The sequence below is a fragment of the Nocardioides sp. 1609 genome (genome assembly GCF_004522105.1).
Classification (GTDB): Bacteria; Actinomycetota; Actinomycetes; order Propionibacteriales; family Nocardioidaceae; genus Nocardioides.
On sequence record NZ_SPUJ01000002.1, the window covers coordinates 1 to 230,686 of the forward strand.

At 73.0% G+C, this 230,686-nt stretch carries 201 protein-coding genes, 1 pseudogene and 1 riboswitch (1 of these 203 cut by a window edge); of the genes and pseudogenes, 68 read left to right on the forward strand and 134 right to left on the reverse strand.

What is annotated here, in order from left to right; translation table 11 throughout:
• Window positions 1–136: 136 nt before the first annotated feature.
• From E4623_RS05030 to E4623_RS05045, 4 genes are read right to left on the reverse strand one after another with little or no spacing between them, the layout of a single operon-like run.
• Window positions 137–1,114, reverse strand: coding sequence for a sulfate ABC transporter ATP-binding protein (locus E4623_RS05030; protein WP_134765458.1), 978 nt, complete (start codon window positions 1,112–1,114; stop codon window positions 137–139).
• The gene (locus E4623_RS05035; RefSeq protein WP_245154912.1) at window positions 1,111–1,968 is read right to left on the reverse strand and encodes a sulfate ABC transporter permease subunit; all 858 of its coding nucleotides are present in this window, start codon (window positions 1,966–1,968) and stop codon (window positions 1,111–1,113) included. The genes E4623_RS05030 and E4623_RS05035 overlap by 4 nt, the downstream gene beginning before the upstream one ends.
• On the reverse strand, window positions 1,961–2,806 hold the full coding sequence (cysT, locus tag E4623_RS05040) for a sulfate ABC transporter permease subunit CysT (RefSeq protein WP_134765459.1): 846 nt from the start codon (window positions 2,804–2,806) through the stop codon (window positions 1,961–1,963). Before cysT ends, E4623_RS05035 begins: the two co-directional genes overlap by 8 nt.
• Window positions 2,807–2,809: 3 nt before the next feature.
• The gene (locus tag E4623_RS05045) at window positions 2,810–3,745 is read right to left on the reverse strand and encodes a sulfate ABC transporter substrate-binding protein (RefSeq protein WP_245154913.1); all 936 of its coding nucleotides are present in this window, start codon (window positions 3,743–3,745) and stop codon (window positions 2,810–2,812) included.
• Between the two features lie 355 nt (window positions 3,746–4,100).
• Here E4623_RS05045 and E4623_RS05050 point away from each other — a divergent pair, with 355 nt between their 5' ends.
• Both E4623_RS05050 and E4623_RS05055 read left to right on the forward strand, forming a co-directional pair.
• Window positions 4,101–6,101, forward strand: coding sequence for a 2-oxoacid:acceptor oxidoreductase subunit alpha (locus E4623_RS05050; protein ID WP_134765461.1), 2,001 nt, complete (start codon window positions 4,101–4,103; stop codon window positions 6,099–6,101).
• A gap of 1 nt (window position 6,102) precedes the next feature.
• The gene (locus E4623_RS05055; protein WP_134765462.1) at window positions 6,103–7,227 is read left to right on the forward strand and encodes a 2-oxoacid:ferredoxin oxidoreductase subunit beta; all 1,125 of its coding nucleotides are present in this window, start codon (window positions 6,103–6,105) and stop codon (window positions 7,225–7,227) included.
• 56 nt (window positions 7,228–7,283) lie between these two features.
• On the opposite strand, the gene E4623_RS05060 is transcribed toward E4623_RS05055, so the two are convergent.
• Window positions 7,284–7,742: a hypothetical protein gene (locus E4623_RS05060; RefSeq protein ID WP_134765463.1), complete on the reverse strand. Its 459-nt coding sequence runs from the start codon at window positions 7,740–7,742 to the stop codon at window positions 7,284–7,286.
• Between the two features lie 91 nt (window positions 7,743–7,833).
• Here E4623_RS05060 and rarD point away from each other — a divergent pair, with 91 nt between their 5' ends.
• On the forward strand, window positions 7,834–8,745 hold the full coding sequence (rarD, locus tag E4623_RS05065; RefSeq protein ID WP_209020525.1) for an EamA family transporter RarD: 912 nt from the start codon (window positions 7,834–7,836) through the stop codon (window positions 8,743–8,745).
• Window positions 8,746–8,857: 112 nt separating this feature from the next.
• Here the strand turns inward: rarD and E4623_RS05070 are convergent, their stop codons facing one another.
• From E4623_RS05070 to E4623_RS05140, 15 genes are all read right to left on the reverse strand, one after another.
• Window positions 8,858–9,883: a polyprenyl synthetase family protein gene (locus E4623_RS05070; RefSeq protein WP_134765464.1), complete on the reverse strand. Its 1,026-nt coding sequence runs from the start codon at window positions 9,881–9,883 to the stop codon at window positions 8,858–8,860.
• On the reverse strand, window positions 9,880–11,457 hold the full coding sequence (nuoN, locus tag E4623_RS05075) for an NADH-quinone oxidoreductase subunit NuoN (RefSeq protein ID WP_245154932.1): 1,578 nt from the start codon (window positions 11,455–11,457) through the stop codon (window positions 9,880–9,882). Before nuoN ends, E4623_RS05070 begins: the two co-directional genes overlap by 4 nt.
• Window position 11,458: 1 nt before the next feature.
• Window positions 11,459–12,973 (reverse strand): NADH-quinone oxidoreductase subunit M, encoded by a 1,515-nt coding sequence (locus E4623_RS05080; RefSeq protein WP_134765466.1) that lies wholly within the window; start codon window positions 12,971–12,973, stop codon window positions 11,459–11,461.
• Entirely contained in the window at window positions 12,973–14,925 is a 1,953-nt protein-coding gene (gene nuoL, locus E4623_RS05085) for an NADH-quinone oxidoreductase subunit L (protein WP_134765467.1), read from the reverse strand. Before nuoL ends, E4623_RS05080 begins: the two co-directional genes overlap by 1 nt.
• Before the next feature lie 19 nt (window positions 14,926–14,944).
• A complete protein-coding gene (gene nuoK / locus E4623_RS05090) occupies window positions 14,945–15,238 on the reverse strand; it encodes an NADH-quinone oxidoreductase subunit NuoK (protein WP_134765468.1) in 294 nt (97 codons plus the stop codon).
• Between the two features lie 102 nt (window positions 15,239–15,340).
• Window positions 15,341–16,189: an NADH-quinone oxidoreductase subunit J gene (locus E4623_RS05095; RefSeq protein ID WP_134765469.1), complete on the reverse strand. Its 849-nt coding sequence runs from the start codon at window positions 16,187–16,189 to the stop codon at window positions 15,341–15,343.
• A complete protein-coding gene (nuoI, locus tag E4623_RS05100; protein WP_134765470.1) occupies window positions 16,186–16,776 on the reverse strand; it encodes an NADH-quinone oxidoreductase subunit NuoI in 591 nt (196 codons plus the stop codon). Before nuoI ends, E4623_RS05095 begins: the two co-directional genes overlap by 4 nt.
• Window positions 16,776–18,101 (reverse strand): NADH-quinone oxidoreductase subunit NuoH, encoded by a 1,326-nt coding sequence (gene nuoH, locus E4623_RS05105; protein WP_209020542.1) that lies wholly within the window; start codon window positions 18,099–18,101, stop codon window positions 16,776–16,778. Before nuoH ends, nuoI begins: the two co-directional genes overlap by 1 nt.
• A gap of 14 nt (window positions 18,102–18,115) precedes the next feature.
• Complete coding sequence (locus E4623_RS05110) at window positions 18,116–20,554, reverse strand: NADH-quinone oxidoreductase subunit G (protein ID WP_134765472.1); 2,439 nt, start codon at window positions 20,552–20,554, stop codon at window positions 18,116–18,118.
• Window positions 20,551–21,867 (reverse strand): NADH-quinone oxidoreductase subunit NuoF, encoded by a 1,317-nt coding sequence (gene nuoF, locus E4623_RS05115; protein ID WP_134765473.1) that lies wholly within the window; start codon window positions 21,865–21,867, stop codon window positions 20,551–20,553. Before nuoF ends, E4623_RS05110 begins: the two co-directional genes overlap by 4 nt.
• Before the next feature lie 66 nt (window positions 21,868–21,933).
• Entirely contained in the window at window positions 21,934–22,755 is an 822-nt protein-coding gene (nuoE, locus tag E4623_RS05120) for an NADH-quinone oxidoreductase subunit NuoE (RefSeq protein WP_134765474.1), read from the reverse strand.
• Between the two features lie 70 nt (window positions 22,756–22,825).
• Window positions 22,826–24,172, reverse strand: coding sequence for an NADH-quinone oxidoreductase subunit D (locus tag E4623_RS05125; protein ID WP_134765475.1), 1,347 nt, complete (start codon window positions 24,170–24,172; stop codon window positions 22,826–22,828).
• Window positions 24,172–24,885: an NADH-quinone oxidoreductase subunit C gene (locus E4623_RS05130; protein WP_134765476.1), complete on the reverse strand. Its 714-nt coding sequence runs from the start codon at window positions 24,883–24,885 to the stop codon at window positions 24,172–24,174. The genes E4623_RS05125 and E4623_RS05130 overlap by 1 nt, the downstream gene beginning before the upstream one ends.
• Entirely contained in the window at window positions 24,885–25,439 is a 555-nt protein-coding gene (locus E4623_RS05135; protein WP_134765477.1) for an NADH-quinone oxidoreductase subunit B, read from the reverse strand. The genes E4623_RS05130 and E4623_RS05135 overlap by 1 nt, the downstream gene beginning before the upstream one ends.
• An 81-nt stretch (window positions 25,440–25,520) precedes the next feature.
• Window positions 25,521–25,883 carry an NADH-quinone oxidoreductase subunit A gene (locus E4623_RS05140; protein ID WP_134765478.1) on the reverse strand — a complete coding sequence of 121 codons (363 nt, stop codon included), beginning with the start codon at window positions 25,881–25,883 and terminating at the stop codon, window positions 25,521–25,523.
• Window positions 25,884–26,200: 317 nt separating this feature from the next.
• Here E4623_RS05140 and E4623_RS05145 point away from each other — a divergent pair, with 317 nt between their 5' ends.
• From E4623_RS05145 to E4623_RS05155, 3 genes are read left to right on the forward strand one after another with little or no spacing between them, the layout of a single operon-like run.
• Window positions 26,201–26,818 (forward strand): AIM24 family protein, encoded by a 618-nt coding sequence (locus tag E4623_RS05145; RefSeq protein WP_134765479.1) that lies wholly within the window; start codon window positions 26,201–26,203, stop codon window positions 26,816–26,818.
• 7 nt (window positions 26,819–26,825) lie between these two features.
• Window positions 26,826–27,467 (forward strand): AIM24 family protein, encoded by a 642-nt coding sequence (locus E4623_RS05150; RefSeq protein ID WP_134765480.1) that lies wholly within the window; start codon window positions 26,826–26,828, stop codon window positions 27,465–27,467.
• 5 nt (window positions 27,468–27,472) lie between these two features.
• On the forward strand, window positions 27,473–28,222 hold the full coding sequence (locus E4623_RS05155; protein ID WP_134765682.1) for an AIM24 family protein: 750 nt from the start codon (window positions 27,473–27,475) through the stop codon (window positions 28,220–28,222).
• A 127-nt stretch (window positions 28,223–28,349) separates the two neighbouring features.
• On the opposite strand, the gene E4623_RS05160 is transcribed toward E4623_RS05155, so the two are convergent.
• Window positions 28,350–29,039 carry a demethylmenaquinone methyltransferase gene (locus tag E4623_RS05160; protein WP_134765481.1) on the reverse strand — a complete coding sequence of 230 codons (690 nt, stop codon included), beginning with the start codon at window positions 29,037–29,039 and terminating at the stop codon, window positions 28,350–28,352.
• Window positions 29,040–29,155: 116 nt separating this feature from the next.
• On the opposite strand from E4623_RS05160, the gene E4623_RS05165 reads away from it, so the two are divergent.
• The 4 genes from E4623_RS05165 to E4623_RS05175 all read left to right on the forward strand — a co-directional run bounded on the left by E4623_RS05165 (window position 29,156) and on the right by E4623_RS05175 (window position 33,105).
• Complete coding sequence (locus tag E4623_RS05165) at window positions 29,156–30,160, forward strand: L,D-transpeptidase family protein (protein ID WP_134765482.1); 1,005 nt, start codon at window positions 29,156–29,158, stop codon at window positions 30,158–30,160.
• Between the two features lie 135 nt (window positions 30,161–30,295).
• Window positions 30,296–30,442 (forward strand): hypothetical protein, encoded by a 147-nt coding sequence (locus tag E4623_RS22490; protein WP_167736491.1) that lies wholly within the window; start codon window positions 30,296–30,298, stop codon window positions 30,440–30,442.
• A gap of 75 nt (window positions 30,443–30,517) precedes the next feature.
• Complete coding sequence (locus E4623_RS05170; RefSeq protein WP_134765483.1) at window positions 30,518–32,263, forward strand: ABC transporter ATP-binding protein; 1,746 nt, start codon at window positions 30,518–30,520, stop codon at window positions 32,261–32,263.
• Window positions 32,260–33,105: a serine/threonine-protein kinase gene (locus E4623_RS05175; protein WP_134765484.1), complete on the forward strand. Its 846-nt coding sequence runs from the start codon at window positions 32,260–32,262 to the stop codon at window positions 33,103–33,105. The genes E4623_RS05170 and E4623_RS05175 overlap by 4 nt, the downstream gene beginning before the upstream one ends.
• Here the strand turns inward: E4623_RS05175 and E4623_RS05180 are convergent.
• The gene (locus E4623_RS05180) at window positions 33,095–33,721 is read right to left on the reverse strand and encodes a hypothetical protein (RefSeq protein ID WP_134765485.1); all 627 of its coding nucleotides are present in this window, start codon (window positions 33,719–33,721) and stop codon (window positions 33,095–33,097) included. The genes E4623_RS05175 and E4623_RS05180 overlap by 11 nt on opposite strands.
• A gap of 59 nt (window positions 33,722–33,780) precedes the next feature.
• Between E4623_RS05180 and E4623_RS05185 the strand changes: the two genes are divergently transcribed.
• On the forward strand, window positions 33,781–35,076 hold the full coding sequence (locus E4623_RS05185) for an isochorismate synthase (RefSeq protein WP_134765486.1): 1,296 nt from the start codon (window positions 33,781–33,783) through the stop codon (window positions 35,074–35,076).
• 124 nt (window positions 35,077–35,200) lie between these two features.
• Here E4623_RS05185 and E4623_RS05190 read toward each other — a convergent pair whose 3' ends face one another.
• Both E4623_RS05190 and E4623_RS05200 read right to left on the reverse strand, forming a co-directional pair.
• The gene (locus E4623_RS05190) at window positions 35,201–35,857 is read right to left on the reverse strand and encodes an MBL fold metallo-hydrolase (RefSeq protein WP_134765487.1); all 657 of its coding nucleotides are present in this window, start codon (window positions 35,855–35,857) and stop codon (window positions 35,201–35,203) included.
• Window positions 35,858–36,002: 145 nt separating this feature from the next.
• Window positions 36,003–36,608, reverse strand: a complete 606-nt coding sequence (locus E4623_RS05200) for a YdeI/OmpD-associated family protein (RefSeq protein ID WP_134765489.1) — start codon at window positions 36,606–36,608, stop codon at window positions 36,003–36,005.
• Between the two features lie 34 nt (window positions 36,609–36,642).
• On the opposite strand from E4623_RS05200, the gene E4623_RS23110 reads away from it, so the two are divergent.
• A complete protein-coding gene (locus E4623_RS23110; protein ID WP_134765490.1) occupies window positions 36,643–37,992 on the forward strand; it encodes a GNAT family N-acetyltransferase in 1,350 nt (449 codons plus the stop codon).
• 7 nt (window positions 37,993–37,999) lie between these two features.
• Here the strand turns inward: E4623_RS23110 and E4623_RS05210 are convergent, their stop codons facing one another.
• The 5 genes from E4623_RS05210 to E4623_RS05230 are packed head-to-tail and all read right to left on the reverse strand — an operon-like array spanning window position 38,000 to window position 44,674.
• On the reverse strand, window positions 38,000–39,892 hold the full coding sequence (locus tag E4623_RS05210; RefSeq protein ID WP_134765491.1) for a Na+/H+ antiporter: 1,893 nt from the start codon (window positions 39,890–39,892) through the stop codon (window positions 38,000–38,002).
• 49 nt (window positions 39,893–39,941) lie between these two features.
• On the reverse strand, window positions 39,942–41,069 hold the full coding sequence (locus tag E4623_RS05215) for a hypothetical protein (RefSeq protein ID WP_134765492.1): 1,128 nt from the start codon (window positions 41,067–41,069) through the stop codon (window positions 39,942–39,944).
• Between the two features lie 34 nt (window positions 41,070–41,103).
• Window positions 41,104–42,729: a 2-succinyl-5-enolpyruvyl-6-hydroxy-3-cyclohexene-1-carboxylic-acid synthase gene (gene menD / locus E4623_RS05220; RefSeq protein WP_134765493.1), complete on the reverse strand. Its 1,626-nt coding sequence runs from the start codon at window positions 42,727–42,729 to the stop codon at window positions 41,104–41,106.
• Window positions 42,726–43,685 carry an o-succinylbenzoate synthase gene (locus tag E4623_RS05225; protein ID WP_134765494.1) on the reverse strand — a complete coding sequence of 320 codons (960 nt, stop codon included), beginning with the start codon at window positions 43,683–43,685 and terminating at the stop codon, window positions 42,726–42,728. Before E4623_RS05225 ends, menD begins: the two co-directional genes overlap by 4 nt.
• A complete protein-coding gene (locus tag E4623_RS05230; RefSeq protein WP_134765495.1) occupies window positions 43,682–44,674 on the reverse strand; it encodes an AMP-binding protein in 993 nt (330 codons plus the stop codon). Before E4623_RS05230 ends, E4623_RS05225 begins: the two co-directional genes overlap by 4 nt.
• Before the next feature lie 117 nt (window positions 44,675–44,791).
• Between E4623_RS05230 and E4623_RS05235 the strand changes: the two genes are divergently transcribed.
• Together E4623_RS05235 and E4623_RS23300 are read left to right on the forward strand one after the other, a co-directional pair.
• Window positions 44,792–45,673: a 1,4-dihydroxy-2-naphthoate polyprenyltransferase gene (locus tag E4623_RS05235; RefSeq protein ID WP_134765496.1), complete on the forward strand. Its 882-nt coding sequence runs from the start codon at window positions 44,792–44,794 to the stop codon at window positions 45,671–45,673.
• A 10-nt stretch (window positions 45,674–45,683) separates the two neighbouring features.
• Entirely contained in the window at window positions 45,684–45,818 is a 135-nt protein-coding gene (locus tag E4623_RS23300) for a hypothetical protein (protein WP_262347567.1), read from the forward strand.
• Between the two features lie 18 nt (window positions 45,819–45,836).
• Here E4623_RS23300 and E4623_RS05240 read toward each other — a convergent pair whose 3' ends face one another.
• Window positions 45,837–46,100, reverse strand: coding sequence for a DUF4229 domain-containing protein (locus E4623_RS05240; protein WP_167736492.1), 264 nt, complete (start codon window positions 46,098–46,100; stop codon window positions 45,837–45,839).
• A 55-nt stretch (window positions 46,101–46,155) separates the two neighbouring features.
• Between E4623_RS05240 and E4623_RS05245 the strand changes: the two genes are divergently transcribed.
• Window positions 46,156–46,362, forward strand: coding sequence for a hypothetical protein (locus E4623_RS05245; protein WP_209020527.1), 207 nt, complete (start codon window positions 46,156–46,158; stop codon window positions 46,360–46,362).
• Window positions 46,363–46,612: 250 nt separating this feature from the next.
• Here the strand turns inward: E4623_RS05245 and ccsB are convergent, their stop codons facing one another.
• The 6 genes from ccsB to hemL are packed head-to-tail and all read right to left on the reverse strand — an operon-like array spanning window position 46,613 to window position 52,567.
• On the reverse strand, window positions 46,613–47,626 hold the full coding sequence (gene ccsB / locus E4623_RS05250) for a c-type cytochrome biogenesis protein CcsB (protein ID WP_134765498.1): 1,014 nt from the start codon (window positions 47,624–47,626) through the stop codon (window positions 46,613–46,615).
• Window positions 47,623–49,260, reverse strand: a complete 1,638-nt coding sequence (locus E4623_RS05255; RefSeq protein WP_134765499.1) for a cytochrome c biogenesis protein ResB — start codon at window positions 49,258–49,260, stop codon at window positions 47,623–47,625. Before E4623_RS05255 ends, ccsB begins: the two co-directional genes overlap by 4 nt.
• Window positions 49,260–50,027, reverse strand: a complete 768-nt coding sequence (locus E4623_RS05260; protein ID WP_134765500.1) for a cytochrome c biogenesis protein CcdA — start codon at window positions 50,025–50,027, stop codon at window positions 49,260–49,262. Before E4623_RS05260 ends, E4623_RS05255 begins: the two co-directional genes overlap by 1 nt.
• Entirely contained in the window at window positions 50,020–50,586 is a 567-nt protein-coding gene (locus E4623_RS05265; protein WP_134765501.1) for a TlpA disulfide reductase family protein, read from the reverse strand. The genes E4623_RS05260 and E4623_RS05265 overlap by 8 nt, the downstream gene beginning before the upstream one ends.
• Complete coding sequence (locus E4623_RS05270; RefSeq protein ID WP_134765502.1) at window positions 50,586–51,263, reverse strand: histidine phosphatase family protein; 678 nt, start codon at window positions 51,261–51,263, stop codon at window positions 50,586–50,588. Before E4623_RS05270 ends, E4623_RS05265 begins: the two co-directional genes overlap by 1 nt.
• Window positions 51,264–51,286: 23 nt before the next feature.
• Window positions 51,287–52,567 (reverse strand): glutamate-1-semialdehyde 2,1-aminomutase, encoded by a 1,281-nt coding sequence (hemL, locus tag E4623_RS05275; protein ID WP_134765684.1) that lies wholly within the window; start codon window positions 52,565–52,567, stop codon window positions 51,287–51,289.
• A 284-nt stretch (window positions 52,568–52,851) separates the two neighbouring features.
• Here hemL and E4623_RS05280 point away from each other — a divergent pair, with 284 nt between their 5' ends.
• The gene (locus E4623_RS05280) at window positions 52,852–54,126 is read left to right on the forward strand and encodes a lytic transglycosylase domain-containing protein (protein WP_134765503.1); all 1,275 of its coding nucleotides are present in this window, start codon (window positions 52,852–52,854) and stop codon (window positions 54,124–54,126) included.
• Between the two features lie 10 nt (window positions 54,127–54,136).
• Here E4623_RS05280 and hemB read toward each other — a convergent pair whose 3' ends face one another.
• The 7 genes from hemB to E4623_RS05315 form a co-directional block, all read right to left on the reverse strand.
• Entirely contained in the window at window positions 54,137–55,135 is a 999-nt protein-coding gene (hemB, locus tag E4623_RS05285; RefSeq protein ID WP_134765504.1) for a porphobilinogen synthase, read from the reverse strand.
• A 147-nt stretch (window positions 55,136–55,282) separates the two neighbouring features.
• The gene (locus E4623_RS05290) at window positions 55,283–56,980 is read right to left on the reverse strand and encodes a uroporphyrinogen-III synthase (protein WP_134765505.1); all 1,698 of its coding nucleotides are present in this window, start codon (window positions 56,978–56,980) and stop codon (window positions 55,283–55,285) included.
• A complete protein-coding gene (gene hemC / locus E4623_RS05295) occupies window positions 56,977–57,999 on the reverse strand; it encodes a hydroxymethylbilane synthase (RefSeq protein ID WP_134765506.1) in 1,023 nt (340 codons plus the stop codon). Before hemC ends, E4623_RS05290 begins: the two co-directional genes overlap by 4 nt.
• Window positions 57,996–59,375, reverse strand: a complete 1,380-nt coding sequence (locus E4623_RS05300) for a glutamyl-tRNA reductase (RefSeq protein WP_134765507.1) — start codon at window positions 59,373–59,375, stop codon at window positions 57,996–57,998. Before E4623_RS05300 ends, hemC begins: the two co-directional genes overlap by 4 nt.
• Before the next feature lie 10 nt (window positions 59,376–59,385).
• The gene (locus E4623_RS05305; RefSeq protein ID WP_245154914.1) at window positions 59,386–60,030 is read right to left on the reverse strand and encodes a redox-sensing transcriptional repressor Rex; all 645 of its coding nucleotides are present in this window, start codon (window positions 60,028–60,030) and stop codon (window positions 59,386–59,388) included.
• A gap of 194 nt (window positions 60,031–60,224) precedes the next feature.
• Window positions 60,225–60,476 (reverse strand): glutaredoxin family protein, encoded by a 252-nt coding sequence (locus E4623_RS05310; RefSeq protein WP_134765509.1) that lies wholly within the window; start codon window positions 60,474–60,476, stop codon window positions 60,225–60,227.
• 9 nt (window positions 60,477–60,485) lie between these two features.
• Complete coding sequence (locus tag E4623_RS05315) at window positions 60,486–62,126, reverse strand: AMP-binding protein (RefSeq protein ID WP_167736493.1); 1,641 nt, start codon at window positions 62,124–62,126, stop codon at window positions 60,486–60,488.
• 74 nt (window positions 62,127–62,200) lie between these two features.
• Here E4623_RS05315 and E4623_RS05320 point away from each other — a divergent pair, with 74 nt between their 5' ends.
• The 3 genes from E4623_RS05320 to E4623_RS05330 all read left to right on the forward strand — a co-directional run bounded on the left by E4623_RS05320 (window position 62,201) and on the right by E4623_RS05330 (window position 65,406).
• Window positions 62,201–63,082, forward strand: coding sequence for an HAD-IB family hydrolase (locus E4623_RS05320; protein WP_134765511.1), 882 nt, complete (start codon window positions 62,201–62,203; stop codon window positions 63,080–63,082).
• A gap of 100 nt (window positions 63,083–63,182) precedes the next feature.
• Window positions 63,183–63,974 (forward strand): sigma-70 family RNA polymerase sigma factor, encoded by a 792-nt coding sequence (locus tag E4623_RS05325; RefSeq protein WP_134765512.1) that lies wholly within the window; start codon window positions 63,183–63,185, stop codon window positions 63,972–63,974.
• Window positions 63,975–64,086: 112 nt separating this feature from the next.
• Window positions 64,087–65,406 (forward strand): DUF5667 domain-containing protein, encoded by a 1,320-nt coding sequence (locus E4623_RS05330; RefSeq protein ID WP_134765513.1) that lies wholly within the window; start codon window positions 64,087–64,089, stop codon window positions 65,404–65,406.
• 18 nt (window positions 65,407–65,424) lie between these two features.
• Here the strand turns inward: E4623_RS05330 and E4623_RS22915 are convergent, their stop codons facing one another.
• The 5 genes from E4623_RS22915 to E4623_RS05355 all read right to left on the reverse strand — a co-directional run bounded on the left by E4623_RS22915 (window position 65,425) and on the right by E4623_RS05355 (window position 69,458).
• The gene (locus E4623_RS22915) at window positions 65,425–66,630 is read right to left on the reverse strand and encodes a lysophospholipid acyltransferase family protein (RefSeq protein WP_209020528.1); all 1,206 of its coding nucleotides are present in this window, start codon (window positions 66,628–66,630) and stop codon (window positions 65,425–65,427) included.
• Window positions 66,623–67,678, reverse strand: coding sequence for an NAD-dependent epimerase/dehydratase family protein (locus E4623_RS05340; protein ID WP_134765514.1), 1,056 nt, complete (start codon window positions 67,676–67,678; stop codon window positions 66,623–66,625). Before E4623_RS05340 ends, E4623_RS22915 begins: the two co-directional genes overlap by 8 nt.
• 28 nt (window positions 67,679–67,706) lie before the next feature.
• The gene (locus E4623_RS05345) at window positions 67,707–67,808 is read right to left on the reverse strand and encodes an AURKAIP1/COX24 domain-containing protein (protein WP_008356322.1); all 102 of its coding nucleotides are present in this window, start codon (window positions 67,806–67,808) and stop codon (window positions 67,707–67,709) included.
• Between the two features lie 116 nt (window positions 67,809–67,924).
• Window positions 67,925–68,128 (reverse strand): helix-turn-helix domain-containing protein, encoded by a 204-nt coding sequence (locus tag E4623_RS05350; protein WP_134765515.1) that lies wholly within the window; start codon window positions 68,126–68,128, stop codon window positions 67,925–67,927.
• A 139-nt stretch (window positions 68,129–68,267) separates the two neighbouring features.
• A complete protein-coding gene (locus tag E4623_RS05355) occupies window positions 68,268–69,458 on the reverse strand; it encodes an acetoin utilization protein AcuC (RefSeq protein ID WP_245154915.1) in 1,191 nt (396 codons plus the stop codon).
• Between the two features lie 19 nt (window positions 69,459–69,477).
• Here E4623_RS05355 and E4623_RS05360 point away from each other — a divergent pair, with 19 nt between their 5' ends.
• The 6 genes and pseudogenes from E4623_RS05360 (at window position 69,478) to E4623_RS05385 (ending at window position 75,203) form a co-directional block, all read left to right on the forward strand.
• Window positions 69,478–70,734, forward strand: a complete 1,257-nt coding sequence (locus tag E4623_RS05360) for a hypothetical protein (protein ID WP_134765517.1) — start codon at window positions 69,478–69,480, stop codon at window positions 70,732–70,734.
• Between the two features lie 43 nt (window positions 70,735–70,777).
• Window positions 70,778–72,436, forward strand: coding sequence for a DUF885 domain-containing protein (locus E4623_RS05365; RefSeq protein ID WP_134765518.1), 1,659 nt, complete (start codon window positions 70,778–70,780; stop codon window positions 72,434–72,436).
• Window positions 72,437–72,629: 193 nt separating this feature from the next.
• A pseudogene (trpS, locus tag E4623_RS05370) lies at window positions 72,630–73,589 on the forward strand (tryptophan--tRNA ligase).
• 131 nt (window positions 73,590–73,720) lie between these two features.
• Complete coding sequence (locus tag E4623_RS05375) at window positions 73,721–74,137, forward strand: hypothetical protein (RefSeq protein WP_134765519.1); 417 nt, start codon at window positions 73,721–73,723, stop codon at window positions 74,135–74,137.
• Between the two features lie 3 nt (window positions 74,138–74,140).
• On the forward strand, window positions 74,141–74,560 hold the full coding sequence (locus E4623_RS05380; protein WP_134765520.1) for a DCC1-like thiol-disulfide oxidoreductase family protein: 420 nt from the start codon (window positions 74,141–74,143) through the stop codon (window positions 74,558–74,560).
• Window positions 74,517–75,203: a TetR family transcriptional regulator gene (locus E4623_RS05385; protein WP_134765521.1), complete on the forward strand. Its 687-nt coding sequence runs from the start codon at window positions 74,517–74,519 to the stop codon at window positions 75,201–75,203. Before E4623_RS05380 ends, E4623_RS05385 begins: the two co-directional genes overlap by 44 nt.
• Window positions 75,204–75,216: 13 nt before the next feature.
• Here the strand turns inward: E4623_RS05385 and E4623_RS05390 are convergent, their stop codons facing one another.
• Entirely contained in the window at window positions 75,217–76,110 is an 894-nt protein-coding gene (locus E4623_RS05390; protein WP_134765522.1) for a haloalkane dehalogenase, read from the reverse strand.
• 72 nt (window positions 76,111–76,182) lie between these two features.
• Here E4623_RS05390 and E4623_RS05395 point away from each other — a divergent pair, with 72 nt between their 5' ends.
• Entirely contained in the window at window positions 76,183–76,623 is a 441-nt protein-coding gene (locus tag E4623_RS05395; RefSeq protein ID WP_134765523.1) for a hypothetical protein, read from the forward strand.
• Between the two features lie 25 nt (window positions 76,624–76,648).
• Here the strand turns inward: E4623_RS05395 and E4623_RS05400 are convergent, their stop codons facing one another.
• The 3 genes from E4623_RS05400 to E4623_RS05410 all read right to left on the reverse strand — a co-directional run bounded on the left by E4623_RS05400 (window position 76,649) and on the right by E4623_RS05410 (window position 78,867).
• Entirely contained in the window at window positions 76,649–77,008 is a 360-nt protein-coding gene (locus E4623_RS05400; protein ID WP_134765524.1) for a hypothetical protein, read from the reverse strand.
• A gap of 9 nt (window positions 77,009–77,017) precedes the next feature.
• On the reverse strand, window positions 77,018–77,833 hold the full coding sequence (gene proC, locus E4623_RS05405) for a pyrroline-5-carboxylate reductase (RefSeq protein ID WP_134765525.1): 816 nt from the start codon (window positions 77,831–77,833) through the stop codon (window positions 77,018–77,020).
• 104 nt (window positions 77,834–77,937) lie between these two features.
• The gene (locus E4623_RS05410) at window positions 77,938–78,867 is read right to left on the reverse strand and encodes a proline dehydrogenase family protein (RefSeq protein ID WP_134765686.1); all 930 of its coding nucleotides are present in this window, start codon (window positions 78,865–78,867) and stop codon (window positions 77,938–77,940) included.
• A 75-nt stretch (window positions 78,868–78,942) separates the two neighbouring features.
• Between E4623_RS05410 and E4623_RS05415 the strand changes: the two genes are divergently transcribed.
• The 4 genes from E4623_RS05415 to E4623_RS05430 all read left to right on the forward strand — a co-directional run bounded on the left by E4623_RS05415 (window position 78,943) and on the right by E4623_RS05430 (window position 84,076).
• Window positions 78,943–79,923, forward strand: a complete 981-nt coding sequence (locus tag E4623_RS05415; protein ID WP_134765526.1) for a hypothetical protein — start codon at window positions 78,943–78,945, stop codon at window positions 79,921–79,923.
• 105 nt (window positions 79,924–80,028) lie between these two features.
• Window positions 80,029–82,203, forward strand: a complete 2,175-nt coding sequence (locus tag E4623_RS05420; protein WP_134765527.1) for an MMPL family transporter — start codon at window positions 80,029–80,031, stop codon at window positions 82,201–82,203.
• A 41-nt stretch (window positions 82,204–82,244) separates the two neighbouring features.
• The gene (locus tag E4623_RS05425; protein WP_134765528.1) at window positions 82,245–83,393 is read left to right on the forward strand and encodes a sensor histidine kinase; all 1,149 of its coding nucleotides are present in this window, start codon (window positions 82,245–82,247) and stop codon (window positions 83,391–83,393) included.
• On the forward strand, window positions 83,390–84,076 hold the full coding sequence (locus tag E4623_RS05430; RefSeq protein WP_245154917.1) for a response regulator transcription factor: 687 nt from the start codon (window positions 83,390–83,392) through the stop codon (window positions 84,074–84,076). The genes E4623_RS05425 and E4623_RS05430 overlap by 4 nt, the downstream gene beginning before the upstream one ends.
• Here E4623_RS05430 and E4623_RS05435 read toward each other — a convergent pair.
• The 7 genes from E4623_RS05435 to E4623_RS05470 all read right to left on the reverse strand — a co-directional run bounded on the left by E4623_RS05435 (window position 84,066) and on the right by E4623_RS05470 (window position 90,619).
• A complete protein-coding gene (locus E4623_RS05435) occupies window positions 84,066–85,295 on the reverse strand; it encodes a hypothetical protein (RefSeq protein ID WP_134765529.1) in 1,230 nt (409 codons plus the stop codon). The genes E4623_RS05430 and E4623_RS05435 overlap by 11 nt on opposite strands.
• Before the next feature lie 180 nt (window positions 85,296–85,475).
• Window positions 85,476–86,729: a choice-of-anchor D domain-containing protein gene (locus E4623_RS05445; RefSeq protein WP_134765530.1), complete on the reverse strand. Its 1,254-nt coding sequence runs from the start codon at window positions 86,727–86,729 to the stop codon at window positions 85,476–85,478.
• Window positions 86,730–86,814: 85 nt separating this feature from the next.
• Window positions 86,815–87,558, reverse strand: coding sequence for an ABC transporter permease (locus E4623_RS05450; protein WP_134765531.1), 744 nt, complete (start codon window positions 87,556–87,558; stop codon window positions 86,815–86,817).
• Window positions 87,555–88,262, reverse strand: a complete 708-nt coding sequence (locus tag E4623_RS05455) for an ABC transporter ATP-binding protein (protein ID WP_348537283.1) — start codon at window positions 88,260–88,262, stop codon at window positions 87,555–87,557. The genes E4623_RS05450 and E4623_RS05455 overlap by 4 nt, the downstream gene beginning before the upstream one ends.
• 30 nt (window positions 88,263–88,292) lie before the next feature.
• Entirely contained in the window at window positions 88,293–88,874 is a 582-nt protein-coding gene (locus tag E4623_RS05460; protein WP_134765533.1) for a TetR family transcriptional regulator, read from the reverse strand.
• Between the two features lie 10 nt (window positions 88,875–88,884).
• Entirely contained in the window at window positions 88,885–89,685 is an 801-nt protein-coding gene (locus tag E4623_RS05465) for a sugar phosphate isomerase/epimerase (RefSeq protein WP_134765534.1), read from the reverse strand.
• Window positions 89,686–89,689: 4 nt separating this feature from the next.
• Window positions 89,690–90,619, reverse strand: coding sequence for a Ppx/GppA phosphatase family protein (locus E4623_RS05470; RefSeq protein ID WP_134765535.1), 930 nt, complete (start codon window positions 90,617–90,619; stop codon window positions 89,690–89,692).
• A gap of 158 nt (window positions 90,620–90,777) precedes the next feature.
• Here E4623_RS05470 and E4623_RS05475 point away from each other — a divergent pair, with 158 nt between their 5' ends.
• The 4 genes from E4623_RS05475 to E4623_RS05490 all read left to right on the forward strand — a co-directional run bounded on the left by E4623_RS05475 (window position 90,778) and on the right by E4623_RS05490 (window position 93,854).
• The gene (locus E4623_RS05475) at window positions 90,778–91,530 is read left to right on the forward strand and encodes a hypothetical protein (RefSeq protein WP_134765536.1); all 753 of its coding nucleotides are present in this window, start codon (window positions 90,778–90,780) and stop codon (window positions 91,528–91,530) included.
• A 10-nt stretch (window positions 91,531–91,540) separates the two neighbouring features.
• Window positions 91,541–92,326 carry a hypothetical protein gene (locus tag E4623_RS05480; RefSeq protein ID WP_134765537.1) on the forward strand — a complete coding sequence of 262 codons (786 nt, stop codon included), beginning with the start codon at window positions 91,541–91,543 and terminating at the stop codon, window positions 92,324–92,326.
• A 173-nt stretch (window positions 92,327–92,499) separates the two neighbouring features.
• Window positions 92,500–93,138: a VOC family protein gene (locus E4623_RS05485; protein WP_134765538.1), complete on the forward strand. Its 639-nt coding sequence runs from the start codon at window positions 92,500–92,502 to the stop codon at window positions 93,136–93,138.
• 38 nt (window positions 93,139–93,176) lie between these two features.
• Window positions 93,177–93,854 (forward strand): class I SAM-dependent methyltransferase, encoded by a 678-nt coding sequence (locus E4623_RS05490; protein ID WP_245154918.1) that lies wholly within the window; start codon window positions 93,177–93,179, stop codon window positions 93,852–93,854.
• Window positions 93,855–93,899: 45 nt separating this feature from the next.
• On the opposite strand, the gene E4623_RS05495 is transcribed toward E4623_RS05490, so the two are convergent.
• On the reverse strand, window positions 93,900–94,907 hold the full coding sequence (locus tag E4623_RS05495; RefSeq protein ID WP_245154919.1) for a LacI family DNA-binding transcriptional regulator: 1,008 nt from the start codon (window positions 94,905–94,907) through the stop codon (window positions 93,900–93,902).
• 201 nt (window positions 94,908–95,108) lie between these two features.
• On the opposite strand from E4623_RS05495, the gene radA reads away from it, so the two are divergent.
• Both radA and disA read left to right on the forward strand, forming a co-directional pair.
• Window positions 95,109–96,542, forward strand: a complete 1,434-nt coding sequence (gene radA / locus E4623_RS05500) for a DNA repair protein RadA (protein WP_134765540.1) — start codon at window positions 95,109–95,111, stop codon at window positions 96,540–96,542.
• Window positions 96,543–96,592: 50 nt separating this feature from the next.
• Window positions 96,593–97,675 carry a DNA integrity scanning diadenylate cyclase DisA gene (gene disA / locus E4623_RS05505; protein WP_134765541.1) on the forward strand — a complete coding sequence of 361 codons (1,083 nt, stop codon included), beginning with the start codon at window positions 96,593–96,595 and terminating at the stop codon, window positions 97,673–97,675.
• A 185-nt stretch (window positions 97,676–97,860) separates the two neighbouring features.
• On the opposite strand, the gene E4623_RS05510 is transcribed toward disA, so the two are convergent.
• Window positions 97,861–98,703, reverse strand: coding sequence for a hypothetical protein (locus tag E4623_RS05510; protein WP_134765542.1), 843 nt, complete (start codon window positions 98,701–98,703; stop codon window positions 97,861–97,863).
• A gap of 115 nt (window positions 98,704–98,818) precedes the next feature.
• Between E4623_RS05510 and E4623_RS05515 the strand changes: the two genes are divergently transcribed.
• On the forward strand, window positions 98,819–99,691 hold the full coding sequence (locus tag E4623_RS05515; RefSeq protein WP_245154920.1) for an A/G-specific adenine glycosylase: 873 nt from the start codon (window positions 98,819–98,821) through the stop codon (window positions 99,689–99,691).
• Window positions 99,692–99,742: 51 nt separating this feature from the next.
• Here E4623_RS05515 and E4623_RS05520 read toward each other — a convergent pair whose 3' ends face one another.
• The 9 genes from E4623_RS05520 to E4623_RS05560 form a co-directional block, all read right to left on the reverse strand.
• Complete coding sequence (locus tag E4623_RS05520; protein ID WP_134765544.1) at window positions 99,743–102,340, reverse strand: ATP-dependent Clp protease ATP-binding subunit; 2,598 nt, start codon at window positions 102,338–102,340, stop codon at window positions 99,743–99,745.
• A gap of 228 nt (window positions 102,341–102,568) precedes the next feature.
• Entirely contained in the window at window positions 102,569–102,901 is a 333-nt protein-coding gene (locus E4623_RS05525; RefSeq protein WP_134765545.1) for an Lsr2 family protein, read from the reverse strand.
• Window positions 102,902–102,959: 58 nt separating this feature from the next.
• Window positions 102,960–103,745, reverse strand: coding sequence for a type III pantothenate kinase (locus tag E4623_RS05530; protein WP_134765546.1), 786 nt, complete (start codon window positions 103,743–103,745; stop codon window positions 102,960–102,962).
• Window positions 103,745–104,653, reverse strand: coding sequence for a carboxylating nicotinate-nucleotide diphosphorylase (gene nadC / locus E4623_RS05535; RefSeq protein WP_134765547.1), 909 nt, complete (start codon window positions 104,651–104,653; stop codon window positions 103,745–103,747). The genes E4623_RS05530 and nadC overlap by 1 nt, the downstream gene beginning before the upstream one ends.
• Entirely contained in the window at window positions 104,650–106,350 is a 1,701-nt protein-coding gene (locus E4623_RS05540) for an L-aspartate oxidase (RefSeq protein WP_134765548.1), read from the reverse strand. The genes nadC and E4623_RS05540 overlap by 4 nt, the downstream gene beginning before the upstream one ends.
• 9 nt (window positions 106,351–106,359) lie before the next feature.
• The gene (gene panC / locus E4623_RS05545) at window positions 106,360–107,283 is read right to left on the reverse strand and encodes a pantoate--beta-alanine ligase (protein WP_134765549.1); all 924 of its coding nucleotides are present in this window, start codon (window positions 107,281–107,283) and stop codon (window positions 106,360–106,362) included.
• On the reverse strand, window positions 107,280–108,212 hold the full coding sequence (locus E4623_RS05550) for a DUF2520 domain-containing protein (RefSeq protein WP_134765550.1): 933 nt from the start codon (window positions 108,210–108,212) through the stop codon (window positions 107,280–107,282). Before E4623_RS05550 ends, panC begins: the two co-directional genes overlap by 4 nt.
• A 277-nt stretch (window positions 108,213–108,489) precedes the next feature.
• Window positions 108,490–109,446: a glycosyltransferase gene (locus E4623_RS05555; RefSeq protein ID WP_134765551.1), complete on the reverse strand. Its 957-nt coding sequence runs from the start codon at window positions 109,444–109,446 to the stop codon at window positions 108,490–108,492.
• Window positions 109,446–110,555: a sulfotransferase family protein gene (locus E4623_RS05560; protein WP_134765552.1), complete on the reverse strand. Its 1,110-nt coding sequence runs from the start codon at window positions 110,553–110,555 to the stop codon at window positions 109,446–109,448. Before E4623_RS05560 ends, E4623_RS05555 begins: the two co-directional genes overlap by 1 nt.
• Window positions 110,556–110,589: 34 nt before the next feature.
• On the opposite strand from E4623_RS05560, the gene E4623_RS05565 reads away from it, so the two are divergent.
• The 5 genes from E4623_RS05565 (at window position 110,590) to E4623_RS05585 (ending at window position 115,158) form a co-directional block, all read left to right on the forward strand.
• Window positions 110,590–111,720, forward strand: a complete 1,131-nt coding sequence (locus tag E4623_RS05565) for a glycosyltransferase (protein WP_134765553.1) — start codon at window positions 110,590–110,592, stop codon at window positions 111,718–111,720.
• Between the two features lie 151 nt (window positions 111,721–111,871).
• Complete coding sequence (locus E4623_RS05570; RefSeq protein WP_134765554.1) at window positions 111,872–112,726, forward strand: ATP-binding cassette domain-containing protein; 855 nt, start codon at window positions 111,872–111,874, stop codon at window positions 112,724–112,726.
• On the forward strand, window positions 112,723–113,478 hold the full coding sequence (locus E4623_RS05575) for an ABC transporter permease subunit (protein WP_134765555.1): 756 nt from the start codon (window positions 112,723–112,725) through the stop codon (window positions 113,476–113,478). Before E4623_RS05570 ends, E4623_RS05575 begins: the two co-directional genes overlap by 4 nt.
• Window positions 113,478–114,227: an ABC transporter permease gene (locus tag E4623_RS05580; protein WP_134765556.1), complete on the forward strand. Its 750-nt coding sequence runs from the start codon at window positions 113,478–113,480 to the stop codon at window positions 114,225–114,227. The genes E4623_RS05575 and E4623_RS05580 overlap by 1 nt, the downstream gene beginning before the upstream one ends.
• Window positions 114,228–114,255: 28 nt before the next feature.
• On the forward strand, window positions 114,256–115,158 hold the full coding sequence (locus E4623_RS05585) for an ABC transporter substrate-binding protein (protein WP_134765557.1): 903 nt from the start codon (window positions 114,256–114,258) through the stop codon (window positions 115,156–115,158).
• A 112-nt stretch (window positions 115,159–115,270) separates the two neighbouring features.
• On the opposite strand, the gene E4623_RS05590 is transcribed toward E4623_RS05585, so the two are convergent.
• The 8 genes from E4623_RS05590 to folE form a co-directional block, all read right to left on the reverse strand.
• Complete coding sequence (locus E4623_RS05590; RefSeq protein ID WP_209020529.1) at window positions 115,271–116,410, reverse strand: GNAT family N-acetyltransferase; 1,140 nt, start codon at window positions 116,408–116,410, stop codon at window positions 115,271–115,273.
• 269 nt (window positions 116,411–116,679) lie between these two features.
• On the reverse strand, window positions 116,680–117,345 hold the full coding sequence (locus tag E4623_RS05595; RefSeq protein WP_245154921.1) for a hypothetical protein: 666 nt from the start codon (window positions 117,343–117,345) through the stop codon (window positions 116,680–116,682).
• A gap of 10 nt (window positions 117,346–117,355) precedes the next feature.
• On the reverse strand, window positions 117,356–117,889 hold the full coding sequence (locus E4623_RS05600) for a DUF3180 domain-containing protein (RefSeq protein WP_245154922.1): 534 nt from the start codon (window positions 117,887–117,889) through the stop codon (window positions 117,356–117,358).
• Window positions 117,890–117,898: 9 nt separating this feature from the next.
• On the reverse strand, window positions 117,899–118,468 hold the full coding sequence (folK, locus tag E4623_RS05605) for a 2-amino-4-hydroxy-6-hydroxymethyldihydropteridine diphosphokinase (protein ID WP_209020530.1): 570 nt from the start codon (window positions 118,466–118,468) through the stop codon (window positions 117,899–117,901).
• Entirely contained in the window at window positions 118,461–118,853 is a 393-nt protein-coding gene (gene folB / locus E4623_RS05610; protein WP_134765558.1) for a dihydroneopterin aldolase, read from the reverse strand. Before folB ends, folK begins: the two co-directional genes overlap by 8 nt.
• Window positions 118,850–119,671, reverse strand: a complete 822-nt coding sequence (gene folP / locus E4623_RS05615) for a dihydropteroate synthase (RefSeq protein ID WP_134765559.1) — start codon at window positions 119,669–119,671, stop codon at window positions 118,850–118,852. The genes folB and folP overlap by 4 nt, the downstream gene beginning before the upstream one ends.
• Window positions 119,672–119,725: 54 nt before the next feature.
• Window positions 119,726–120,739: a glycosyltransferase family 2 protein gene (locus tag E4623_RS05620; protein ID WP_167736495.1), complete on the reverse strand. Its 1,014-nt coding sequence runs from the start codon at window positions 120,737–120,739 to the stop codon at window positions 119,726–119,728.
• Window positions 120,740–120,778: 39 nt separating this feature from the next.
• The gene (gene folE, locus E4623_RS05625) at window positions 120,779–121,381 is read right to left on the reverse strand and encodes a GTP cyclohydrolase I FolE (RefSeq protein ID WP_134765693.1); all 603 of its coding nucleotides are present in this window, start codon (window positions 121,379–121,381) and stop codon (window positions 120,779–120,781) included.
• 53 nt (window positions 121,382–121,434) lie between these two features.
• Between folE and E4623_RS05630 the strand changes: the two genes are divergently transcribed.
• On the forward strand, window positions 121,435–122,286 hold the full coding sequence (locus E4623_RS05630; protein ID WP_134765561.1) for a hypothetical protein: 852 nt from the start codon (window positions 121,435–121,437) through the stop codon (window positions 122,284–122,286).
• 21 nt (window positions 122,287–122,307) lie between these two features.
• Here E4623_RS05630 and ftsH read toward each other — a convergent pair whose 3' ends face one another.
• The 5 genes from ftsH to dacB all read right to left on the reverse strand — a co-directional run bounded on the left by ftsH (window position 122,308) and on the right by dacB (window position 129,045).
• Window positions 122,308–124,383 (reverse strand): ATP-dependent zinc metalloprotease FtsH, encoded by a 2,076-nt coding sequence (gene ftsH / locus E4623_RS05635; RefSeq protein ID WP_245154923.1) that lies wholly within the window; start codon window positions 124,381–124,383, stop codon window positions 122,308–122,310.
• 147 nt (window positions 124,384–124,530) lie between these two features.
• A complete protein-coding gene (gene hpt, locus E4623_RS05640) occupies window positions 124,531–125,082 on the reverse strand; it encodes a hypoxanthine phosphoribosyltransferase (protein WP_134765563.1) in 552 nt (183 codons plus the stop codon).
• 17 nt (window positions 125,083–125,099) lie between these two features.
• Complete coding sequence (tilS, locus tag E4623_RS05645) at window positions 125,100–126,065, reverse strand: tRNA lysidine(34) synthetase TilS (protein ID WP_134765564.1); 966 nt, start codon at window positions 126,063–126,065, stop codon at window positions 125,100–125,102.
• Between the two features lie 22 nt (window positions 126,066–126,087).
• The gene (locus tag E4623_RS05650; RefSeq protein ID WP_245154924.1) at window positions 126,088–127,158 is read right to left on the reverse strand and encodes a zinc-dependent metalloprotease; all 1,071 of its coding nucleotides are present in this window, start codon (window positions 127,156–127,158) and stop codon (window positions 126,088–126,090) included.
• Between the two features lie 369 nt (window positions 127,159–127,527).
• On the reverse strand, window positions 127,528–129,045 hold the full coding sequence (gene dacB, locus E4623_RS05655; protein WP_134765565.1) for a D-alanyl-D-alanine carboxypeptidase/D-alanyl-D-alanine-endopeptidase: 1,518 nt from the start codon (window positions 129,043–129,045) through the stop codon (window positions 127,528–127,530).
• A 100-nt stretch (window positions 129,046–129,145) separates the two neighbouring features.
• On the opposite strand from dacB, the gene E4623_RS05660 reads away from it, so the two are divergent.
• Window positions 129,146–129,640: an inorganic diphosphatase gene (locus tag E4623_RS05660; RefSeq protein WP_134765695.1), complete on the forward strand. Its 495-nt coding sequence runs from the start codon at window positions 129,146–129,148 to the stop codon at window positions 129,638–129,640.
• 63 nt (window positions 129,641–129,703) lie between these two features.
• Here the strand turns inward: E4623_RS05660 and E4623_RS05665 are convergent, their stop codons facing one another.
• The 8 genes from E4623_RS05665 to E4623_RS05700 all read right to left on the reverse strand — a co-directional run bounded on the left by E4623_RS05665 (window position 129,704) and on the right by E4623_RS05700 (window position 139,588).
• On the reverse strand, window positions 129,704–130,366 hold the full coding sequence (locus E4623_RS05665) for a class I SAM-dependent methyltransferase (protein ID WP_167736496.1): 663 nt from the start codon (window positions 130,364–130,366) through the stop codon (window positions 129,704–129,706).
• Between the two features lie 127 nt (window positions 130,367–130,493).
• Window positions 130,494–131,021 (reverse strand): alpha/beta hydrolase, encoded by a 528-nt coding sequence (locus E4623_RS05670; protein ID WP_134765567.1) that lies wholly within the window; start codon window positions 131,019–131,021, stop codon window positions 130,494–130,496.
• Complete coding sequence (locus E4623_RS05675) at window positions 131,021–133,018, reverse strand: acyl-CoA dehydrogenase (protein ID WP_134765568.1); 1,998 nt, start codon at window positions 133,016–133,018, stop codon at window positions 131,021–131,023. The genes E4623_RS05670 and E4623_RS05675 overlap by 1 nt, the downstream gene beginning before the upstream one ends.
• 84 nt (window positions 133,019–133,102) lie before the next feature.
• Complete coding sequence (locus E4623_RS05680; RefSeq protein WP_134765569.1) at window positions 133,103–134,467, reverse strand: C40 family peptidase; 1,365 nt, start codon at window positions 134,465–134,467, stop codon at window positions 133,103–133,105.
• A gap of 213 nt (window positions 134,468–134,680) precedes the next feature.
• Window positions 134,681–135,775: a phosphatase PAP2 family protein gene (locus E4623_RS05685; RefSeq protein WP_245154925.1), complete on the reverse strand. Its 1,095-nt coding sequence runs from the start codon at window positions 135,773–135,775 to the stop codon at window positions 134,681–134,683.
• Between the two features lie 26 nt (window positions 135,776–135,801).
• A complete protein-coding gene (locus E4623_RS05690) occupies window positions 135,802–136,818 on the reverse strand; it encodes an ABC transporter ATP-binding protein (RefSeq protein ID WP_134765570.1) in 1,017 nt (338 codons plus the stop codon).
• Window positions 136,819–136,826: 8 nt separating this feature from the next.
• Window positions 136,827–138,500, reverse strand: coding sequence for an ABC transporter permease subunit (locus E4623_RS05695; protein WP_134765571.1), 1,674 nt, complete (start codon window positions 138,498–138,500; stop codon window positions 136,827–136,829).
• Between the two features lie 8 nt (window positions 138,501–138,508).
• The gene (locus E4623_RS05700) at window positions 138,509–139,588 is read right to left on the reverse strand and encodes a thiamine ABC transporter substrate-binding protein (RefSeq protein ID WP_134765572.1); all 1,080 of its coding nucleotides are present in this window, start codon (window positions 139,586–139,588) and stop codon (window positions 138,509–138,511) included.
• Window positions 139,578–139,685: riboswitch (TPP riboswitch) on the reverse strand. It overlaps the preceding gene by 11 nt.
• 138 nt (window positions 139,686–139,823) lie before the next feature.
• Between E4623_RS05700 and E4623_RS05705 the strand changes: the two genes are divergently transcribed.
• Together E4623_RS05705 and E4623_RS05710 are read left to right on the forward strand one after the other, a co-directional pair.
• Complete coding sequence (locus tag E4623_RS05705) at window positions 139,824–140,744, forward strand: alpha/beta hydrolase (RefSeq protein ID WP_167736497.1); 921 nt, start codon at window positions 139,824–139,826, stop codon at window positions 140,742–140,744.
• Entirely contained in the window at window positions 140,741–141,196 is a 456-nt protein-coding gene (locus tag E4623_RS05710; protein ID WP_134765574.1) for a GNAT family N-acetyltransferase, read from the forward strand. The genes E4623_RS05705 and E4623_RS05710 overlap by 4 nt, the downstream gene beginning before the upstream one ends.
• 28 nt (window positions 141,197–141,224) lie before the next feature.
• Here the strand turns inward: E4623_RS05710 and E4623_RS05715 are convergent, their stop codons facing one another.
• Window positions 141,225–142,343 (reverse strand): MBL fold metallo-hydrolase, encoded by a 1,119-nt coding sequence (locus E4623_RS05715; protein WP_134765575.1) that lies wholly within the window; start codon window positions 142,341–142,343, stop codon window positions 141,225–141,227.
• A gap of 40 nt (window positions 142,344–142,383) precedes the next feature.
• Here E4623_RS05715 and E4623_RS05720 point away from each other — a divergent pair, with 40 nt between their 5' ends.
• Entirely contained in the window at window positions 142,384–143,166 is a 783-nt protein-coding gene (locus E4623_RS05720; protein ID WP_134765576.1) for a putative protein N(5)-glutamine methyltransferase, read from the forward strand.
• 19 nt (window positions 143,167–143,185) lie between these two features.
• Window positions 143,186–144,082 carry an oxygenase MpaB family protein gene (locus tag E4623_RS05725; protein ID WP_134765577.1) on the forward strand — a complete coding sequence of 299 codons (897 nt, stop codon included), beginning with the start codon at window positions 143,186–143,188 and terminating at the stop codon, window positions 144,080–144,082.
• A gap of 28 nt (window positions 144,083–144,110) precedes the next feature.
• Here E4623_RS05725 and E4623_RS05730 read toward each other — a convergent pair whose 3' ends face one another.
• Together E4623_RS05730 and E4623_RS05735 are read right to left on the reverse strand one after the other, a co-directional pair.
• Entirely contained in the window at window positions 144,111–146,342 is a 2,232-nt protein-coding gene (locus tag E4623_RS05730; protein ID WP_134765578.1) for a SpoIIE family protein phosphatase, read from the reverse strand.
• A gap of 79 nt (window positions 146,343–146,421) precedes the next feature.
• Entirely contained in the window at window positions 146,422–146,889 is a 468-nt protein-coding gene (locus tag E4623_RS05735; RefSeq protein ID WP_134765579.1) for a MarR family winged helix-turn-helix transcriptional regulator, read from the reverse strand.
• 47 nt (window positions 146,890–146,936) lie between these two features.
• Between E4623_RS05735 and E4623_RS05740 the strand changes: the two genes are divergently transcribed.
• Both E4623_RS05740 and E4623_RS22920 read left to right on the forward strand, forming a co-directional pair.
• Window positions 146,937–148,367: an MFS transporter gene (locus E4623_RS05740; RefSeq protein ID WP_209020532.1), complete on the forward strand. Its 1,431-nt coding sequence runs from the start codon at window positions 146,937–146,939 to the stop codon at window positions 148,365–148,367.
• 112 nt (window positions 148,368–148,479) lie between these two features.
• Complete coding sequence (locus tag E4623_RS22920) at window positions 148,480–149,562, forward strand: hypothetical protein (protein WP_209020533.1); 1,083 nt, start codon at window positions 148,480–148,482, stop codon at window positions 149,560–149,562.
• An 82-nt stretch (window positions 149,563–149,644) separates the two neighbouring features.
• On the opposite strand, the gene E4623_RS05755 is transcribed toward E4623_RS22920, so the two are convergent.
• Window positions 149,645–152,491: an FAD-binding and (Fe-S)-binding domain-containing protein gene (locus E4623_RS05755; RefSeq protein ID WP_134765581.1), complete on the reverse strand. Its 2,847-nt coding sequence runs from the start codon at window positions 152,489–152,491 to the stop codon at window positions 149,645–149,647.
• A gap of 16 nt (window positions 152,492–152,507) precedes the next feature.
• On the opposite strand from E4623_RS05755, the gene E4623_RS05760 reads away from it, so the two are divergent.
• From E4623_RS05760 to E4623_RS05775, 4 genes are all read left to right on the forward strand, one after another.
• On the forward strand, window positions 152,508–153,188 hold the full coding sequence (locus tag E4623_RS05760) for a GntR family transcriptional regulator (RefSeq protein ID WP_134765582.1): 681 nt from the start codon (window positions 152,508–152,510) through the stop codon (window positions 153,186–153,188).
• A 9-nt stretch (window positions 153,189–153,197) separates the two neighbouring features.
• Window positions 153,198–154,205: an aldo/keto reductase gene (locus E4623_RS05765; RefSeq protein ID WP_209020534.1), complete on the forward strand. Its 1,008-nt coding sequence runs from the start codon at window positions 153,198–153,200 to the stop codon at window positions 154,203–154,205.
• A gap of 129 nt (window positions 154,206–154,334) precedes the next feature.
• Complete coding sequence (locus E4623_RS05770; RefSeq protein WP_134765583.1) at window positions 154,335–154,925, forward strand: TetR family transcriptional regulator; 591 nt, start codon at window positions 154,335–154,337, stop codon at window positions 154,923–154,925.
• A 97-nt stretch (window positions 154,926–155,022) separates the two neighbouring features.
• On the forward strand, window positions 155,023–157,356 hold the full coding sequence (locus tag E4623_RS05775; protein WP_134765584.1) for an MMPL family transporter: 2,334 nt from the start codon (window positions 155,023–155,025) through the stop codon (window positions 157,354–157,356).
• Window positions 157,357–157,461: 105 nt separating this feature from the next.
• Here the strand turns inward: E4623_RS05775 and E4623_RS05780 are convergent, their stop codons facing one another.
• The 11 genes from E4623_RS05780 to E4623_RS05835 all read right to left on the reverse strand — a co-directional run bounded on the left by E4623_RS05780 (window position 157,462) and on the right by E4623_RS05835 (window position 175,165).
• Window positions 157,462–163,317, reverse strand: a complete 5,856-nt coding sequence (locus E4623_RS05780) for a family 78 glycoside hydrolase catalytic domain (RefSeq protein WP_167736498.1) — start codon at window positions 163,315–163,317, stop codon at window positions 157,462–157,464.
• A 305-nt stretch (window positions 163,318–163,622) separates the two neighbouring features.
• Window positions 163,623–163,838, reverse strand: coding sequence for a helix-turn-helix domain-containing protein (locus E4623_RS05790; protein WP_134765586.1), 216 nt, complete (start codon window positions 163,836–163,838; stop codon window positions 163,623–163,625).
• Between the two features lies 1 nt (window position 163,839).
• Window positions 163,840–165,093: an alpha-hydroxy acid oxidase gene (locus tag E4623_RS05795; protein WP_134765587.1), complete on the reverse strand. Its 1,254-nt coding sequence runs from the start codon at window positions 165,091–165,093 to the stop codon at window positions 163,840–163,842.
• A 40-nt stretch (window positions 165,094–165,133) separates the two neighbouring features.
• On the reverse strand, window positions 165,134–166,630 hold the full coding sequence (locus E4623_RS05800) for a rhamnulokinase family protein (RefSeq protein ID WP_134765588.1): 1,497 nt from the start codon (window positions 166,628–166,630) through the stop codon (window positions 165,134–165,136).
• Window positions 166,627–168,675, reverse strand: coding sequence for a bifunctional aldolase/short-chain dehydrogenase (locus E4623_RS05805; RefSeq protein ID WP_134765589.1), 2,049 nt, complete (start codon window positions 168,673–168,675; stop codon window positions 166,627–166,629). Before E4623_RS05805 ends, E4623_RS05800 begins: the two co-directional genes overlap by 4 nt.
• A 53-nt stretch (window positions 168,676–168,728) precedes the next feature.
• On the reverse strand, window positions 168,729–169,913 hold the full coding sequence (gene rhaI / locus E4623_RS05810; protein ID WP_134765590.1) for an L-rhamnose isomerase: 1,185 nt from the start codon (window positions 169,911–169,913) through the stop codon (window positions 168,729–168,731).
• Window positions 169,914–169,915: 2 nt separating this feature from the next.
• Window positions 169,916–170,257 (reverse strand): L-rhamnose mutarotase, encoded by a 342-nt coding sequence (locus E4623_RS05815; RefSeq protein ID WP_134765591.1) that lies wholly within the window; start codon window positions 170,255–170,257, stop codon window positions 169,916–169,918.
• Between the two features lie 54 nt (window positions 170,258–170,311).
• Window positions 170,312–171,358: a rhamnose ABC transporter substrate-binding protein gene (gene rhaS / locus E4623_RS05820; protein WP_134765592.1), complete on the reverse strand. Its 1,047-nt coding sequence runs from the start codon at window positions 171,356–171,358 to the stop codon at window positions 170,312–170,314.
• Window positions 171,359–171,385: 27 nt separating this feature from the next.
• On the reverse strand, window positions 171,386–172,489 hold the full coding sequence (locus E4623_RS05825) for an ABC transporter permease (protein WP_134765593.1): 1,104 nt from the start codon (window positions 172,487–172,489) through the stop codon (window positions 171,386–171,388).
• Window positions 172,490–172,556: 67 nt separating this feature from the next.
• Window positions 172,557–173,606, reverse strand: coding sequence for an ABC transporter permease (locus E4623_RS05830; protein WP_134765594.1), 1,050 nt, complete (start codon window positions 173,604–173,606; stop codon window positions 172,557–172,559).
• Window positions 173,603–175,165, reverse strand: coding sequence for a sugar ABC transporter ATP-binding protein (locus E4623_RS05835; RefSeq protein ID WP_134765595.1), 1,563 nt, complete (start codon window positions 175,163–175,165; stop codon window positions 173,603–173,605). Before E4623_RS05835 ends, E4623_RS05830 begins: the two co-directional genes overlap by 4 nt.
• A gap of 141 nt (window positions 175,166–175,306) precedes the next feature.
• Here E4623_RS05835 and E4623_RS05840 point away from each other — a divergent pair, with 141 nt between their 5' ends.
• The gene (locus E4623_RS05840) at window positions 175,307–176,335 is read left to right on the forward strand and encodes a LacI family DNA-binding transcriptional regulator (protein WP_134765596.1); all 1,029 of its coding nucleotides are present in this window, start codon (window positions 175,307–175,309) and stop codon (window positions 176,333–176,335) included.
• Window positions 176,336–176,341: 6 nt separating this feature from the next.
• Here E4623_RS05840 and E4623_RS05845 read toward each other — a convergent pair whose 3' ends face one another.
• The gene (locus E4623_RS05845; RefSeq protein ID WP_134765597.1) at window positions 176,342–177,766 is read right to left on the reverse strand and encodes a DHA2 family efflux MFS transporter permease subunit; all 1,425 of its coding nucleotides are present in this window, start codon (window positions 177,764–177,766) and stop codon (window positions 176,342–176,344) included.
• Window positions 177,767–177,846: 80 nt separating this feature from the next.
• Between E4623_RS05845 and E4623_RS05850 the strand changes: the two genes are divergently transcribed.
• The 4 genes from E4623_RS05850 (at window position 177,847) to E4623_RS05865 (ending at window position 183,066) form a co-directional block, all read left to right on the forward strand.
• Window positions 177,847–178,464: a TetR/AcrR family transcriptional regulator gene (locus tag E4623_RS05850; protein ID WP_245154926.1), complete on the forward strand. Its 618-nt coding sequence runs from the start codon at window positions 177,847–177,849 to the stop codon at window positions 178,462–178,464.
• A gap of 123 nt (window positions 178,465–178,587) precedes the next feature.
• On the forward strand, window positions 178,588–181,815 hold the full coding sequence (gene icmF / locus E4623_RS05855; RefSeq protein WP_134765700.1) for a fused isobutyryl-CoA mutase/GTPase IcmF: 3,228 nt from the start codon (window positions 178,588–178,590) through the stop codon (window positions 181,813–181,815).
• A gap of 154 nt (window positions 181,816–181,969) precedes the next feature.
• Window positions 181,970–182,314 (forward strand): DUF4333 domain-containing protein, encoded by a 345-nt coding sequence (locus E4623_RS05860; protein WP_134765598.1) that lies wholly within the window; start codon window positions 181,970–181,972, stop codon window positions 182,312–182,314.
• Entirely contained in the window at window positions 182,311–183,066 is a 756-nt protein-coding gene (locus E4623_RS05865) for a helical backbone metal receptor (protein WP_134765599.1), read from the forward strand. The genes E4623_RS05860 and E4623_RS05865 overlap by 4 nt, the downstream gene beginning before the upstream one ends.
• A gap of 122 nt (window positions 183,067–183,188) precedes the next feature.
• Here the strand turns inward: E4623_RS05865 and E4623_RS05870 are convergent, their stop codons facing one another.
• Both E4623_RS05870 and E4623_RS05875 read right to left on the reverse strand, forming a co-directional pair.
• Window positions 183,189–184,094 (reverse strand): hypothetical protein, encoded by a 906-nt coding sequence (locus E4623_RS05870; RefSeq protein ID WP_134765600.1) that lies wholly within the window; start codon window positions 184,092–184,094, stop codon window positions 183,189–183,191.
• A gap of 307 nt (window positions 184,095–184,401) precedes the next feature.
• A complete protein-coding gene (locus tag E4623_RS05875) occupies window positions 184,402–185,355 on the reverse strand; it encodes a YafY family protein (RefSeq protein ID WP_134765601.1) in 954 nt (317 codons plus the stop codon).
• A gap of 62 nt (window positions 185,356–185,417) precedes the next feature.
• Here E4623_RS05875 and E4623_RS05880 point away from each other — a divergent pair, with 62 nt between their 5' ends.
• The 3 genes from E4623_RS05880 (at window position 185,418) to E4623_RS05890 (ending at window position 188,213) form a co-directional block, all read left to right on the forward strand.
• Entirely contained in the window at window positions 185,418–186,455 is a 1,038-nt protein-coding gene (locus E4623_RS05880) for an ABC transporter ATP-binding protein (protein ID WP_134765602.1), read from the forward strand.
• On the forward strand, window positions 186,452–187,285 hold the full coding sequence (locus E4623_RS05885; protein ID WP_134765603.1) for an ABC transporter permease: 834 nt from the start codon (window positions 186,452–186,454) through the stop codon (window positions 187,283–187,285). Before E4623_RS05880 ends, E4623_RS05885 begins: the two co-directional genes overlap by 4 nt.
• Window positions 187,286–187,496: 211 nt before the next feature.
• Window positions 187,497–188,213, forward strand: a complete 717-nt coding sequence (locus tag E4623_RS05890; protein ID WP_134765604.1) for a hypothetical protein — start codon at window positions 187,497–187,499, stop codon at window positions 188,211–188,213.
• A gap of 12 nt (window positions 188,214–188,225) precedes the next feature.
• Here E4623_RS05890 and E4623_RS05895 read toward each other — a convergent pair whose 3' ends face one another.
• The 3 genes from E4623_RS05895 to purL form a co-directional block, all read right to left on the reverse strand.
• Complete coding sequence (locus E4623_RS05895) at window positions 188,226–189,083, reverse strand: prolyl oligopeptidase family serine peptidase (RefSeq protein WP_134765605.1); 858 nt, start codon at window positions 189,081–189,083, stop codon at window positions 188,226–188,228.
• Between the two features lie 74 nt (window positions 189,084–189,157).
• Window positions 189,158–189,481: a GNAT family N-acetyltransferase gene (locus tag E4623_RS05900; RefSeq protein WP_134765606.1), complete on the reverse strand. Its 324-nt coding sequence runs from the start codon at window positions 189,479–189,481 to the stop codon at window positions 189,158–189,160.
• Between the two features lie 55 nt (window positions 189,482–189,536).
• On the reverse strand, window positions 189,537–191,843 hold the full coding sequence (gene purL / locus E4623_RS05905; protein WP_245154927.1) for a phosphoribosylformylglycinamidine synthase subunit PurL: 2,307 nt from the start codon (window positions 191,841–191,843) through the stop codon (window positions 189,537–189,539).
• Window positions 191,844–192,208: 365 nt separating this feature from the next.
• Between purL and E4623_RS22925 the strand changes: the two genes are divergently transcribed.
• Entirely contained in the window at window positions 192,209–194,071 is a 1,863-nt protein-coding gene (locus E4623_RS22925; RefSeq protein ID WP_209020535.1) for a zinc ribbon domain-containing protein, read from the forward strand.
• A gap of 122 nt (window positions 194,072–194,193) precedes the next feature.
• Window positions 194,194–195,663 (forward strand): glycoside hydrolase domain-containing protein, encoded by a 1,470-nt coding sequence (locus E4623_RS05920; protein ID WP_134765607.1) that lies wholly within the window; start codon window positions 194,194–194,196, stop codon window positions 195,661–195,663.
• A gap of 15 nt (window positions 195,664–195,678) precedes the next feature.
• Here E4623_RS05920 and E4623_RS05925 read toward each other — a convergent pair whose 3' ends face one another.
• Entirely contained in the window at window positions 195,679–196,287 is a 609-nt protein-coding gene (locus E4623_RS05925) for a TetR/AcrR family transcriptional regulator (protein ID WP_134765608.1), read from the reverse strand.
• A 48-nt stretch (window positions 196,288–196,335) separates the two neighbouring features.
• A complete protein-coding gene (locus E4623_RS05930) occupies window positions 196,336–197,928 on the reverse strand; it encodes a class I adenylate-forming enzyme family protein (RefSeq protein ID WP_167736499.1) in 1,593 nt (530 codons plus the stop codon).
• A 133-nt stretch (window positions 197,929–198,061) separates the two neighbouring features.
• On the opposite strand from E4623_RS05930, the gene E4623_RS05935 reads away from it, so the two are divergent.
• Together E4623_RS05935 and E4623_RS05940 are read left to right on the forward strand one after the other, a co-directional pair.
• Window positions 198,062–199,042 (forward strand): LLM class F420-dependent oxidoreductase, encoded by a 981-nt coding sequence (locus E4623_RS05935; protein ID WP_134765610.1) that lies wholly within the window; start codon window positions 198,062–198,064, stop codon window positions 199,040–199,042.
• Window positions 199,043–199,081: 39 nt separating this feature from the next.
• Window positions 199,082–199,828, forward strand: a complete 747-nt coding sequence (locus E4623_RS05940; protein WP_134765611.1) for an SDR family oxidoreductase — start codon at window positions 199,082–199,084, stop codon at window positions 199,826–199,828.
• A 12-nt stretch (window positions 199,829–199,840) separates the two neighbouring features.
• Here E4623_RS05940 and E4623_RS05945 read toward each other — a convergent pair whose 3' ends face one another.
• From E4623_RS05945 to E4623_RS05965, 5 genes are all read right to left on the reverse strand, one after another.
• Window positions 199,841–200,860 carry a hypothetical protein gene (locus E4623_RS05945; protein ID WP_134765612.1) on the reverse strand — a complete coding sequence of 340 codons (1,020 nt, stop codon included), beginning with the start codon at window positions 200,858–200,860 and terminating at the stop codon, window positions 199,841–199,843.
• A gap of 208 nt (window positions 200,861–201,068) precedes the next feature.
• The gene (locus tag E4623_RS05950; protein WP_134765613.1) at window positions 201,069–201,542 is read right to left on the reverse strand and encodes a hypothetical protein; all 474 of its coding nucleotides are present in this window, start codon (window positions 201,540–201,542) and stop codon (window positions 201,069–201,071) included.
• 5 nt (window positions 201,543–201,547) lie between these two features.
• Entirely contained in the window at window positions 201,548–202,945 is a 1,398-nt protein-coding gene (locus E4623_RS05955; RefSeq protein ID WP_134765614.1) for an FAD-binding oxidoreductase, read from the reverse strand.
• Between the two features lie 4 nt (window positions 202,946–202,949).
• Complete coding sequence (locus E4623_RS05960) at window positions 202,950–203,753, reverse strand: aminoglycoside phosphotransferase family protein (RefSeq protein WP_134765615.1); 804 nt, start codon at window positions 203,751–203,753, stop codon at window positions 202,950–202,952.
• A gap of 4 nt (window positions 203,754–203,757) precedes the next feature.
• On the reverse strand, window positions 203,758–205,464 hold the full coding sequence (locus tag E4623_RS05965) for a copper resistance protein CopC (protein WP_134765616.1): 1,707 nt from the start codon (window positions 205,462–205,464) through the stop codon (window positions 203,758–203,760).
• Window positions 205,465–205,720: 256 nt separating this feature from the next.
• Between E4623_RS05965 and E4623_RS05970 the strand changes: the two genes are divergently transcribed.
• Window positions 205,721–205,948 (forward strand): tautomerase family protein, encoded by a 228-nt coding sequence (locus tag E4623_RS05970; protein ID WP_134765617.1) that lies wholly within the window; start codon window positions 205,721–205,723, stop codon window positions 205,946–205,948.
• Window positions 205,949–206,116: 168 nt separating this feature from the next.
• On the opposite strand, the gene E4623_RS05975 is transcribed toward E4623_RS05970, so the two are convergent.
• The 10 genes from E4623_RS05975 to kduI all read right to left on the reverse strand — a co-directional run bounded on the left by E4623_RS05975 (window position 206,117) and on the right by kduI (window position 222,963).
• Window positions 206,117–212,902: a LamG-like jellyroll fold domain-containing protein gene (locus E4623_RS05975; protein ID WP_209020536.1), complete on the reverse strand. Its 6,786-nt coding sequence runs from the start codon at window positions 212,900–212,902 to the stop codon at window positions 206,117–206,119.
• Window positions 212,903–213,265: 363 nt separating this feature from the next.
• Entirely contained in the window at window positions 213,266–214,363 is a 1,098-nt protein-coding gene (locus E4623_RS05980) for a sugar kinase (RefSeq protein ID WP_245154928.1), read from the reverse strand.
• On the reverse strand, window positions 214,360–215,016 hold the full coding sequence (gene eda, locus E4623_RS05985; RefSeq protein WP_134765619.1) for a bifunctional 4-hydroxy-2-oxoglutarate aldolase/2-dehydro-3-deoxy-phosphogluconate aldolase: 657 nt from the start codon (window positions 215,014–215,016) through the stop codon (window positions 214,360–214,362). The genes E4623_RS05980 and eda overlap by 4 nt, the downstream gene beginning before the upstream one ends.
• Window positions 215,013–216,512 (reverse strand): aldehyde dehydrogenase family protein, encoded by a 1,500-nt coding sequence (locus E4623_RS05990; RefSeq protein ID WP_134765620.1) that lies wholly within the window; start codon window positions 216,510–216,512, stop codon window positions 215,013–215,015. The genes eda and E4623_RS05990 overlap by 4 nt, the downstream gene beginning before the upstream one ends.
• Window positions 216,513–216,604: 92 nt before the next feature.
• Complete coding sequence (locus E4623_RS05995) at window positions 216,605–217,597, reverse strand: ABC transporter permease (protein WP_134765621.1); 993 nt, start codon at window positions 217,595–217,597, stop codon at window positions 216,605–216,607.
• Complete coding sequence (locus E4623_RS06000) at window positions 217,598–219,160, reverse strand: sugar ABC transporter ATP-binding protein (RefSeq protein ID WP_134765622.1); 1,563 nt, start codon at window positions 219,158–219,160, stop codon at window positions 217,598–217,600.
• Complete coding sequence (locus E4623_RS06005; protein WP_134765623.1) at window positions 219,157–220,104, reverse strand: ABC transporter permease; 948 nt, start codon at window positions 220,102–220,104, stop codon at window positions 219,157–219,159. Before E4623_RS06005 ends, E4623_RS06000 begins: the two co-directional genes overlap by 4 nt.
• A 62-nt stretch (window positions 220,105–220,166) precedes the next feature.
• Window positions 220,167–221,264, reverse strand: a complete 1,098-nt coding sequence (locus E4623_RS06010; RefSeq protein ID WP_134765624.1) for a sugar ABC transporter substrate-binding protein — start codon at window positions 221,262–221,264, stop codon at window positions 220,167–220,169.
• A 155-nt stretch (window positions 221,265–221,419) separates the two neighbouring features.
• A complete protein-coding gene (gene kduD, locus E4623_RS06015) occupies window positions 221,420–222,184 on the reverse strand; it encodes a 2-dehydro-3-deoxy-D-gluconate 5-dehydrogenase KduD (RefSeq protein ID WP_134765625.1) in 765 nt (254 codons plus the stop codon).
• Entirely contained in the window at window positions 222,181–222,963 is a 783-nt protein-coding gene (gene kduI, locus E4623_RS06020; protein ID WP_245154929.1) for a 5-dehydro-4-deoxy-D-glucuronate isomerase, read from the reverse strand. The genes kduD and kduI overlap by 4 nt, the downstream gene beginning before the upstream one ends.
• Window positions 222,964–223,172: 209 nt before the next feature.
• Here kduI and E4623_RS06025 point away from each other — a divergent pair, with 209 nt between their 5' ends.
• Complete coding sequence (locus E4623_RS06025) at window positions 223,173–223,982, forward strand: IclR family transcriptional regulator (protein ID WP_134765627.1); 810 nt, start codon at window positions 223,173–223,175, stop codon at window positions 223,980–223,982.
• A gap of 482 nt (window positions 223,983–224,464) precedes the next feature.
• On the opposite strand, the gene E4623_RS06030 is transcribed toward E4623_RS06025, so the two are convergent.
• The 5 genes from E4623_RS06030 to E4623_RS06050 all read right to left on the reverse strand — a co-directional run.
• Entirely contained in the window at window positions 224,465–225,751 is a 1,287-nt protein-coding gene (locus E4623_RS06030; RefSeq protein WP_134765628.1) for an acyl-CoA dehydrogenase family protein, read from the reverse strand.
• Between the two features lie 41 nt (window positions 225,752–225,792).
• Window positions 225,793–226,506 carry an ABC transporter ATP-binding protein gene (locus E4623_RS06035; RefSeq protein WP_134765629.1) on the reverse strand — a complete coding sequence of 238 codons (714 nt, stop codon included), beginning with the start codon at window positions 226,504–226,506 and terminating at the stop codon, window positions 225,793–225,795.
• Complete coding sequence (locus tag E4623_RS06040; RefSeq protein WP_134765630.1) at window positions 226,503–228,593, reverse strand: branched-chain amino acid ABC transporter ATP-binding protein/permease; 2,091 nt, start codon at window positions 228,591–228,593, stop codon at window positions 226,503–226,505. The genes E4623_RS06035 and E4623_RS06040 overlap by 4 nt, the downstream gene beginning before the upstream one ends.
• Window positions 228,590–229,459: a branched-chain amino acid ABC transporter permease gene (locus tag E4623_RS06045; protein ID WP_134765631.1), complete on the reverse strand. Its 870-nt coding sequence runs from the start codon at window positions 229,457–229,459 to the stop codon at window positions 228,590–228,592. Before E4623_RS06045 ends, E4623_RS06040 begins: the two co-directional genes overlap by 4 nt.
• A gap of 121 nt (window positions 229,460–229,580) precedes the next feature.
• Window positions 229,581–230,686, reverse strand: the 3' portion of a protein-coding gene (locus E4623_RS06050; protein WP_134765632.1) for an ABC transporter substrate-binding protein. 130 nt of this gene lie beyond the right edge of the window; only the last 1,106 of its 1,236 coding nucleotides appear in the window; its start codon lies beyond the right edge, outside the window; its stop codon occupies window positions 229,581–229,583.

A 230,686-nucleotide genomic window follows, 5' to 3' on the forward strand; every position in this document is an offset into this window, starting at 1 on the left:
CATTCGTTGGCGGGTCGCTCCACACCCCCCCCCCCGCCCGGCTGGGTGGGGGGGGGGGGCCCCCCCCCCCCCCCCCCCGACTCGACGTATTTCTACTTCACCTCCGCGCCGACTCGGCGCGACCTGGTGACCGGCGTCAGACCTTGGCGAGCCGCCCGGACTCCACGGTGACCGCGCCGGAGGCGGCGGTGAGCCACACCGTGGCCCCCTCGGCGAGATCCAGCGAACGGGCGTGCGTCCGGGTCAGGACGACGAGCACGTCGGTGCCCTCGTCGGTCGTGACCGTGACCCGCACCTCGAAGCCCACCCTCAGCAGTCGGGTGATCCGGCCGCCGACGGCGTCGCCGTGCGGATCGAGGGAGATCTCGATGTCGTGCGGGCGCAGCGCGCGGCCGCCGAGCAGCGTGACCTCGCCCAGGAAGCCCATGACGAACGGGTTCGCCGGTGCGTCGTAGAGCTGGTCGGGCGTGCCGATCTGCTCGACCCGACCCTCGTTGATCACCACGATCTCGTCGGCGACCTCGAGGGCCTCCTCCTGGTCGTGGGTCACGAACACGGTCGTCACGTGCACCTCGTCGTGCAGGCGACGCAGCCACTCGCGCAGCTCCTTGCGCACCTTCGCGTCGAGCGCGCCGAACGGCTCGTCGAGCAGCAGCACCTTCGGCTCGACGGCGAGCGCCCGGGCGAGCGCCATCCGCTGGCGCTGCCCACCCGAGAGCTGCGACGGCAGCCGGTGGGCGAACTGGTCGAGGTGCACGAGCTTGAGGAGCTCCTGGACCCGGTCTGCCACCTCGCTCTTGGGCCGCTTGCGGATCTCGAGCCCGAAGGCGACGTTCTTGGCCACGGTCATGTGCTTGAAGACCGCGTAGTGCTGGAACACGAAGCCGACGTTGCGCTTCTGCGGCGGCAGGTGGGTGGCCTCGGTCCCCTCGATGTTGACCGAGCCCTCGTCGGCGGAGTCGAGGCCCGCGATGATGCGCAGCAGCGTCGACTTCCCTCCGCCCGAGGGACCCAGCAGGGCGGTGAGCTGACCGGTCGGCAGCGACACGGTGACGTCGTCGAGGGCGACGAAGTCCCCGAAGCGCTTGCTGAGGTTCCTGACTTCGATACTCACTTCTTCTCCTTGGCAAGCTGTCGGTGCGACTCGGGCTTTGGGCGCAGCAGGGCGACGACGACGAGGCAGAGCACGGCGGCGACCACCAGGAGGAACGACACCGAGTAGGCGACGTCCTGGTGGAAGTTCTGGTACTCGCGCTGGACCAGGAGGGTCGCGGTCTCCTTGTCGCCGATCGACTTCCCGGCGACGATCTTCACCGCGCCGAACTCGCCGAGCGAGCGCGCCAGGCTCAGCACGACGCCGTACACGATCGCCCACTTGATGCCCGGCAGGGTGATCCGTCGGAAGGTCTGCAGGCTGTTGGCGCCCAGGCTGCGGGCCGCCTGCTCCTGCTCGTCGCCCATCTCCTCGAGGACCGGGACGACCTCGCGGATGATCAGGGGCAGCGCCACGAAGCAGGTGGCCATCACGATGCCGGGGGTGGCGAAGACGACGTCGATGCCGTTGTCGGACAGCGTCTCGCCGAACCACCCGTAGCGCGGGTTGTAGACCAGCACCAGCGCCAGGCCCACCACGATCGGCGACACCGACAACGGCAGGTCGATCAGCGCCGACAGCGCCCGCTTGCCCGGGAAGTCGAAGCGGACGAGGAGCAACGACATGCCGACGCCGAAGACCAGGTTGATGGCGACGGCGATGATCGCGACCTGCACGGTGAGTCGCAGCGAGTGCGTCACGTCGGGGTCGCTGAGTGCGGTCCGCATGCCCTCCAGGCCGTTGCTGAAGGTGTTCTGGGCCACCAGACCGGTCGGCCAGGCCACCAGCATGAAGAGGTAGACCACGACGAGGATGCGGAGGAACCAGGTCAGGCCCGCGGAACGGGTGCCGACGGCCGAGCTCGCGTTAGCCACGGCGGGCCAGCCTTCGCTGGGTCACGTCGAGCGCGACGATCGCCACCAGGGCGACGGCGAGCATCACCGTGGCGAGGGCGGCGGCCGCCGGACGGTTGCCCCCCTCGAGGATCGAGGCGACCCGGAACGACGTCACCTCGGTCTTGTTCGGGAGGTTGCCCGAGAGCAGCACCAGCGAGCCGTACTCGCTGATGCCCCGGGCGAAGGAGAGGGCCGCGCCGGCGAAGATCGCGGGGATCAGGGTCGGCAGCACGATCCGGCGGAAGGTGGTGAACCGGGTCGCGCCGAGCGACGCGGCGGCGTCCTCGACGTCGGTCTCCATCTCCTCGAGCACCGGCTGCACCGTGCGCACGATGAACGGCAGGGTGACGAAGGCGATGGCGAGCACCACGGCCTTCTGGGTGTTCTCGAAGGACGTGCCGAGCGGGCCCTGGCTGCCGTAGAGCGCCAGCAGCACCAGACCGGCCACGATCGTCGGCATCGCGAACGGGATGTCGATGATCAGGTCGAGGATCGCCTTGCCGCGGAACCGGTCACGGACCAGCACCCAGGCGATGATCGTGCCCATCACCATGTTGACCAGCGTCACCACGAAGGAGACGCCGACGGTCAGCTTCAGCGCATTGAAGGTCTGGGGGTTGGAGAGCGTCTCCTTGTAGGTGTCGAGACCTCCACCGGAGGCCTCGACGACGATCGCCGCGAGCGGGATCATCACGAGGAGGCTGAACCACAGCAGACCGATGCCGAGACCTAGGGATGACCCTGGCGTCATGGCACCCGGCCGGGTCGACCGGCGCTTGCGCGCCGGTCGACCGGGCCTCATGACGGTGGAGGTCATGGGTCAGCTACCTGCCCCGGAGGACTGCTGGATGTCGGTGAGGATGCCGAGCGGGTTGCCGTCCTGGCCGTCGCCGAAGTACAGCGAGTTGGCGCTGCCCCAGCCGTCGAAGTCGCCGTCGATGGTCAGCATCGTGGTCGGCACGGGGAACGGGTCGGCCGGGTCGTTGGCACCCTCGACCTCGATCTCGCCCTCGTCGACGAGCGGACGGAAGCCGGTCTCGGCGTAGAGCTTCTGGCCCTCGGCGCTCTTCTGGAAGTCGAGGAACGCCGAGGCGGCCTCGGGTGCGTCCTCGGTGGCGGCGCACGGGTTCTCGATGAGCAGCGTGGTCGGCGGGATCACGTAGTCGAAGTCCTCGCCGTTCTGCCGGGCCAGGATCGCCTCGTTCTCGTAGGACAGCAGGACGTCGCCGGTGCCGGAGGTGAACGCCGTCGTGGCGTCGCGACCGGAGTCGGGCAGCGCGGCGACGTGGTCGAACAGCTGCGTCATGTAGGCCGCGGCGTCCTCCTCGGAGCCGCCCCCGGCGATCACGTCACCGTAGGCAGCGAGCAGGTTCCACTTCGCCGAGCCCGACGACGCCGGGTTGGGCGTGACGACGGAGACGTCGTCGCGGACGAGGTCGCTCCAGTCCTGGATGCCCTTCGGGTTGCCCTTCTGGACCACCATCACCACGACCGACTGCGTGCAGATGCCCTTGGTGTCGTTGTCCTTCCAGTCCTCGGCCACGATGCCGGCGTCGACCAGCCGGGTCATGTCGGGCTCGAGGGAGAAGTGCACCAGGTCGGCGTCCTGGCCGTCGGCCACGCCGCGGCTCTGCTCGCCCGACGCGCCGTACGACGGCCCGTCGAAGGTGACTCCCTCGCCGGCGTCGGTGTCCTCGAATGCCTTGAACAGGTTCTCGTTCGCACTCTCCAGCACGGAGTAGCCGACCACGGTCACGTTGTCCTTGCTGTCCGAATCGCCCGAGCATCCGGCCAAGGTCAGCACCCCGGCAGTCGCGACTGCCGCAACCTTGAACGTCTTCTTCATCTGTGTCCTGCTCTCTCAGAGGCGCCGGTCCGGCGCAGTCCATGTAACTCGACAAGACTAAGCGAGATATGAAACTCGCGCGAATCAGACGCGCTGGTGGTGGACCACTTGTCTGGACCACGCCCGGGTCCGGTCGCGGCGCCGCACGGACGCCGCCGACCGCGGACGTGTCGAGGGTCACGTCTCACGGACTCGCGCCGGCTGGGCTGGCCGCCGCGGCGGACTATCGTGGGGCGAGGTGTCGAGGTCGACGAAAGTGGGACAGGTGTCGAAGCAGGTCAAGCAGCTCGACCGGGTGGTCATCCGGTTCGCGGGCGACTCCGGTGACGGCATGCAGCTGACCGGGGACCGGTTCACCCAGGAGTCGGCCGTCTTCGGCAACGACCTGGTGACCCTGCCGAACTTCCCGGCCGAGATCCGGGCGCCCCAGGGCACGCTGCCCGGCGTCTCGTCGTTCCAGGTGCACTTCGCCGACCACGACATCCTGACCGCCGGCGATGCGCCCGACGTGCTCGTCGCGATGAACCCGGCCGCGCTCAAGGCCAACCTCGGCGACCTGCCGGCGGGCGCGACGATCATCGTCGACACCCACGACTTCACCAAGCGCAACCTCGACAAGGCCGGCTACGCCAGCAACCCGCTCGACGCGCTGGGCGATGCCAACGACCCGCTCGGCGCCTTCGCCGTCCACACCGTCGACCTCACCGGGATGACCGTCGAGGCGGTCAAGGAGCACGGGCTGTCGCGCAAGGACGCCTCGCGCGCCAAGAACATGTTCGCCCTCGGGCTGCTGTCGTGGATGTACGGGCGACCGACCGAGTCGACGATCGAGTTCCTCTCCCGCCGCTTCGCCAAGGTCCCCGACATCCGCGACGCCAACATCACGGCGTTCAGGACCGGCTGGAACTTCGGCGAGACGACCGAGACCTTCGTCGTCCAGTACGAGATCAAGCCGGCCACCATGCCCGCCGGCACCTACCGCAACATCACCGGCAACCTCGCCCTCTCCTACGGCCTGGTCGCCGGCGGCGTCCGGTCCGGACTGCCGGTGCTGCTCGGCTCCTACCCGATCACCCCGGCCTCCGACATCCTCCACGAGCTGTCGAAGCACAAGGCGTTCGGCGTCACCACGCTGCAGGCCGAGGACGAGATCGCCGGCATCGGCATGGCGATCGGGGCGTCGTTCGGCGGCGCGCTCGGCGTCACCACCACCTCGGGCCCCGGCGTCGCGCTGAAGTCGGAGGCGATCGGCCTCGCGGTGATGACCGAGCTGCCGCTCGTCGTCGTCGACGTCCAGCGCGGCGGCCCGTCGACGGGGCTGCCGACCAAGACCGAGCAGGCCGACCTGCTGCAGGCGATGTTCGGGCGCAACGGCGAGGCTCCGGTCCCGATCGTCGCGCCGCAGTCGCCCGGCGACTGCTTCTCCGCCGCCGTCGAGGCGGTCCGGATCGCCGTCACCTACCGGACGCCGGTGATGCTGCTCTCCGACGGCTACCTCGCCAACGGCTCGGAGCCGTGGCGGATCCCCGACGTCGACGACCTCCCGCTGATCGACCCGGCCTTCGCCACCGAGCCCAACCACGTGGTGGAGCCCGAGAAGATCGCCGACGACGGCTCGGTCACGCCGGCGGTCCAGGACTTCTGGCCCTACCTGCGCGACGAGGAGACCCTCGCGCGCCCGTGGGCCGTGCCCGGCACCCCCGGCCTCGAGCACCGCATCGGCGGCCTCGAGAAGGGCGAGGGGCACGGCAACATCTCCTACGACCCGGCCAACCACGACCTCATGGTCCGCACCCGCCAGGCGAAGATCGACCGGATCGCCGACTCGCTGCCGCCGCTCGAGGTCGACGACCCCTCCGGCCCTCCGGGCGAGGGCAGGGCGAAGGTCCTGGTGATCGGGTGGGGCTCGACGTACGGCCCGATCGGCGCCGGCTGCCGCCGCGTCCGCAAGGCCGGGTACGCCGTCGCGCAGGTCCACCTGCGCCACCTGAACCCGTTCCCGAAGGACCTCGGCGACATCCTGCGGCGCTACGACAAGGTCCTGGTGCCCGAGATGAACCTGGGACAGCTCTCGCTGCTGCTGCGCGGCAGGTACCTCGTCGACGCGATCGGCTACAACCACGTGCGCGGCCTGCCGCTGAAGGCCGCCGAGCTCGCCGAGGCGATCGGCAACCTGGTCGGCGAGGCCGAGGGCATCACCGTCGACCTGTCCGGCAACCTGTCCGGCGGCTCCACCCCCGTCACGTCGATCGACCAGGAGGTCTGAGATGACGACCACCGACCTGCCCACGCCCGACCTGCGCACCGGCACCGAGTCGGTCCCCCGGTTCGTGCCGGGCGAGGGCGACCAGCCGCAGACGGGCAAGGACTTCTCCTCCGACCAGGAGGTGCGCTGGTGCCCGGGCTGCGGTGACTACGCCGTCCTCAAGGCCGTGCAGTCGTTCCTGCCCGACCTCGGGCTGCGCCGCGAGAACATCGTGTTCATCTCCGGCATCGGCTGCTCCTCGCGGTTCCCCTACTACCTCGACACCTACGGGATGCACTCGATCCACGGTCGCGCCCCTTCGATCGCCACCGGGCTCGCGACCGCGCGCGAGGACCTCTCGGTGTGGGTCGTCACCGGCGACGGCGACGCGCTGTCGATCGGCGGCAACCACCTCATCCACGCCCTGCGCCGCAACGTCAACATGACGATCCTGCTGTTCAACAACCGCATCTACGGGCTCACCAAGGGCCAGTACTCCCCCACCTCCGAGGCCGGCAAGGTCACCAAGTCGACCCCGATGGGCTCGGTCGACCACCCGTTCAACCCGGTCTCGCTCGCGCTCGGTGCCGAGGCGACGTTCGTCGCACGCACCATCGACTCCGACCGCAAGCACCTCACCGCCGTGCTGTCCGCGGCCGCCGCGCACCGGGGCACGTCGCTGGTCGAGATCTACCAGAACTGCCCCATCTTCAACGACGGCGCCTTCGACGCGATCAAGGACCGCGACACCAAGCAGGACGCGATTATCCCGCTCGTCCACGGCGAGCAGATCCGCTTCGGTGCGACCCTCGAGGACGGCCGCGGCTCCCGGGGGCTGGTCCGCGACCTCGAGACCGGCGGGGTCAAGATCGTGGCGGTGACCGACGTCGACGACGCCGCGCTCCTCGTGCACGACGCCCACCAGGCCGACCCGTCGACGGCGTTCGCGATCTCGCGGCTGACCGAGATGGGCTACCTCAACCAGACGCCCATCGGCATCTTCCGCCAGGTCGCCCGCCCGACGTACGACGACCAGTCCCGCGCGCAGATCACCTCGGCGCAGCACGTCGCCCTCGGCGAGGGCACCGACCAGACGAGCCGACTGACCGGCCTCATCAACGGCGGCGACACCTGGACGGTCGTCTGAGAGCGGCGCCGGCGACGCGCACGCCCTGCTCTCCCGGCACGGCGTGCGGGCGAGGGCTAGAAGGGGATCTTGCAGTTCTTCCCGGCCTCGGCCTGGCGGGGGGTCTTGGTGCAGGTGACCCACGTGTCGCTGTAGCTCGTGCCGACCCGGGCGCGCCACATCCACCCGCGCCGCGTCGGCGGGGCGGCGATCTTCGCCTCGTAGCGCCCCTGCTCGAGGTACTTCATCCGATACAGCCGGAAGTTGCAGCTGTTGGTCTCGCGGCTGCACCTGGTGGCGCGCTGGATGTAGACCGGCCCCTCGCTCGGCGTGACCTTGCCGACGAGGAAGAGGCCCTTCTTCTTGCGGCTGTTGCGCGAGACCACCTTCGAGGTGATCGTGATCGGGTCGTCCGCGGCGCCGGCCCGCGCGGCGGCGGGCTCGCCGGCGGGCGTGGCGCCGGCCGACGGGACGGCGGGCACGAGCGCCGCGAGGACGAGGGCGAGCAACACCGTGACGAGACGGGAAGAGCGCATGGTCGAGTACTCCCTCGGAGACAGTTGATCCTTCGTCCCGTGCCCTGGCGGCACCGGACCCAAACCCCCGGGCCCACCCTAGGGTGGCTCCGTGAGTGACCAACGGCGCGGGCTGGCGTTCGGCGTCGCGGCGTACGTGCTCTGGGGGACGTTCCCGCTCTACTGGCCGCTCCTCGAGCCGGCCGGGGCGGTCGAGATCCTCGCCCACCGCATCGTCTGGTCGGCGCTGGTGATGGGCGTCCTCGTCGTGGTGCTGCAGAAGCGGGCGGCGTTCCGGGCGCTGCTGACCGATCGCCGCGTGAGCCTGCTGCTGGTCGTCGCCGCGGTGACGATCACCTCCAACTGGGCGACCTACATCTACGGCGTCACCAACGGGCGCGTCGTCGAGACGTCGCTGGGCTACTTCATCAACCCGCTCGTGACGGTCCTGATGGGGGTGCTGATCCTGCGCGAGCGGTTGCGCCCGCTGCAGTGGTGCGCGCTCGGCGTCGGCTTCGCCGCGGTCTGCGTGCTCGCCTGGGACTACGGCCGGCCGCCGTGGATCGCCCTGATCCTGGCGTTCTCGTTCGGCACCTACGGCCTGGCCAAGAAGTCGGCGGACGTCGGCGCCGTCGAGAGCCTCACCTTCGAGACGGTCGTGCTGGCGCCGTTCGCGCTCGGCTACCTGCTCCTGCTCGCGGCCCAGGGCACCGCCCACTTCGGTGCCGAGGGCACCGGTCACGCGCTGCTGCTCACGACGACCGGGGTGGTCACGGCCATCCCGCTCATCTGCTTCGGCGCCGCCGCGACGCGGGTCTCGATGGTCTCCCTCGGCCTGCTGCAGTACCTCGCGCCGACGATCCAGTTCGTCCTCGGCCTCGTCGTCTTCGACGAGTCGATGACCGGCGTCCGCTGGGTCGGGTTCGCGCTCGTCTGGAGCGCGCTGGTGGTCTTCACCGTCGAGGCGCTCCGGCACCGTCGCCGCCAGCTCGCCCTCGCCGCCCGTGCCTCGAGCGGAGGGTGATCGCGCGACCCTTGTTCGAGACCTCCGGCCCACCGAGGCCGACGCACGGCCCGTGGCTTCTCCGGCGCTCGCTGGGGCTCGCCTGCTCAGCCTCCGGGCGGCGCCGTCGCGGCTAGGCCGAGCGGACGGCGACGACGTCGGCGAAGGCCTCGAGGGCCGAGCGGACCGAACCCACCGGCAGGACGTCGAGCAGGGCCTTGGCCTCCTGGGCACGGGCGACGACGTAGGCCCGGGCCTCGTCGATGGCCGGGTGCCGGCGGAGCAGGTCGAGCGCCTCGGCGTGCAGGGCGTCGTCGTGGGCCAGGTCGGCGCGCAGCAGGTCGTGCAGGCGGGCGTCGGCGGGGTCGGTGGAGGCGAGGGCCATCAGCACCGGGAGCGTCGGGACGCCCTCGCGCAGGTCGGTGCCGGGGGTCTTGCCGGACTCCGAGGACTCGGACATGACGTCGATGATGTCGTCGGAGAGCTGGAAGGCCGAGCCGACGATCTCGCCGTAGGCCCTCAGCGCCTCCTCGACCTCGGCCGAGGCGCCGCCGAAGCGGGCGCCGTAACGCGCCGAGGTCGCGATGAGCGAGCCGGTCTTGCCGGCCACGACGTCGAGGTAGTGCTGCAGGGCGTCGTCGTGGGGACCGGGCGGGACGGTCTCCATGATCTGGCCCTCGACGAGGCGGGTGAAGGTCTTGGCCTGGATCCGGACGGCGTCCGCGCCGAGCAGCGAGGTCAGCTCGGACGACTTCGCGAACAGGAAGTCACCGGTGAGGATGGCGACGAGGTTGTCCCAGCGCGAGTTGGCCGAGTCGGCGCCGCGGCGCAGCTCGGCCTCGTCCATGACGTCGTCGTGGTAGAGCGAGCCCAGGTGGGTGATCTCGACGACGCAGGCGGCCGTGAGCACCTCCGGCGCCTCGGGCCGCTCCCCCGCCTCGGCGGCGAGCAGCACCAGCAGCGGGCGGAACCGCTTGCCGCCGGCGAGCATCAGGTGCTGCGCTGCCTCGGTGACGTACGGCGCGATGCTGCTGGTGGTGTGCTCGAACAGGGCGGCCTCGACGTCGGCCAGCCGTTCGCGCAGGCGTGCGGCGAGGGCCTCGTCGCCGATGGGCAGGGCGAGCTCGGCCGGACTGGCGCCGGGCTGGGTGGGACTCACCTGATGAAGTCTCCCGCATGCGCGACGAGGTCGAGCACCGGGCCCGGCACCAGGCCGAGGCCGATCGTCACGAGGGCGCACACGCCGATGGTGACGCTGGTCAGCGGCGACGGCACGGACACCTCGGCCACGTCGCCCTCGGCGTCGACGAAGAACATCAGCCGGACGAATTTGATGTAGAAGAAGATCGCGATGATGCTCGACGCGATCGCCACCAGCACGACCGGCCAGGCACCCGCCGACATGGCGACGGTGAAGACCGCCCACTTGCCGACGAACCCGGCCGTGAGCGGGATGCCGGCCATCGACAGCAGGAACAGCGCGAAGACCCCGGCCACCAGCGGCGAGCGCCTGCCGAGCCCGGCCCACTTCGCCGACGCGGTCGCCTCGCCGTTGGCGTCGCGCACGAGGGTGACCAGCGCGAACGCACCGACCGTCGCGAAGCCGTAGGTGGTCAGGTAGAAGAGCACGGCCTGCAGCGAGGTGACCTCGCCCTCGCCCAGCGCGCCGGTCGCCTGGAGGCCGAGGACGCCGGTGAGGATGAACCCGGTGTGCGCGACCGAGGAGTAGGCGAGCATCCGCTTGACGTCGCTCTGGACGACGGCCAGGACCGCGCCCACCAGCATGGTGATGATCGCGACGACCCACAGCATCGGCTGCCAGTCCCAGCGGTTGGCACCGAAGCCGACGTAGTACAGCCGCAGGATCGCACCGAAGGCCGCCACCTTGGTGGCCGCCGACATGAACGCGGTCACCGCGGTGGGCGCGCCCTGGTAGACGTCGGGCGTCCAGGCGTGGAACGGCACCGCGCCGACCTTGAAGAGCAGCCCGACCGAGAGCATCGCGATGCCGAGCAGCAGCAGGGTGCGGTCGTCGGTGCGGTTGAGGACGGCGGAGTGGATGACGTCGAGGTCCATCGAGCCGGCGTAGCCGTAGACGAGCGCGACGCCGTACAGGAAGAAGCCGGAGGAGAACGCGCCGAGCAGGAAGTACTTGAGCGCGGCCTCCTGGCTGAGCAGCCGGCGGCGACGCGCCAGGCCGCAGAGCAGGTACAGCGGGAGCGAGAGCACCTCGAGCGCCACGAACATGGTGAGCAGGTCGCCGGCCGCGGGGAACAGCATCATGCCGGCGACCGCGAACATGACGAGCGGGTAGACCTCGGTGTGCGCGAGCCCGGAGGAACGGCGCTCGGCCTCGGTTCCGGGGAGGGCGGCGGCCTGGCCGGCGAAGACCGAGACCCCGGCCTCGAGCCTGCGCTCGGCGAACAGCGCGACGCCACCGAGGGCGAAGACGAGCACGAGGCCCCACAGGTAGACGGTCGGGCCGTCGACGACGACCGACCCCTCGGCCCCGACGAGACCCTGCCCGGGTCCGACGTCGGCGAGGTCGAGGCCGACGAGCACGGTCGCGGCCAGCGCCGCGAGGACGCCGACGAAGGCGAGCGAGACCTGGACGACGTGGCGGCGCTCGCGGGCGACGAAGGCCTCGACGACCACGCCGAGCGCGGCGACGCCGAAGACGATCAGCAGCGGGGAGAGCTCCGCGTACTCGATGGTGGGCTTGACGAAGTCCACGTCACTCACCGCCTTCCTGGTCGAACACATGGGCTCCGAGTCGCGACACCGTGGGTGGGTCGTCCTGGACGCCGACGTGCGACAGCAGGTCCTCGGTGTACGGGTTGCTGATGTCGAGCAGCGGCTGCGGGAAGAACCCGAAGGCCACCAGCGCGACCATCAGCGGGGCGACGGCGAGGATCTCGCGCGGGAGGGCGTCGGGGGTGTCCTCGACCGTCGGGGGCGTGGGGCCGGTCATCACGCGCTGGTACATCCACAGCACGTAGATCGCGGCCAGCACGATGCCGAGGACGGCGACCGCCCCCACCCACCAGGCGTAGTCGAACGCCGCCAGCAGGACGAGGAACTCCGAGATGAACGGGCTCAGGCCGGGCAGCCCGAGCGTCGCGAGGCCGGCGACCAGCAGCAGTCCGGCCAGGATCGGCGTCGCCTTCTCGAGGCCGCCCATCTCGCTGATCAGGGCCGTGCCGCGGCGGCGGATGATGTAGCCCGCGACGAGGAACAGCGCGGCGGTGCCGATGCCGTGGTTGACCATGTAGAGGATCGCGCCGGAGCCGCCCTGGGTGCTGAAGACGAAGATGCCGAGCGTGATGAAGCCGAAGTGGCTCAACGACGTCAGGCCGATCAGCCGCAGGAGGTCGTCCTGGGCGATGGCGAGCAGCGCGCCGTAGACGATCGAGATCAGCGCGAGGGTGACGACGACCGGCGTCGCCCACTGCGACGCCTCCGGGAACAGCCCGAGGCAGAACCGGAGCATCCCGAAGGTGCCGATCTTGTCGAGCACGCAGACCAGCAGCACGCTGGTGCCGGGGGTCGCCTTCTCGGCGGTGTCGGCCAGCCAGGTGTGCACCGGGAACAGCGGCGCCTTGATCGCGAAGGCGATGAAGAACCCGAGGAACAGCCAGCGGCCGGCCTCGGTGGAGATGTCGAGCTGCTCGAGGTCCGAGAGCAGGTACGACGCCCGGCCCTGCTCGGCGGAGACGACGTACAAGCCGATCACCGAGGCCAGCAGGACCAGCCCGCCGGCGAGCTGGAACATCAGGAACTTCACCGCGGCGGCGCTACGGCCCTCGCGGCCGAAGCCGCCGATGAGGAAGTAGGCCGGGATGAGGGTGGCCTCGAAGACGACGTAGAAGAGGAAGACGTCGGTGGCGAGGAAGACCGCGAGCGAGAGCGCCTCCATCGCCAGGACCCAGGCGTAGTAGGAGCGCGGGGCCTCGTCGCCCTCGTGCCAGCCGGCCACGAGCACGACCGGGACGATGACCGCGGTGAGCAGCACCATCAGCAGGCCGAGGCCGTCGACGCCGACGGCGTAGTGCACGCCGAAGGCACCGATCCAGTCGACCTGCTCGGTCATCTGCATGCCCTCGTCGGTCTCGAAGAGGACGGCGACGGCGACGGCCAGGCCGAGGGTGCCGGCGGCGGTGCCGATGGCAATCGACTTGGCGCTGGCGGCCGGGAGGAACGGGATCGCGAGGGCGCCGACGAGCGGCACCAGGATGAGGATCGTCAGCATCAGAGGTTAACCGCCAGCATTGCGAGGGCGACGATGATGACGCCGAGGAGGACCGAGAGGGCGTAGGAGCGCACGTAGCCGGTCTGCACCTTGCGCAGCTGGCCGCCGATCGCCTTGACCGCCGCACCACCGCCGGTGAAGGTGCCGTCGACGCCGCTGCGGTCGAGGACGAAGAGGCCGGCGACGAGACGACGTCCGGGGTTGACGACGAGGCCCTCGTTGATGGCGTCGCCGTACAGGTCGTTGCGCGCGGCCGTGGTGACGAAGGAGACGTCGGACGGCGCGGTGCGGGGGACGTCGCGCTTCTGGAACAGCAGGAACGCGATCGCGACGCCCACGGCGACCACGGCGACGGTGAGGCCGGTGATGGCGAGCACCGGGATCGGGAGGTCGTGGTGCTCCTCGGGGCCGGTGACCGGCTCGAGCCAGTGCACGATCCAGCCGCCGAGCAGGAGCACGCCGCCGAGCACGGACAGTGCGGCGAGCACGATCAGCGGGAAGGTCATCACGGCGGGAGACTCGTGCGGGTGCACGTCCTTCTCCCAGCGCTTGGAGGAGAAGAACGTCATCAGCATCAGGCGGGTCATGTAGAACGCCGTGATGCCGGCGCCGAGCAACGCGCAGAGGCCGATGATCCAGCTCTCGCCGATCGCGACCTCGATGATCTTGTCCTTCGACCAGAAGCCGGAGAAGCCCGGGAAGCCGATGATCGCGAGGTAGCCCATCGCGAAGGTGATGAAGGTGACCGGCATCGCCTTGTTGAGCGCCCCGTAGTGACGCATGTCGACGTCGTCGTTCATGCCGTGCATCACCGAGCCGGCACCGAGGAACATGTTGGCCTTGAAGAAGCCGTGGGTCAGCAGGTGCAGGATCGCGAACGCGTAGCCGGCCGTGCCGAGCCCGGCGGCCAGCATCATGTAGCCGATCTGGCTCATCGTGGAGCCGGCCAGCGCCTTCTTGATGTCGTCCTTGGCGCACCCGATGATCGCGCCCCACAGGATGGTCACGACGGCGACCACGATGACGGCCGTCTGCGCGTCGGGGGCGTTCTCGAAGACGAAGTTGGAGCGGACGACGAGGTAGACGCCGGCGGTGACCATGGTCGCGGCGTGGATGAGCGCGGAGACCGGCGTCGGGCCCTCCATCGCGTCCAGCAGCCAGGCCTGGAGCGGCACCTGCGCGGACTTGCCGCACGCACCGACGAGCAGCAGGATCCCGAGGGCGGTCATCGTGCCCTCGCCGGCCTCCCCGGCGACGCGGCTGATCTCGGTGAACGACGTGGAGCCGAACGTGACGAACGCCAGGAAGATCGCGGTGGCCATGCCCATGTCGCCGACCCGGTTGAGGACGAACGCCTTCTTGGCGGCCTTGGCCGCCGAGGGCTTGTGCTGCCAGAAGCCGATCAGCAGGTACGACGCCAGCCCGACGCCCTCCCAGCCGAGGAACAGCCCGACGTAGTTCTCGGCCAGGATCAGCATCAGCATCGCGGCGACGAAGAGGTTCAGGTAGCCGAAGAACCGGCGGCGCCGGGGGTCGTGGGCCATGTAGCCGATGGAGTAGACGTGGATCAGCGAGCCCACACCGGTGATGAGCAGCAGGAACAGCGAGGCCAGCGGGTCGTAGAGCAGGTCCATGCCGACGTGCAGGCCGCCGACCTGGATCCAGTCGTAGAGGTGCTGGACGACCTGGCGCTCCTCCTCGTCACGTCCCATCAGCGACAGGAACATCACCAGGCTGACCACGAACGACCCGATCGGCATCGCGGTGCCGAGCAGGTGACCCCACCGGTCGGTGCGTCGACCGCCCAGCAGCAGGATCGCGGCACCGAGCAGCGGCAGCGCGATGACCAGCCAGACCAGGCCGAGGACGCCGTCGGCGCTCCCCGGGTCCACGACCGGGATCTCGTGACCCGTCTCGGCGGCCAGTGACGTGGCCAGTGTTGTGACGAACATCTGCGTGTGCCCGAACCTTTCAGAACTTCAGCAGGCTCGCGTCGTCGACCGAGGCCGAACGACGAGTGCGGAAGATGGTCATGATGATGGCCAGACCGACCACGACCTCGGCGGCCGCGACGACCATCACGAAGAAGGCCGCCACCTGCCCCTCGAGGTTGCCGTGCTGCTTGGCGAAGGCCACCAGCGCCAGGTTGCAGGCGTTGAGCATCAGCTCGACGCACATGAACACGACGATGGCGTTGCGCCGGACCAGGACGCCGACCGCGCCGATGGTGAAGAGGATCGCCGACAGGATGACGTACTCGTTCATCGAACGACCAACTCTCGTGCACGGCCGGGGTCCCCGGTGCGTTGTTCGGCGGAGGAGCGAGACGGAGGAGCCGAGGAACCCGCCGGGGTGGCGATGACGTGCTCAGTCATCGTGACCGTCCTCGTTCGTGGGGGTGGCGACGTCTTCCTCGCTCGAGGCCGTGGCCCCGGACCGGCCCGACGTGCCCGGGCGGGTGGTGGGGTCGATGCCGAGCTGCCGCTTCAGGTCCTCGATGTCGTCGGCCATCGCCGGCGCCGAGCGCACGGTGCCGCGAGCGGCGAGCACGCGCGAGACCGACGACTCCGCGGCGGTGCCGTCGGGCAGCAGCGCCGGGGTGTCGACCGCGTTGTGCCGGGCGTAGACGCCGGGGGCGGGCAGCGGACCGAGGTGCGTGCCCTTGTCGGCGTAGTCGCGCATCCGCTGCGCGGCGAGCTCGGCCTGGCCCGGCTTCGGCGTCAGCCGCTCGCGGTGGGCCAGGACCATCGCGCCCACGGCGGCGGTGATGAGCAGCGAGCTGGTCACCTCGAAGGCGAAGACGTAGCGCGAGAAGATCAGGTTGGCCAGGGCCGGGACGTTGCCGCCGTCGTTGGCCGACTCGAGCCCGATCGCGGAGCCGAGGGTGACCTGGGCCAGGCCGATCACCAGGATCGAGCCGAGCAGGAGCCCGGCGACGATGGCGAGGACCCGCTGGCCCTTGATCGTCTCGACCACCGAGTCGGAGGAGTCGACGCCGACCAGCATCAGCACGAACAGGAAGAGCATCAAGATGGCGCCGGTGTAGACGATGATCTGCACCGCGAAGAGGAACGGCGCCTCGAGGGCGGCGTACAGGACGGCGAGGCTGATCATCACCACGGCCAGCAGCAGCGCGGCGTGCACGGCCTTGCGCACGAACAGCAGGCCGAGCGCGGCCACCACCATCAGCGGGGCGAGGACCCAGAACGCGATCACGCCGACTCCCCTCCGGTGCCGGCGGGCGTCGTGTTGCCCGCGAAGATCCCCCGGTAGTAGTCGCCCTCGTCGAGGCCGTCGGCCATCGGGTGCGGCGGCTGCTCCATGCCGGGCAGGAGCGGCGCCAGCAGGTCGGACTTCTCGTAGATCAGGTCGGTGCGGTTGTCGTCGGCCAGCTCGTACTCGTTGGTCATCGTCAGCGCCCGCGTCGGGCAGGCCTCGATGCACAGCCCGCACAGGATGCAGCGCAGGTAGTTGATCTGGTAGACGCGGCCGTAGCGCTCGCCGGGGCTGAAGCGCTCGCCGCCGTTGGCCACGTCGTCGCTGTTGGACGCACCCTCGACGTAGATCGCGTCGGCCGGGCAGGCCCAGGCGCACAGCTCGCAGCCGATGCACTTCTCGAGGCCGTCGGGCCAGCGGTTCAGCTGGTGGCGGCCGTGGAAGCGGGGCGCGGTGGGCAGCTTCTCGAAGGGGTACTGCTCCGTGACGACCTTGCGGAACATCGTGCGGAACGTGACGCCGAACCCGGCGACCGGGTCGATGAACTGCTCCTTGAAGGACTTCGATTCCGAGCTCTTGTCGGCCATCAGACCTCCTCCCCTGCCACGGTGCTGGTCCGGGCGGGACTGTCGAAGACGAGCGGCGCGGCGGCGCCGCGGACGGCACCTCCGGCCGGCATGGGCGGGGTCGGGAAGCCGCCGACGACGGTCTTCTCGTCGGGCTCGACCGTGGTCGTGTCGTCGTCGTCCTTGCCGCCGACGAAGAGCAGCGCGAGGAACGCGACGAGGGCGATGCCCAGGATGATCGGCAGCCGGTCGCTGTCGAGCCACCCCTCGAGCTTGGCGACCCGGAGCGTCGCGACGGCGACGATCCAGACCAGCGCGCCGGGGATCAGGATCTTCCAGCCGAGCGCCATGAACTGGTCGTAGCGCATCCGGGGCAGCGAGCCGCGCAGCCAGATGAACATGAAGATGAAGACGAACATCTTGCCGAAGAACCACAGCACGGGCCAGTAGCCCTCGTTGAAGCCGGCGTACAGCTCGTCGATCCAGAACGGCGCGTGCCAGCCACCGAGGAACAGCGTCGTCGCGAGCGCCGAGACCGTCGCCATATTGATGTACTCGGCCAGGAAGAACAGCGCGAACTTGATCGAGGAGTACTCGGTGTGGAACCCGCCGACGAGCTCGCCCTCGGCCTCGGGGAGGTCGAAGGGTGCCCGGTTGGTCTCACCGACCATCGAGATCGTGTAGATGACGAACGACGGGACCAGGATCAGCCCGAACCACAGGTCGTCCTGGGCGGCGACGATCTCCGAGGTGGACATGGAGCCGGCGTAGAGGAACACCGCGACGAGCGCGAGGCCCATCGCGACCTCGTAGGAGATCATCTGGGCGCTCGAGCGCAGCCCGCCGAGCAGCGAGTACGTGGACCCGCTGGACCAGCCGCCGAGCACGATGCCGTAGATCCCGATCGAGGCGATGGCCATCACGAAGAGCACCGCGACCGGCATGTCGGTGAGCTGGAGCGGGGTCCGCTGCCCGAAGAAGTTCACCTCGGGGCCGAACGGGATGACGCTGAACGTCACGAAGGCCGGGATGACGGCCAGGATCGGCGCCAGGACGAAGACGACCTTGTCGGCGGCCGTGGGGAGGATGTCCTCCTTGAACATCAGCTTCACGCCGTCGGCGAGCGACTGCAGGAGGCCGAAGGGACCGTGCACGTTCGGCCCGATGCGGTGCTGCATCCGGGCCACGACGCGGCGCTCGAGCCAGATGTTGAAGAGGGTGAGCAGCACCAGGACGACGAAGATCAGGACGACCTTGAGCAGGATCACCCACCACGTGTCGCGGCCGAAGGCCTGCAGCCCCGCGTCGACGACGAGCGGGAGGCCGCCGGTCACGGAGCCGATCATGCTGGTCAGGCCGGTCATGGGGTGCCTCCGGTGACGGTGACGCGGGTGCCGGGCGAGGCCACGTCTGCGAGCAGGCCGCGTCCGGTGGAGCCGGCGGGGAGCCAGACGACGCCGTCGACGATGTCGGGGGCGACCTCGGCCGGCAGGGTGATCGAGCCACGGTCGCCGGTGACGGTGACGGTCGGCCCGCAGGCGTCGTGGACGGCGCGGCCCACGCGGGCGACGGCCGGGCGTGCGGTGGCGGCCAGGTGCTTGTCGCCGTCCTGCATGGAGCCGTGGTCGAGCATCAGCTTCCAGCTCGACAGGACCAGGCCCTGGGCGCCCTGGGCGCCGGACGTCGCCAAGGCGACCGGCTCGAAGGCGGCGCGGGCGCCGTCCCAGGGGCCGATCTGCGCCATCTCCGACCAGACCTCCTCGACGGTGCGGAAGCCGAGCGGGGCACCGTGGCCGAGCGCGGCGAGCTCCTCGGCGATGCCCGCGAGGACGCGGAGGTCGGGCAGCGAGGCCGGGTTGGACAGGACGGCGTCGAAACCGCGGACCCGGCCCTCCCAGTTGACGAAGGTGCCGGCCTTGTCGGTCACCGGGGCGACCGGGAGGACGACGTCGGCGGCTCGCGTCACGTCGTTGGCCCGCAGCCCCAGGGCGACGACGAACGACGCCGCGGCGAGGGCGGCCGTGGTGGCGGCCGGGTCGGTGGTGTCGGCGGGCTCGACACCGGCGACGACCAGTCCCCCGAGGTCGCCGGCGAGCAGCGCGGCGACGATCGCGTCGCCGTCGCGGCCGGGCGCCTCGGGCAGCGAGTCGACGCCCCAGGCGGTGGCCGCGTCGACGCGGGCGGCGGCGTCGGCGACCGGTCGGCCGCCGGGCAGCAGGTTCGGCAGGCAGCCGGCCTCGACGGCGCCCCGGTCGCCGGCGCGGCGCGGCACCCAGGCGAGACGAGCCCCGCTCCTGGCAGCCAGGTCGACGGCGGCGCTGAGGGCACCCGGGACGGTCGCGAGCCGCTCGCCCACCAGGATCACCGCGGTGCTGTCGATCCCGTGGTCGGCGTGACCGAGCAGCGAGGCCAGGGTGGCCGGCTCGTCGCCGGGCGCGGTCGGGAGCAGGGTGCCGTTCATCTTGCTCAGGCCGCGCGTGGTGAACGGCGCGACGGCGAGCACGCGGGTGCGGTGGTGGACCGCCGACTTGCGCAGGCGCAGGAAGATCGCGCCGGCCTCGTCCTCGGGCTCGAAGCCCACCAGGACGACGGTCGCGGCGGTCTCGAGGTCACCGAAGGTGACCGCACCGCCGTCGGGCCCGGTCGCCACGACGTGCGCGGCCAGGAACGACGCCTCCTCGGCCGAGTGCGGTCGGGCGCGGAAGTCGACGTCGTTGGTGCCGAGCGCGACGCGGGCGAACTTGCTGTAGGCGTAGGCGTCCTCGCCGGTGAGGCGGCCGCCGGTCAGGACGCCGACTCCACCCTGCTGGCGGGCCGCCGCGAGACCCCGGGCCGCGACCGCGAAGGCCTCGGGCCACGACGCCGGACGCAGCGACCCGTCGGTGTCGCGCACCTGCGGGTAGGTCAGCCGGTCGTCCTGGGTGGCGTAGGTGAAGGCGAAGCGGTCCTTGTCGGTGATCCACTCCTCGTTGACCTCGGGGTCGTTGCCGGCGAGGCGGCGCACCACCTTGCCGCGGCGGTGGTCGACGCGGATCGCGGAGCCGCACGCGTCGTGCTCGGCGACCGAGGGGCTGGAGACGAGGTCGAAGGGGCGCGACCGGAACCGGTAGGACTCCGACGTCAGCGCGCCGACGGGACAGATCTGGATCGTGTTGCCGGCGAAGTAGGACAGGAACGGGGCGTTCTCGGCGATGCCGATCTGCTGCATGGCGCCGCGCTCGACCAGCGCGATGAACGGGTCGCCGGGGATCTCCTCGGCGAAGCGGGTGCAGCGCTGGCACACGATGCAGCGCTCTCGGTCGAGCAGCACCTGGGGTGAGAGGTTGATCGGCTTCGGGAAGGTGCGCTTGACCCCGCCCGAGCCCGACGCGACGAAGCGCGACTCCCCCTGGCCGTTGCTCATCGCCTGGTTCTGCAGGGGGCACTCGCCGCCCTTGTCGCACACCGGGCAGTCGAGCGGGTGGTTGATGAGGAGGAACTCCATGACGCCCTGCTGCGCCTTGTCGGCCACCTCGCTGGTGATCTGCGTGCTCACGACCATGCCGGGGGCGACCGGGAGGGTGCAGGCGGCCTGGGGCTTGGGGAACCCGCGCCCGTTGCCGGCGTCCGGGACCTCGACGAGGCACTGGCGGCAGGCGCCAACCGGCGCGAGGAGCGGGTGGTCGCAGAACCGCGGGATCTGGACGCCGACCTGCTCGGCGGCGCGGATCACCAGGGTGTCCTTGGGGACGTCGACCTGGATGCCGTCGATGGTCACCGAGACCAGGTCGGTCGCGGTCTTGTCGGGGGTCGTCGTCATGCGTCTGCTCCCGTCAGGGATCCGGCCCACACGGTGGAGGCGGCGGCGTCGAACGGGCAGCCGCCGTGGGTGAGGTGGGCGAGGTACTCGTCGCGGAAGAACTTGATCGAGCTCGAGATCGGGCTGGTCGCGCCGTCGCCGAGCGCGCAGAACGAGCGGCCGAGGATGTTCTCGCACTGGTCGAGCAGCAGGTCGAGGTCGCTCTCGCTGCCCTCGCCGCGCTCGAGTGCGGCCAGGGTCTGCACCAGCCACCACGTGCCCTCGCGGCACGGGGTGCACTTGCCGCAGGACTCGTGCTTGTAGAACTCGGTCCAGCGCAGCACGGCCCGGACGACGCACGTGGTCTCGTCGAAGAGCTGCAGCGCCCGGGTGCCGAGCATGGTGCCGGCCCCGGCCATGCCCTCGAAGTCGAGGGGCAGGTCGAGGTGCTGGTCGGTCAGGAGCGGGGTGCTCGAGCCGCCCGGCGTCCAGAACTTCAGCTGGTGGCCCTCGCGGATCCCGCCGGCGAGGTCGATCAGCTCGCGCAGCGTGATGCCGAGGGGTGCCTCGTACTGACCGGGGTTCGTGACGTGGCCCGAGAGGGAGAAGATGCCGAAGCCCTTCGACTTCTCGGTGCCCATCGAGGCGAACCAGGCCGGGCCGTTGCCGATGATGCTGGGCACCGAGGCGATCGACTCGACGTTGTTGATGACCGTCGGGCTCGCGTAGAGACCGGCGACGGCCGGGAACGGCGGGCGCAGGCGGGGCTGGCCGCGGCGACCCTCGAGGCCCTCGAGGAGGGCGGTCTCCTCGCCGCAGATGTAGGCGCCGGCGCCGGCGTGGACGACGATGTCGAGGTCGTAGCCGCTGCCGTGGATGTCCTTGCCGAGGTGGCCGGCGGCATAGGCCTCCGCGACCGCGGCCTGGACCCGGCGGATCACGTGCAGGACCTCGCCGCGGATGTAGATGAAGGCGTGGTTGGCCCGGATCGCGAACGAGCTGATGATGACGCCCTCGACCAGCGTGTGGGGCGTGGCCATCATGAGCGGGATGTCCTTGCAGGTGCCCGGCTCCGACTCGTCGGCGTTGACCACGAGGTACTTCGGCTTCGGGTTGTCCTGCGGGATGAAGGACCACTTCATGCCGGTCGGGAAGCCGGCCCCACCCCGGCCGCGGAGCCCGGAGTCCTTGACGGCGGTGATGATGTCGTCCTGCGGCATCGCCAGCGCCTTCGTCAGCGCGCCGTAGCCACCGCGCGACTCGTAGGTCGCCAGCGTCCAGCTGCGCTCGGCGTCCCAGTCGTCGGTGAGGACGGGGGTCAGTACGTCAGCCACGAAGTGTCCTTCCACCGGTTGTTGCTGAGGAGCGGGCGAGGCGAGCGTCTCGAGGCACGGTCATGATCAGTCGGCCTCCTTCTTCTCGGCTGCCGTCTCGTCGGTCGGGCTCTGCTCCTCGACGGTGGCGGCCTCGTTGACCGTCGCACCCTGGTCGCCGGCCTCGGCGGCGGCCTCTTCCCTCTCCGCCGGCTCCGACGGGACGGCGGGTGCCTCGTCGCCGCCGGTGAGCTGCTTGTCGGACTCGTCGGAGGACGGCGCCGTCCAGCCGCGGTCGCGGGCGATGCCCAGGCCGACCAGCGACGCCGGCCCGGCCGAGGGGCCCTCGTCGGCGCGGCCGTCGGGGAACCCGGCGAGCACCCGCTCGGCCTCGCGCCAGGTGCACAGCCGCGGACCTCGGGTGGAGGTGACCTCGGTGCCCGCGCGCAGGTCGTCGACCAGGTCGGTGGCCTTCTGCGGGGTCATGTTGTCCATGAACTCCCAGTTGACCATCATCACCGGGGCGTAGTCGCAGGCCGCGTTGCACTCGACGTGCTCGAGGGTGATCTTGCCGTCGTCGGTGGTCTCGTCGTTGCCGACGTCGAGGTGGTCCTTGAGCCGGGCGAAGATCTCGTCGCCGCCCATCACCGCGCACAGCGTGTTGGTGCACACGCCGACGTGGTAGTCGCCCACGGGCCGGCGCTTGTACATCGTGTAGAACGTCGCCACGCCGCTGACCTCGGCCGCGGAGATCCCCAGGATCTCGGCGCAGACCTCGATGCCCTCGGGCGTGATCCGGCCCTGGGCCGACTGCACGAGGTGCAGCATCGGCAGCAGGCCCGAGCGCTTCTCGGGGTAGCGCGCGGCGATCGCCTCGAGCTCGCCGTACGTCGTCTGTTCGATCGTCATCGCGGGGTCCCCTCGGAGCTGTTCGACGAAGGAGCGAGGCCGAGGTGGAGAGGAGTTCCGTGGGGTGTCATCAGCGGTCGACACCTCCCATGACGGGGTCGATCGAGGCGATGGCGACGATGACGTCGGCGACCTGGCCGCCCTCGCTCATCACGCTCGTGGCCTGCAGGTTGGTGAAGGACGGGTCGCGGAAGTGCGCGCGGAACGGACGCGTGCCGCCGTCGGAGACGACGTGGGCGCCGAGCTCGCCCCGAGGCGACTCGATCGGCACGTAGGCCTGGCCGGGCGGCACCCGGAAGCCCTCGGTGACGAGCTTGAAGTGGTGGATCAGGGCCTCCATCGACTCACCCATGATGTGGCGGATGTGGTCGAGGGAGTTGCCCATGCCGTCGCTGCCGATCGCGAGCTGGCTGGGCCAGGCGATCTTCTTGTCGCCGACCATGACGGGCGCACCCTCGAGGCCCGCGAGCCGGTCGGCGGCCTGCTCGATGATCTTGAGCGACTCCCACATCTCGTTGAGGCGCACCCGGAAGCGGCCGTAGGCGTCGGCGGTGTCCCAGGTCTGGACGTCGAACTCGTAGTCCTCGTAGCCGCAGTACGGCTCGGTCTTGCGCAGGTCCCAGGCGTAGCCGGCCGCGCGGATCGGCGGGCCACTGAGGCCCAGGGCCAGGCAGCCGTCGAGCTCGAGGTGGCCGACGCCCTCGAGGCGAGCCTTGAAGATCGGGTTGGCGTTGCAGAGGGCGGCGTACTCGGGCAGCCGCTTCTTCATCAGCGCGACGAACCCGCGGATCTCCTCGAGCGCACCCGGCGGGAGGTCCTGGGCGACGCCGCCGGGACGGATGAAGGCGTGGTTCATCCGCAGGCCGGTGATCAGCTCGAACAGGTCGAGGACGAGCTCCCGCTCGCGGAACCCGATCGTCATGACGGTCAGCGCGCCGATCTCCATGCCGCCGGTGGCGATGCAGACCAGGTGCGAGGAGAGCCGGTTCAGCTCCATCATCAGGACCCGCATGACGCTGGCCTTCTCGGGGATCTGGTCCTCGATGTCGAGCAGCCGCTCCACGCCCAGGCAGTACGTCGCCTCGTTGTAGAACGGGGAGAGGTAGTCCATCCGGGTGCAGAAGGTCGTGCCCTGCACCCAGGAGCGGAACTCCATGTTCTTCTCGATGCCGGTGTGGAGGTAGCCGATGCCGCAGCGGGCCTCGGTGACCGTCTCGCCGTCGATCTCGAGGATCAGGCGGAGGACGCCGTGGGTGGAGGGGTGCTGCGGGCCCATGTTGACCACGACGCGCTCCTCGACGCCCTCGTTGTCGGCCAGCCCGGCCACGATGTCGTCCCAGTCACGGCCGCTGACCGTGAAGACCTTGCCCTCCGTCGTCTCCGTGGAGCCGGCGTAGATGTCGTCCTGAGTAGTCATTAGCTGTACGACCTCCGCTGGTCGGGCGGCGGGATGGTGCCGCCCTTGTACTCGACGGGGATGCCGCCGAGGGGGTAGTCCTTGCGCTGGGGGTGGCCCGGCCAGTCGTCGGGCATGAGGATCCGGGTGAGTGCGGGGTGGCCGTCGAACACGATGCCGAACATGTCCCAGGTCTCGCGCTCGTGCCAGTCGTTGGTCGGGTAGACGCTCACGATCGACGGGAGGTGCGGGTCGCTGTCGGGGACGCTGACCTCGAGCCGGATCCGGCGGTTGAACGACATCGACAGCAGGTGGTAGACCGCGTGCAGCTCGGCGCCGGTGTCGTCGGGGTAGTGCACCCCGCTGACGCCGGAGCAGAACTCGAAGCGCAGCCGCGGGTCGTCGCGCAGGTGCTGCGCGGTCGCGAGGAGGTCCTCGCGACGGACGTGGAAGGTGATCTCGCCGCGGTGGACGACGACGCGGCCCAGGCTCGTGGTCGACTCGAGCGCGTCGGCCACCTCGTCGAACCAGCCGCCGAAGGGCCGCTGCGCGGCCCCCGGGAAGACGATCGGGGCCACCAGGCCGCCGTACCCGCTGGTGTCGCCGGTGCCGCGGACGCCGAACATGCCGGTGCGCTGACCGACGGCCCGGACCTCGTCGCCGGTCGTGGCCGGGGTCTTGCCCTCGCCGGCCGACGACTGGTCGGGACCGGTGGTCTTGTCCTCGGCGGCCATCAGCGCAGCAGCCCCTTCATCTCCGAGGTGGGCAGCGCCGTGAGGGCCACGGACTCGCGCTCCTCGATCTGGGCGATCCGGTTGGCGCCGAGCTTGGCGTGCTGCACCTGGTCGTGCAGCTTGAGGATGGCGTCGATGAGCATCTCCGGACGCGGCGGGCAGCCCGGGAGGTACATGTCGACGGGGACGACGTGGTCGACGCCCTGGACGATCGCGTAGTTGTTGAACATGCCGCCGCTGCTGGCGCAGACGCCCATCGCGAGCACGTACTTGGGCTCGGCCATCTGGTCGTAGATCTGGCGCAGGACCGGGGCCATCTTCTGGCTCACCCGGCCGGCCACGATCATCAGGTCGGCCTGGCGCGGGCTGGCCCGGAAGACCTCCATGCCGAAGCGCGCCAGGTCGTACTTCGGGCCGCCGGACGTCATCATCTCGATGGCGCAGCAGGCCAGCCCGAACGTCGCCGGCCAGAAGCTGGCCTTGCGCATGTAGCCGGAGAGACCCTCGATCGTGCTGAGCAGCACGCCGCTCGGGAGCTTGTCCTCGATACCCACGGTGTCAGTGCCTTCCCGAAGCCAGTGCCGTTAGCGGTGCCATGAGCGGTGCCGGTGCCGTGCTCGTCCTCATCGCGGTCCTCAGTCCCACTCGAGGCCGCCGCGGCGCCAGACGTAGGCGTAGGCGACGAAGACGGTGCCGATGAAGATGACCATCTCGACCAGCCCGAAGAGCGCCATCGCGTCGAACTGCACGGCCCACGGGTAGAGGAAGATGATCTCGATGTCGAAGACGATGAAGAGCATCGCGATGATGTAGTACTTCACCGGGAACCGGCCGCCGCCGACGGCCTGCGGAGTGGGCTCGATGCCGCACTCGTAGCTGTCGAGCTTGGCACGGTTGTAGCGGCGAGGGCCCACGACGAACGCGCTGGTGACGATGGAGCCGACCGCGAAGATCGCGGCCAGCGCCGCGAGGACGAGGACGGGTGTGTAGAAGTCCATCCGGCCTTCCCTTCCACGACGACAAGGTTCCTCGCGCACGGTGCCACTTGTGACTTTGTGAACTGAATCACGAGGAGCGATCGCAGTCATACTGCCACCCCGAGTCGCCCACGTCACACCCGGGAGGGGTTCGGCAAAACCGGCCCTGACCTGCGAATTTAACGCACGGAAGCGTTGCGTAATTGACGACGCCGTCGCCCCCGGCGACACCCCCGGCGACACCCCCGGCGACACGGGTCTCCCGCGACGGCCGGATCGCTCGTTAGGGTGCCTCCAGATCCGGCGGTTCGACCGCTCCCCCCTGCACCGGAGGCCCGATGGCGACCCTGACCGCCGACAAGAAAGTGCTCCACGCCGACCTCACCGGCGACAGCGTCCGAGCCGCCCAGGGCGCGATGGTCGCCTACACCGGCAACATGACCTTCAAGCACGCGGGCATGGGCGGCGGCGGCGGGCTCCGCGCCGCGGTGCGCCAGCGGGTGGCCGGCGAGAGCATCACGCTGATGGAGTGCCAGGGCCACGGCCGGGCCTACCTCGCCAAGGACGCCCTCGACGTGACCGTCGTGGTGCTCGACAACGACCGGCTCACGGTCGAGTCCGAGCACATCCTCGCCGTCACCGACGGCCTCAAGCTCGACGTCCAGTTCGCCGGGCTGCGGGGGATGACCAGCGGCCAGGGCCTCGCGACGACCACCGTCACCGGGTCGGGCCAGTGCGCGATCACCTCCGACGGGCCGATGATCCCGCTGGCCGTCGCGCCCGGGATGCCGCTCGTGGTCGACCCCGACGCCTACGTCGCCGGCACCGGCCAGATCCAGATGAGCCTGGTCTCCGGGGTGACCTGGCGCAGCCTCGTCGGCGAGGGCGGCGGCGAGCCGTTCAGCCTGCGCTTCGAGGGCCAGGGCACCGTCTACATCCAGCCCGCGGAGAGGTGATCTGACGATGGCGTTCGAGCAGCTGAACAAGAAGGTCATCCGGACCGACGTCTCCCCCGGCGGCGAGGTCATCGCCCGCCGCGGCGCGATGCTCGGGTACTCCGGCGCCGTCACCTTCCGCCCGATCAGCGGTGGGGGCGGCGTCGGCGGCATGGTCGGGCGCGCGATGGCCGGCGAGTCGGTCCCGATGATGGTCGCCGAGGGGCAGGGCAACGCGCTCTACGGCTTCCGCGGGCACTACGTGACGCTCGTCGAGCTCAACAACGAGACCCTGACCGTCGAGGCGGACCGGCTGCTGGCGCACCACGCCAACCTGTCGACGTCGGTGGAAATGATCGGGCAGGGCGGCATCCGCCAGGCGGTCCGCGGCGCCGTGTCGGGCCAGGGGCTCTTCACGACGAAGGTCAGCGGGTCCGGGTCGGTCGCCCTGCTGTCGCACGGCGGCACCTTCGAGATCCCGGTGAACGGCGAGATGGTCGGCGTCGACCCGCAGGCCTACGTCGGGCACGTCGGGGCGATGCAGATCGACTTCAAGGTCAGCGGCGGCATCCGCGACGTCGTCGGCCGCGGCTCGGGCGAGGCGACCCAGCTGCACTGCACCGGACACGGACGTGTCTACATCCAGGCCTCCGAGGAGAAGTTCCAGTGATCCAGATGACCGGCGGCTCGACCGTCTACGACGCCCAGTCGCTCCCCTCGAACGACAACATCAACTCCTACTCGTTCTGCATCGACCTGAACGGCGAGTGGTTCACGTCCAAGGGCGCGATGATCGCCTACTACGGCAACATCGACTTCTCCGGCGTGGCGGCCTTCGCCTCCCGTGCCGCGTGGGTGGCGTCCCGGTTCTCCTCGCCGATCTACACGCAGGACTGGGTGATCGCCGCGGGCCAGGGCAAGCTCGTGATCGGCGACCGCGGCTTCGACATCAACTCCTACGACCTCGAGGTCGGCAACCTGACGATCAAGGCCTCGAACCTGCTCGCCTTCGAGACCGGCCTGGAGCTCAAGCAGTCGATCGTGCCCGGCTTCCTGACCCTGATCGGCACCGGCAAGTTCCTCGCGTCGTCGTCCGGCCCGGTGATCTTCGTCGAGCCGCCGTTCCGCGCCGACCCCGACGCCCTGCTCGGCTGGGCCGACTGCCCGTCGCCCTCGGTGCACTACGACCACAACTGGATGGCGCAGTCGTTCATGGCCGGCATCCAGGGCATGTTCGGCCGCGAGTCCGGCGAGGAGCGTCAGTACGACTTCACCGGCGCCGGCACGATCCTCATGCAGTCGTCGGAGCAGATGCGCGCCGACGGCGCGCTGATGCGGCTGGTCGAGTCGCAGACGAACCTGCTCGACGCGCAGTCGGCCGGCTCGCTCGGGCAGCGGCTGGTCGCGAGGTCGCAGCAGCAGTAGGACCGCCGACCCCGCGCTGACCCGTCACCTATAGGTGACGGGTCGGCGTGCAGTTGTGCGCTGACCCGTCGCCCATAGGTGACGGGTCAGCGTGCAGCGGCGGGGGTGGCTCGTCCCTCGCGGTGGGCTACGCGCGGGCGCGGTGCAGCGCGACGATGCCGCCGGAGAGGTTGCGCCACTCGGGTGCCTGCCAGCCGGCGTCCGCGAGGAGGGCGGCGAGGGCGGGCTGGTCGGGCCAGGCGCGGATCGACTCGGCGAGGTAGACGTAGGCGTCGGGGGACGAGGAGACGGCGCGCGCGACCGGCGGGAGCGCCTTCATCAGGTACTCGACGTACACGGTGCGGAACGGCGCCCAGGTGGGGTGGCTGAACTCGCAGACGACGAGGCGGCCGCCGGGGCGGGTGACGCGACGCAGCTCGTGCAGGCCGGCGACCGGGTCGACGATGTTGCGCAGCCCGAACGAGATGGTGACCGCGTCGAAGGTCGCGTCGGCGAACGGCAGCCGGGTGCCGTCGCCCGCGGTGAACGGCAGGTGCGGGCGGGCGGCCTTGCCGACCCGGAGCATCCCGAGGCTGAAGTCGCACGGGACGACCCGCGCGCCACGGTCGGCGAACGGCTGGCTCGAGGTGCCGGTGCCGGCGGCGAGGTCGAGGACCCGCTCGCCGCGCTGCGGGTCGACGGCCCGGATGACCTCGTGCCGCCAGCGCCGGTCCTGCCCGAGCGAGAGGACGTCGTTCGTGACGTCGTACCGCTTCGCGACGGCGTCGAACATCCGACGGACGTCGGTGGGCTGCTTGTCGAGATCGGCGCGGGTCACGGACGAAGCCTAGGGACGACGCGCCGCCTGCAACCAAACGGCGCTGCGATGCGTCTCCCAAGCAGCACCACACCGCATAATCACATCCGTCACTCCTGTCACAGAGAGCACCCTCCATGAAGATCGCCCGCCGCCTCGTCCTGACCGCCCTGGTCTGCGCCCTCGTGGCGCTGGCCGCCCACGGCGCGGGCTGGACCCCGCAGCTCGGCTCGGACGACGACGCAGCCGCGTCGACGTCGCCGCGCGACCCGTCGCGCACCCCGACGACCTCTGAGGACGCCGGCCCGGGCACCTCCCCCACGGCTCCGGGCGGCGACCCCGCCGACCCGACGGCTCCCGCGAGCCCGGGCGACCCGGTCGACCCGGTCGACCCGAGCGAGGAGCCCAGCACGCCGGGCACCGACGAGGGCGACGCACCCTCCCCGAGCGAGTCCCCGAGCGACGAGCCGAGCGCGGAGCCGCCGGCCCCCGAGCTGCAGCCCGGTCCGGCCCTGATGGGGCCCGGGGACGACAGCGACGAGGTGCGCGAGCTGCAGGCACGGCTGCGCCAGATCGACTGGTTCCAGCAGGACGTCACGGGCACCTACGGCGACGTCACCCGGGCCGCCGTCGAGGGGTTCCAGGCCAAGCGCGAGATCCCGGTGACCGGTGAGGTCGACCAGCGCACGATGGACCGGCTGCTCGCGATGACCAGCGAGCCGACCGCGGCCGAGCTGGCCAACCAGCTGGGTGCCAACGTGCCCGGCGCCCTCGACCCCCGGTGCACCACCGGTCGTGCGCTGTGCGTCGACAAGTCCAGCCGCACGCTGCGGTGGGTCGTCGACGGCCAGGTGCTCAAGACGGTCGACGTGCGGTTCGGCTCCGACGAGCTGCCGACCCGCGAGGGCGCCTTCTCGGTGGACTACAAGAACCGTGACCACGTGTCGTCGCTCTACGACACCCCGATGCCGTTCGCGATGTTCTTCTCCGGCGGCCAGGCCGTCCACTACTCGCCCGACTTCGTCGCGACCGGCTACGACGGTGCCTCCCACGGCTGCGTCAACGTGCGCGACCTCGGCGCGATCACCTGGCTCTTCGACCAGGTGCAGGTCGGCGACAAGGTCATCGTCTACTGGTCCTGACCACCCGTCGAGCCGCCGCTGAGACCGACTAAGAACGGTCTCATCGGCGGCTCACGCTCGCATCACGCAGCGCCGTCAGTCTTCTTCTCGTGGCCCCGGACCGGGGCACGACACCCACGAGAAGGAGGCAGCACCATGGCACGTTCGGGCATCTTCAGCGCCCTGCGACCGGCCACCGTCGCCCGCGGCGGCGGCAGCGACAGCAGCGACGACCGGAGGCGCCGCCGGCGTCGTCGGCGCCGTCGTCGCAACCGCAGCCGCTCGCGTTCGCGCAGCAGCTGACGCCGACCCACGGACGGAACGGGCGGGCGCCTGATCACAGCAGGCGCCCGCCCGTCCGGTCCCCAGGATCCTGACATGCGCAGACTCTGGCAACGCCTCGCCGCGTCGCTCCGCCCCGCACCCGACGCCGCCCCCGTCGTCGCCGCCGCCGCCCACCTGAGCATCGCGGACGTCGTCCGTCGGTTCTGGCCACGCCTGCGCCCGCTGCGCTGGTGGCTGGCCCTCGGGCTGGTGCTGCTCGCCGCGGCCCCGGCGATCTCGGTCGTCGAGATCCTCCTCTTCCAGCGCCTCGTGGACGACGTCCTGGTGCCGGCGACCTTCGAGCCGCTGGTCTGGATCGCAGCCCTCTACGTGGGCCTCAACCTCCTCAGCGCCGTCGTCACGGGCGCCGACGACTACCTGTCGACCTGGATCTCCCAACGCTTCCTCGTCGGCCTGCGCCGTGACGCCTTCGAGCACGTCCTCGCCCAGCCCGCCGTCGTCCAGGACCGCCGGCGCCTCGGCGACACCCTCACCCGGCTGACCTCCGACGTCTCGGCGGTCGAGAGCTTCATGATCGGCCAGCTCACGCAGGGCGCCGGCGCGCTGCTGCGGCTGGTCTTCTTCGTGGGCGCCCTGTTCTTCCTGCAGTGGGAGCTCGCGGCCGCCTCGCTGGTCGTCGTCCCGGCGTTCTGGTGGGTCTCGACCCGTTTCGCCCGGCTGACCCGCGACGTCTCCCGCGAGCGGCGCCGGCGCGGCGGCTCGCTCGGCTCCCTCACCGAGGAGAGCCTCGGCAACGCCGCCCTCGTGCAGACCTACGGCCGCGAGGAGGCCGCGGTCGAGGCCTACCACGAGCAGAACCGCGGCATCGCCGACGCCGAGCTCGCCGGCAGCCGCGTCCGCGCGGTGTTCCTGCCGCTGGTGGACCTGGCCGAGCTGGTCGGTGTCCTGATCGTCGTCACGCTCGGCGTCTGGGCGCTCTCGACCGACCGGTTGAGCCTCGGCGGCCTGCTCGCGTTCCTCACCCTGCTGCTGCAGTGCTACGGGCCGGTGCGCGACCTCAGCAACCTGGTCCCCGCGCTGTACTCCGCCACCGCCGGCGTCGAGCGCATCGTCGAGCTGCTCGACGAGCCGGCCGCGCAGGACCGCCCCGACGCGCAGCCGCTGCCCCCGGGCCCCGGCGCGATCGCGCTGCGCGACGTCCGGGTCACCTACCCCGGCGCCGTCGTCCCGGCCCTCGACGGCTTCACCCTGGACGTCGCCGCGGGCGAGCGGGTCGCCGTCGTCGGCGACAGCGGCTCCGGCAAGTCGACCCTGGCCCGCCTACTCACCCGCCAGCTGGACGCCGACGCCGGTGTGGTCGCCATCGACGGCCACGACGTCGCCACCCACACCGCCCGCTCGGTGCGGGCCGGCGTCACCGCGGTGCTGCAGGAGCAGCTGCTGCTCGACGCCAGCGTCCACGACAACATCGCCTTCGCCCGACCCGACGCCACCCGCGCCGAGGTCGAGGAGGCGGCCCGGACAGCCGACGCCCACGCCTTCGTCAGCCGGCTGCCCGACGGCTACGACACCCGCATCGGGCAGCGCGGCCGCAGCCTGTCCGGCGGGCAGCGCCAGCGGCTCGCGCTGGCCCGGGCGCTGCTGCGCGACAGCCGGGTCCTGGTCCTCGACGAGCCGACCACGGGTCTCGACCACGACTCCAGTCGGCGCCTTCTCGACGCCGTCGCCGCAGCCAGCCGCGGCCGCACGCTGGTCCTGCTCACCCACGACCCCGTCGTCCTCGAGTACGCCGACCGGGTGGTCCGGCTCGACCCCCGGACCGTGGCGGTGACGTCGTGACCGGTCCGGCGCTCGACGCCACCGTCCGGCTGCTGCCCGGCTACGTCGGGCTGACCCGCCTCGCCCACGGCCGCCGGCTCGACACCTGGGACGCCTGGGACGAGGAGCGCCGGACCCGCTGCGTGGTCAAGGTCCTGCGCGCGGACCGCCGCGACGACGAGCGCGTGCGGGCCGCCACCCGCCAGGAGGGGCTGATCGTCACCAGCCTCGTGCACCCTCACCTGGTGCGGGGCCTCGCGGCCTTCGACGAGCCGCCGGCGCTGGTCATGGAGACGCTGCGCGGCGCGACCCTGGCCGCCGTCGTCGACGAGGGACCGCTCGGCGTCCCCGACGTCGCCGAGCTGGGTCTGCAGCTGGCCTCGGTGCTCGGCTACCTCCACCGCCACGACTGGCTGCACCTCGACGTCAAGCCGGCCAACGTCGTCGTCGAGCACGGCAAGGCGGTGCTCATCGACCTGAGCCTGGCCGGCCGGCCCGGGAGCGCGCGGCCCGGCGCCGGGACCCGTGGCTACCTCGCGCCGGAACAGGCCCGCGGGCACGGCCTGACGGCGGCGACCGACGTCTGGGGACTCGGCATCACGTTGCTCGAGTGCCTCAGCGGCGAGCTCCCGTACGGCGACGAGGCGACCTGGGACACCCGGCGTCGCTGGCCGGTGGTGCACCGGCGGATGCCGGCGGCCCCCGAGGTGCCGGACGGGCTCCCACCGGACCTGCGCGACCTCCTGGTCGCGTGCGTGGCCGTCGACCCGGCCGCCCGGCCACGGCTGGACGACGTCCGGGCCGGGCTCGCGCCGCTGGCCGCCGAGCCGCCGCACGACCTCGGGGGCGGGCTCAGGTCGTGACGAGCGCGGCCAGCGCCTCGACGGCGGCGTCGACGCTCATGCCCTGGCCGAAGATCTCGTAGGTGCGCTCGCCCACGCCCTGCTGGCAGCGCAGCGACTGCGGGGCCGCCGCATCGTCGACCTGCTGGCCGGCGGGCACCGCCTCGCCCCAGGTCACGACGCACAGGGCGTCGCCGGCGTCGACCAGCTCGACGGCCGGGCGGGCGAGGTCGATCAGCTCGGGGTCGATCGGCGGGAAGTCGGGCAGGAAGACCCCCGGCGCCTTGTCGACCGCGGTGACCTGCGCGACCGCGGACTGGTCGACGGCGGCGTAGATGCGGAACGCCGCGGGGACGCCGTAGACCTCGGTGAGCCGGGCGCCCGCGGAGTCCTCCTGGCCCCGGAGCTGGTCGAGGTCGGTCAGCTGCGCGGACAGCTCCTCGGGGAGGTCGTCACCGTCGAGCGCCAGCAGGCCGCCGGGCAGCTCGTCGGGCAGGTCGATCGGCCCGGCGGCGGCCTCCGGCTCGGACGGCGCCGCGTCCCCCTCGGGCAGCGAGGTCGCGAAGGCGACCAGTCCGCCGAGCAGCAGGAGCCCGACGACGGCGGCGGCGAGCGTGGACCGGGACGAGGCAGACATGGGTCCGATCATGGCAGCCACCTCCCCAGGGGTTGTCGGCCGGTGAGTACCCTCTCGGGGTGACTCAAGGTGCTCCGGCGGGCGGTGCTGCGCCCCACGCCTTGCCGCTGGTCGTCCGGACCGCGGCCCTCGACGCCGACGCCGTCGCCTCCCTCGTCGACCTCCTCCCGGCCGGCGATCCGGTCGCCTGGCTGCGCCGCGGCGACGGGGTCGTGGGGTGGGGTGTCGCCGCGTCGGTCCGCACCAGCGGTCCGCGCCGCTTCGAGGACGCCGACGCCTGGTGGGGCGAGCAAGCCGCGCACGCCGTCGTCCGCGACGACGTCGACCTGCCCGGCACCGGGCTCCTCTGCTTCGGCTCGTTCGCCTTCACCGACGGGGCCGCCGAGGAGTCCGTGCTCGTCGTCCCGGAGGTCATCGTCGGCCGCCGCGACGACGTCACCTGGGTCACCACCATCGCCCGCGGCGAGCTCCGGCTCCACGACGTCCCGCTCGAGCCGCAGCCGGCACCGCCCGAGCCGGTCAACCTCCGGTTCGCCGACGGCGCGCGCAGCGGCGAGGAGTGGATGGGCGTCGTCGCCGACGCCGTCGCCCGGATCGGCGCCGGCGACCTGGAGAAGGTCGTCCTCGCGCGCGACCTGATCGCCACCGCCGACGAGCCGGTCGACGTCCGCTACCCGGTGCGCCGGCTGGCCGAGGCCTACCCCACGTGCTGGACCTTCCACGTCGACGGCCTGTTCGGCGCCACGCCCGAGCTGCTCGTGCGCCGCGAGCGCGGCCTGGTCACCTCCCGCGTGCTGGCCGGCACCATCCGCCGGACCGGCGACGACGAGCGCGACCTGGCCCTGGCCGCCACCCTCGCCCGCTCGTCGAAGGACCTCGAAGAGCACGAGTACGCCGTCCGCTCGGTCGCCGACGCGCTCGGCCCGCACTGCTCGTCGATGAACGTGCCCGAGGCGCCGTTCGTGCTGCACCTGCCCAACGTGATGCACCTGGCCACCGACGTGGCCGGCGTCGTCGGCGTCGTCGGCGACGCCGTCGCCGTCTCGTCGCTGGCCCTGGCCTCCGCCCTGCACCCCTCGGCCGCCGTCGGCGGCACCCCGACCCGGGTCGCGGTCGACCTGATCGCCGAGATCGAGGGCATGCGGCGCGGCCGGTACGCCGGCCCGGTCGGCTGGATGGACGCCACCGGTGACGGCGAGTGGGGCATCGCGCTGCGCTCGGCCGAGATCGACAGCCCCGCCCGCACCACGATCCGCCTCTTCGCCGGCTGCGGCATCGTCGCCGACTCCGACCCCGCCGCCGAGCTGGTCGAGTCGCAGGCCAAGCTCGTCCCGGTCCGCGACGCGTTGGGCTGACCGCGCGGGCGGGGCGGTCCGGGAGGCGCAGGACCAGCCGCCCCCCGCGTGCAATTGCCGCTCCTGGCTCGGTTCCGGGCCCGCGAATCGAGCCAGCGTCGGCAATTGCACGCTGCGGGCAGGCTCAGCCCAGGTCCGTCCCGTCGGCCAGCCGCACGAACGTGCGGCCGCTGTCCGGCCCGCCGACGGCGAGGTTGTTCATGTGCATCTCGACCATGCCGAGACCGACGTCGCTGTAGACGCGGTCGTGGATGGCGAGGGTGCGCGGGGCGGCGACGTCGCGCACGAAGTCGATCGCCTCGCCGACCTTGAGCCACGGCGCGGAGACCGGGGCGAGCAGGACGTCGACCGGCTCGCCGGGGCCGGTGAGCGAGTCGCCGGGGTGGTAGACCCGCTCGTCGCCGACGGTCAGCAGGAAGCCGGAGTTGTCGATGCGCGGGTAGTCGGCGTGGATGACGGCGTGCTTCTCGCCGACCACGCGCACCGGCAGCCCGACGTCGAGGACGTCGCCCGGCGCGACCACGGTGACCCGCTCGGCGACGTCCGGCGCCTGCGCGCGGATCTCGTCGGCGACGGCCCCGATCGTGTGGATCGCCGCGCTCCCCGAGCCGGCCGCGCGCAGGTGCTCGACGTCGAGGTGGTCGGGGTGCTGGTGGGTGATGAGGACGATGTCCGCGCCGTCCACCGCCTCGCGCTGCGTGAACGAGCCGGGGTCGATGACGACGACGACGCCATCGTGCTCGATCCGGACGCAGGCGTGGCCGAACTTGGTGAGCCTCATGGGTCCAACCTAGCCCGCGGACGACGCCCGCCAGGGCCGCTCACGCCCGCTCACCCGCCCCGCCCACGCCCCGCTCACCCGCCCCGCCCACGCCCCGCTCCCCCGCCCCGCCCACGCCCCGCTCACCCGCCCCGCCCACGCCCGCTCACACGCCCCGCTCACCGCGCGCCGCGGCGTCCGCGAACCGTGCGATCCGGGCCGCCCGGGTCTCCGGCTTCCTGGCGGTCACGACCTGGGTGAGCATCTGCTTGCGGGTCGACGGAGGGAACGAGTCCCAGTGCGCGCGGGCGCCCGGACGCTCGGCGAGGGCCGCCTCGAGGTCGGGCGGGACGACGAGGTCCTCGACGTCGTCGAGCAGCGTCCACGACCCGTTGACGTGGGCGAGGTCGAGGACGGCCCGGCCGGCCGGCTGCATCCGCCCCTCGGCGTACAGGCGCTCGACCCGCTGCTTGTTGGGCCGCGACCACCCGCTGGTCGGCCGGCGCGGGGCGAACCACATCCGCGCGCGCTGCTCGTCGACCGTGCCCGCGGTGCTGTCGATCCAGCCCCACGCGAGCGCCTCGACGACCTGCTCCTCGTAGCCGACCGCCGGCCGCCCGGTGGCCCGGCGCCACTGGTAGACCCAGACGCCGGAGCCGCGGGCGTGGTGCGCGGCGAGCCAGGCCCGCCACTGCTCGAGCGTCTCGGGGTGCACGTAGGGCCGCCCGTCGTGGGCCTCCCCCTCGTCGGGCGCGGGTGCCGGCGCGGTCATCCGTCGATGGTGCCAGCCGTCCTAGGCTTGCGCCATGGACACGGTGCGGGTCGCCGTCCCGGACGACGCCGAGGCGCTCGTCGTCCTTCACGAGGCCTGCTGGCGCGAGGCGTACGCCGACCTGCTGTCCGCCGCGACCATCGACGGCGTCTTCGCCGACCGGACCGCGCACCTCGCGAGCCGCCGGGAGCGGCTGGCCGACCCGGCGCGACCGACGTACGTGGTCGAGCGGGACGGCGAGCCGGTCGGCTTCGCCACGGCCGGCCCGGCCCGGCACGACGACGCCCCGGTGCCGGTCGAGCTGTACGGGATCTACGCCCGCGCCGCGGTCTGGGGCGAGGGCGTCGGACACGCCCTGCTCGCCGCGGCGCTCGGCGGCCGGCCGGCGTACCTCTGGGTGCTGGACGGCAACGACCGCGCCACCGCCTTCTACCGCCGGCACGGCTTCGAGCTCGACGGCGCGGCGGAGGAGCACCCGGAGGGCCGGCACCTGCGGATGGTCCGCCGCACCTCCTGGGACGCCGGCTCGGCAGGTGACAGGATCGGGCGCATGCTCGCCCTCACCGGCTCCACCGGGGCGCTCGGCGGCCCCGTCGCCCACGCGCTCGCCGACCTCCGCCCCCGGCTGCTCGTCCGCGACCCGGCCCGGGCCCCGCAGCTCGGCGGGCAGTCGGGCGGCGTCCACGTCACGCCCTACGACGACGCGGCGGCCGCGACGGCCGCGCTCGAGGGCGTCGACCTGCTGTTCATGGTCTCGGCCGCCGAGTCGGAGCACCGGCGCCGCGAGCACCGCACGTTCGTGGAGGCCGCGGCCCGGGCCGGGGTGCGGCACGTCGTCTACACGTCGTTCTCCGGCGCGGCCCCCGACGCGACGTTCACGCTCGGCCGCGACCACCACGACACCGAGGTCGCGATCCGCGACAGCGGGATGGACTTCACCATCCTGCGGGACGCCTTCTACGCCGACGTGCTGCCGCTCTTCGCGGACGCCTCCGGTGCGATCCGCGGCCCGGCCGGGCACGGCAGCGTGGCCGCGGTGGCGCGGGCCGACGTCGCGGACGCCGCCGTCGCGGTGCTCCGCGACCCGCAGGCGCACCTCGGGGCGACGTACACGCTGACCGGGCCGGAGGCGCTGACCCTCGACGAGGTCGCCACCCGCGCCGGCGCCGTCCTGGGACGCGAGCTGCGCTACGAGCCGGAGTCGCTCGAGGCGGCCTACGCCGCCCGCCGGGCGGCCTACCCGGACGCCGGCGAGTGGCAGCTCGACGCCTGGGTGAGCACCTACGTCGCCATCGCCGACGGGTCCTGCGCCGCCGTCACCGGCGACGTCCGGCGGCTCACCGGGCGAGCGGCCCGCACGCTCGAGCAGGCCCTCGGCGGCTGACCCGGTCTCAGGCGGTCACGTGGTGCACGTAGCACCAGCGCCACTCCTCGCCCTCCTCGGCGGACTGCATCACCGGGTGGCCGGTCTCCTGGAAGTGCGTGGTCGCGTGGCGGTCGGGTGAGGAGTCGCAGCACCCGACGTGGCCGCACTCGAGGCACTGGCGCAGCGCGACCCACCGGTTGCCCTTCGCGACGCAGGCCGGGCAGGTGCCGTCGGTGACGGTCTCGACGACGGGGTGCTCGGCGAGGTGCTCGCACTCCTCCCCCGGTCGACGCACGGCGGAGGTCCGCAGCTCGGCCCGCTCCTGGGTGGCGAGGTCGAGCATCGACTCCTCGACGTCGAGCATCGCCAGCACCTCGGCCACCACCACGGACGGCGTCGTGCCCTCCGAGCGGATCGCGAGCACCCGGCGGCGCTCGGCCTCGATCATCGTCAGCCGCAGCCGGCCGTAGAGCTCGCTCGGGGTCTCCTCGTCGGCGGTGGTGCCGAGCCGCTCCCAGGCCGCGAAGTTGCGCTGCTCGATGCGCTGCTTGATGAGGCTGACGACACCGTGGAGGTCGTCCTCGTCGAGGGACTTGAGCTTCTTGAAGCCGGCCTTCGAGGCCTGCTGGAGCAGGGTGGCGCGGGCCAGGGCGTCGTCCATCGGGTCCGGCGAGGGGACGTTCAGCCGCCGCGCCAGCACGGGCAGGCTCAGTCCCTGGAGGAGCAGGGTGCCGGCCACCACGGTGAACGCGACGAGCAGCAGCACGTCGCGGTACTCCGCCTCCGCCGGGATCACGAAGGCAGCGGCCAGGGTGACGACGCCGCGCATGCCGGCCCACCCGAGCAGGAAGGTGTACGTCGGCGGTGGGACCGCCCGGGTCTCGCGGTCGCCGACGTTGCGGGCGAGCAGGTAGCGCGCCGGGAAGACCCAGGCGAGCCGCAGCACGATGACCCCGACGAGCGAGAGCCCGCACGCCAGCACGACACGGGTGCCCGACACGTCGCTGTCGCCGACGGCCTCGACGAGGCTGGCCGCCTGCAGCCCGATGAGCAGGAAGACGACGTTCTCGAGGACGAAGGCGATGGTGCGCCAGTTGGTGCGCTCGGCGATGCGGGACTGGGCGGTCTGCAGGATCGGCGCCCGGTGGCCCAGCAGCAGGCCGGCGACCACGACGGCGATGACGCCGGAGGCGCTGATCTCCTCGGCCCCGACGTAGGCGGCGTAGGGGACGATCAGCGAGAGCGCGGTGTCCATGAGCGGGTCGGTGAGCTTGCGGCGCAGGAAGGCCACGACGAGGAAGCCCACCAGGCCGACCAGCACGCCGCCGCCGGCGGCGACCACGAAGTCGAGGGCGACGCCGGCGGCGGTGACGTCCTCGACGTGGCCGCCCCCGTGGCCGTGCGCGGCCAGCCCGCCGGCGGCGAGCGCCGTGCGCAGCGCGACGAGCGCGGTGGCGTCGTTGAGCAGCGACTCGCCCTCGAGGATGGTGGTGATCCGGCGGGGCAGCCCGATCCGGCGTCCGACGGCGGTGGCGGCGACGGCGTCCGGTGGCGCCACGACGGCGCCGATAGCGAAGGCCAGGCCCCACCCGAGGCCGGGCAGCAGCGCGTGCAGCAGGACGGCGATCCCGGCCGCGGTGAAGATGACCAGGCCGACCGAGAGCAGCAGGATGGTGCGCAGGTTGGCGCGGAAGTCGACGAGGGAGGTCTGGATCGCGGTGGCGTACAGCAGGGGTGGCAGCAGCCCGAAGAGCACGACGTCCGCCTCGAGCCGGACCTCCAGGACCCCGGGCACGTAGGACACCGCGACGCCGGCGACGATCAGGACGAGCGGGGCAGGGATCTCGATCCGGTTGGCGACCGCGGTGACCGCGAGGACGCTGACGGCGAGCGAGACGAGAAGCAGGGCGATCTCCACCGCACCATTCTCCCCGCTCGCGGGGTCGGTGCCTGCATCGTGTCCAGGCTCAGCGGCGGCTCTTGTCGATCTCGTCGGCCACGGCCTGGAACGCCTCGGTGTACTCGATCGTCGGCAGCCCCAGGAACCCCAGGTTGACGTCGAGCGAGGAGGTCGCCGACGACGCGGTCTCGTCGAAGCCGGTGATCATCTCGCCGCTGACGCCCAGGAACTCGTTGACGGTCGGCTGGATCGGGGTCAGGTCGAGGCCGCGCACCGCCAGGTCGAGGTCGTAGACCGCCGCCCGCATGCCGGCCGACCCGGCGAGCGCCCCCGCCAGGTCGTCGTCGGTGGTGGCCCTGCTGAGGTCGTCGCTGGCCTTGCCGAAGTCGGTGGAGAACGTCTGCAGCGCGAGGGTGTAGCCGGCGGCCGCCTCGTCGCTGACCCGCCCCGACGGGGCCGCACTGGTCGTCTGGCTCGTCGGGTCGCTGGTGGGGTCGCTGGTGGGGTCGCTGGTCGGGTCGGACGTGGCGTCGCTGGTCGCCGCGCTGGACGAGCCCGAGTCGTCGGCGACGGGGTCCTCGTCGTCGCCGCCGGCGAGCACCAGGGCGAGCACCACGGCGACGACGACCGCGGCCGCGGTCACCCCGAGCCCGACGTAGAGCCCGGTCCGGGAGCGACGGCTCGGCGTCGGCGTCCACGACGCCGGCCCGCCGGGGTAGCCCTGCTGGTAGGACTGCTGGTAGGGCTGGGTCGGGTGGGGCCGGCCCGGGTAGCCCGGGGCGTGCGTCGGCGCGCCCGGCCCGCCGTACGTCCCGGTGCTCGACTGCACCAGGGTGCGGAACCGGACGACGTCCGACTCGCTGACCCGGCCGACCGCGAAGCCGAGGACGGCGCAGGCCCACTGGCCGCGCGCGACGTCGGACGGTCCGGGCGGGGTCTTGCTCCGGCGCCCGCCGGCGACGCGGGCACCGGCCTCGCCGGCGGCGGGCAGTGCGTCGGTGCCGGCGTCCATCGCCGCGAGCATCGCGCCGAAGGCTCCGGAGCGGATCGCCTCGGCGAGGAGGTCGACGTCGTCGCGCGAGACCTCGCCGCGACGGACGGCGTCGTCGAGGACCCCGCGGAACGCAGCCGGGTCGTCGAAGACCTGCCGACCGCTCTGCAGGCCGAGCGCGTACAGACGGTCGTGGAGCTCCATGGACGAATCGTAGGTCGAGTCCGACCCGGACGCGTCAGCGCGGCGACGAGGTCCCGGACGTCGGGGACGCGGGGGCCGTCAGCGACCGGATCGCGAGGTCCAGCTCACGGCGGTCGTCGCGGCGGACCCGCACCTCGACGACCTCGATGCCGCCGTTGGGCGAGGCCAGGGCCTGCTCGAGCTCGGGGAGGCTGCCGACCTCGAGGTGCGGCGTCCGGGTGGCGGCGCAGAGCGCGGCCAGGTCGACGCCGTGCGGGGTGCCGAACAGCGCCTCGAACCGGTCGGCGTGCTCGGGTGCGCCCTGCTCGAGCGTCGTGAAGATCGCACCGCCGTCGTCGTTGACCACGACGATCACGAGGTCGGGTCGCGGCTCGGTCGGCCCGAGCACCAGGCCGTTGCTGTCGTGGAGGAAGGTGACGTCGCCCATCAGCGCGATCGTCGATCCGTGCCGGCGGCCCAGCGCGGCGCCGACGGCGGTCGAGATCGTGCCGTCGATGCCGGCGAGACCGCGGTTGGCGACCACCTTGCGACGCTCGCCCACCCCGGTCGGCCGGGCCATGATGTCGAGGTCGCGGATCGGGCTCGACGCCCCGACGACCAGCTGCATGCCGGCCCCGACGGCGCGGTGCACCGCCCCCGCCACCTCGTACGGCGTCAGGTCGGGCCGCCCGGCGAGCAGCGCGTCGAGCCGGCGGGCGACGTCACGGTCGGCGGCCCGCCACTCCTCGAGCCAGGCCGGGTCGTCGGCGCCGGCGACGGCGTACGCGGCGGCGGTGCCGGCGACCGGGTAGGGGCGCTCGGCCCAGGCGCCGCGGCCGGGGACCGACAGCACCTCGACGTCGGCCCGGGCGAGCAGCCGCTGCACCGGACGCGACAGCGTCGGGCTCCCGTGGACGACGGCCCGTTCGACCCGGCCGGCCAGGCCGCCGCCCCCGCCGAGCAGCAGGCGGTAGCAGCGCAGCGCGTTCCCACCGGTCCTCGACCCCGACGACGGCTCGGCGAGCAGCGGCCACCCGGCCGCCTCGGCGAGCCGGCGGGCAGGCGGGCCGGCGTCGTCCCCGGCGACGACGACGGTGCGCGGGCCGAGCGGCAGCTCGACCGGCTCCGGCGGGTCGGGCCACGACATCGACCACTCGCCCCCGCCGGCGTCCCACCGGGAGTCGGGGAGCAGCGGGTCGTCGAGCTGCACGTTGAGGTGGACCGGGCCGTCGCCGTCGAGCTCGAGGGGCTGCGGCGACGCGAGGTCGACGGTCGGCACCAGCGGGCCGAAGACCCCGACCTGGTCGGTGGTCTGGTTGGCGTCGGTGCCGCGCATCCTCGCCGGACGGTCGGCGGTGACGACGACGATCGGGACGCCGGCGTGCACGGCCTCGAGCACGGCCGGGTGCAGGTTGGCGACGGCGGTGCCGGAGGTGCAGACGACGGCGGCGCGGGCGTGGCTGCGGGTCAGCCCGAGGGCCAGGAAGCCGGCCGTCCGCTCGTCGACGCGGGTGTGCAGCCGCACGTGGTCGTCGCGGGCGGCGTCGAAGAACGCGAACGACAGCGGGGCGTTGCGGCTGCCCGGGGCGATGACGACCTCCGAGATCCCGGCGGCGAGCAGCTGCCGGACGACGTCGCGCGCCAGCTCGGTGGCACTGACGGGGGCGCGGTCGGCGGTCATGGACCCTCTCCTCGGGTGACGGCGGCGAGCCGGGCCGTCCAGTGCGCGACCCGGTCGGGCGGGGCGGCGAGCCGGTCGAACGCGGCGAGGTCGACGACGGGCGCCCCGGCGGGCGGGACGGGCAGGACGCCGTCGACGGGCAGCAGCGGCGTCACCGCCACGTCATCGGTGAGGAGCTGGACGGTGGCCAGCCCGCACGCGTGGGGCAGCTCGGGCAGGGCGGCCGCGAGCGCCAGGCCGGCCGCGATCCCGACCGAGGTCTCCAGCGCCGAGGACACGACGACCGGCAGCCCGATGTCCTCGGCGATCCGCAGGCAGGCCCGCACCCCGCCCAGCGGCTGCACCTTGAGGACGGCGATGTCGGCGGCCTCCAGGTCGCGGACCCGGTAGGGGTCGACCGCGCGGCGGATCGACTCGTCGGCGGCGATCGGGACGTCGACGCGGCGGCGCACGAGCGCGAGGTCCTCCACGGTCGCGACCGGCTGCTCGACGTACTCGATGCCGCCGGCGGCGGCGTCCAGGCGCCGGATCGCCGTGACGGCGTCGTCGACCGACCAGCCGCCGTTGGCATCGACCCGGACGGCGCCGCCGGGCCCGAGCGCGGCGCGGACGGCGGCGACCCGCTCCTCGTCGTCGGCGAGGGACTGGCCGGGCTCGGCCACCTTGACCTTCGCGGTGCGGCAGCCGCCGGCGAGCACGATCCGGTGGGCGCGGTCGGGGTCGACGGCCGGCACGGTGACGTTGACCGCGACCTCGGTCCGCAGCGGCGCGGGCCAGTCGCCGGCGGCCGCCTCGCGGGCGCACGCGAGCCAGGGCCGGGCCGTCGGGGCGTCGTACTCGAGGAACGGGCTCCACTCGCCCCAGCCGGCGGCTCCCTCGACGAGCGCGACCTCGCGCACGGTGATGCCGCGGAACCGGGTCGTCATCGGGATGGAGAGGACCCGCAGCCCGCTCATCGGGCCAGCTCCCGCAACCGCACCCGGTCGGGCTTGCCGTTGGCCAGCAGCGGGATCGCGTCGAGGACGACGACCTGGCGCGGCGCCCAGGCGCGGGGGTGCACGGCGGTGACCCAGGCGCGCAGCGCGGTCGCGTCGAGGTCGGCGCCGCCGACGCCGGCGGGGGCGACGAACGCGACGAGCCGGTTGCCCCACTCCTCGTCGGGGACGCCGAGCACCTCGGCCTCGGCCACGCCCGGGTGGGCGCGCAGCCGGGCGGCGACCGCCGGGCCGGGCACGTTCACGCCGCCGCTGACGACGACGTCGTCGATCCGGCCGAGCACCTGCAGCCGGCCGTCGTCGGCGACCCGGCCGGCGTCGGCGGTGACGAACCAGCCGTCCACGAGCGTGCGCGCGGTGAGGTCGGGGTCGCCGTCGTACCGGTCGAACAGGGTGGGTCCGCCCAGCCGGATCCGGCCGGTGTCGTCGACGTCGACCTCGACGCCGTCGAGCGGGACGCCGTCGTAGACGCAGCCGCCGGCGGTCTCGGCCGCGCCGTACGTCGCCACGACGCGGACGCCGGCCGCCGTGGCGCGGGCCCGGAGCGCGGGGTCGACCGGGCCGCCGCCCAGGAGCACCGTGTGGGCGCGGGCCAGGGCGGAGCGGTCGGCCGGGTCGGCGTCCTCGAGGATCCGGTGCAGCTGCGTGGGCACCAGGCTGGTGAACCACCCGTCGCCGTCCGGCCAGCGGGCGGGGTCCGTCAGCGGCTCGTGACCGGCGACCAGCGAGCGGCACACCACCTGGAGGCCGGCGACGTAGCCGAGGGGCAGCCGGAGGGCCCACGGCCCGGTGCCGCCCAGCCGGTCGGCGCTGGCGGCCACCGAGGCGAGCACGGCCCGGCGCGACAGCACCACGCGCTTGGGGGTGCCGGAGGACCCGGACGTCTCGACCACCAGCGGCTCCGGCTCGCCGGGGGCGGCGAGCCACGCACGCAGCCGGGGGACGTCCATCCCCCGAATGTAGTGGCGCGGCCACCGGGCCCCCGCCCGGCCCGTCGTCCGCACCCCCGGTCCTCCGGCGAGCCACCTGGCGACGGGCGTCGCGCCCCGTCCTGCTTGAATCCCTGGGTGGCGACGGCGGCTGAGTGGGTGCAGGGCGCACGTCCGCGCACCCTGCCGGCCGCCGTGGCCCCGGTCCTCGCCGGCACCGGCGTCGCGGCGCACGACGGCGACGCCGTCTGGTGGAAGGCCCTCCTCGCGCTGCTGGTCAGCCTGGCCCTCCAGGTCGCCGTCAACTACGCCAACGACTACTCCGACGGCATCCGCGGCACCGACGACGTCCGGGTCGGGCCGATGCGCCTCGTGGGCTCCCGCGTCGCGACGCCGAGCGCGGTGAAGCGGGCGGCGTTCCTCGCCTTCGGCGTCGCCGGCGCCGCCGGGCTCGTCCTCGCCGCGACGACCGCCTGGTGGCTGGTCGCCGTCGGGCTGGTGAGCGTGGTGGCCGCCTGGTACTACACGGGCGGCTCGACGCCGTACGGCTACCTCGGGCTCGGCGAGGTGATGGTCTTCGTCTTCTTCGGCCTGGTGGCGGTCGTCGGCACGACGTACGTGCAGACCGAGGCGTGGTCGTGGGCTGCGCTCGCCGCCGCCTGCGGGATCGGCGCGCTGGCCTGCGCGATCCTGGTCGTCAACAACCTCCGCGACATCCCGACCGACACCGACGCCGGCAAGCGGACCCTCGCGGTCCGGCTCGGCGACCCCGCCACCCGGCGCTTCTACGTCGTCCTCGTCGCGGTCGCCGCCGCCGCCGTCGTCGCGGTCGCGGCCCTCACCTCGTGGTGGGCGCTGCTCGGCCTCGGCTTCCTCGTCGTCGCCGGACGCGGCGTCCGGACGGTGCTCGGCGGCGCGACCGGCCCGCGCCTGATCCCGGTGCTGCAGTCGACCGGGATCGGCGAGCTGGCGTGGGCCGTGCTCGTCGCCGTCCCGCTGCTCCTCACCGGAGCGGCGTAGGGTCGGACCCATGTTCTGGATCCTGCTGCTCGTGGTCGTCCTCGGCGTCGCCGCCTACCGGTTCCGCGTGCCGCTGCTCGCCAAGATCCTGGGGCAGCCGCAGAGCCGCATCGAACGCCGGCTCGAGCAGCGCAAGCGCCGCTGAGCGGCCCCGCCGGCGCGCTCAGTCGGGCACGTCCTCCTTGGCCGCCCGCTCGTCCATCTTGTCGCTGATCCGGCCGGCCCGCTGCTCGACGTGGCGGGCGAGGCGGTCGCGCGGCCCGCTGAGCACGAAGTAGGACCCGATGCCGCTGAGCACGAACGCGATGAGGAAGGTCAGCCCGAGGGCCGCCTCGCCCGCCACCAACAACCAGGCGCCGGTCACGGCGGCCCAGGTCAGCAGGAACAGTCCGATCCGCAGCGCGGTGTAGACGACGAAGTCCTTCACACCTCCAGGGTAGGCGGTCGGGGCGTGCTCACCAGCATCGATCTACTCTGGAGGCGTGCTCCGGTTCGTGTTCCTGCTGATCCTGTTCGCGGTGGCGATCTACCTGCTGGTCCGCGTGTTCCAGGAGCGCGGCATGATCCCCGACCGACCCGCCCGGCCGCGACGTCCCGGTCCGCGCAGGATCGTCGCGCCCGACGACGACGAGGACTTCCTCCGCGACCTCGACCGCAAGCGCCGCGAGCCCGAGGATCCCGACGCCTGACGCGACGAAGTCGCGGCAGGCGTCATCGGTGGTCGAGCAAGGAGTCAAGATGAGGCCTGACGCGACGAAGTCGCGGCAGGCGTCATCGGTGGTCGAGCAAGGAGTCACGGGCTGAGCCCGCGAGGCGCGTGAACCGACGCGTCGAGACCTCTGGCCCACCGAGGCCAAGCCAGTGCGACGAGCCAGTCGAAAGCAACCGCTGAGGGACGAGGCCGCGACCAGCGCGCCGAGACCTCCGGTACAGCGTCGCTCAACCTCCGGACGGGAGGTCTCCAGGCACCGCCGGCGCCACCGCGACCGGGCGGGCGTCGGGCTCACCGCCGGCGTAGGAGTGCTGGGAGCTCGTCGAGAAGTAGTTGATCCCGATGAAGTTGAACCACAGGGTGGCCAGGCCCACGCAGGCCAGGACGGCGGCGTTGCGGCCCTTCCAGCCGGCCGTGGCGCGCGCGTGCAGGTAGGCGGCGTAGACGACCCAGGTGATGAACGCCCAGACCTCCTTGGGGTCCCAGTTCCAGTAGCGCGACCAGGCCTCGTGCGCCCAGATCGGGCCGGTGATGAGGACCGCGAAGGTCCAGACGGGGAACGCGAAGGCGTGGATCCGGTACGCCGTGCGGTCGAGGACCGCGAGCGAGGGGATCCGTGCCATCGGGCCGGAGGTGGCCTCGCCCGTGCGCAGCTTGACGAGGTAGACGATCGAGAGGATGCCGCCGATGGTGAACGCACCGGTGGCGATCACCGCGGACACGACGTGGATCACCAGCCAGTAGGAGTTCAGCGCCTCGGTGAGCGGCGCGACCTCGTCGTGCAGCCAGATCACCGCGACCATCAGCGTCGCGGTCACGAAGCCGAGCACGATCGGTGCCATCCACTGCAGGGAGTACCTGCGCAGCAGCACGAGGTACATCAGCGCGACGACGAAGGTGCCGGAGACGGTGAACTCGTACATGTTGCCCCACGGCACCCGGTTGGGGTCCGCGGCCATGCCACGCCCCAGCAGGGCCACGAAGTGCCCGGCGACCGCGACGACGGTCAGGAGCACGCCGAGCCGGCCGAGGAACTCCGTGCGCTGCGACGGCTCCCCGCCTCCGGTCTCGACCTCGACCAGGACGTCGCCGGCAGCCTGGCTCTCCACCCCGGTGCGCGCGACGCGGGGCTGGCGCAGCGACGCCCACTCGGCGAGGTGCACGAGCAGCGCGAGGAAGTAGACGACCCCCGCGGCCCCGATCGCCTGGTTGCTCAGGGTCTCCCACCCGGCGTTGGTCATGCCTTCTCCTCCTCGGCCCGGCCCTGCAGGGCGGCCACGATCTCGTCGAGCACGTCGGTCAGGTCGGCGCCGCCGGAGCGGTCGAGCAGACCCACCTCCACCATGGTCGCACCACCACCGTGACCGGACTCCTCACCCTCCCAGTCACTGTCTGCGCGACGTGCCGTGACCCACACCCGGCGCGGCCGGATGAACAGCGACCCGAGCAGGCCCAGCAGGGCCAGGACGACGCCGCCGAGCGCGACCTCCTTGCCGGGGCTCTGGCTGATCTGCACCCGCACCCACGGCTGGACGTCGTCGAAGCTGACCGAGCCCAGGCCGTCGGGCAGCTGCACGGTCTCGCCGAGCTGCAGGTCGAGGCGCAGCTGCGTGCCGTCGGCGTCGTCGACCGGTGTCGCGTCGGAGGTGTCGAGCACGTAGACCGACTGGGGCACGCCGTCGTCGAGACCGAGGTCGCCGGTCCAGACGTTCATCGAGATCAGCGGGTTCGCGAGCGCCGGGAAGACGGTGACCGGGTTGCCGTCGATGAACTCGAACGACGGGTAGAGCACCCCCTCGAGCCCGATCTGGCCGGCCCGCGACGGTGCCTTGACCACGCCGAACGAGAGGAACGACGGGTCCTGCGGGAGGAACACCGTGGGTCCGCTGTAGGCGACGTCGCCGTTGCCGTCGCGCACCGTGATCACCGGGGCGTAGCCGTGCCCGATGAGGAACACGTCGGTGTCGCCGATCGAGAGCGGGTGGTTGACCCGCAGGTCGTAGGTCTCCTCCTCGCCGTCGAGGCCCTCGCGGTAGGTGATCGGCGCCCGGAACTCACGCGCGGTCCCGGCGGCGGACCCCTCGGTGAGCCAGGTGATGTCGAAGTCGTCGACGGTGAAGGTGAACGGGTCGAAGTCGTCGGCGCCGAACAGGCTGCCCGGGTCGAGGTCGTCGTAGGACGCCGCGGTGTTGGAGAAGGTGCCGCCCGCGAGCCCCGACGACGGGTTCCCGGCGAGCACGATGACGCCGCCCTGGTAGCCCCGGAGGCTGCCGACGGCGAAGCCGACCAGCACCACGATGACCGAGACGTGGAAGACCAGGTTGCCGAACTCGCGCAGGTAGCCCTTCTCCGCGCTCACGCCGGCGGCGGGGTCCTCGCCCTCGACCCGGAGGCGGTAGCGCTTGCCCCGCAGCGCCGCGCGCGCCCGTGCGAGCACGACCTCGGGGTCGTCGTCGGTCTCGTACGCCGCGTGGTCGGGCAGCCGCGAGAGGTTGCGCGGGACCCCGGGCGGCTGGGCGCGGAGCGCCCGGGCGTAGACGAGCGTGCGCGGGATGATGCAGCCGACGAGGGAGATCATCAGCAGCAGGTAGATCGCGGAGAACCACGCCGAGTCGTAGACCGAGAACAGTCCGAGCCGCTCGTAGACCGGCGTCAGGTTCGGGTGGGCCTCCTTCCACTGCGAGACCTCGAGCGCGTCCACCCCGGACTGCGGGATGACCGAGCCCGGCACCGCGGCCAGCGCGAGGAGCAGCAGCAGGACCAGGGCGGTGCGCATCGACGTCAGCTGACGCCAGGCCCAGCGGGCCAGCTCACGGGTCCCCAGCTCGCCGGGACGGCGGGTGGGCAGGTCGGAGTGCTGGCGCAGGTCGGACATCAGACCGGCACCTGGAAGCCGCCGACGAGACGCACCTGCACCCACTGCACGGCCCACTCCCACCAGCCGGTGAGGAAGAGCACGCCGATCACCACCAGCATCGCCCCCCCGATCTGCATGACGGCCCGCTGGTGCTTGCGCACCCACGACAGCGCCCGCAACGAGCGGGCGTAGAACAGGCCGACGACGATGAACGGGATGCCGAGGCCCAGGGCGTACGCCGCCGAGAGCACGCCCCCGCGCGCGGCCGTGGCGCCGTCGGTGCTGTAGGTCAGGGTGAGGATCACCCCGAACGTCGGGCCGATGCACGGCGCCCACCCGAACGCGAAGAGCGCGCCGAGGAGCGGAGCGGCCCCGAGCCCGACCGCCGGCACCCGGTGGATGCGCCACTCGCGCTGCAGCCACGGGACGGCCCCGGCGAAGACGAGGCCGAGCACGATCAGCACGATGCCCATGCCGACCCTGATCTGGTCGTCGTAGCGTCGGACCGAGACGCCGATCCCGCCGAGCGCCGTCCCGATGAGGACGAAGACGACGGTGAAGCCCAGCACGAAGAGCACCGACCCGAGCAGCATCCGGCCGCGCCGGTTCGAGGCCTCGCCGGCGGCGAGGTCGGCGCCGGAGATGCCGGTGGCGTAGGACAGGTAGCCCGGCAGCAGCGGGATCACGCACGGGCTGAAGAACGAGACCAACCCGGCGATCAACGCCACGGGGAGGGCGAGCGCGAGCGAACCGGCGGCGGCCTGCTCCTTGAACCAGTCACCCATCGGCGTTCGCGACGTCCTCGACGAGGTCCTCGAGCGTGGTGGCCGAGGTGACCGCCCCCGTGATGAGGGCGGCGACCCGGCCCTGCTCGTCGAGCACGTACGTCGTCGGCGGGGACGTCGGGGCCCAGCGGCCCAGCTGCAGGACGCCGGTCCCGGTGTCGGCGATCGTCGGGTACTCGATCCCGAACTCGCGCTCGAAGGAGCGGGCGTTCTCGAAGGAGTTCTCGCGGAAGCTCAGGCCGACGAAGGCGGCGTCGATCTCCTCGGAGGCAGTCTTGAGCACCGGTGCCTCGTCGCGGCACGGGTTGCACCACGAGCCCCACACGTTGAGGACGACGACCTGCCCGCGCAGGTCGGCCAGGTCGAGCCGCTCGCCGTCGAGGGTCTCCCCCGCGATGTCGACGGTGGCGCCGCGGTCGTCGAGCGGGACCAGGGTGATCGCGCCGTCGCCGTAGACGAAGTTGGCGTCGCCGGTGCCGTCGAGCCCACCGCTGCACCCGGCCGCGAGCGCGAGGGCGGGCGTGAGGAGGGCTGCTGCGACGAACCGGCGGGCGCGCATCAGGGTCGCTTCTCCTCCGGCGCGTTGCCGGCCGAGAAGGGCGCGCCCTTGTCGCCGACCGGGATGAGGTCGCCCGCGGGCTCGCTGTAGGCGACCCGGGTGAGCCGGTCGCCGACGAAGTGCAGCGACGTCAGCGAGCACAGCGTGCACTGCCGGTTCTTGGGGTGGTGCAGGTAGGACCGCTTCTCGGCGGCCAGCCGGGTGATCCAGATCGGCAGCTGGTGGGAGACCACGACGGCCTCGTGGCCGGCAGCCGCCTCGCGCGCGTCGTGGACCGCGGCCATCATCCGTGCCACGACCTTGTCGTAGGGCTCACCCCACGACGGCCTGAAGGGGTTCCACAGGTGCCGCCAGGTGGCGGGGTTCCTGAGCGAGTTGCGGCCCTTGCCGAACGTCATTCCCTCGAACTTGTTGGTCGACTCGAGCACCCGCTCGTCGAGGACCGGCGTGAGGCCGCGGACCAGCGCCAGCGGCGCGGCCGTCTCCTGGGCCCGCTCCAGCGGGGAGGACACCAGGTGCACGATGTCGCGGTCCTTGATGGTGTCGGCGACCTTCTCCGCCATCCGGTTGCCGAGGTCGGAGAGGTGGAAGCCGTCGCGACGGCCGTAGAGGACGCCCGCGGGGTTGTGGACCTCCCCGTGGCGGAGGAGGTGGACGATGGTGTCGGAGGTGCTCACGCGTTGCTCATCTCTGGGGGCGCTCACTTCTGGGTCCGGGCGGCGGCTCGGGCGGCGCCCGGGAGGGCGTCGAGGATCGTCTGGACGGCGGCGTCGTCGTGCGCCGAGGACAGGAACCACGCCTCGTAGGCCGACGGCGGCAGGTAGACACCGGCGTCCAGCATGGCGTGGAAGAAGGCGGCGTACGCCGCGACGTCGGTGCGGGAGGCCTCGGTGAAGTCGCGCACCGGGCCCTCGCACAGGAAGACCGAGAACATCGTGCCGGCCGACTGGATCGTGTGGGCCACGCCGGCCGCGGCCAGGGCCTCCGCGGTGGCGGCCTTGACGGTGTCGCCGGTGGCGGTGAGGTGGGCGTAGACGTCGTCGGTGGCCAGCCGGAGCGTGGCCAGCCCGGCGGTGGTCGCGACGGGGTTCCCCGAGAGCGTCCCGGCCTGGTAGACGGGGCCCTCGGGCGCGAGCATCGACATCACGTCGGCCCGGCCGCCGAACGCCGCGGCCGGGAAGCCGCCGCCCATCACCTTGCCGAAGGTCATCAGGTCGGGAACCCAGCCCTCGACGGCACCGTCGAGACCCCACTGACCCTGGCGCGAGGCGCGGAAGCCGGTCATCACCTCGTCGCTGACGAACAGCGCGCCGTGCCGGGTGCAGGTCTCGGAGAGGAACCGGTTGAACCCGGGCTCGGGCGGGACGACACCCATGTTGCCGGGGGCGGCCTCGGTGATCACGCAGGCGATCCGGTCTCCGTGCTCGGCGAACGCGGCGGTGACGGCGGCGCGGTCGTTGTAGGGCAGGACGAGGGTCAGCTCGGTGGAGGACACCGGCACGCCGGGGGTGCCCGGCACCGCGAACGTGATGAGGCCGGAGCCCGCCGAGGCCAGCAGCGCGTCGACGTGGCCGTGGTAGCAGCCGGCGAACTTCACCACGACCTCGCGGCCGGTGAAGCCGCGGGCCAGCCGGATCGCCGACATCGTGGCCTCGGTGCCGGAGGAGACGAAGCGCACCCGCTCGACCGGCGTCCGGGCCAGGATCTCCTCGCCCAGCTCGACCTCGGGCTCGGTCGGCGCGCCGTACGACGTGCCGCGGGCGACGGCGGCCAGCACCGCCTCCTGGACCTCGGGGTGGGCGTGCCCGACGAGCATCGGCCCCCAGGAGCAGACCAGGTCGACGTAGGTGTTGCCGTCGACGTCGGTGAGCCGGGCGCCGGCGGCGGAACGGATGAAGCGCGGGGTGCCGCCGACGGCGTTGAACGCCCGGACCGGCGAGGACACGCCGCCGGGGATCACGGCGCGAGCCCGCTCGAACATCGCGCGCGAGGCGGCGTCGACGAGCGCGTCGGGGGCGACGGGCGCGGTGTCGTCCGGGGTGCTGGTGGAGGTCACCCCGCCATTGTCTCCGAGGGTGGGTACGAGACCACGATCGGGACCTGCTCCACGGCGGGGGTTGCCGCGACATCGTGTCCGTGATCACATGGGCCCGGCCCCCGCGTTGCTCCTGCGTAACCGGACGCCGTCCGGCTCGTTGTGGTTTCCGTCACGGTGACATGGGGTACAGGGAGCACCGCGCTCAGGCCCGGCACAGGAGAAGAACAATGCCCGTCTCACGGTTCGGCACTCTGCAGAAGGCGTCAGCGATCGTGCCGCTGGCCCTGTTGTCCGTCGCGTGGACGGCCAGCCTGACCACCACCGGGTCCGCCTCGGGTCGCGCGGCGTCGGCCGATCGCGAGGGCCTGCTCCCCGACGGGTCCCGGGTCCCGGCCCAGGCGATCGAGGCCCCGGCCTCGGTCTCCGCACCGAACCGCACCTCCGGCTCCGTCGGCGGCGTCGAGGGCGACGCCCGGCAGATCGTGGCGGGCTCGTCGACCAGCGGCATCCCGGCTCCGGCGCTCGCTGCCTACCAGCGCGCCGAGACGGTGATCAACGCCGCCGACAAGTCCTGCAACCTGTCCTGGCAGCTGGTCGCGGCGATCGGCCGGGTCGAGTCCGACCACGGCCGGTTCGGCGGGAGCGAGCTCGACGTCGACGGCGTCGCCTCCCCCGCCATCCGGGGCATCCCGCTCGACGGCCGCAACAACACCGCGGTCATCCGCGACACCGACGCCGGGCAGTACGACGGCGACCCGACCTTCGACCGCGCCGTCGGACCGATGCAGTTCATCCCCTCCACCTGGGCCGTGGTCGGGGTGGACGCCGACAACGACGGCATCCGCGACCCGCAGGACATCGACGACGCCGCGCTGGCGACCGCGGTCTACCTCTGCTCCGGCAAGGACGACCTCGCGACGCTCGCCGGCCAGCGCGCCAGCGTCTTCCGCTACAACCACTCCGAGGCCTACGTCGACCTCGTCCTCTCGATCATGGACGCCTACCTCGACGGCGACTTCTCCTCCGTCCCGGAGGGCACCTCGGCGGCCGGCAACGCCGACCCCACCCCGCTCCCGGGCGGCAACGGCGGCACCGGGCGCGGTGACGGCGACCGTGACCGGGGCGGACCCCGCGACCAGCCCGCCCCCAGCGCCGAGGAGGTGCCCGGACCCGACCCGACCGGCACCAGTGAGCCCGACGACGGCGGGTCCGACGACGGCGGCAGCGGTGCCGGTGACGGTTCCGGCGGTGGCTCCGGTGACGGTGGCACCGGCGGTGGCTCCGGCGGCTCGGGTGGCTCCGGTGGTGGCGGCGGCGCCCCTGACGTCCCCGACGTCCCCGAGGTCATCCCCACGGAGCTGCCCACCACCGGCGTCGAACCCGTCGACGACCTCCTGTCGATGACACAAGCGATCGTCAGGTGTACCGCCGAGGGATACATCAACAACCTGCTCAGAAACGACGACCCCTTCGACCTGTGCGTCAAGAGGTACACGACCTGAGCCAGCGCGGTCAGCCTCCGAGCAAACCTGCCGCCTCGGCCGCCCAGTAGGTGAGCACGATGTCGGCCCCGGCGCGCCGGATCGACATCAGCGTCTCCAGGATCGCGGCCTCGCGGTCGATCCACCCGTGCGCGGCGGCGGCCTCGACCATCGAGTACTCGCCGGAGATGTTGTACGCCGCCACCGGCACGTCGACGGCGTCGCGGACCCGACGCAGCACGTCGAGGTAGGCCAGGGCGGGCTTGACCATGACGATGTCGGCGCCCTCGGCGATGTCGAGGAGCGCCTCGCGGACGCCCTCGCGCCCGTTGGCGGGGTCCTGCTGGTAGGTCCGGCGGTCGCCCTGCAGCGAGGAGTCGACGGCCTCGCGGAACGGACCGAAGAAGGCGGAGGCGTACTTGGCCGAGTAGGCCAGGACGGCGACGTCGGTGTGGCCGGCGCCGTCGAGGGCGTCGCGGACCACCGCGACCTGGCCGTCCATCATGCCGCTGGGACCGACCAGGTCGACGCCGGCCGCGGCCTGGGCGCGCGCCATCTCGGCGTACACCTCGAGGGTGGCGTCGTTGTCGACCCGGCCGTCGGCGGTCAGCACCCCGCAGTGGCCGTGGTCGGTGAACTCGTCGAGGCACAGGTCGGCCATCACCGGCAGCGCGTCACCGACCTCGGCGACGACGTCGACGATGGCCCGGTTCAGGACGCCGTCAGGGTCGACGGCGCCGGACCCCACGGCGTCCTTGTGCTCGGGAATGCCGAACAGCATGATCCCGGCGAGCCCGAGCCCGGCCGCCTCCGCGGCCGCCCTCCGCAGGCTGTCGGGCGAGTGCTGGACGACGCCCGGCATCGACGAGATCGGCCGCGGCTCGGTGAGCCCCTCCCGCACGAAGACCGGCAGCACCAGCTGGCGCGCCTCCAACGACGTCTCCGCCACCGCGCGGCGCAGCGCCGGCGTCGTCCGCAGTCGGCGGGGGCGGATCGTGGGGCGGCGGACGTGGGGTGCGGCGTCGGTCATGACTGGATCCTGCTCCCTCGGGCTGTTCGCGGTCACACCGGCCGTCCGGGCGGACTGGGCGGCCTGTCCCTGAACCTGGGGGCCGGGATCCCGGCCCCCAGGTTCAGATTTCCCCGGTCGACCGGGGAAACCCCGCCGCGCCGAACCTCACGCCTTCGCGCGGCTCGACCGTCGCGCGGACGGCTTCCGGTCGGAGGGCTTGGTGACCGGCTCGCCGGCCTCGACCATGGCGGAGCGGCGGGCCCCGCCGAAGTCGGCGAGGGCGCGGACCAGCTCGTCGACGTCCGGCTTGGGGGCCAGGACGTCGACCCGGAGGCCGTGCTCCTCGGCGGTCTTGGCCGTCGCGGGGCCGATGACGGCGATGACGGTGGACGGGTGCGGCTTGCCGGCGATGCCGACCAGGTTGCGCACGGTCGAGGACGACGTGAACACGACCGCGTCGAAGCGACCGGACTTGATCGCGTCGCGCACCGGCGCCGGGGGCGGGGTGGCCCGCACGGTGCGGTAGGCGGTGACGTCGTCGCACTCCCAGCCGAGGTCGACCAGGCCGGCCACGAGGGTCTCGGTGGCGATGTCGGCGCGGGGCAGGAAGACCCGGTTGATGGGGTCAAGCACCTCGTCGTACTCGGGCCAGTCGGCGAGCAGGCCGGCGGCCGACTGCTCGCCCGAGGGCACCAGGTCGGCGCGCAGGCCCCACGCGGCGATCGCGGCGGCGGTCTTGTCGCCGACGGCGGCGATCTTGAGGCCCGAGAAGGCACGGGCGTCGAGGCCGTACTCCTCGAACTTCTCGCGGACCGCGCGGACGGCGTTGACCGAGGTGAACGCGATCCACTCGTAGCGGCCCTCGACGAGACCGCGCACGGCCTTGTCCATCTGCAGCGGGTTGCGCGGCGGCTCGACCGAGATCGTCGGCACCTCCTCGGGCACGGCGCCGTAGCCGCGCAGGCCGATGGAGAGCGAGGCGGCCTGGTCCTTGGTGCGCGGCACCAGCACGCGCCAGCCGAACAGCGGCTTGGTCTCGAACCACGACAGCGTGTCGCGCAGGTCGACGACGTCGCCGACGACGGTGATCGCCGGCGGGGACATCCGGGCGGCGCGGGCGTCGGCCGCGATGTGCTCGAGCGTCGAGGCGACGGTCTGCTGCTCGGTGGTGGTGCCGACCCGGGTCATCGCGACGGGGGTCTGCGGCGAGCGGCCGGCGGCGACGAGCGCCTTGGCGACGTCGGCGATCTGGCCGACGGCCGAGAGCAGCACGAGGGTGCGGTTGTCGCCGTAGCGGCTCCAGTCGACCTTGTCGCCGCAGGTGACGACGGCGAGCTCGCGGTGGTCCTTGGTGGTCAGCGGGATGCCGGCGTACGCCGGGACCGCCGAGACCGACGAGACGCCGGGGACGATCTCGAAGCCGATGCCGGCCTTGGCACAGGCCTGGGCCTCCTCCGGCCCGGAGGCGTACAGGAACGGCTCGCCGGACAGCAGGCGGACGACCCGCAGGCCGCGCTTGGCCTGCTTGACGACGAGCTTGGCGCGGTTGGCGTGGGTGAGGGGCTGGCCGTCCTCACCGAAACCGCCGTCGACCAGCTCGGGCCCGACGGGCTCAGCCGGCTCGACCGGCGCGACGTCGGTGCCGTCGACCGCGTCGGCCGGCTCGACCGGCGTCGGCAGGCCGAGCAGCGTGCGGACGAGCCCGGCGTGCTCGGGCGTCTCGGTGACGACGACGTCGGCCTGACGGATCAGGTCGACGGCGCGGACCGTCAGCAGGTCGGGATCACCGGGGCCGCTGCCGACGAACGACACCCACGAGCGGGCGATCAGGTCGGCAACGGAGGGGGACTTGGCTCGCGTCATGGGTTCTGCACCTCTGCAACTGGGTTTTCCTGGGACGACGGCGGCTGCTGCGCCGCAGCCCTGCCGTCCGCTGTGGCTGGTCTCGCAGCTGATGGGTTCAGCTGTCCTGCTCCGTCGGCGAGCATCTCGCTCGCCAGCCGGTTTCCGACGCCCGCGGCGTCGGCCGGGTCACCCGCTGCGGACTTCCGCACCGAGAGCGACCCGTCGGGTGAGAGCGCCACGGCCCTCACCCAGAGCTCATCTCCGTCGTCACCCTCGACGACCAGGGCCAGCGCCCCGATGGGCGCCGAGCAGCCGCCCTCGAGGGTGGCCAGCAACGCCCGCTCGGCCTCGACCGCCGCCCGCGAGGCCGCGTCGTCGAGACGGGCCAGCTCCAGCGCCAGGGGGTCGCCGTCGCGGCACTCCACCGCGAGCGCACCCTGGCCGGGGGCGGGAAGCATCTGCAAGGGGTCCAGCACCTCCGTGACGTCGGCCAGCCGGTCGATCCGGGCCAGACCGGCGCGGGCGAGGACGACGCCGTCGAGCTCACCGTCGAGCACCTTGCCGATCCTGGTGTCGACGTTCCCACGGACGCCGACGACGTCCAAACCGAGACCGAGGGCGTGCAGCTGTGCGGCGCGGCGCGGCGAGCCGGTGCCGACCCGACTGCCGGCGGGGAGCTCGCCGAGGGTCAGCCCGTCGCGGGCGACGACGGCGTCACGCGGGTCCTCGCGCACCGGGATCGCGGCCAGCGTGATGCCGGGCGCCGGCTGCGTGGGGAGGTCCTTGAGGGAGTGGACGGCGACGTCGACCCGGCCGTCGACCAGCGCCTCGCGCAGCGCGCCGACGAAGACGCCGGTGACCGAGGAGCCGACCAGCGGGGTGCCCGCGGCCTGGCTGCGGTCGCCGTCGGTGGTGATCTCGACCAGCTCGACCTCGTGGCCGAGGTGCTCGCGGATCAGGTCGGCGACGTGCCCGGCCTGGGTGGTGGCCAGGAGGCTGCGACGGGTGCCGACGCGGACCGCGGTGGCGGACGTCATGGCGTGCCCCCCTCGGCGTCGGAGTCCCCGCGGCGCTGCTCGTCGGCGGAGCGGGACGAGGTGGACGAGGAAGGGCGGGGGGTGGCGTTGACGTCGGGACGGGTGACGGCGTCGACCGCCTCCGGGTCGAGCGCGAACAGCTCGGCGAGCGCGCGCTCGTAGGACACCGCGCCCTGCTCGTTGGCGAGCTCGCGGACCCGGACGGTCGGCTCGTGCAGCAGCTTGTCGGCGACGCGGCGCACCGTGTGGCGGATCTCGGCGCGCGAGGCGTCGTCGAGCCGGGGCAGGCGCGCCTCGAGCCGGGTCATCTCGGCGTCGACGACCGCGGTGGCCATCGAGCGGAGCGCGACGACGGTCGGGGTGACGCTGGACTGGCGCCGTGCGGTGAGGAAGGCGTCGACCTCCTCGCCGACGACGCGGCGGACCTCGACGACCTCGCGTCCGGCGTCGGTGTCGGCGAGGGTCTCGGCCAGCTCGGCCAGCCCGATGAGGGTCACCCCGGGCAGGTCGGCGACGCTCGGCTCGACGTCGTGGGGCAGTGCGAGGTCGATGACGGCCACGGGGGCCGAGTCGGCGTCGCGCACCCGGTCGACCATGTCGCGGGTGACGAGGATGCCGGTGGCGCCGGTGCAGGTGATGACGACGTCGGCGCCGGCCAGCGCGGCCGGCAGGTCGGCCAGGGCGACCGGGACGGCGGCGTACTCGAGGGCCAGGCGCGAGGCCCGGTCGGCGGAGCGGTTGACGACGCTGACGCGGGTGGCGCCGAGGCGGGTCACGGTCGCGGTGGCGAGGCCGGCCATCGCACCGGCGCCGACGACGACGACCGTGCGGCCCGCGACCGGGCCGACGGCGAGCTCGGCCCGGTCGAGCGCGGCGCTGACCAACGAGGGGGCGACGCGGTCGATGCCGGTCTCGGCGCGGGTGCGCTTGCCGACGCGCAGCGCCTGCTGGAACAGCGAGTTGAGGGCGGGTCCGACGGTGCCGACCTCCTGGCCGAGCCGGAGCGCGGCCCGGGTCTGACCCAGGATCTGGCCCTCGCCGACGGCCATCGAGTCAAGGCCGGCCGCGACCTGGAACAGGTGGGCCACCGCGCCGTCGTCGTAGTGCACGTAGAGGTGCTGGAGCATCGCCTCGGCGGTCTCGCCGGCGCGCTCGACGAGGAGCCGGGAGAGCGACTCGACGCTGCCGTGGAAGCGGTCGACGTCGGCGTAGATCTCGACCCGGTTGCACGTGGAGACGACCGTGGCCTCGGTGACGTGTGCGCAGGACGCGACGTCGGTGACGAGCTTGTGGACGCCGTCGGTGTCGAGCGCGACCCGCTCGAGGACCGAGACGGGTGCGCTGTTGTGGGAGATGCCGACGACCAGGACGCTCACAGGACACTCCTCATGACAGCTGGGCCTTCCGCTGCTCGTGGTAGGCGAGAATCTGCAGCTCGATCGACAGGTCGACCTTGCGGACGTCGACGCCGTCGGGCACCGAGATCACCGACGGGGCGAAGTTCAGGATGCTGGTGATGCCGCAGGCGACCATCCGGTCGGCGACGTCCTGGGCGGCGGCGGCAGGCGCGGCGATCACGCCGATCGCGACGCCGTGGGTGCTGACGATCTCCTCGAGGTCGTCGAAGGCACGGACGTCGACGCCGGCGACGACCTCACCGTGGCGGGAGTGGTCGGCGTCGAGCAGCGCGACGACGCGGAAGCCGCGGCTGCGGAAGCCGGAGTAGTTGGCCAGCGCGTGACCGAGGTTGCCGATCCCGACGATCACCACGGGCCAGTCCTGGGTCACGCCGATCTCGCGCGCGATCTGGTAGCGCAGGTAGTCGACGTCGTAGCCGACGCCGCGGGTGCCGTAGCTGCCGAGGTAGGAGAGGTCCTTGCGGAGCTTGGCGGAGTTGACCCCCGCGGCGGTCGCGAGCTCCTCGCTGGAGCAGGTGCGGGTGCCGGCCTCGGCGAGGGTGTTGAGGGCTCGCAGGTAGACGGGCAGGCGGGCGACGGTCGCCTCCGGGATGTCCCGGACGCTCTCGCCCAACGTTCTGCTGGGTGTCCGTGCGGTCACTGCTCTTCTCTCCAGCCGACACCCGGGGAGGGACCTCTGAGAGGGGGTCGACGCGTTCACTGTAAGAGTTTGTGAACGGGGGCACAAAACGAGCGGGACCCGCCACTAGCACAGGTGAGAAGTCGCACACCGACAGGGGGTGGACAGCCACCGCGCCGGCCGCTGCGTCACCGCAGCGCGGCGCGCAGCCTGGCCTCGTCGACCCGCCAGAAGTCGTGCTGGCGACCGTCGACGAACGTCACCGGGACCTCGTCGGTGAAGCGGCGCTGCATCTCGGGGTCGTCGTCGACGAGGACGACGTCGTACCGCTCGCCGAGGTCGGCGCACACCCGGGCGACGACCTCCTCGGCGACCTCGCACAGGTGGCACCCGGCGCGGGAGTAGAAGGTGACGCGGGCCGGTCGGCTCGTCGGGTCCACGGCCGGCGCCTAATCGATCAGCCCGGCGGCACGCCGGCGCTCGTAGCCGCGCAGGCGGCCCTTCTGGACCTTGCCGGTCACCCCGACCGGCAGCTCGTCGACGACCTCGACCCGGCTGGGCACCTTGAACCGGGCCAGGCCGCTCTCGCACGCCGCCCGGACGGCGTCCTCGACCGCGCCGCGGTCGGCGGGATCGGTGCCGCGGGCGACGACGTAGGCGACGACCGCCTCGCCGGTGACGTCGTCGGCGACGCCGATCACGGCCACCTCGGTGACGCCCTCGACGGCCGAGACGACCCGCTCGACCTCGACCGGGTAGACGTTGAACCCGGAGACGATCACCAGCTCCTTGACGCGGTCGACCAGGAAGACGTCACCGTGCGGGTCGACGAAGCCGACGTCGCCGGTGGACCACCAGCCGTCGGCGTCGGGCCCGTCCGCGCCGTCGGGCCAGTAGCCGCTGAACAGGTTGTCGCCGCGGAGCCGGATCTCGCCCGGGTCCTCGCCCTCGACCGGGCGCCCGTCCTCGTCGACGAGGCGCAGGTCGATGCCGCCGAGCGGGGCGCCGACCGAGCCGGCGGGCGGGTCCTGGGAGACGAGGGTGCTGGTGACCACGGGCGCGGCCTCGGTGAGGCCGTAGCCCTGGTGCACCGCGATCCCGGTGCGGGCAGCGAACTCCGCGACCACCTCGGGGGCGACCGGCGCGGACCCGGACAGGACGAGCCGGACGGGACCGAGGCGGCCGGCCAGGTCGACGTCCTTCCAGTAGGCGAAGACCGGCGGCGCGACCGGGACGACGCTGCACGCCTCGTCGTCGATCAGGTCGAGGGTGCCCTGGGGGTCGAAGCGCTCGGCCAGCACGAGCTTGGCCCGCTGGCGCAGCACCGATCCGAGGACGGCGTTCAGGCCGTAGACGTGGAACAGCGGCAGCACGCCCAGCACGACGTCGTCGCCGTGGATCATCGGCGGCTCGACCGCGGCCACCTGGTCGATGTTGGCGCTCAGCGCCCGGTGGCTGAGCATCGCACCGCGGGGCAGCCCGGTCGTGCCGCTGGTGTAGAGGAGCGCCGCGATCCGCTCGGGGTCCAGGAGCGGCAGCGCCGGGCGGGCCTCGGCGGCACGGAGGTCGTCGTACGACGTCTCGCCGGCCTCCGGCGCGGCACCGGCGAGGACGACGCGGGGTCGGACGAGGCGCTCGCGGACCGCCGCCGGGACGTCGCCGTCGAGCGGGGTGGGCCGCCCGGCCAGGGCGTCGTCGAGCATCGCGACGGCCGCGCGCACCGTGCCGGCGGTGTCGGCGTCCGCCACGATCATCCGCGCACCGCAGTCGGCGACGACCCGGGCGACCTCGCGCGCCGTCGAGCCCGGGTTGAGGGGGACCGCGACCGTCTGCGCACGGAGGACGCCGAGGTAGGTCGTGACGAACTCGATCCGGTTGCCGGTCATCACGACGATCCGGTAGCCGGCCAGGACGCCGGCGGCGGCCAGCCCGGTCGCGACCCGGCCCACCTCGTCGTCCAGCGCCGACCAGGTGAGGCTGCGCCCGCCGGCCTCCACGATCGCCAGCTTGTCGGGGTTCTCGGCCGCCGCGACGGAGACCAGCGCCGCCGGGCCCGCGTGCGTGCTGGCGGTCGGGGCGGGGATCGGCATGCGAGGCAGTGTAGGCATGAACGGCGTCGTCCGACGGGCCATCGGGGAAGGGTTCCTGGTTCTACAGTGTGCCCATGCCTCCCTCGGACAAGCAGCGCCGGCCGCCGAACCTGCGGCAGCGCTCCACGCTGGCCGGCGAGGCGGCAGCGGCGTCCGCCGAGGTGGAGACGGCGCTCGACCACCCCGTCGACCCGACGGCGGCGGCGTTCTTCGACGTCGACAACACCGTGATGCAGGGCGCCAGCATCTTCCACCTCGCGCGGGGGCTGCACCGGCGCGAGTTCTTCACGACGCGCGACATCCTCTCGGCGGCCTGGAAGCAGGCCTACTTCCGGGTGGTCGGCGTCGAGGACCCCGACCACATCGCCGAGACCCGCAACTCCGCGCTCAGCTTCATCGCCGGGCACACCGTCACCGAGCTCGAGGAGCTGAGCGAGGAGATCTTCGACGAGGCGATGGCGCACCGGATCTGGCCCGGCACCCGCGCCCTGGCCCAGCTCCACCTCGACCAGGGCCAGCGGGTCTGGCTGGTGACGGCGGCGCCGATCGAGATCGCCCGGATCATCGCCCGCCGGCTGGGTCTCACCGGCGCGATGGGCACCGTGGCCGAGCACGTCGACGGCGTCTACACCGGGCGGCTGGTCGGCGACATGCTGCACGGACCGGGCAAGGCGGAGGCGATCAAGGCCCTGGCGGTCCGGGAGGGCCTCGACCTGGCTCGCTGCTCGGCGTACTCCGACTCGGCCAACGACCTGCCGATGCTCGGCCTCGTCGGCAACCCCGTCGCCATCAACCCCGACGCCCGGCTGCGCGCCCACGCCAAGGAGGAGGGCTGGCGGGTCCGTGACTACCGCACCGGGCGCAAGGCCGCCCGCGCCGGCCTGGTGGTCGGGGTCGCGGCCGGCGCGGTGTCGGGCACGGTCGCGGCCGGGGTGGCCCTGCGGAAGCGTCGCTGACCAACCTACTGGTCAGTAACCAACACCTGTTCACCGCCACGAACCTGATCTACCATCACCGGAGGGCTCGGGGAGGGCCCGGTACGGGAGGGCGCACGAGATGCCTCTGGAGGAGCGGGATGTCGCGCACGGCCTGGAGGCCCTGCGCCGGGCGGTCGCGCGCCTGCTCCCTGCATCGGACGCCGTCCTGGTGCCCCTGGGTCCCGCCGGCCCGGCACCGCGGACCCGCACCGGCGACCGCGCCGGCGTCCTGCTGGCGGAGGCGCTCGTCCCGGCCGGCGGGGCCGGCGGCTTCGGTGACGCCGACCGCGCGTCGTCCTCGGAGGAGTCGGAGGCCGACCGCACCCGCCTGATCGCCCTCGTCGAGCTCGCCCGCACCGGCGACGCCGACGCGTTCGGGCAGCTCTTCGACCACTACCAGCCCTCGGTCTACCGCTTCCTCTTCTACCGCACCCGCTCGGTGCCGCTGGCCGAGGACCTCACCTCGGAGACCTTCTTCCGCGCGCTGCGCAACATGACGAGCTTCCGCTGGCAGGGCAAGGACTTCGGCGCGTGGCTGATGACCATCGCCCGCAACCTCGCCCACGACCACTTCAAGGCCGGCCGGACCCGCCTCGAGCTGAGCACCGAGGACATGGGCGCCCACGACGACGCCACCGACGACAGCCCCGAGGACCAGGTGCTCGCGGGGCTGACCAACGACCTGCTGCTCGAGGCGCTCACGAAGCTGCCCGACGAGCAGCGCGACTGCCTGGTGATGCGGTTCCTGCAGGGCATGAGCATCGCCGAGACCGCGACGGTGCTCGGCAGGAGCGACGGGGCGGTCAAGCAGCTGCAGCTGCGCGGCGTGCGCAACCTGGCCAAGCTGATGCCCGAGGGGATGCGGGACTGATGCGCCGGCCGACCCGAGGCACGCCCACCCCACCCGTAACCTCGCGCGTCCGGTCGTCGTTGATCACCTCGACGGGCCAGGTCGGCCCCCAGGAACGAGCAGGACGGATGCGATGAGCCCCGTGTTCACGTCCCGGAGACGGGCCGAGGAGTTCCACTCCTCGGTCGAGGACCCCTCGACCGGCACGCTCGACGACGCGCCCTACGCCGACCTGCTCGCGGCGGTCGCCTCGCTGCGCTCGATCCCCGCGCCGGTGGCGCGGGCGGAGTTCGTCGACGACCTCCGCACCCGGCTGGTAGCCGCCGCCGAGACCGCCCTCGTCGCCGACACCCACGACAAGCTCGCGCTGCGGCGCGCCCCCGCCGCCGACCGCCGGACCCGCTCCGAACGCCGGCTCGCCGTCGCCGTCGGCGGCTTCGCCATGATCGCTGCCTCCGGGTCGATGGCCGTGGCCGCCCAGTCCGCCCTCCCCGGCGACACGCTCTACCCGCTCAAGCGGGCCATGGAGAACGTCCACGAGAGCCTGGTGCGCGACGCCGACGCCAAGGGCGCCACCATGCTCGACAACGCGACCGACCGGCTCGACGAGGTCGGCGCCCTCAGCCGCGACCAGCGCGACCCCGAGGTGATCACCGAGACCCTCGAGGACTTCACCCGACAGGCCGACCAGGCCTCCCAGGTGCTGCTCGACGACTACGCCGAGACCGGCGACGAGGCCGCCATCGAGGAGCTGCGCGGTTTCACCACGACCAGCATGGAGACCCTCGACGGACTCCAGGCCGCGGTGCCCTCCGACGCCCAGGGCGCCCTGTCCGACGCCGCGGCCGCGATCGCCCAGCTCGACCGGCTCGCCGTCCAGGCCTGCCCGTCGTGCGGGTTGCTGCCGCTCGTCGAGGACACGATCCAGGCGGTCGGCGCCCTCGCGCCGATGCTCGACGAGCTGCTCGCCGACCCGGTCGAGGCGGTCGTCCCGGACGCGGCCACCCCGCCGCCGGCGGACCCCGGCGGCGGCCGGCAGCCCGGCCAGCAGGGTGGGCCCGTCGATCCCGTCCGGCCCGGTCCGGGTGCGGGTGCGGGCCCGAGCGCACCTGCTCCGTCCCAGCCGCCCGGCGTCCCCGGCCCGTCGTCGGCACCCGAGGTCCCCGGGTCGGGCAGCGGCGGCAGCGCCCCGGGCCCGCTCGACCCGCTCACCGACCCTCTCGACGACCTGATCGAGGGTCTCGGCGGTGGGTCCGGCGGTGGGTCAGGTGGCTCCGGATCGGGCGGCTCCGGATCGGGCGGCTCCGGATCGGGCGGCCCCGGATCGGGCGGCACGGGCGGAGGCTCGGGCGGTGGCACGGGCGGTGGCACGGGCGGCGACGGCCTGATCGGCGACCTGCTCACCGGCACGACCGACGCCCTCGACGGGCTGCTCGGCGGCGGCCAGCCCTGACGCCGCCGGCCCCCGGGGTCAGCGGAAGACGGACTGGCGCTGCATCAGCAGCGAGTACAGCGTCTGCTGGATCGTCTCGCGCACCTGGTCGGTGACGTCGAAGACGAGCATCGGGTCCTCGGCCGCGCCCGCGTCGTACTCGTCGGTGCGGATCGGCTCCCCGAACTCCAGGAGCCACTTCGACGGCAGCGGGATCAGGCCGAGCGGTCCGAGCAGCGGGAAGAACGGCGTGACCGGGATGTAGGGCACGCCGATGAGGCGGGCCAGCGCCGGGATGTTGCCGACGAGCGGGTAGATCTCCTCGGCGCCGACGACGGCCAGCGGGATGATCGGGACGCCGGTGCGCAGCGCCGCCGAGACGAAGCCGCCGCGGCCGAAGCGCTGCAGCTTGTAGCGCTCGGAGTAGTTCTTGCCGATGCCCTTGAACCCCTCGGGCCACACGCCGACGAGCTCACCGCCGCGCAGCATCCGCTCGGCGTCCTCGTTGCAGGCCAGGGTCGCACCGCTGCGGCGCGCCATGCTGGAGACGACCGGCATCTTGAAGACCAGGTCGGCGCCGAGCGGACGCAGGTGGCGACCGGTGCGGTCGTGGATCGAGACCATCGTCATCAGCCCGTCGACCGGGACGGTGCCGGAGTGGTTGGACACCACCAGCGCGCCGCCCTCGGCGGGGATGTTGTCGATGCCGCGCACCTCGATGCGGAACCACTGCTCCGCGATGGGTCGCAGCACCGCCATGAGGAAGCGCTCGGTGACCTCGGCGTCGAAGCCGTACTCGTCGACGACGTAGTCACCGGTGATCCGCCGGCGCAGGAAGGCGAGGAACTGCGCGAGGCGCGGCTCCCACTGCTCGCCGAAGATCTCGGCTGCCGCCTGCTGGAACGCCGAGAGCCACGCTGCGGTCGGGATGCCCCGCAACGGGTGCCGCTCACGCGTGCTGGCCGCGGCGAGCCGGGTGGCGGGGGCGGCGACCGTGACCGGCTCAGCCGGCTCGGCCGGCTCGACCGGCTCGGAGGCAGCCGGCTCGGGCGCGGCCGGCTCGTCGGGCGTCGGGTCGATGTCGTGGGCGTCGTCGTGGACGTCCTCCGGTGGTGGGGTGGGCGGCCGGCCCGGTCCCGTGCGGGGCTGGGGGGCCAGGCTCCGGGCCGCCGACGACGGCTGCTTGCCGGTGCCGCGGCCGGGTCGGCCGCGGGTGCCGATCGGGATGATCTCGGCGTCACCCACGGGGGCCACCCCTCCCGGAGCCGACCGGGGCCGGCGCGCTGGGCAACCGGTCGGCGAGGCCGGCGAGCGCGCGGTCGACGTAGCCGCCGGTGGGGGCCAGGCCGGCGGAGAAGTCGGCGAAGGCCTCGGCGGTGGAGTGGCGCGGCTCGAAGCCGAGCACCTCGCGCATCTGCGTGGTGTCGACGCCGCGGCCGTAGGTGAGGAACGCCTGCTGCTCGGGCGAGAAGTCGGCGAGCCGGGCCGAGCGCAGCGCGGACCCGAGGCTCCCGACGGCGAAGGCCGGCATCGGGACGGTCGGGCGCTGCAGGCGGCGCACGGCCTGCGACAGCATCAGGACACCGCTGCCGGCGACGTTGAAGGTGCCGGGGACCGGCGTGCTCACGCAGTGCTGGAGCACCGCGCGCAGGTCGTCCTCGTGCAGCAGCTGCATCCGGGCGTCGAAGCCGAGCACGGTCGGGATGACCGGGAGCCGGAAGTACGACGTGAGCGGGCTGACGACGTGGGGCCCGATGACGTTCGCGCAGCGCAGCATCGTGACACGGCAGTCGCTGCGTCGCCGGGCGAACCCGCGCACGTAGCCCTCGATCTCGGCGACGTCCTTGGCGTAGCCCGCACGCGGGGCGCGCCGGGGCTCCATGTCCTCGGTGAACATCGCCGGGTCGCGGTTGCTCGCGCCGTACACCGTCGTCGTCGACTTCACGATGAGGTCGCGCACGCTCGGCGCCTTCTGGCACGCAGCGAGCAGCTGCATCGTGCCGATGACGTTGAGCTCCTTCATCGTGTTGCGGCCCCCGGCGCTGCCGGGGGTCGCGATCACGCTCATGTGGACGACGGTGTCGACGTCCTCCTTGGCGATGACCTTCGCGATGACGGGGTTGCGGATGTCGGCGCGCACGAACGAGACGTCGCCGACGTCACCGCGGGGCGGGACGACGTCGACGCCGATGACCCGGCGCACCGAGGGGTGCTCGGCGAGGGCACGCGCACAGCGGCGGCCGAGGTCACGAGAGACCCCGGTGACGAGGACGACCTTGTCGCCGCCGGCCATGGACGCGTGCCCGGTCCGGGTGCTCGGGCTACTTGCCGAGCTTGCGGCGCTGGACGCGCGTCTTCTTGAGAAGCTTGCGGTGCTTCTTCTTCGCCATGCGCTTGCGCCGCTTCTTGATGACAGAACCCACGAAACAACCTCTTCTGATCGAGCACACCAGGAAACCCGGGTGAGACCGCCCACCTTAACGGGCACCGCGTGAGGGCGCGGAATCGGTCCGCACCCTCCCCGCGGACGCCGGCTCGATCAACCTGCGTTGTAGAAGCTCTTGCGGAGATACTCGTCGACGTCCTCCTCGGAGACACGGAACGAGCGACCGACGCGGACGGCGGGCAGATCGCCGCCGTGGACGAGTCGGTAGACGGTCATCTTGGAGACCCGCATCAGGGACGCGACCTCGGCAATGGTCAGGAACTTCGGGTCGGAGAGTCCTCCGGTCGAGTTCGACACCTGGCACCAGCTTTCTAGGTGCTCGCCACCGGCTTCCCCACCGGTGATCGCACGAGCACGACGTGAGCAGACTGTAGGGCTCCTGTGACGCGTGGGGAAGACGTTGCGGAGATTTACTTGTGAGTCCCGGGCGTGTCTGTCAGAGCACGGGGTCGAGCCCGTGGTACGGAAAGGCGGCGGTGCGCGTCGCCTGGATGGTCCGGTCGAGCCACGAGTCGGGGTCGTAGCCGTCCTCCCAGGCACGCCAGGTGGGCTTGAGGCCGTCCGTCATCGCCTCGGGAGCGGTGACGCCGAGCTGGGTCTCGACGTGCTGGCGCCAGGCCTCCGGCGTCGCCGTGGCCGGGTCGAGCGGGGCGCCGGCGACGATCGCGAGCAGGTGGGTCCAGGCCCGCGGGACGACGTCGACGATCGCGTAGCCGCCGCCCCCGGTGGCGACCCAGCGCCCGCCCGCGGTCTCGTGCGCGAGGTCGTGGAGGGCGAGGTAGGCCTCCCGCTGCCCGTCGACGCTGAGCTCGAGGTCGGCGAGCGGGTCGGAGCGGTGCGAGTCGCAGCCGTGCTGGGTCACCAGGACGTCGGGGGCGAACTCCCGCAGCACCGGCGGGACGACCGCGTGGAAGGCCCGCAGCCAGCCCGAGTCGGTGGTGCCGGGCGGCAGCGGGACGTTGACAGCGGAGCCGAGCGCGTCCGGCCCGCCCAGCGCCTCGGAGGCGCCGGTGCCGGGGAAGAGGAACTGTCCCGACTCGTGCAGCGAGATCGTCAGCACGCGCGGGTCGTCCCAGAAGATCCGCTCGACGCCGTCGCCGTGGTGGACGTCGACGTCGACGTAGGCGACCCGCTCCGCGCCCTGGTCGAGCAGCCACCGGATGCCGACCGCGATGTCGTTGTAGATGCAGAAGCCGCTCGCCCGGTCGGCCATCGCGTGGTGCAGCCCGCCGGCGATGTTGGCGGCGTGCAGCGACTCCCCCGACCACACCTGGCGACAGGCCTCGACGGTGGCGCCGACCACGTGCGAGGCCGCCTCGTGCATGCCGGCGAAGACGGGGTTGTCCTCGGAGCCGAGGCCGACGTCCTCCGCGTCCGGGCCGTGCGGGTCGCGCCCCATCCGCTGGACCCCCTCGATCAGGCCACGGTCGTGCACCGAGGCGATCTGCGCGTCGGTCGCGTACGGCGCCGGCACGGCCGTCAGCCGCGGCCCGAGCACGCCCAGCTCCTCGGCCAGCCTGATCGCGAGGTCGACCCGCAACGGCGACATCGGGTGGCTCGGGCCGAAGTCGTAGGCGGTGAGCGTGGGGTCGAAGACCACGACGGCCGGACCCGAACAGGAATCCACCCCTGCGACACTAGTCACCATGCCTGCACCCGTCGCCGACCGACTGCAGGGCGGCCGACCGGTCGGCTGGGTGCGCGGGCTCGACGACGTGCCGCTGTGGGCCAAGGTCGTCGCGGTCTACCTGGGGCTGCGGCTCGTCACGTGGTTGCTGATGGCGCAGGCTGCGGAGCAGCAGGAGTGGTTCCCCGGCGTCACGGGCCCGCGCGAGGGCGAGATCGACCTGGCGCTCTCGTGGGACGCGCAGTGGTACCAACGCATCGTCGACGGCGGCTACCCCGACACCCTGCCGGTCGGCGAGGACGGCCGGGTCCAGCAGAACCCGTGGGCGTTCTACCCCGTCTTCCCCTACGCCATCCGGGTCGTCTCCGCGCTGACCGGCGGCGACTTCGCCACCGTCGCACCGCTGCTCGCGCTGCTCGCGGGGCTCGGCGCCGCCGTCCTGATGGCGCGGCTGCTCGTCGAGACCCTGCCGGCGCGGTCGGAGCACGTGGCCCTCGCCGCCGTCGCCGTGTGGGCGGCCTGCCCGGTCGCGCCCGTGCTGCAGATGGCCTACACCGAGTCGTTCTCGATGCTGCTGCTGATGGCGTTCCTGCTGCTGCTCGTGCGCGAGCGGTGGTGGGGCGCCGCGGCGGCCGCGCTGCTCCTCGGGCTGACCCGGCCGATCGCCCTGCCGCTCGTCGTCGTGGTCGTGGCCGCGATCTGGATGCGCTGGCGCGTGCGGTCGGAGCGGCCGGTCGAGACCCCTGAGCGGGTCGCGATCCTCGGCACCTTCGTGGCCACCGGCCTGTCCGGGATCCTCTGGACGACGATCGCCGCGCTCGGGACCGGGCGTCGCGACGCCTACCCGAGCACCATGACCGCGTGGCGGGGCGAGGCGTCGATCAACGTCCTCGAGCCGTGGCAGCAGACGATCTCGTGGGCGCTGGAGTACCGCCAGTCCGTCTTCGTGCTGCCCGCCCTCGGGATCGTGGTCCCGGTCGTGCTGTCGCTGCTGATGCTGGTGCCACGGTTGGCCGGCGGCGTCGACCTGCGGCTGCGGGTCTGGTCGGCGGCGTACGCGCTCTACCTGCTCGCCGTCGTGGACGGCCACACCAGCATCTTCCGCTACCTCCTCCCCCTCTTCCCGCTGGCCGTGCTCCTCGTCGGGGGGCACCGCGAACGGCCGCGGCTGCTCGGCCTGCGCACGACGTTCTGGGTGGTGGTCGGCGTGGTCGGTCAGGTCGGGTGGATCTGGTGGCTGGTGATCTTCGTGCCGCCCAGCGACTATCCCCCGTGACCGACGCCGCGACGGTGTCCTGGGGCCGTCGTAGGGTCGGCGCATGACGAACGCCGACCTCCAGCAGCTCGCCCGGGCCTTCTGGGACTTCCACCTCGAGACCAACCCGACCGAGGCCCACCTGCTCGGTGACTACCGCTACGCCGCCTTCTACGAGGACGAGACCCGGGCGGCCGAGGACCGGCGGATCGAGGCGCTGCGCACGTTCGTCGACGACGCGGAGGCGATCGCCCCGGGTGAGCTCGACGCCCAGGAGCAGATCACGCGCGCGGTGCTGATCTCGACGGCCACGACGACCGCGGACCGGCTCGAGACGCGCCTCGCGGAGCTCGCCGCCGACCCGATCTTCGGCGTCCAGGTCGGCGTCCCGATCGTCACCGGGATGCTCGCCCTGCCCGACGCCGGCGTCGCCGAGGCGTTCGTCGACAAGCTGCGCGGCGTGGCCCGCAGCTACGGCGAGCTCGCCGACCGGCTCCGCGAGGGCGTCGCGGCCGCACGGACGCCGGCGCGCTTCGCCGTCGCCGACACCGTCGCGCAGCTCGACACGATGCTGGCCGCGCCGCTCGCCGAGGACGCCGTGCTCACCCAGGTGCCGGCTCCTCCGGCCGGGGTCGACGCGGACGCCTGGCGCGGGCGCGTCGCCGGGGTGGTCGCCGACGAGCTGCGGCCGGCCATGGCCGGCTACCGCGACGTCCTGCGCGACGAGGTCCTGCCGCACGCCCGCCCCGACGAGCAGTGCGGACTGGTGCACCTGCCCGACGGGGAGGCGACGTACGCCGCCCTGCTGCGGTACTTCACCACCACCACCAAGAGCGCGCAGGAAATCCACGACCTCGGTCTCGCCCAGGTCGCCAAGCTCGCCGACGAGTACCGCGCCCTCGGGCCCGAGGTGGTCGGCACCGACGACCTCGCCCAGATCTTCGAGGCGATGCGCACCGACCCCGCGCTGCACTTCGAGCGCGGTGAGCAGCTCGTCGAGGCCGCGCGGGTCGCGATGGCGCGGGCCTGGGACGCCATGCCCGACTGGTTCGAGGTCCTCCCCCAGGCGCCGTGCGCGGTGGAGGGCACCACGAGCGGTGCCAAGGCGTTCTACTTCCCGCCCGCCGGTGACGGCAGCCGCGGCGGCACGTTCTTCATCAACGTCGACGACCCGGCCTCGTGGGGCACCTTCGAGCTGGAGGCGATGGCCTTCCACGAGGGCATCCCCGGGCACCACCTGCAGCTGGCGATCGCCGCCGAGCTCGAGGGGGTCCCGGAGTTCCGCAAGCACATCCACAACTCCGCCTACGCCGAGGGGTGGGGGCTCTACACCGAGCGTCTCTCCGACGAGATGGGGCTCTACTCCACGGCCGTCGACCGGATGGGGATGTACGCCGCCGACTCCATGCGAGCCTGCCGCCTCGTCGTCGACACGGGCATCCACGCGCTCGGGTGGACCCGCGAGCAGGCCGTGGCCTACATGGTCGACAACTCCCCGCTGGCCGACGCGATGGTCCGACCCGAGATCGACCGCTACATCGTCACCCCGGGCCAGGCCTGCTCCTACATGGTCGGCCGGGTCGAGGTCGAGCGGATCCGACGCGAGGCCGAGGCGCGCCAGGGGGCGTCGTTCGACGTCAAGGCCTTCCACTCCGCCGTGCTCGACTCGGGCTCGCTGCCGCTCGACGTGCTCGACGAGGTGGTCACCGCACGGCTCCCGTGACACGATGAGCCGGTGCTGACGAACCACCCGACCCACCTGTCGCAGTGGTGGCCCGCCTGACCGGCGGACCACGTTCTGACGCACCACCCAGAAACGGCCGCCCACGGGCGGCCGTTCTGCACGTCCCGACCTGTCCCCGGACCGGTCCTGGCACGGGGCACCGCCCGTGGGCCCACCCCACCAGGAGCCCACCATGGACCGATCCCGACGCCTCTCCCTGCTCACCCCCAGCGGTCGCCCGACCCTCGGCAACTACCTGGGCGCGCTGCGCCCGATGGCCGAGCAGCAGGCGCAGGCCGACTGCTTCTACGGCATCTCGGACCTGCACGCCCTCACCGTCACCCACGACCCCGCCACCCTGCGGGCCACGGTCGCCGAGCAGGCTGCCGTCATGCTCGCCGTCGGGCTCGACGCGAGCACGCTGTTCGTGCAGAGCCGGGTACCAACCCACGCGCAGCTCGCCTACCTCCTCGAGTGCGTCGCGACGACCGGCGAGCTGGGCCGGATGATCCAGTTCAGGACGAAGGGTCGCGGCGTCGCGTCGACCCGGACGTCGCTGCTCACCTACCCCGTCCTGATGGCCGCCGACATCCTGCTCTACCGGCCGGAGCAGGTGCCGGTCGGCGACGACCAGCGTTAGCACGTCGAGCTGACCCGCGACCTCGCCGTGCGGTTCAACGCGACCTACGGGCCGGTCTTCACGGTGCCGGAGGTGACCACCCCGCGGGTCGGTGCCCGCGTCATGGACCTCGCCGACCCCACCTCGAAGATGAGCAAGTCGAGCACCGCCGGCAGCATCGGGATCCTCGACGACGCCGACACCATCCGGCGCAAGATCGCCCGGGCCGTGACCGACGGCGACGTCGGGCCGGACGCCGTCCGCTCCGACCGCGACGCGAAGCCGGGCATCACGAACCTGCTCGACGTCCTCGTCGCGTGCGGAGGGTCGGCCGACGCGATCACGACGTACGGGGCGCTCAAGGCGGCCGTGACGGACGCGGTCGTGGCCGAGCTGGCTCCCGTCCGCCGACGCTGCGCCGAGCTCACCGCGGACCGGACCCACGTCACGGACGTCTTCGACCGAGGCACCGCACGAGCGCGCGCCGTCACGGAGCCGGTGCTGGCGGCGGCGACGGCCGCCATCGGGCTTTGAGTCGACCGGATCCCCGACGCCCGGGGTCGGGATCCCGGTCGAGCGGGATCCCGGACGTCCGAGCACTGTTTGAACGCGTTCAATTCGTGCTAGGTTCTGAACGCGTTCAAAACAACCCGAAGGAGCTCCACATGGACTGGACCGTCGCGACCTACCTCGCCTACCTGCTCATCGCCATCCCGCTCACCGTGTGGGTGGCGACCACGTTGTCGCGTCACGGCGGGGTCTTCCTCGAGGACGTCTTCGGCGAGCACGAGGACGTCGCCGAGGCCGTGAACCGGCTCCTCGTCGTCGGCTTCTACCTCCTGAACCTCGGCTTCGTGAGCCTCTACCTCCGCAACGGCGGCGAGGTCGCCGACCTGCGCGGCCTGGTCGAGCAGCTCAGCGTCAAGATCGGCGTGGTGACCCTGGTGCTCGGCGTCCTGCACTTCCTCAACGTCTGGGTGTTCAGCTCGATGCGCCGCCGCCAGCGGATGGAGGCCTTCCGCGCCGCGCCGGTCGCACCCCAGAGCTACGTCCCGCCGATGGCCGCCTTCCCGGCTCCGTGACCCGTGCAGCTCACCGTCCTGTACGACGCCGCGTGCCCGCTCTGCTCGCGGTTCCGGGCGTGGCTGGCAGGGCAGCGCCTGCTCGTCCCGGTGCGGCTCGTGCCGGCCGGGTCGGCCGAGGCGCGGACCCTCTTCCCGACGCTCGACCACGCCCGCACGCTCGCCGAGATCACGGTGGTCGGCGACGACGGGTCCGTCTGGACCCACGAGCGGGCCTGGGTGATGTGCCTCTGGGCGACCCGGGCGCACCGAGGGCTCGCCGAGCGGCTGGCCCGCCCGGCCTGGCTCCCGCTCGCGCGCGGTGCCGCCGGCACCGCGGCCGGGCTGCGCCACCTGATGGCACCGAGCAGCGGCGCGGGGGGTGACTACCCTGACGACTGTGCCGGATCCTGCTCCCCGCGCGTCGCTCACCAGCAAGGCTGAGCAGACCCGCGCCACCATCGCGGACGCCGCGCTGCGGCTGTTCCGTCGCGAGGGCTACGACCGCACCACCATGCGCGCGATCGCCGCCGAGGCCGGGGTCGCGGTGGGCAACGCCTACTACTACTTCGGTTCCAAGGAACACCTGATCCAGGCGTTCTACGACAGCATCCAGGTCGAGCACGCCGAGGCGGCGGGCGTCGTCCTCCGCCGCGACAGGGCGTTCGACGTCCGCCTGCGCGGGGTCCTCGACGCCTGGCTCGACGTCGCGGCACCGCACCACGGGTTCGCGGCCCAGTTCTTCAAGAACGCCGCCGACCCCGACAGCCCGTTGTCGCCGTTCAGCCCCGAGTCCACCGCTGCCCGTGCGGCCAGCACGGAGCTCTACCGGCGCGTCGTGGAGGGGTCCGACCTCAAGCTCGCCCCGGCCGTGCGGTCCGAGCTGCCCGACCTGCTGTGGCTGCTGCAGATGGGCTACGTGCTGTTCTGGGTGCACGACCGGTCCCCCGAGCAGGCGCGGACCCGGTCGCTGGTCGCCCGGTCGGTGCCGATCGTGGACCGGCTGCTGCGGCTCTCCCGCCTGCCCGTCGTCCGGGGCGTCGTCGACGACGTCGTCGCCCTGGTCGCCGACCTGCGCACCGGCTGACGCCGGGCGGGGCTCACGCCATGAACGCCGCGACCACCCGACCGAGCTCGTTGCCGGCGTCCTCCTGGAGGAAGTGACCGGCGTCGAGGATCGTCGGGTGGTCGAGGAGGGCGGCACCGGGCACGTGCTCGCGGAGTACCGGCGCCATCGCCGCGGTGATCGGGTCGGAGTCGGAGAAGGCGACGAGGAACGGCCGGTCCCACTCACCGAGGGTCCGCCACGCGGCGCGGTTGGCCCGGGTGGCCGGGTCGTCGGGCCGGGTCGGCACCAGGAGGGGCATCGCCCGCGGGCCGGCCTTGCTCGCCTCGTCGGGGAACGGCGCGTCGTACGCCGCCCGGTCGGCGTCCGCGAGCCCGTGCCGGCAGCCCGACGCGACCAGCCGGCCCACGTCGAGCGCGGGCGCCGACTCCACCGCGTGCCGGAACCGCCACCAGACCTCGGGCATGTCGACGTCACCGGTCGGCAGCCCCGTGTTCGCGGCGACGACGCGGGCGAAGTGGTCGGGGTGCTCGGCGACGAGCCGGAGCCCGATCAACCCGCCCCAGTCCTGGCCGACCAGGGTGACGTCGGTGAGCGCCAGGTGGTCGAGCACCAGGCTGCGGACCCACTCGACGTGCCGCGCGTAGGAGTGGTCACCGATCGCCAGCGGCTTGTCGGAGCGCCCGAAGCCGATCAGGTCGGGCACGACGCACCGCACGCCGGCGGCGTCGAGCTCCGCGACGACGTGCCGGTACAGGTAGCCCCACGTCGGCTCCCCGTGCAGCAGCAGCGCCACCGGTGCCGCGAGTTCGCCCGGGCTGCCCGTGTCGACGTAGGCCATCCGCAGCCCGTCGCCGACCTCGGCGTACGCCGGCTCGGGCCAGTCGAGGTCGGCGAAGCGGTCCTCGGGCGTGCGGAAGGCCTCCATCCGCCGAGTCTGGCACCCCGGCCACCCCTGGTGAGGGTCCGCGACCGCGGCCGCCCCCGTAGCGTCGTGGGCATGAGCTACGCGCTGAGTCGTCTGATGAGCACCGCCACCGCCTCCTACGCCGGGTTCTGCTGCGTCCGTCCCGAGCACCTCGGTGCGGCACTGGACGCCGACAAGGACGAGCAGGCCGGCTACGACCTGCTGGCCGAGGTGTTCGGCGTCCGTGACCTCGCGATCAGCACGTTCGGCGTCCTCGGCCGCTCGGACCGCACGGTCCGCACCGCGATGTGGATCCGCATCCTGTGCGACGTCGGCGACGGCGTCGTGCTGGCCGCCCGTGCCGACGACGACGCGGTGCGGGCCAAGGTCCTCGCGACCACCCTGTCGTGGGGCGCGCTCAACCTCGCCGCCCTCCAGCTCGACAAGCGACGGGCGCGGCGGGTCGCCGCGGCCCGCCAGGTCGCCACGGCCACCGGGACGGCCGTCGCCGCCGCGGTCGACAGGGTCACCTGAGCCGGCGCCGCCCCGGCGCCGGTCCTCACGGGAACTGGCGCGTCGTCACCACCGAGCTCCGCTCGAGCCCGTGCTCGTCGCGCCAGGTGACCCGCGCCTCGAGCCGGGGCAGCACCGCGTCGGTCCCGACCCGGTCCAGTCGCCGGCGGTCGTGCCGGTCGAGGTCACCGAGGCGGCGTTCGGGCTGGTAGCCCTCCGGCGGGTCGAGCCACCGCAGCTGCACCGCCCGGGCGTGCCCGCGACGCGTGTAGGCCAGCACCCAGCGCGACTCGGGGTGGCCGAGCGGGTGGGTGACGCTCAACGAGAAGTCGGCCTTCGCTCGCACCGGCCCCCCGCCGATCCCCTGGAAGACTGCCGCGAGCCCGGCCACGAGGTCGTCAAACATCGCCGGCCCTCACGACGACCCCTCGGCCAGCTCGCGCGACCGGTTGCGGGCCGCCTCCATGGCGGCGAGGAACGCCGCGCGCACCTTGTGGATCTCCAGCTCCCGCAGCGCCGAGGCGGTGGTGCCGCCGGGCGAGGTGACCTGCTCGCGGAGGACGGTGGGGTGCGTGCCGGTCTCGCGGAGCATCTTCGCCGAGCCGACCAGGGTCTGGATCACGAGCTCGCTCGCGGTCGCGCGCGGCAGCCCGAGGTGGACGCCGGCCTCGATCATCGACTCGACGACGAAGAAGATGTAGGCCGGTCCGGACCCGGAGATCGCCGTGACGGCGTCCTGCTGGCGCTCGGGGATCCGCAGCACCCGGCCGACCGAGTCGAGCAGCGCCTCCGCCTCGGCGAGCTGCGCCTCGGAGCAGTGCGAGCCGGGCGAGATGGCCGACATGCCCTCGTCGACCAGCGCGGGCGTGTTGGGCATGACCCGGACGACGGCGACGCCGTCGGGCACCCGCGACTCGATGAACGCGGTCGTGATCCCCGCCGCCAGCGACACGAGCAGCTGCCCGGCGCGCAGCGACGGTGCGATCTCGGCGAGCACGTCGGCCATGTCCTGCGGCTTGACGACGAGGGCGACGGTGTCGGCACGGGCCGCGGCCTCGAGGTTCGAGACGACGGCCACGCCGTAGCGCTCCTCCAGCTCACGGGCGCGCTCTTGCCGCTTCTCCCCCACCATCAGGCGGTCGACGCGCCGCCCGGCGCGGACCAGTCCGGACAGGAGGGTCTCGCCCATGACGCCGGCGCCGATGATGGCCGTCGCGTTGCTCTCGCTCATGGGGAGAACCTAGTGGACCACCGCCGCCCGGCCCCGGGGTCTCGCGACGCCCGGGCGCGTGCCCGGACGGACCCGGGCCGGCGGGGTGGGCGCGACGGACCTGCTCACTTCTTGGAGATCAACGACCGGAGGAAGAAGGTCAGGTTCTGCGGGCGCTCGGCGAGGCGGCGCACGAGGTAGCCGTACCACTCCCCGCCGTAGGGGACGTAGACGCGCACCCGCTCCCCCGAGGTCGCGAGCCGGCGCTGCTCGTCGGGGCGGATGCCGTAGAGCATCTGGAACTCGTAGCTGCCCTGCGACCGGCCGTAGCGGCTCGCGAGCGACCCGGCGATCGCGATCATCCGGGGGTCGTGGGTGGCGATCATCGGGTAGCCCTCGCCCGCGAGCAGGACCTTGAGGCACCGCACGTAGGACTTGTCGACGTCGATCCGGTCGGTGAAGGCGACCTCGTCGGGCTCGTTGTAGGCGCCCTTGCACAGCCGCACCCGCGACCCCTCGTGCGCCAGGGCGCGACAGTCGGCTTCGGTGCGGTGCAGGTAGGCCTGCAGGACCGCACCGGTCTCGGGGAAGTCCTTGCGCAGGTCGCGCAGGACGGCGAGGGTCCGGTCGGTCGTGGTGTGGTCCTCCATGTCGAGGGTGACCGTCGTGCCTGCGTTGCGCGCGGCCCGGCAGATGACGCGCGCGTTCTCCAGCGCCACCCGGTCGCCGACGTCGGGCAGCGCCTGGCCGATCGCGGAGAGCTTCACCGACACCTCGGCGTGGCGGGCCAGCCCGCGCCGGCCGAGCGCCTTCAGCAGCTCGACGTACGCCGCCACGGTGGCATCGGCCCGGGCGACGTCGAGGGTGTCCTCGCCCAGGAAGTCCAGGGTCACCGCCAGGCCGTCGTCGACGAGCGCCGCGGTGGCCCCGACCGCGGCGTCGGTCGTCTCGCCCGGGACGTAGCCCGTGACGATCCCGGAGGTCACCGGGAGCGTGCTGACCACCTTCTTGACCCCGCTGCTGCGGGAGAGGAGCAGGATCGGCTGGCGGAGCAGGGACATGGCCCCAGGCTATGCCGGACCCGTCCACCGGAGTACCGGACCCGGGACGTACCTCCTACGCTGCACCGCATGTCGCGACTGCACGACGCCCTGCCCCCGCACCCCGTCGCCGTCCCCGACGAGCTCGAGGCGGCCTGGACGTGGATGGAGGCCCGCGGCCACGGCGGCGGGCCCGACGAGCGCCCCCACCTGACCGCCTACCCCGGCACCCGCGTCCTCGGTCCCGTGTTCACGCCCGGGACGCTCGAGGGCTGGTTCACGCCCGACAGCGCCGCGGCCCGCCGGCTGCGCCCCATCGCCGACGCCGCCGGTGACGGCTCGCTGCTCGCGCTCTGGGAGGACGACGGCGGGCACACCCGCGCGGTCGTGCTGGGCTCCGAGGGCGCCGCGCACCAGGTCGCGGACTCCGCACGCGACCTGCTCGCGCTCCTCGCCGTCGGCTACGACGAGGTCACCGAGTACTCCCTCGGCCTGCCACCGGACGACGAGGACGCGGTCGAGGCCGTCGGCGCGTTCCGCGCCTGGGTCCGCGACACCTTCGACCTCGAGGTGCCCGAGGAGTGGCCGGGCGTCGAGGACGACGCCTTCTCGGCCTGGGTGCGCCGCGAGCTCGGCGAGCCCGAGCCCGAGCCGACGCCGGTCCCGTCGTCCGACACCGAGATCGGCGGCGACATCGAGGTCGTCCTCGCCGCCCTCGGCACGCCCGACGGGTCACCGGAGGTCCGGGCGCTCGCCGCGCTCCTCGACGTCGCGCTGGTCGACGACGGGCTCCGCAGGGCCGGTCGGTCGCTGCGGGGTCGTGGGGTCGAGGTCCGCTTCGAGCGCGGCGTGCTGACGACGGTCTTCCTCGACGAGACCCCGCTCGACCGTCTGGTCGCCGGGCTGCCCGCGCCCGCCCGGGCCGACGACGTCCTCGCCCTGCTCGGGGAGCCCGAGCGGCGCTCGGAGGGGTGGCTCCGCTTCGTCGTCCGCGAACGGTTCCTGCACCTGAGCACCGACGGCGACGGCGAGATCGGCCGGGTCACGGTCATGCTGGACGCACCGCGGTAGCCCCCGCGGGCGTACACCGGGAGGAGTACCTCTCCTCCCGGGCAGAGGCGGAGTCACTCCCCCAGCACGACGCGCCGGACCCACCGCGACGGCGAGGGTCGGGGCATGGACACCACCACCACCCCACCCCACCCCGGCACACCGCCCGGTCCCACCCGCTCGCGCCTGACGCGGGCCCTGCACGCCCACCCACGACGCGCCCTCCTGGCCGTCTTCCTCTTCGTGCTCGTCGCCGGCGCGTTCGGCGGCCCGGTCGCCGGGGCGCTGGACTCCGAGGGCGGCTTCGCCCCCGCCGACTCCGACTCCGCACTCGCGGTCGAGCGGCTTGAGGAGGCCTCCGGGCGGACGCCGTCCGCCGGGATCGTCGCGCTCGTCGACACCGGCACCGGCGCCGGCGCCGGCACGGCGGACGACGTGGACGCCGCCGCCCGCACCCTCGCCGGCCTGGACGGCGTCGCCGAGGTGCTGCCAGCCGGCGCCGCCCGCGACGGCTCGTCGGCGCTCGTCGTCGCCGTGCTCGACGCGGCCGCCGACGAGGAGGCCGTCGCCGAGGCCGCCCTGACGGCGTTCGAGGACGACGACGCGGTCACCCTGGGCGGACCCGCGGTGACCGGTCTCCAGATCGGCGAGCGGGTCGGTGAGGACCTCGGCCGCGCCGAGATGCTGGCCTTCCCGGTCCTGGTGCTGCTGTCGCTGCTGTTCTTCGGCGGCCGGGCCGCCGTGCTGCCCCTGGTGGTCGGGGCGACCACCGTGCTCGGCACCTTCCTCGCGCTGGCCGGCATCAACCAGGTGTACGGGCTCAGCGTCTTCGCCCTCAACCTCGTCATCGGTCTCGGGCTCGGCCTGGCCATCGACTACACGCTCTTCCTGCTCAGCCGCTACCGCGAGGAGCTGGAGCGGCAGGGCGCCGGCGTCGGCGCCGTCCTGACGACGATGCGTACCGCCGGCCGCACCGTCGTCTTCTCCGCCGCCACGGTGGCGGTCGCGCTGGCGACCCTCACCGTCTTCCCGATGGGCTTCCTGAAGTCGATGGGCCTCGCCGGTGCCGTCGTCGCCGTGGTCGCCGCCGCGGCCGCCCTGGTGATCTCCCCGGCCGTCTTCGGCCTGTGGGGCGCGAAGCTGGCCCGGCGCCGCACGAGGGGCGCCGCGGGCTCGTCGTCGGAGGGCCGCTGGTACCGCCTCTCGCACGCCGTGATGGCGCGACCGGGCGCGGTCGCAGCGGTCACCGCCGCCGTCATGCTCGTCCTCGCGGCGCCCGCGCTGCGGGCCGAGTGGACGCCGGTCGACAGCAGCGCCGTGCCGACCGACCTGAGCGCCCGCACGGTCGCCGACACCCTCGCTTCCGAGTACGACGGCGCCGGCACCACGCCCGTGCTGGCCGCCGTCCGGGCCGGCGGGACCGACGGGGCCGCCGAGGCCGCGTCGTTCGCCGGCGCCGCGTCGCTGCTGCCCGGCGTCCTCACCCCGGCCGAGGCCGTCGAGGTCGGACCGGGCACCTGGCAGGTCGACCTCACCGTCGACGGCGACCCCGAGGGCGAGGCCGCCCAACGTGTCGTCGCCGAGGTGCGCGAGCTGGCGGACGACCGGGGCACCGACGTCCTGGTCGGCGGTCCGGCCGCGGAGTTCGTCGACCAGCAGGCGGCGATCGGCGACGCCCTGCCGCTGGCCGCGGGGCTGCTCGTGCTGCTCACCGTCCTGGTGCTCTGGCTGATGACCGGCTCGGTCGTGCTGCCGCTCAAGGCCGTCGTGATGAACACCCTCACCGCCGGGGTCGCCCTCGGCGCGCTCACCTTCGTCTACCAGGACGGCCGTCTCACGGGACTCCTCGGCTACACGCCGAACGGCGGCGTCGAGCCCACCAACTTCCTGGTGGCCGCCGCCGTGGTCTTCGCCCTGTCGACCGACTACGGCGTCTTCCTCCTCGGCCGGATCAAGGAGGCCCGCGAGTCGGGGCTCACCGAGCGCGAGGCGGTCGCGACCGGGCTGGGCCGCACCGGGAGCGTCGTCACCGCCGCCGCGATCCTGCTCGCGGTCGCGATCGGGGCGTTCAGCACCAGCTCGATCTCCTTCATCCAGCAGATCGGGATCGCGACCGCGGTCGGCGTGCTGGTCGACGCCTTCGTCGTCCGCTCGTTCCTGGTTCCGGCCCTGATGGGCCTGCTCGGCAAGTGGAACTGGTGGGCCCCGATGCCGCTGCGCCGGCTGCACGACCGGATCGGCCTCTCCGAGGGTGAGCCCGCCCCCGCGGCGCCGGTCAGGGTCCTGGAACGTACTCCCTGAGGACGACGACCGACCCGGTCCGCCACCGCTACCGTCGGGACGTGACCCGCCTGCCGCCGCTGCCCCCACGCGTCCTGGACGTCGTGGGGGCCGCGGCGTGCGCGGCCGCGATGATCATCGAGCTCGCGCGCAGCACGAAGTCGGACCCGAGCGTCCCCGCCGTCGTCGCGATCGTGGTCGCCAGCCTCCCCGTGCTGCTGCGCCGCGACCGCCCGGTGCTCGCCATGGCGGTCGCGATGGTCACCCTCGTCGGGGTGGTCAGCACCTCCGACATCTATCAGGCGATCCCGGCCCCGGCCGTCGTCTGCGCCTACACCCTCGCCGACCGCCTCGGTCGTCGCGCCGCGCTCGCGGCCGGGGCCGCGTCCGCGCCGGTGGTGCTGGCGATCCTGCTCACCTACAGCCCGCACTCGGTCTTCGACTGGGACACCGCTCGCAACCTCGGCCTGGTCGCCCTCCCGCTCGTCCTCGGCGTCGCCGCCCACGACCGCCGCTGCTACACCGCCGCCCTGGTCGACCGCGCCGAGTCCGCGGAGCGGAGCCGCGAGGAGGAGGCGCTGCGCCGCGTCGGCGAGGAACGGCTGCGGATCGCGCGCGACGTCCACGACGTCGTGGCCCACGCGATGGTGGCGATCAACGTGCAGGCCGGCGTGGGGGCGCACCTCCTGGAGCGCGACCCCGAGCGGGCCCACGCCGCCCTGCGCGACATCAAGCGGGTCAGCGGCGAGGCGCTCGGCGACCTGCGCTCGATGCTCGGGCTGCTCCGCGACGACGACCACGACACCCCGGTCCGTCCGGTGCAGGGCCTCGCCGAGATCGACGACCTGCGCGACGGGCTCGGCTCGGCCGGGGTCGACCTCGACGTCCGGATCGACCCCGAGGTCGCCGCGCTCCCGGCGAGCGTGGGGGCGACCGGCTACCGGATCGTGCAGGAGGCGCTGACCAACGTGATGCGGCACGCCGGCCCGACGGCCGCGCGGGTCCACGTCAGCCGCGCCGACGACGTCGTCCTCATCGAGGTCGAGGACGACGGCGGCGCGGCCCCGGCCGCCCTCGACGGCACCGGCTCCGGCAACGGGCTGCGCGGCATGCACGAGCGGGCGGCCGCGGTCGGCGGGACGCTCGAGGCGGGCCCGCGGGCCGAGGGCGGCTGGCGGGTCCGCGCGTCGCTGCCGGTGGGGGCGCCGTGACCGGCACCGGCAGCATCCGGGTGCTGCTCGTCGACGACCAGACGCTGGTGCGCGCCGGGTTCCGCGCCCTGCTCGAGTCCGAGCCCGACATCGAGGTCGTCGGCGAGGCCGTCGACGGCGAGCAGGCCGTGGCGCGCGCCGTCGCGACGACGCCGGACGTCGTGCTGATGGACATCCGGATGCCGCGGGTCGACGGCCTCGAGGCCACCGCCCGGATCACCGGCGACGCGCGGCTGCGAGGCACCCGGGTCGTCGTCCTGACGACGTTCGAGCTCGACGAGTACGTCTTCGGGGCGCTGCGGGCCGGCGCCTCGGGGTTCCTGCTGAAGGACATCGAGCCGGTGGCGCTGATCGACGCCGTCCGGCTGGTGCACGACGGTCAGGCGCTGCTCGCGCCGCAGGTCACGCGGCGCCTGATCGAGGCCTACGTGGCGGCCGGCGCCCCGGAGCCGGTGCCCGCACCGGCCCCGGACGCCGCTCGGCTCGCCGACCTCACCCCCCGTGAACGGGAGGTCCTCGCCCTGGTCGGGCGGGGCCTCTCGAACCACGAGATCGCCGCGCACCTGGTGCTGTCGCCGTTGACGGCGAAGACCCACGTGTCGCGGCTGTTCCTCAAGCTGGGCGCGCGCGACCGCGCCCAGCTCGTGGTGACCGCCTACGAGACGGGGATCGTCAGCGCGTGACGCCGAAGGACCGGGCGCCGGGACGGACCTCGGTCGGGGCCTCGCCGGGGGTGCCGGTGCCGCTGACCTGGAACGGGATCGCGCCGACGGAGGAGTAGAGGTACCCGGACGAGGCGTGCTCGCCGACGGTGAGCGGCGCGTAGCGCACCGTGACCGTGCAGGACTCACCGGGCGCGAGCCCGACCGCGCTCTCCATCTCGGCACAGGTGAACGGGCTGGTGCCGAAGACGTCGTAGGTGAAGTTGGTGAAGTCGAGGTTCCCGCCGAGGATCTGGATGCTCTGGTCGCTGTCGTTGACGGCCTCGAAGGTGTGCAGCACGGACTCGGAGACCGCGACCTCACCGAAGTCGTGGCTCGACGGGTCGATGAAGACCGGGGAGGCCAGGTCGACCACGGTCGAGGCCCCGCGAGCACCGGTGAGGACGAGACGGCCGGAGGCGAGCTGGTTGCTGCCCTCCGTGCGCCGGACGTCGACGGTGCAGCTGCGGCCGGGTGCGAGGGAGACCTTGCAGGTGGTCGCCACGACCTCGAAGCCCGCCGGCGGTGCGGCACGCTTGCGCGCCTCGGTCGGGAAGTCGCTCTCGTCGGTCTCGATCGCCAGCCGGAGCGCACCGGTGCGGGCCTGGCCGGTGTTCGTCAGCACGACCCGGACCGAGTCCGAGGGAGCCGGGGCGCGCAGCCCGGCGCCAGTGCGCTCGTCGGGGAGCTCGGACGTCGCGAGGAGCGGGACGACGACCCGGGCGTCGTCCGCGGTGAGCCGGGCGGGGGCGATGGTGACGGCCGCGCGCGGGGTCACCGCGGTCGAGGTGCAGACGGCCTGGGGACGGCGCGAGTAGCAGACCCGCACGCGGTAGTCGCCCTCGACGAAGCGCTGGCCGACGCGGCGGGTGGCCTTCGCGCTGAGCGAGTCACCGGCAGGCAGCCGCCGCACCGCCGCACGGCCGAACAGGGCGCGCTTGCCGCCGTCCTGCGGGAGCAGGTAGAAGCGGACGAACTGCGCCGAGCGCGGGAAGGCGGTGACGTTCTTGAGCGTGTAGCCCACGGTGACCTCGGTGCCGAGGGTGGTCGGCTCGTAGGACGTCGTGAGGTTGGTGACCTGGACGCGCTTCGGGGCAGCGGCCCCGGCGCTCTCGGCGTGGGCCGAGGACGGGAGCCCGGTGAGGGTCGCCGCGGCGACCGCGGCGAGCAGGGACAGGGAGAGGAACGGGGTTTTCAGCACGGGCGACATCGTGGCCGCGTTGCCTCCCGCTGTCCGAGGAACCCGCGAAGTCCACCCGATCGGCCACCCCCGACGTCCGCCCGGGCTACGCCGTACGCCGGCGCAGGTCGCGGGCGTTCCTCGAGCTGGGCGCGCGCGACCGCGCCCAGCTCGTGGTGACCGCCTACGAGACGGGGATCGTCAGCGCGTGACGCCGAAGGACCGGGCGCCGGGACGGACCTCGGTCGGGGCCTCGCCGGGGGTGCCGGTGCCCGTCATGGACGCCAGCGCGGGTCCGCCGGTCGTCAGCAGGGCCACGAAGGCCGTGCGGTCACCCTCCGACTGCGGCTCGAAGACCACGGTCACCGTGCAGGAACCGCCCGCGGGGACCGGGAGCGGCTCGAGCGTCACGGGGTCGTAGTCGTCGCAGGTGAAGGAGGCGTCGTCCTCGAAGCTGAAGTAGAAGCTGTCGGTGTCGCTCAGCAGGCCGTTGTACACCGACACGTCCTCGTCGCTGTCGTTGTGCAGGACGTAGGTCCTCGTCGCCGACTCCGAGACCTGGACGTCGCCGAAGTCGTGGGTGCTCGGCGTGAAGCGCACCGGCGGGACCAGGTCGACACCGGCCACGGCGCCGCGGGCACCGGTGACGACGAGCCGGTCGGAGGCGAACGGGTTGCTGCCCTCGGTGCGGGTCACGTCGACGGTGCAGCTACGACCGGGTGCGAGCGAGACCTTGCAGGTCGTGGCCGCGACCTCGAAGTTGGTCGACGGCTCGGCGGCACGGCCCTCGAGCAGGGGCGGCAGGCCCGTGTCCCCGGCCTCGATCGCCAGCTTGAGCGCACCGGTGCGGGCCTGGCCGGTGTTGGTGAGCACGACCCGGGCCGACTCCTCGGGAGCCTCGGCGCGCAGCCGGGAGATGGCGCGGACCGACTGCCTCACGGGGAGGAACATCTCGGGCACCGGGACGGCGACCGTGCCGTCGTCCGCGGTGAGCCGGGCGGGGGCGATGGTGACGGCCGCGCGCGGGGTCACCGCGGTCGAGGTGCAGACGGCCTGGGGACGGCGCGAGTAGCAGACCCGCACGCGGTAGTCGCCCTCGACGAAGCGCTGGCCGACACGGCGGGTGGCCTTCGCGCTGAGCGAGTCACCGGCAGGCAGCCGCCGCACCGCCGCGCGGCCGAACAGGGCGCGCTTGCCGCCGTCCTGCGGGAGCAGGTAGAAGCGGACGAACTGCGCCGAGCGCGGGAAGGCGGTGACGTTCTTGAGCGTGTAGCCCACGGTGACCTCGGTACCGAGGGTGGTCGGCTCGTAGGACGTCGTGAGGTTGGTGACCTGGACGCGCTTCGGGGCAGCGGCCCCGGCGCTCTCGGCGTGGGCCGAGGACGGGAGCCCGGTGAGGGTCGCCGCGGCGACCGCGGCGAGCAGGGACAGGGAGAGGAACGGGGTTTTCAGCACGGGCGACATCGTGGCCGCGTTGCCTCCCGCTGTCCGAGGAACCCGCGAAGTCCACCCGATCGGCCACCCCCGGCATCCGGCCGGGCTACGCCGTGCGCCGGCGCAGGGTCGCGGCCCCGAGCGCCAGGCACGCCGCGCCGAACCCGACGACCACCGCGAGGTCGGCCAGGACCGCGCCGGTCGCGGTGGAGCGCGACAGGGTCTGCATGGCGTCGGTGGCGTAGGACAGCGGCAGCACCGAGCTGACCTCCTCCAGCCCCGACGGCAGCACCTCGCGCGGCAGGAGGAGCCCGCACAGCAGGATCTGGGGGATCACGAACGCCGGCAGGAACTGCACGGCCTGGAACTCGGTGCGGGCGAAGGCGCTGACGAAGAGGCCCAGGGCGGTGCCCAGGACGGCGTCGGCCACCGCCACGACCACGAGCAGCCAGACCGGGCCGGCGACGTCCAGCCCGAGCGGGCCGACGCTCACCGCGACGGCGAGGGTGGACTGGACCGCCGCGACCACCCCGAAGGCGAGGGCGTAGCCCAGGATCAGGTCGAGCCGCCCGGCCGGCAGGGTCAGGAGGCGCTCCAGCGTGCCGCTCGACCGCTCGCGCAGCATCGTCACGCTGGTCACGAGGAACATGACGACGAACGGGAAGAGCGCGAGCAGCCCCGGCCCGAGCCGGTCGAACGACGACCCCGGTGCGTCCTCGAACATCCACCACAGCAGCACGACCAGCAGGCACGGCAGGGCCAGCAGCATGACCAGCGTGCGGCGGTCGCGCCGCAGCTGGGTGAGCACCCGCAGCGCGACCGCCCCGGCCACCCGGCCCGGGGTCCTCATGCGAGGTCCTCGACCAGGCGGAGGAAGGCCGTCTCGACGTCGCCGGCACCGGTGCGCCGCTTGACGCCGTCCGGGGTGTCGTCGGTGAGGACCGCGCCGTCGCGCATCAGCAGCAACCGGTCGCAGCGTTCGGCCTCGTCCATCACGTGGCTCGAGACCAGCACCGTGGCGCCACCGTCGGCGATGCGGTGGAACACCGCCCAGAGGTCGCGCCGGAGCACGGGGTCGAGGCCGACGGTCGGCTCGTCGAGGACGAGCAGGTCCGGCTCCCCGAGCATCGCGACGGCGAGGCTGGCCCGCGACCGCTGACCGCCGGAGAGCCGGCCGACGACCTGGTCGCGGTGCTCGCCGAGGTCGACGGACTCGACGGCCCGCTCGACGTCGTGCCGCGTCACCCCGAGCACCCGGGCGAAGAAGCGGAGGTTCTCGGCGACGGTGAGGTCGTCGTACACGCTCGCGGCCTGGGTGACGTAGCCGACCCGTCGTCGCAGGGCCGCGGCGCCCGCGTCCTGCCCGAGGACCCGCACGGCCCCCCCGGCGACCCGCTGGACGCCGACCACCGAGCGCAGCAGCGTCGACTTCCCGCAGCCGGACGGCCCGAGCAGCCCGGTCACACCCGGGGCGACGTCCAGGTCGAGGCCGTCGAGCACGCGGTGCCGGCCGCGGACCACGACGAGGCCGCGCACCTCCACGGTGTTATTCATCATGTGATGAATAATGCTCCTGCGGCGGCGCTAGGGCAAGGGGCCGGTCAGGTAGTGCTGCAACGTCGGGGCGTACGTCGCCGCGAGCCGGTCGCCCGGCATCGATGCGACGGGCTCGACCTCCAGCACGTAGCGCGCCAGGACCAGCCCGAGCAGCTGCGAGGCGACCAGGGCCATCCGCCGCTCGGGGTCGTCGACGCCGAGGCCGGCACCGACCGGGGTCAGGACCAGGCGGAGGAACCCGTCGCGCACCAGCCGGGCGCCGTCGGGATCGACCACCCCGCGCACCAGGGCGAGCAGCGGCGCGCGGAGCTCGGGGTCGTCCCAGACCGACACGAAGAGCGTCATGAGCCGGGTCCCGGCACCGTCGGGGCCGCCCTCGATCACCGGGAGCACCGCCTCCCGCGGGTCGATCCGCACCTCGAGCGCGGCCAGGAACAGGTCGTCCTTGGTGCCGAAGTAGTGGTGCACGAGCGCGGGGTCGACCCCTGCGTCGGCGGCCACCCGGCGGACCGAGGTGCCGGCGAACCCCTGCTGCGCGAAGCGCTCGCGGGCCGCGCCGAGGATGGCGGCACGGGTGTCCGGCGAGCCGGGACGACGACCACGGGGCATGCCGGTGAGGCTACGGGCCGGCGTCCGGCGTCGGGACGACGAAGTGCTCGCGGGCGAACTCCAACGACTCCCGCAGGTCGGCCTCGCGCTCCTCGCGGGTGCCGCAGCGGCGGGTGTTGATCTCGACGACCACGTCGCCCTCGAACCCGGCGGAGGCGACGTGGCGCAGGAAGCGGGCCGCGCCCATCGTGCCGCGACCCGGCACGAGGTGCTCGTCCTTGGCCGAGCCGCTGCCGTCGGTGAGGTGCACGTGCCGCAGGCGGTCGCCGAGGCGCCCCGCCATCTCGACGACGTCCGAACCTGCGATCGCCGCGTGCGACAGGTCGATCGTGGTGTTCGCGTAGGGCTCCTCGGAAGGGTCCCAGCCGGGCAGGTACATCTCGGCGCCGCGCTTGCGCGTGGCCCGCCAGGGATACATGTTCTCGACGGCGAAGCGGATGCCGGTGGAGTTCTCGAGGGCGGCGATGCCGTCGACGAAGTCGCGGGCGTACTCCTTCTGCCACCGGAACGGCGGGTGCACGACCACCACCTCGGCCCCGACCGCGGCCGCCATCTCCGCCGAGCGCTGCAGCTTGCCCCACGGCTCGGTGCCCCAGACCCGCTGGGTGAACAGCAGGCACGGCGCGTGCACGGCACAGACCGGGATCCCGTGGTGGTCGGCGAGCTGCAGGACCGCCGAGGTCTGCTGGCTGAGCGCGTCGATGCCCACCATCACCTCGACCGCGTCGTACCCGATCGAGGCGGCGTAGGTGAAGGCGTGCGCGGTCGACTCGGGGTAGACCGAGGACGACGACAGGCCGATGCGGGTCACGGGCTCAGACGACGCTGAAGCGGTCGATGCGCTCCAGGATGACGCCCTCGCGCAGCGCCCACGGGCAGACCTCGAGCTCGGCGAGGTCGAAGATGTCCATGCACGCCTCGGCGACGAGCGCACCGGCGACGATCTGGTGGGTGCGGCTCGGCGAGACGCCGGGCAGGTCGGCGAGCTCCTGGGGTGTCATCGCCACGAGCTTGGGGATCCAGGTGCGCAGGGCGGCGAGAGGCAGGGTCCGCGGCACCAGGCTGCCCTCCGCCGACGGGGCGGCGCCGCAGATGCGGCCCAGGGAACGGAACGTCTTGGACGTCGCCGCCGCCTTGTGCGGACGACCGGTGCGCAGCAGGTTCCCGGCGTCGCGGGCGATCTCTGCCCGGATCGTCTTGCGGATCGCCTTGAGGGCCTCCTCGTCGGGCCGCTCGGCGAAGTGGGTGCGGGCCAGCCGGGCCGCGCCGAGCGGGAGCGACCAGGCGACGTCCGGGCGCTCGTCGCCGCCGGAGGCGATCTCGAGGGACCCGCCGCCGATGTCGAAGACCGCGAGCCGCCCGGCCGACCACCCGAACCACCGGCGCACGGCGAGGAAGGTCAGCCGCGCCTCGTCCTCACCGGAGAGCACCTGGATGTCGACGCCGGTCTGGTCGCGCACGTGGGCCAGGACGTCGTCGCTGTTGACGCTGTCGCGCACCGCGGAGGTCGCGAAGGACACCATGTCCTCGCAGCCCTTGTCGTCGGCCACCCCGATGGACTCGGCCGTGAACGTCGTGAGCAGGTCGATCCCGGTCCGGGTCACCGCGCCGTCGCCGTCGAGGTGCTCGGCGAGCCGCAGCGGCTGCTTGTAGGAGTACGCCGGCAGCGGGGCCGCCCCACCGTGGGCGTCGACCACCAGGAGGTGGCCGGTGTTGGAGCCGATGTCGAGGACGCCCAGACGCATGCCGCCAACGCTACTCCCGGAGGCCCCGGTCCCCGGGTCGGTGTCGGGTCCCGGGCGGGCGGCGCCCGCGACCGGTTGACGACGACCGACCAAAGTCGGGCCCGGTCGAGACTCCTGCACGATCCCGTGGACCCGGCGCCCGCCGTAGCGTCGATGACGTGGCCGTGCAGCGGTGGGACCTCGTGACGCCCGAGGCGCGGCACCGCGTCGAGGCCGACACCGGCGGGTGGCGCAAGCACCTGTGCTGGTGGGTCGACGACGAGCTCGTCGCCGACGTGCGCACGGCCGACGACAAGGTCGAGCTGAAGCCCGACGACGCCGACCGGGCCGACACCCTCGGCCTGGTCACCCTCAGGTTCACCTCGCTCGGTCGGCCGCGCCGGGCGACCTGGCACCCGCCGGGCCGGGCCGGCGAGGCGGCGCTCGGGCTGGGCGGCACCGACCTCGAGCCCGAGCCGGGCTCCCCCGCGGCGACGTACGAGGAGCGGGTCCGGCTGCACCCGAACCGCTACGCCGCGCAGCGCACGCTCGTCGCGGTGGCCGGGATCGTGCTGCCGATCCTGCTCACGCTGCTCGCCGTCCGGTTCGCCGTGCGGATCCCGTGGCCCGACCTGCCCTCGGTCCCCTGGCCGGACCTGCCCTCGCTCCCCTGGCCCGACCTGCCCTCGGTCCCCTGGCCCGACTGGTCGCTCCCCGGCTGGCTCGGGTGGCTGCTCGACAAGGCGAAGTACGTCTGGCCGGTCGTGCTGGCCTACGTGCTGGCCCGGGGTGAGATCCGGCGCCGGAGGGTGCAGGACGAGAAGCGCGGCCTGGCCGCCCGGCCCGACGGGCCCGAGGACGGCGCGGGCCGCGAGGGCGGGCGCCGCGACGAGGAGGGGCGCGACGAGGACGAGCCGCGGGACCGGCCGTAGGCTCGGCCGCATGCCCGAGGTCGACCTGGTCTTTCCGCGCGCCTACGTGGAGTTCGCCAACCCGGCCGACGACACCGAGGTGATGCGCTGCGACCTGACCTGGCTGACCAGCAGCTACACGTGCATCTTCGGCCAGGGCTGCCAGGGCATCTACGCCGACGCCCCCGACACCGGGTGCTGCACCCTCGGCGCACACTTCGCCGACGCCGACGACGAGAAGCGGGTCGCGGCCTTCGTGGGGCAGCTCGACGAGACGCAGTGGCAGTTCCACCCCGGCCGGCCGGTGCGGAAGAAGGACTGGGTCGAGACCGACGCCGAGGGCGACCGCAAGACGCTCGTCGTCGTCGTCGACGGTCAGCAGGCCTGCGTGTTCCACAACCGCGCGGACTTCGCGCCCGCCGGCGGCGCCCCGGGCTCCGGCGGCGCGGGCTGCGCGCTGCACGGCCTGGCGCTGCAGCAGGGACGCAACCCCCTCGAGACCAAGCCGGACGTCTGCTGGCAGCTGCCGATCCGGCGCACCTTCCGCGAGGTCGAGCGCACCGACCAGACGTCGTACACGGAGGTCTCGATCGGCGAGTACGACCGTCGCGGCTGGGGTCCCGGGGGCCACGACCTCGACTGGTACTGCTCGGGCAACACCGAGGCCCACGTCGCCCCCGAGCCCGTCTACCTCACCCACGAGCCCGAGCTCACCGAGCTGATGGGCGCGGCGGCGTACGCCGAGCTGGTCCGGCACTGCGAGGCCCACCTCCGCTCCCGCTCCGCGCTCGCCCTGCACCCGGCCGATCCCCGCTGAACCGCCGACGCACCCACCGGCCCGGCGAACTCGGTTCGACGGACCGACGGCGCGGCGAGCACGGCGCGACGCCCGTGCCACCGCGCGGCGGGCGCCCCGGTGCCGTATCTCGATGTCAAGACACCCCGACCCCGGCGTCCGGTTGGCGCGAGGGTTTGCCCACACTGGTGGACATGCGCCTCGACCATCTCTCGTTCGCCGCCGGTCCCGATGGCCTCGCTGCCACCGCCGCAAACCTGGGTGGCCTCCTCGGGCGAGAGTTCGACGACGGCGGGATCCACCCACGCTTCGGCACCCGCAACATGATCCTGCCGATGGCTGGCAACACCTACCTCGAGGTGGTCGAGGCACTCGACCACCCGGCCTCCGACAAGGCCCCGTTCGGCCAGGCCGTCAAGGCCCGGTCCAACGCCGGCGGCGGCTGGCTCGGCTGGGTCGTCTCGGTCGACGACATCGCGGTGGTCGAGGAGCGGCTCGGCCGCGCCGCGGTGGCCGGCAACCGGCACCGCCCCGACGGCACCGAGCTGCTGTGGAAGCAGATCGGCGTCCACGGCCTGCTCTCCGACCCGCAGCTGCCGTTCTTCGTGCAGTGGGACAGCCCGGCCGCGCTGCACCCGTCGGCCGGCGCCGACGCCGGCTGGTCGCTGGCCTGTCTCGAGATCGCCGGTGACCCCCAGCGCGTCAGTGAGTGGCTCGGCGAGACCGTCGAGGCTCCGCTCGAGGACGTCAAGGTCGAGTGGGTCGCCCCGCACGGCACGCCCGGCATCCTCGCGGTGCAGGTGCAGACGCCGTCCGGCCTGGTCCGCATCTGACGGGGTCGCCCGGGCGGGCCCGCCCGCTCCCGGGCGCCGTGCCCAGCCCCAACATCTGGAAGCACACGGCGACCTACGAGACCGAGAACCGCGCCGTCGACCCCGACGGCGTCCTCTGGTCGACCCTGCGGTCGCTCGCGCCCTGGACCGGCCGCACCGTGCTCGACCTCGGCTGCGGGACCGGCTTCCACCTGCCGGCGTTCGCCGCGGACGCCGGCCGCGTCGTCGGCGTCGAGCCGCACCCCGACCTGCTCGCGCTGGCGCGACGACGCACGGCGCGGCTCGACCACGTGACCCTGCTGGCCGGCACCGCACAGGCGGTGCCGCTGCCGCCGTCCTCGGTCGACGTCGTCCACGCGCGCTGGGCCTACTTCTTCGGACCCGGCTGCGAGCCCGGCCTCGCCGAGCTCGAGCGCGTCGTCCGCCCGGGAGGTGCGGCGGTGGTCGTCGACAACGACGGCTCCCGATCGACGTTCGGGGCCTGGTTCCGCCGCGGCTACCCGCACCTGCCCCCGCCCGCGGAGGTCGAGCGGTTCTGGTCGACCCGCGGCTGGACCCGCACCCCGGTCGACATGGGCTGGCGCTTCACCTCGCGCGCCGACCTGGAGGCCGTCGTGCGGATCGAGCTGCCCCCGGCCGCCGCCGAGGAGGCGCTGCGCCACCACGACGGCCTCGAGGTCGACTACGCCGTCAACGTGTGGTCCAGGTCGTTCTGACCCTTCGGCGCGCCGCGACCCGCACCGCGCGACCGCGCGGCGTGGTCAGCCGGTGGACGGGCGGACCGTCAGGGACGGCGTCAGCAGCAGCCCCTCGCCGACGTACGACGGGGTGGCCAGCAGGTCCTCGAGCGAGCGGACGACGGCGACCGCGACCTCCTCGAGCGGCTGGCGCACGGAGGTGAGGCCGGGGTGCACGACCTGGGCGACCTGGGAGTCGTCGAACCCGGCGACGGCGATGTCGCGGCCCGGCTGCAGGCCGCGCTCGGCGAGGGTGTGCAGGACGCCCATCGCGAGGGTGTCGGAGGCGCAGACGAAGGCCGAGGGGCGGGCCTCGTCGAGGAGCACGGCGCTGGCCTCGCGGCCGCTGCTGACGGTGTCCTCGACCCGCGAGGCCATCCCGGTGGTCGACAGCCCACGCTCGCGCAGGGCCCGGCTCCAGCCGGAGCGACGGTCCTCGCCGATGAAGGAGTCCTTGCGCCAGCCGATCCAGGCGACGCGCGTGTGGCCCTTGTCGAGCAGGTGGCGGGTGGCCATCTCGGTGCCGGCGGCACCGTCGACGTCGACCCACGGGTGGCGCGCGTCGGGATCGTCCCAGGGGCGACCGAAGGCGACGAAGGGCGCGCGGCGCTCGCGCAGCCAGGTCGCCTGCGGGTTGCCGAGGTAGGTGTCGGTGACGACGAAGGCGTCGACGGCGGTCGAGCGCAGCAGGTCCTCGTAGCCGTCGATCGCGGCCGGGCCCTCGCCCGAGAACAGCAGCACGTGGTAGCCGGCCTCGCGCGAGGTCCACACCAGGGAGTGCACGAACCGGTCGCCGACGGCGGTGGCGTTGCCCTCCAGGACCGGGCTGAGCCGCAGCCCGACCAGGTGCGAGGCGCGGGTGCGCAGGTTGCGGGCGGCCCGGTTGGGCACGTAGCCGAGCTCGGCGATCGCCTCCTGCACCCGCACCAGCGTGTCGGGTCGCAGCAGGTCGGGGTTGTTGACGGCGTTCGAGACGGTCTGGCGCGACACCCCGGCGCTCTCGGCGACGTCGGCGAGGGTGGGTGCGGCCACGGAGATCCGCGTCGTGGTCCTGCTGCCCCTCATCATCGCTCCCGTCCGAGCTCTTGAACGATCCAAGCGGAGTGTAACCGCGGCGCGCCGCGGCGTGCGTCGTCCCGCCGGGTGATGGCCGCGCGGAGACCCGGTGCGGCGACGGTGCGGCGACGATCCGGCGACGGAGGGCTGTCGGTGGGCTCGTCTAGCGTTCTCGCCATGCCCCGGTCCACCACGAAGCCACCCCGTCCGCAGTACCGCTGTGCCGAGTGCGGGTGGGAGACCGGCAAGTGGGTCGGTCGCTGCGGGGAGTGCCAGGCGTGGGGCTCGGTCGCCGAGGCCGGCACGCCCACGGTGCGGGCGGCCTCCGGCCCGGTCACCACCCCCGCCGTCCCGATCGGTCAGGTCCGGGTCTCGGAGTCGGCGTTCCGCGGCACCGGCGTCCCCGAGCTCGACCGGGTGCTCGGCGGCGGCCTGGTCCCGGGAGCCGCCATCCTGCTCGCCGGCGAGCCGGGCGTCGGCAAGAGCACCCTGCTGCTCGAGGTGGCCGCCCAGACCGCCCGGGAGGGTCGTCGGGTGCTCTACGTGACCGGGGAGGAGTCGGCCGGCCAGGTCCGGATGCGTGCCGACCGCACCGGCGGCGTGCACGACCAGCTCTACCTCGCCGCCGAGACCGACCTCGGCGCCGTCCTCACCCACATCGAGCAGGTGCGTCCCGACCTGGTGGTCGTCGACTCGGTGCAGACGATCGGGGCGGCCGGCATCGAGGGCGTGCCCGGGGGCGTCACCCAGGTCAAGGAGGTCTCGGCCGCGCTGGTGCGCGTCGCCAAGACCCGCGACATCGCCACCGTGCTCGTCGGCCACGTCACCAAGGACGGCGGCATCGCCGGCCCGCGCGTCCTGGAGCACCTGGTCGACGTGGTGCTGCACTTCGAGGGCGACCGCAACAGCCGGTTCCGGATGGTGCGGGCGGTGAAGAACCGGTTCGGCCCGGTCGACGAGGTCGGCTGCTTCGACCTCGGCGCCGACGGCATCACCGCCGTCGCCGACCCGACCGGGCTCTTCGTCGAGCACCTGCACGGGCGGGTCGCCGGCACCTGCGTCGCGGTCACCATGGAAGGACGCCGGCCGCTGCTCGCCGAGGTCCAGGCCCTGGTGACGCCGTCCCCGCTCGAGCGGCCGCGGCGCACGACGTCCGGCCTCGACGGGTCGCGCATCGCGATGGTCCTGGCGGTGCTGCAGCAGCACTGCGGCATCCGGCTGCACGGGCACGACGTCTTCGCCTCCACCGTCGGCGGCGCGCGGCTCTCCGAGCCGGCCAGCGACCTCGCCGTCGCCGTGGCCCTCGCCTCGGCCACCCACCTGACCCCGCCGCCGGTCGGCGTGGTCGCGATGGGCGAGATCGGGCTGTCGGGCGAGCTGCGCCGGGTCCGCGACCTGCCGCAGCGGCTCGCCGAGGCCTCCCGGCTGGGCTTCAAGATGGCCGTCGTCCCGGCCGAGCTGCACCTGCCCGACGCCCCCAGGTCGCACCGCACCGACCGCATGGTCGAGGGCATGCGGGTCGTCGAGGTCCGCGACGTCCTCTCGGCGCTGCTGCTGCTCAACCTCACCACGCGGTCAAAGCAGTCGTTGAGCGTGGTCGACGACGGTTAGGATTCGCGCGAGGCGTCGCTCGCGACGCCAGGACGGGTGAAGGGGTGCCGATGACCGACGCACGCAGCGACGAGCAGCTGCGGCTACGGGCGACCCTCGCCCAGACCGCCCCGGGCACGGCGCTGCGCGACGGGTTGGAGCGGATCCTGCGCGGACGCACCGGAGCGCTCATCGTCATCGGGCACGACCGCACGGTCGAGTCGATCGCCACCGGCGGCTTCGCCCTCGACGTCCCGTTCACCGCCACCGGCCTGCGCGAGCTGGCCAAGATGGACGGCGGGATCATCGTCGACAAGGACATCACCCGGATCATCCGGGCCGCGGTCCACCTGATGCCCGACCACACCATCCCCTCCGAGGAGACCGGCACCCGGCACCGCACGGCCGACCGCGTCGCCAAGCAGACCGGCTTCCCGGTGATCTCGGTGTCGCAGTCGATGCAGATCATCGCCGCCTACGTCGGCGCCACGCGCCACGTCCTCGAGGACTCCGGTCAGATCCTCTCCCGCGCCAACCAGGCGCTGGCCACCCTCGAGCGCTACAAGCTGCGACTCGACGAGGTCTCGAGCACCCTGTCCGCCCTGGAGATCGAGGACCTCGTCACCGTCCGCGACGTCGCCGTCGTGGCCCAGCGGCTCGAGATGGTGACCCGCATCGCCCGCGAGATCGAGGACTACGTCCTCGAGCTCGGCAGCGACGGGCGGCTGCTCTCGCTCCAGCTCGAGGAGCTGATCACGGGCGTCGACGCCGAGCGCGAGCTGGTCATCCGCGACTACGTCCCGGCCGGGCGCCGCAGCAAGAGCCCCGAGGTCCTCCTCGGCCGGCTCGAGGCGCTCTCGGCCACCGAGCTCGTCGACCCGGCCGCCGCGGCCCGCGTCCTGGGGCTCGGCACCGCTGAGCACCTCGACGGCGCCGTCGCGCCGCGCGGCTACCGCCTGCTCGCCAAGGTGCCGCGCCTGCCCGCTCCCGTCGTCGACCGTCTGGTCGACCACTTCGGCACCCTGCAGAAGCTGCTCTCCGCCGGCATCGACGACCTCCAGACCGTCGACGGCGTCGGCGAGCTCCGGGCCCGCAGCGTCCGCGAGGGTCTCTCGCGCCTCGCCGAGTCGACGATCCTCGAGCGGTACGTGTAGCGGCAGGGTCGCGCTTGCTCGGCCCGACCCGCTGCACGGACCGCTGACGGTGGTCGAGCAGACCGTCGTGGAAGGGATGTCGAGACCTCGTGGGGTCACGGCGACGGGGACAGGCGACGATCAGCCGCGGTCCTTAGGCACGCGCTGCGGTCGGGCTCCGTCGGCGCTCGCCGGGGCTCGCTTGCTCAGCCTCGGGAGCGGTCGCGGTCCTTGCCCTTGCCCTTGCCGCCCTTGTTCTTGCCGCCCTTGTCCTTCTTCTTCTCGCCCTTGCCCGGCTCGTCGACCCCCGGCACCGCGGGCCCGACCGGCCCGTCCGCGACCGCCACGTCGGCCGGGTCGGTCAGCGCGAAGGTGACGGGATCGGCGGGCTCGGCACCGTAGGCGGCCACCTGGACGTCGTACTCGGCCGGCTCGGCCCAGGGCTGGCCCGAGGGACACTCGGGCGTCGACATCCGGCCGTTCCAGGTCAGGTCGAAGGTGGCGGTGGAGTCGCGGCGCACGACGACCTCGGCCGTCGGCACCATCCGCGGGCACTCACGACTCGACCACACCTCGTCGCCGCCGTCGTCGAGGATCGTGACGGCCAGGCTGTCGCTGCTCAGGCGCCAGGTGCACGCCTCGGCCACGAGCGTCTCCAGGCTCAGCCGGATGGTCGTGGAGCGTCGGGCGACCGCGCCCGGGACCGACGGCGTGACCTGGACGTCGGCGTCGACGCAGTCACCGTCGGGCTCGGGCGGCGCCGGCTCGGCCGCGGGCTCGGTCGCGGGCGTGTACCCGCTGTCGGGCACGGGCGTCGTCGTCGGCTGCGGGGCGCCGGACCGGTTCTTGCGGCCCTTGCCCTTCCTGCCGGTGGGCGCGTCGGTCGGCTGGCCGCTCGCCTGCACCGCGGCGTCCCGGGCCGGTGGCGGCGAGTCGTCACCGCGCACCAGGTTGACGACGACCAGCACCAGCGCGAGGACGGTCCCGAGGACGAGCGCGCGGCGTCGCCAGTACACCGCAGGGGGCAACGGTCCGCGCGTCGTGGGCATGGCCACGAACGCTAGCCACCTCGGCGGCCCGATCGACGACGCCACACCGACCTCACCCGCCCCAACCGCATCGGGCCGCCGCCGGACGGGCACCGCCGGCCGCCACAATGGTCGGGTGCCCGAGTCCGACCTCCACCCGCCGGTCCTGAGGTGGTACGCCGAGCACGCCCGCGACCTGCCGTGGCGGCGCCCGGAGGCCTCGCCGTGGTCGGTGATGGTCTCCGAGCTGATGCTGCAGCAGACGCCGGTGAACCGGGTGCTGCCGGTGCACGAGGCCTGGATGGAGCGGTGGCCCACCCCGGCCGACCTCGCCGCGTCGAGCACCGGCGACGCGGTCCGGGCCTGGGGCCGGCTCGGCTACCCGCGCCGCGCCCTGCGGCTGCACGCGGCGGCCGCCGCGATCACCGAGCGGCACGACGGCGTCGTCCCGGCCGAGTACGCCGACCTGGTCGCGCTGCCGGGCGTCGGCGACTACACCGCGTCGGCCATCGCGAGCTTCGCCCACGGCCGGCGCCACGTCGTCCTCGACACCAACGTGCGGCGCGTGCTGGCCCGCGCGGTCGGCGGGGTCGAGTTCCCCGGCGCCTCGGTGACTCGCGCGGAGCGGGACGTCGCGACCGGGCTGCTCCCGGACGACGAGGCGACCGCGGCGACCTGGGCGGTGGCGACGATGGAGCTGGGCGCGCTGGTCTGCACCGCGGCGAACCCGCGGTGCGCGGCCTGCCCGGTCGCCGACCGGTGCGCGTGGCTCGCGGCCGGCCGCCCGGCGTACGACGGCCCGCCCCGCAAGGTGCAGGCCTGGGCCGGCACCGACCGGCAGTGCCGGGGGCGCCTGCTCGCCGTGCTCCGGGACGCCGACGGGTCGGTGCACCGCAGCGCGCTCGAGGCCACCTGGCCCGACGTGGCCCAGCGTGAGCGCTGCCTGGCCTCCCTGCTCGACGACGCCCTCGTCGCCCGTACCGGTCCGGACACCTACGCCCTGCCCTGAGACGACGCCGACCCGTCACTGATCAGTGACGGGTCGGCGGTGGGGCTGGGATCAGAGGGCGCCGGCTGCGCCGCCCTCGGTCTCGGCCGGAGGGGACTTCTTGATGTCGACGGGGCCGTCCTCGCTGACGGGGGTCTCCCCCGCGCCGACCTCGACGGTCTCGAACGGCGGCAGGTCGGGCATCTCGCCCATCTTCTGCCCGGCGAAGGTGAACTTCGCCGTCGGGCCCTCGCCCTCCACGTCGACCAGCACGATCTGACCGGGGCCGACCTCGCCGAAGAGCATCTTCTCGGCCATCGTGTCCTCGATCTCGCGCTGGACCGTGCGCCGCAGCGGACGGGCACCGAGCACGGGGTCGAAGCCCCGCTCGGCCAGCAGGTCCTTGGCGGCCTGCGTGAGCTCGATCCGCATGTCGCGGTCGCGCATCCGCAGCTCGACGGAGGCGATCATGTTGTCGACCATCTGGACGATCTGCTCGCGGCTGAGCGGCGGGAAGACGACGATCTCGTCGACACGGTTGAGGAACTCGGGCCGGAAGTGCTGCTTGAGCTCGTCCTGGACCTTCGCCTTCATCCGCTCGTAGGAGCCGGCCGCGTCACCGGCCTGGTTGAACCCGAGGTGGACCGACTTGTTGATGTCGCGGGTACCGAGGTTGGTGGTCATGATGATGACGGTGTTCTTGAAGTCGACCACCCGGCCCTGCGAGTCGGTCAGGCGACCTTCCTCGAGGATCTGCAACAGGCTGTTGAAGATGTCGGGGTGGGCCTTCTCGACCTCGTCGAAGAGGACCACGGAGAACGGCTTGCGCCGCACCTTCTCGGTGAGCTGCCCGCCCTCCTCGTAGCCGACGTAGCCCGGAGGCGAGCCGAAGAGCCGCGAGACGGTGTGCTTCTCGGAGAACTCCGACATGTCGAGCTGGATGAGCGAGTCCTCGTCGCCGAACAGGAAGTCGGCGAGCGTCTTGGACAGCCACGTCTTGCCGACACCCGAGGGTCCGGCGAAGATGAACGAGCCGCCGGGGCGCTTCGGGTCCTTGAGCCCGGCACGGGTGCGCCGGATCGCCCGCGAGATCGCCTTGACGGCCTCGTCCTGGCCGATGACGCGCTTGTGCAGCTCGTCCTCCATGTTGAGCAGCCGGGTCGACTCCTCCTCGGAGAGCTTCACGATCGGGATGCCGGTGGCGACGGCGAGGACCTCGGCGATGAGCTCCTCGTCGACCTCGGCCACCTCGTCCATGTCGCCGGCACGCCACTGCTTCTCGCGCTCGGACTTGCGCAGCATGAGCTGCTTCTCCTCGTCGCGGAGCCGGGCGGCGGCCTCGAAGTCCTGGCCGTCGATGGCGCCCTCCTTGCGGGAGCGGACGTCGGCGATCTTGTCGTCGTACTCGCGCAGGTCGGCGGGCGCCGTCATCCGGCGGATCCGCAGCCGCGAGCCGGCCTCGTCGATGAGGTCGATGGCCTTGTCGGGCAGGAACCGGTCGGAGATGTAGCGGTCGGCCAGCGTCGCGGCGCTGACGAGCGCCTGGTCGGTGATCGTCACCCGGTGGTGCGCCTCGTAGCGGTCGCGCAGGCCCTTGAGCATCTCGATCGTGTGGGCGATCGACGGCTCGGCGACCTGGATCGGCTGGAAGCGGCGCTCGAGCGCGGCGTCCTTCTCGAGGTACTTGCGGTACTCGTCGAGGGTGGTCGCGCCGATCGTCTGCAGCTCGCCGCGGGCCAGCATCGGCTTGAGGATGCTGGCGGCGTCGATCGCACCCTCGGCCGCACCGGCGCCGACGAGGGTGTGGATCTCGTCGATGAACAGCACGATGTCACCGCGGGTGCGGATCTCCTTGAGCACCTTCTTCAGGCGCTCCTCGAAGTCACCGCGGTAGCGGCTGCCGGCCACGAGCGCGCCGAGGTCGAGGGTGTAGATCTGCTTGTCCTTGAGCGTCTCGGGCACGTTGCCGCGGACGATGTCCTGGGCGAGACCCTCGACGATGGTCGTCTTGCCGACGCCGGGCTCACCGATCAGGACGGGGTTGTTCTTCGTGCGCCGCGACAGGATCTGCATGACGCGCTCGATCTCGGTCTCGCGACCGATGACCGGGTCGAGCTTGCTCTCGCGGGCGTCCTGGGTCAGGTTGCGCCCGAACTGGTCGAGCACCAGGGACGACGACGGCGCGTCGCCGCCACCGGACTGGGCGGCCGCCGCGGCGGTCGACTCCTTGCCCTGGAAGCCGGAGAGCAGCTGGATGACCTGCTGGCGGACGCGGTTGAGGTCGGCGCCGAGCTTCTGGAGCACCTGGGCGGCGACACCCTCGCCCTCGCGGATCAGGCCGAGCAGGATGTGCTCGGTGCCGATGTAGGAGTGGCCGAGCTGCAGCGCCTCGCGCAGGGACAGCTCGAGCACCTTCTTGGCGCGCGGGGTGAAGGGGATGTGGCCGCTGGGCGCCTGCTGGCCCTGGCCGATGATCTCCTCGACCTGCGCACGCACTGCCTCCAGGGAGATGTCGAGGCTCTCGAGGGCCTTGGCCGCGACACCCTCGCCCTCGTGGATCAGCCCGAGCAGGATGTGCTCCGTGCCGATGTAGTTGTGGGAGAGCATGCGGGCCTCTTCCTGGGCCAGCACGACCACCCGGCGAGCTCGGTCTGTGAACCGCTCGAACATGCGCATCGCTCCTCAAGTACGTGGGTCCCGCCCGCTCCTGGGTGGAGGGAGAGGTACGGGTGTTCTAACCCCACTCCCAGCCTACGCGTTCCCTCTCACCCCGAAAGCCCGTCCGCTCTCAGCGAACAACCGACAGCGGTCGAGGGAGGAGCACCCGGCGCGGGCCGCTCGGCTCCGCGGACGGGGCCGGCGCCTGCGCCGCCCGTGCAGCTGCTCGTCGGGCCGCCGTCAGTTGGCGGCGTCGAAGGCCTCGCGCACGGCGCCGGGGATGCGGCCCCGCTCGGGGACGTCGAAGCCGTTCGAGCGGGCCCAGTCGCGGACCTCGGCGGCGCTGGCGCCCCCGGTCTCGGCCGGGGCCGAGGACCTGCGTGCGCCACGCCGGGAGCCGGCGACCTTGCGGGCGTTGCCGACGTAGCCCGCGAGCGCCTCGCGCAGCTCCTGGGCGTGGTCGTCGTTGAGGTCGATCTCGTAGCTCGCACCGTCGAGCCCGAACGTCACCGTCTCGGTGGCCTCGGAACCGTCGATGTCGTCGACGAGAATGATGTTGACCTTCTGTGCCATTTCGAATTCCTTGTCGGACGGCCCGAGAATGCGGAGACCTATTCGGTCGGGATAATCACTATGGCACAGCCGGGGAGTTCCGCCGAAATACCATCTCCAAGCCGATGTGGGTCAGCCACGGGTCGTGGTGGGTGAAACAACTACATTCATCGCGCACCAGGTCGGCGAGATAACCGGTCGAGATGACGGCGACGTCCTCGGCGGCGGTATCGAGGTCGGCGAGCATGCGCTCGACGATCCCCTCGACCTGCGCGGCGGTGCCGAACACCACCCCCGACTGCAGCGCCTCGACGGTGTTGCGGGCGATCACGGAGCGCGGCCGCACGATCTCGACCTGCCGCAGCTGCGCGCCCCGACGCCCGAGCGCCTCGAGCGAGAGCTCGATCCCGGGCGTGATCGCGCCGCCGACGTACTGGCCGTGCGCGTTCACCACGTCGAAGGTGGTGGCGGTGCCGCCGAAGTCGACCACGATCGCCGGGGAGCCGTACAACGTGAGCGCCGCGAGGGAATTCACGATGCGGTCGGTACCGACCTCGCGCGGATTGTCGGTGAGCACGGGAAGACCGGTCCGGACACCCGGTTCGACGACGACCTGGGTGACGTCGGAGAAATGCCGCGCCAGCATCTCGCGCGCCGATTGCGTCACCGCCGGGACGGTCGAGCACACGGCCACGCCGTCGACCTCGGGGAGGTGGCGCCCGACCAGGCCCCGCAGCAGCACCGCCCACTCGTCGGCGGTGCGGTGCAGGTCGGTGGAGACGCGCCAGTCGTGCGACACGACGCCGTCCTGCACCAGCGCGAGCGCCGTGTGGGCGTTGCCGACGTCGATCGCGAGCAGGGGCATCACACGTCCTGGAGGTCGAGCCCGAGGTCGAAGACGACGACGGAGTGCGTGAGGGCGCCCACGGAGATGAAGTCGACGCCGGTGGCGGCCACCTCGGCGGCCCGGGCGAGGGTGAGCCCGCCGGAGGCCTCGAGCGTGGCGCGGGCCTCGCCGCGCTCGTCGTTGACGCGGACGGCCTCGGCCATCGTCGCGGTGCTCATGTTGTCGAGCAGGATCTCGGTGCAGCCCACGTCGAGCAGCTCGCGGAGCTGGTCGAGGTCGGTGACCTCGACCTCGACCGGCAGGTCCGGGTACGCCGCCCGCACCGCCCGGTAGGCCGGCACCGCGCCGCCGGCGGCGATCACGTGGTTGTCCTTGACCATCGCCTTGTCGGACAACCCGAACCGGTGGTTGACGCCGCCGCCGCAGCGCACGGCGTACTTCTGCAGGGCGCGCCAGCCCGGCAGCGTCTTGCGGGTGTCGAGCACCCGGGCGCGGGTGCCCTCGAGGGAGGTGACCCAGCGGGAGGTGGCGGTCGCGACGCCGGAGAGGTGGCTGGCGAAGTTGAGGGCGGTGCGCTCGGCGGTCAGCAGGCCGCGCGTGGGGCCGGCGACCCGCATCACGACGTCGCCGGCGACGACCCGGGTGCCGTCGGGGAGCCGGTCGGTGACCTCGACGTCGTCGCCCAGCACGATCCGGAAGACGAGCTCCGCGACGCCGAGGCCGGCCACGACGCCGTCCTCACGGGCGGCGAAGACCCCCTCGGCGCGGGCGTCGGCGGCGATCGTGGACTCGGACGTCACGTCGACGGCGCCGTCGGGGAGGTCCTCGCGGAGGGCGAGGAGCACGTGGTCGACCAGACCCGCGTCGATCTCGGCGGCGCGGAGCTCGTCGAGGAGCTCGCGCGGCGGTGGCAGGTGGTGCTTCATGCGGGTCCTCCGTCGGTGGCGGGCGCGGGGCGGAAGACGACCTCGGCGACGCCGTCGGTCATCGCGGTGTCGACGTGGCCGGCCCAGGCGGCGTCGTCGCGCTCGGGGAAGTCGTCGCGCCAGTGCGACCCGCGCGTCTCCTGGCGCAGCGCGGCGGCCTCGGCCAGGGCCGTGGAGATGGTGAGCAGGTTCGTGGTCTCCCAGGCGTCCAGGTCGGCGGTCTCCGAGGACCGGCCGCCCAGCTTGTCGAGGACGGCGGTGGCCTCGCCCAGCCCGGGCGCGTTGCGCAGCACGCCGACCTTCGAGGTCATCACCTCCTGCAGCTCGCCCCGGACGTCGCCGCTGACCAGCCCGGCGGTCCGGGAGTCGAGCGCCGGCTCGCTCCAGTCACGCAGCTCGCCGGGCAGCACGTGCGCGATCCGGCGCGAGAAGACCAGGCCCTCGAGCAGCGAGTTGGAGGCGAGCCGGTTGGCGCCGTGGACGCCGGAGCACGCGACCTCGCCGGTCGCGTAGAGACCCGGGACGTCGGTGCGGCCCTGGAGGTCGGTCCGGACGCCGCCGGAGGCGTAGTGGCAGGCGGGTGCGACGGGGATCAGCTCGGTGACCGGGTCGACGCCGTGGGAGCGCGCGGTGGCCAGGATGGTCGGGAACCGGCGCTCCCAGAACGCCGCGCCCAGGTGCCGGGCGTCGAGCCACATGTGGGCCTTCCCGGTGTCGAGCATCCGGCGCATGATCGCCTTCGCGACGACGTCGCGCGGGGCGAGGTCGGCGAGCGGGTGGACGCCCTGCATGATGCGCCGGCCGCCCTCCTCGGGAGGAGCGTCGACGAGGAACGCACCCTCGCCGCGCACCGCCTCGGAGATCAGCGGCTGCTGGCCGTGCGAGTCGGGGCCGAGGTACATCACCGTCGGGTGGAACTGCACGAACTCCAGGTCGCGCAGGGTCGCGCCGGCCCGCAGCGCCAGCGCCATCCCGTCGCCGGTCGAGACCGCCGGGTTGGTCGTCTGGCTGAAGACCTGGCCGAGCCCGCCGCTGGCGAGCACCACGGCACGGCAGTGGACGGCGCCCACGCCGTCGCGCTGGCCCTCGCCCATCACGTGGAGCGTGATGCCGGCGACGCCGGGCCGGCCGTGGGGGCCGTCGGGGCCGGTGAGCAGCAGGTCGACGGCCAGCGCGTGCTGCACCACCTCGATCTCGGGGGCCGCCTCGACGGCCGCGACGAGGGCGCGCTGGATCTCCGCACCGGTGGCGTCGCCGCCGGCGTGGGCGATCCGGTCGCGGTGGTGGCCACCCTCGCGGGTCAGCGAGAGGACGCCGTCCGGGTCGTGATCGAACATCGCCCCGAGCGCGATGAGCTCGCGCACGGCCTCCGGGCCCTCGTCGACGAGCACCCGGACGGCGTCCGCGTCGCAGACGCCGGCCCCGGCGACCAACGTGTCGACGGCGTGCTCCTCCGGGGTGTCGCCCGGCCCGAGCGCGGCGGCGATGCCGCCCTGCGCCCACTGGGTCGAGCCGGCGGCGATCTGGTCCTTGGTGACGACGAGGAGCTTGTCGATCCCGTTGTCGGCGTCCTTGAGGCGGAGCGCGGCGGTCAGGCCGGCGATGCCGGAGCCGATGATGACGACGTCGGCCCGGGTGGTCCACCCGGGCTCGGGAGCGGTCAGCCGACCGGGCACGCGGCGTACGGCGTTGGGCATCGGGCCAGGCTAGTGGTCGGGGCCGGGCGGGCGCGCGTCGTCCACCGCACCGAGCGTGAGCGGGAGGTTGTCGATCAGCCGGGTCGCGCCGACCCGCGCGGCGACCAGGAGGCGCGCCTCGGTGCCCGCGGCGACGTCGGCCGGCAGCGGCGACAGGTCCGGCAGCGCCAGCTCGAGGTAGTCGAGGTCGACGCCGCCGGCGGCGTCCAGCACGGCCCGCGCGGCGTCCAGCGCGGCCGGGACGCCGAGGGCGCCCGCCTCCCGCGCGGCGTGCAGCGCGCGGTTGAGCGCCACGGCGTCGCGGCGCTGGGCGGGGTCGAGGTAGACGTTGCGGCTGGAGAGGGCCAGGCCGTCGTCCTCGCGGCGGGTCTCGGCGCCGACCACCTCGACGCCGAGGCAGAGGTCGGCCGCCATCCGGCGGATCAGCACGAGCTGCTGGTAGTCCTTCTGCCCGAAGACCCCGACGTCCGGACGGACCAGGCCGAACAGCTTCGCGACGACGGTCAGCACGCCGGCGAAGTGACCGGGACGGGTCCGGCCCTCCAGGACCTCGCCGAGGGGTCCCGGGTGCACCGTCACCTGCGGCGGCCCGCCCGGGTAGACCTCGTCGACGCTCGGGGCGAACACGACGTCGACGCCGGCGTGCGCGCACACCTCGAGGTCGGCGTCGAAGGTGCGGGGGTAGCGGTCCAGGTCCTCACCGGGCCCGAACTGGAGCGGGTTGACGAAGATCGAGACCACGAGCGGCCCGCCCGCGGGGCCGCCCGCGGGGCCGGCCGCGGCCACCGCGTCGCGCGCCACCGTCATCAGGCTGGCGTGGCCGGCGTGCAGGGCGCCCATCGTCGGGACGAGCGCCACGCGCTCGCCGGCCGCACGGCGTCCGGAGAGCAGGTCCGCGAGCTCGGCGCGGGTCCGGGCGACGGCGGGGGTCACGTGGTCCAGCGGACCGACCGGTCCTCGACCGCGGCGGCGTGGTCGAGGACGTCGTTGATCGCCAGCGCCCGCAGCGCGGTGAGCCGGCCGTCGGTCACGGCCCGGCTCAGGGTGGCCCGGGCGAGCGCGAGGTAGCTCGGCATCGTGGTCGGGGCCTCGACGCGGATGCTGTCGAGGTGGGCGCGCACGGTGTTGACGTCGCCACGCACGATCGGGCCCGTGAGGGCGGCGTCGCCGTGCTCGAGGGCGTTGTCGAGCGCGGCGGTGAGCAGCGGTCGCAGGGTCGCGGCCGGGTCGTCGGCGCCGGCGGCGGCGAGCAGCTCCATCGCCTCGGTGACGAGGGTGACGAGGTGGTTGGCGCCGTGCGCCAGCCCTGCGTGGTAGAGAGCGCGGCGCGACTCGGGCACCCACATCGGGCGGCCGCCGAGGTCGTCGACCAGCGACGCGGCGAGCTCGCGCTCACCGTCGGCGGCGGTGAGGCCGAAGACGCAGCCGGCGAGCCGGTCCAGGTCGACCTCGGTGCCGGTGAACGTCATCGCCGGGTGCAGCGCGATCGCACGCGCGCCGAGCGCGACGGCCGGCGCCAGCACCTCGAGCCCGTGCCGCCCGGAGGTGTGCACGACGACCTGCCCCTCGCGCAGGGCGCCGCTGTGGGCGAGCACCGAGACGACGTTGCCGAGCATGTCGTCGGGGACGGTGAGCAGCAGCAGGTCGCACGCCCGGGCGACGGCGCTCGGCTTGTCGACGGCGACGCCCGGCAGCAGCGCGTCGATGCGCCCGCGCGAGGCGTCGGACTCTCCGGCGGCGGCGACGACCTCGTGACCGGCGGCCCGCAGGGCTGCGGCGAGGACGGCTCCGACCCGGCCGGCGCCGACGACGCCGATGCGCAGACGCGGCGGCGGTGCGGGCAGGGACGACTCGTGTGACATTGGGGAACCTTTCGTTCCAGTCCCTCCGACCACCCGCTCGCGCGGGCCGGGGTGGGTACCAGACGTGGTGCTCGTGTGCTGTCAGCAGTGCAACGCCGAATGTACGCGGGTTGCTTCCGCCGGGGGAACGGCCGGGAGCGTGACGCACGCCACCTCCCGGGCCTGCCACCAGCGTGCAATTGCCGACGCTGGCTCGATCCGGCCGCCGAGAACTGGCCACACGTCGGCAATTGCATCGATCGCGCGACCCCGAGGGGCTGCAGGACCGGCGCGACGCTCAGCCGGGCCGGCGAGCCCGCTCGGCGTCGTCGGAGCTCACGACCGTGCCGACCTCGAGCGGCCGCGGCGCGTGCGGCAGCCAGGTGCGGGTGACGTGGTCGACGACGTGGACGCCGTCCGGGGCGTGGATCTCGTGCACGCCCTCGGGCACCTCGCCGGCGTTGAGCGCGTTGAAGACCGCCCACTCGCGACGCTTGCGCTTGTTGCGGTGGCTCGTGGCGAACGACGCCGGGTCGGTCCAGTGCGCGAACTCGTCGCCGTCGAGGTACTTCAGCTCGACGCACAGTCCGTGCGGCAGCCCGATCGAGCGGACCGGCTTCGGGGTGGTGCGGACCTCCCACTCGAAGGCCTTGGCGAACACGAAGTCGGGCCCGACGGGGAAGCCCCACTCCTCGGCGTTGCGGAGGCCGAGGTCGAGGTAGGCGTGCGAGGGACCGTCGAGGTAGAGCCCGTGGCGCGGGACCCGGATGATCGACTGGACGTCGCCGACCTGCCAGGCGAGGTCGGCCAGCGACGCCTCGCCCTCGGCGGTGAGCACCATGTCGCCGTCCCACTTGAAGGAGTAGCGGGTCCCGACCTGGGCGAAGCACCAGTTGTAGAAGTAGGCGAGCGAGTGCACCGACCGCTCGTGGACGGCGCGGTGCTCGGCGCCGGCCCGGGCGACCGCGAACGGGTACGACGCCTGGGTCAGCCGGTGCGCGAGGCCGGCCCGCTCGGCCGTCTCGACGACGACGTCCGGGCTGCCGTCGGTCGAGCCGTTGTCGACGACCAGGACGTGGTCCATCGCGCGCAGCAGCGGCGGCAGCACGAACGGCAGCGACGGGGCCTCGTCCTTGACGCGCAGCACGGCGGTGCTGCCGCTGCGCAGGCCGCCGGGCCGGGCCCAGGGCCAGGTGATGTCGAAGTCGGCGTGGCCCTCGAGGTTGGTGAGTCCGGCTGCCTCGGGGAGCGCCATCAGGAGCGCTCGCGCCCGGCCAGCTTGCGCAGGCCGCGCCGCACCGGGGCGGGGACGGCGGCGCGCAGCCCGTGCGGGAGCCGGTCGGCGCCGAGCGGGGTGTCGGCCGGCCGGGCCGGGCCGGCCGCGGGCCGCGGCGGCGGACCCTGACGCCGGGTGCGCTGCTCGGCGTGGACCACCGAGGAGCGCGAGATGGCCTCCGCCTCGGCGTACAGGTCGGTGTAGGCCTCGCGGAGCTCGTCGAGGGTGGCGTGCACCTGGGGGGTGTCGCCGCCGGGGTCGGCGAGCTTGTTGAGCTCCTCCCAGGTCTGTCCGACGAGGTCGTGCAGCCGTGGCGGGAGGCCGAGGTCGGCGAGGGTCTGCTGCATCCGGCGCAGCGAGGGGTCGACGAAGCGGTGGCCGTCCCGGATCTGCTCGCTGTTGGCGTGCAGGACGTGCTGCAGCCCGAGCGTCTCGCCGACGTGCATCGTGGTGCGCGTCCAGTCGTCGAGGAGGTCGCCGTACCGGACGAAGACGCGGGCGCCGGCGCCGGTGCCGGTGCCGACGCGGGTGCCGCGCTCGGTGTGGAGCAGCATGTTCAGCCAGGACGCCGCGAGGTGCGCCGAGCCGAGCTTGTTGGCGTAGTAGGTCTGCTTGCTGCCGACCACCTCGGCGGGCGGGCGCAGCATGGTCGCGAAGACCGGCTCGGCGCCGGTGCGGATCGCCGCGACGCGCCACAGCCCGAGGAACCACGCGAGCCGCGGGTCCTTGACGACGAGCTCGCTGTGCCCCTGGTCGGCGGTGAAGTGCCCCTCCAGCCAGTCGGCGGTGGCGATCCGCTCCGGCTCGCGGGTGCTCACCCGACCGGTCTCGAACCACGCCTCGGGCCGGGAGTCGGAGACCTGGACCAGCGCCTCCTTCAGCAGCCGGTCGTGGTGGTCGACGACCCACTGCGGCTCCCCGAAGCCCTTCGGGTTCGACTCGTCGGCGGCGACCTCCGGCTGGGGCACGTGCAGGCCCAGGATCTTCATCAGCCCGGCCATCGTGCTGGTGCCGCTCCGGCCGGCGCCGGCGACGAGGATGACCTTGCGCGGGTAGTCGGCAGGGTCGACGCTGCTGGGGTCACTCACGAGGCGAGAGCCTATCGGGCACTACCGTTGCGTCATGAGGATCGGCCGCCGACCCCCGCGGCGGATCAGCGTCGTCGTCCCGGTCTTCGACGTCGAGGCCTACCTCGCCGAGTGCCTCGACAGCCTGCTGGCCAGCACCTACCCGGACGTCGAGGTGGTGGTGGTCGACGACGGGTCGACCGACGGGTCGGGCGCGATCGCCGACGAGCGCGCCGCCCGCGACGCCCGGGTGCGCGTCGTCCACATCGCCAACCGCGGGCTCGGCGCGGCCCGCAACGAGGGGCTGCGGCACACCACCGGCGACCTGGTGACCTTCGCCGACTCCGACGACGTCGTCCCGCCCACCGCGTACGCCGCCCTGCAGCGGCAGCTGAGCGGCTCGGGCTGCGACTTCGTCACCGGGTCGATCGCGTGGTGGCGCCCGGACGCCGACGACCCGGCACAGGTGCTCGTGCAGCCGCCGTGGATGCGGCGCCTGCACCGGACCCGCGCCGCGCTGGTCGTCGAGCAGCAGCCGGAGATCCTCGGCGACGTGTTCGCGTGGAACAAGCTCTTCACCCGCGCCTTCTGGGACGGCGCCGGCCTGTCGTGGCTCGAGGGTCACCGCTACGAGGACCAGCCGACGACCACCCGGGCGTTCCTCCGCGCCCGGCGGTTCGGGATCGTGCCGGAGGTCGTCTACCACTGGCGGATCCGGTCGGACGGCTCCTCGATCACCCAGCAGCGCGGCTCGCTCGTCGACCTCGAGGACCGCTGGCTCACCAAGCGCCTGACCGCACGCAGCGTCGCCGACCACGGGTCGCCGAAGGTGTCGAGGGTGTTCCGCGACAAGGTGCTGCCCGGTGACCTCCACCGCTACTTCGTGCAGATCCCCACCGCGGACGACGCGTGGTACGCGCTGCTCGAGGCGGGGGTCCGCGACCTCTTCGCCGAGCGGTCGCTGGTGCACAGCGGGCTGCCGCCGGTGCACCGGCTCACCGGGTGGCTGGTCGAGCAGGGCCGGCGCGCCGACGCCGCGCACGTCATGACCTACCTCGCCGGGCTCGGCCCGGGCGAGCGCGTGCCGCGGGTCGACGACCCGCGCGGCTGGCGGATCGACGTCCCGGGGCTGGACGCCGCGACGGTCGACCTCGCGGCCCTGCGACTGCAGGACCACGAGACCTGACGGAACCGGACGCTGACCGAACAGAGACCGGACAGTGACCGGAAGGGTGGTCCCCGCCCGGCCGTGGACTGGTGAAATCCGATCGATCAACTACGACTGTGGCACTGTTGTCCCGCCTCGACAGTCTCCTCCAGCAGATTGAGCGGTGCCCATGATCGAGTTCGAGTCGGTGACCAAGCAGTTCCCGGACGGCACCGTCGCCGTGGAGGACTTCAGCTTCACGCTGCCCTCGCGGAAGACGACCGTGTTCGTCGGGTCCTCCGGCTGCGGCAAGACCACGCTGCTGCGGATGATCAACCGGATGATCGAGCCGACCTCCGGGCGGATCACGATCGACGGCGACGACATCGCGGGACGCAACAAGGTCGAGCTGCGCCGCAGCATCGGCTACGTGCTCCAGTCCTCGGGTCTCCTGCCGCACCGCAGGGTCGTCGACAACGTCGCGACCGTGCCGCTCCTGCACGGCGTGAAGAAGTCGCAGGCGCGGGCCGAGGCGATGGACCTGCTCGACAAGGTCGGGCTCGACCGCGGGCTGGCCCGCCGATACCCGCGCCAGCTCTCGGGCGGCCAGCAGCAGCGGGTCGGCGTGGCCCGCGCCCTGGCCAGCGACCCCAACGTCCTGCTGATGGACGAGCCGTTCGGCGCCGTCGACCCCATCGTGCGCGCCGACCTCCAGTCCGAGCTCAACCGGCTGCAGCGCGAGCTCGGCAAGACGATCGTGTTCGTCACCCACGACATCGACGAGGCGTTCCTCCTCGCCGACCAGGTGGTGATCTTCCGCAAGGGCGGGGTGATCGCCCAGGCCGGCACGCCCGCGGAGATCCTGGCCGCGCCGGCCGACGACTTCGTCGCGAGCTTCGTCGGGGCCGACAAGGGCAAGCGGACCCTGCACCTCCAGCAGCGGCCCGACGACGACGGGCTGACGCTCGTCGTCGACGGCGACGGCCGGCCGATCGGCGTCCTGCGTCCGGACGGGGCTCTCGAGAAGCAGGCGCCGCGGCCGTGACCTGGACCCGCGACAACCTGCCCCTCATCTGGGAGCTGACGCTCGCGCACGTGCAGCTCGCAATCCTGCCGATCGTGCTGAGCTTCGTGCTCTCCATCCCGCTGGGCTGGCTGGCCAACCGCAACCGCGTGCTGCGCACGGTCGTGATCACCGCCGGCAGCCTGCTGTACACGATCCCCTCGCTGCCCCTGTTCGTGATCCTGCCGCCCCTGATCGGCACCCAGGTCCTCGACTCCACCAACCTGGTCGTGGCCCTCTCCATCTACGGCGTCGCGATCATGGCCCGATCCGCGGCCGACGCGCTCGCCTCGGTCGACCGCACCGTGCTCGACGCCTCGAGCGCGGTCGGGTACGGCGCCGCCGCGCGCTTCTTCCGCGTCGAGCTGCCGCTCTCGGGGCCGGTGCTGCTCGCCGGCATCCGGGTGGTGTCGGTCAGCACGATCGCACTCACCTCGGTCGGCGTGATCATCGGCTCGCGCAACCTCGGCTACCTGTTCAACAACGGCAAGCAGCGCGACATCCTCGAGGAGGTTGCCGTCGGCATCGTGATGAGCCTGCTGATCGCGCTCGTCCTCGACGTCGTCATCGTCACCCTCGGGCGGATCCTGATGCCGTGGAACCGCCCCGACCGGGCCGGCAGCCGGTCCCGCACGGTGGCGCTCGTCGAGCCCGGGGGCCCGGGTGCCGCGGGCACCCCGAGCGCCGCCGCCGACCAGGACCCGGTCGCCGTCACGAGCGGAGGCGACGGCTGATGGACCTCTTCGAGAGCGCACTGCGCTGGCTCCTCGACTCCGAGAACTACCGGGCCGGCAGCCGCAGCCCGCTGCCCATCCAGGACCGGCTCGTCGAGCACCTGACCTACACCGGGATCTCGGTGCTGGCCGCGGCGCTCATCGCGCTGCCGCTCGGCTTCTTCATCGGCCACACCGGCCGGGGCCGCCAGCTGGTGATCTCCTTCACCGGAGCGATGCGGGCCCTGCCCACGCTCGGGCTGCTGTTCTTCCTGCTGATGGTGCTCGACGACCACGTGAGCTTCGACCGCGCGCCCCTGATCGGGTCGGTGATCGCCCTGGTGATCCTGGCCATCCCCTCGATGCTGGCCGGCTGCTACGCCGGCCTGGAGTCGGTCGACCGGACCACGATCGACGCCGCCCGCGCGAACGGGATGACGGAGTGGCAGATCCTGCGCCTCGTCGAGATCCCCCTGGCCCTGCCCCTGATCGTCGGCGGGATCCGCTCCGCGGTGCTGCAGGTGATCGCCACGGCGACCATCGCGTCGTACGTCGGCCTCGGTGGCCTCGGGCGGATCATCACCAGCGGGATCGGCCTCTACGACTACGATCGGATCCTCGGCGGCGCCCTGCTCGTGACCGCGCTGGCACTGTCCGTCGACGCCCTCTTCGCCCTCCTCCAACGAGCCACCGCAACCCGCGGCCTCGCCGAGCACCGCCCAGCACGACGCCGCACCTCCAAGTCGGCCGACACGGCCGCGCGCGCCTGAGAACGCGTGACACGAAGGGACACCCTTGATGACCAGCTACCCCCGCCTCCGCCTGGTCGGAGCCGTCGCCGCCACGGCCTGCCTGATGACCGGCCTGACCGCCTGCGGAGGTGACGACGACGGCGGTGCCGTCGTCGTCGGCTCCTTCAACTTCCCCGAGAGCGAGATCCTCGCGGAGATCTACTACCAGGCCCTCGACGCCGACGGGGTCGAGGTGGAGAAGCAGTTCAACATCGGTCCGCGCCAGCAGACGCTGCCGGCCCTCAAGGACGGCTCGATCGACCTCATCCCCGAGTACAACGGCAACCTGCTCGCCGCCTACAACCCCGAGTACACCGAGCGGACGACCGAGGAGGTCGACGGCGCGCTGGTCGACGCCGTCGCCGAGGACGACCTCCAGGTGCTGGACTCGGCCGCGGCCGAGGACAAGGACGCCTACGTCGTGACGCGCGAGACCGCCGAGGCCAACGACCTCACCAGCATCGGCGACCTGGCGGCCCTCGCGCCGTTCAAGCTCGGCGCCAACCCGCAGTTCGGTGAGCTGGGCTACGGCATCCCCGGCCTCGAGGACGTCTACGGCGTCACCGGCGCCGAGTTCGTCCCGATCGAGGACTACGGCGGCCCGGACACGGTCAAGGCCCTGGTCGACGACTCGGTCCAGGTGGCCGACATCTACACCACCTCGCCGGCGTTGGTCGCCGAGGACCTGGTCGTGCTCGAGGACCCCGAGAACATGATCTCGTCGCAGAACATCATCCCGCTGATCTCCGACGACGCCTTCTCCGACGACATCGCCGACACGCTCAACGCGATCTCGGCCGAGCTCACCACCGAGGACCTGATCGCGCTGCGCGAGCGGGTCGAGGGTGACGAGCAGGCCTCGGCCGCGACGGCGGCCACCGACTGGCTGAAGGAGAAGGGCCTGCTCTGAGCCCCGATCCGCGGCTGGGCCGACCGAGGCCGAGCCGCCCCACCACCCGGGGGTCCTGCGTCGTGCGACGTGGGGCCCCCGGTGTGCGTCCCGGCCCGGCTCGCGTCGTCGGTCAGTCGGCGACGGCGACGGCGACGTCGCGGTGCCAGGACTCGGTGACGTACGACGTCGTCCAGCCCATCGAGGTGTAGAGGCCGTCGGCGCCGGTGGAGGAGTCGGCGTCGACCTCGAGGCCGACGCGGTCGCGGCCGCGGCCGGCGGCGTCCGCGATGATCGTGCGGAGCAGGCCCTTGGCGACGCCACGGCCGCGGGCGGCCTCACGGACGCCGATGTAGGACACGTACGAGCCGTCCGGGCCGGAGGCGCTCTCCGAGACGGTGCCGACGAGGGCACCGACCGGCTCGGGTCCCTCGCCGTCGGAGCCGCTGCCCGCGTCGGACCCGTCGCCGCGGTCGACCAGCTCGGCGAGCCACCAGTGGTCCCAGCGGTGGCCGGGGTCCTCGCGCAGGCGGTGCAGGAACTCCTCGAAGGTCTCCTCCCACGAGTTGAAGTGGTCGCGGAAGGCCTCCTCGAGCACGTCGTGGACCTCGCGCAGGTCGCCCTCGTCGGGCATGCCGTCGCCCGCCCGGCGCACCAGCCGGAACCGGACGCCGCGGGCCTCCCAGTCGTCGGCCGACGGCACCAGGTCGCGCTCGTCGGGGGTCACCGGCCGGCTCATCTGCCACCAGGTACGCACCTTGGTGAAGCCGGACGCCGCGAGCCACGCCGTCTGCCGCTCGTCGCCGGAGTAGGTGCCGGTATCGATCTGCTGGACCTCGAGCCCGCGGGCGGCCCCGACCGCGCGGGCCTGGCCGACGGCCCACTCGACGAGCAGGTCCGAGCAGGCCCGGGCGACGCCGTCGGCGAGGCCGCGCTCGACGACGTGCAGCAGCAGCATCCGTCCCCCGGCCCGGTCGTGCACGCTCCCCCACGCGCGGATCAGGCCGGCGTCGTCGCGCACCACGACGTTCTCCCGCGTGCGCAGCCCGGCCTCGGACACCTCGACGAGGACGTCGTCGACGCTCGAGCCCGCCCACCCCCGCCCGTCCCGCTCGTGGGCGCGCAGCAGCTGGGTCAGGCGCGCGAGGTCGGACCGGTCCGACGGGTCGGGCTGCCCGACCTCCCACCCCCCGGGCAGCGCCGGCAGCTCGTCGACGAGCTCACCGACCAGGGCGTCGGGGTCGGTCTCGAACCGGGAGTCCTCGGGGATCACGACAGCCCATTGTGCCGGAGCACCCCGCCGCCCATGACGGGAGGAGGCCGCGGCGACGACCGGGTTCGGGCGGGCGGGTGCCCGGTGGGGTCGGGCCGGGTCGGGATTTCCCCGGTCGGCCGGGGAAATCTGAACTTGGGGGCCGGGATCCCGGTTGACAAGTTCAGGGATCGGCCGCCCAGTCCGGCTCGGCCGGTCCGGGGCGAGCCGGCGAGGCGTCCGTGCGCCGGACGGGGCTGGGCGAGCGGCGCGTGGGCCGTCCGCGGGCGTCAGGCGTGCTTGCGGTCCTCGCCGTGCCCGGTGGTCTCCCAGGCGACGAGCTCGGCGCGGACGACGTCGAGCTCCTGCTCGAGCTCGGCGACGCGGACGATCGCCATGGCGGCGCGCTCCTCCGCCTCGGCGAGGCGGGAGGAGAGCCGGGCGACCTGCTCGGCGGAGGCCTTCTCGACGGCGAGGACCTTGGCCTGCTCGGCGGCGAGCTCGTCGCGGGTGGCGGTGACCTCGGCGGCGGCGTCGGCCAGGCGCGTCTCGAGCCGGGTGATGGTGGCCTCGTGGCGGGTGATCCGGCCGTGGGTGTCGGCGACGTACAGGGCCTGCTCGGCCGTACGGGTCTCGGTGAGGGCGGCGTAGCCGCGGGCCTGCTCGGCACGGTCGCGGGCCCACGCCCGGCGGGTGTCGGCGAGCTCGGAGTGGGTGATGCGGGTGGCGACGGCGCCGAGGACGGCGGCGACGCCGGCACCCACGGCGGCGACGGCCCACGTGCCGCTGGCGATCGCGGCGACGGCGCACGCCAGCGCGGCGGCGACCAGGACGACGGCCACGAGGAGCCGGGTCGAGCGCTGCCGGCGCCGGGACGGCGCGGCAGAGGCAGCCGTCGATCCAGCCGTCGAACCGGCCGTCGGGGTCGGTCCGGGACGAGCAGCCGGGGAGGTCATGGTTCGCAGGCTAGTTGTCGTCGGCCCCGGATCGGACGCGACACGCGCGCTCGAGCAGCAGGGACGTGACGACCACCAGGACGCCGGCGAGGCCGGCCAGGCCCGATCGGAGGATCCGCTCGTCGGCGAGCTCGGAGGGATCGCCGACCCAGCTGGCGGCGTACCCGAGGTAGCCGCCGCCGACGAGACCGCCGACGAGGGCGCACGCGCGCGCCAGCACGAGCCGGTTCACGGCTCGGTGGGGCGCGAGCCGCTCCTGCCGCACGTGCACGGCGCGGTGGGTCGACCACGCGGTCCCGGCGAGGATCGCGGCGACGAGGACGAGCGCGAGCGGCTGGGCCCACGAGACGAGGGGCGGCGTGCCCCAGCGCTCGGTCACGGAGTGGACCAGCCACCCGAGGGCGAACCCGACGACCCCCCAGGTCGCGGGCACGTGCGGTGGGGTCGGACCCAGGGCGCGGTCCTCGCCCGGGTCGCCGCCCGGGCGGCCGGGGCGGCCGGAGCGGTCCGGGTCCCGGTCGGGCTCGTGGGGGCCGTCGTACAAGGCGACCCGCTACTCGACGTCGAGCGTGAGGTCCTCGCGCAGCGTGAGTCCCTCGACCCCGGTCTTGGCGAGCAGCTCGGCGATCGGCCCGTGTCCGGGCAGCTCGGCGTCGGGCTCGAGGTCGTACCACGGCTTGAGGACGAAGGCCCGCTCGTGGGCGCGCGGGTGCGGCAGGCGCAGGGCGTCGGTGTCGCTGCGTCGGTCGCCGACGACGATGAGGTCGACGTCGAGGGTCCGCGGGGCGTTGTGGACGTCGCTGCGCTCGCGGTCGTAGGCGTCCTCGACGGCGAGCGCGCGGTCCATCAGCCGGTTGGCGGCCAGCGTGGTGTCGGCCAGCAGGACCGCGTTCAGGTAGTTCTGCGCGCCGGGCGGGGAGTCGACCGGCTCGGTCTCGTAGACCGGCGAGACGCCGGTGACCCAGACGTCGGGGGTGTCGGCGATCGCATCGACGGCGCCTTGGAGACTGGCCAGCGACTCACCCAGGTTGGACCCCAGCGCGATGACGACCCGACGGATCGGACGCATCTCCCCGGTGAGGGTGTCGGCGTCGATGATGTGCGGGTTGGGGGTCTCAGTCACGGTGGACCTCGCGCTCTCGGGTGATCGTCAACGTGACGTCGGCGAACGTCGCGTCGAGGGGGGCATCCGGCTTGTGTACGGTCACTCGCGCCCATTGAACACGGTCGTCCAAGAGGCAGACGTCCGCTATCCGCTGGGCGAGGGTCTCGATCAGGTCGACCGGATCTTTCTCCACGGCGGCTTGCACCGAGGCCCCGAGACTTCCGTAGTCGACGGTGTCACGCAAGTCGTCCGAGGCCGCCGCAGCACGGGTGTCGACACCGAGCACGAGGTCGATCACGAAGGACTGTCCGGCGCGTCGCTCGAAGTCGAAGACGCCGTGGTGCCCCCAGCACTCGAGCCCGAGGACGGCGATCTCGTCGAGCGGTCGCGTCGGGGCGCTCATCCGGTCCGTTCCCACACGCTCAGCACATCACGGGTCCCCCGGACGTCGTGCACCCGGATCCCCCAGACCCCCTTGCGGGCCAGCACGAGCGTGAGCGCGTGGCTCGCGACGTCGCGCTGGTCGACCGGTCGTGGCGTGCCGTCCGGAGCGGCGAGGAGGGCGCCGAGGAACGACTTGCGGCTGGCGCCGACGAGCAGCGGCAGTCCGAGCGCGGCCGGCCCGTCGGACCGGTCGAGACCGTCGACGAGCTCCCAGTTGTGGTCGCCGCGCTTGGCGAACCCGAGGCCGGGGTCGAGCACGATCCGGTCGGTGGGGATGCCGGCGGCGCGGATCTCGGCGACCCGCTGGGCGAGCTCGCGGGCCACAGCGGCGACGACACCGCCGGGCTCGTCGTAGACCGCGAGGTCCTGCATCCGGTCGCTGTGGGCGCGCCAGTGCATCGCGACGTACGTCGCGGTGGAGTCCGCCACGACGTCGAGGATCCGCGGGTCGGCGAGACCGCCCGAGACGTCGTTCACGATCCGGGCGCCCGCCGCGAGCGCGGCCTCGGCGACCTCGGAGCGCATCGTGTCGACCGACACCGTCGCGCCGTCGCCGGCGAGCGCCTCGATCACCGGGACGACCCGGTCGAGCTCCTCGGACACCAGGGGGCGGGTGGCGCCGGGTCGGGTCGACTCCCCCCCGATGTCGAGGACGTCGGCGCCGTCGGCCAGCAGCCGGCGCCCGTGGGCGACCGCGGCCGGCCCGTCGGCGAAGCGACCGCCGTCGGAGAACGAGTCGGGCGTGACGTTGACGACTCCCATCACGACCGGACGCATGCCGTGACGATACCGACGGGCCGGCCAGCCGCCGTCAGCCGCCGTCAGCCGTCGTCAGCCGTCGACCGCCTCGACGATCCGGCCCAGGACGTCGGCGCGGCCGGTCCGGAGCAGACCCGACTTGTCGAGGCCGGCCGCCCCCCGCACCAGGGCGCGGAACCGGTCGAGGTCGGCGGCGGGGACCTCCCGCGGCCGGTACCTCGGCGTGTCGAGCTCGACCCGGACCAGCAGGCCGAGGTCGCGCAGGTCGGGGAAGGGGTCGCGGATCGTCTCGTCGTAGACCTGGGCGAGCGTCGCCTCGACCTCGTCCGGAGGGGCGCCGCGGTCGAGCAGCGCGCGCACCTCGGCGGCGACGTGGCGGCGTCCGGGCCGGATCGCCATCGTGTCGAGTCCCGCCTCGGCGAGGTTGACCCACTTGCGCGCGAACTCCTCCGCCGAGGGCGACTCGAGGTGCAGCAGGCGCAGCCACCCGGCCTCGAGGCCGTCGATCGCCGCGCCGTCCGCCCCGAGCGGCTTGTGGACGGCGGCCCGGAGGTCGAGCGAGGGCCGCCAGCCGGACTTGCCGGTGAGGTGACCGCGGAAGTAGAGCGAGTTGGTCCGGGCCCGCGCGTGACCACGCTCGACGAGCAGCGTCCGCTCGCTCGGTCCGAGCCGGCGCTTGAACCAACCCCCCTCGGCCTCGGCGTCCTCGTGGCTCACCGACTCGAGCACGCGCAGCAGCACGACCTCGCACGACGGGTCGAGCCGCTCGAGCTTGCGCCGGTTGACGTGCACGACCTCGTCGGCGTCGACGTGGAACAGCCAGGTCGCCCACGGGAACAGAGTGCAGACGACGTTCACCACGCCGGCGTTGCGGTTCTGTCGTCCGTTCAGCCCGGGCCGCGCCTCGGGTCCCCACCACCCGTCGTCCCACGCCGACACGCACGTCACGTGCGGGTCGGCGGCGAACCGCTCGACGACCTCGGGCTGCTCGCCGTCGACGAAGACGACGAGGTGGTCGATGCCGGCGAAGAGGTTGCGGCGCACGAAGCGCTCGAGGTTGGCGAGCGTGTCCTTCGCCGTCGTCACGGCCACCAGCATCGGTCGACCTCAGCCCCGGTCCACGACTCAGCCCCGGTGGATCAGGGCCATCGCCTCGGCCCGGGTGGCCGGGTCGGAGCGCATCGAGCCGCGGACCGCCGAGGTGATCGTGCGGGCGCCGGCCTTGCGGACGCCGCGCATCGTCATGCAGAGGTGCTCGGCCTCGATCACCACGATGACCCCGCGCGCGTCGAGGATGTCCATCAGCGCGTCGGAGATCTGGGTGGTCAGCCGCTCCTGGACCTGCGGTCGCTTCGCGTAGACGTCGACGAGGCGGGCGAGCTTCGACAGGCCGGTGATCTTGCCGGTCGTGGCCGGGATGTAGCCGACGTGGGCGACCCCGGTGAACGGCACCAGGTGGTGCTCGCACATCGACCACAGCTCGATGTCGCGGACCAGCACCATCTCGTCGTGCCCCAGGTCGAAGGTCGTGCTGAGCACGTCCTCCGCGCGCTGCCGCAGCCCGGCGGTGAGCTCGGCGTAGGCGCGGGCGACCCGCGCCGGGGTGTCGTGCAGGCCCTCCCGGTCGGGGTCCTCGCCGATCGCGTGGAGGAGCTCGCGGACGGCGGCCTCGGCCCGGGCGTGGTCGAAGTCGGGCACGTCCGCGGGGTCGCGCACGGCGCGGTCAATCGGGTCGGTCACGGCCGCGAACCTACCAGCGGCCCCCGCTAGGGTCGGGCCTCGTGACCGTCCGCCCGACCTTCCTGCTCGGCCTCGGCGCGATGAAGGCGGGCACCACCTGGCTGCACGACCAGCTCGCCGCCTCCGACCAGGTCGTGACGGGCTACCGCAAGGAGCTCCACGTCCTCGACGTGGTCGACCTGCCCTCCGAGTCCTGGATGCGCGCCCGGATCGCCCAACGTGCCCAGCGCGCCGGTCGGTCCCTCGGCGAGAGCGGCCGGGCGGACGCGGCGGCGCTGCACCAGGCGGCGATGGTGGCCGACGTGTCGCTGTACCCGGGCTACTTCGCCGGCCTGCTCGCCGGCGGGGCCGCGCTCACCCTCGACATCACCCCGTCCTACGCCCTGCTCGACCGCACGCGCCTGGCCTGGGTGCGCTCGTCGTTCGCCGAGCTCGGCGTGCGGGCCGTGGCGGCCTTCCTCATGCGGGACCCGGTCGAGCGCATCTGGTCCCACGTGCGGATGGTGCAGGGCCGGGCGCCCGAGAAGTACCCGCTCTCCAGCGAGGCGCACCTCCTCGAGCTGTTCGACCACCCGACCTACGAGGGCCGCACCCGCTACGAGAACACGCTCGCCGAGCTGAGCGCCGCCTTCCCCGGCACCGAGCGGCACGTCGGCTTCTACGAGTCGTTGTTCACCGACCGGTCGGTGGCATCGATCAGCGCCCTCTGCGGCATCGAGGCGACCCCGGGGGCCTTCGACGTCCGGGCCAACGTCTCCCCCCGGTCCGGCGTGCTGTCGGAGAGCACGGTGCGGCGGGTCGCGCGGCACTACTCCGCGACGTACGACGCCGTCGCGCGAGCATGCCCCGAGGTCGACCTGCTCGACCTGTGGCCGAGCACCCGCCTGCTCTGAGGTGCGGCGGCGCCCCGAGCGTCAGCCGACGCCGTTGCTCCCGGGGAGCGGCGGCGTGGGGGGCTCGCCGCCACCGAGGGAGGGGTCGTGGACGTCGCCGCCGGGTCCGGGCGGCGTGACGACCACGCCGCTCTCCGGCTGCTTGGCGAGCAGTCCGTTGGCGGCGACCCGGTCGCGGATCGCCTGCGGGATCTCCACGGGCGGCAGCGCGGACGGGTTGCGCGTCGGGGAGCCGGTCCAGGCCGGGCGCTCGGGACGGCGTCGCAGCGCGGTGAAGATCTCCGCGACCTGCGCCTTGTCGAGGGTCTCCTTGTCGAGCAGCGCGAGCACCAGCGCGTCGAGGACGTCGCGGTTCTCCTCGAGCGCGTCGAAGGCCTCCTGGTGGGCGGTCGTCAGCAGCTTGGTGACCTCGTCGTCGACGATCGCGGCGACGTCCTCGCTGTAGTCGCGGGAGTGGCCGAGGTCGCGGCCCAGGAACGGCTGGCTGTTGTCGCTGCCCAGCTTGATCGCGCCGAGCCGCTCGGTCATGCCGTACTGGGTGACCATCGCGCGGGCCAGGCTGGTGGCCTTCTCGATGTCGTTGCCGGCGCCGGTGGTCGGGTCGTGGAAGATCATCTCCTCCGCCGCCCGCCCGCCGAGCATGTAGGCGAGCTTGTCGAGCAGCTCGGAGCGGGTCTGGGAGTACTTGTCCTCGTCGGGCAGCACCATCGTGTAGCCGAGGGCGCGCCCGCGCGGCAGGATCGTGATCTTGTGCACCGGGTCGGTGCCGGGCATCGCCGCGGCGACGAGGGCGTGTCCGCCCTCGTGGTAGGCCGTGACGAGCTTCTCCTTCTCGCTCATCAGCCGGGTGCGACGCTGCGGGCCGGCGATGACGCGGTCGATCGCCTCGTCGAGCGCGGCGGCGTCGATCATCTTGGCCGAGTTGCGGGCGGTCAGCAGCGCGGCCTCGTTGAGCACGTTGGCGAGGTCGGCGCCGCTGAAGCCGGGCGTGCGGCGCGCGACGTTCTGCAGGTCGATGTCGGGCGCGAGCGGCTTGCCGCGGGAGTGGACCTGGAGGATCTTGGTGCGGCCGGCGAGGTCGGGGGCGTCGACCTGGATCTGCCGGTCGAAGCGGCCCGGGCGCAGCAGCGCCGGGTCGAGGACGTCGGGGCGGTTGGTGGCCGCGATCAGGATGACGCCGCCGCGGACGTCGAAGCCGTCCATCTCGACGAGGAGCTGGTTGAGGGTCTGCTCGCGCTCGTCGTGGCCGCCGCCCATGCCGGTGCCGCGGTGCCGGCCGACGGCGTCGATCTCGTCGATGAAGACGATCGCCGGGGCGTTCTCCTTCGCCTGCTCGAACAGGTCACGGACCCGGCTCGCGCCGACACCCACGAACATCTCGACGAAGTCGGAGCCCGAGATCGAGTAGAACGGGACGCCGGCCTCGCCGGCGACGGCGCGGGCCAGCAGCGTCTTGCCCGTGCCGGGCTGGCCGTAGAGCAGGACGCCCTTGGGGATCTTGGCGCCGACCGCCTGGAACTTGGCCGGCTCCTGGAGGAACTCCTTGATCTCGCCGAGCTCCTCGATCGCCTCGTCGCAGCCCGCGACGTCGGCGAAGGTCGTCTTCGGCATGTCCTTGGAGATGAGCTTGGCCTTGGACTTGCCGAACTGCATGACGCCGCGGCCGCCGCCGCCCTGCACGCTGTTCATCAGCCACAGGAACAAGATGATGATCAGGACGAACGGGATCAGCGTGGCGAAGATGCTGGTGAGCAGGCTGGGCTGCGGGTTCTCCGAGGAGGACTTCTCCAGCTTGCCGCCGGCGCTCTCGAGCTTGGAGTCGGCGAGCGCGATGATGCCCTGCTGCTGGCCGAGCACGTAGTAGGACTCGACCTTGGCGCCGGAGTCGCGCACGCCGCTCTGCAGGGTGGCCTGGATCTTCTGCTCGCCGTCGATGAAGGAGATCTCCTTCACCTCGTCGTCGGCGAGGTACTTCTGCATCTGGGACGTCGGGACCTCGTCGTACCCGCCCCCGGGCGCCAGGAACTGCAGGGCGAGGATGACGCCGAGGACGGCGACCGCGATCCAGACCCACGGGCCCTTGAAAATCCGCTTCACGACAACTCTTTCGCAGCTAGCACGCCGAACACACGATCGAACGCCTCGACGGTACAGGGGCCGCCGAGTCGAGTTCATCCTCTCAGGTGCCTGGTCGCCACCCGAGCCAGAGGGTGCGTGGCGTGCGTGGCGTGCGTGGCGTGCGGGTCAGGAGTAGACGTGCGGCGCCAGCGTGCCGATGTCGCGCAGGTTGCGGTAGCGCTCCTTGTAGTCGAGCCCGTAGCCGACGACGAACTCGTTGGGGATGTCCCAGCCGACGTACTTGACGTCGACGGGCATCTGGAGGGCCTCGGGCTTGCGCAGCAGCGTGCAGATCTCGACGCTCGCCGGGTTGCGCGAGGTGAGGTTGGAGGTCAGCCAGCTCAGCGTCAGGCCGGTGTCGATGATCTCGTCGACGATGACGACGTGGCGACCGGAGATGTCGGTGTCGAGGTCCTTGAGGATCCGGACGACGCCGCTGGACTTGGTGCCCGACCCGTAGGACGACACCGCCATCCAGTCCATCTCGACGTGGCGGGTGAAGGCGCGCGCCATGTCGGCCATCACCATCACCGCACCGCGGAGGATGCCGACGATGAGGAGCTCCTCGCCCTCGTAGTCGCGCTCGATGGCCGCGGCCAGCTCGCCCACCTTCTCGTGGATCTCGGCCTCGGTGAAGAGGACGTTGACGAGTTCGTCGTCGACGTGGGCTGCGTCCATGCTCCGACCCTAGGGGGTCAGGTGGGCCGGAAGCCGAGGTGGGTGCGGTCGCGGAACGCGGTGACGTGCCCCGGCAGCTGGACCTGCCCGCGGACGTCGCCGGCGACGAGCGCGAGCAGCGCGGTGACGTGCACGTGGAACAGCTCGGACGCCGGGCTGCCGGCCGCGAGCGCGGCCAGCCGGACCACGCGGGAGCGGATCGCGGCGGGCTGCTCGGCGAGGGTCGACACGTCGAGGCCGTCGTCGACCCGGGCCTCGAGGAACGCGAGGTCGGCGAGGTCGTCGAGCGCCTCCATGTCGGGCCGCAGCTGCTCCGCGGTGCGGGCGAGCGTCTCGGCGACGCCGGGACCGAGCTCGCGCTCCAGCAGCGGCAGCACCGTGTGCCGCACCCGGGCCCGGGTGAAGCGGGGGTCGAGGTTGTGCGGGTCACGCCAGAACTCGATGTCCTCGGCGGCACAGGCCCGCTCGGTCTGGGCGCGGGTGACACCGAGCAGCGGGCGCCGGAAGATGTCGAAGGCCGCGCGCATGCCGGCCATCGAGCGTCCGCCGCTGCCGCGGGCGAGCCCGAGCAGCACGGTCTCGGCCTGGTCGTCCAGGGTGTGGCCGAGCAGCACGGTGCGGCTGCCGACCCGCTCCGCGACCTGCTCGAGGACGGCGTAGCGCGCCTCGCGCGCGGCCGCCTCGACGCCGCGGCCGGCCCCCTCGACCCGCACGCGGGCGCTGAGCGTCTCGTCGGCGCCGAGCGCGGCCATCTGGGCGACCACCCGGTCGGTGTGGTCGGCGGAGCCGTCCTGGAGCCCGTGGTCGACGACGGCGCCGACCACGCGCCGTCCGAGCCGGGGGCACTCGAAGACGGCCGCGGCGAGCAGGGCGAGGCTGTCGGCGCCGCCGGAGCAGGCGACCACGACGACGTCGCCGTCGGCCTGTCCGAGGCTCCGCCGCACGGCGAGGCGGACCGCCGCGACGGCGGGGTCCAGGCTCACCGCGCACCGCCCTCGGGGTGGCTCACAGGACGCGGCTCACCCAGGCCTCCGGGTCGGAGAGCTCGGCCTTGGACGGGAGGTTCTCGGCGCGGTCCCAGACGGCGTTGAACTCGGCCATCCCGACCTTGTCGACGACCGCGCGGACGAACTCGGCGCCGTCGCGGTACTGCGCCATCTTCGCGTCGAGGCCGAGCACCCGGCGCAGCAGCCGGTCGAGGCTGCCGGCGCCCTTGCGGCGCTGGTTGAAGCGGCGCCGGATGACGGCGACCGACGGGATCACGGTGGGACCGACGCCGTCCATGACGACGTCGGCGTGGCCCTCGAGCAGCGACATCATCCCGGTGACCCGGTCGAGGATCTCCCGCTGCTCGGGGGTGCTCATCAGGTCGACGATGCTCGCGCTGCCGAGCCGCTGCGGGCCGCCCTTGATGGTCTCGGCGACCCGCTTGACCGTCTCGTCGACGCCGCCGGGGCTCACGGTGGCGGCCAGCGCCTGCACCTCGGAGAACAGGTGCTCGCGCATCCACGGGACGGCGGTGAACTGCACCCGGTGGGTCTCCTCGTGCAGGCAGACCCACAGCCGGAAGTCGTGCGGGTCGACGTCGAGCTCGCGCTCGACGTGGACGATGTTGGGCGCGACGAGGAGCAGCCGGCCGTCGGGGGCGTGGAACGGGTCGAACTGGCCCAGGACCTTGCCGGCCAGGAAGCCGAGCAGCCCGCCGACCTCGACGCCGGTGACGCGCGAGCCGACGGCGACCGCGAGCCCCGACGGCGCCTTGCGCTCGGTGAGCCTGTCGACGAGCGGGCCGAGGAGGTGGCTGAACGCGTCGGCGTTCGCCTGGATCCAGCCGGGCCGGTCGACGACGAGGACCGGGGCGCCCCGCTCGGGGTCGTCGTGGACCGGGGTCGCGAGACCGGTGAAGTCGCGGACGTAGGCGGTCGAGGCGTTCGCGCCGTCGCGGAGCTCGACGACGGCGTCCTCGGCCTCGGCGCGACCGACCTCGGGGCCGTCGCCGGCGATCCGGCTCGCGACGCGGACGGCGAGGTCCCAGTCGACCATGGCGCGCGGGTCCGGGCCGCCGGGTTTCGTCATGCGCCGAACCTACCGGGGCGTCCGTGGGCCGGCGGACGGCGCGATCCGGGGGGCGATCCCGCGGGGCGGATCCGCGGGGCAAAAAAGCGGAAGGACCCGCTGGCGGCCTGATCTCCCCCCAGAGACAGCCGAGCGGGTCCTTCACGTACCTGGCGCGTGCCGCGATCCCCCCAGGTGCGCGGCACTACCACCGCCCACGACACTACGAAGTGCACGCCTCACATCGTTCCCAAGGAGTTAACAAGATCTCCACCGTTCAGTAACAAGGTCGGATTTGCCTGGACAGTTGCCGGGACTTGCCGCTAAGCGAGGTCGGGGTGGTCTGGACCAGGGCCTCGGCCGCTGGTCCGGACTGCCCGCGGACGGTGGTCAGGAAGCGCAGGCGCAGGCGCCCAGAGCAGCGGCCGCGGCGTCCATCACGACCCGGGCGTCGAGGCCCTTCTCCAGCGACACCCGGTCGGCCATCAGCGCGAACACGAGCACCGTGCCGTCCACGTCGGTCGCCAGGCCCGCCAGCGACGTCACCGCGCTCAGGGTGCCGGTCTTGGCCCGGACCCGGCCGAGGCCCGCGAACGGCCCCTCCGTCATCCGGTCGGTGAGCGAGCCGGTGAACCCGGCGACCGGGAGCCCGGTGACGACCGGCCGGAGGCCGGGGTGGTCGCCCGAGGCCGCGAGCCGCAGGACGTCGACGAGCACCGAGGGGTCGAGCCGGTTCTGCCGGGACAGGCCGCTGCCGTCGTACAGCTCGGAGGCGCCGAGGTCGATGCCCGCACGCCGCAGGACGGTGCGGACGCCGGCCCGCCCGGCCTCGATCGAGCCCTCCCCGCCGACCGCGATCCCGACCTGACGCAGCAGCACCTCGCTGGCGTCGTTGTCGCTGACCTCGAGCGCCCGCTCGACGATCTGGCGCAGCGGTGGGCTGTCGACCGAGGCGAGCACGGGCGCACCGGCGAGGACGCCGCGCGTCGGTGCCCCGACGACGGTGATGCCGGCGGCGGCCAGGGCCTCGGCGAACGACGTCCCGGCCTCGACCGCCGGGTCCGGGACCCGGCCCAGCCCCGTGCGCACGCGCCCCTGGTCGACCCAGAGCGCCGACGTCGGGGCCGCCTCGCCGGAGGAGACGTAGTCGTCCTCCCAGGTCGGGTTCTCGGCGGGACCGGTGAACGCCGAGTCGTCGACCACCAGCCGCACCCGCCGGCGTCCGTCGGCCCTCAGCGCCTCGGCGGTCGCCTGCGCGAGCGTCTCGAGGTCGGCGCGCGCCGGGTAGGGCCAGGGGGCGCCGTCGAGCCCGACCGGGCCGCGCTCCAGGTAGGGGTCGCCGCCGCCGACGAGCGCGATCCGGTTGCCGGAGGCGCGGACCTCGGTGGTGAACACGTGGTCCGGTCCCAGCGCGAGCAGCGCCGCCGTCGTGGTGACGACCTTCGTGGTGGAGGCCGGCATCGCCGTCCCGCGGCCGGAGGTGAACGCCGCGCGGGCGCCGGTCAGGGGTGCGACCTCGACCAGCAGGTGTCGACCGAGGTCGCGGTCGCCGAGGTACGGCGCGAGCGCGGCGCGCACGGCCGCGGCGTCGACGCCGCGGCGCGGGGACGGCGCGGCGACCGGGTCGGGCGCGGTGACCTCGGGCGCCTCGACGCCCGTCGGCGGTGCGACGGTCGTGGGGTCGGCCGGGCCGGCGGCCGCGTCGTCGGCGCCACGGAACCGGTCGATCACGTCGTAGTGCCAGGCGGCGAGACCGCCGGCCACCAGGGCGAGGACCAGGACGAGGGCGAGGGTCCCGCGGACGGCGCCCCGGTCGGCGCGGGCGGCTCCCGGGGCGGCTCCGTGGGCCGGTCGGTGGGCCGGTCGCGGGGTCGCCGGTCGACCGTGTCGTACGTCACTCCCGACCATCGAGGCCCCCTCCGCTGCGCGAACGGGGCCATTGTGCGCGAGACTGACCCGGCGGCGGCCATCGACGGGCCGATCACGACTGGACCGGAGGATGCACGTGCTGGAGTTCGACGTACTGGTGGAGATCCCCAAGGGCGAGCGCAACAAGTACGAGGTGGACCACGAGTCCGGCCGCATGCGGCTCGACCGGATGCTGTTCACCTCGACGCAGTACCCGACCGACTACGGGTACATCGAGCACACCCTCGGCCTTGACGGCGACCCCCTCGACGCGATGGTGCTGCTCCAGGCGCCGACGTTCCCGGGCTGCCTCATCAAGTGCCGCGCGATCGGCATGTTCCGCATGACCGACGAGGCCGGCGGCGACGACAAGGTGCTGTGCGTGCCGGCGTCCGACCCCCGCCAGGAGCACATCCGCGACATCAACCACGTGCCGAAGTTCGACCGGCTCGAGATCCAGCACTTCTTCGAGGTCTACAAGGACCTCGAGCCCGGCAAGTCTGTCGAGGGGGCCGACTGGGTCGGCCGCACCGAGGCCGAGGCCGAGGTCCTGGCGTCGTTCGAGCGGCTGAAGGCAAACCCCCTCCCCCACTGAGTCCTGGGCGGGGGCGGGCTGCCCGTGGGTGGCCAGGCCGGCGCCATTCCGGCCCGGGCTGCGTCAGGCCTTGACGCCCCGGAAGTAGCCGATCGCCCCCGACAGCTCGAGCACCGGGTCCCGGACGCCCTCGGCACGGAGCCACCCGAGCAGCTCGGGGCCGGTGCAGGACGGGCCAATCAGGCCGGCCAGCCGCCCGACCCGCCGCAGCGGCTCGTGCACGATCCCGGTGTCGTTGAGGACCGCGCTGCCGGCGATGACGCCCCCCGGGCGCAGCACCCGGACCATCTCGACGACGGCGCGGGCCGGGTCGGGGAAGCAGTGCAGGCCGGTGAAGGAGACGACCCGGTCGAACGACGCGTCGTCGAAGGGCAGGTCGCCGACGTCGGCGAGCCGGGGCTCCACCTGGTCCTCCAGGCCGCGACGGCGGGCGGCGTCCACGGTGCGCTCGAGCATCGCCGGCGCGATGTCGGCGGCGACGTAGTCGAGGCCCTGCCCGACCGTGACACCACGCAGCGCGACCCCGCCCCCGCACGGGACGTCGAGGACGCGGGTGCCGGCCGGCAGCAGGCTGAGCTCGCCGGCGGCGTCGTGCAGCCGGCGCAGGTCGCTGTGGATGCCGACCCGCCACAGCGCACCGCCCGCGAGGGGGTGCTCGACCGACCAGTCGTAGACGCTCGCCCAGAGCGGGTCGTCGCTCCACGGACGCAGACCTGGCAGCTTCACGGCAGCCTCGCGGGGCGGGGCTCCAGCGGGGTGCCCCAGGCGTGCAATTGCCCACGCTGGCTCGATTTTCCGTGCCGAACCCGAGCCAACGTCGGCAATTGCATCGCCGGGGCCCTCGACGGCCGCGTCACGGCGCGGCCGCGAGACGGCCGAGGAAGTGGTCGAGGGCCCGCTCGACGTCGGCGAGGACGTCGAGCGGCGGGACGTCACCGCCGCGGCTCAGGGCGTGGTCGGCGCCGTCGACCTCGAGCACCGTGACGCTCGCCGGCAGGTCGGCGGCGACGTCGGCGTCGTGGAGGTCGTCGGCCAGGCCCGCGACGACGAGCTGCGGGGCCGGGTTGGCCCGGATGCCCGCGGCGCACGCGTCGTCGCGCAGGAGCGGGGTGAACCAGACGGCGGGCCAACCCTGCCGGGCGACGTACGACGCGGCGCGGGTGCCGAGCGACTTGGCCAGGACCAGGTCGGGCACGTCCCCGTCGAGCGCCTCCACCAGCCGGGCCTCGACCCACGCGTCGGCGTCGTCGGGGACGCCGTCGGGGAGCGACCACGAGACCGCCCGGACGCCGTACCCGTTCCGCTCCAGCACGGTCCCGGCCAGCGCCAGCAGCGGAGCGGTCGCGGTGTAGGCACGCCCGGGCAGGACGACCGCCGGCATCAGGCGCCGCCCACCAGCGCCGGCGCCCGCAGCATCTCCGGCGGGACACCCAACCCGTCGACCAGGTCGCCGGCGAGCGGGCGGATCTTGCGGCACAGCGACGAGATCTCGCGGGTGATCGCCTTGCTGCGCTGGGCGGAGAGGCGTCCGTGCTCGAGGAACCACGCACGGTCGGCCTCGATGCCGGTGAGCGCGTGCAGGTCGCAGAGCAGGTTGAGGGCGACCTTGAGGTCGCCGTCGGGCAGGGAGCGCATCTTCTCGACGTACGCCTCCAGCACCAGCCGCTCCATGTGGGCGCGGGCGGCGGCGATCACGTGGTCCTGGACCTGCGAGAACACCTCGCCGGGGCTCATCCCGCGGTCGATGCCGCGCTTGAGCCGCCGGGCGGCGCCGGCGAGGGTGTGCTCCTCGCGGTAGCGGTACATGGCGAGCTGGTAGTCGGGGTCGAGCAGCCCGGCCTCCTGGTCCCAGTCGTCGCCACCGGGCAGGACGTCCTTGATCCGCTCCAGCCAGGCGTGCACCCCGGTCCTCTCGATCACGGTCTCGACCGACAGCGCGGCGACGAAGCGGACCATCCCGAACTGGTCCATCTCCTCGAACTCGCTCGCGTAGTCGGTGAGCAGGCCCTTGGCGACCAGCTGCAGGAGGACGTGGTTGTCGCCCTCGAACGTCGTGAACACGTCGGTGTCGGCCTTGAGGGCCGCGAACCGGTTCACCGCCAGGTAGCCGGCCCCGCCGCACGCCTCCCGGCACTCCTGGATCGTGCGGGTGGCGTGCCAGGTGCCGAGCGCCTTGGTGCCGGCGGCGCGCGACTCGAGCCGGCGTCGCGCCAGGTCGACCTCGCCCGGACCGGCGTCGGCGTCCAGGACGCCGGAGAAGACGTCGTGCACCTGGCCGGCCACGACCTCCTGCGCGAAGTGCAGCGCGTAGGTGCGGGCCAGGAGCGGGAGGAGACGGCGCTGGTGCAGGCCGTAGTCGAGGAGCAGCTCCTCCTCGGTCTCGCTGGTCGCCTCGAACTGGCGACGCCGGAGGGCGTACTTCGTGGCGATCGCGATCGCCACCTTGGCGGCGTTGATCCCGGCGCCGCCGACGCACACCCGCCCCTGGACGAGGGTGCCGAGCATGGTGAAGAAGCGCTTGTTGGGGTTCTCGATCTCGCTCACGTACTCGCCGGCCGCGGTGACGTCGGCGAAGCGGTTGAGCAGCGCCTCGCGCGGCACCCGGACCTCGGAGAACCAGAGCCGGCCGTTGTCGACCCCGTTGAGGCCCATCTTGAGGCCGTCGTCCTCGATCCGGACGCCGGGCGCCGGCCGGCCGTCGACCCGGATCGGGACGACGAACGCGTGCACCCCGCGCGACTCGCCCCCGACCACGAGCTGCGCGAACACCGCGGCGACCTCGCCGTGGACGGCGGCGTTGCCGATGTAGTCCTTGGCGGCGTCGTCGCGGGTCGTGGTGATCACGAACTCCTCGGTGCCGGCGTCGTAGGTCGCCACCGTCCCGAGCGCCTGGACGTTGGACCCGTGCCCGGTCTCGGTCATCGCGAAGCAGCCCATCAGCCGGCCCGACACGATGTCGGCGAGGTAGCGCTCGTGGTGCCGGGCGGTGCCGAGCTGCAGCACCGCGCCGCCGAAGAGGCCGAACTGCACCCCGACCTTGACCAGCACCGACAGGTCGCCGAGCGCGAGGGTCTCGAACGCCGCCAGCGACGCGCCGATGTCGCCCCCGCCGCCGTACTCGGTCGGGAAGCCCATCGCGGTCTGGCCGGTCGCGGCCATCTCGACCACGACGTCACGGACCCGGTCGCGGAACGCCTCGGTCGTCATCTCCTCGGCGTCGACGAGCACCTGCGCGTGCTCGGCCAGCTGGGTGCGCACCAGGGTGCGGACGTCGGCGTAGCGACCGTCGAGGAGCTCGGTGAGCGCGGGGACGTCGACGTCCGGCTGCCGGTAACCCGGCCGGCCGTGGTGCGTGCGAGGGGCAGGATCGGTCGCCATGACGCCAGGCTACCGACCGGTAGGGAACGCCGTCAGCCTCCGGAGGGGCGGGTCGGGAACCGGTCAGGGCAGGTCACGGGCGGGTCACGGGCGGGCGCGGAAGTTCGGGGTGATCCAGTAGTACATCGACTCCTCGACCACCGGACGCCCGGTGCGCGGGGCGTGGATCATCATGCCGTCGCCGACGTACAGCGCGACGTGGTAGATCGACGACGGGTTGCTGGAGGAGCCCCAGAACAACAGGTCACCCGCCCGCAGGTCGGACGACGCCACCGGGGTCGCCTGCTCGTACTGCGCGACGGAGTAGTGCGGCAGCGACACGCCGCCGGCCGCCCACGCCTGCATCGTCAGACCGGAGCAGTCCCAGGCGTCGGGTCCGGCGGCGGCCCACACGTACGGCTCGCCGAGCTGTGCTCGGGCGAACGCGATGGCCGCCTGCGCGCCGCCGTTCGGTGCGGGCGCGGGGTCGGGCGCGGGAGCCGGTGCGGGCTCGGGCTCCGGGTCGGCGGCGGGCTCGGGGTCGGGGTCGGCGGCCGGCTCGGGGTCGGCAGCCGGCTCGGGGTCGGCCGCGGGCTCCGGGTTGGGGGACGCGGGCGGGGCCGGCTCGGCCGCGGCCGCTGCGGCCGCAGCCTGCTGGGCCCGTCGCTCCTCGCGGCGCTTCCTCGCCGCCTCCGCCGCGGCCGCCTCGGCGGCCCGCTGCTCGAGGCCGGCCTGACGGCGTTCGGCGATGGCGACGCTGACGCCCTGGAGCCGGGCGAGCTCGTCGATCAGGGCGGTCTTGCGGACGGCGACCGCCTGCGCCTGCGCGGCGGCGTCGTCCTGGGCGGCCTGCGCCTCGGCCTGGGCCTCGCGGGACCTGGTCAGCGCGTCCTCGGCGTCTTGCTCGGCCTGCTCGGCGTCGTCGGCGGCGACCGCGGCGTCGTCCTGGGCGTCCAGCAGCCCGTCCTGCTGCGCCTGGAGGGCCTGCGCGCCGAGCCGGGCGGTGCTGAGCCGGTCGAGGAGGCTCTCGACGCCCTCGGCCTCGGTGACGGCCGAGAGCGTGGCGAGGTCCGACCCGTTCGTGTACCGCGAGACGACGGCGCGGCCGTAGACCACCCGCAGCCGCTCGACCTCGGCCTCAGCGGCGACCTGGTCGGCCCGGGCCGCGTCCGCGGCGTCACGGGCCAGGCCGGCCTCGTACCGGGCCCCGTTGAAGGCCTCGGCGGCCTGCGCGGCCCGGATCGAGGCCTGCTCGACCTCGGCGTTCGCGGCGGCCAGGTCGGCCTGCACCGCGGCGACGTCGCGCGCTCCCGCGGCGGCCGCGTCCTGCGCCTCCTGCACCTGCTGCCGCGTCGGGACCGGCACGTCGTCGTCCGCGGTGGACGGCCCGGCCAGCCCCCCGCCGAGGAGGACGCCGACGACGGCACAGGCAGCAACAGAACGGGCTCGGGGGAGCAACTCGAGTCTCACGAGTCACAACTTCAACAGAAGTCGGCAAAAGTCACAAGCGTTACGGCGTGTCGGCTTGACAAACTACATGCTTGTAATTCGTGCGGCGGTCGTCGGGGCGCGGTTTCCCCGGTCGACCGGGGAAACCTGAACTGGGCGGCCCGTGCCCCGGTCGACAAGTTCAGAGATCCCCGGTCGACCGGGGAAATCCCGACGGCCGGCACCACGGCACGGCTAGAGCGCGGCGTCCTCGGGACGGGCGGCGGACGACGCGACGGGGGCCGCGGACTCGTCGTCGCGGCGGCGCAGGTGCCGGTCGAAGCGCTGGCCGGTGGCCAGGCCGCCGAGGTAGAAGGAGACCATCGCGAGCGTGATCCCGGCGATGTCGTCGGCGATGTAGTGCCAACCGAAGTACATGGTGGCGATCACGGTGAGGCCGAAGTTGACCCAGAAGATGCGCTTGATGATGACGCTGCGCACCGTGTACTGGACCATCAGCGCCCACAGCAGGGTGATGCCGCAGTGCAGGCTGGCGAACCCGGCGACCGAGTTCACGATCCCCTCGACCCCCTGCCCGTCGTACCCGCCGTAGAGGAAGAGGTCGCGGGACCGGTCGAGCGAGCGGATCAGGTCGGTCGTGCCGGTGTGGGCCAGGTCGGTGTAGCCCGGCACGTAGTGGAAGACCGGGCCGAGGGTCGGCAGCGCGTAGTAGGTCGCGGTGCCGATCGACCACGCGAAGCACTGGGAGGTCACGAACCAGTAGCCGAAGGAGAGGTTGCGCGACCAGACGATCCACGCCATCACCGCCAGCGGCACCAGCGGCACGAAGAGCAGGTAGATCGTGGACAGGACGTGCGCGGTGACGGAGGTGCCGAGGACGTCGTGCAGGACCGGCCCGGGCTGGTGGCCGAAGAACAGCGCACGGTCGACGGCGTTCAGCTCGCGGTCGAACATGTCGTCGGGGTTGTCGAAGGAGCGGACGAACGGCAGCGCCGACTTGAGGTTGCGGTAGCTGACGTAGGTCACGTAGAAGCACACGACGCCGAGCCCCACGAGCAGACCGCGCTCGCGGGTCCAGTGCGTGCGCCACCGCTCCCGGACCACCGGCAGCATCGCCGAGCGCCGCAGGCGGGAGTGCCACAGCATCCGCGGCACGATGTCGAGGACGACGGTGAAGCTCAGCAGCAGCGGGAGCCGGATCCACGAGGGCCCCAGGAACGCGCCCTCCGGGTCGAGCAGCGGCTGGTCGTAGCGCAGCGACACGACCAGCGCCAGCGTCCCCATGGTCGCGGCGATCCCGACCAGGACGACGTAGGCGCGGCGATACACCCGGGCATTCTAGGGAGCCGGACGGCTCAGCCGCCGATCGGCGCCAGCCGGGCGGGCTCGACCGCCAGGGCCACCCGCTCCCCCGGCGCCGTCGGGGCGCCCGGCGTCGCGACCGCGTCGACCTCGCCGACCCCGTCGACGTCGACGACGAGCCGCACCTGGTCGGGCGTGGCCCGGGTGGAGCGGACGACGCCCACGAGACCCGCACCGACCCCGGACGCGCCGCCGTCGGTCACGGAGGGTTCGGCCACGGTGAGCGCCGAACGACGGACCGCGACCGACGACGACGCGGGCAGCCCGGCGGCCCGCAGCACGGTCGCCGCGGCGGCGCCGTCGAGCACCCGGGCGTAGCCGAGGAACAGCGCGGTGGCGGCGTCGGCCGGCGCGGCCCAGACGTCGGCGATGGCGCCCTGCTGGACGATGACGCCGTCGCGCATCACCACGAGGCGGTCGGCCAGCGCGAAGGCCTCCTCCTGGTCGTGGGTGACGACGAGCGTCGTGGTGCCGGCCGCGCGCAGGATCCGGTCGAGGTCGCCGGCCAGCCGCTCGCGCATCCCGGCGTCGAGGGCCGAGAGCGGCTCGTCGAGCAGCAGCAGCCTCGGGTCGGCGGCCAGCGAGCGGGCCAGCGCGACCCGCTGCCGCTCGCCGCCGGAGAGGGTGCCGGGCAGCCGGTCGGCGTACCCGTCGAGCCCGACGAGGCCGAGGAGGTCGGCGACGCGCGCGGCGGCGTCCGGGGTCCGGCGCAACCGCAGTGCGTAGCCGACGTTGCGCGCCACGGTGAGGTGGCCGAAGAGCTGGCCGTCCTGGAACATCATCGCGAAGCGCCGCCGGTGGGTCGGGACGCCGGCGAGGTCGGCGCCGTCCCAGGAGATGGTGCCGGACGTCGGCGGCTCGAGCCCGGCGACGGCGCGCAGGAGCGTCGACTTGCCACAGCCGGACGGCCCGAGCACGGCGACGACGCTCCCGTCGGGGACGACGAGGCTCGCGTCGCGGACGGCGTCCGTGCCGTCGTAGGCGACGGTGAGGTGGTCGAGGGTCAGCACGGGCTCTCCTACCAGGCTCCGAGTGCGGGGACGCGGAGCCGCTCGACGGCGAGCAGCACCAGCGCCGTGGTGGCGGCGAGCACGACGCTGGCGGCCAGCGCCATGCCGTAGCTGAGCTCGCCGGGCCGGCCGATGAGCCGGAAGATCACGATGGGCAACGTCGGGTGGTCCTCGCGGGCGAGGAACGACGTCGCGCCGAACTCGCCGAGCGAGACCGCGAACGCGAACCCCGCCGCCGCCAGCAACGGCTTCCAGACCACCGGCAGGTCGACCGTGGCGAGGGTCCGCAGCGCCCCGGCGCCGAGCGAGGCGGCGGCCTGCCGCTGCCGGTCGTCGATGCCCGCGAGCACCGGCACCAGCGTGCGGACGACGAGCGGCAGCGCGACCAGGGCCTGGGCGATCGGCACCAGCAGGGCCGAGTCGCGCAGGTCGAGCGGCGGCTCGTCGAGGGTGATGAGGAACCCGAAGCCGAGCGTGACCGCCGAGACCCCGAGCGGCAGCATGAAGAACCCGTCGAGGACGCCGCGCAGCCGTCGTTCGGCCCGGCTCCGCGAGCGGCGGGTGACGACCACGGCGACGAGCATCCCGAGCAGCAGCGACATCCAGGTGGCGTCCACGGCGACGCGCAGCGAGTTGACCAGGGCCTCGGTCACCGGGACGACCAGCCGCGGCGCGCCGCCGTCGGTGCCCGTGGCGCCGTCGCCGGCGAGCGCGCGGTAGAAGCGCAGCGTCCAGCCGCGGTCGTCGCGCAGGCTGCCGAGCACGAGGGTGAGGATCGGCGTCGCGACGGCCACCAGGAGCAGGACCGTCGCCGCGAGGGCCGGGACGTCGCCGCGGCGGACCCCGCGCGGCCGGGCCGTGGTGGCGTGGCGGGCCACCGTCGGGTCCGGCACCCGCCGTGCCCGGCCGGCGACGAGCAGCAGGCCGACCACCACCACCAGCTGCACGATCGAGAGCGCCGCCGCGGCCGGCAGGTCGAGCAGGTCGGTCGTGAGCAGGTAGATCTCGGTCTCCACCGAGGCGTAGCGGGTGCCGCCCAGGGTGAGGACGACGCCGAACGCCGTCGCGCAGAACAGGAACACCACGCTCGCCGCCGACACCACCGCCGGGCGCAGCGCCGGCAGCGTGACGGTGCGGAACACGGTCACCGGGCTCGCGCCCAGCGCCGCTGCCGCCTCGGCGGGACGCCGGTCGAGGCCCTCCCACGCCGACCCGACGGTGCGGATGACCACGGCGACGTTGAAGAACACCAGGGCGGTGACGATGCCGGCCGGCGTCCCGTCGAGGCCCAGGAACCCGAGCGGCCCGCCGTCGCGGAGCAGCTGGCGGAACGCGACGCCGACGACGACGGTCGGCAGCACGAACGGCACCAGCAGCAGCCCGCGGACCAGTCCGCGCAACGGGTACGTCGGCCGGTACAGCGCGTACGCGGCCGGCAGCCCCAGCACCACGGCGAGCGCCGTCGCGGTGGTCGAGGACCAGAGCGTGAACCACAGCACCCGGTGCACCCGCGGCCGGGCCAGCACGTCGAGCACCGCCCCGGGGTCGAAGCCGCCCTCGGGCCAGAGGCCGCGCTCGAGCATGCCGGCGACCGGCAGCACGAAGAAGACCGCCAGGACGCCGACGGGCAGCGCCGCCAGCCCGAGCAGGGCGGCGGTGCGGCCGGTCGACGTGCGGGTCATGGTCGTCCTCAGCGGGTGGTGATCTCGGTCCACTCCTCGAGCCAGGCGTCGCGCTCCGCGGCCACCTCGGCCGGGTCGACCTCCGCGGGGTCGGCCGGGCGCTCGGCGAGCGTCGCCCAGGCCTCGGGCAGCGCGACGCCGTCGGCGACCGGGAACACGTACATGTTGTCGGGGAGCGCGGCCTGCACCTCGGGGCTGACCAGCCACTCGACGACCTGGGCCGCGCCGTCGGGGTTGGCCGCGCCGGCCAGCACGCCCGCGTACTCGACCTGGAGGAAGCAGGTGTCGAGCAGAGCGCGGGTGGTGCTCGCGGTGCCGCCCTCGGGCACGGTGAACGCGGGGCTCGAGTCGTACGACGTCACGATCGGCCGGTCGCCGTCGCCGCCGCCCTGCGTGAAGGCGACCTGGTAGGCGTCGGTCCAGCCGCTGGCGATCTCGGTGCCGTTGGCCATCAGCCGCTCCCAGTACGCCGGCCACTCGTCGCCGTACTCGGCGACGGTGGCGAGCAGGAAGGCCAGGCCGGGGCTGCTGGTGGCGGCCGACGGCGTGACGAACAGGTCGCGGTACGCCGGCTCGGTGAGGTCCTCGAGGGTCTCGGGCTCGGCGAGCCCCTTCTCGGCGAAGTACGCCGTGTCGATGTTGACGCACACGTTGCCGTTGTCGACCGGCGTGAGCAGGCGGTCGTCGTCGCCGGGCAGCGCGAACTGCTCGGCCCCGTCGGGCCACGCCACGTCGGCCCGCGCGAGCACGCCCTCGTCGAGGGCGCGGCTCCCGAACGCGTTGTCGATGCCGAAGACGACGTCGCCGGCGGGGTCGTCCTTGGTGAGCACCAGGCGATTGGTCACCTCCCCGGCGTCGCCGCCGCTGCGGATGTCGAGGTCGAGGCCGGACTCCTCCTCGAACGCCGCGACCACCTCGTCGGGCAGGCTGAACGAGCCGTGGGTCAGCAGCACGACCGTGGTCGGGTTGCCGTCCGCGTCGGTGCCGCCGCCGTCGTCCTCACCCCCGACCAGGCTGCAGGACGCCGTCGCCAGCACCGCTGCCGCCAGCACCGCCGTCGTACGGACACGCTTGATGGCACACCTCATCGTGACTCCCTTCGCCGGTCCTAACCGGTGCAGGTTCCTAAGGGTCTGCGGATCGTCCGCACTCTCAGCACGCGCTCGTGCTCCCCTGTCTGTGCCCCCACCGTAGCCCCACCGCGTGCGGGGCCGCCGCGCGCCCCGGACCCGCGACGACGTCCGCCCCGGCGCTGCGGTCGGCGGTCGACCCCGGCGCCCGACCGGCCCTCCTCGACCCGGCCGCACCTGGCAGGCTGCACCCGTGCCCAGCCTGCGCCACGAGCTCCTCGCGTACGCCGTCCCGCGGTTGCGGGGTGCCGCGGACCCGGGCGAGGACCTCGACCTCGACACCGAGCGCGAGCGGCTCGCCCGTCGCAACGCCGCGCTCGACCCCGGGCTGCCGACCCGGTCCGTGCCGGGCTTCGCGCGTCGCTACGAGGTCGCCACGCGGACGACGTCCGGGCCGACGCCGTTCCCGATCCACACGATCCGGCGCCGCGGCTCACGGCCGCGGACGACGCTCTACTACCTGCACGGCGGCGGGTACGTCGCGCCGATCGACGCCGCGCACGTCCGGTACGCGCTGCGGCTGGCCGACCACCTCGACGCCGAAGTCGTGCTGCCCGACTACCCGCTGGCGCCCGCGCACACGTGGCGCGACAGCCACCGGACCCTGGTCGACGACCTCGCGGTCCGCACGGCCCGGCAGGAGCGGGTGGTCGTGGCCGGCGACTCCGCCGGCGGCGGCCTGGCGCTCGCCCTGACGGCGTCGCTGCGCGACCTGCGCGGGCACCTGCCGAGCCACCTGGTGCTGCACGCGCCGTGGGTCGACCTCACCTCCAGCACGCCCGACACCTACGCCCTGGACGCGACCGACCCGTGGCTGTCGATCCGCACGCTCGACGCGTACGCCGGGTGGTGGGCCGGTGACCCGGCCGACCTCGGCCGGCCCGAGGTCTCCCCCGCGCTCGGCGACCTGCGTGGGCTGCCGCCGACGATGGTGGTCGCCGGCACCCGCGACCTCCTCGTGGCCGGGTGCCGGCTGCTCGCCGACCGCGCCGCGCACGACGGCTGGCCCTTGACCTACCTCGAGGCACCCGACCTCATCCACGTCTTCCCGATCCTGCCGGGCCTGCCGGAGGCCGCTCGCGCCTGGCACCTCACGCAGGAGTTCCTCCGATGACCGGTCCCACCACCCGCTGCGTCGCGGTCCCGTTCGCGCTGCTCGACCTGCGCACGCTCTACGCCGTCGCCCGGCTGCGGCAGGACGTCTTCGTCGTCGAGCAGGCCTGTCCCTACCCCGACCTCGACGGCCGCGACCTCGAGGACGGCACCCGCCACGTCCTGCTCCAGGACGCCCGCGACGACCCTCGGGGGCTCCTCGGCGTCGCCCGCGTCCTCGACGACGGCGACGTCTGGCGGGTCGGGCGCGTCGTGCTCGCCCGCGAGGCCCGCGGCCGGGGGCTGGCCGACCACCTCGTGCGCACCGCGCTGGCGGTCTGCCCCGGACGGGACGTCGTCCTCGACGCCCAGTCACCCCTCGCCGGCTGGTACGCCGGGTTCGGCTTCGAGGTCTCCGGACCCGAGTTCCTCGAGGACGGCATCGCGCACCTCCCGATGCGCCGGCCGGCCTGACCGTCGCGGTCCCGGGCTAGGACGGGGCTCAGACCGGTCGCAGGTAGCGGACGCCGTCGGGGTCGTCGGTCGCCGTCGCGTCGCCGCGGGCGACGAGCAGGTCGAGGTGGGCCTTGGTCTCCATCACGGCCATGCCGCGGTTGAACCAGTCGAGGCTCTCGAAGCTGCGCAGGTGCCGGGTCCAGCCCAGGGTGCGGGCGACGTCGTACGCCGTCACGCCCGCGGTCGGGCCGTCGGCCGCGGACGCCGGCACCGCGGCCAGGCTGTCGCTCAGCCGCTCCTCGTGGTGCTGGAGCAGCTCGCCGACCCGCGCGTGGGACGACGGTGCCACCGGTCCGTGCGCGGGCAGCACCGTCAGGTCCGGCAGGGCGCGCACCTTGGTGAGGGAGGCCATGAAGTCGCCGAGCGGGAGCTCGGCCGCCGGCACCGTGAAGCCGATCGACGGCGTGATCGTCGGCAGCACGTGGTCGCCGGCGAAGAGCAGGCCGGCCGCCCGGTCGGCGAAGACGTAGTGGCCGGGGGTGTGGCCGGGGGTGTGCACGGCGTCGAGGGTGCGGTCGCCGACCGCGATCTCCTGGTCGCCGTCGATCCACGTCGTCGGCAGCTGCCAGCCGGTGAGGTCGCCGTCCCCCATCCCCTGCCACTGCTCGGCGACCTCGAGCGCGCCGCCGGTGCGCAGGATCGCGCGGAACGGGCTCTCGTCGAAGGTGCCGCCGGTGATGAGCTCGAGCGCCGGCCGCTCCTCGCGGCCGAGCGCGACGTCGACCCCGAGCTCGCCGCCCAGCACCCGCGCCATCGTGTAGTGGTCGCGGTGGGCGTGGGTGACCAGGAACCGCCGGATGTCGCCGAACCCGGCGCCCATCGACCGCAGGCTCCGGTCGAGGAGGTCGCGCGCGACGTCGATGTGCCAGCCGCCGTCGATCAGGGTCAGGCCTCCCCCGCCGGCACCCCCGCCGGCACCCCCGCCGGCATCCACGTCCGGGGTCTCGATGACGTAGACGTTGATCGCCCGCAGCCCGTCCATCGGCAGCGGCAGCGGGATCCGGTGGATGCCGGGCGCGACGGGCCACGCCCCCTCCGCCGTCCAGTGCTCGCCGGAGTCCGGGGAGACGGCGTGCGCGGTGGAGGTTCCGGGGTCGTGGGCCACCCGTCGGAACCTACGCGGTGCGGTGCGCGACGATGACGGCGTGTCCGACCCCGACCCCCTGGTCGCCCGCCTCCGCGCCGCCGGGTGCGTCTTCGCCGAGGAGGAGGCCGCGCTCCTCGTCGAGGCCGCCGACGACCAGGACGCCCTCGAGCGGATGGTCCGCGACCGCGTCGCCGGCCGACCGCTCGAGCACCTGCTCGGCTGGGCCGAGCTCGACGGCCGGCGTGTCGTCGTCACCGACGGCGTCTTCGTGCCGCGCCAACGCACCCGGCTCCTCGTCGACCAGGCCGCCGCCCGCGCGCCCCGGGGCGGGACGGTGGTCGACCTGTGCTGCGGCACCGGCGCGCTCCTCGTGGCGGTGCTCGCCCGCCGTCCCGACCTCGACGGCCACGCCGCCGACCTCGACCCGGCGGCCGTGGCCTGCGCGCGGACCAACCTGTCGGGCCTCGCCCCCGACCGGGTCCACGAGGGCGACCTGTACGACGCCCTGCCGACGACGTTGCGCGGCCGGGTCGACGTCCTCGTCGTCAACGCGCCGTACGTGCCGACCGCCGAGATCGCGCGGATGCCGCCCGAGGCACGCGACCACGAGCACCGGGTGGCCCTCGACGGGGGCCACGACGGCCTCGACGTCCACCGGCGCGTCGCCGCCGGGGCACCCGACTGGCTCGCGCCGGCCGGCGTGCTGGTGATCGAGGTCGCGCCCGGGCAGGTCGCCACCGCCACCGGCCTGCTCGTCGCCGCCGGCCTGGTGCCGCAGACCGTCACCGACGACGAGCGCGGCGCCACCGCCCTGGTCGCGACCATGGTCAGGGCGCCGTAACCAGGTTTATGGTCGGCGGATGACGCCGGTCCGCAGGCCCCTCCCGCGGGATCACTGGAGGCGGGCCAACGACGCCCTCGACCCGGAGACCGACTTCGTCGAGATCTACCGCCGCGTGACGACCCACGAGTTCCCGTGGGACATGAACCAGGCACTGAGCTTCGCGCTCTTCCGCACCTACGCCGTCCCGAGCATCGGCCGGCTGCTGGACGGGACCGGGCAGTTCACCACCGCCTGCCAGAAGCGGTACGACGACACCGCGCTGCTGCTGGAGGCGCCGCTCGTGCACGGCTTCGACAGTCCCGAGGGCCGCGCCGGCGTCCGCCGGATCAACCAGATGCACGCGATGTACGACATCTCCGACGACGACCTGCGCTACGTGCTGTCGACGTTCGTGGTGGTCCCGAAGCGCTGGCTCGACGACCACGGCTGGCGCACCCTGAGCGACGTCGAGCTGCGCGCCTCGGTGGCCTACTACCGCGCCCTCGGCCGGCGGATGGCGATCACGGACGTCCCGGAGACCTACGAGGCGTTCGCCGACCTGATGGACGCCTACGAGCGCGAGCACTTCGCCTTCGACGACGGCGCCCGCCGGGTCGCCGACGCGACGATGCACCTGATGACGACGTTCTACCCGCACGCGGCCGCCCCGGGCGTCCGGCTCTTCAGCCGGGCGCTGATGGACGAGCCGCTGCTGCGTGCGTTCGGGTACGCCGAGCCCGGGCCGACGCTGCGCCGGGTCTCGGCCGGGGCGCTGCGGGCCCGGGCGCGGCTGGTGCGCCGGTTCCCGCCGCGCCGTCGTCCGCAGCTGGTGCTCGACTCGCCCCGGATCCGCAGCTACCCCGCCGACCGGGGAGCGCCCGACCTGGCGTCGATGGGCACCTTCGCGCCCGGCTGCCCGGTGACGCCCACCTGACCCGCCTGAGCCCGACCGGCCCGACCGCTCAGGCCGGCGGCGAGCGCCGCAGCACGAGCAGCGTCGTGTCGTCGTCGGTGCTGTCGAGCGCGCCGAGGACCCGGTCGGCCCAGCCGTCCATGCCCTCACCGGCCGGACGACGCGCGGCCAGCTCGAGCAGCCGCTCCGTGCGCTCGCCGAGGTCGGCGCCGCGGCGCTCGACGAGGCCGTCGGTGAACATCGCCAGCATCACGTCGGCCCCGAGCACCACGCGGGTCGTCGGCGCCGTGCCGGACCCGACGCCGAGGAGCGGACGGCGCTCGACGTCGAGCTCGTGGGCGGAGTCGGCCCCGACCAGCAGCGGCGCCGGGTGCCCGGCGCTGGCGATCTCGACCTCCCCGGTCCCGAGGTCGAGGACGGCGACCAGCGCGGTGGCGATGCCGAGGCCGAGCAGGCCGTCCATCAGCCGGTCGAGCCGGTCGAGGCACTGCGCCGGCGAGTGCCCCTCGTAGAGGTAGGCGCGCAGGGCCGTGCGGAGCTGCGTCATCGCGGTGGCGGCGGCCACCCCGTGGCCGGCGACGTCGCCGACGACGAACACCAGCCGGCGTCCGGGCAGCTCGAAGGCGTCCCACCAGTCGCCGCCCAGCTGGTACGACGACGCCGGCCGGTAGCGCGCGACCAGCTCGACGCCCTCGAACGTCGGCGCCCGGTCGAGGACGACCGAGCGCTGCATCGACTCGGCCATCGTGATCTGCTCGCGCGACCGGAGCAGCAGCAGCGAGTTGGTGTGGCGGCCGAGCTCGTCGGCGGCGTCCAGGTGCCAGGGCCGGAACGGCTCGCTCCGGCCGTGGGTGACCTCGCGCCACTTCTCGAACGAGCGCCGCGGGCTGAGCCGCACGTGCGCGCCCTCCTGCGCCGCCAGCCGCTTGTTGGACGGGTCGCCGCCCCAGTCGACGACCTGCGGCTGCTCGGGCCGGAACCACATCAGCCACCGGTCGGCCTGGCTGCCGATCCGCAGGACGCCGGAGCAGGTCGCGGCGAGCCCGGCGAGCTCGGGGTCGAGGCCGGCGAGGTGGCGGGTCGAGCTGACGTAGTGGTCGGGGTCGTCGGTGAGGTCGGCGATCCGCTGCAGGACCTCGGGCGGCGGCACCGAGCCGACCGTGCGGATCGCCCCGTCGAAGTTGAGCGCGAGCCCGGTGGCGTCGACGAGGGCGAGCAGGGACGGGTCGGCGATCATCGCGTCGAGCGGCGGCTGGTCGCTGGCCGACATCCGCGACGTCAGGGCGGCGACGAGCGTCTGCGTCGCGACCGCTGCCTCGCGCGCGTCGGCCCGCTCCCGGTGCGCGACGAGGTGCGAGGCCACCTCGGTGACGAACTCGGCGGCGGCGCGCGCGTCCTGGCTGGGCCGGTGGGCGCCGGAGTAGTGGTGACAGGCGATCAGGCCCCAGAGCTCGTCGTCGATGACGATCGAGATCGACATCGAGGCGGTGACGCCCATGTGGGAGAGGTACTCGACGTGGATCGGCGAGACGCTGCGCAGCGACGCGAACGACAGGTCCAGCGGCCGGTCGGTGCCGGGGTCGAAGACCGGGTGCAGCGGCACCGGGACGTAGCCGATGTCGGCGATCAGCCGGATCGGGTTGAGCGTGTAGAGCCGGCGGGCCTGGGCCGGGATGTCGGTCGCGGGGTAGTGCAGCCCGAGGAACGGGTTGAGGTCGTCGCGCTTGGTCTCGGCGATCACCTCGCCGTTCCACTCCTCGTCGAAGCGGTAGACCATCACCCGGTCGAACCCCGACAGGTTGCGGACCTCGCGGGCCAGCAGGTCGGTGAGCTGCTCCAGGGAGGTGGTCTGCGCCAGCCGGGTCATCGCGCTGCGCGCCGAGCGGTAGCTGCCCGCCCCGCCCTCGTCGCGGACCAGCGGCTCGAGCTCGACGACGGTCCGGTCGCCGGAGGCGTGCACCCGGACGTCGACCTCCCGGCCACCGTGGACGACGACCAGCGGCTCGGTCGGGTAGCCGTCGGCGACCCGCAGCTCGACGAGCGCTGCCAGGTCCACGCCGACCAGCTCGACCAGGGAGCGACCGACGGCGGCCTCGGCCGGCACCCCGAGGAGCTCGACGGTGTTCGCGGACACCATCACCGCGACGTACGACGTGTCGAGGGCGAGCAGGACGCCGTGCGGCTGGATGGCCCCGGGCACGTGGATCGGCTCGGTGTCGCACGTCGTGAGGGTGGCGACGCCGTAGGCCGGGGTGTGCGCGGCAGCGGCCGGCGTGGTCACGTGGTCTCGGTTTCGGTCGGTGGAGGGTCCGCAGACGGTAACCCGCGGGTGGCCGGTCCGGGCGGGAACCCGGCCGCACTCACCCTTCGGCGCGGGCGGCGATAGCGCGGTCCCAGGCGTCGTTGAAGGCCCGGAGGTCGGCGATCAGCCCCGCCGACCGCTCGGGACCGATCTCGTCGAGCGCGGTCTGGATGAGGCTCGCGCGGATCCGGCCGTCGTGCTCGTAGGCCTCCCGGCCCCGCGCCGAGGGCCGCACCAGCCTGCTCGCGGCGCCGGGCACCTCGAAGCGCTCGAGGTAGCCGGCGGTGATCGCCGCGTTGACCTGCCGGTTGACCGTGGACTGCTCGAGGTCGAGGTCGCCCGCGAGCATCCGCAGGCTGCGCGGCTCGCCGTCGGCGAGCACCCGCAGGATCCGCCAGGCCGACGCCTCGAGCACCGTGCCCTCGTACACCGTCGTCCGGCGGTGCTGGAGGCGGACCAGCTCGTCACCGAGAGCGGCGAGGTCGTCGGTCCGCAGGGGTGGGCCGGCGGCCGGTTCGGTGGTCATGGTCACGAATGGTGGCAGAGCGACCATGAATGTGTACGGTACACATCGTGGAATCCAAGCCTTCGCGTGCGCTCCTCACCGTCATCGTCCTGTGTTTCGGCGGCATGAGCGTCTCCCTCACCCAGACCCTCGTCATCCCGATCCAGGGCGAGCTGCCCTCGCTGCTCGGCACCTCCGTGGCCAACGCCGGCTGGGTCGTCACCATCACCCTGCTCGCCGCCGCGGTCGTGATGCCGATCAGCGGGCGCCTCGGCGACATGTTCGGCAAGCCGCGGGTGATCATCACCAGCGCCGGGGTCCTGGTCGTCGGCTCCGTCATCTGCGCGATGTCCGACTCGCTCGCGCCGATGCTCGCCGGTCGGGCCCTGCAGGGCCTGGCGATGGGCTTCATCCCGGTGAGCATCGCGCTGGTGCGCGAGGTCGTCCCGGCCGAGATGGCCAACACCGCGATCGCCGCCATCAGCGCCACCCTCGGTGTCGGCGGCGCGATCGGCCTGCCGCTCTCGGCCTGGGTCGCGCAGACCTTCGACTGGCACGCGCTCTTCTGGATGTCGGCGATCCTGGCCGCCGTCCTGCTCGTCCTGGTGCTCACGCTCGTCCCGAAGGTCGAGAACGCCGTCGGCGGACGGCTCGACCTGGGCGGCGCGCTCGGCCTCGCGGTCGGCCTGGTCGCCGTCCTGGTCGGCGTCTCGAAGGGCAACGAGTGGGGCTGGACCAGCGGCCGCACCCTGGGCGCCCTGGTCGGCGGCGTCGCCGTCCTGCTCGTCTGGGGTGCCTTCGAGCTGCGCCAGGCCGCGCCCCTCGTCGACCTGCGCGTGAGCGCGCGGCGTCCGGTGCTGCTCACCAACCTGGCCGCCGTGGCGATCGGGTTCGGCATGATGGCGCAGTCGATCGTCGTCCCGCAGCTGCTCCAGCTGCCCGAGTCGACCGGCCACGGCATGGGCCAGACGATGCTGCAGGCCGGCCTCTGGATGGCTCCCGGCGGGCTGGTCATGATGGCGTTCGCGCCGGTCTCGAGCCGGCTGATGACCGTCTTCGGCGCCAAGCGCACCCTCATGGTCGGCGCCGCCGTCCTCGGCGCGGGCTACCTGGTCGCCTTCTTCCTGATGAACGCCCCCTGGCAGCTGCTGATCGCCTCGATGGTGGCCTGCGCCGGCGTCGGCATCGGGTACGCCGCCATGCCGACCCTCATCATGGTCTCGGTCCCCCGCAACGAGGCCGGCTCCGCCGTCGGCGTCAACGGGCTGATGCGCTCGGTCGGCACCACCACGGCGGCCGCCGTGATGACCACCGTGCTGTCCGGCTCGGTCGGCGCCACGGGCGTCCCGACCCGCGACGCCTACGAGCTCTGCTTCCTCATCGGCGCGATCGCCGCCTTCGTCGGCGTCGCCATCACCGCGTTCGTCCCGCACCTGCACGCGCGGGTGGCGCGCGCGGAGGACGGCCGCGAGGCGGTCGCGGTCGAGACCGCCGTCTGACCCTGCCGTCCGGCGCCGCCGGGCCTGCGCCGCCGGGCCGGCGCCGGCCGTCCGGCACCGGCCCGGAACGTTACGGCTCCCGCGGCGCCGCCGCGGCGCCTACCGTCGGCCCATGACGGTCACGCACGGGATGGACACCGCGGCCGGGCTGCAGGCCGGGTCGCAGCTCGAGAGCGGGTCGCAGGAGATCCTGCGGATCGCCACCACCGTCGGTCAGGCGCTGACCGCGTTCGACTGGTTCGGCGCGGACGCCGACGACACCCGCGCCACCTGGGACGGCACCCACCGCCCCAGCCTCGACGCGGTCGCCACGGCCGTCGCCGAGATCGCGCGACTGGTCCTGGCCGAGGCTCGGGCCCAGGACGACGTCTCCGGCGAGGGCGCGTCGGCCACCGGGGCCGGGGCGCTCGGGTTCGCCGGTGGACCGGGCGGCTCGGGTGGACCGGGTGGTTCGGGTGGGCCGGGCGCCGGTGACCCCCGGACCCAGGCCCTCCTCGACCGGGCGGCGGCGGCCGGGCTGCGGGGCGAGGCGCTCCAGCGCTACGAAGAGCGACTGGCCGCGATGACGCCGGAGCAGCGCGCGGCGCTCGACCCGTCGACGTTCCGCGGTGCGCAGGCCGTGCAGCCCGACGGCACCACCTGCGGCTCGTCGAGCCTGGTCATGGCGCGGATGATCAACAACCCGGCGTACGCGATGCAGGTCGTCGACGGCTTCGACCCCGCCACCGGCCGGAGCGTCGGCGGCACCGCGCAGGAGCGGTTCGCCGCCGAGGCGCTGGCGATGCACGAGCGCACCAACGGCTGGTTCGACCGCGACGGCGACCTGCAGTCGGCCTGGCCGATGGCCCTCGGCACCGCACCCGGGCCGCTCGCCCAGGAGATGTCGTCGACCGGCGGGTCCGGTGTCCCCGGCACGACGTACGGCGTCGACTACGTGCGCTGGGAGGACGCCGGCTCGAGCTACGACAAGCTCGTCGCGGCCAGCCAGGCCGGTCACGCCGTCCCGGTCTTCGTCGGCGACGGCACCGTCCCGCGCCACGTCGTCCTGGTGACCGGCGCCGAGGGTGGCGACCTCAGCTTCTACGAGCCGGGCGCCGGCCAGAGCGTCACCGTCACCCGCGAGCAGTGGGAGTCGGGCCAGGTCTCCCTCGGGGGCTGGGACCGGCCCTGGGCGATCGTCACGCCCCGCGACTGACCCCCTGTGCTGCCGCCGGCCGGGGGTAGTCCCGGACGATCGGCCCCATCTCCCGCGGGAGGGTGGGGCCGATCGTCCGGGACTACCGCGAGGTGCGGGCCGGGTCGAGCAGCTGGGCCAGGTGGACGGCGGGCCGGTCGCGGAGGTCGGCGACCTGGGTGCGGCAGGAGAACCCGTCGGCGAGCACGAGGGCGTCGGGGGCGGCGTCCAGGGCCGGGAGGAGCTGCTGCCCGGCGACCGCGACCGAGACGTCGTAGTGCCCGATCTCGACGCCGAAGTTGCCCGCGAGGCCGCAGCACCCGGAGATCCGGTCGACGGTGGCGCCGGTCGCGGCGAGCAGGGCGGCGTCGGCCTGCCACCCCATCACCGCGTGGTGGTGGCAGTGCGGCTGGGCGACCAGGGTCGTGCCGGTCAGGTCGGGCGCGGTCCAGCCCGGGGTCGAGGTGAGCAGCTCGGCGAGCGTCCGCACCGACGCGGCCACCGCCTCGGCGTCCGGGCCGGGCACCAGCTCGAGGGCGTCGCTGCGCAGCACGCCGGTGCACGACGGCTCCAGCCCCACGATCGGGACGCCGGCGCGGGCGGCCTCCGCGAGCGAGGCGACGGTGCGCCCCAGGATCTTCCTCGCCGCGTCGAGCTGGCCGGTGGTGATCCAGGTCAGCCCGCAGCAGAGCCGGTCCTCGGGCAGCCGCGGCGCGTAACCGGCCGCCTCGAGCACGCGCACGGTCGCGGCGGCGACCTCGGGGTCGAAGGAGTCGCTGAAGGAGTCCACCCAGAGGATGACCGGCGTCCCGTCCTGCGCCGCGGCCGACGGGCCGGCGTACGAGCGCCGGAACGGACGACGCGCGAACGCCGGCACCGAGCGCCGCCGGTCGACCCCGGCCAGCCACAGCGCGAGCGCCCCGACCAGCGGGAGCCGCACCGCCAGGTTGGCCAGCCGCGGCGCCACCCCGGCGATCCGCGCCCAGAACGGCAGCCGCCCGAGCGTGTAGTGCGAGCGGGGACGCAGCCGGCGCCGGTAGGTCTGGTGCAGCACCTCCGACTTGTAGGTCGCCATGTCGATGCCGGTGGGGCAGTCGGAGGCGCAGCCCTTGCACGACAGGCACAGGTCCATCGCGTCGTGCACCTCGGGCGCGCTCCACGCGAGCTCGCCGCGCACCACCTCCTGCAGGACGCGCGCGCGGCCGCGGGTGGAGTCCTTCTCCTCCCGCGTCGCCAGGTACGACGGGCACATGACTCCCCCGGCGGCCGCGTTGTCGGCCCGGCACTTGCCGACGCCGGTGCAGCGGTGCACGGCCTGGGCCAGGTCGCCGTCGTCGTGGGGGTAGGCCATCGCGAGGCGCGTGCGACCGAGCGGGAAGGTGCCTGCCACCCGCACGTCGGCGTCGACCGGGTCGGGGTCGACCAGCACGCCGGGGTTGAGGAGGTTGGTCGGGTCGAAGGCGTGCTTGAGCCCGCCGAACATCGCGATCGCGTCGGCGGAGTACATGTGCGGGAGCAGCTCGCTGCGCGCCCGGCCGTCGCCGTGCTCACCCGACAGCGACCCGCCGTACTCCCCCACCAGCCTGGCCGCGTCGGTGAGGAACGCGCGCAGCACCGCGGTGCCGTCGGGCCGGTCGAGCGGGTAGTCGAGCCGCACGTGCATGCAGCCGTCGCCGAAGTGGCCGAACGGCGCCGACGTCATGCCGTAGGACGTCACGAGCTCGTCGAAGCGGGCCAGGTAGGAGCCGAGCATGTGCGGCGGGACGGCGGCGTCCTCCCAGCCGGGCCAGGCCGGACGGTCGGCCGGCGAGCGGCCGGCCATGCCGGCGCCGTCCTCGCGGATCCGCCAGAGCCGGGCCTGGGTGAGGGGGTCGGTGACGACGAGGCTGTCGACGCCGAGACCCGCGGCGGCGAGCCGCTCGGCGCGGTCGACGACCTCGGCCCGGTCGTCGCCGGCGAGCTCGACGAAGAGCCAGGCGTTCCCTCGCGGCAGCGGCGGGACGGCGCCCTCGCCGCGGCGGGCGCGGAGCACCGACAGCAGCCGCGAGTCGAGGCCCTCGCACGACGTCGGGCCGTGCTCGACGACGGACGGCGCCGCCTCGCCCGCGGCGACGATGTCGTCGAAGCCGAGGACGACGACCACCCGGACCGGGGCGTCGACGACCAGCTTCACGGTGGCCTCGGTGATCACGCCCCACGTGCCCTCGGACCCGACGAGCGCCTGGGTGAGGTCGAACCGCTCGGGCAGCAGGTGCTGCGCGGCGTACCCCGAGACCTGCCGGCCGAAGCGGTCGAGCTCGGTGCGGGCGGTGGCGAGGTGCGCACCCATCACCGACCGGACGCCGGCCAGCACGTCGTCCCCCCCGCGCGCGAACGGGATCCCGGACGCGTCGTAGCCGGTCTCGATCGTGTCGCCGGCGGCGGTGAGCAGCCGGAGCCCGGCGACGTTGTCGGAGGTGCGGCCGTAGGCCAGCGACCGCGAGCCGCAGGCGTTGTTGCCGATCATCCCGCCGATCGTGCAGCGCGGGTGGGTCGACGGGTCGGGCCCGAACCGGACGCCGTGCGGTGCGACCGCCCGCTGCAGGACGGCGTGCACGGTGCCGGGCTCGACGACGGCGGTGCGGGCGTCGGGGTCGACCGAGAGCACCCGCCCGAGGTGGCGGGAGAAGTCGAGGACGATGCCGCGCCCGACGGCGTTGCCGGCGACCGAGGTGCCGGCGCCGCGCGACGTGACCGGGATCCCGGTCGCGCGGGCCACGGCGAGCGCGGCCGCGACCTCGTCGACGTCGCGGGGGCGGACCACCGCGAGCGGCGGGATCCGGTAGAGCGAGGCGTCGGAGGAGTACATCGCGCGGGTGCCGGCGTCGTCGCGGACCTCCAGGCCGGCGCGGCGCAGCTGCGCACCGACGTCTGCTCCGAGAGCCGTGTCGAGCACCTCGCCGGTCGTCATGGGTAACATGTTACTCGTGCCGACCCTCTCCCTGCCAGCGGAGGCGCCCTCGCTGACCGACGCCGTGATCACCGCGGTGCGCGACGGCGTCCAGGACGGCGAGCTCGTGCCGGGGGCGACGTACTCGGTCTACCAGCTGGCCGCGCTGCTCGGCGTCTCCCGCAGCCCGGTGCGGGAGGCGATGCTGCGCCTGGCCGAGGCCGGGCTCGTCGAGATCGCCCGCAACCGGGGCTTCCGGGTGGTCCTGCCCCGAGCCCGCGACGTCGAGGAGATCTTCGAGATCCGCCTCGCCCTCGAGCCGGCCGCCGCCGGCCGGGCGGCCACCCTCGGCTGCCCGGAGGCCGCCGACTGCCTCGCCGTGATGGCCGCGGCCGTCGACGACGACGACGCGCCGGCGTTCTGGGCCGCCGACCACGCCCTGCACCGCGCCCTCCTCACCCGCGCCGGCAACACCCGTGCCGCCGCGATCGTGGAGCAGCTGCGCTCGACCACCGCCCTGCTCGGGCCACCGACGACCGCCACCGGCCGGACGCTGCGCGAGATCCACGCCGAGCACGCGCCGATCGTGGCCGCCGTCCGCGCCGGCGACCCGCTCGCCGCCGAGACCGCCATGCGCGACCACCTCGAGCAGACCTGCCGCCTGCTGACCGGCCGGCCAGCCCTCCGGGTGGTCCCGGGCGTCGACCCACCGGCCTAGCGTCGAGCCATGTCCGACATGAAGTTCCGCCAGCTCGGCAGCTCCGACCTCGAGGTCTCCGTGATCTCCCTCGGCAGCTGGCTCACCTACTCCGGCGGCGTCGAGGCCGACCGCACCCGGGCCTGCACCGAGGCCGCGTTCGACGCCGGGATCAACTTCTTCGACACCGCCAACGTCTACGGGCGCGGCGCGGCGGAGGAGGCGTGGGGCGAGATCCTGTCGGAGCACCCGCGCGACTCCTACGTGCTGGCGACCAAGGTGTTCGGGCAGATGTCGGACGACGAGGCCGACCGGGGGCTCGCACCCGACCAGGTCGCGAAGCAGATCGATGCGTCGCTGCGCCGGCTCCGCGTCGACCACGTCGACCTGTACCAGGCGCACCGCTTCGACGCCGACGTCCCGCTCGAGGACACCGTCGAGGCCCTGCAGAAGGTCGTCACCGACGGCAAGGCGCGCTACCTCGGGTTCAGCGAGTGGACGCCGGAGCAGGTCAAGGCCGCGATCGAGATCGGCGGCGAGGACCTGTTCGTCTCCTCGCAGCCGCAGTACTCGATGCTCTGGCGCGCCCCCGAGGACCAGATCTTCCCGCTCTGCATGGAGCACGGCATCTCGCAGGTCGTCTGGTCCCCGCTCGCGCAGGGACTGCTGACCGGCAAGTACAAGCCCGGCGAGGACTTCCCGGCCGAGTCCCGCTTCGTGCAGTCCTCGATGAACGCCGCCCAGGACATCGTCTACAGCGAGGAGGCCGTCGAGGCGGTCCAGCGCCTGGTGCCGATCGCCGAGGGCATCGGCCACACGCTCCCCGAGCTCGCCCTGGCCTGGACCCTGCGCGGACCGGAGCTCGCCTCGGCGATCACCGGCGCCTCCCGGCCGGAGCAGGTGCACGCGAACGCCGCCGCCGCCGGCATCTCCCTCGACGACGACGTCGTCGCGGCCTGCGACGAGGCGCTGGGCAGCGTCCCGGTCACCGGCCAGACCCTGGCCGTCAACGCCACGCCGTACATCACGCGACGCTGACCCCCGTCGGGACGGCGCCCGGGCGCGCCCGGCCCGGGGCCGCCCGACCCCGGGCGGCTGGCTGGACGTCGCACGGATCACACGCAGCCGTTTTGCACTCGTAACCTCCAGAGTGCAGAATGCACTCTTGTGACCAGGAGTGCAACGAGAGACCGGGCCGCCACGTCGTGGCGGATCACCCGCAGCGCGCTGCTCCTGACCGACCGGCACGGGCTCGACGGCTTCACCATGGACGACCTCGCCGACGCGGCCGAGGTGTCGCGCCGCACCCTGTTCAACTACTTCCCCGGCAAGCTCGACGCCATCCTGGGCGACTGGCCGGTCTTCGACGCCGACGCGCTGGCGACCTTCCGCGCCGGCGGCCCGCACCACGACCTGGTGCTCGACCTGCGCACGCTCGTGACGCCGCTCTTCGACGAGAAGATCTCCGACCGCGAGCTGCTCTCGTGCTCGCGGCGCGTCCTGCTGTCCGCACCGCGCCTGCACAGCCTCGCGCACGAGCGGTACGAGGCGCTCAGCGCGGAGATCGTCGAGCACGTCGTCGTCCGCGAGGGCGCCGCGTTCGGCGCCGCCGGCGCCAAGGTCGCGATCAAGCTGCTCGTCGCGCTCTTCGACGCCGCGCTCGACGGGTTCATCCACGACGCCGACGAACAACCGTTCAGCCACCACTTCGACCAGAGCCTGCGCACCGCCCGGTCGCTGCTGGGCGCGTCCTCGTAGCCACCGTCCCGTCCCCGACCCGGTTCACCGCCCGGGTCCCCGACCTCAGCACCACCCGCTCGCACCCCGTCCGGCCACAACCCTCAGGAGAACCTCGATGGCCACCTATCTCTACCGGCTCGGCAAGACGGCCTACCGCCGCTGGCCGATCTTCCTCGCCGGCTGGCTGACCCTCCTCGTCGTGGTCGTCGGCGCGGCGGCCGGCTTCTCGAAGCCGTTCAACGACGCCTTCACCATCCCGGGCATCCCCTCGGAGAAGGCCGCCGACCTCCAGGCCGAGCTCTTCCCTGACTCCCAGGACGCCTTCGCGCAGACCAACATCAACGTCGTCGTCGCCGCACCCGAGGGCGCCAGGCTCGACGAGCCGACGTACCAGGCGGCGCTCACCACGCTGGTCGACGACCTCGCCGCACTCCCGCAGGTCTCCCAGGACGCGGCCGACAACCCGCAGCTCGGCAACCCAATCGACCTCGCGGCGACCCAGCGCGACACGATCGTCGAGCAGGCCCGCACCGCCGGCACCGACCTCGACGCGGCCCGGGCGAACGCCCAGGCGCTCTCGCCCCTCTCGGAGGACGGGCGCGCCGGGATCATCGCCTTCGACCTCGACGTCGACTCCCCGACCGACCTCGAGCAGGGCACGCTCGACGCCCTCGACGAGGCGATGGGGTCCGCCCGCGACGCCGGCCTCACGGTCGAGGCCAACGGGTCCGGCTCGCAGATCCAGTCGTTCGGCGGCGGCACCGCCGAGCTGATCGGCATCGGGATCGCCCTGGTCATCCTGCTGCTCACCTTCGGCTCCCTCGTGGCGGCCGGCATGCCGATCGTGAGCGCCGTCTTCGGCGTCATCATCGGACTGACCGGCGTCACCGCCATGACGGCGTTCATGGACCTCAACTCGAGCACGACGGCGCTGTCGTCGATGATCGGGCTCGCGGTCGGGATCGACTACACGCTCTTCATCCTGGCCCGCTACCGCTCCGAGCTGCGTCACACCGAGGACCGGCAGCAGGCCGTCGGCATCGCGGTGGGCACCGCCGGTTCCGCGGTCGTCTTCGCCGGCCTCACCGTGCTCATCGCGCTCTCGGCCCTCGCGGTGGTCGGCATCCCGTTCCTCACCTCGATGGGCCTGGCCGCCGCGGGCACCGTGCTGATCGCCGTCCTCGTCGCGCTCACGCTGCTCCCGGCCGTCCTCGGCATGATGAAGTCGAAGGCGTTCGGCGGCCAGGTGCGCCAGTACCGCCCGGCCCACGACGCCGACGGCCAGATCCTCAACAACGGCGTCCGGTGGGCGCGCCTGATCGGCAAGCAGCCGCTGGCCGCCGCGCTGCTCGTCGTCGTCGCGCTGGGTGTCCTCGCGATCCCGCTGAAGGGCCTGCACCTCGCGTTCCCGAGCGACTCGACCGCCGCGTCCGACACCACGCAGCGCAAGGCCTCCGACCTGATGAGCGAGGAGTTCGGCCCCGGCCGCGAGGGTCCGCTGCTCATCGTCGTCGACGGGCGCGAGAGCGACGACCCCGCCGCCTCGTTCGGCGACATCGCCGCCTGGGCCGGCGAGCAGGACGGCGTCGCCAACGCCCAGGTCGTCGGCACCAACGCGGACCCGAGCGACCCCGACGCCGTCCCGACCGGTGCGCTGATCCAGGTCCAGCCCAGCGCCGGACCCGACGACGAGGCCACCCAGGACCTGCTCAACGCGCTGCGTGACGGCCAGGCCGGGATCGAGGAGGACACCGGCACGACCATCGGCGTCACCGGCCTGACCGCGATCACCACCGACGTCTCCGACCGTCTCGCCGACGCGCTGGTGCCGTACCTCACGATCGTCGTCGGCCTGGCGTTCATCCTGCTGATGATCGTCTTCCGGTCGCTGCTGGTCCCGCTCACCGCGACGCTCGGCTTCCTGCTCTCGGTGCTGGCGACCCTCGGCGCGACGGTCGCGATCTTCCAGGAGGGCATGTTCGGCCTCTTCGAGCCGCAGCCGATCGTCAGCTTCATCCCGATCTTCCTGATCGGGGTGGTCTTCGGACTCGCGATGGACTACCAGGTCTTCCTGGTGACCCGCATCCGCGAGGCCCACGTGCACGGCATGAGCACGCGGGAGGCCGTCGTCGACGGGTTCCGCAACAGCGCACGGGTCGTGGCCGCGGCCGCGGCGATCATGACCGCGGTCTTCTCGGGCTTCATCCTCGAGGACGACGCGATCATCAAGTCGATGGGCTTCGCCCTCGCCGTGGCCGTCGTCCTCGACGCGTTCATCGTGCGGATGGTGCTCATCCCGGCTCTGATGTACCTGATGGGCGAGAAGGCCTGGTACCTGCCGGCGTGGCTCGACAAGATCCTCCCCGACGTCGACGTCGAGGGCGAGAAGCTCGAGCGGCCGCAGCCGGCCGACGTCGCCGTGGAGCGGGAGCCCGACCTGGCCCGCTGACCCTTCCGACCTCGTCGACCCGTCACCCATGGGTGACGGGTCGACGGGGTTTTCTCGCTGACCCGTCCCCCATAGGTGACGGGTCAGCGTGGTTGCGGGGCCGGATCAGGTGCCGCGGACCGTCCTGGCGGGCGAGGACGCCGCCGCCACGGTCGTGGAGCCGAGGTAGCGGACGACGATCTTGTGCTTGCCCTTCCTGACCACGACCTGGGTCGAGGCCCGGCCGCGGGTCAGCGCCAGGGTCCTGACGACCCTGCCGTCGACGAGCACCTGCACCCTGCCGGTCGCGGTCGCGCCGGCGGCCCTCACCACCGCGGTGACCTTGACCTTCCTGCCCGCCTCGACCTTGGTCCTGCTCACCCTGGCCAGCGCCGACGCAGCGATCCGGGCGACCGGCGAGGTGGCGCTCGAGGTGGCGACGCCGGGGGCGAGCCCGGCCTTCGAGGCGGTCACCCGCACCGAGAGCCGGGTACCGATGTCGGCGACCGCGACCTTGTACGACGCACCGGTGGCGCCGGCGACCGGCGTCCCGTTGCGCAGCCACTGCCGGGCGAACAAGAGGCCCTTGGTGTTCCACGACCCCGTCGAGGCCGTCAGGGTCGCCCCCGGCCTCGCGGTGCCGGTGACCTGCGGCGCGACCACCGCGGCGACCGTGGTCACGTCGGCCAGGGTCACTGCCTCACGGCGCACCGGCTCGGCGTTGCCGGCGACGTCGGTGGAGGCGTACTCGACGACGTGCTCACCGAACCCGTCGACCCGGACCGGGCCGGTGCCCACGGCGGCCCAGGGGCCACCGTCGACCCGGTACGCCGTCGCGGCCACGCCGCTCGTGGCGTCGGTCGCGGCGAAGGCGAGGGTGGCGGTGTCCGCGCCCTCCACCCCGGCACCGCGGGTGGCGGTCAGCACCGTCGTGGGCGCCGTCGCGTCGATCCACACCGGGAGCGAGCCGATGGCCGAGACGTTCCCGGCCGCGTCGCCGGCGCGGTGGCGCAGCTCCTTCCGGCCGTCGCCGCTGACCGGGACCGGACCGGTGTAGGCCACCCAGGCGGCGCCGACCTGCGTCTCGACGACCGGCGACTCGTCCCGGTCGTCGACGGCCGCCACGGTCACCTCGACGTCGGAGCGGTACCAGCCGTTGGCGCCGGCCGTGCCCGACGAGACGATGCCCGAGACGTCCGGGGCCCGGGTGTCGGCCGCGACGGGCAGCACCCAGAGGTCCGCGATCGAGGGGTCGAAGAACCCGTCGGACGCCCGCGTGCCCAGCCGGTACTCGTAGCGCACCCGCACCGTGCCCGTGTTGTCGAGCGCCGCCGGGTCGTCGACGAGGAGGTCGTAGGTCTTGAAGCCCTCACCGCCCTCGGCGCGCGGCAGCAGGTGCTCGCGGACCAGCACGTCGTCGACGTACACGTCGTACTTCTTGGTGTAGGGGCCGGAGTAGGTCTCGACGTTGCGGAGCACGAACGGCTTGCCCGCCGGCACCTGCACCTGGGCCGAGAACCACGACCCGGGCGTGCCCGAGTTGGCGTAGCGGCGGGTCAGGCCGGCCTCGGTGTTGACGCCGCTGCTCGGCGAGGCCTGGGGGGCGTGCGCGTTCTCCGAGGCGGTGACGCCGAAGTCGACGTGGTCGACCGGTGCGGCCGGGGGCCGGGGCAGGGCGAGGGTCAGCTCGACGCTGCGCTCCGCCAGGGTCACACCGGCCCGGCGCACGACGACGTCGACGGGGAAGGCGTCGCTCGAGCGGTCCAGCGGCACGACCACCGGCACCTCCACCTCCACCTGGCCGCCGGCCGGGACCAGCACGTCGGACGACGCGATCGTCCGCCAGCCCGCGGGCACGGTCAGCGCGACGTGCGCCCGGACGTCGGCGGCGCCGGTGTTGGAGACCGGGACGGTGACGACCGCGTGGTCGGCCGGGTCGGTGACGTCGGCAGCGACGGCGATCGTGCCGGTGGTGAGTCCGGAGGTCACCGACACCCAGTCGCGGGTGGTCGCGGTGACCGTCGAGACGTCGCCGTCGCGGGTGTAGGTGAGGGCCAGCTCCGCGTCGTGGACGCCGGGGTCGGCGGACGCCGGCACCGCGAAGGTGACCGGTAGCTGCACCGACGTGCCGGGCGCGACGGCCGGCGCCGACACGGACGCCGTCCCGAGGCCGGCCACGCTCACCGTGCCCGCGAGCGCGGTGAGCGGCTCGGTGCCGTCGTTGCGCACCTCCACCGTGCCGACGACGTCGTCGCCGGGCAGGAAGGCGCCGGTGACCGGCGGCAGCGTGACCGAGACGCCGAGGGTGCTCGAGAGCGCGTTGCCGACGAGGTCCTCGACCAGCGCCATCCGGGAGTCGAGGCTCGCCCGGGCAGCGGCGCCGATGTCGGAGCCGGCCACCGAGGTGCGCAGCGCCCGGACGGCCTCGAGCGCGTCCTCCAGCGACCCGACGACGTCCGCGGCGTCGCCGGGGGCGTCGGAACGGGTGGCGGTGAGCGCGGCCACGAGGTCGGCCCGGACGGCGTCCGCCCCGGTCTCGACCAGCTCGCGCTGCGGCGCGGTCAGGGCGCCGGCGAGGTCGTCGACGTGGGCGTCGAGGGCGTCCAGCGCGACGAGGGCGTCGCCGATCGAGGAGGAGCCGGCGGTGACGTCGAACTCGTAGGCGCCGGAGCCGACCGTGACGGTGACCGTGTCGCCGTCGTCGACGACCGACTGCACGCCGTCGACCAGGCCGAGCAGGAGCCCGCCCTCGGTGACGTCGTAGGCGTTGGCCGCCTCCAGCACGACCTCGGCCGTGGTGTTGACCGGGACCTCGACGTCGAGCGACAGGCCGTCACCCTCGACGGTCCAGTCGGTGCTGATCGGCCCGTGGACGGAGTCGAAGTCGCCGGCCCCGTGGGTCAGGCCGCCGCCGACGACCGGCGCGATCCGGGACTTCCGGTAGCCGGGCTCGAGGGCGGTGATGCCGCCGATGTTCTGGTACATCCACTCGCCGACCGCGCCGTAGGCGTAGTGGTTGAACGAGTTCATGTCGACCGGGCCGAACGAGCCGTCGGGCATGATCGAGTTCCAGCGCTCCCACATCGTGGTGGCGCCGTTCTCGATCTCGTAGCCCCAGGACGGGTAGTCCTCGTGCATCAGCATCGTGTAGGCGAGGTCGTCGCGGCCGATGCCGCTCAGCGCCGGCAGCAACCACGGCGTGCCGAGGAAGCCGGTCGTCAGGTGGTTGTCGCTCGCGGCCAGCTTGGCGACGAACTTCGCCGCGACCTTCTCGCGCAGCGCCGGGTCGGCGATCATGTCCATGCCGAGCGCCATCGCGTAGCCGGCCTGGCTGTTGCCCTGCACCGTCCCGTTGGCCTGCACGAACTCGTCGACGAAGGCTTCGCGCACCGCGGTCGAGAGCGCTGCGTACTCCGCGGCGTCGGCGTCCTCGCCGATCGCGGCCGCCATCTCCGAGAGCATCCGCGCGTCCTCGGCGTAGTACATGGTGCCGAGCACGCCGACGCCCGTCGGGTCGTCGAGGTTCAGCCAGTCCTCCCAGTGGCCGCGGCCGGAGTCGATCAGGTCGGCGCCGGCGCTGGTGCGCACGAAGCCGAGGAACTTCTCCATCGCCCCGTAGTTCTCGCGCACGATCCGGCCGTCGTCCCAGGCCCTCCACGTCGCGTACGGCACCGTGACGACCGCGTCGGACCAGCCGAGACCCGATCCGAAGTCGCCGGCGTTGGGCACGACCGGGGCGATGCCGGGCACGTTGCCGTCGGTGTAGGCGGCGTCGCGCAGGTCGGTCATCCACTTGCTGAGGAAGCCGCGGGTGTCGCGCAGGTAGCTCGCCGTGGGGGCGAACACGTTGATGTCACCGGTCCAGCCGAGCCGCTCGTCGCGGGCCGGGGTGTCGGTCGGGACCGACAGGAAGTTGCCGCGCTGGCCCCAGGAGATGTTGCTCTGGAGCTGGTTGAGCATCGGGTCGGACGTCGTGAGGTCGCCGGTCGCGGCCAGGTCGGAGCCCCACACGACGCCGGTCACGTCCGCGAGGGCCGGCGCGGTCGTCGTCCCCCTGATCTCGACGTAGCGGAACCCGTGCTGGGTGAACGTCGGGGTGTAGGTCGCGACCCCGGTCTCGTCGAAGGTGTAGTGGTCGGTGGCCTTCGCGCTGCGCAGGTTGGCGGTGTAGAGGGAGCCGTCGGGGTTGAGCTCCTCGCCGTAGCGGATGGTCACGGTGCGGCCGGGCAGCCCCTGCAGCCGCATCCGGGCGACGCCGACCAGGTTCTGGCCGAGGTCGTAGACCTCCACGCCGGGGGCCGGCGTGGTGTGCTCCTTCGCGGGGACCTCCTCGGTGACCCGGACCGGCTCGTCGGGCTGCGGCACCAGGAGCGCCGAGGTGTCGGTCGCGATCGTGACGGGGTTCCAGCCCGCGTCGTCGAAGCCCGGGCCGTCCCAGCCGGGCTGCTCGGCGTTGGCGTCGTAGGTCTCGCCCTCGACGTTGTCGGCCTGCACGAAGGGCCCGAAGTGGCTCCTCCACGTGCTGTCGGTCTTGACGACCTGCGACGAGCCGTCGGTGTAGTCGATGCGCAGCTGGGCGATCAGGCCGACGTCCGGGCCGTAGTTGTCGAAGCCGAAGGAGGCGATCTTCCCCGACCACCAGCCGGCGCCGACCTCGGCGCCGAACGCGTTCTCGCCGGCCCGCACCTGGTCGGTCACGTCGTAGGTCTGGTGCTGGATGCGCTTGCGGTACTCGGTCCAGCCGGGCGCGAGGAACTGGTCGCCGACCTGCTCGCCGTTCAGCTGCAGCTCGTAGACCCCCTGGGCGGAGGCGTAGACCCGCGCCGACTCGACGGTCTTGCCGGGCGCGGTCGTGAACGCGGTGCGCAGCAGCGGCTTGTTGGTGTCGTTGGTGCGGTAGAGGACGTCCTGGCGCTCGGCGACCCGGAGGCCCTGGGGGGTCAGCCGGCCGCCGGTGAAGGGGTTGCCGGCCGAGAAGTCGGTGTCGAGCAGCACGGCACCGTCCTCGGCGGTCACCGTCACGGCCTTGACGTCGGCCGACTCGTCGACGTTGCCCGCGGCGACGAAGTCCTGGCGGAAGCCGACGAAGCCCCGGCTGAAGGAGGTGTCGGTGCGCTGGTCGATCTGGACGCCGTCGAGGCTGGTCGTGACGAGGCTGCCGTCGACGGTGATCGACAGGCGGTGCGTGCCCTCGAGCAGCTGGGCCGCGGTGATGCCCGGGATCACCTTGTTGTCGAGCAGGACGTAGTTGTTGTCGACCCGCTTGTGCGGCCGGAACCTCGGGGTGCCGTCGGCCACCGAGATCTGCCACATCAGGGCGTTGCGGGTGTCCGCGGCGCGGACGAACACGCCGAGGGCCATGTCGGCGATGTCGAAGTCGATGTCGGCGGTGTAGTCGGTCCACGCGTCGACCTCGCCGGCCTCGGACTCGCCGATCCAGTCGGCCTGCCACTCGCCCGCGGTGAGGATGCCCGTCTCGAACGACGCCGGCTCGCTCCACGCGGAGGCCGCGCCGTCGCCGTCCCAGGTGCGGACCTGCCACACGTAGCGGGTCTGCGAGGCCAGCGCCGGGCCGCCGTAGACGACGTCGGACTGGCGGGCCGAGGCGACCTCGCCGGAGTCCCAGACGTCGGGAGAGGCGAGCGCGCCCTCGGCGGAGGCCACCCGGACCTGGTAGGCCGTCTGCACGACGCCGCGCCCGGTCGACGTCGCCTTCCACCCCAGGCTCGGGGCGTCACCCGGGATGCCGAGCGGGTCGGTGCGACCGTTCGTGGTGAGCCCGACGACGCTGACGTCGTCCGGGGCCGCCGTGGCCGCTGCCGCGGCGGTTGCCGCGGCGGGCGCGGCGGCGGTCGCGGCGGGTGCGGCCGTCGCCGGGGCGACCACCAGGCCGGCGGTGGTGGTGCCGGCCAGGGCGGCCACCGCCAGCGCGGCGGTGAGCCGGCGGCCGGTGTGGCTGGTGCGGACGGGACGTCGAGTCACGGGGACCCCCATCGATCGAGGTGAGTCGCCGACGTCCCTAGCGCCGGCACGTGACGTTCGTCACGTTGTGATTGAACCGTTTCACAGCAGTCCGCCCGGCGCCAGAGGATGTCCTACATGTGGACACCGTTCACGCACGCGAACATCCACGCTGACCCGTCACCTATAGGTGACGGGTCAGCGGGGTCAGGAGCCGCGGACGGTCGTCGCGGGGGACGACGCCGGAGCCACGGTCGCGGAGCTGCGTCAGGTGACCGTCGTCACCACCGTTCGGGCCGGCGTGATGCGGCCGATCGGCGCCCGGCTCAGATCAGTCCGAGCCGGACGGCGTGGACGACCGTCTCGATCGTCGAGTCGACGCCGAGGTCGTCGGCGAGGGCCCGCAGGCGCCGCCGCACGGTGCGCTCCGACAGACCCGAGCGCCGAGAGACCGACCCGACGGTCTGTCCCTCGGCGAGCAGGGCCAGGATCCGGAGGTCGTCGGCCCCGGGCTCCCACGCTGGATCGCCGCTCCCGCTCATCTCAGGAGCGAGGCGCCAGTCGCTGCAGCGCGGTGACGTGCTCGGGCTGCAGCTCGTCGAGGGTCCGGACGCCGAGCAGGCGCATGGTGCGCTCGATCTGGCCCTGGAGGATCTCGATCGTGCGGTCGACGCCCTCGCGGCCACCGGCCATCAGCCCGTAGAGGTAGGCGCGTCCGATGAGGGTGAAGTCGGCGCCGTGCGCGAGCGCGGCGACGATGTCCTGGCCCGACATGATCCCGGTGTCGAGGTGCACCTCGACCCCGCCACCACTGACGCCGGAGCCGATCTCCTTGACGACCTGCGGCAGCAGGTGGAACGGGACCGGTGCGCGGTCGAGCTGGCGACCGCCGTGGTTGGAGAGCAGGACGGCGTCGACACCCGTCTCGGCGAGCCGGGCCGCGTCGGAGACCGACTGCACCCCCTTCACCACGACCTTGCCCGGCCACTGCGAGCGGATCCACGCGAGGTCGTCGTAGGTGACGGTCGGGTCGAACATGGTGTCCAGCAGGTCGGCGACGGTGCCCGACCACGCGTCGAGCGAGGCGAAGGCCAACGGCTCGGTGGTCAGGAAGTTGATCCACCAGGCCGGCCGCGGGATCGCGTTGAGGACGGTGCCCGGCGTCAGGGTCGGCGGGATCGTCATGCCGTTGCGGACGTCGCGCAGCCGCGCCCCCGCCACCGGCACGTCGACGGTGACCAGCAGCGTGTCGTAGCCGGCCTTCGCGGCCCGGTCGACCAGCGCCATCGACCGGTCGCGGTCCTTCCACATGTAGAGCTGGAACCAGTTGCGGGCCCCCTCGGACGCCGGCGCCGCGGCGGCGACGTCCTCGATGGAGCTGGTGCCCATCGTCGAGAGCGAGAACGGGATGCCGGCGGCGGCCGCCGCGGTCGCGCCGGCGATCTCGCCCTCGGCCTGCATCATCCGGGTGAACCCGGTGGGCGCGATGCCGAACGGCAGCGCGACCCGCTGGCCGAGCACCTCGCGCGAGGTGTCGACGGTGGAGACGTCACGCAGGATCGCCGGGTGGAACTCGACGTCGGCGAACGCCTCGCGGGCGCGGGCCAGCGAGACCTCGCCGTCGGCGGCGCCGTCGGTGTAGTCGAACGCCGGCTTGGGCGTGCGCCGCTTGGCGACCGTGCGGAGGTCGTCGATGGTCAGCGCCTTCTCGAGCCGGCGCTTCTTCGGCGACACCTCGGGCTTCTTGAACTTCATCAGCGGGGCGAGGTCGCGCCGCTTGGGCATCTGCCGCTTCATGGAGCCACTCTCTCGTCTGTTCGGAAGGTCGGGGGGTCGGTCAGGAGGCACTGCCGAGACGGCGCTCGGCGGCGTCCCAGCCGGTGGCCGAGGTGGTGCCCGGGCCGGTGCCGGTGCGCGGCTCGAACCGGCGCACCTCGTGGGTGCGGCGCACGAGGGAGCGCATCGCGGCCAGGTCGGGCAGGTCGGCGCCGAGGGTGCGGGCCTGCACGAGGACGTTGCCCAGGGCCGCCGCCTCGGCCGGACCGGCCAGCACCGGGAGCCCGGTCGCGTCGGCGGTGAGCTGGCACAGCAGCGCGTTCTGCGACCCGCCGCCGACCACGTGCACGACCGAGACGTCGCGCCCGGCCAGCGTCGCCGCCGTCCGGAGGTGACGACGGTAGGCCAGCGCCAGGCTGTCGAGGATCGTGCGGGTGATCGCCTGCGGGGTGCGCGGCACCGGCTCGCCGGCGTCCTCGGCCAGCCGCTGGACGCGGGCCGGCATGTCGCCGGGCGGGAGCAGGCTGGGGTGGTTGACGTCGACGACGGTGCGCAGCGGCGGCGCGTCGGCGGCCGCCCGCAGGAGCGTGGCGAGGTCGGTGCCGGCGATCCGGCGGTCGGCCCACGTGCGCACCGACTCCGAGAGCACCCACAGCCCCATCACGTTCTTGAGGAACCGCACGGTGCCGTCGACGCCGCCCTCGTTGGTGAAGTCGGCCAGGCGCGCCTCCTCGGTCAGCACCGGCTTCTCGAGCTCGAGGCCGACCAGCGACCAGGTGCCCGAGGAGATGTAGGCGAACGACTCGTCGCCGGCCGGGACGCCGACCACCGCCGACGCCGTGTCGTGCGACCCCACGCCCACCACCGGCACGTCGGCGCTCACGCCCAGGTGCTCGGCCACCTCCGGCAGCAGCGGACCGACGACGTCGCCGGCGTCGCGCAGCGGCGGCAGGATGCTCCACGGCAGCCCGCACTGACGGGCTAGGTCGGTGGCCCACTCCCCCGACCGGACGTCGTACAGCCCGGTCGTGGAGGCGTTGGTGCGCTCGGCGCCACCGTGCCCGGTGAGCCAGTAGGACAGCAGGTCGGGCAGGAGCAGCAGCGTCTCCGCGGACTCCAGCGCCGCCGTCCCGAGGGAGGCGACGAGCTGGTAGACCGTGGTGAACGGCAGCTGCTGCAGGCCGGTGGTCGCATACATCTCGGCGGCGTCGACCGTGCCGAGCACGCGCTCCGCGACCCCGTCGGTGCGCGAGTCGCGGTGGCTGTAGGGGTTGCCCAGCAGCCGGCCGTCGCGGTCGAGCAGCCCGTAGTCGATCGCCCAGGAGTCGATGCCGATCCCGTCGAGCGGCCCGGTGCGGGCGATCTCGCGGACGCCGGCGAGCACCTCGCGGTGGATGCCGAGGACGTCCCAGTAGAGCGAGCCGTGGGCGCGCACGCCGCCGTTCGGGAAGCGGTGCAGCTCGTCGAGCGACAGCGAGTCCGGACCCACCCGCCCCGCCATCACCCGGCCGCTGGTGGCGCCCAGGTCGACGGCGGCGACGCGCAGGTGCCGGCTCATCGCAGGAAGGCTGCTGCCACGCCGGCGTCGACGGGCACGTGCAGACCCGTGGTGTGGGTCATGTCGGGCCCGCAGAGCACGAAGACCGCGTTGGCGATGTGCTCGGGGAGCACCTCGCGCTTGAGGATCGTGCGCTGGGCGTAGAACTTGCCGAGGTCCTTCTCCTCCACGCCGTAGACGGCGGCACGGTTGGCGCCCCAGCCCGAGGCGAAGATGCCGGAGCCCGCGACGACGCCGTCGGGGTTGACGCCGTTGACCTTGACGCCGTGCTCGCCGAGCTCGGCGGCCAGCAGCCGCACCTGGTGGGCCTGGTCGGCCTTGGTGGCGGAGTAGGCGATGTTGTTGGGGCCGGCGAAGACGGAGTTCTTGGAGGAGATGTAGACGACGTCGCCGCCCATCCCCTGGTCGATGAGCACCCGCGCCGCGGCCTTGGAGACCAGGAACGAGCCCTTGGCCATGACGTTGTGCTGCAGGTCCCAGTCGGCCTCGGTGGTGTCGAGCAGGCTCTTGCTCAGCGACAGGCCGGCGTTGTTGACGACGAGGTCGAGCCCGCCGAAGGCCAGCACGGCGGCGTCGACCATGGCCTGGACGGCACCCTCCTTCGACACGTCGGCCGCGACACCGACGGCGACGTCGGAGCCGCCGATCTCGGCGGCCGCGGCCTCGGCCCTGGCCAGGTCGAGGTCGGCGACGACGACGCAGGCGCCCTCGGCGGCGAGCTTCTTGGCGGTGGCCTTGCCGATGCCGCCGGCCGCGCCGGTGACGAGGGCGATCCGGCCGGCGAGCGGCTTGGGCTTCGGCATCCGCTGCAGCTTGGCCTCCTCGAGCGCCCAGTACTCGATGCGGAACTTCTCCGCCTCGTCGATCGGGGCGTAGGTCGAGAGACCCTCGGCGCCGCGCATCACGTTGATCGCGTTGACGTAGAACTCCCCGGCGACCCGGGCGGTCTGCTTGTCCTTGCCGTAGCTGAACATGCCGACACCCGGCACCAGGACGACGAGGGGGTCGGCGCCGCGGATGGCGGGCGAGTCCGCGACGGCGTTGCGGTCGTAGTAGGCCTGGTAGTCCTCGCGGTAGGCGACGTGCAGCTCCTTGAGCCGCGCGATGCTCTCCTCCACGGTGGCCGAGGCCGGGAGGTCGAGCACGAGGGGCTTGACCTTGGTGCGCAGGAAGTGGTCGGGGCAGCTGGTGCCGAGCTCGGCCAGCCGCGGGTGCTCGCTCGCGGCGAGGAAGTCGAGGACGACGTCGGCGTCGGTGAAGTGGCCGACCATCGTCCGGTCCTGCGAGGCGAGGCCGCGGATGGTCGCACCGAGGGCGGCAGCCCTGGCGCGGCGCTCGTCGGCCGGCAGCGCGGCGTACCCCTCGAGCGGCGGGCCGAAGGGCTCGGCCTTGGTGTGCTCGGCGATGTAGGCGGCGGCGGTGTCGATGATCCACAGGGAGGCCTCCTCGGCCTCGGCCGAGGTGTCGCCCCACGCGGTGATCCCGTGGCCGCCGAGGATGCAGCCGCGGGCCTGGGGGTTCTTCTCCTTGATCTCGGCGATGTCGAGACCGAGCTGGAAGCCCGGACGCCGCCACGGGACCCAGACCACCTGGTCGCCGAAGATCGTCGCGGTCAGCTCCTGGCCGTCCTTCGCGGTGGCGATGGCGATGCCGGAGTCGGGGTGCAGGTGGTCGACGTGCGCGGCGTCCACGAGGCCGTGCATCGCGGTGTCGATCGACGGCGCGGCACCGCCCTTGCCGTGCAGGCAGTAGTCGAACGCCGCGACCATCTCGTCCTCGCGCTCGAGGCCCGGGTAGACCTCGACGAGCGCGCGCATCCGGTCCAGGCGCAGGACCGCCAGGCCGGACTCCTGGAGGGTGCCGAGGTCGCCGCCGGAGCCCTTGACCCAGAGGAGCTCGACCGGCTCGCCGGTGACCGGGTCGGTCTCGGTGCCCTTGGCCGAGGTGTTGCCACCCGCGTAGTTGGTGTTCTTCGGGTCGCTGCCGAGACGGTTGGACCGGGCGATCAGCTCGGCCGCCGCACTGGTGCTCTGAGGGGAGGTCATGGTTCCTGTCCGTGGTGTGGTGAGAGAGGTCGGGAGGTCGGGAGGGAGGAGCGTCAGTTCCAGCTGAGCTGGGTGCCGCCGACGCGGGCGGCCTCGATCTGCTGCTGGTAGCCCGACGCGGCGTAGGCCTTCATCGGGTGCGCCGGCAGGCCGTGCTCCTCGCGCCACGCGGCCAGGTCGGCGCGGACGTCGGTCTGGAAGGCGTCCATGAAGACCTCGTTGGCGCCGAGGACGTCGCCGGCCTCCTGGGCGGCGGCCAGGGCGTCACGGTCGACGAGCAGGGCCCGCGCCGTCATCTCCTGGACGTTGAGGACCGAGCGGATCTGGCCGGGGATCTTGTCCTCGACGTTGTGGCACTGGTCGAGCATGAACGCGACCTCCGACTCCGGGTTGGCCGGGCCGTAGCCGCCGCCGCGGATCACCTCGAAGAGGATCCGGAAGAGCTGGAACGGGTCGGCCGCCCCGACGATCAGGTCGTCGTCGGCGTAGAAGCGCGAGTTGAAGTCGAACGAGCCGAGCTTGCCCAGGCGCAGCAGCTGCATCGTGATGAACTCGATGTTGGTGCCGGGGGCGTGGTGGCCGGTGTCGAGGCAGACCAGGGCCCGCTCGCCGAGCGCGCTCACCTGGGCGTACGACGTGCCCCAGTCCGGGACGTCGGTGTGGTAGAACGCCGGCTCGAAGAACTTGTACTCGAGCACCAGGCGCTGCTCCTCGCCGATCCGGTCGTAGATCGTCGCGAGCGACTCGGCCAGCCGGTCCTGGCGGCCGCGGAGGTCGGCCTGGCCCGGGTAGTTGCTGCCCTCGGCGAGCCAGATCTTGAGGTCGCGCGACCCGGTCGCGTTCATGACGTCGATGCACTCGAAGTGGTGGTCGATCGCCTTCTGGCGGATCTTGGGGTCGACGTGGGTCAGGGCGCCGAACTTGTAGTCGTCGTCCTGGAAGGTGTTGGAGTTGATGGTGCCGAGCTCGACCCCGTGGTCGGTGGCGAAGGTGCGCAGCGCGCCGAAGTCCTCGACCAGGTCCCACGGGATGTGCAGGGCGACGGTGGGCGCCAGGCCGGTGAAGCGGTGGACGGTGGCGGCGTCGGCGATCTTCTCCTCGACGCTCCGCGGGGTGCCGGGAGTGCCGAAGACCTTGAAGCGGGTGCCGGAGTTGCCGAAGGCCCACGAGGGGAGCTCGATCGCCTGGCCCTCGAGGAGCGGCGCGACCTTCGCGAAGGCGGCCTGGGTGTCGGTCATGATCAGCTTTCGGTGGTGGTGAGCTGGTCCTCGAGGTGGAACACCTCGCGGAGCTGGACGAACCCCTCGTCGGGGGCGGTGTCGAGGTCGCTGAAGAACGGGGCCATCTCGGCCTGCCACCGGGCGTTGACCTCGGTGCGGGCCATCGCCGCCTGCGCGGCGGCGAGGTCGTCGGACTCGACGAACCCGACGAGGAGGCCGTCCTCACGCAGGAACAGGGAGTAGTTGCGCCAGCCGGTCGCCGCGAGCGCGGCGAGCATGTCCGGCCAGACGGCAGCGTGACGCTCGGCGTACTCCTGCTGGCGCTCCGGGCGGACCTGGAGGGTGAAGCAGTAGCGCGTCACGAGATGGCTCCCTGTTCCTGCGTGGGTGGGTCGATCAGGGGTGATCGGGGTGGATCAGAAGTCGAACTCGTCGATGTTCGAGGAGTCGAAGACGTACGGGTCCCCGAGGACGACGACGCCGTCGGCGCCGACGGTGTAGTCGCCGAGGTCACCGGCGGTGAAGGTGTCGCCCTCCTCGCCGGAGATGTCGCCCTTGACGAGTGCGTCGGCGGCGAACGCGGCGAGGTAGCCGAGGTCGTCCGGGTTCCACAGCGCGAACGCGGTGACGGTGCCGTCGTCGATGAAGGTCTTCATCTGGCTCGGGGCGCCGAGGCCGGTCAGCGCGACCTTGCCCTTGAACTCCGAGGTCGACAGGTAGCGCGCCGCGGCGGCGATGCCGACGGTGGTCGGCGAGACGATGCCCTTGAGGTCCGGGTTGGCGCGCAGCAGCGCGGCGGTCTCGTCGAACGACTTCTGGTCGTCGTCGTCACCGTAGACGGTGTCGACGAGGTTGATGTCGGGGTAGTTGGCCTCGAGGTCCTCCTCCATCAGCCCGATCCACTCGTTCTGGTTGGTGGCGTTGGCCGCCGCGGAGAGGATCGCGATGTCACCCGCGCCGCCGATCTGGTCGGCGATGAGCTCGATCTGCTTGGTGGCGATGCCCTGCGCGTCGGCCTGGCTCACGAACAGGTCGCGGCACTCGGTGTCGGAGTCGAAGGTGACGACCTTGATGTCGACGTCCTGGGCCTGCTCGATCGAGTCGCACAGCGCGGTCGGGTCGTTGGCCGACACGACGAGGGCGCCGACGCCCTGCTGGGTGGCGGTCTGGATGAACGGGACCTGCGAGTCGGGGCCGGCGTCACCGGTCGGGCCGACCTCGTCGACCTGGCCGCCGAACTCCTCGGCCGCGCGCTGCGAGCCCGCGGTGCTGGCCTCGAAGTAGGGGTTGCCGAGCGACTTGGGGATCATCGTGATGGAGCTGCTGCCGCCACCGCCGCCACCGCCGCTGCCGCCGTCGTCACCGTCGTCGCCGCCGTCGTCGCTGCCACACGCCGTGAGGGCCACGGAGGCCGTCAGGGCGAGCACGGCCAGGGCGGAGAGCCGCCTCTTCTTGATCTTCATGAGCGTCATTGCCTTTCGAGGTGGTGGTTACGACTTGAGCGACGATCCGCCGGAGGCGGGAGGCTCGGGGGTGGTGCCGACCGACGGCGGGGCCGCCGGCCGTGGAACCCGACCCGGGACGAGCCCGGAGATCCAGGTCAGGAGCGTGGGGGCGATCACCGAGGCGACCAGGAGGCAGCCGATGACGATCTCGGTCACCTCGCCGCGGACGCCGTCGAGACGCATCGCGGAGTTGATGACCGCGATGAGGAGCACGCCGGCGAGGACGCCGGGCAGGCTGCCGCGGCCGCCGAAGATCGACACGCCGCCGAGCAGCACGGCCGCGATCACCTGCAGCTCCAGGTTCACCGCCGAGTCGCCGCGGGCGACGGTGTAGAGCGACTGGTAGATGCCGGCGAGCGCGGCCACGCCGCCGGCCAGCATGAAGAGGATCAGCTTGGTGCGGGCGATGTCGACCCCGGTGAACCGGGCCGCCTCGTCGTTCAGCCCGATCTCGTAGACGCCGCGGCCGAAGGTCGTGAAGTGCAGGAGCACGCCGAAGGCGATCGCGAGGACGGCCAGGGGGATCACGAACAACGGGTAGCTGGAGTCGCCGCCGATCCGGTCCTTGAGCAGGTCGGTCCACCGCTCGGGGAACCCGCTGATCGACTCGGTGCCGAGGAAGCCCTCGGCGAGACCACGGAACAGCGCGAGCGTGCCGACCGTGACGGCCAGGGAGGGCAGCTTGAGGTAGGCGACCAGGAAGCCGTTGACCAGCCCGCACAGCAGGCCGACCACGATCGCGACGCCGACCGCGGCGAGGAACGGCAGGTCCCACTTCGTGTAGGCGATGCCGAGCATGGCCCCGGTGAGCGCCATCGTGCTGGCCACCGACAGGTCGATCTCGCCGGTGATGATGATGAGGGTCATCGGCAGGGCCAGCAGCATGATCGGCGCCGACTCGAGGAACAGGAAGTAGATCGTCAGCGGACCGTCGAAGCCGACGATCGAGCCGCGGGCGTAGACGTAGACGATGGCGAGGAGCGCGAACACCGCGAACTCGCGGGTGGCGACCAGGCGCCACAGCAGCGGGCGGGCGTAGGAGGCGTAGGTGCGCTCGTCGACCGCACGGTCGATGGTTGGCGTGCTCATGCGGGGTCCCCTCGGTGTTGTTCGGCGGAGGAGCGAAGCGGGGGAGGCGAAGAACATCGAGGGGTGTTCATGGTGCGACCTCACGTTCCACGGCGAGCCGGCGTTCGGCCCGGGAGGCGAGGACCCGGTCGAGCACGATCGCCCCGATGATCAGGGCGCCGACGACGGCCTGCTGGTAGAAGTCCGGGACGCCGAGGATCGGCAGCACCCGGTCGATGGTGACGAGGAGGAAGGCGCCGATCGCGGCACCCCACACCGATCCGCTGCCACCGAAGATCGCCACGCCGCCGATGACGGCGGCCGCGACGGCCTGCAGCTCGATGCCCTCGCCGGCGTTGGAGGACACCCCGCCGTAGCGGGTGGCCCAGAAGACGCCGGCCAGCCCGGCCAGCGCGCCCGAGGCGATGAAGGCGCCCAGGACCCGGCGCCGGATCGGCAGCCCGAAGAGCGCGGCGGCGTCGGGGTCGGACCCGATGGCGTAGAGCTCACGGCCGCCGCGCGAGGTCCGCAGGTAGTAGCCGACGGCGACCACGACGACGAGCGAGATGATCGTCAGGACGGGGATGGTGAGCACCTGCGCGGTGCCGAGGTCGAGGAACCCGGGGTCCATCTCGCCCGCGTTGACCCGGTCGCTGCCGGCCCAGTGCAGCAGGATCCCGCGGAAGGCGAGCATCGTGCCGAGCGTGATGACCAGCGCCGGGACCCGGCCGAAGGCGATGATGACCCCGTTGACCGCACCGAGCAGCGCACCCAGCGCGACCGCGCCGAGCGCGGCGACCCAGGGCGAGCTCCCCGACGACATCAGGTCGCCGGCGGCGTAGGCGGTGATCCCGAGCGTGGAGCCGACCGAGAGGTCGACGTTGCGGGTGATGATCACCAGCATCTGGCCGGCCGCGAGCAGGAGCAGGATGCTCGGCGTCAGCAGCAGGTCGCGCCAGCTGTCGCCGCTCAGGAACCCGTCGCTCTTGACCGTCGCCACGACGACGAGGAGCAGCAGGACCACGAGGACGGCGAGCTCGCGCGAGCGGAGCAGGTCGCCGGTCACCTTGGCCAGGTCGGGGCCCCGGCGGGGCGCCGACCCCGGTCCGGCCGACGGGGTCTTCTCGAGGGTGCTCATGCAGTCACTTCCTGGACCATCTCGGTGTCGTGCTCGAGGTGGATCCGGTCGGGCGTCGTGCCGGTGGCCGCGGCCATCACGGTCTCGGGGGTCGCCTCGGAGCGGTCGAGCTCGGCGGTGATCCGCCCCTCGCAGACCACGAGGACGCGGTCGGCCATGCCGAGCACCTCGGGCAGCTCGCTGGAGATCATCAGGACGGCGAGGCCCTGGCCGGCGAGCTCGGAGAGCAGCCGGTGCACCTCGGACTTGGTGCCGACGTCGATGCCTCGGGTCGGCTCGTCGATGATCAGCAGCCGCGGCTCGGTGGCCAGCCACTTGGCGATGACGACCTTCTGCTGGTTGCCGCCGCTCATGGTGGTGGCGGGCATGTCGAGCGCGTTGGTCTTGACCTCCAGGCGCGAGGCCCACGGTCGCACGGCCTTGTTCTCGGCGGCGGTGCTGATCAGGCCGAGCCTCGAGAGCCGGGTGCGGATGACGCCGGCGACGTTGTGGGCCACGGAGGAGTCGACGACCAGGCCCTGCTGGCGGCGGTCCTCGGGGACGAACGCCATGCCGGCCCTGATCGCGACGGTGGGACGACCGGGACGGACGTTCGCGCCGTCGAGCCGGACGGTCCCGCGGTCGTAGCGGTCGATGCCGAAGACGGCCCGGGCGATCTCGCTGCGTCCGGCACCGACCAGGCCGGCCAGCGCGACGATCTCGCCGGCGCGGACGTCGAAGGACACGTCGCGGAAGACGCCGGCGGAGGTGAGGCCCTCGACCGACAGCACGACGTCGCCGATCGCGGCCTCGGTCTTCGGGAAGAGGTCGGCGACCTCGCGACCGACCATCTCCGCGACCAGGGCCGGGACGGTGGTCTCGGCGATCTGGTGGGTGCCGATGTAGGCGCCGTCACGCATCACGGTGACGGTGTCGCAGAGGTCGAAGACCTCGTCGAAGCGGTGGGAGATGAAGACCAGGGCGCGGCCCTCGTCGCGCAGCGAGCGGGCCACGGCGAAGAGCCGGTCGACCTCCACCCCGCTCAGGGCGGCGGTCGGCTCGTCCATGACGAGGAGCGCGGCGTCGAGCGAGATGGCCTTGGCGATCTCGATGATCTGCTGGTCGGCGATCGAGAGCCCGCGCGCCGGGCGCCGCGGGTCGATGTGGACGCCGAGCCGCTGGAAGAGGCCCTCGACCTCGGTGTGCATGGCGGCGCGGTCGACGCGGCGGCCGGCGCCGAGCGGCATCCGGCCCATGAAGACGTTCTCGGTGACCGACAGGTCCGGGAAGAGGGTGGGCTCCTGGTAGATCACCGCGATGCCGGACCCCTTGGAGTCGGCGGTCGAGCCGAAGTCGACGTCGTCGCCGCGGAACCGGAACGTGCCGCCGTCGCGGCGGTGCACGCCCGCGACGATCTTGACGAGCGTCGACTTGCCCGCGCCGTTCTCACCGATCAGCGCGTGGATCGAGCCGGCCTCGACGCGCAGGCTGCCGGAGCGCAGCGCCTGGACCGCACCGAACGACTTGCGGACGTCGGCGAGCTCCAGCACCACCGCCGGCGATTGAAAGGTTTCATTCACGAAGGGAACGGTAGGTGACTGCCATCACAGAACGCAAGCGTTTGCGCAATGTTTTTCGTTGCGCGGCGTTGACACCTCCGACACCGCACCGACACGTAGGGTGAGTCGTACGTTTCACTTACTCGGCGGACAGGGCATCACATGGCGGTCAACGGCGTAGCGCGCTCGGCGTCGGTCAAGGACGTCGCCGCCACGGCCGGAGTGTCGCTCGGCACGGTCTCCAACGTCCTCAACCGACCCGACCGGGTCAGTGCGCCCACCCGTGCCAAGGTCGAGCAGGCGATGGCCGCGCTCGGGTTCGTGCGCAACGAGTCCGCGCGCCAGCTCCGTGCCGGCACGTCCCGCACGCTCGCCTACGTCGTCCTCGACGCCGGCAACCCGTTCTTCACCGACGTCGCCCAGGGCATGGAGACCGCGGCCGAGGACGAGGGGCTCTCGCTGGTGCTGTGCAACAGCGCCCAGCGCGCCGACCGCGAGGCGGCGCACCTCGACCTGTTCCAGCAGCAGCGGGTCCAGGGCCTGCTCGTCACGCCGGTCGACCCCGACTCCCCCACCCTCGACGCCGTGCGCGACCGGGGCACGCCGGTGGTGATCGTCGACCGCACGCGCGACGACGCGACCTTCTGCTCGGTCGCCGTCGACGACGTCCTCGGCGGGCGGCTCGCCCTCGAGCACCTCATCGACCGCGGGCACACCCGGGTCGCCTTCGTCGGCGGGCCGACGAGCCTGGGCCAGGTGCGCGACCGCCTCGAGGGCGCCCGGGCGGCCTGGGCCGACGCGGGACTCCCCGACGACGCCCTGCTCGCCGTCATCACCCCCACGCTCGACGTCGAGGCGGGCCGGCAGGCCGGCGAGCGGCTGGCCGGCCTGCCGGCGTCGCGCCGCCCCACGGCGGCGTTCTGCGCGAACGACATGACCGCCCTCGGCCTGCTCCAGCACGCGATCGGGAGCGGGGTCCGCGTGCCGGAGCACCTGGCGATCGTGGGCTACGACGACATCCAGTTCGCGGCCGCGGCCGCGGTGCCCCTCACCTCGGTGCGCCAGCCCCGCACCGAGCTCGGCCGCGCCGCGGCCGGCCTGGCGATCGCCGAGGCGACCGACCCCGACCACCGGCACCAGCAGGTGGTGTTCACCCCCGAGCTGGTCGCCCGCGAGTCCACCCGCGCCTGAGCCCGGTCAGCGGGCCCGACGCGGGGCGAGCAGCGCCGCGACCGCGGCGATGCCGACGGCGGCGGCACCGGTGAGCAGGGCGGGGCCGACCGCGCCGTCGTACCCGGTGGGGCTGATCTGGCCGCCGTTGCCGAGGAAGACCGCGGTCAGCAGCGCGATCCCGAGCGCGACCCCGAACTCGCGGATCGTGGAGTTCGCCGAGCTGGCCATCGCGAAGTCGTCGTCGGGCAGTCCGTCCAGCACCATGGTTGCGCTCGGGGCGAAGGTCAGGCCCATCCCGACCCCGGCCAGGGCGAGCGGGACGAGGAACGCGCCGTAGTCGGCGCCGCTCTCGGTGACCACCGCGAACCACACCAGCGCCGTGGTCTGCAGGATAAGCCCCACCAGCAGCAGCGACCGCAGCCCGGTGCGGGCGGCCAGGGCGCCGGCGATCGGCGCGACCACCATCGGGGCGGCGGTCCACGGGAGCGTGCGCAGGCCGGCCTCGAGCGGGCTGTAGCCCTGCACGACCTGGAGGTACTGCGAGAGCAGGAAGACCGCGCCGAACATCCCCATCGTGAACGTCAGGCCGATCACGTTGGCCACCGAGAAGCCACGGGAGGCGAAGAGCCGCAGCGGGAGCACGGCGTACGAGCGACCGCGGGCCCAGACGACGTACGCCGGGACCAGGATGACGGCCAGCAGCAACGGACCCAGCACGCCGACCGAGCCCCAGCCGTCGTCGTTGCCGTGCACGGTGCCCCACACACCGGCGAGGACCGCGGAGCCGATCAGCAGGGTGCCGACCGGGTCGAGGCGCTGCCAGGCGCCGCGCGAGTCGCGGACGGCCAGCACGAGCAGCGGGACCGCGACCAGGGCGACCGGCACGTTGAGCCAGAAGATCGCCTGCCAGCTGATCCCCTCGACGACGGCGCCGCCGACGACCGGGCCGAGGGCGACACCGAGCCCCGAGACCCCGCCCCACACCCCGATCGCGACCGGACGCATGGCCGCCGACACCGAGGAGGCGAGCAGGGTCAGCGACAGCGGCATGATCGCCGCGGCACCGAGGCCCTGGACGGCACGGGCAGCGATCAGCGCCTCCGCCGAGCCGCTCAGCGCGGCCGCGATCGAGGCCAGCGTGAACACCGCGATGCCGACGAGCATCACCCGGCGCCGACCGAGGCGGTCACCGAGGGTCGCGGCCGGGAGCATGAAGGTCGCGAAGGTCAGGGTGTAGGCGTTGAGGAACCACGACAGCTGCCCGACGCTCGCGTCGAGGTCGGCCCGGACGACCGGGAGTGCGCTGGTCATCACCAGGTTGTCCAGGGTGGCCATGAACATCGGCAGCGAGGCCGCCACGATCGCGAGCCACACCGGGACCCGGGAGTGGCGATCCGGCGGGCCGGCAGCGGGGTCCCGCTGCTCCGAGGTGGTGTCGAGGGCGGTCATGTCGGACTCCGCATCCGTAGAAGGCATTGAATGATTACTTACGACCGGACGTTAGGTAATCAACTGATAACCTGTCAAGCGTGACGACGAGATCCAGCGCCCCCGTCCCCCGGATGAGCGCCGAGGACCGCCGCGAGCTGGTCCTCGACGCCGCCACCCGCTCGTTCGCGCTCGGCGGCTACCACGGCACCAGCACCGACGCCGTCGCCAAGCAGGCCGGGGTGTCGCAGCCCTACGTCGTCCGCATCTTCGGGACCAAGCTCGAGCTCTTCCTCGAGGTCTTCGAGCGCTCGATGGAGCGGATCGGCCGCGCCTTCTCCGACGTCCTCACCGCCGCGCCCTTCGACCCCGACAGCGACGACGACTGGGGGCGGCTCGGACTGGCCTACACCGACCTAATGGCCGACCGCGACCTGCTCATGGTGATGATGCACGGGTTCGCGGCCGGGGGGATCGACCAGATCGCCGAGAGCAGCCGCGCGTGCATGGGCGCGGTCGTGGCGATGCTGCGCGACGCCGGCGGCAGCGAGGAGCGGATCCGCGACTTCGTCGCCCAGGGGATGCTGATGAACGTGCTGCTCTCGATGCGCGCGCCGGAGCACGTCGACGAGGAGGGGCCCGGACGCGCGGTCGCCCCGTTCACAGTCTGCGCCTTCGGTGAGGCGCTGCCGTTCGTGACCGGCACCGCCCCGGCGTAGGAGGACCGGGGGCGCACGGGGTCGTCCGGTCCCGGTCGACGTCTGGTAACTGGTAGGACTTCCTAGTAATCTGGTGTGGCGTCCTACCAGTTCGCCCCGCCGCGCCGCCTCCTGGGAGCCACCGTGCCCGACCGCCCCGCTCTTCACGTGCCGCAGAACCCCGTCCGGCTCGTCACCGCCAGCAGCCTCTTCGACGGCCACGACGCCTCGATCAACATCATGCGGCGGATCTTCCAGAGCCAGGGGTGCGAGGTGATCCACCTCGGCCACAACCGCTCCGTGCAGGAGGTCGTCGACGCCGCGCTCGAGGAGGACGTCCAGGGCGTCGCGGTCTCGTCGTACCAGGGCGGGCACATCGAGTACTTCGAGTACCTCGTGGAGTCGCTGCGCGCCCAGGGCGCCGACCACGTGAAGGTCGTCGGTGGCGGCGGCGGCGTCATCGTCCACGACGAGATCCAGCGGCTGCGCGCCTCGGGCGTGACCATCTTCTCCCCCGAGGACGGCCAGCGGATGGGCCTGGTCGGGATGATCAACTCCGTCGTCGCCGACTGCGACAGCGACCTCTGGGAGACCAAGCAGGTCACCGCCGAGCAGGTGCTCAGCGGCGACCGGTTCGCCGTGGCCCGGGCGATCACCGGCGCCGAGCTCGGCCGCCTCGACGGCGAGGTGCTGGACGCCGTCCGCGCCGCCGCGGCCCGACACCCCGCGCCCGTGCTCGGCATCACCGGCACCGGCGGCTCGGGCAAGTCGTCGCTCACCGACGAGCTCGTGCGCCGCTTCCGCGTCGACCAGCAGGACAAGCTGCGGGTGGCCGTCGTCGCCATCGACCCGACCCGGCGCAAGGGCGGCGGAGCACTGCTCGGCGACCGGATCCGGATGAACTCCCTCGACGGCGACCGCGTCTACTTCCGCTCCCTCGCCACCCGGGGCGCGCACGAGCTGCCCGACCACCTGCCCGACGTCATCGACGTCCTCAAGGCCGCCGGCTTCGACCTCGTCGTCGTCGAGACCCCCGGCATCGGTCAGGGCGACGCCGCCATCGTGCCGTTCGTCGACACCTCGATGTACGTCATGACGCCGGAGTTCGGCGCCGCCTCGCAGCTGGAGAAGATCGACATGCTCGACTTCGCCGACGTCGTGGCGATCAACAAGTTCGAGCGCCGCGGCGCCGCCGACGCCCTGCGCGACGTCGGCCGCCAGCTGGTCCGCAACCGCGAGGCCTTCGGCCAGCAGCCCGCCGACATGCCGGTCTACGGCACCTCGGCCGCGCGGTTCAACGACGACGGCGTCACCTCGCTCTACCAGCACCTGCGCGGTCTCCTGGCCGAGCAGGGCCTGCCGGTCGCCGACGGCACCCTCGCGGTCGTCGACACCAAGACGTCGTCCGCGATCAAGCAGGTCATCCCGGGCGAGAGGATCCGGTACCTCTCCGAGATCACCGAGACCGTGCGCGGCTACCACCGGCGCACCGACGAGCTGGCCGAGGCGGCCCGCCGGGTGCAGCGCCTGGCCGCGGTGGCCGAGGAGCTGAGCGACCGCGAGGAGGTCGACCGGCTGCTCGAGTCGGCGCGCGAGGCCCTGCCCCGCGAGGTGCGCGACCAGATCGACGGCTGGTCCTCGGTGGTCGAGGCCTACTCCGGCGACGAGCAGGTCGTCGTCGTCCGCGACAAGGAGATCCACACCCAGCTGGTGCGGGAGTCGCTCTCGGGCAACAAGATCCGCCGGGTCGCGCTGCCGACGTACACCGACCACGGCGAGCTGGTGCGGTTCTGGCGCCGGGAGAACCTGCCGGGCCTGTTCCCCTACACGGCCGGCGTGTTCCAGTTCAAGCGCGACGGCGAGGACCCCGCCCGGATGTTCGCCGGCGAGGGCGACCCCGCGCGCACCAACCGCCGCTTCAAGATCCTCAGCGCCGACGGCGACGCGAAGCGACTCTCGACGGCGTTCGACTCGGTGACGCTCTACGGGCGCGACCCCGACGAGCGGCCCGACATCTACGGCAAGGTCGGCACGTCCGGCGTCAGCGTCGCGACGCTCGACGACATGAAGGTGCTCTACGGCGGCTTCGACCTGGTGGCGCCGTCCACGAGCGTCTCGATGACGATCAACGGCCCGGCCCCGACCGTGCTGGCGTTCTTCCTCAACACCGTGATCGACCAGCAGGTCGACGCGTTCCGGGAGCGCGAGAGCCGCGAGCCGTCCGAGGAGGAGCGCGCGATGCTCGCCGCGCACGCCGTCGCGAACGTCCGCGGCACCGTGCAGGCCGACATCCTCAAGGAGGACCAGGGCCAGAACACCTGCCTGTTCTCCACCGAGTTCTCGTTGCGGATGATGGCCGACATCCAGGAGTGGTTCATCCAGAACAAGGTGCGCAACTTCTACTCGGTCTCGATCTCCGGCTACCACATCGCCGAGGCCGGGGCGAACCCCATCAGCCAGCTCGCCTTCACCCTGGCCAACGGCTTCACCTACGTCGAGTCCTACCTCGCTCGCGGCCTCGACATCGACGACTTCGCGCCCAACCTGTCGTTCTTCTTCTCCAACGGCATGGACCCGGAGTACTCCGTGATCGGCCGCGTCGCGCGCCGCATCTGGGCCGTCGCGATGCGTGACAAGTACGGCGCCAACGACCGCTCGCAGAAGCTGAAGTACCACGTGCAGACCTCGGGCCGCTCGCTGCACGCGCAGGAGATGGACTTCAACGACATCCGCACCACGCTGCAGGCGCTGATCGCGATCTACGACAACGCCAACTCGCTGCACACCAACGCCTACGACGAGGCCGTGACGACGCCGTCGGAGGAGTCGGTGCGCCGCGCGCTCGCGATCCAGCTGATCATCAACCGCGAGTGGGGGATGGCCATGAACGAGAACCCGCTGCAGGGCTCGTTCATCATCGAGGAGCTCACCGACCTCGTGGAGGCCGCGGTGCTGAAGGAGTTCGACGCGATCAACGAGCGCGGCGGCGTGCTCGGCGCGATGGAGACCGGCTACCAGCGCGGCCGGATCCAGGACGAGTCGATGCTCTACGAGCACCGCAAGCACGACGGCTCGCTCCCAATCGTCGGCGTCAACACCTTCCGCAAGCCGGCCGGCGACGGCGGCACCCCGACCCACGTCGAGCTGGCCCGCGCCACCGACACCGAGAAGCAGTCGCAGCTCGACGGCGTCCGCTCCTTCCAGGAGGCCCACACCCAGGAGGCCGCCGCCGCGCTGGCCCGCCTCAAGGAGGCCGCGACCACCGACGAGAACGTGTTCGCCGTCCTGATGGACGCCGCCCGCGTCTGCACCCTCGGCCAGGTCACCGACGCCTTCTTCGAGGTCGGCGGCCAGTACCGGCGCAACGTCTGAGCGCGGAGCGGCCGGAGCGCAGCGACGGACGAGCGACGCGTCGCGAAACCCGGGTGGGCCGGTGAACCGGACCGGACCGGACGGGACCGCCCCGACACGCGACGCCTTCACGAGTAGGCGCACGGACGGCCACCACGGGCCCTACGGTGGGCGCATGACCTCCGCCCGGCGTCACCGTGCCCTGCTGCGTCCGTCCCTCCTCGTGGGGGCGGCCGCCCTCGTCCTCGCGGGCTGCTCGGGCGAGGTGTCGGTCGGCTCCGGCACGCCGAGCGTCGACCAGGCCGACGTCGAGGCCAAGATCAGCGAGGAGCTCGAGGCGCAGGTCGGCCAGGCGCCGGACGCCGTCGACTGCCCGGGTGACCTGAAGGGCGAGGTCGACGAGACGATGGAGTGCGTGCTCACCGCCGGCGCGGACGAGGTCGGGGTGACGGTCACGGTCACCGAGGTCGACGGCACCGACGTCGGCTTCGACATCCAGGTCGACGACGAGGTGATGTGAGCGTCGACGACCTCGGCGCCGTCGTCCCGCTGACCGGGATCGCCCGCCGCGTCGTCTCCCTGGTGCCGTCGCTGACCGAGGCCCTGGTCTCGGTCGAGCCGGACGCCGTGGTCGGCGCGACCGACTGGTGCACCCATCCCGGGGACCTCGACGTCACGCGGGTCCGCGGCACCAAGAACCCGGACCTGGCGGCGATCCGCGCGCTGGCGCCCGACGTCGTGGTCACCAACAAGGAGGAGAACCGCGAGCTCGACGTACGACGCCTGCGGGAGTCCGGGGTCGTCGTCTGGGTGACCGACATCGAGACGGTCCCGCAGGCGGTCGCGTCGATGGAGCGGCTGCTCGCCGCCCTCGGCTGGACGACGCCTTCCTGGCTCGCCGAGTCGCGCGAGCTGTGGTGCGGCCCGCTGCCCCCGGTCACCCGCACCGTCGCCGTCCCCATCTGGCGGGACCCGTGGATGGTGGTCGGCGCCCCGACGTTCACCACCGACCTGCTCCGCCGGCTCGGCTGGGCGAACGTGTACGCCGACCCCGCGTCGTCCCGCGCGGCGACCGGCCGCTACCCCGCCGTCGACCTCGCCGACCTCGACGCCGCCGGCGCCGACGTCGTCCTGCTGCCCGACGAGCCCTACGTGTTCACCGCCGACGACGGCCCGGAGGCCTTCACCCGGACGCCGACCGAGCTCGTCTCCGGTCGGCTGATCACCTGGTACGGCCCCTCCCTCGTCGAGGCCGCGGCCCTCCGCGCCTGACGCCGCCGTCGCCAGCCCGGCGGGGGCGGACGCCCGTCTCGAGGTAGTCCCGGACGATCGGCCCCATTTTTCGCGCTGACGTGGGGCCGATCGTCCGGGACTACCCCCGCTCCGGGCCGATCTCATCCCCGCCGGTGCCGGAGCAGGCGAAGGCGCTGGTCCTCGCTGAGCGCGCGGCGCCGGGCCACGGTGTCGGTCGGGGTCCACCACCCGGGTTGCTCGACCGTCCAGGTCCGATCCGCCACGGAGTGGCGCGCAGCCCGGCGGTAGGCGTCGTCCAGCCGAGCGATGAAGGCGTCCGGAGCCCGGGTGTCCGGAGCCGTCATGACGACTCCCTCGAGGTCGTGGTGCCGCAGGAGGCCCTCGCGACGCAGGTCCGTGTCACGCTGGGCGCGGCCGAGGTGGAGCTCGCCGTCGTAGTCGCCGAAGACACCGTGGACCGGGTCGAGGAGGTCCGGGGTCGCGATGTGGTGCCCCTCGAGGTCGAAGAGCGGCCGGTTGCACGTCGGACGCGGTTTCTCGGCCTGGACGACCCAGATGTCGCGCATCGCGCCCTCCTGCGGTGACCAGCTGTTCTCGTCGGAGCCGGCGAGGGCGTCGCGGGCCTGCTGGATCCCGGTCCATCCCCGCTGCCCGGCAAGGAAGACAGCCATCTCCTCCCGCGAGACCAGGTCGTGGAACATCGCCTTCTCGAGATCGACCATGGCACGGCGGCGGGTCGCCTGGTACCTCATGACGAAGGACGAGGCGAAGCGCGGATCGGTGACCGGGACGCCGTCGACCCACCGGACCAGCCGCGGGTCCAGGCCCTCGCCGCTGACGGCGATCCCGGACTGGGGGCGGATGTCGTGGGTCGACACACACAGGTCGACGGGCAGCCGGGTGCCGCTCGCGTCGTCGCCGTCGAACCAGAGCGCACCGCACCACCGGAGGGCGGCCCACCCCGTGACCGCACCACACCACGGGACGACGGCCGAGGCCTCGACGATCCGCTGGTCGACGTCGTTGCCGTCGACGTGGCTCGGCACGTAGTACCCGTGGCTGGTCCGCCGCCACTTCCTCCCCCGAGCCTGCTGTCGTGTCGGTCCCCCACCACCTCGCGACACCGGGAGCACGAGACCGGCCCGCAGCGGGGTCCGCGCGGACAACCTGATGAGGCGCAGCGACCTGTCGATCTCGACCATGACGACGAGGGTGCACCTCGACCCCGCCGTCCGGGTCTCGTTCTCCACAGGCGCGACGGGCCGGGGACCCGGGACCCGGGGTAGTCCCGGACGATCGGCCCCATTTCTCGCGCGAAAGTGGGGCCGATCGTCCGGGACTACCCCGGATTGGTCAGGCGGACGCGGCCGAGAAGAGGGCGGCGACCGACGAGCAGGCGGCACGGAGCTCGGGGGGCGAGTCGACGGTGAACGGGACGGCGAGCCGGGCCAGGACCATGACGGGCCACTCGAGCGCGTCCACGTTCATCTCCAGGAGGCAGGCGTCGTCGCCGTCGGCGGTCACGGTGCCCCACTGCCCGACGGCGTCGGCCACCTGCGGGGCCGGGGCGGCCACCCGCACGCGGACGTCGTGGCGGTGCGGGATGCGGCGGAAGCCGGACTGGACGAAGGCCAGGGCGCTCTCGGCGGGCAGGTCGCGGGGGCGGAAGCGCTGGCCGGTCGCGGTGGCGTCGGTGATCCGGTCGACGCGGAAGGAGCGCCAGTCCTGGCGGTCGCGGTCGTAGGCGACGAGGTACCAGCGGCGGCCCAGGGAGACCAGCCGGTGCGGCTCGACCCGCCGTCGGGTGAGGTCGGCGCCGCGGGCCTGGTAGGCGAAGGCCAGCGGCTCGTCGTCGCGGCAGGCCTGGGCCAGCGTCGTCAGCAGCGCGGCGTCCACGCTCGGACCCTCGCGCCACGGACCGGGCGTGTCGGTCTGCGTCGCCAGCGCGTCCATCCGCCGGCGCAGCGCCGGGGGCATCAGGGCGACCACCTTGGTGAGGGCTTGGACCGAGGTCTCCTCGAGGCCGCCGACCGAGCCGGCGGCCGCCGACCGCAGACCGGCGGCGATGGCGACCGCCTCGTCGTCCTCGAGCAGCAACGGCGGCAGCTGGCCGCCGGCTCGCAGCTGGTAGCCACCGGCCACCCCGCGCGAGGCGTCGACGGAGTAGCCGAGGTCGCGCAGCCGCTCGATGTCACGGCGCAGGGTGCGGCCGCTCACCTCCAGCCGGCTCGCCAGCTCCTCCCCGGGCCAGTACCGGTGGGTCTGGAGCAGGGAGAGCAGCGAGAGCATCCGGGCGCTGGTGGACATGGTCCCAGCATAGTTCTCATTGAGGTCAGTACCTGACCTGAATGGCTCCTAGCGTGCTCGACATGACCACACCACCGCACCCCCACCAGGCAGGTCCGGTCATCCGGACGCAGGCCCTGACCAAGACCTTCACCCGTCACAAGCAGACCGTGGAGGCCGTGCGCGGCCTCGACCTGGAGGTCGCCGACGGCGAGCTCGTCGCGTTCCTCGGCCCGAACGGCGCCGGCAAGTCGACGACGCTGCGCATGCTCACCACGCTCGTCGCACCGACGTCGGGCACCGCCCGGGTTGCCGGGTACGACGTCGTCACCGAGCAGCGCGCCGTGCGCCGCTCCATCGGCTACGTCGGGCAGGGCAACGCCGCCGGGCACCAGCAGCGCGGTCGCGACGAGGTCGTCAGCCAGGCCCGGGCCCACGGCCTGGGCCGGGCCGCGGCCGACGCCCGCGCCGACGAGCTGCTGGCGGCCTTCGACCTCGCCGACCACGCCGGTCGTCCGGTCTCGACGCTGTCGGGCGGCCAGCGCCGACGGCTGGACGTCGCCATCGGGCTCGTGCACCGGCCGCGGCTGATGTTCCTCGACGAGCCGTCGACCGGACTCGACCCGCAGAACCGGGTCAACCTCCAGGAGCAGGTGCAGCGGCTCAACCGCGAGCTCGGCACCACGATCGTGCTCACGACCCACTACCTCGAGGAGGCCGACGCGATCGCCGACCGCGTCATCGTCATCGACCACGGCGTCGTCATCGCCGACGACAGCGCGCAGCGGCTGAAGGCCGGGCTCGGCGACCTCGTCTCGCTCGGCTTCGCGACCCCGGACGACGCCGCCGCGGCCGCCGCCCGCGCGGCGCGGATCGACGGCAGCACCGTCGACCTCGTCGGCGCCCACGGCACGGACGTCGCCGTCCGGGTGGCCCACGGCCGCGACCTCGCCGCCGACCTGGTCACCGAGCTGGCGTCGTCCGGCACGCCGGTCCGGCGGATCGAGGTCGCCAGCGCCACCCTCGACGACGTGTTCCTGAACCTGACCGGACGCAGCCTGCGCGAGACCCAGGGCGGCACCACCGGCGCCGCCGACCACACCGAAGGAGCAGCAGCATGAGCACCCTGACCGGAAGCACCGCCGGAACCGGCGACCCGGCGATCGCGACAGCGAGCCTCCAGCAGGACGCCGCCGTGGCCCCCGGCTTCCTGGCCGACACGTGGAACGTCATGGTGCGCGAGCTCAAGCCGATGCTGCGCGAGCCCGCGTCCGTGCTGTTCGCGATGGTGCAGCCGCTCGTCTTCCTCGCGCTGTTCGCGCCTCTGCTCCCGGACGAGGGCCTCGGCGGCTCGGCGCTGCAGTGGTTCGTGCCCGGCATCATCGCGATGACCGCGCTGATGGGCGCCTCGATGACCGGCTCCAACCTCAGCCTCGAGATCAACACCGGCTCGCACGAGCGACTCCTCGTCTCCCCGCTGCGGCGCTCGTCGCTGCTGGTCGGGCGGGCCCTCAAGGAAGTCGTCCCGATGCTCGCGCAGGCGGTGCTGATCGTCGCGGTCGTGACGCCGTTCAGCTTCGACCTGCACCCGGGCGGGGTGCTGCTCGGGCTCGCGATCCTGGCGCTCTTCAGCGTCGGCATCGGCGCCCTCTCGTTCGCCCTCGCACTCGTGTCCGCGGGCCAGGACTGGCTGTTCTGGACCGTCCAGCAGACGCTGATCTTCCCGCTCCTGCTGCTCGCCGGCGTCCTGCTCCCGATCGACGACAGCGCCCCGGGCTGGCTGCGGTTCCTCGCCGACCTCAACCCGCTCGGCTACATCATCGAGGCCGAGCGTGCCCTGTTCGCCGGCACCGTCCCCGCCGACACGGTCGCGTACGGCGCGCTCGCGGCCGCAGGGGTCGCCGTCCTCGGCCTGGTCGTCGGTCTCCGGACCATGAGGCGCTCGAGCTGACGAGGGGTCGCGCGAGCGCAGCGAGCGCGAGCCCTCGTCGATGGTGGTCGAGCGGGCCGTCACCCCGGGCGCGAGGCGACCGGGGTGAACGGCGGGTCGAGGTCTCCGGGCCCACCGGTCTCGTCGGCGCTCGCTTGCTCAACCTCCGGAGGTGTCGGGGTCGGCGCTCGACGCTCGGCCTCCGGCGTGTCTCGCCCTCTACGCTGCGGGCATGACCGACCTCGACCGGCTCGACGCGACCCGGGTCCGCGAGACGGTGGTGCGGCTCGAGCAGCGGGTGGCGGCGCGGTTCACGGGCCGGGGGATCGTGCGGGTGGTGGGCCGTCTCGGCGAGCTGGTCGCCGAGCTCGAGGGGACGACGCCCGGCATCAACCGCCAGCTGCGGCGGACCCGGGTCGTGTCGCGGGTGCTGGCCGGCGCCGTCCTGCTCGCGACCGTGGTCGGCCTGGCGATCGCGCTCCGCGACGCGGGCGGCTGGGGCGGCGGGGACGGGATCGAGCGCAGCACCGACTGGCTGCCGCTCATCGAGACCACCATCAACGACGTCGTCTTCGCCGCCATCGCCCTGTGGTTCCTGTACTCGATCCCAGACCGGCTCCAGCGGGGCCGCTCCCTCGCGCTGCTGCACCGGCTGCGCTCGCTCGCGCACGTCGTCGACATGCACCAGCTGACGAAGGATCCCGATCGGTTCCGCGCCGACTACGTCGTCACGCCGAGCAGCGTCGACCCGGGCCTGACCGCGACCCAGATGCTGCACTACCTGGAGTACTGCTCGGAGATCCTCAGCCTCCTCGGCAAGGCCGCGGCCCTGGTCGCGGAGGAGTCCCGCGACGCGCTCGTCCTCGACGCCGTCGGCGACGTCGAGACCCTCACGACCTCGCTGAGCCGCAAGATCTGGCAGAAGATCTCGATGCTCGGCCGGGCGTGAGCCGGACGTCGGCTACGCGATCGTGTCGAGGACCTCGAGCGTCCGCGCCCACGCCGCGGACCCCGGGTCGATGACGACGAAGTGGTCGCCCTCCACCTCGACCAGCTCGGCGGTCGCCCCCGCCGCGGTGGCCGCGGCGACGTAGTCGGCCGACTGCGAGAGCGGCACGATCGTGTCGTCGACGCCGTGCACGCACCAGAGCGGGACGTCGAGCGGCAGCTGCTGCGCCGGGTCGTACCGCGCGTCGTCGGTGGTCGGCTCGTGGCCCAGCAGCGCCGTGGCCGCCCCGTCGCCGAGACCCGCGGAGGCCGCGGCCCGCAGGTCGAGCACGCCGGCCTGGGACACCACGTGGGTGACCGGGACGCGCGAGGGCCAGTCGTGGCCCTGCCGCGCCGCGGACCAGGCGGCGAGGTGGCCGCCGGCCGAGTGCCCGAGCGTGACGACGACCGAGGTGTCGACGCCGAGGTCGGCGAGCGCGTCGACGCCCGCGGCGACGTCGTCGAACGTCGCCGGCGCGCCGCCGCCCCCGCCGGTCCCGTCGCCCACGCGGCGGTACTCGAGGTTCCACGCCGCCCAGCCCTCCGCGGCGAGCGACGCTGCGAGCGGCGTCCCGAGGGTGTGGTCGTAGGCCGCCCTCCAGAACCCTCCGTGGATGACGACGACGACCCCGCGTGGTGTCCCCGCGGGGAGGTGGAGTTCGCCGAACTGGCTCGGGTCCGCGCCGTACGCCGTCCGGGCGGCGTCGGGCAGGCCGGGCGGGCGGGCGTCGTTCTCGGCCACGGGCGGGTCCTCTCCACAGGCGGTCAGGGTCGCGCCGGCGGCCGCGAGCGCGCCGAGGGCGGGCAGGCGCAGCAGGGTCCGACGGTGCATCCCTCGATCCTGCCGCACGGGCGTCCGAGCCGGCCGCGCGGCCGCAGCCGGTCGGCGGCCCTGGCCCGGACGGGTCAGTCGGAGGCGGTCGACCGGGGCGCGCGGTAGTCGAGGTCGGCGTACTCGGGGTGCCGCTGGAGGTAGGCCTGGACGAACGGGCAGACCGGCAGCGCCCGCAGCTCGCGGGTCCGGACGTCGTCGAGCGCACCGCCGACGAGGTGCCCGCCCACGCCCTTGCCCTCGGAGCCGGGGAACACCTCGGTGTGGGTGAAGACCACCAGCTCGGGAGTCTCCTGGTAGGCGGCGAACCCCAAGAGGGTGTCACCGTCCCGGATCTCGTAGCGGGACTCGTCGTCGTTGCGGACGACGTCGAGGGCGGCGGGCGGGGTCGCGGTCACCCCACCATCCTGCCCGCTGCGCCCGGCACCGCGCGACCGGCCCGCGCGCGACCGGTCACGCCATCGCGAGGGGCAGCGTCGCCATCCACCTCGAGCGCAGCTCGAGGAGGTTGACGTCGAACAGGCCGGCGCCGGAGTGGCCGACCGAGAGCAGGTCGCCGCCGGTGCGCCCCAGGTCGGTCAGCGGGACGCCGTGCCGGCCGGCCAGCTCGGTGAGCCGGTCGACGTCGTCGGCGGCGACGCTGACGAGCACCCGGGCGGTCGACTCGGAGAAGAGCGCGACGAACGGGTCGGGGTGGACGCCGTCGAGGGCCACCTCGACGCCGCACATGTTGCTGATCGAGGCCTCGACCAGCGCCTGGGCGAGGCCGCCGTCGGAGAGGTCGTGCGCGCCGGTGAGCAGCTGCAGCCGCTGGCCGGCCTCGTGCAGCAGCTCGGCGAGCCGCTTCTCGGCGGCGAGGTCGACGGCCGGCGGCAGCCCGCCGAGGTGCCCGTGGACGACGTGCGCCCACTCGGAGCCGTCCAGCTCCTCGCGGGTCTCGCCGAGCAGGAAGACGCGGTGGCCGGGCTGCTCACCCTCGACCGACGGCCAGGCGGACGGCGTCCGCCGGGTGACGTCGTCGACGACGCCGAGCACCGCGACGACCGGCGTCGGGAGGATGGCGTTCTCGGCGGTCTGGTTGTAGAGGCTGACGTTGCCGCCGGTGACCGGGATGCCGAGCTCGAGGCAGGCGTCCTTGAGGCCGCGGCAGGCCTCGGCGAACTGCCACATGACGGCCGGGTCCTCGGGCGAGCCGAAGTTGAGGCAGTCGCTGATCGCGAGCGGCACCGCGCCACTGGTGGCGACGTTGCGGTAGCTCTCGGCCAGCGCGAGCTGCGCGCCGGCGTACGGGTCGAGCTTGGCGAAACGACCGTTGCAGTCGGTGGAGACGGCGACGCCGAGGTTGGTCGTCTCGTCGATGCGGATCATGCCGCTGTCGCTCGGCTGGGCGAGCACGGTGTTGCCGCGCACGTAGCGGTCGTACTGGTCGGTGACCCACGACTTGTCACAGAGGTTGGGGCTCTCCGCGAGCCGCACCAGGGTCGAGCGGAGCTCGTCGCCGGACGCCGGCCGGGCGAGCGACCCGGCGTCGTCGGCCTGGAGCGCGTCCTGCCAGTCGGGGCGGGCGAGGGGACGTCGGTAGACCGGCCCGTCGTGCGCGACGGTGCGGGGGTCGACGTCGACGACGGTCTCGCCGTGCCAGTCGATGACCAGCCGGCCGTTGCCGGTGACCTCGCCGACGACGGTCGCCTCGACGTCCCACCTCGCGCAGATCTCCAGGAACGTCGCGACGTCGCCGGGCTCGACGACCGCCATCATCCGCTCCTGGCTCTCGCTCATCAGGATCTCCTCCGGCGAGAGCCGGGGGTCGCGCAGCAGCACCTTGTCGAGCTCGACGTGCATGCCGCCGTCGCCGGCCGCGGCCAGCTCGGACGTCGCACACGAGATGCCGGCCGCGCCGAAGTCCTGGATGCCGGCCACGACGCCGGCCTGGAACAGCTCGAGGGTGCACTCGATGAGCAGCTTCTCCATGAACGGGTCACCGACCTGGACGCTCGGACGCTTGGCCGGGCCGTCCTCGTCGAAGGTCACCGACGCCAGGATCGAGGCGCCGCCGATGCCGTCGCCCCCGGTGCGGGCGCCGTAGAGGATCACCTGGTTGCCGGCGCCGCTGGCCTTGGCCAGGTGCAGGTCCTCGTGGCGCAGGACGCCGACGCAGAGCGCGTTGACGAGCGGGTTGCCGAGGTAGCTCTCGTCGAAGACGACCTCGCCGCCGATGTTGGGCAGGCCGAGGCAGTTGCCGTAGCCGCCGACGCCGGCGACGACGCCGGGCAGCACCCGCCGGGTGTCGGGGGCGTCCAGCGGGCCGAAGCGGAGCGGGTCCATCACGGCGATCGGGCGGGCGCCCATCGCGAGGATGTCGCGCACGATGCCGCCCACACCGGTCGCCGCGCCCTGGTGGGGCTCGACGTAGGACGGGTGGTTGTGGCTCTCGACCTTGAAGGTGACGGCGTAGCCCTGACCGATGTCGAGGACGCCGGCGTTCTCGCCGATGCCCGCGAGCATCGCGCCGACCGGCGTGACCTGGGGGATCTCAGAGAACTGCTTGAGGTGCACCTTGGAGGACTTGTAGGAGCAGTGCTCGCTCCACATCACCGAGTACATCGCGAGCTCGGCGCCGGTGGGCCGGCGGCCGAGGATCTCGCGGATCCTCTGGTACTCGTCTGCCTTGAGACCGAGGTCGGCCCAGGGCTGCTCGCGCCCGGGGTCCTCGGCGGCGACGGAGACGGTGTCGAGGGCGACGATCCGGGGCTCGGGCACGGACGCCAATCTATCGGTCCCCGCGCGGGCCCCACGCCCCGCGTCGGCGTTCGGACGAACTCGAGGGCGCCGCGACGTATCAGGCGGCCCCGTCGCCCCTCTGAGTCCCTGAAGGCTGGGAGGCCCGCCCCTGGGACTGGGGGGTCGAGGGTCGGGCTCCCTGCCGCCGCGGCCGCGCCGACGTCGGGACCGCGCCACCCCCGCCGTCACTCCCGCCCACCTGTCCGCCCACCTGTCCGCCCACCTGTCCGCCCACCTGTCCGCCCACCTGTCCGCGCGTCCGACCACGCGACGCCGGCACCGGATAGGTTGCCGTGTCGTGGGAGAGACGACGGGCCGCGCGACGGCCGAGGAAGGCTGACGACATGGCGAGCTTCTGCGCTCACTGCGGCGCCCCCCACCAGGGCGGCGCCTTCTGCGGATCGTGCGGACGCCCCCTCGGGACGGCCGCGCAGCCAGGACCGACCCCGGACGCAGGACCGGCGCCGGAGCAGCCGACGATCGTCCCGGGCGGCGCGCCCGCCCCCGACCCGACCACCCGGTTCCCGTCGGTCCCGCCGCAGGCACCGCCCCCGCCGTACGCCGCCGCGCCGCCGCCGGGCCACCAGCCCCCACCGGCGCACCAGCCGCCGCCGGGCTACCCGCCCCAGCCCGGCCCTCCGCAGGGCCAGCCCCTCCAGGGCTACCCGCAGCAGGGCTACCCGCAGCAGGGCTACCCGCAGCAGGGCTACCCGCAGCAGCCGCCCGCGCCCCGCGTGAACCCGTTCCAGGGGTGGCCGGTCGCCGACTACCTGCGCGACGCCGCCTCGGCGGTCGCGCTGTTCTCGGCGCTGGGCATGCCGTGGGACCTCGGCAGCATCGAGGGCTACCACCACGGGGGCGAGCGCTGGTGGGTCGTCATCGCGGTCCTGCTCGGCGTCGCCTCGCTCGCGGTGCCCTACCTCGCGAAGGCGCGGGTCGTCCCGGGCTGGGGCCCGACGCACTACACGCTGACCAAGCTCGCCCTCAACGCCCCGCTCGGCCTCTGCGTGCTCGCCGCGCTGCTCGTCGAGCTGATCGAGATCAACGACGACGGGCGTGGCGGCCTCGGCAGCGCCGTCGCGATGGCGCTGACCGGTGTCGCGCTCGCCGTCCAGCCGCGGGCGGCCGAGGAGTCGCCGCAGTCCGGCAGCGACCGCCTCTGGACGCGGATCGCGTCCGGCACCGCCGTCGGCGCCGTCGTGCTGACGGTGGTGCTCTTCACCACGTGGTTCCTGCACGGGGTCGTCACCGACGACTTCGACCTCTTCGACCCGTTCCTGCCGGTGGTGGCGGTCGTCGTCCTGTTCCTCCTGACCCCGCTGGCCCTGCTCGGCTACCCGGTGTTCCAGTCGGTCCTCGGCGCCCGCTCCGACGCCTGGCGCCGGGTGCTCGCGACCACCGGCTTCACGGTCGTGGTCGTCGCCCTGCTCTCGCGCGCCTCCGACGGCGACGGGCTCTTCACGTGGTTCACGCCGGAGAAGTGGAACGGCGTCGCCGGGGGTCTCCTGCCCGGGGGCGGTGGCCTCCTCGCCGGGGCGGCCGCCGCGCTCGCCGTCTCGCGCGCCCAGCAGCGCGCCACGGCGACCCCTGACGCGCTCGCGTCCTGGCGCGACACCGTGTCGGCCGCCCTGCAGCTGTCGGCGGCGGGATCGGCGCTCACCGCGGTCGCGCTGCTGCTCGACTCGATCGAGACCGGCTTCGAGGCCGGGCCCGTGGTCGTCGTCGTGCTGCTGCTCGCCGCCGCGGGCGCCGCCGGTTTCGCGCTGACCCTGCTGGGCGACCTGCGCGCCCACCGGATCGTGCTGCTCGGCGTCCTGGCCGGCATCGTGGTCATCGGGTTCGTCGCGCTCGGCATCCTCAACGGCGAGGACCTGACCGAGGCGAGCAACGGCTGGACCGTGGCCGCCTGGCTCTCCCTGCCGTGCCTGGCCGCCTACGCCCTCACGGTGCCGCCGACCGTCCGCTCCGCGCTCGGCCCGCTGGTGCCGCAGTCCGGGAGCCCGGCGCCGCACGGCCAGCCCCAGGGCTACCCCCAGCAGCCGTACCCACCGCAGGGCCACCCCCAGCAGGGCCACCCCCAGCAGGGCCACCCGCAGCAGGGCCCGCCGCAGCCCTACCCGCCGCAGCAGGGCCGGCCCCCGCAGCCGCCGCCCGGCTACCAGCAGGGCCCACCGCCGGCCGGGTGGACGCCGCCGCCGGGCCCCTGACCCCGGCGCCGGAGAACTACAGGAATGTAGTTCAATCCGATCGCTGTTACTGGTGTGACTCCTGTGATTAGAGTGCGGTTCGGCACGACGGATCGCCCCCTCTTCCCCCCTGGAGTCCCGCCATGAGTTCCGCCCTGCGCGTCCGCCGCCCCCGGACGGTGCTGCGCACCGCGACCACCGTCCTCGGCGTCCTCGGCGCCCTTGTCCTGGCCGCGACGACGGCGACCGTCGTCCCCGCGGCGACCGCCGCCGCGCCGACCACGAGCGTGTCGAGCGTGTCGAGCGCGCCTCGTGGCGCCGCGCCCGCCGCCGTCCCGAGCGGCGCCCGCGCCGACACCCCGCTCCCCGTCACCCCCGGCGACTTCACCGGCTACGGCTTCGACCAGTGCCTCACCCCGACCCAGGCGACGATGAACACCTGGCTGCAGAAGTCGCCGTTCCTCGCGGTCGGGATCTACATCTCCGGTGACTCCCGCGCCTGTCGCTCGCAGCCGAACCTGACGCCGACGTGGGTCCGCAACCAGCTCCTGAAGGGCTGGCGGCTGCTCCCGATCACGCTCGGTCCGCAGGCGTCGTGCCAGCCGCGCTTCCCGCGCTACTCCGACGACTTCAAGATCAGCCCCGACCCCGGTCCCCGCAACCGCTACCCGAAGGCCCGCGCCATGGCCCGCGACTCGGCCGCCTCCACGGTGGTCGACGCGCAGCGGCTCGGCATCCCGGCCGGCAGCACGCTCTGGTACGACCTCGAGGGCTTCGACCACACCAACACCCACTGCCGGGAGTCGGCGCTGGCGTTCGTCAGCACCTGGGTGATCAACGTCCGCCGCCTCGGCTACGTCACCGGCGTGTACTCCAGCGCCGGGTCCGGGATCAAGGTCCTCGACGACGCCCGCGTCAACCGGCCCGGCGCCTTCGCCCTCCCCGACCGGATCTGGGTGGCGCGCTGGGACGGCGTCGCCAACACCTCCACCTCCTACCTGCGCAGCGACGGCTGGGTGCCCGGCGGTCGGGTCAAGCAGTACCGCGGCGGCCACGACGAGGTGTGGGGCGGCGTCCGGATCAACATCGACAGCAACTTCCTCGACATCGGCCGCGGGTCGGTCGCCCCGGGCGAGAGCCACTGCGGCGGCGTCACCGTGAGCTTCCGCCGGTACGGCACCCTGCGCGTGCCCAGCGGCACCCGCACCCCCGCTCCCGGGAAGGTCAGGGCGCTCCAGTGCCTGCTGACCGAGCACGGCTACTACCGCGGCGCCGTCGACGGCCGCTACTCCCCCGCGGTCATCGACTCGGTCCGCCGGTGGAAGACCGACCGGGCGCAGCCGGCCAGCGACCACTGGTTCCCGCGGGACTGGATGACCCTGCTCTCGTGGGGCACGGGTCCGGTGCTCAAGATCGGCTCGGCCAGCGCCTACGTCCGACGCGTGCAGCGCGCCCTCAACAGCGCCAACATCGGCACGAAGCTCGCGGTCTCCGGCACCTTCGACAGCGGCACCGCCGAGGCCGTCAGGACCTACCAGCGCCGGGTCGGGCTCTCGGCCTCCGGCATCGTGGACACCCCGACCTGGACCAGGCTGCGCGCCGGCATCCGCTGACCCGGACGGCGCCGCTCAGGCCCCGGTGACCGAGCGGGCCAGGACCGTGGCCAGGGCGAGGTCGCGGTAGCGCGCGGCCATCTCCTCGGGGGTCACCGGGCCGCCGGCGCGGTACCAGGACGCGATCGAGTAGCCCATGTTGATGATCGCGCGGGCGGCCTCGAGCGGGTGCGTGGTCGCGAACTCGCCCTCGGCGACACCGGCCTCGACGACGGCGCGGAAGACCGCCTCCTGCTCGTCGCGCAGGGCGACGACGTCGGCGCGGCCCTGCTCGTCGAGGCTGCGCAGCTCGGACGCGCCGATCAGCGCCTCGGCCTGGCGGCCGGTGTGGAAGAGCACCCAGGCCTCGACGAGGGCCCCGAGCCGCTCGGTGGGCGTCGGGCCGGCCTGGTCGAGCGCGGCCCCGGTCAGCGCGAGGACGTCGGTCATGGTGCCGACCATGATCTGCTGCAGGATCTCCTGCTTCGAGCTGAAGTGATGGTAGATGCTGGCCACCGTGACCCCGGCCGTGCGCGCGAGGTCGCGCATCGACGTCCCGTGGTAGCCGAGCTCGGTGAAGTTCTGCACCGCCGACTCGACCAGGACGACGCGTCCGCCGCGCACCTGAGCCCGAGGTCGTGCCACCGTCTCCTCCTCCACCGACCGCCTGACTGAGCGGTCAGTGTGGCACCCTCACGGCGTCGTGCCCTCGACCGCCCGCTCCTCCTGGCTCGCGAGCACCTCGGCCGCCCACGGCCGCAGCTCGCGCTTGAGGAGCTTCGCGTTGGCGTTGCGCGGCAGCGGCTCGCTGCGCACGAGCGTCCGGCGGGGACGCTTGTACGACGCGAGCTGCTCGCCGCACGCGCGGGCGACGTCCTCGGCGTCGAACGCCGGGTCGTCGGTCACGACGATCGCGACCGCGGTCTCGCCGAACCGCTCGTGCGGCACGCCCACGACCGCGGTCTCGACGACACCGGGGAGCCGGCTGATGACGTCCTCGATCTCCTTCGGGTACACGTTGAGCCCGCCGGAGATGATCATGTCCTTGGTGCGGCCGACGATGGTGATGAAGCCGTCGTCGTCGAGCTCGACCAGGTCTCCGGTGTGCAGCCAGCCGTCGCGGAACGCCTCGGCCGTCTGCTCCGGGCGCTCGTGGTAGCCGACCATCGTGGCGAGCGAGCGCACCAGGAGCTCACCGGTCCCCGAGCGCCGGATCTCGCCGTCGCCGTCGCGGACGGCGAGGTCGGTGTGGGGCAGCGCGCGGCCGGCGGAGCCCTCGTGGTCGAAGACCTCGTCGGCCATCAGCACGGTGGTGATGGTCGGGAACTCCGAGAGCCCGTAGCCCTGGCAGACGTCGACGCCGGGGATGCCGCGACACACGGCCTCGATCACCGAGCGCGGCACCGGCTCGGCGCCGGTGACGATCCAGGTGAGGGCGCTATCGGAGAGCCGCTGCATGAGGTCGGGCCGGGTGACGAGCTCGCGCAGCAGGCTGGGCACGAGCATCACGTGGGTCGTGCGGTGCTCCTCCAGCTCGGCGACGATGCCGTCCATCGTGGCGCCGCCGGTGGGCCGGATCTGCGAGAACCCGCCGATCCAGCAGAGCGCGAGCACGAGGTTGTGGAAGCCGGCCGCCCAGGACAGCGACGGGATGACGGTGTAGCGGTGCTCGGGCCTGAGACCGAGGCCCTGCACCTGCCCCATCGCGTTCCACAGGACGCCGTTGTGGGTGTGGACCGCCGCCTTCGGCAGGCCGGTCGTGCCGGAGCTGTAGTAGAGGATGAAGCGGTCCTCGAGGGCCGGACCGGCCCAGCGGTCCGCGCCCGACAGCGGCTCGCCGGCGACCAGGTCGCCCCAGGACACCGCCCGCACGCCGTCCGGTGCGACGGCCGCGCCGACGGTGACGAAGGCGTCGAAGTCGACGTCGAGGCGCGCGGTGCTGCGACTGCCGATCTCGTCGACGACGATCACCCGGGCGCCGCTGTCGCGACAGACGTGCTCGATCTCGGGTCCGGTCAGCAGCACGTTGACCGGCACGCAGACCGCGCCCAGCGCCGCGAGCCCGAAGAAGGTCTCCACCCACTCGAGGCGGTTGGCCATCATCACCGCGACGGTGTCGCCCCTGCCGACGCCGGCGCGGGCCAGTCCGCCCGCCACCTGCAGCGCGCGGTCGCGCATCTCGACGAAGGTGACCGTCTCGTCGGCGAAGCCGAACGCGGGCCGGGCGCCGTACCTGCTCTCGGCGGAGCGGTCGAGCAGACCGAAGACGTTGCGGGCGAGCGTCATGGGACTCTCCTGGGGACGGACCTGGGACGGTGCACGACACCGGTTGCGGAGGGTGTCGAAGGTCACTAGCCTAGCGATCGTTCGGTTTAATGCAACCGTCTGATTCTGTGGATCTTGAGAGAGGGGTACGCCGATGTCCGCGACCACCCGGTGGGGCATGACGATCCCGCTGGACGGCGTCCCGCTCGCCGAGCAGGGCGACGTCTGCCGCGAGCTCGAGGACCTCGGCTACACCGACCTGTGGAGCGCCGAGGGCATGGGCACCGACGGCTTCACCCCGCTCGCCGTCGCCGCCGCGGTGACCAGCGACGTCCACCTCGGCGTCGCCATCGCCTCCGCGTTCACCCGGGGCCCGGCGCTGCTCGCCCAGACCGCGGCGACCCTCGCGGCCACCGCGCCCGGACGGTTCACGCTGGGCGTCGGGGCGTCGTCCAGCGTGCTGGTGCAGGACTGGAACGACATCGCCTTCGACCGGCCGCTGTCGCGCTGTCGCGACCTGGTCCGCTACCTGCGGGTCGCGCTGACCGGGGAGCGGGTCGAGCAGGAGTACGACACCTTCGCCGTGCGCGGCGCACGGGTGGGCGTCGCCGTGGACCAGCCGCCGGCGATCCTGCTGGCCGGGTTGCGCGGCAAGATGCTCGAGCTGGCCGGCGCCGAGGCCGACGGCGCCATCCTCAACTGGCTCTCGGCCACCGACGTGGCCCGGGTCGCACCGATCGTGACCGGCGCTGCCGGCGACGACCGCGCCCGCGAGGTCGTGGCGCGCATCCTCGTCGTGCCCACCGACGACACCGAGGTCGCCCGCGCGATCGGACGCCGGATGATCACCGCCTACCTGAACGTGCCGGTCTACCGCGCCTTCCACGAGTGGCTCGGTCGCTCCGACGAGCTCGGACCGATGTGGACGCTCTGGGCCGCCGGCGAGCGCCGCGAGGCCCTGGCCGCCGTCCCCGACCACGTCGTCGACGCGCTGGTGCTGCACGGGCCGCCGGAGCAGGTCCGCGAGGGCATGCTCGCCCACGTCGAGCACGGCGTCACCGTGCCCGTCGCCGCCCTGCTGCCCGTGCCCGGCGTCGACCCGCGGCAGGCCTGCCGCGACCTCGCGCCCCGCTGACCCCTCCCCCACCGCCCCCTCACCCTCAGGAGCCCGTCCATGGAGCAGACCTTCGCCGGCCAGGTCGTCGTCGTCACCGGCGGCAGCCGCGGGATGGGCCGCGAGATGGTGCACGCATTCGCCGCCCGCGGCGCGCACGTCGTCATCGCGAGCCGCAAGCTCGAGAACTGCGAGGCGGTCGCCGCCGAGGTGACCGCGCAGCACGACGTCCGCGCCCTGCCGCTCGCCTTCAACGTGTCGTCGTGGGACGAGTGCGACGCGCTGGTCGAGACGGTCTACGGCGAGCTCGGCCGGGTCGACGTGCTGGTCAACAACGCCGGGCTGTCGCCGCTGTACCCGAGCCTGAGCGAGGTGTCGGAGGCACTGTTCGACAAGGTGATCGCGGTCAACCTGCGCGGCCCGTTCCGGCTCACCGCCGTGATCGGCGAGCGGATGGCAGCCGGCGACGGCGGCTCCATCATCAACATCGGCTCGATCGAGGCGATCCGCCCGCAGCCGCTCGCCCTGCCGTACGCCGCCGCCAAGGCCGGCCTGCACACCCTCACCGAGGGATTCGCCCGCGCCTTCGGCCCGTCGGTGCGGGTCAACACGATCCAGGCCGGCGCGTTCCTGACCGACATCTCCCAGAACTGGCCCGACGGGCTCCGCGAGGAGATGGAGCCCAAGATCGCGCTCGGCCGGTGCGCCGAGCCGCACGAGGTCGTCGGCACGGTCCTCCACCTCGCCGGGCCGGCGTCGTCGTACACGACCGGGGCGTGCCTACGGGTCGACGGGGGCTGGCAGTAGCTCGCCGCCGCCTCAGGCGAGCAGGGCGGTGACCGCGGCCGAGGCGTAGAACGGCGCCAGCTCGGCGCGCAGCGCGCGCTCGAGGTCGCCGGACTCGCGCAGGACGTCGACGATGCCCGGGACCAGCCGCACGACGTCCTCGACGAGGTCGGCGCGGTCGAGGTCGAGCTCGTCGAGCAGCTCGGCCGGCGCGTAGCCGCCGAACCGGTCGAAGACCGCGTGCACGACCACCTCGGTCAGCCGGCCGACGTGCTCGGTCGCCAGCGCGCCGACGACGAGCGCGTGCACGCCGTCGACGAGGTCGGTGACCTCGTCGCGCTCGACGTGCCGCCCGAGGCCGTCGACGTGGGCGGCCGCGAGCTCGTCCCAGGCCTCGAGGAGGGCCGCGCGGGTGGTGGGGTCGCGCAGGGTCTCGACGACGATGCGGTTGAGGCCCTGGACGGCGTACGTGCCGCCCCGGCCGGCGGCGTCGCCGAGCAGGCCCTCGAGCTGCTTGTCGGCCGCGCCCACCACCCGCGACGCCGCGCTCGTGCCGAACGACATCAGCGCGCCGAGGCCCGGCACCCTGTCGGCGACCGCCCGGTTGGCCTGGAGCACCTCGGCGACGATCCGCGCGGTGAACCGCGACGCCAGCGCGCCGGCGAGCGGGTTGTCGGTGAGCCGGTCCAGCGCCCGCTCGACGACCGGCGTCAGCGCCAGCGCCGCGTCGAGCACGGCCTCGACCTGCGCGCGCTCGGCCAGGTCGCCGACCGGGAACGGCTCGGCCGGTCCGGCCAGGACGACCTCGGTCGCCAGCTCGACGATCCCGCCGACGGCAGCGCTCCCGGGCACCGTGCCCAGCGCCCGGCGAACGACGTCCGCGACGACGTCGCGGTCGACGAGCTCCTCCAGCGGCGTCCGCCCGGCGGCGTCCAGCAGCGCCTCGGCCGCACGGCGTGCGGTCGCCGCGAGCTCGTCCCCGCCCAGCCGGTCGAGGTGGAACGCGACCTGCGCGTCGAGCAGCCGCTGGGCGAGGTCCGGGTCGGGGGGCACGTGGCGACGGTACTGGCGGGCCCCAGCGGTCGCTCCCGGCGTGTCACCGCCGAGCGCCTGTCCGCGCCGGCTCCGTCCCGCGAGTGCCGTAGGCCGGTGTCACCCCGTCGCCTCTGGGTACGGCACTGCGCCGGCAACCGTTGCCGCTCACGTCCCGCCCCACGTCGTCGGCTCCCGAGGTCCCGCGACGAGGTCGCGGCGGGCGGGGCTACACCGCCTGCTCGTCCGCGATCCGCCACGGCTCGCCGGGGCCGGAGCGGACCAGGTGGTAGCCGCGGACGGTGCTGCCCTCCGGGGGGTCGGCGTCGTCCTGGAAGGCCCGCCAGTCCAGGTCGTAGGACGCGAGGACGACGACCTCCCCGGCTCCGGCGGCCGCCCCGGACGCCGCTCCGGACGCCGACCCGGAGGCGCCCGTCCCGCGCACCTCGAACTCGCCGAGGTCCTCGACCGCGCCGCACCGCCGGGCGACGTCGTCGCGCTGCTCGGGCACCCACAGGGCGCGGGCCGTCGCGCAGTCGTGGCCGTCGGTCGCGTCCAGGTAGGCCTGGACGACGTCCTCGGCGCTGGCGTCGGCGGCCGGCATCGCGACGTCGCGGCCGGGGGCCAGCGGCCCGAGCACGGCCCACGAGCCGGCGGCCACGGCCGCGACGGCGAGGGTCCCGGCGACCCGTCTCGCCCGCACCCCGTTCACCGTCCCGCCACCCGGTCGGCCACCCGCGCCCAGGGCGAGGTGGTGGTGCGCCCGCGGCGCTCGGCGCGGTCGGCGGTCCGGTAGGCGGCGTAGATCGAGGAGACGCCGAGCCAGCGCAGCGGCTCGGGCTCCCAGCGACGTGCGCGGTGGCCCACCCACGGCAAGGTCGTGAGGTCGGTCGTCCGGTCGAGCACGAGGTCGGCGAGGGTGCGACCCGCGAGGTTCGTCGAGGTCACGCCGGTGCCGACGTAGCCGCCGGCGTACCCGATGCCGGTGGACCGGTCGAGGCGCACGGTGGCCGACCAGTCGCGCGGGACCCCGAGCACGCCCGACCAGGCGTGGGCGACCGGGACGTCGCGGGCGGCCGGGAAGAAGTCGTGCAGCACGGCGGTCAGGGCCTCGACCGTGGAGCGCGGCGTGCGGCCGTCGGTGTCGAGGCGCGACCCGAACCGGTACGGCACGCCGCGCCCCCCGAGGGCGATCCGGCCGTCCGCCGTCCGCTGGGCGTACATGTAGACGTGCGCGAGGTCGCCGAGCGTCTCGGCGCCGTCCCAGCCGATCGCGGCCCAGACGTCGTCCGGCAGCGGCTCGGTGACGACGAGGGAGGAGTTCATCGGCAGCCAGGTGCGCCGCTCGCCAGGCAGCCGGGCGGTGAAGCCCTCGGTGGCGCGGACGACGCGACCGGCGCTCACCCGGCCGTGCCGGGTCTCGACGACGCCGGGCCGGATCTCCTCGACGTGGGTGTCCTCGTGGACGACCACCCCCAGCCGCTCGACCACCTCGGCCAGCCCGCGGACCAGCTTCGCCGGGTGGATCCGCGCACAGTGCGGGTGCCACATCCCGCCGAGGACGCCGGCGACGTCGACCCGCGCGGCCGCCTCCCCGGCCGTCAGCACCTCCCAGTCGGTGCCCGGCCAGCGCGCCTCCGAGGCCGCCGTCGAGCGGAGCCGGGCGAGCTGGGCGGGGGTGCGGGCGACGTTCAGCTCGCCGCCGAGCCGGATGTCGGCGTCGATGCCCTCGGCGCGGGCGGTGGCGACGACCTCGGCCACGGCGTCGTTCATCGCCAGCTGCTGCCGGACGGCGGCGTCGCGGCCGTGCGAGGCGACGTACTGCTCCACTCCCCCGGTCACCGAGTTCGTCAGCCACCCGCCGTTGCGCCCGGACGCCCCGAACCCTGCGAAGCGCGACTCCAGCACCACGACGCGCAGCGCCGGGTCGGCCCGCTTCAGGTAGTACGCAGTCCAGAGGCCGGTGAAGCCGGCCCCGACGACACACACGTCGGCGTCGGTGTCGCCCGGCAGGCTCGGGCGCGCCGGTGGCCGGCCGAGGTCGGACCACCAGAACGACACCTCGCCGTTGGCGTGGCCGCTCGTCGGGCTCGTCGGGGACACCATCGGATCATCGTGCCGGATCGTCGACCAGGCCGACGAGGTGCCGCGCCTGGTCCTCGGTGGAACCGACCGGGTTGCGGGCGAATCCGCCGTTGCCGGGCAGCAGCATCACGAACCAGAACGCGGCGAGCAGTCGGCGGAAGTGCGCGAGTCGGGCCCGCCGGGCCTCGTCCAGGTCGAGGGCCAGGAGCAGCGCCGGCACGTCGAGCAGCCCGCCCAGTCGCGAGGACGCGTGCTCGACGACGTCGGCGACCTCGAAGGCGAGGTCGGAGACGCCGAACTCCTCGAAGTCGACCAGCCGGCAGGCCGCGCCGTCCCACAGCACGTTGTCGAGGTTGCCGTCGCCCCGGGCGGCGACGGGCTCGTGCACGCGGTCCCAGGCGTGCCCGACCGCGAGCCACGTCCGGGTCCGGTCGAGCACCGCGCCGACGAGGGCCGGGTCCTGGCAGGCCGCCACGTCGTAGGGGCCGGCCGCCCAGTCCCGGACGGCCGCCCGCATCGTCGTGGGCCCGTAGACCCGCTCGCGCCCGGCCACCGGCACCGCGAACAGCCGCCGCAGCGCCACCGCCAGCCCGGCCACGGCCTGCGCCGGCACCGGTGCGCCACCGAGCGGCTCCCCCGGGAGCCGTGACATCACCACGACCGGGGCGCCGTCCTCGACCTCGCGGGCGATCGGCACCGGAGCCAGTCCCGGCGCGTGCTCGGCGAGCGCCGTCAGCCCGGTCCACTCGCGGTCGGCCTCGTCGTCGTCCCACGACACGTAGCGCTTGCGGACGACGTCGACGCCGATCCTCAACGCGTGGGTGTGCACCCCGTCATGGTGCCCGAACCTCGAACTCGAGCGTGGCGACCGGGTTCTCGAACTCGGTCAGCCGGAGCGAGACCTGGAGGGTCCACGTGCCCGGCGTCGGGACGACGGCGTCGGCGGAGAAGTTGCCGGGCGAGTAGTAGATGAGGGGCAGCGCCCCGAGGTCGACGTCGTCGGAGGCCAGGCTGACGACCGGCGGCTCGACGCCCTCGCCCGGCCGGCCGTCGGCGTCGAGCAGCTCGATGGTGACCGTGTTGGGTCCGGTCAGCTGGGGCGACATCGTGGCGCGCACGGTGAGGTCGCCGAGCTCGGCGGTCTGCACCTCGAGCGGGCCGACCTGGGCGCTGGTCGGGACGACGGGGGCGTCGGACTCCGGGCTCCGGTCGACGAGGAAGCCGGTGAGGAGGAGGACGACGACCAGCACGCCGGCCTCGGACGCGGTCGCGCGCGCCACGACGCGGGCGCCGGCGCGCCGCTCCTTGCGGCGGGCGGTCTGCTGCATCGCGGGGAGCAGCTTCCAGCGGTTCCAGGCGGCGATGGCGACCGCCGTCAGGGCCGCGAGGACCTTGACGAGCAGCAGCTGGCCGTAGCCGGTGTCGAAGAGCGCGCCGACCGAGCCGACGACCCGCCAGGCCAGGAACGACCCGGTGACGACGAGGGCCGCCAGGACGCCGGCCGCGACGCCGGAGAACCGGGCGAGCACCTCGGCGCCGAGCGTGCCGCGCTCGGCGAGGTCGACCAGGGTCAGGGCGAGGGCCAGCAGGCCGCCGAGCCAGACGCTGCCGGCGAGCAGGTGCAGCATGTCGGCCCCCACGACCAGCCACTCCGGGCTCTCGGCCCGGGTGTGGCCGACCAGGGCGGGCGCGCACGCGGCGACCACGACCGCGCCGACCGCGACCCGGCCGCGGACGGCGTCGGGGAGCCCGCCGCCCAGCAGCAGGGCGCCCAGGCCGACGCCGAGGACGACGACCGCGGTGACGGCGTACTCGGTGGTCGAGAGGATCGCCCAGGTGCCGCTCCGGGTGAGCGAGCCGGTGTCGCCGCCGAGGAGGTACATCGCGGTGAGCGGCAGTCCGACGAGCCAGGTGACGGCGGTCGCGACGGCTCCGACCCGCGCCGTCCGGACGAGCCACCCGCGGGAGCGGTCGGCGAGGTTGGTCCTGGGGAGCAGGAGGGCGACGAAGCCGATGACGCCCACCGCGACGAACAGCGCGACGTAGCCCAGCCAGCGGAACAGGCTGAGCACCCACGGCGGGTTCGAGCCGTCGGACCCCACGCCGCCGGGCGGCGCCTCCACGATGGCGCTCGGCGCGCCGACGGAGAAGCTCAGGGAGCCGCTGATCGGGTGGCCGTCCTCGGACACGACGCGCCACACGACGACGAGGGTCCCGTCGCCGACCGCGTCGTCGAGCGTCACGGTCAGCCCGGTGCCGCTCGCCGAGGACGACGACGCGACCGGGCCGCCCTGCGCGTCGAAGACCTGGACGCCGTCGGGGACGCCGCCGATCGCCTCGCTGAAGGTGAAGGTGATCGCCTCGGGCGCGGTCTCGAGGACCGCACCCTCGGCCGGGTCGGTGGCGACGAGCGTGGCGTGGGCACTCGCCGGCGCCGCCGTGCCGAGCACGAGAGCGGCCACCAGGACGACGAGGAGCAGGAGGGCACCGCGGACACCGGCCCGGGCACGTCCGACCGCGCCAGAGCGGCTCCGGTTCACGGTCACTTCCTCGGACTCGACGGATCGGCCACCGCGGCGAGGGTTCGGCGACGTGAACGTCGTCCACGATGGTGACCGTCGTCACGGTGCCAGCCCGCCGAACCATTGTCAAGGATGTGAACCATCGTCTCGTCGACGGTGCATGCGGTTGTAGCGGTCGTCACCGTGGCCGTAGAGTGTGGTTCACACTATCGAACCCAGGTCGCTCTTGTGGACAAGCCTGTCCGTGGGCGATCGCCCACGACAAGGACAACCCATGCCCAACATCACCGTCGAGCTGCTCAAGGGCCGCACCGTCGAGCAGCGCCGCGACTTCGCGAAGGCCGTCGCCGAGAGCGCCGTGGAGATCCTCGGCGCCCGTCGCCAGGACGTCCGCATGGTCTTCAGCGAGATCACCCCCGACATCGTCGCCAACGGCGGCGTGCTGGCCAGCGAGGACGAGAGCCGCGCCGGCGTCGTCGCCGGCCTGGCCGACAAGGCCTGAGCGACCCGCAGCACCACGAGAGGCCGGACGGCGACCCACGGGTCGCCGTCCGGCCTCTTGCTCGTCCCGGCCGTTGCGGGGTCGGCACAGCAAGGTGCGGGCCCGGAGGAAGATCCTCCGGGCCCGCACCTTCACTACTTGCTGCTGGTCATTGCTGGGTGCTGCTGGTCACCTCTTCGGCTTGACCTTGATCGTCACGGTCTTGCTCGCGCTGGTCAGCACGTCGCTGCCGAGGTAGGTCACCTTGGCCTTGATCGTGCCCTTCCTGGGAGCCTTGGCCAGCGTGATGACGACCCTGCCGTTCCTCACGACACCGGAGTACGTCTTCTTGCCGACCTTGACCTGCACCCTGCCGGTGACCGGGACACCGCTGGGGGCGGTGACGGTCACGGTGACCTTGGCGCGGGCGCCGGCCTTGACCTGCCGGGGCGCCTTGACCTTGACGGCCGCCTTGGCCTTGGTGACCCGGTAGGTCACCGAGCCCGTGGCCGCGGTGTGACCCGCGTCCCCGGCGTAGCGCAGCGTCACCCGGTAGGTGCCCGGCTTCAGCGACCTCGCCCCGACGGCGAGCGAGGCCTTGCCCGCCGACAGGGTGCCGGAGGCCAGCACGGTGGTGCCGTTGAGCACCTGCACCCGACCAGTGGCCGTGGCCGGGTCGGTCGACACCGTGACGGTGCCGGCCCTGCCGTAGACCACCGTGAGGGCGGTGCCCGTGACCGAGGTCGTCACCGGGACCTCGGGCTCCTCCACCTCGGCCACCGTGATGGTCACCGTGGCGGGCTCGGAGTCGAGCTCCCCGTCGCCCGCCAGGTAGGTGAAGGTGTCGGTGCCGACGAAGCCGGCGTCCGGGGTGTAGGTGAACGCACCGTCGGCGGCGAGGGCGACCGCGCCGTTCTCCGGCTGGGTCCCCACCGTCGCGGTCAGGTCGTCGCCCTCGGCGTCGGTGTCGTTCCCGAGGACGCCGGGAGCCGGGACCTCGAGGACGACGCCCTCGTCGGTGGTGTGGGTGTCGTCCGTGGCCACGGGGGCGGTGTTGTCCGGAGCGACCGGACCACCCTCGTAGAGCTCGGTGACCAGGTCGGCGTCGAGCTCGTAGTCGAAGAGCTGGAAGTCGTCGACCAGGCCGTCGAACCTCGGGTCGGGCCAGCTGGTCCCACCGATGAAGTTCGCCACCGTGTTGCCGCCGACCCCGATGTCGCTGAGGTCGAGGCTGTAGTCGGTGCGCGTCGCCTGGAGCTCGCCGTCGAAGTAGATCCTGCCGACGGAGCCCTCCAGGGTGAACACCACGTGCGTCCACTCGTCGAGCGGCAGGTCGTTGCCCGCTCCGAGGGTCAGCCGCTCCTGCGCCGGGTTCCCGGCCGCCTTGAACGTCGCCGCGAAGCCGGTGGGCCCGTCGGCCTGCGTCGAGGACTGCAGCAGGAAGAAGGTGTCCGTGCTGCTGCCGATCTGCAGCAGGGTCACCCAGTTCGGCAGGGCGTCGGGCTTGGCCCACAGCGACACGGTGAACTCGTCGGAGAGCCCCTCGTCGATGTTGTCGGGCAGCTCGACGTGGTTGTTCGTCGTCGACGCACCGCCCGGGAGCGAGAGCCCGGCGCCGTACTGGCCGTCCGGCGTCCACCCGGTGGTGCCGACGAGCGACGCGTCGCCGACGGGCTTGGTGCCGGTGTTGGCGGCCGTCGTCCCGGTGCCCTCGTCGAAGGCGTAGTGGACCGGGACGTCGGAGCCGTCGTAGGGCCTGCTGACGACCTGGGTGACGGTGTCGGACGACAGGCGGAAGCCCGCGGCCGGCACGTACCGCACCTGGATCTCGTGCGTGCCCGGGTCGATGCCCGAGAGCGCCGGGAACGTCGCCGTGCCGGCGGCGAGGGTGAGCGCGTCTCCGACGCGCTCACCGTCGACCAGCAGCTCGACCGTGCCGGTGGCCGTGGCACCGCCGGCGGCGGTCACCGTGGCCTTGACCGTAGGGTCCTCACCGAACGCCGAGGGCGAGCCGGGGGTGACCGTGACGACCGTGGTCGTGTCGGTCAGCTCGGCCTCGTCCACCGTGATCGTCACCGTGGCCGGGGCGGACGTCTTGGAGGCGTCCTTCGCGGTGTAGGTGAAGGTGTCGGTGCCGAAGAACGCGGCGTCCGGCGTGTAGGTGAAGGAGCCGTCGGCGTCGAGGGTGACGTCGCCGTGGGCCGGCTGGGTGCCGATCGCCGCGGTGAGGGTGGCGCCCTCGGTGTCGGTGTCGTTGGCCAGGACGCCGGGAGCGGCGACCTCGAGGACCGTGCCCTCGTCGGTGGAGTAGGCGTCGTCGACGGCGACCGGGGCAACGTTCGCCCCGCCCTCGAAGACCTCCAGCACCTGGTCGGCCGACAGCTCGTAGCCGAACATCTGGAAGTCGTCGACCAGGCCGTCGAAGCGCGGGTCGCCCCAGCTGGTGCCGCCGATGTAGTTGGCCGTGGTGGCGCCGTTGACCCCGATGTCACCGATGGTGATGGAGTAGTCGGTGCGCGTGGCCATCAGGACGCCGTCGAAGTAGATCTTGCCGACGTTGTCGTCCATCGTGAAGACGACGTGCGTCCACGCGTTCAGCGGCAGGTCCGTCTCGCCCGGCAGGAACAGGCGCTCCTGGTTGGGGTTGCCGGCCGCCTTGAACGTGGCACCGAAGCCGCGGGTGCCGTTCTCCATCGACGACTGGAGCAGGAAGAACGTGTCGGTGCTGCTGCCGATCTGCAGCAGCGGCACCCAGTTCGGGAGGGCGTCGGGACGGGCCCAGAGGGAGACGGTGAAGTCCTCCGTCATGCCGTCCTCGATGTTGTTCGGGAGGTTGACCTGGTTGCCCGTGCCCGAACCACCGCCGGGGAGGTTCACCCCGGCGCCGTACTTGCCGTTCGGGGTGAAGGTGGCCGTGCCACCGAGGGTGGCGCTGCCGATCGACGGGTCGCTGCCGGTGTTGGCGGCGACGGTGCCCGTGCCCTCGTCGAAGGTGTAGTGCGCCGGGACGCCCTCACCGACCGGGGGACGGTCCACGGTGTGGGTGACCGTCGCGGTCGAGCTGCGCCAGCCCTCGGCCGGGGTGAACCGGACCTCGATCTGGTGCGCACCCGGGCTCAGGTTGGCCGGCAGGGCCGGGAACGACGCCGCACCGGCGGTGACGGCGACCGGGTCGCCGACGGCGGTGCCGTCGACGACGAGCTGCACCGTGCCCTGGACGGGCTCGGCGTTCTCGCCGGTGACCGTGGCCGCGACCGTGAGCGCCTCACCGAAGGCCGACGGCGACGCGGGGGTCACGGTGACGGCGGTGGTGGTGCGCACCGAGGTGCCCTCGGCGTACAGGGCGGCGATGTCGCCCGCGCTGAGCGCCGACTCGTAGAGCCGGACGTCGTCCATCAGGCCGTCGTAGGCCGGGTCGGGGTACCCGTTGCGACCGAGCCAGTTGTTGGTGGTCGGGCCGACGTCGGTCATGGTCAGCGTGAAGTTCGTCTTGCGAGCGATCTCGACGCCGTTCAGGTAGAGGATGCCGGTCGTGCCCTCACGGGTGAAGGTCACGTGGTTCCACTGGTTGGCGACGACGTCCTTGGTCGGGGTCGCGTAGACGCGCTCCTGGACGTTGCTGCCCTTCTTCTTGAAGGTGACGGCCAGGCCGGTGTTGCCCTGCGCCTGGGTCTGCATCTGGACCTGGAAGAAGCTACCGGCGTCGCCGTCGCCGTCGCCGATGTGGAACATGCCGATCCAGTTGGCCTTGGTGTCGGGCCGCACCCAGAACGACGTGGTGAAGTTGGCCGCGTTCTGGAGCAGGTTGTCCGGCAGGTCGACCGCGTTGGCGTTGGTGCCGCCGGGCAGGTTGACCGCGCCACCGAGGACGCCGGTCGGGCCCCACCCGGTGGTGCCGGTCAGCGTGGCCGCACCGACGGAGACGTCGGTGCCGCTGTTGGCGGCCGTCGTCCCGGTGCCCTCGTCGAGGGCGTAGTGCACGGCCGGCTCGGACAGGCCCGGCTCGGCGGCCGCGACGACGAGGTCGTCGATCATCACGCCGGCCGCACCGCCCGGTGCGGACAGGGTCAGCGTCTCCGACCGCGCCGACGCCGTGAAGGTGTCGACGAAGGTCAGGTAGGTGAGCGCGCCGCTGCTCTGCGACGGGTTGGCCGTCGTGGCGGTGATCGTCTCGTCGAGGTCGGCGACGTCGACGACGGCCTTGCCGTCGGCAGCTCCGGCGGACCGGCTGTCGCGGGCGTACTTGAAGGACACCCGGTACTCACGGCCCGGGTCGAGGCCCGTGAGGGTGCGCTCGAGGCTGCCGGTGGCACCGAGGCCCAGGGCGTAGCCGACGCGGCCGAAGCCACCCTGGCTGGCCGTGGTGCTGCGGACCAGCTGCACGGCGTCGGTGACCGTCCACGGCGCCATCCGGCCGTTGCCGGCGGGGACGTCGATCAGGTTGGCCGGGTTGGCCGCGATCCAGTTGTCCGGACGGGCCGGGAACTCGAACTGGTCGACGAGCTTCGGGGTGCGGCTGTCGAGCTTGACCGCCGGGTTGATGTCGAGCATCGAGGCGACCGAGGGCGTGCCCGCGGCGTTCCAGGCGACCAGCATGTAGGCGCCGGGCACCGCGTAGTTCGCGTTCTGCGGGGCCGTGATCGTCAGGTTGTTGCCCGACTGCGTGAACGACAGGTCCTGGAAGCTCTGGTCGTTGTTGAACCCGTGGGTCACCGAGCCGTTGCGCATCAGGGTGACGCGCGTGATCTGCTCGGACGCCGACGCGGCGAAGGTGCCGTTGTAGCCGATCTTCTTCGGGGCGCTCAGCGTCGGCCGCACGGCCGGCTCGTCACCGTCGAAGAGGTAGGCCGGCGAGTAGTACTCGACGTCGGTGTAGTTGCGCGGGCCCGGGGCGCCGCCGCCGCCGACCATGACGCGGCCGTCGGGCAGCAGCAGGGCGGTCGAGTGGTAGAGACGGGCGTGGGCGTACGGGTTCTTCACCGTGCGCCACTGGCCGGTCGTCGGGTTCCAGATCTCGGCGTTGGTGACGTAGCCACCGTTGCCGTTGTTGTCGCGGCTGCCGCCGGTGACCAGGACCTCGCCGTTGGGCAGCGTGGTGGCGGTCGGCCAGTGCCGGGCGTACTGCATCGGCGCGATCGGGGTGACGACCGGGTTCTCCGTGCCGCCGGTGATGTCGACGGTGAACGCCGCGCGGGCGCCGGCGGGGCCGCCGCCGTTGGACCACGTGCCGCCGCCGACCTGGAGGATCTTGCCGGGGGCGTACATGGCGGCGGTCGACGTGGCGCCGACCGGGTTGCCGAGGGCGCCCTGGTTGGCCGCCGCGGCGGGAATGCGGCCGCGGTCGGTGACCGCGCCGAGGCCGCCGTTGGCCGCCGGGTCCAGCTCGTACATCTGGGTGCCGGTGATGTTGAACAGCGTGCCGGTGGTCGGCGCGACGAAGGCCCGCGGGTACCACCAGCGGTTCTCGTCGGGGCCGGCGACCTGGCCGTCGCCGTAGGCGAGCGCGCTGGTGGCGCCGGTCAGGAGCTTCCAGCCGGTGCCGGCGTCGGGGGTGTAGATCTCGGGGGTGAGCACACCGGCGCCGCCGGGGCCACCGCTGATGCTGCCGCCCTGCACGACGATGTCACCGTTGGGCATCGTGGTGCCGGTCGGGTACCAGCGCGGGTAGTTCATCGGGGCCTCGTTGACCATCCCCTTGCCCTTGCGGTAGCTCGTGACGCCGATCGCGGCGTCGTTCGGCGCGTTGCCGCCGAGCTGGTCGTCGCCGCCGACGGTCATGACCGAGCGACGGTTCGGGTCCTGCACCTGCATCGAGCAGAAGAGGTCGGTGTAGGTGTTGTTGGCCGACACGCCGTCGCGGACGTTCGCGAGCGTCCTCGGGACGGCGGGGTCCCAGATGTCGAACTCGGTCTGGCCACCCTGCACGACGCAGTTGTTGCCGGTGAAGTCGTACGGCGTGGCGTCGGTGCAGCCGCTCGACACGCTGCCGAAGGTCTGCACGGTGCCGTCGGCGGTCAGGGACGCGTTGATCGGCACGTTGGGCCACGGGGTGACGGCGCTGAAGGCGCCCTCCTCGTCCTTGGCCGGCGGCGAGCAGTCGGCCTCGAGGAGGCCCGAGGTGTAGGCGAGGCCGTTCTTCATCAGGGTGCGGATGAAGGGCTCGGAGTAGGCGGTGCCCTCGTGGCCCATGCCGGTGTACCAGGAGCGACCCTCGTCGATCGTCTGGCACCAGGTGGACGGGTGCGTGGTGCCCTGCCGGCCTTCGCTGCCGTTGGACATCTCGTCGTTCGAGGTGATGGTGTGCACGTTCTGCGCGGGGTTGACCACCCAGTCGTACCACTCGTCGCTGCGGTTGATGTCGGCCGGCAGGCCGGCGGCCAGCGGGTCCGAGGCGTCGTTGACGTAGACGCGACCGGGGCGCACGTTCGGGTTCTCCGGGTGGCCCTCGGACATCGCGCCGACGAGCTGCAGGTAGAACGGGTTCTCGTCGTGCTCGCTGTTGCCGACCGACCAACCGGTGTAGTGCTGGCCCATGAAGCCACCACCGCCGCGGATGTAGTCCTCGAGCGCGGTGCGCTGCGCGGCGTTGAAGAGCACGCCGCCGGTCTGCGCGAACGCGAGGGTGTCGACGGTGCTCAGGTTGGTGGCGTTGAAGGCCGCCGGGTCCTGGGTCTCCTGGATCTCCAGGGTCAGTCCGGCCGTCGCGGCGAGCTCGCCGGCGAGGTCGCGGACCGCCTGGCGGGCCTGCACGTGCGAGGCGTGGAAGTTGTCCTTGTAGAACAGCAGGACCTTGAGCTTGCCGTCGTCGTCGACGGCGGACGGGGCGGCCGGAGCGGCCGCCTGGGCGGGCGCGGACACGACGCCGAGCACGGAGGCCGTGACGGCGAGCGCGGCGACCGCGGCGACGAGGTGGGCACCGGAGCGGCGAAGCCGGACTCCTGGGCGCCCACGATGAGACCTGCGAAGCAGTTTCATGGTGGGGATTCCTTGACATCGGTCGTGCATGACTCGAGTGCCGGTATCCCTAGTTCCCGACACTCCCTGAGGCGACCGTATGAGCACCGTCACACAGAGTCAAGAACTTCGTCCAGATTCGTGAACCAAGTTCCGAGAATGTCCACGTGTGTGAATTTTTGCCCAGCCGACTGTACCGACGAGGTCGCCGTCGCGCAGCAGAACGCGGTCCGGTCACCCGAGCGACGGGCCGGGAAAACGCAGCCGACCGGGCCGCACCCTAGGGAGGCGCGACCCGGCCGGGTCTGGGGGCCGCAGCCAGGCGTGAGGGCGCCTGGCTGCGGGGTTCGCGTCGTCCCCGCGTGCCGGGACGACGAGCGGTCGTCAGCGACGCACGCGCGCACTGCCTCCGCCGGCGAGCGAGCGGACCTCGGCCTCGGTCACCATCGAGGTGTCACCGGGCGTCGTCATGGCCAGCGCGCCGTGCGCGGCCCCGAGCTCGAGGCTCGGCTGGAGCTCCTCGCCCGACAGCAGCCCGAAGACCAGGCCGGAGGCGAAGCCGTCCCCGCCGCCGACGCGGTCGAAGATGTCGAGGTGGTCGCGCGCCCTCGAGGCCAGCACGCCCGTCTCGGGCGACCACGCGATGGCCTGCCAGTCGTTGTCGCTGGCGGTGTGGACCGTGCGCAGGGTCGTGGCGATGACCTTGAACCACGGCATCTTCTCCGCGACGGTCGCGACCATCGCCTCGAAGCTGTCCATCGGCAGGCTGCTGAGGTTCTCGTCGACGTGCTCGACCTCGAAGCCGAGCGCGGCGGTGAAGTCCTCCTCGTTGCCGATCATCACGTCGACGTGCCCGGCGAGCCGGGTGTTGACGTCACGGGCGAACTCCGGGCCGCCGATCCCGGCCCACAGGCTGGGTCGGTAGTTGAGGTCGAAAGACACCACGGTGCCGTGCTTCTGCGCGGCCGCCATCGCCTCCTCGGCGACCGCCGCGGCGTTCTCCGACAGGGCGGCGTAGATCCCGCCCGTGTGGAGCCAGCGCACGCCGCGGCGTCCGAAGAGGTCGTCCCAGTCGACGGTGCCCGGCGCCAGGTGCGCGATCGCGGTGTTGGCCCGGTCGGAGACCCCGAGGGCCCCCCGGACGCCGAAGCCGCGCTCGGTGAAGTTGAGCCCGTTGCGCACGGTGCGTCCGATGCCGTCGTAGGCGTCCCAGCGGATCAACGAGGTGTCGACGCCGCCCTGCATGACGAGGTTCTCGACCAGGTGGCCGATCTCGTTGTCGGCCAGGGCGGTGACGACGCCGGCGCGCAGGCCGAACACCTTGCGCATGCCGCGGGCGACGTTGTACTCACCGCCGCCCTCCCACGCCTCGAACCGGCGTGCGGTGCGGATCCGGGTGTCGCCCGGGTCGAGGCGCAACATGACCTCGCCGAGGGCGACGATGTCGAACTCGCACTCGGAGGCGGGACGGGTCTCGATCACGAGGGGGCTCCTTGCAGCTCGGCGCTCGCGGACGGCGCGTAGAGACGGACGGCGGCGGCGCACCGCGCGGCGACCTCGTCCCACCGGCCGGCGGCGAGCAGGTCGGGCGCGACCATCCAGCTGCCGCCGACCGCGGCGATCGCGCGGTGGGCGAGGTAGGACGGTGCGCTGTCGGCGGTGATGCCACCGGTGGGGACGAACCGCACCTGCGGGAACGCCGCCGACAGGGCCTTGATCGTCGCCAGCCCGCCGTAGGCCTCGGCCGGGAAGAACTTGACGGTGTCGAGGCCGAGGTCGAGCGCGGCGATGATCTCGGAGGCAGTGCAGACACCGGGCAGCACCGCGAGGCCCAGCTCCTGGCAGCGGCGGACGACCGCGGCGCTCAGGCCGGGCGACACCACGAAGGTGGCGCCGGCCCGGTGCGCGAGGTCGACCTGCTCGGCGGTGATCACGGTGCCCGCGCCGACGACCAGGTCGCCGCGCGAGGCCAGCGCGCCCAGCACGGCGCCGGCCTCGGGGGTGCGGAAGGTGACCTCGGCCACCGGCAGTCCGCCGGCGACCAGGGCCGCACCGAGATCGTCTGCTCGCGCAGGGTCGTCGAAGACGACGACGGGGACGATGCGGTGCGGACCCAGGACGTCGGTCGCGGTCATCGGAGCTCGGCGATGACGGTCTTGAGCTCGGTGTAGTCGTCGAGACCGAACGAGCCGAGCTCGCGGCCCCAGCCGGACTGCTTGAAGCCGCCCCGCGGCAGCGTCACGTCGTCGGCGTGCCAGGTGTTGAGCCACACCGTGCCGGCGCGGAGCTTGGAGCCGACGCGGTGGGCGGTGCCGAGGTCGCGCGACCAGACGCCCGCGGCGAGGCCGTAGACGGTGTTGTTGGCGGCGGCGACGACCTCGTCCTCGGTGTCGAACGGGATCGCGGTGACGACCGGGCCGAAGATCTCGTCGGTCTGGATCGCCATCTGCTCGGTGACACCGGTGATCAGGGTCGGAGCGAAGAAGTAGCCCTTGTCGGCGGCGGGGTCGGCGCTGCCGGCAGCCAGGGTCGCACCGTCGGCGACGGCACCCCGCACGTAGCCGATGACCTTCTCGTGCTGCTCCTGGGAGACGAGCGGGCCCATCGTCGTGGAGGCGTCGAACCCGTCACCGACGGTGATCGCGCGGGCAGCGGCGGCGACCCCCTCGATGACCTGGTCGAAGACCTCGCGCTGCACGTAGAGGCGCGAGCCGTTGACGCAGCACTGGCCCTCGTTGAAGAAGCCGGCCAGCGCGGCACCGGCGATCGCGGCGTCGAGGTCGGCGTCGGCGAAGATGATGTTGGGCGCCTTGCCGCCGAGCTCGAGGGAGACCTTCTTGAGGTTCTTCGAGGCGCCGGCCGCGATCTTCTTGCCGACCTCGGTGCTCCCGGTGAAGGCGACCTTGTCGACGTCCGCGTGGTCGACGAGCGCGGCACCCGCGTCGCCGAAGCCGGGCAGCACGTTGACGACACCGGCGGGCAGGCCGGCGTCGAGCAGCAGCTGGCCGAGGCGCAGCGCGGTGAGCGGGGTCTGCTCGGCCGGCTTCAGGACGACGGTGTTGCCGGCCGTGATGGCCGGGACGATCTTGAACGCCGCCATGGTGAGCGGGAAGTTCCACGGCACGATGCCGGCGACGACGCCGATGGCCTCGCGGCGGGTGTAGGCGTGGAACTCGCGCCCGGGCACCGACATCGGGATGGTGGTGCCCTCCATCTTGGTGGCCCAGCCGGCGAAGTAGCGGAACAGCTCGGCGGCCACGCCGGCGTCGCCGCGGGCGGACGCGAGGCTCTTGCCGTTGTCGAGCGACTCGAGCTGGGCGAACTCCTCGATGTGCTCCTCGATCAGGTCGCCGATGCGCCACAGCAGGTGCGAGCGCTCGCGCGGGGTGAACCTCGACCACGGCGAGGGCGACTCGAACGCCGCGCGGGCCGCCTGGACGGCGCGTCCGGCGTCGACCGCGGAGGCCTGGGCGACCTCGACCAGCACCTCCTCGGTGGCGGGGTTGACGGTGGCGAAGGTCTTGCCGTCGGCGGCGTCGACCCACTCACCGCCGATGAGCAGCTGCTTCGGGGCGGAGAGGAACTCGCGGACGGCGGGCAGGAGGTCGGTGCGGTCAGAGGTGACAGTCATGTCGGGCCTTCCAGATGACGTGAACGGGTGCGTGGGCTCGTTGCCCACGGACGAGGGCTCGGGTGCGGGGTACGGGGGGTGGACGTCGATCGCTACTTGATGATCAGCACCTTCGAGCGGTCGAGGGTGAGCGCCACGGCGACGACGATGATCGTGCCGTAGAGGATCTGCTCGTAGGCCGAGGGAACGCCGACGATCGGCAGGCCCACGCGCAGCAGGGTGATCACCAGCGCGCCGGCCAGCGAGCGCCAGATGCTGCCGTGCCCGCCGGTGATCGCGGTGCCGCCCACGACGATCGCCGCGACGGCCGGCAGGAGCAGGTTGTCGGCCATCGTCGGGCTGCCGCTGAAGTTCCGCGACACCAGCATGACCGCCGCCAGGCCGGCGCAGGCCCCCGAGACCGTGAAGGCGCCGACCTTGACCAGGTCGACCGGGGTGCCGGCGAGGCGAGCGGCCGACTCGGAGTAGCCGGTCGCGTTCAGGTAGCTCTGGAGGGGCGTGAGCTTCAGGACCAACGCGATCGCGGCGACCACGATGACGGCGACCGCGGAGGCCATCGGCACGTAGCCGGCGACGTAGGTCGTGAGCCAGTTGGTCGCCTCACGGTCGACGACCCGGATCGGGCCGGCGTCGGAGATGACGAGTGCGACGGCCGAGAAGATGCTCATCCCGCCCAGGGTGACGATGAACGAGGGGATGCGCAGGAAGACGTGGGCGAGGCCCTGCACGGCTCCGATGGCGCCCGCGACGGCGATCACCGCGAGGGTCGTGAGTCCGCCCAGGTCGGGCAGCCACATGGCGAAGAAGACCGTCGACAGCGAGGCGAGCGCCGCGATCGACAGGTCGATGCCGCCGCACAGCACCACGAGGGTCGCGCCGGCCGCCAGCACCACCAGGGGGGCGGAGGTCCGGACCGCCGCGGTCAGGCTCTTCTGCGTGAGGAAGTCGGGGTCGGCGATGCTCAGGGCCGCGAGCAGCGCGACGAGCGCGATGACCGGCATGAACGACGTCAGCCGCTGCGCGGGCGTCGGGCCACCGCTGACGACCACGTCGGCCGCCGGCTGGGCGAGGACGGGCGTGGACACCTAGACCATCTCCTTCACGAGGTCGAGCGGGGTCGGCTTGCCGCCGGAGGGGCAGCTGACTTCCTTGGTCGCCTTGCCGTCGCTCATCACGACGATGCGGTCGGACATGCCGATCGCCTCCTCCAGGCTGTCGGCGAGCAGCACGGTGGCGACGCCGCTGTTGGCGAGCTCGCGCATCAGCCGGTAGACCTCCGAACGGGCTCCGATGTCGAGACCGCGGGTCGGGTGGTCGAGCAGCAGCAGCTTGATGTCGCCGGCCACGAGCCAGCGGGCCAGGACGACCTTCTGCTGGTTGCCGCCGGAGAGCCGCTGGATCGCGGTCCCCCGGTTCGGGGTGCGGATGGAGAGCCGCTCGATCCAGCCGTCGACCAGCGTCGCCTGCTTCCTGGGCACCACCAGGGGGCCCGAGCAGCGGGACTTCTGCTTGGTCAGGGTCATGTTGTCGGCGACCGACATCGGACCGACCATGCCCTCGATCTTGCGCTCGGCCGGGACGTAGCCGATCCCGGCCGCGACGGCGGTGCGGGTGCTGGTCAGCGCGAGCTTGACGCCGTCGAGGGTGACCTCGCCGCCGGAGACCGGCTCGGCGCCGAACAGGGCGCGGCAGACGTCCTCGCGGCCGGAGCCGTGGACGCCGACGATCCCGACGATCTCGCCGGCGTGGACGTCGAGGTCGACGCCGTTGAAGGTGGCGCCCGAGAGGCCACGGATGGTGAGCATCGGCTCGAGCGCCTTGTCGCCGCGCTCGGACGCGCCGTCGTGGTAGTGGTCGTCGGACCCGGTCGAGCCGATCATCATCCGGTGCAGGTCGCCGGGGACGGCACCGGCGGTGGCCACGTCGCCCACCGACTGGCCGCCACGCAGCACGGTGACGCGGTCGCAGACGTCGAGCACCTCGTCGAGGCGGTGCGAGACGAACACGACCGACGCGAACTCCTTGAGCCGGCGGATCTGCGCGAAGAGGGTGTCGATCTCCTTCGACTCGAGCACCGAGGTGGGCTCGTCGAGGATGATCACCGGCGCGTGCTGGCTGCGCTGCTCGATCCGCAGCACCTTCGCGATCTCGACCATCTGCCGCTCGGCGAAGGTGAGCGTGTCGGTGCGCGCGAGCGGGTTGATGTCGGAGCCGATCTTGTCGAGCTGCTCCTGGGCCAGCGCACGCATCGTCTTCCAGCGGTAGACGCCCCTGCGCACCCCGGCGGCCTCGGAGCCGAGGACGATGTTCTCGGCCGCGGTCAGGTTGGGGACGAGCGACTGCTCCTGGAACACCATGCCGATGCCGTGGCCGGCGGCCTCGACGACGCTGCGCAGCCGCACCTTCTCGCCGCGCACGTAGATGTCGCCGCCGTCGGGCTTGACCAACCCGACCAGCGCCTTGAGGAGGGTCGACTTGCCGGCGCCGTTCTCGCCGGCCAGGCCGAGGACCTCGTGCTGGTTGACGTGGAAGTCCACGCCGTCGAGGGCCTTGACGCCCGGGTAGTGCTTGACGAGGCCACGCACCTCGAGGGCGTAGGCCGGGGAGGCGCCGGTGGTGTCGGGGCCCTTCTGGAGATCGGTGCTCACTTCGTTACCTGGTTCCTTCGACGCTGGGGGAACACCGCGGCTGCCACCGCGGCGACGACGATCAGGCCCTGCACCCCGCCCTGCCAGTAGGGGCTCACCCCGACCTGGACGAGACCGTTGTTCAGCACGGTGACCAGCAGGACGCCGACGGCGGAGTGCAGCACGCCGCCCCGGCCCCCGGTCAGGAGGGTGCCGCCGACGACGGCCGCGGTGATGGCGGCGAAGTCGTAGCCCTTGCCGGCCTGGACGAGGCCGGCGCTCAGCTGGCTGGTCACCATCACGCCGGCCAGCCCGTAGAACGCGCCGGCGAGGGTGAAGACGGCGACCTTGTAGGGAGCGACCTTCACGCCGGAGAGCGCCAGCACCTCCTCGGCACCGCCGATCGCGAACGCGTAGCGCCCGAGCCGGGAGTAGCGCTGGATCAGCCAGCCGACGAACACGCACCCGACCGCGATCCAGGTCAGGTAGGAGAAGCCGAGGAACCGGTCCACCGCCCAGCTGGCCAGGGTCTCGTCGGAGATGTTGGGCTGGACCCCGTTGAAGAGGAGCGTCGCGACGCCGAGCCCGATGGCCGAGACCCCGAGCGTCGTCATGAACGACGGCACCTTGAGGATCACCAGGGCCAGGCCGCTCACGCAGCCCAGGCCGGCGGCCAGGAGCACGGCGAGCAGGACGCCGACCAGGCCGAGGTCGTTGTCGTTGCGGTTGTTCAGGACGAGCAGCGAGACCGCGATCGCGGCCGCGCCCATCACGCCCGGTGCGGAGAGGTCGATCGACCCCATCATCAGCACGAACGTGATGCCGCAGGTGACGACCGCGAGGACCGCGGCCGTGTCCATGATGTTCTGCACGTTGCCGAACGTCCGGAAGTCAGAGCTGATGGCCGCGAAGACCACGAAGATGACGACCAGGGCGATCGGAGGACCGGCGTCCCGGAACGACACCCCCCGCCGAGGCTGGGGGCGCGCCGCGACAACGTCGACGTCCTCGGCGGGGGATGTCATGGTCACGAGATCGCGCCCTGCGACCGGTTGAAGAGGTTGTCGCAGGCGAACTCGGAGTCGTCGACGGTCGGCGAGGTGAAGTCGGCGACGTTCTCGTCGGTGATGAGGAACTGCTCGGCGAACCAGGCGCGCTCGTCATCGGTGATGTCGGCGGCGTCGAGCTCACCGGTCGCGACGCAGTAGCCGATGGCCAGGCCGATGCCGCCCTGCCACGGGCCGTCGCTCGAGACCGTGGCGGTCATGGCGCCGGACTCGATGGCGGTCAGCGCGTCCGGGACGGCGTCGATGCCGACGACGGCGACCTCGCCCTCCTTGCCCGCGGCCTTGAGGGCCTCGAGCGCGCCGAGCGCCATGTCGTCGTTGGCGGTCCAGATGCCCTTGATGTCGTCGCCGTGCTTGGCGAGCAGCGTCTTGGTGACCTCGAGCGCCTCGGCGCGGGAGAAGTTGGCCGTCTGCTGGTCGAGCAGCTCGACGTCGGGGTTGGCCGCGAGCGACTCCTCGAGTCCGGCGTAGCGGTCCTTGGCCGCACCGGTGTCGAGGATGCCCTGGAGCGCGATGATGCCGCCCGAGCCGCCGATGGCCTCGGCGAGCGCGTCACCGATCTGCTTGCCGGAGTCGACACCGTTGTAGGTGATGTGGCTCAGCCACTGGTCGTAGTCGGTGACGTTCACGTCGGCCGGCTTGTTCCACTGGGTGACCAGGTAGGCACCCGCCTCCTGGGCTCCCTCGACGATCGGGAGCGTGTCGGAGTCGCCGTTCGGCAGGATGTTCATGACCAGGCAGTTGGTGTCGCCGGCGAGGAGCTGGCTGATCTGCTCCTGCTGCTTGGTCGAGTCCGCGTCGTAGGTGAGGCGCTGCTGCTCGAGGTCGACGGACTCGGCGAACGCGTCGCCACCGTCGAGCCACGAGGCCTCGTACGGGTTGGACTCGTTGCGCACCTGGCCGACCAGCTGCACGTCCTCCGGGGCGCAGGCGGCGGAGTCGCCACCGTCGCTGCCGTTGTCGTCGCCGCCGGCGGCTTCCTCGCTACAGCCCGCCAGCGCGATCGCAGCCATGGACAGGCTGAGAAGGGCGATTGCGGGGCGTGACTTCAACTTCATCGTCGATCCTCGTTCTCTATGTGCCAGAAGGTCCGGCGGTGGTGGTCCGAGATGGGTCAGGACGTGCGCCGCAGGTGCGGCCGCTCGGGTGGGGCTGGTCGTGCGGTGGTGCCGGGGGTACGTGGGGTGGAGCGGGTCGAGCAGGGGTGGTCCGGCTAGCGGGCCATCCATCCGCCGTCGACGACGAGGACGTGACCGTTCACGTAGTCGGCGGCGGAGGAGCTGAGGAACACCGCGGCACCGGCGATGTCGGCGGGGGTGCCCCACCGGCCGGCCGGGATGCGCTCGAGGATCGAGCGCGAGCGCTCGGCGTCCGCGCGCAGCGCCGTGGTGTTGTCGGTGGCCATGTAGCCGGGGGCGATCGCGTTGACCTGGACGCCGTGCTGGCCCCACTCGTTGGCGAGCGCCTTGGTGATGCCGGCGACGCCGTGCTTGCTGGCGGCGTAGGAGATCACCCGGATGCCGCCCTGGAAGGCGAGCAGGCTGGCGATGCTGACGATCTTGCCGTGGCCGCGCTCGACCATCGGCCGGCCGATGGCCTGGCTGAGGAAGAACAGGCCCGACAGGTTGATGTCGACGACCCGGTTCCACGACTCGGGAGTCAGGTCGACGGTGTCCTCGCGCTCGATGATCCCGGCGTTGTTGACCAGGATGTCGATCTGCTGGCTGCCGGCGACCTCGGTGCCGACGCGCTGGACGGCGTCGTGGTCGGAGACGTCGAGGTCGACGACCCGGACCTGGCGGCCGAGGTCGGCGATCATCTTCTCGGTCTCGTCCTGGCTGCCGGGCAGGCCGACGAGGACCAGGTCGGCGCCGGCCTGCGCGAGGCCGAGGGCCACGCCCTGGCCGAGGCCGCGGCCGGCTCCGGTGACGACGGCGTTCTTGCCGTGCAGGTCGAAGGGACCCGTCGAGGTGCTCACAGGTCCTCCAGGGCGACCGGGGTGAGGTCGGTGTAGGCGTTGTTCTCGCCGGTCATCGCCCAGATGAAGGCGTAGGACCCGGTGCCGGAACCGCTGTGGATCGACCACGGCGGGGAGATGACGGCCTGCTTGTCGGCGACGACCAGGTGGCGGGTGGCGCCGGGCTGGCCCATGAAGTGGAACACACGGTCGGTCTCGGCGAGGTCGACGTAGAGGTAGACCTCGGTACGACGGTCGTGCAGGTGCGGCGGGAACGTGTTCCACACCGAGCCGCCCGCGATGACGGTCATGCCGAACTGGAGGGCGGCGGACTGGACGTCCTGGCCCCACACGTAGCGGTAGAGGCTGCGCTCGTTGGCACCCTCCGGCGAGCCGAGCTCGACCGGCTCGACCGTGCTGCGCTCGAGCACCGTGGTGGTGTAGGTCGCGTGGGCCGGCGCGGAGACGAAGTAGAACGCCGCCTCGGCACCGGCGAAGACGACCTCGCTGCCGCGGGCGACGTACAGGCCGTCGAGGTGACCGAGCTCGAACTTCTCGCCGTCGACCAGGACGTGCCCGGCCTCGGCGACGTTGATGATGCCCAGCTCGCGGCGCTCGAGGTGCGACTCGACGCCGAGGACCTCCGTCCAGGCCGGCAGCTCCAGCTCGGCGTCGCCGGGGACGGCGCCGCCCACGACCAGTCGGTCGTCGTGCGTGTAGACGCCGTGCACCTCGCCCTTGCTGAACAGGTCCTCGATGAGGAAGTTGTCCTTCAGGTCCGCGGTGCGTGCTGTCTCCACGCTCGACGGCGATGTGGAATATCGCACCTCGATCAACGGAAAACTCCCTCGCTCTTATGAACTACGTTCGGCTATGTGAACCCGGACGCTACATGTGACGGCGGCCACTGGTCAAGAGTTCGAAACTAGTCCACGTATGCGAACTGGGGTAGAGTTCGGTCAAATGTCAGGATTGGTCCCGACAGATCACGACTCAGGAGGCGTCTCGGATGCAGCTGCACGACACGATCAACGGCACGTCGACTGCGGTCGCGACCTCCGTCGCGGGACCCGTGAAGTCCGCCGCCCGCGCCCTCGACCTCCTCGACGAGATCGCCGCCCACGGCCCCGGGACCCAGCTGCAGCTGTCGACCCGGCTGAACATCCCCAAGAGCAGCCTGCACGCGCTGCTGCGCACGATGACCGACCGCGGCTGGCTCGACACCGACCCCACCGGCAGCGTCTACCAGCTCGGGATCCACTCCCTGGTCGTCAGCTCGGCCTACCTCGACGGTGACCCGGTCCTGGCCCGCGCGGCCTCGGTGCTCGACGAGGTCGCCACCGCGACCGGGGAGACCGTCCACCTCGGCCGGCTCGACGGCGACCACGTCATCTACACCGCCAAGCGCGAGTCGGTCCACCCCCTGCGGATGCACTCCGCGGTCGGACGCCGGCTCCCGGCGTACTCGACCTCCCTGGGCCGTGCCGTGCTCGCCCAGCTCCCCCTCGAGGAGAGGGCGGCGATGATCCCCGACCAGATCAACGCCATCACCGTCAACACCACCACCGACAAGGACGCCGTCCTCGCGATCATCGCCGAGGCCGCGGTCCAGGGCTACGCCCGCGAGAGCGAGGAGTCCTGCCTGGGCGTGCGCTGCTTCGGCGTGGCCCTGCCCTTCTCCCGCAACGCCGTCGACGCCCTCAGCGTCGCGGTCCCCATCAGCCGCCTCGACAACGGCCGCGAGGACTTCATCATCGAGACCCTCCTCAGCATCAAGGCCCGCCTCGCCTCCGTCCACGACAACAGCCTGGTGCGCTGACTCGCCCCGACGCCGCCTCCCAGGGTCTCGACCCGCGGATCCTGCTCACCGAGCCCGGTCCGAGGGTCTCGACTCGCGGTGACTACGTCCCCGTGGCTCGACCAACGGAACCTGCCGGCCCGTTGGTCGAGCCGACGAGCGTCAGCGAGCCGAGTCGAGACCCCGCGGATCGACCAACGAATGGTGCCGGTCCGTTGGTCGAGCCGGCGAGCGTCAGCGAGCCGAGTCGAGACCCCTGCAGCGTCCTGCCTCGCCGAGCGCTCGGACGCACGACCAACGGATGGTGTCGACCGAGCCCGGTCCGAGGGTCTCGACTCGCGGTGACTCCGTCCCCGCGGCTCGACCAACGGAACCTGCCGGCCCGTTGGTCGAGCCCGGTCCGCTGGTCGAGCCGGCGAGCGTCAGCGAGCCGAGTCGAGACCCCGCGGCTCGACCAACGAATGGTGCCGGTCCGCGAGCCGAGTCGAGACCCCGGCAGCGCGTCAGATGCGCGGCAGGTGCGCGAGGTGGGCGGCGACGCCGTGCGGGGCGGGGGTGGTGGCGGCGTCGAAGCGGGCGAGCTCGGTGCGGGCGACGCCGCGGCGGTGCACCTCGTCCGGACCGTCGGCCATCCGGACGATGCGGGTCTCGGCGTAGATGCGCGCGAGCGGGTAGTCCTGGCTGAGGCCACCGCCGCCGAAGGTCTGGATGGCGCGGTCGACGACGCGGGAGGCCATGTTGGGGACGGCGACCTTGATGCCGGAGATCTCGCTCGCGGCCGCCCGGTTGCCGACGGTGTCCATCAGGTGCGCGGTGTAGAGGGTGTAGAGGCGGGCCTGGTCGATCTCGATGCGGGAGTCGGCGATCCACTCGCGGACGACGCCCTGGTCGACCAGCGTGGTGCCGAACGTCGTGCGCGAGCGCGCCCGGGCGATCATCAGCTCCACGGCCCGCTCGGCGGCACCGATCATCCGCATGCAGTGGTGGATGCGACCCGGGCCGAGCCGGGCCTGCGACATCGCGAAGCCGCGACCGGGCTCGCCGAGGATGTTGCCGGCGGGGACGCGCACGTCGTCGAAGGTCATCTCGACGTGGCTCTCGAAGGGGTTGTAGCCGAGCACCTGCAGGTCGCGCTCGACGGTCACGCCCGGGGTGTCGCGCGGGATCAGGACCATGCTGTGCCGGCCGTGCCGGGGCGCGTCGCCGTCGGGGTCCGTGACGCCCATCAGGATGAGCAGCTCGCAGCTGGCCCGGTTGACCCCGGAGATCCACCACTTGCGACCGTTGACCACCCACTCGTCACCGTCGCGCTCGACGGTGGTCTCGATGTTGCTGGCGTCGCTCGAGGCGACGAGCGGCTCGGTCATGACGTACGCCGAGCGGATGACGCCGTCGAGCAGCGGCCGCAGCCACCGCTGCTTCTGCTCGGGCGTGCCGAACATCGAGAGCAGCTCCATGTTGCCGGTGTCCGGCGCCGAGCAGTTCATCGCCTCGGGAGCCAGGTGCAGGCTGCGCCCGCTCAGCTCGGCGATGCGCGCGTAGTCGAGGTTGCTCAACGGCTCGTGGCCGGGCTCGGCGTGCGGGAGGAAGAGGTTCCACAGCCCGAGGTCGCGGGCGGTCTTCTTCAGCTCCTCCATCACCGCGGGCTGGGGACGGCGGTGCTGCTCGGCGGGCGTCGCCCCCGCCGAGGTCTGCTCCTCGTAGAGCGACTCGGCCGGGTACACGTGGTCGGCGAGGAACCCGGTCATCGTCTCGACGAGGTCGGCGGCACGGGGGGTGAGGTCGAACATGGGGCCCTCCTCGGGCGGTGGGGGTGGGCGGACGGCGCGGGTCAGGAGACGCCGAGGTAGGCGCGGCGCACCTCGTCGGAGGAGCGCAGCTTCGCCGCGTCGCCCTCCATGACGATCCGGCCGTGCTCGAGCACGTAGGCGCGGTCCGCGGCGGCCAGGGCCTGGTCGGCCATCTGCTCGACGAGCAGGATGCCGGCGCCGGTGCGCTCGCGGATCAGCTCGATCAGCCGGAACACGTCGAGCGTCTTGAGCGGGCTGAGTCCCAGCGAGGGCTCGTCGAGGAGCAGGTAGCGCGGCCGCGCGGCGACCGCCCGGGTCAGCGCCACCATCTGCTGCTCGCCGCCGGAGAGCAGGTTGGCCTGCTGGCCCCAGCGCTCGCGGACGATCGGGAAGGCGTCGAGGAGTGCGTCGACCGGGTCCTCGCCGCCGGCGCGCTTGCCGGCGGCGCGGCGGCCGAGGGCGATGTTCTCGCCGACGGTGAGCCGCGGGAACAGCTTGCGCCCCTCGGGCACCATCACGACGCCGCGCTTGGCCCGGCGGTGCGACGACAGCTTCGCGAAGGAGCCGTCGTCGTCGGCCAGGTCGCCGGCGCGGAGCGCGAGCTGTCCGACGATGGTCTTGACCAGGGTGGTCTTGCCGGCGCCGTTGGAGCCGACCACGGCCACCAGCTCGCCCGGCTCGACGCGCAGGCTGACGCCGGACAGGATGGGGGCCCGGTCGTAGCCGGACTCGGCGTTGTCGACGACGAGGCTCATGACGGGTCTCCTCCGTTGCTGAGACTGGGGCTGGGACTGGTGCTGCCGGGGCCGGCGGGCGTGGTGGTGGTGCCGTCGTCGGTCTCGACCGCGTGGCCGTGCTCGTCGAGCGGCTTGCCGAGGTAGGCGGCGATGACGCGCTCGTCGGAGAGGACCTCCTGCGGGGTGCCCCGGGCCAGGAGCCGGCCCTGGTCCATGCAGGTCACCTGGTCGGCGATCCGGGAGACCAGGTCCATGTGGTGCTCGACGACGACGAGCGCGTAGCCCTGGTCGCGCAGCGACATCAGCAGGTCGCCGAGACCGCTGGTCTCGGTGGCGAGCAGGCCCGCGGCCGGCTCGTCGAGCACGATCAGCTCGGGACCACCGGCGAGGGCCCGGGCGATCTCCAGGGCGCGCTGCTTGCCGTAGGGCAGCTCGCTGGCCCGGACGTCGGGCACGTCCTCGAGGCCGACGAGGGCGAGCAGCCGGTCGCTCTCGACCCGCATCTCGGCGTCGCGCCGGTAGCGGGACGGCGGCTTGAGCGCCGCCGCCCACAGCGGCGTCCTCCCGGTGTCGGCGAACCCGGCGAGCACGTTGTCGCGCACGGTCGCGTCGTGGAAGAGCTGCGGTGTCTGGAAGGTCCGCGCGATCCCGGCCCTCGAGACGCTGTGCGGGGCCTGGCCGGTGAGGTCGTTGCCGGCGAAGGTCACCTGGCCCGACGACGGCTTGTAGACGCCGGTGACCAGGTTGGCCAGGGTCGACTTGCCGGCGCCGTTCGGGCCGATGACCGCGTGGATCTGGCCGCGGTCGACGGAGAGGTCGAGCCCGGCGACCGCCTGGAGCCCGCCGAAGCGCTTGCCCATGTCGGTCAGCGTGAGCAGCGAGCCCGGCGCCGGCTTCTCGTGGACGACGTGGGTCAGGTCCTCGACGAGCTCCTCGCTGGTCTCGTCGAGACCACCGGCGCCGTCGGCCTCGGCCGCGTCGCGGCGGTGCAGCCGGGCGGCGACCACGGCACCGGCGGTGCCGACGATGCCGCGCGGCATCAGGAAGAGCGTGAGCAGGAAGAGCACCCCGACCAGGCCCGAGGTGGAGAGGAACCAGGACTCGGAGATGGTGTCCTGCTGCCACTGGCTGGCCTCGACGAGGATGTCGGACTGCTCGAGCCACACGATCGCGACCGCGCCGACCACCGGGCCGAGCACGGTGCCGCTGCCGCCGAACACGACGGCCAGCACGATGGTGATCGTCAGGAAGATGTCGAAGGTCTCCGGCTGCAGGTGCGAGAAGGCCTGGGTGGCCATCACGCCACCGAGCCCGCCGAGCACCGACGCGAGCACGAAGACCGCGACCTTGCGGCGGAAGACGTGCACGCCGAGGTGCGAGGCGAGCATCTCGCTCTCGCCGATCGCGCTCAACGAGGCGCCCCACGGCGACCGGGCGATGTTGCGGGACAGGATGACGACGAGTGCGGTGATGACGACGATCGGCACCATCACGGTGGCGACCTCGCCGGCGATCATCGGCGGGGTGAAGGTGGTGCCGAGGAACGTGATCGGCTCGGTCACCGTCGTCCCGTGCTGCGCGAAGTTCGGGTAGCCGGCGAGCCGGCCGAACGCGTTCCCCTCGTTGAGGATCCGCTCGACGAGGACCGCCATCACCAGCGTGATGACCGAGAACTGCGGGCCGCGCAGTCGCATCGAGGCCATCGCGGTGACCGCGCCGACGATGCCGCAGAGCGCGAGCGCCCCGAGGATCGCCAGCACCGGGTGCCAGCCCTTGTCGAGCGCGAGGTAGGCGCTGCCGTAGGCGCCGATGGCGTAGAAGCCGCCCTGGCCGAGCGAGACGAGCTTGGTGTAGCCGACCAGCAGGTTGAGGCCGACGGCGGCGACCGTCATCGCGGCCATGCTGGCGACGAGCTGCATCGTCGAGATCGACGTGCCCTCGCCGTTGCGGCCGGGCAGGATCACGATGATCGCGATGGCGAGCGCGGCCACCGCGAACAGGACGTCGCGGCGCAGCGCCGAGCGGACGTGGGTGCCCCGGTCGGCGGCGCCCGGGCCGGCCCGGCGGCGGCCGGCGCGGGTCGGGTCCTTCTCGACGGTGCTCACAGCTTGACCTCCATGCGACGGCCGAGGAGCCCCTCGGGCTTGGCGACCAGGACGACGATGACGAGCAGCAGCCCGGCGGTCTCACCCCAGATGGCGCCCCACTGGTAGCTGGCGACCTGGCTGAGGACGCCGTACAGCGCGCCGCCGAGCAGCGGGCCCCACAGCGAGCCCAGGCCACCGACGATGGCGACCGCGATCGAGGCGACGAGCAGGGTCTCGCCCATGACGGGCGAGGCGCCGACGGTGGCGGCGTACAGGACGCCGGCCAGGCCGGCCAGGCCCATCGCGACGAAGTACGACGCGGCGCCGACCGCGCGGGGCGAGACGCCCATCAGCGAGGCTGTGTCGGGGTCCTGCGAGACCGCTCGCATCATCAGCCCGACGCTGGTGCGCTGGGTGACGACGATGAGGAGCAGCGAGATGACCACCGCCAGCCCGGCCAGCACCAGCTGCTGCTTGCCGACCCCCGCGCCGAGGATGTCGACGGTGCCGCTGATCCGCGCGGTGTCGGAGCGCTGCGGGGAGGGCCCCTCGACGTTGGTGATCAGGTTGAGCATCACGAAGGACACGGCCACCGTCGACAGCAGCCAGCGGACGTCGTGCTCGCCCTGCGTGGTGAACGGCAGGACGAGGAAGCGGTAGACGAGCGCACCGACGACGGCGGCGGCCAGGAAGCCGACGGCGACCTTGCCCGGGGTGGGCAGCCACGACCACGACGACACCGCGATGGCGGCGAAGGCGCCGAGGGCGACGAACTCGCCGACCGCGAAGTTGAGGGTGCGGGTCGTGATGAACGTCAGGACGAAGGACTGCGCCAGCAGGGCGTAGAGCCCTCCGAGCACGAGTCCGATGACCACGGCTTCCATGGCGGTCCTCCCAGGTGGGGACGGGTCGGGCGGGCGGGTGGATCGGGCGGGTCGGGGTGGGTGCTGCGGCCCGCCGGCCGGACGGCCGGGTGGCGACGTCCGGCCGGCGGAGCCGAGGGGATCAGCAGCCGGACTCGAGGCACTCGGCGGCGGTGCCGAGGTTGACGAGGTTGAAGTCCTCGTCGAAGCCGTAGGTGAACCAGGTGGCCGGGTCGTCGGTGTAGAGCTTGTGGTCGTCGGCGGAGAAGGGCGACTCGATGGTCAGGTCGGGACCGATGTGCACGGTCTTGATGTCCTCGATGGCCTGGCGCACCGCTTCCTTGTCGCTCGCGTCGCCGACCTCCTTGACCGCCTGGGCGTAGATGTCGAGCATCGCGTAGGTGCTGATGTTGTTGGTCGGGATCGCCGGCGCGTCACCGGTGGCCTCCTGCACCTGGTCGAGCACCCACTTGTCGCCGCCCTCGAGGAAGTTGCGCGGGTCGACGATCTGGATGTTCTCCCACTGGGACGGCTCGGCGACGTCCTTGTAGTTGGTGAGGATCGTGCCCGTGGTCATCACCGTCGCCGGCGCGTAGCCGGCCTGCTCCATCGAGCGGGTCACCGTCGCGGTGTCGGCGCCCTGGGTGATCCCCATGAACACCGACTCGACACCGGCGTCCTCGAGGCGCTTGACGATGGCGTTCGCGTCGGCCGCGCCGGGCTGGATCGTCTCCTCGACGGTGAGCTCGTGGCCGTTGGCCTCGGCCCACAGCTTGAGCTGGTCGAGGTTGGACTGTCCGAAGCCGTCGCCGGAGAACACGATGCCGACCTTGGCGTCGTCGGCCCAGAGCCGCTCACCCAGGATCGACATGATCTGCTGGTTGGTGAAATTGGTCTGGAAGGCCCAGTTGGGCTGGGTCTCGTAGTTGATGATCTCGTCGGCGTTCGGCCCGGCGAGCAGCCACGGGACGCCGCTGCGCTGCACGGTGTCGGCGACCTGGAGCGCGTTGCCGGAGAGCGGCGGGCCGAGGATCGCGTGCACGCCCTCCTCGTTGATCAGCTTGCTGACCGCGCGGGCCGTCTCCTCCGGGGAGGCCTGGTCGTCCTCGGAGACGACGTCGAACTTGACGCCGTACTGCTCCTCGAAGTCGTCCGAGAACGCCTCGAAGTCCTGCGCCATGTACTCGTAGTAGAGCGAGGCGGGGCCGGTCTTGGGGCCGACCACGCCGAGCTTGACGGTGATGATGC

Bases quoted from the DNA above. Each gene is read 5' to 3' on its own strand.
- cysT (WP_134765459.1), bottom strand. From the start codon at position 2,806: ATGACCTCCACCGTCATGAGGCCCGGTCGACCGGCGCGCAAGCGCCGG.
- E4623_RS05055 (WP_134765462.1), top strand. From the start codon at position 6,103: ATGACGACCACCGACCTGCCCACGCCCGACCTGCGCACCGGCACCGAG.
- E4623_RS05060 (WP_134765463.1), bottom strand. From the start codon at position 7,742: ATGCGCTCTTCCCGTCTCGTCACGGTGTTGCTCGCCCTCGTCCTCGCG.
- E4623_RS05080 (WP_134765466.1), bottom strand. From the start codon at position 12,973: ATGCTGACGATCCTCATCCTGGTGCCGCTCGTCGGCGCCCTCGCGATC.
- nuoL (WP_134765467.1), bottom strand. From the start codon at position 14,925: ATGTTCGTCACAACACTGGCCACGTCACTGGCCGCCGAGACGGGTCAC.
- nuoK (WP_134765468.1), bottom strand. From the start codon at position 15,238: ATGAACGAGTACGTCATCCTGTCGGCGATCCTCTTCACCATCGGCGCG.
- nuoI (WP_134765470.1), bottom strand. From the start codon at position 16,776: ATGGCCGACAAGAGCTCGGAATCGAAGTCCTTCAAGGAGCAGTTCATC.
- nuoH (WP_209020542.1), bottom strand. From the start codon at position 18,101: ATGATCGGCTCCGTGACCGGCGGCCTCCCGCTCGTCGTCGACGCGGGG.
- E4623_RS05110 (WP_134765472.1), bottom strand. From the start codon at position 20,554: ATGACGACGACCCCCGACAAGACCGCGACCGACCTGGTCTCGGTGACC.
- nuoE (WP_134765474.1), bottom strand. From the start codon at position 22,755: ATGACGATCGAACAGACGACGTACGGCGAGCTCGAGGCGATCGCCGCG.
- E4623_RS05125 (WP_134765475.1), bottom strand. From the start codon at position 24,172: ATGACTACTCAGGACGACATCTACGCCGGCTCCACGGAGACGACGGAG.
- E4623_RS05130 (WP_134765476.1), bottom strand. From the start codon at position 24,885: ATGGCCGCCGAGGACAAGACCACCGGTCCCGACCAGTCGTCGGCCGGC.
- E4623_RS05140 (WP_134765478.1), bottom strand. From the start codon at position 25,883: ATGGACTTCTACACACCCGTCCTCGTCCTCGCGGCGCTGGCCGCGATC.
- E4623_RS05145 (WP_134765479.1), top strand. From the start codon at position 26,201: ATGGCGACCCTGACCGCCGACAAGAAAGTGCTCCACGCCGACCTCACC.
- E4623_RS05150 (WP_134765480.1), top strand. From the start codon at position 26,826: ATGGCGTTCGAGCAGCTGAACAAGAAGGTCATCCGGACCGACGTCTCC.
- E4623_RS05155 (WP_134765682.1), top strand. From the start codon at position 27,473: ATGACCGGCGGCTCGACCGTCTACGACGCCCAGTCGCTCCCCTCGAAC.
- E4623_RS05165 (WP_134765482.1), top strand. From the start codon at position 29,156: ATGAAGATCGCCCGCCGCCTCGTCCTGACCGCCCTGGTCTGCGCCCTC.
- E4623_RS22490 (WP_167736491.1), top strand. From the start codon at position 30,296: ATGGCACGTTCGGGCATCTTCAGCGCCCTGCGACCGGCCACCGTCGCC.
- E4623_RS05170 (WP_134765483.1), top strand. From the start codon at position 30,518: ATGCGCAGACTCTGGCAACGCCTCGCCGCGTCGCTCCGCCCCGCACCC.
- E4623_RS05180 (WP_134765485.1), bottom strand. From the start codon at position 33,721: ATGTCTGCCTCGTCCCGGTCCACGCTCGCCGCCGCCGTCGTCGGGCTC.
- E4623_RS05190 (WP_134765487.1), bottom strand. From the start codon at position 35,857: ATGAGGCTCACCAAGTTCGGCCACGCCTGCGTCCGGATCGAGCACGAT.
- E4623_RS05200 (WP_134765489.1), bottom strand. From the start codon at position 36,608: ATGACCGCGCCGGCACCCGCGCCCGACGAGGGGGAGGCCCACGACGGG.
- E4623_RS23110 (WP_134765490.1), top strand. From the start codon at position 36,643: ATGGACACGGTGCGGGTCGCCGTCCCGGACGACGCCGAGGCGCTCGTC.
- E4623_RS05215 (WP_134765492.1), bottom strand. From the start codon at position 41,069: ATGGAGCTCCACGACCGTCTGTACGCGCTCGGCCTGCAGAGCGGTCGG.
- menD (WP_134765493.1), bottom strand. From the start codon at position 42,729: ATGACCGCCGACCGCGCCCCCGTCAGTGCCACCGAGCTGGCGCGCGAC.
- E4623_RS05225 (WP_134765494.1), bottom strand. From the start codon at position 43,685: ATGAGCGGGCTGCGGGTCCTCTCCATCCCGATGACGACCCGGTTCCGC.
- E4623_RS05230 (WP_134765495.1), bottom strand. From the start codon at position 44,674: ATGGACGTCCCCCGGCTGCGTGCGTGGCTCGCCGCCCCCGGCGAGCCG.
- E4623_RS23300 (WP_262347567.1), top strand. From the start codon at position 45,684: ATGTTCTGGATCCTGCTGCTCGTGGTCGTCCTCGGCGTCGCCGCCTAC.
- ccsB (WP_134765498.1), bottom strand. From the start codon at position 47,626: ATGACCAACGCCGGGTGGGAGACCCTGAGCAACCAGGCGATCGGGGCC.
- E4623_RS05255 (WP_134765499.1), bottom strand. From the start codon at position 49,260: ATGTCCGACCTGCGCCAGCACTCCGACCTGCCCACCCGCCGTCCCGGC.
- E4623_RS05260 (WP_134765500.1), bottom strand. From the start codon at position 50,027: ATGGGTGACTGGTTCAAGGAGCAGGCCGCCGCCGGTTCGCTCGCGCTC.
- E4623_RS05265 (WP_134765501.1), bottom strand. From the start codon at position 50,586: ATGCGCGCCCGCCGGTTCGTCGCAGCAGCCCTCCTCACGCCCGCCCTC.
- hemL (WP_134765684.1), bottom strand. From the start codon at position 52,567: ATGTTCGAGCGGGCTCGCGCCGTGATCCCCGGCGGCGTGTCCTCGCCG.
- E4623_RS05280 (WP_134765503.1), top strand. From the start codon at position 52,852: ATGCCCGTCTCACGGTTCGGCACTCTGCAGAAGGCGTCAGCGATCGTG.
- hemB (WP_134765504.1), bottom strand. From the start codon at position 55,135: ATGACCGACGCCGCACCCCACGTCCGCCGCCCCACGATCCGCCCCCGC.
- E4623_RS05290 (WP_134765505.1), bottom strand. From the start codon at position 56,980: ATGACGCGAGCCAAGTCCCCCTCCGTTGCCGACCTGATCGCCCGCTCG.
- hemC (WP_134765506.1), bottom strand. From the start codon at position 57,999: ATGACGTCCGCCACCGCGGTCCGCGTCGGCACCCGTCGCAGCCTCCTG.
- E4623_RS05315 (WP_167736493.1), bottom strand. From the start codon at position 62,126: ATGCCGATCCCCGCCCCGACCGCCAGCACGCACGCGGGCCCGGCGGCG.
- E4623_RS05320 (WP_134765511.1), top strand. From the start codon at position 62,201: ATGCCTCCCTCGGACAAGCAGCGCCGGCCGCCGAACCTGCGGCAGCGC.
- E4623_RS05325 (WP_134765512.1), top strand. From the start codon at position 63,183: ATGCCTCTGGAGGAGCGGGATGTCGCGCACGGCCTGGAGGCCCTGCGC.
- E4623_RS05330 (WP_134765513.1), top strand. From the start codon at position 64,087: ATGAGCCCCGTGTTCACGTCCCGGAGACGGGCCGAGGAGTTCCACTCC.
- E4623_RS05340 (WP_134765514.1), bottom strand. From the start codon at position 67,678: ATGGCCGGCGGCGACAAGGTCGTCCTCGTCACCGGGGTCTCTCGTGAC.
- E4623_RS05360 (WP_134765517.1), top strand. From the start codon at position 69,478: ATGCCTGCACCCGTCGCCGACCGACTGCAGGGCGGCCGACCGGTCGGC.
- E4623_RS05365 (WP_134765518.1), top strand. From the start codon at position 70,778: ATGACGAACGCCGACCTCCAGCAGCTCGCCCGGGCCTTCTGGGACTTC.
- E4623_RS05375 (WP_134765519.1), top strand. From the start codon at position 73,721: ATGGACTGGACCGTCGCGACCTACCTCGCCTACCTGCTCATCGCCATC.
- E4623_RS05390 (WP_134765522.1), bottom strand. From the start codon at position 76,110: ATGGAGGCCTTCCGCACGCCCGAGGACCGCTTCGCCGACCTCGACTGG.
- E4623_RS05395 (WP_134765523.1), top strand. From the start codon at position 76,183: ATGAGCTACGCGCTGAGTCGTCTGATGAGCACCGCCACCGCCTCCTAC.
- E4623_RS05400 (WP_134765524.1), bottom strand. From the start codon at position 77,008: ATGTTTGACGACCTCGTGGCCGGGCTCGCGGCAGTCTTCCAGGGGATC.
- proC (WP_134765525.1), bottom strand. From the start codon at position 77,833: ATGAGCGAGAGCAACGCGACGGCCATCATCGGCGCCGGCGTCATGGGC.
- E4623_RS05415 (WP_134765526.1), top strand. From the start codon at position 78,943: ATGTCGCGACTGCACGACGCCCTGCCCCCGCACCCCGTCGCCGTCCCC.
- E4623_RS05420 (WP_134765527.1), top strand. From the start codon at position 80,029: ATGGACACCACCACCACCCCACCCCACCCCGGCACACCGCCCGGTCCC.
- E4623_RS05450 (WP_134765531.1), bottom strand. From the start codon at position 87,558: ATGAGGACCCCGGGCCGGGTGGCCGGGGCGGTCGCGCTGCGGGTGCTC.
- E4623_RS05455 (WP_348537283.1), bottom strand. From the start codon at position 88,262: ATGAATAACACCGTGGAGGTGCGCGGCCTCGTCGTGGTCCGCGGCCGG.
- E4623_RS05460 (WP_134765533.1), bottom strand. From the start codon at position 88,874: ATGCCCCGTGGTCGTCGTCCCGGCTCGCCGGACACCCGTGCCGCCATC.
- E4623_RS05470 (WP_134765535.1), bottom strand. From the start codon at position 90,619: ATGCGTCTGGGCGTCCTCGACATCGGCTCCAACACCGGCCACCTCCTG.
- E4623_RS05480 (WP_134765537.1), top strand. From the start codon at position 91,541: ATGCCCGAGGTCGACCTGGTCTTTCCGCGCGCCTACGTGGAGTTCGCC.
- E4623_RS05485 (WP_134765538.1), top strand. From the start codon at position 92,500: ATGCGCCTCGACCATCTCTCGTTCGCCGCCGGTCCCGATGGCCTCGCT.
- radA (WP_134765540.1), top strand. From the start codon at position 95,109: ATGCCCCGGTCCACCACGAAGCCACCCCGTCCGCAGTACCGCTGTGCC.
- disA (WP_134765541.1), top strand. From the start codon at position 96,593: ATGACCGACGCACGCAGCGACGAGCAGCTGCGGCTACGGGCGACCCTC.
- E4623_RS05510 (WP_134765542.1), bottom strand. From the start codon at position 98,703: ATGCCCACGACGCGCGGACCGTTGCCCCCTGCGGTGTACTGGCGACGC.
- E4623_RS05520 (WP_134765544.1), bottom strand. From the start codon at position 102,340: ATGTTCGAGCGGTTCACAGACCGAGCTCGCCGGGTGGTCGTGCTGGCC.
- E4623_RS05525 (WP_134765545.1), bottom strand. From the start codon at position 102,901: ATGGCACAGAAGGTCAACATCATTCTCGTCGACGACATCGACGGTTCC.
- E4623_RS05530 (WP_134765546.1), bottom strand. From the start codon at position 103,745: ATGCCCCTGCTCGCGATCGACGTCGGCAACGCCCACACGGCGCTCGCG.
- nadC (WP_134765547.1), bottom strand. From the start codon at position 104,653: ATGAAGCACCACCTGCCACCGCCGCGCGAGCTCCTCGACGAGCTCCGC.
- E4623_RS05540 (WP_134765548.1), bottom strand. From the start codon at position 106,350: ATGCCCAACGCCGTACGCCGCGTGCCCGGTCGGCTGACCGCTCCCGAG.
- E4623_RS05550 (WP_134765550.1), bottom strand. From the start codon at position 108,212: ATGTCACACGAGTCGTCCCTGCCCGCACCGCCGCCGCGTCTGCGCATC.
- E4623_RS05555 (WP_134765551.1), bottom strand. From the start codon at position 109,446: ATGGCGCTCCCCGAGGCAGCCGGACTCACCAACCTCGAGGGCCACGCC.
- E4623_RS05565 (WP_134765553.1), top strand. From the start codon at position 110,590: ATGAGGATCGGCCGCCGACCCCCGCGGCGGATCAGCGTCGTCGTCCCG.
- E4623_RS05570 (WP_134765554.1), top strand. From the start codon at position 111,872: ATGATCGAGTTCGAGTCGGTGACCAAGCAGTTCCCGGACGGCACCGTC.
- E4623_RS05580 (WP_134765556.1), top strand. From the start codon at position 113,478: ATGGACCTCTTCGAGAGCGCACTGCGCTGGCTCCTCGACTCCGAGAAC.
- E4623_RS05585 (WP_134765557.1), top strand. From the start codon at position 114,256: ATGACCAGCTACCCCCGCCTCCGCCTGGTCGGAGCCGTCGCCGCCACG.
- E4623_RS05595 (WP_245154921.1), bottom strand. From the start codon at position 117,345: ATGACCTCCCCGGCTGCTCGTCCCGGACCGACCCCGACGGCCGGTTCG.
- folB (WP_134765558.1), bottom strand. From the start codon at position 118,853: ATGAGCGCCCCGACGCGACCGCTCGACGAGATCGCCGTCCTCGGGCTC.
- folP (WP_134765559.1), bottom strand. From the start codon at position 119,671: ATGCGTCCGGTCGTGATGGGAGTCGTCAACGTCACGCCCGACTCGTTC.
- hpt (WP_134765563.1), bottom strand. From the start codon at position 125,082: ATGGACGCAGCCCACGTCGACGACGAACTCGTCAACGTCCTCTTCACC.
- E4623_RS05650 (WP_245154924.1), bottom strand. From the start codon at position 127,158: ATGACGAAACCCGGCGGCCCGGACCCGCGCGCCATGGTCGACTGGGAC.
- dacB (WP_134765565.1), bottom strand. From the start codon at position 129,045: ATGGTCGGGAGTGACGTACGACACGGTCGACCGGCGACCCCGCGACCG.
- E4623_RS05670 (WP_134765567.1), bottom strand. From the start codon at position 131,021: ATGCCGGCGGTCGTCCTGCCCGGGCGTGCCTACACCGCGACCGCTCCG.
- E4623_RS05675 (WP_134765568.1), bottom strand. From the start codon at position 133,018: ATGGCGACCGATCCTGCCCCTCGCACGCACCACGGCCGGCCGGGTTAC.
- E4623_RS05695 (WP_134765571.1), bottom strand. From the start codon at position 138,500: ATGACCCGCACGTCGACCGGCCGCACCGCCGCCCTGCTCGGGCTGGCG.
- E4623_RS05700 (WP_134765572.1), bottom strand. From the start codon at position 139,588: ATGAGGTGTGCCATCAAGCGTGTCCGTACGACGGCGGTGCTGGCGGCA.
- E4623_RS05710 (WP_134765574.1), top strand. From the start codon at position 140,741: ATGACCGGTCCCACCACCCGCTGCGTCGCGGTCCCGTTCGCGCTGCTC.
- E4623_RS05725 (WP_134765577.1), top strand. From the start codon at position 143,186: ATGACGCCGGTCCGCAGGCCCCTCCCGCGGGATCACTGGAGGCGGGCC.
- E4623_RS05735 (WP_134765579.1), bottom strand. From the start codon at position 146,889: ATGACCACCGAACCGGCCGCCGGCCCACCCCTGCGGACCGACGACCTC.
- E4623_RS22920 (WP_209020533.1), top strand. From the start codon at position 148,480: ATGACGGTCACGCACGGGATGGACACCGCGGCCGGGCTGCAGGCCGGG.
- E4623_RS05755 (WP_134765581.1), bottom strand. From the start codon at position 152,491: ATGACGACCGGCGAGGTGCTCGACACGGCTCTCGGAGCAGACGTCGGT.
- E4623_RS05765 (WP_209020534.1), top strand. From the start codon at position 153,198: ATGTCCGACATGAAGTTCCGCCAGCTCGGCAGCTCCGACCTCGAGGTC.
- E4623_RS05775 (WP_134765584.1), top strand. From the start codon at position 155,023: ATGGCCACCTATCTCTACCGGCTCGGCAAGACGGCCTACCGCCGCTGG.
- E4623_RS05790 (WP_134765586.1), bottom strand. From the start codon at position 163,838: ATGAGCGGGAGCGGCGATCCAGCGTGGGAGCCCGGGGCCGACGACCTC.
- E4623_RS05795 (WP_134765587.1), bottom strand. From the start codon at position 165,093: ATGAAGCGGCAGATGCCCAAGCGGCGCGACCTCGCCCCGCTGATGAAG.
- E4623_RS05800 (WP_134765588.1), bottom strand. From the start codon at position 166,630: ATGAGCCGGCACCTGCGCGTCGCCGCCGTCGACCTGGGCGCCACCAGC.
- E4623_RS05805 (WP_134765589.1), bottom strand. From the start codon at position 168,675: ATGACCTCCCCTCAGAGCACCAGTGCGGCGGCCGAGCTGATCGCCCGG.
- rhaI (WP_134765590.1), bottom strand. From the start codon at position 169,913: ATGACCGACACCCAGGCCGCCTTCGCGAAGGTCGCGCCGCTCCTCGAG.
- rhaS (WP_134765592.1), bottom strand. From the start codon at position 171,358: ATGAAGATCAAGAAGAGGCGGCTCTCCGCCCTGGCCGTGCTCGCCCTG.
- E4623_RS05825 (WP_134765593.1), bottom strand. From the start codon at position 172,489: ATGAGCACGCCAACCATCGACCGTGCGGTCGACGAGCGCACCTACGCC.
- E4623_RS05830 (WP_134765594.1), bottom strand. From the start codon at position 173,606: ATGAGCACCCTCGAGAAGACCCCGTCGGCCGGACCGGGGTCGGCGCCC.
- E4623_RS05840 (WP_134765596.1), top strand. From the start codon at position 175,307: ATGGCGGTCAACGGCGTAGCGCGCTCGGCGTCGGTCAAGGACGTCGCC.
- E4623_RS05845 (WP_134765597.1), bottom strand. From the start codon at position 177,766: ATGACCGCCCTCGACACCACCTCGGAGCAGCGGGACCCCGCTGCCGGC.
- E4623_RS05860 (WP_134765598.1), top strand. From the start codon at position 181,970: ATGACCTCCGCCCGGCGTCACCGTGCCCTGCTGCGTCCGTCCCTCCTC.
- E4623_RS05875 (WP_134765601.1), bottom strand. From the start codon at position 185,355: ATGTCCACCAGCGCCCGGATGCTCTCGCTGCTCTCCCTGCTCCAGACC.
- E4623_RS05880 (WP_134765602.1), top strand. From the start codon at position 185,418: ATGACCACACCACCGCACCCCCACCAGGCAGGTCCGGTCATCCGGACG.
- E4623_RS05885 (WP_134765603.1), top strand. From the start codon at position 186,452: ATGAGCACCCTGACCGGAAGCACCGCCGGAACCGGCGACCCGGCGATC.
- E4623_RS05890 (WP_134765604.1), top strand. From the start codon at position 187,497: ATGACCGACCTCGACCGGCTCGACGCGACCCGGGTCCGCGAGACGGTG.
- E4623_RS05895 (WP_134765605.1), bottom strand. From the start codon at position 189,083: ATGCACCGTCGGACCCTGCTGCGCCTGCCCGCCCTCGGCGCGCTCGCG.
- E4623_RS22925 (WP_209020535.1), top strand. From the start codon at position 192,209: ATGGCGAGCTTCTGCGCTCACTGCGGCGCCCCCCACCAGGGCGGCGCC.
- E4623_RS05920 (WP_134765607.1), top strand. From the start codon at position 194,194: ATGAGTTCCGCCCTGCGCGTCCGCCGCCCCCGGACGGTGCTGCGCACC.
- E4623_RS05930 (WP_167736499.1), bottom strand. From the start codon at position 197,928: ATGACGCTCGCCCGCAACGTCTTCGGTCTGCTCGACCGCTCCGCCGAG.
- E4623_RS05935 (WP_134765610.1), top strand. From the start codon at position 198,062: ATGTCCGCGACCACCCGGTGGGGCATGACGATCCCGCTGGACGGCGTC.
- E4623_RS05940 (WP_134765611.1), top strand. From the start codon at position 199,082: ATGGAGCAGACCTTCGCCGGCCAGGTCGTCGTCGTCACCGGCGGCAGC.
- E4623_RS05955 (WP_134765614.1), bottom strand. From the start codon at position 202,945: ATGGTGTCCCCGACGAGCCCGACGAGCGGCCACGCCAACGGCGAGGTG.
- E4623_RS05970 (WP_134765617.1), top strand. From the start codon at position 205,721: ATGCCCAACATCACCGTCGAGCTGCTCAAGGGCCGCACCGTCGAGCAG.
- E4623_RS05975 (WP_209020536.1), bottom strand. From the start codon at position 212,902: ATGAAACTGCTTCGCAGGTCTCATCGTGGGCGCCCAGGAGTCCGGCTT.
- eda (WP_134765619.1), bottom strand. From the start codon at position 215,016: ATGACCGCGACCGACGTCCTGGGTCCGCACCGCATCGTCCCCGTCGTC.
- E4623_RS05990 (WP_134765620.1), bottom strand. From the start codon at position 216,512: ATGACTGTCACCTCTGACCGCACCGACCTCCTGCCCGCCGTCCGCGAG.
- E4623_RS06010 (WP_134765624.1), bottom strand. From the start codon at position 221,264: ATGAAGTTGAAGTCACGCCCCGCAATCGCCCTTCTCAGCCTGTCCATG.
- E4623_RS06025 (WP_134765627.1), top strand. From the start codon at position 223,173: ATGCAGCTGCACGACACGATCAACGGCACGTCGACTGCGGTCGCGACC.
- E4623_RS06030 (WP_134765628.1), bottom strand. From the start codon at position 225,751: ATGTTCGACCTCACCCCCCGTGCCGCCGACCTCGTCGAGACGATGACC.
- E4623_RS06035 (WP_134765629.1), bottom strand. From the start codon at position 226,506: ATGAGCCTCGTCGTCGACAACGCCGAGTCCGGCTACGACCGGGCCCCC.
- E4623_RS06045 (WP_134765631.1), bottom strand. From the start codon at position 229,459: ATGGAAGCCGTGGTCATCGGACTCGTGCTCGGAGGGCTCTACGCCCTG.